This is a genomic window from Tunturibacter psychrotolerans, assembly GCF_040359615.1.
In the GTDB taxonomy this organism is placed as follows: Bacteria; Acidobacteriota; Terriglobia; order Terriglobales; family Acidobacteriaceae; genus Edaphobacter; species Edaphobacter psychrotolerans.
Genome location: NZ_CP132942.1, coordinates 633,275 through 863,960, shown reverse-complemented (window position 1 = coordinate 863,960; position 230,686 = coordinate 633,275). Strand labels below are relative to the sequence as shown.

The 230,686-nt window shown below is 56.9% G+C and carries 196 protein-coding genes and 3 pseudogenes (1 of these 199 only partly in view); 91 read left to right on the top strand and 108 right to left on the bottom strand.

Annotated elements, in window-relative coordinates; translation table 11 throughout:
* The 3 genes in view from RBB77_RS03470 to RBB77_RS03460 are tightly spaced (at most 46 nt apart) and all read left to right on the top strand, a layout consistent with a single transcriptional unit that may run on beyond the window.
* A protein-coding gene (locus RBB77_RS03470; RefSeq protein WP_353064788.1) for a hypothetical protein crosses the window boundary here: on the top strand, positions 1–440 show its 3' portion. Its footprint begins 376 nt before the window's first position; 440 of the gene's 816 nt are visible here — the last part of the coding sequence; its start codon lies beyond the left edge, outside the window; it ends in the stop codon at positions 438–440.
* A gap of 8 nt (positions 441–448) precedes the next feature.
* A complete protein-coding gene (gene prmC, locus RBB77_RS03465; protein WP_353064787.1) occupies positions 449–1,336 on the top strand; it encodes a peptide chain release factor N(5)-glutamine methyltransferase in 888 nt (295 codons plus the stop codon).
* Positions 1,337–1,382: 46 nt separating this feature from the next.
* The gene (locus RBB77_RS03460) at positions 1,383–1,733 is read left to right on the top strand and encodes a DUF4440 domain-containing protein (RefSeq protein WP_353064786.1); all 351 of its coding nucleotides are present in this window, start codon (positions 1,383–1,385) and stop codon (positions 1,731–1,733) included.
* Between the two features lie 8 nt (positions 1,734–1,741).
* On the opposite strand, the gene RBB77_RS03455 is transcribed toward RBB77_RS03460, so the two are convergent.
* The 4 genes from RBB77_RS03455 to RBB77_RS03440 all read right to left on the bottom strand — a co-directional run bounded on the left by RBB77_RS03455 (position 1,742) and on the right by RBB77_RS03440 (position 6,141).
* Positions 1,742–2,962 (bottom strand): molybdopterin-dependent oxidoreductase, encoded by a 1,221-nt coding sequence (locus tag RBB77_RS03455; RefSeq protein WP_353064785.1) that lies wholly within the window; start codon positions 2,960–2,962, stop codon positions 1,742–1,744.
* Positions 2,959–3,909, bottom strand: a complete 951-nt coding sequence (locus tag RBB77_RS03450) for a cytochrome b/b6 domain-containing protein (RefSeq protein WP_353064784.1) — start codon at positions 3,907–3,909, stop codon at positions 2,959–2,961. Before RBB77_RS03450 ends, RBB77_RS03455 begins: the two co-directional genes overlap by 4 nt.
* Positions 3,910–4,025: 116 nt before the next feature.
* The gene (locus tag RBB77_RS03445; RefSeq protein ID WP_353064783.1) at positions 4,026–4,415 is read right to left on the bottom strand and encodes a hypothetical protein; all 390 of its coding nucleotides are present in this window, start codon (positions 4,413–4,415) and stop codon (positions 4,026–4,028) included.
* Between the two features lies 1 nt (position 4,416).
* Complete coding sequence (locus RBB77_RS03440; protein ID WP_353064782.1) at positions 4,417–6,141, bottom strand: NAD(P)/FAD-dependent oxidoreductase; 1,725 nt, start codon at positions 6,139–6,141, stop codon at positions 4,417–4,419.
* 161 nt (positions 6,142–6,302) lie between these two features.
* Here RBB77_RS03440 and RBB77_RS03435 point away from each other — a divergent pair, with 161 nt between their 5' ends.
* Positions 6,303–7,352, top strand: a complete 1,050-nt coding sequence (locus RBB77_RS03435) for a UbiA prenyltransferase family protein (protein WP_353064781.1) — start codon at positions 6,303–6,305, stop codon at positions 7,350–7,352.
* On the top strand, positions 7,349–8,944 hold the full coding sequence (locus RBB77_RS03430) for a glycosyltransferase family 39 protein (RefSeq protein ID WP_353064780.1): 1,596 nt from the start codon (positions 7,349–7,351) through the stop codon (positions 8,942–8,944). The genes RBB77_RS03435 and RBB77_RS03430 overlap by 4 nt, the downstream gene beginning before the upstream one ends.
* A 27-nt stretch (positions 8,945–8,971) precedes the next feature.
* On the opposite strand, the gene RBB77_RS03425 is transcribed toward RBB77_RS03430, so the two are convergent.
* A complete protein-coding gene (locus tag RBB77_RS03425) occupies positions 8,972–10,273 on the bottom strand; it encodes a glycosyltransferase family 87 protein (RefSeq protein WP_353064779.1) in 1,302 nt (433 codons plus the stop codon).
* 115 nt (positions 10,274–10,388) lie between these two features.
* On the opposite strand from RBB77_RS03425, the gene RBB77_RS03420 reads away from it, so the two are divergent.
* Positions 10,389–11,543 carry an acyltransferase family protein gene (locus tag RBB77_RS03420; RefSeq protein WP_353064778.1) on the top strand — a complete coding sequence of 385 codons (1,155 nt, stop codon included), beginning with the start codon at positions 10,389–10,391 and terminating at the stop codon, positions 11,541–11,543.
* Positions 11,544–11,581: 38 nt separating this feature from the next.
* Here RBB77_RS03420 and clpB read toward each other — a convergent pair whose 3' ends face one another.
* Complete coding sequence (gene clpB, locus RBB77_RS03415) at positions 11,582–14,239, bottom strand: ATP-dependent chaperone ClpB (RefSeq protein WP_353064777.1); 2,658 nt, start codon at positions 14,237–14,239, stop codon at positions 11,582–11,584.
* 278 nt (positions 14,240–14,517) lie between these two features.
* Here clpB and RBB77_RS03410 point away from each other — a divergent pair, with 278 nt between their 5' ends.
* The gene (locus tag RBB77_RS03410) at positions 14,518–15,249 is read left to right on the top strand and encodes a YoaK family protein (RefSeq protein ID WP_353064776.1); all 732 of its coding nucleotides are present in this window, start codon (positions 14,518–14,520) and stop codon (positions 15,247–15,249) included.
* A 144-nt stretch (positions 15,250–15,393) separates the two neighbouring features.
* Here the strand turns inward: RBB77_RS03410 and RBB77_RS03405 are convergent, their stop codons facing one another.
* The 4 genes from RBB77_RS03405 to RBB77_RS03390 all read right to left on the bottom strand — a co-directional run bounded on the left by RBB77_RS03405 (position 15,394) and on the right by RBB77_RS03390 (position 20,983).
* Entirely contained in the window at positions 15,394–17,073 is a 1,680-nt protein-coding gene (locus tag RBB77_RS03405; RefSeq protein WP_353064775.1) for a S10 family peptidase, read from the bottom strand.
* Positions 17,074–17,352: 279 nt separating this feature from the next.
* A complete protein-coding gene (locus RBB77_RS03400; protein WP_353064774.1) occupies positions 17,353–20,010 on the bottom strand; it encodes an ABC transporter permease in 2,658 nt (885 codons plus the stop codon).
* A complete protein-coding gene (locus RBB77_RS03395) occupies positions 20,007–20,351 on the bottom strand; it encodes a PadR family transcriptional regulator (RefSeq protein ID WP_353064773.1) in 345 nt (114 codons plus the stop codon). The genes RBB77_RS03400 and RBB77_RS03395 overlap by 4 nt, the downstream gene beginning before the upstream one ends.
* 101 nt (positions 20,352–20,452) lie before the next feature.
* Positions 20,453–20,983, bottom strand: a complete 531-nt coding sequence (locus RBB77_RS03390; RefSeq protein WP_353064772.1) for a cupin domain-containing protein — start codon at positions 20,981–20,983, stop codon at positions 20,453–20,455.
* 398 nt (positions 20,984–21,381) lie between these two features.
* Here RBB77_RS03390 and RBB77_RS03385 point away from each other — a divergent pair, with 398 nt between their 5' ends.
* A complete protein-coding gene (locus tag RBB77_RS03385; RefSeq protein ID WP_353064771.1) occupies positions 21,382–23,013 on the top strand; it encodes a VWA domain-containing protein in 1,632 nt (543 codons plus the stop codon).
* Positions 23,014–23,079: 66 nt separating this feature from the next.
* On the opposite strand, the gene RBB77_RS03380 is transcribed toward RBB77_RS03385, so the two are convergent.
* A complete protein-coding gene (locus tag RBB77_RS03380) occupies positions 23,080–24,249 on the bottom strand; it encodes a hypothetical protein (RefSeq protein ID WP_353064770.1) in 1,170 nt (389 codons plus the stop codon).
* A gap of 65 nt (positions 24,250–24,314) precedes the next feature.
* On the opposite strand from RBB77_RS03380, the gene RBB77_RS03375 reads away from it, so the two are divergent.
* Entirely contained in the window at positions 24,315–25,613 is a 1,299-nt protein-coding gene (locus tag RBB77_RS03375; protein ID WP_353064769.1) for a winged helix-turn-helix domain-containing protein, read from the top strand.
* On the opposite strand, the gene RBB77_RS03370 is transcribed toward RBB77_RS03375, so the two are convergent.
* Both RBB77_RS03370 and RBB77_RS03365 read right to left on the bottom strand, forming a co-directional pair.
* Positions 25,587–25,814 carry a hypothetical protein gene (locus RBB77_RS03370; RefSeq protein WP_353064768.1) on the bottom strand — a complete coding sequence of 76 codons (228 nt, stop codon included), beginning with the start codon at positions 25,812–25,814 and terminating at the stop codon, positions 25,587–25,589. The genes RBB77_RS03375 and RBB77_RS03370 overlap by 27 nt on opposite strands.
* 120 nt (positions 25,815–25,934) lie before the next feature.
* Positions 25,935–26,264, bottom strand: coding sequence for a hypothetical protein (locus RBB77_RS03365; protein WP_353067722.1), 330 nt, complete (start codon positions 26,262–26,264; stop codon positions 25,935–25,937).
* Between RBB77_RS03365 and RBB77_RS03360 the strand changes: the two are divergent.
* The 4 genes and pseudogenes from RBB77_RS03360 to RBB77_RS03345 all read left to right on the top strand — a co-directional run.
* Positions 26,145–26,423: pseudogene (locus RBB77_RS03360) on the top strand (sulfatase-like hydrolase/transferase); the annotation flags it as partial. The gene RBB77_RS03365 and the pseudogene RBB77_RS03360 overlap by 120 nt on opposite strands.
* An 80-nt stretch (positions 26,424–26,503) precedes the next feature.
* Positions 26,504–27,703 carry a sulfatase-like hydrolase/transferase gene (locus RBB77_RS03355; RefSeq protein ID WP_353067570.1) on the top strand — a complete coding sequence of 400 codons (1,200 nt, stop codon included), beginning with the start codon at positions 26,504–26,506 and terminating at the stop codon, positions 27,701–27,703.
* A 994-nt stretch (positions 27,704–28,697) separates the two neighbouring features.
* Positions 28,698–29,987, top strand: coding sequence for a class I SAM-dependent rRNA methyltransferase (locus tag RBB77_RS03350; protein WP_353064767.1), 1,290 nt, complete (start codon positions 28,698–28,700; stop codon positions 29,985–29,987).
* A 116-nt stretch (positions 29,988–30,103) separates the two neighbouring features.
* A complete protein-coding gene (locus tag RBB77_RS03345) occupies positions 30,104–31,297 on the top strand; it encodes an NAD(P)/FAD-dependent oxidoreductase (protein ID WP_353064766.1) in 1,194 nt (397 codons plus the stop codon).
* A 28-nt stretch (positions 31,298–31,325) separates the two neighbouring features.
* On the opposite strand, the gene RBB77_RS03340 is transcribed toward RBB77_RS03345, so the two are convergent.
* The 14 genes from RBB77_RS03340 to RBB77_RS03275 all read right to left on the bottom strand — a co-directional run bounded on the left by RBB77_RS03340 (position 31,326) and on the right by RBB77_RS03275 (position 51,542).
* Positions 31,326–35,792 (bottom strand): beta strand repeat-containing protein, encoded by a 4,467-nt coding sequence (locus tag RBB77_RS03340; RefSeq protein WP_353064765.1) that lies wholly within the window; start codon positions 35,790–35,792, stop codon positions 31,326–31,328.
* A 528-nt stretch (positions 35,793–36,320) separates the two neighbouring features.
* Positions 36,321–37,757 (bottom strand): deoxyribodipyrimidine photo-lyase, encoded by a 1,437-nt coding sequence (locus RBB77_RS03335; protein WP_353064764.1) that lies wholly within the window; start codon positions 37,755–37,757, stop codon positions 36,321–36,323.
* A gap of 88 nt (positions 37,758–37,845) precedes the next feature.
* On the bottom strand, positions 37,846–38,181 hold the full coding sequence (locus tag RBB77_RS03330; protein ID WP_353064763.1) for a cytochrome C oxidase subunit IV family protein: 336 nt from the start codon (positions 38,179–38,181) through the stop codon (positions 37,846–37,848).
* Between the two features lie 39 nt (positions 38,182–38,220).
* Entirely contained in the window at positions 38,221–38,997 is a 777-nt protein-coding gene (locus RBB77_RS03325; protein WP_353064762.1) for a cytochrome c oxidase subunit 3 family protein, read from the bottom strand.
* Positions 38,990–40,663: a cytochrome c oxidase subunit I gene (locus RBB77_RS03320; protein ID WP_353064761.1), complete on the bottom strand. Its 1,674-nt coding sequence runs from the start codon at positions 40,661–40,663 to the stop codon at positions 38,990–38,992. Before RBB77_RS03320 ends, RBB77_RS03325 begins: the two co-directional genes overlap by 8 nt.
* Positions 40,660–41,703 (bottom strand): cytochrome c oxidase subunit II, encoded by a 1,044-nt coding sequence (gene coxB, locus RBB77_RS03315; RefSeq protein ID WP_353064760.1) that lies wholly within the window; start codon positions 41,701–41,703, stop codon positions 40,660–40,662. Before coxB ends, RBB77_RS03320 begins: the two co-directional genes overlap by 4 nt.
* A gap of 9 nt (positions 41,704–41,712) precedes the next feature.
* Positions 41,713–42,612, bottom strand: coding sequence for an SCO family protein (locus RBB77_RS03310; protein WP_353064759.1), 900 nt, complete (start codon positions 42,610–42,612; stop codon positions 41,713–41,715).
* A gap of 39 nt (positions 42,613–42,651) precedes the next feature.
* Entirely contained in the window at positions 42,652–43,347 is a 696-nt protein-coding gene (locus RBB77_RS03305) for a hypothetical protein (RefSeq protein WP_353064758.1), read from the bottom strand.
* On the bottom strand, positions 43,337–44,674 hold the full coding sequence (locus RBB77_RS03300; RefSeq protein ID WP_353064757.1) for a hypothetical protein: 1,338 nt from the start codon (positions 44,672–44,674) through the stop codon (positions 43,337–43,339). The genes RBB77_RS03305 and RBB77_RS03300 overlap by 11 nt, the downstream gene beginning before the upstream one ends.
* A gap of 33 nt (positions 44,675–44,707) precedes the next feature.
* Positions 44,708–45,487 (bottom strand): c-type cytochrome, encoded by a 780-nt coding sequence (locus RBB77_RS03295; RefSeq protein ID WP_353064756.1) that lies wholly within the window; start codon positions 45,485–45,487, stop codon positions 44,708–44,710.
* Between the two features lie 7 nt (positions 45,488–45,494).
* The gene (locus RBB77_RS03290; RefSeq protein ID WP_353064755.1) at positions 45,495–46,037 is read right to left on the bottom strand and encodes a DUF3341 domain-containing protein; all 543 of its coding nucleotides are present in this window, start codon (positions 46,035–46,037) and stop codon (positions 45,495–45,497) included.
* Positions 46,037–47,479, bottom strand: coding sequence for an NrfD/PsrC family molybdoenzyme membrane anchor subunit (gene nrfD, locus RBB77_RS03285; RefSeq protein ID WP_353064754.1), 1,443 nt, complete (start codon positions 47,477–47,479; stop codon positions 46,037–46,039). The genes RBB77_RS03290 and nrfD overlap by 1 nt, the downstream gene beginning before the upstream one ends.
* Positions 47,479–50,676 (bottom strand): TAT-variant-translocated molybdopterin oxidoreductase, encoded by a 3,198-nt coding sequence (locus tag RBB77_RS03280; protein WP_353064753.1) that lies wholly within the window; start codon positions 50,674–50,676, stop codon positions 47,479–47,481. The genes nrfD and RBB77_RS03280 overlap by 1 nt, the downstream gene beginning before the upstream one ends.
* On the bottom strand, positions 50,673–51,542 hold the full coding sequence (locus RBB77_RS03275) for a cytochrome c3 family protein (protein WP_353064752.1): 870 nt from the start codon (positions 51,540–51,542) through the stop codon (positions 50,673–50,675). The genes RBB77_RS03280 and RBB77_RS03275 overlap by 4 nt, the downstream gene beginning before the upstream one ends.
* A 419-nt stretch (positions 51,543–51,961) precedes the next feature.
* Here RBB77_RS03275 and RBB77_RS03270 point away from each other — a divergent pair, with 419 nt between their 5' ends.
* From RBB77_RS03270 to RBB77_RS03260, 3 genes are read left to right on the top strand one after another with little or no spacing between them, the layout of a single operon-like run.
* Positions 51,962–52,672, top strand: a complete 711-nt coding sequence (locus RBB77_RS03270; protein WP_353064751.1) for a DNA-3-methyladenine glycosylase family protein — start codon at positions 51,962–51,964, stop codon at positions 52,670–52,672.
* Positions 52,669–53,937, top strand: a complete 1,269-nt coding sequence (locus RBB77_RS03265) for a hypothetical protein (protein ID WP_353064750.1) — start codon at positions 52,669–52,671, stop codon at positions 53,935–53,937. Before RBB77_RS03270 ends, RBB77_RS03265 begins: the two co-directional genes overlap by 4 nt.
* Before the next feature lie 23 nt (positions 53,938–53,960).
* A complete protein-coding gene (locus RBB77_RS03260; RefSeq protein ID WP_353064749.1) occupies positions 53,961–56,579 on the top strand; it encodes a DUF3536 domain-containing protein in 2,619 nt (872 codons plus the stop codon).
* A 3-nt stretch (positions 56,580–56,582) separates the two neighbouring features.
* Here the strand turns inward: RBB77_RS03260 and RBB77_RS03255 are convergent, their stop codons facing one another.
* Positions 56,583–57,767, bottom strand: coding sequence for a M23 family metallopeptidase (locus RBB77_RS03255; RefSeq protein ID WP_353064748.1), 1,185 nt, complete (start codon positions 57,765–57,767; stop codon positions 56,583–56,585).
* Between the two features lie 265 nt (positions 57,768–58,032).
* On the opposite strand from RBB77_RS03255, the gene RBB77_RS03250 reads away from it, so the two are divergent.
* Positions 58,033–58,728 carry an MBL fold metallo-hydrolase gene (locus RBB77_RS03250; RefSeq protein WP_353064747.1) on the top strand — a complete coding sequence of 232 codons (696 nt, stop codon included), beginning with the start codon at positions 58,033–58,035 and terminating at the stop codon, positions 58,726–58,728.
* A gap of 117 nt (positions 58,729–58,845) precedes the next feature.
* Here the strand turns inward: RBB77_RS03250 and RBB77_RS03245 are convergent, their stop codons facing one another.
* Positions 58,846–59,949 carry a Rieske 2Fe-2S domain-containing protein gene (locus RBB77_RS03245; protein ID WP_353064746.1) on the bottom strand — a complete coding sequence of 368 codons (1,104 nt, stop codon included), beginning with the start codon at positions 59,947–59,949 and terminating at the stop codon, positions 58,846–58,848.
* Positions 59,950–60,055: 106 nt separating this feature from the next.
* Here RBB77_RS03245 and RBB77_RS03240 point away from each other — a divergent pair, with 106 nt between their 5' ends.
* Positions 60,056–60,460, top strand: a complete 405-nt coding sequence (locus RBB77_RS03240) for a hypothetical protein (RefSeq protein WP_353064745.1) — start codon at positions 60,056–60,058, stop codon at positions 60,458–60,460.
* A gap of 34 nt (positions 60,461–60,494) precedes the next feature.
* Positions 60,495–62,453, top strand: a complete 1,959-nt coding sequence (locus RBB77_RS03235) for an ArnT family glycosyltransferase (protein WP_353064744.1) — start codon at positions 60,495–60,497, stop codon at positions 62,451–62,453.
* A gap of 126 nt (positions 62,454–62,579) precedes the next feature.
* On the opposite strand, the gene RBB77_RS03230 is transcribed toward RBB77_RS03235, so the two are convergent.
* Positions 62,580–62,834, bottom strand: a complete 255-nt coding sequence (locus RBB77_RS03230; RefSeq protein WP_353064743.1) for a hypothetical protein — start codon at positions 62,832–62,834, stop codon at positions 62,580–62,582.
* Between the two features lie 215 nt (positions 62,835–63,049).
* On the opposite strand from RBB77_RS03230, the gene RBB77_RS03225 reads away from it, so the two are divergent.
* Positions 63,050–63,565, top strand: a complete 516-nt coding sequence (locus RBB77_RS03225) for a response regulator (RefSeq protein ID WP_353064742.1) — start codon at positions 63,050–63,052, stop codon at positions 63,563–63,565.
* On the opposite strand, the gene RBB77_RS03220 is transcribed toward RBB77_RS03225, so the two are convergent.
* From RBB77_RS03220 to RBB77_RS03210, 3 genes are all read right to left on the bottom strand, one after another.
* A complete protein-coding gene (locus RBB77_RS03220; protein WP_353064741.1) occupies positions 63,562–64,287 on the bottom strand; it encodes a helix-turn-helix transcriptional regulator in 726 nt (241 codons plus the stop codon). The two genes, RBB77_RS03225 and RBB77_RS03220, sit on opposite strands and share 4 nt — an antisense overlap.
* Positions 64,288–64,451: 164 nt before the next feature.
* Complete coding sequence (locus RBB77_RS03215; protein WP_353064740.1) at positions 64,452–64,835, bottom strand: VOC family protein; 384 nt, start codon at positions 64,833–64,835, stop codon at positions 64,452–64,454.
* Positions 64,836–64,954: 119 nt separating this feature from the next.
* A complete protein-coding gene (locus tag RBB77_RS03210; RefSeq protein ID WP_353064739.1) occupies positions 64,955–65,608 on the bottom strand; it encodes a TetR/AcrR family transcriptional regulator in 654 nt (217 codons plus the stop codon).
* Between the two features lie 88 nt (positions 65,609–65,696).
* Between RBB77_RS03210 and RBB77_RS03205 the strand changes: the two genes are divergently transcribed.
* Positions 65,697–66,593, top strand: a complete 897-nt coding sequence (locus RBB77_RS03205) for an aldo/keto reductase family oxidoreductase (RefSeq protein WP_353064738.1) — start codon at positions 65,697–65,699, stop codon at positions 66,591–66,593.
* A 45-nt stretch (positions 66,594–66,638) separates the two neighbouring features.
* Here the strand turns inward: RBB77_RS03205 and RBB77_RS03200 are convergent, their stop codons facing one another.
* The 3 genes from RBB77_RS03200 to dnaB form a co-directional block, all read right to left on the bottom strand.
* Positions 66,639–67,184, bottom strand: a complete 546-nt coding sequence (locus RBB77_RS03200; protein ID WP_353064737.1) for an SgcJ/EcaC family oxidoreductase — start codon at positions 67,182–67,184, stop codon at positions 66,639–66,641.
* 164 nt (positions 67,185–67,348) lie between these two features.
* Positions 67,349–68,638, bottom strand: a complete 1,290-nt coding sequence (locus RBB77_RS03195) for an MFS transporter (RefSeq protein ID WP_353064736.1) — start codon at positions 68,636–68,638, stop codon at positions 67,349–67,351.
* Positions 68,639–68,787: 149 nt separating this feature from the next.
* Positions 68,788–70,167: a replicative DNA helicase gene (gene dnaB / locus RBB77_RS03190; protein ID WP_353064735.1), complete on the bottom strand. Its 1,380-nt coding sequence runs from the start codon at positions 70,165–70,167 to the stop codon at positions 68,788–68,790.
* A gap of 220 nt (positions 70,168–70,387) precedes the next feature.
* Between dnaB and RBB77_RS03185 the strand changes: the two genes are divergently transcribed.
* Positions 70,388–70,687 carry a DUF5076 domain-containing protein gene (locus RBB77_RS03185; protein WP_353064734.1) on the top strand — a complete coding sequence of 100 codons (300 nt, stop codon included), beginning with the start codon at positions 70,388–70,390 and terminating at the stop codon, positions 70,685–70,687.
* A gap of 273 nt (positions 70,688–70,960) precedes the next feature.
* On the opposite strand, the gene msrA is transcribed toward RBB77_RS03185, so the two are convergent.
* Entirely contained in the window at positions 70,961–71,533 is a 573-nt protein-coding gene (gene msrA / locus RBB77_RS03180) for a peptide-methionine (S)-S-oxide reductase MsrA (RefSeq protein WP_353067569.1), read from the bottom strand.
* A gap of 351 nt (positions 71,534–71,884) precedes the next feature.
* Positions 71,885–73,879: a tRNA uridine-5-carboxymethylaminomethyl(34) synthesis enzyme MnmG gene (mnmG, locus tag RBB77_RS03175; RefSeq protein WP_353064733.1), complete on the bottom strand. Its 1,995-nt coding sequence runs from the start codon at positions 73,877–73,879 to the stop codon at positions 71,885–71,887.
* 142 nt (positions 73,880–74,021) lie between these two features.
* On the opposite strand from mnmG, the gene RBB77_RS03170 reads away from it, so the two are divergent.
* The 3 genes from RBB77_RS03170 (at position 74,022) to RBB77_RS03160 (ending at position 77,148) form a co-directional block, all read left to right on the top strand.
* Complete coding sequence (locus tag RBB77_RS03170) at positions 74,022–74,924, top strand: NAD-dependent epimerase/dehydratase family protein (protein ID WP_353064732.1); 903 nt, start codon at positions 74,022–74,024, stop codon at positions 74,922–74,924.
* A gap of 43 nt (positions 74,925–74,967) precedes the next feature.
* Positions 74,968–75,879, top strand: a complete 912-nt coding sequence (locus tag RBB77_RS03165) for an alpha/beta hydrolase family protein (RefSeq protein WP_353064731.1) — start codon at positions 74,968–74,970, stop codon at positions 75,877–75,879.
* 81 nt (positions 75,880–75,960) lie between these two features.
* Complete coding sequence (locus tag RBB77_RS03160) at positions 75,961–77,148, top strand: mechanosensitive ion channel family protein (RefSeq protein WP_353064730.1); 1,188 nt, start codon at positions 75,961–75,963, stop codon at positions 77,146–77,148.
* 117 nt (positions 77,149–77,265) lie between these two features.
* On the opposite strand, the gene RBB77_RS03155 is transcribed toward RBB77_RS03160, so the two are convergent.
* A complete protein-coding gene (locus tag RBB77_RS03155) occupies positions 77,266–80,685 on the bottom strand; it encodes a TonB-dependent receptor (RefSeq protein WP_353064729.1) in 3,420 nt (1,139 codons plus the stop codon).
* Positions 80,686–80,997: 312 nt separating this feature from the next.
* Between RBB77_RS03155 and obgE the strand changes: the two genes are divergently transcribed.
* From obgE to brxL, 14 genes are all read left to right on the top strand, one after another.
* The gene (gene obgE, locus RBB77_RS03150) at positions 80,998–82,110 is read left to right on the top strand and encodes a GTPase ObgE (RefSeq protein WP_353064728.1); all 1,113 of its coding nucleotides are present in this window, start codon (positions 80,998–81,000) and stop codon (positions 82,108–82,110) included.
* Between the two features lie 60 nt (positions 82,111–82,170).
* Positions 82,171–82,884 (top strand): GNAT family N-acetyltransferase, encoded by a 714-nt coding sequence (locus RBB77_RS03145; protein ID WP_353064727.1) that lies wholly within the window; start codon positions 82,171–82,173, stop codon positions 82,882–82,884.
* A gap of 509 nt (positions 82,885–83,393) precedes the next feature.
* Positions 83,394–84,308, top strand: coding sequence for a 3-methyl-2-oxobutanoate hydroxymethyltransferase (panB, locus tag RBB77_RS03140; RefSeq protein ID WP_353064726.1), 915 nt, complete (start codon positions 83,394–83,396; stop codon positions 84,306–84,308).
* A 124-nt stretch (positions 84,309–84,432) separates the two neighbouring features.
* Positions 84,433–85,275: a pantoate--beta-alanine ligase gene (gene panC, locus RBB77_RS03135; RefSeq protein WP_353064725.1), complete on the top strand. Its 843-nt coding sequence runs from the start codon at positions 84,433–84,435 to the stop codon at positions 85,273–85,275.
* Positions 85,276–85,484: 209 nt separating this feature from the next.
* A complete protein-coding gene (locus tag RBB77_RS03130; protein ID WP_353064724.1) occupies positions 85,485–86,789 on the top strand; it encodes a GGDEF domain-containing protein in 1,305 nt (434 codons plus the stop codon).
* Between the two features lie 832 nt (positions 86,790–87,621).
* Entirely contained in the window at positions 87,622–88,047 is a 426-nt protein-coding gene (locus RBB77_RS03125; protein ID WP_353064723.1) for a nucleotidyltransferase domain-containing protein, read from the top strand.
* 7 nt (positions 88,048–88,054) lie between these two features.
* Positions 88,055–88,468: a hypothetical protein gene (locus tag RBB77_RS03120; RefSeq protein ID WP_353064722.1), complete on the top strand. Its 414-nt coding sequence runs from the start codon at positions 88,055–88,057 to the stop codon at positions 88,466–88,468.
* 14 nt (positions 88,469–88,482) lie between these two features.
* Complete coding sequence (locus tag RBB77_RS03115) at positions 88,483–89,205, top strand: DUF1819 family protein (RefSeq protein WP_353067568.1); 723 nt, start codon at positions 88,483–88,485, stop codon at positions 89,203–89,205.
* A complete protein-coding gene (locus RBB77_RS03110; RefSeq protein WP_353064721.1) occupies positions 89,202–89,807 on the top strand; it encodes a BREX protein BrxB domain-containing protein in 606 nt (201 codons plus the stop codon). The genes RBB77_RS03115 and RBB77_RS03110 overlap by 4 nt, the downstream gene beginning before the upstream one ends.
* 5 nt (positions 89,808–89,812) lie before the next feature.
* A complete protein-coding gene (brxC, locus tag RBB77_RS03105) occupies positions 89,813–93,331 on the top strand; it encodes a BREX system P-loop protein BrxC (protein WP_353064720.1) in 3,519 nt (1,172 codons plus the stop codon).
* Positions 93,332–93,340: 9 nt separating this feature from the next.
* Complete coding sequence (locus RBB77_RS03100) at positions 93,341–94,621, top strand: hypothetical protein (RefSeq protein WP_353064719.1); 1,281 nt, start codon at positions 93,341–93,343, stop codon at positions 94,619–94,621.
* Entirely contained in the window at positions 94,618–98,070 is a 3,453-nt protein-coding gene (gene pglX, locus RBB77_RS03095; protein ID WP_353064718.1) for a BREX-1 system adenine-specific DNA-methyltransferase PglX, read from the top strand. The genes RBB77_RS03100 and pglX overlap by 4 nt, the downstream gene beginning before the upstream one ends.
* Positions 98,071–98,082: 12 nt before the next feature.
* Positions 98,083–100,584, top strand: coding sequence for a BREX-1 system phosphatase PglZ type A (gene pglZ / locus RBB77_RS03090; protein WP_353064717.1), 2,502 nt, complete (start codon positions 98,083–98,085; stop codon positions 100,582–100,584).
* A complete protein-coding gene (gene brxL, locus RBB77_RS03085; protein WP_434557096.1) occupies positions 100,574–102,715 on the top strand; it encodes a BREX system Lon protease-like protein BrxL in 2,142 nt (713 codons plus the stop codon). The genes pglZ and brxL overlap by 11 nt, the downstream gene beginning before the upstream one ends.
* Positions 102,716–102,728: 13 nt before the next feature.
* Here brxL and RBB77_RS03080 read toward each other — a convergent pair whose 3' ends face one another.
* Positions 102,729–103,001, bottom strand: coding sequence for a hypothetical protein (locus RBB77_RS03080; RefSeq protein WP_353064716.1), 273 nt, complete (start codon positions 102,999–103,001; stop codon positions 102,729–102,731).
* Entirely contained in the window at positions 102,998–103,330 is a 333-nt protein-coding gene (locus RBB77_RS03075) for a hypothetical protein (protein WP_353064715.1), read from the bottom strand. Before RBB77_RS03075 ends, RBB77_RS03080 begins: the two co-directional genes overlap by 4 nt.
* A 216-nt stretch (positions 103,331–103,546) precedes the next feature.
* Here RBB77_RS03075 and RBB77_RS03070 point away from each other — a divergent pair, with 216 nt between their 5' ends.
* The 4 genes from RBB77_RS03070 (at position 103,547) to RBB77_RS03055 (ending at position 108,433) form a co-directional block, all read left to right on the top strand.
* Positions 103,547–104,668 (top strand): AAA family ATPase, encoded by a 1,122-nt coding sequence (locus RBB77_RS03070; protein WP_353064714.1) that lies wholly within the window; start codon positions 103,547–103,549, stop codon positions 104,666–104,668.
* 15 nt (positions 104,669–104,683) lie between these two features.
* Entirely contained in the window at positions 104,684–106,924 is a 2,241-nt protein-coding gene (locus RBB77_RS03065; RefSeq protein ID WP_353064713.1) for a S8 family peptidase, read from the top strand.
* Between the two features lie 314 nt (positions 106,925–107,238).
* Positions 107,239–107,799, top strand: coding sequence for a hypothetical protein (locus tag RBB77_RS03060; protein WP_353064712.1), 561 nt, complete (start codon positions 107,239–107,241; stop codon positions 107,797–107,799).
* A 412-nt stretch (positions 107,800–108,211) separates the two neighbouring features.
* Positions 108,212–108,433 carry a hypothetical protein gene (locus RBB77_RS03055; RefSeq protein ID WP_353064711.1) on the top strand — a complete coding sequence of 74 codons (222 nt, stop codon included), beginning with the start codon at positions 108,212–108,214 and terminating at the stop codon, positions 108,431–108,433.
* 366 nt (positions 108,434–108,799) lie between these two features.
* Here the strand turns inward: RBB77_RS03055 and RBB77_RS03050 are convergent, their stop codons facing one another.
* The 8 genes from RBB77_RS03050 to mnmE form a co-directional block, all read right to left on the bottom strand.
* Complete coding sequence (locus tag RBB77_RS03050) at positions 108,800–110,389, bottom strand: relaxase/mobilization nuclease domain-containing protein (protein ID WP_353064710.1); 1,590 nt, start codon at positions 110,387–110,389, stop codon at positions 108,800–108,802.
* Entirely contained in the window at positions 110,370–110,792 is a 423-nt protein-coding gene (gene mobC / locus RBB77_RS03045) for a plasmid mobilization relaxosome protein MobC (RefSeq protein WP_353064709.1), read from the bottom strand. The genes RBB77_RS03050 and mobC overlap by 20 nt, the downstream gene beginning before the upstream one ends.
* Positions 110,793–111,813: 1,021 nt before the next feature.
* Positions 111,814–113,073 (bottom strand): hypothetical protein, encoded by a 1,260-nt coding sequence (locus RBB77_RS03040; RefSeq protein WP_353064708.1) that lies wholly within the window; start codon positions 113,071–113,073, stop codon positions 111,814–111,816.
* Entirely contained in the window at positions 113,057–113,854 is a 798-nt protein-coding gene (locus tag RBB77_RS03035; protein ID WP_353064707.1) for a ParA family protein, read from the bottom strand. The genes RBB77_RS03040 and RBB77_RS03035 overlap by 17 nt, the downstream gene beginning before the upstream one ends.
* Positions 113,851–114,057: a helix-turn-helix transcriptional regulator gene (locus tag RBB77_RS03030; RefSeq protein ID WP_353064706.1), complete on the bottom strand. Its 207-nt coding sequence runs from the start codon at positions 114,055–114,057 to the stop codon at positions 113,851–113,853. The genes RBB77_RS03035 and RBB77_RS03030 overlap by 4 nt, the downstream gene beginning before the upstream one ends.
* Before the next feature lie 112 nt (positions 114,058–114,169).
* Positions 114,170–115,060: a hypothetical protein gene (locus RBB77_RS03025; RefSeq protein WP_353064705.1), complete on the bottom strand. Its 891-nt coding sequence runs from the start codon at positions 115,058–115,060 to the stop codon at positions 114,170–114,172.
* A 13-nt stretch (positions 115,061–115,073) separates the two neighbouring features.
* A complete protein-coding gene (locus RBB77_RS03020) occupies positions 115,074–116,252 on the bottom strand; it encodes a tyrosine-type recombinase/integrase (RefSeq protein ID WP_353064704.1) in 1,179 nt (392 codons plus the stop codon).
* 184 nt (positions 116,253–116,436) lie between these two features.
* Positions 116,437–117,825 carry a tRNA uridine-5-carboxymethylaminomethyl(34) synthesis GTPase MnmE gene (mnmE, locus tag RBB77_RS03015; protein WP_353064703.1) on the bottom strand — a complete coding sequence of 463 codons (1,389 nt, stop codon included), beginning with the start codon at positions 117,823–117,825 and terminating at the stop codon, positions 116,437–116,439.
* A gap of 350 nt (positions 117,826–118,175) precedes the next feature.
* Here mnmE and RBB77_RS03010 point away from each other — a divergent pair, with 350 nt between their 5' ends.
* Complete coding sequence (locus RBB77_RS03010; RefSeq protein ID WP_353064702.1) at positions 118,176–118,868, top strand: DUF2461 domain-containing protein; 693 nt, start codon at positions 118,176–118,178, stop codon at positions 118,866–118,868.
* Between the two features lie 170 nt (positions 118,869–119,038).
* On the top strand, positions 119,039–119,482 hold the full coding sequence (locus RBB77_RS03005) for a rhodanese-like domain-containing protein (protein ID WP_353064701.1): 444 nt from the start codon (positions 119,039–119,041) through the stop codon (positions 119,480–119,482).
* Between the two features lie 5 nt (positions 119,483–119,487).
* Here the strand turns inward: RBB77_RS03005 and RBB77_RS03000 are convergent, their stop codons facing one another.
* From RBB77_RS03000 to RBB77_RS02985, 4 genes are all read right to left on the bottom strand, one after another.
* Positions 119,488–119,640 carry a hypothetical protein gene (locus RBB77_RS03000; protein ID WP_353064700.1) on the bottom strand — a complete coding sequence of 51 codons (153 nt, stop codon included), beginning with the start codon at positions 119,638–119,640 and terminating at the stop codon, positions 119,488–119,490.
* 179 nt (positions 119,641–119,819) lie between these two features.
* On the bottom strand, positions 119,820–120,728 hold the full coding sequence (locus tag RBB77_RS02995) for a sugar phosphate isomerase/epimerase family protein (protein WP_353064699.1): 909 nt from the start codon (positions 120,726–120,728) through the stop codon (positions 119,820–119,822).
* Between the two features lie 82 nt (positions 120,729–120,810).
* Positions 120,811–123,102 (bottom strand): patatin-like phospholipase family protein, encoded by a 2,292-nt coding sequence (locus RBB77_RS02990; RefSeq protein ID WP_353064698.1) that lies wholly within the window; start codon positions 123,100–123,102, stop codon positions 120,811–120,813.
* A gap of 434 nt (positions 123,103–123,536) precedes the next feature.
* On the bottom strand, positions 123,537–124,586 hold the full coding sequence (locus RBB77_RS02985) for an LLM class flavin-dependent oxidoreductase (RefSeq protein ID WP_353064697.1): 1,050 nt from the start codon (positions 124,584–124,586) through the stop codon (positions 123,537–123,539).
* A 146-nt stretch (positions 124,587–124,732) separates the two neighbouring features.
* On the opposite strand from RBB77_RS02985, the gene RBB77_RS02980 reads away from it, so the two are divergent.
* Together RBB77_RS02980 and RBB77_RS02975 are read left to right on the top strand one after the other, a co-directional pair.
* Complete coding sequence (locus tag RBB77_RS02980; protein ID WP_353064696.1) at positions 124,733–125,110, top strand: hypothetical protein; 378 nt, start codon at positions 124,733–124,735, stop codon at positions 125,108–125,110.
* Between the two features lie 32 nt (positions 125,111–125,142).
* Positions 125,143–125,439, top strand: a complete 297-nt coding sequence (locus RBB77_RS02975; RefSeq protein ID WP_158792936.1) for an HU family DNA-binding protein — start codon at positions 125,143–125,145, stop codon at positions 125,437–125,439.
* Positions 125,440–125,677: 238 nt separating this feature from the next.
* On the opposite strand, the gene RBB77_RS02970 is transcribed toward RBB77_RS02975, so the two are convergent.
* The 8 genes from RBB77_RS02970 to RBB77_RS02935 form a co-directional block, all read right to left on the bottom strand.
* Positions 125,678–126,394 carry a methyltransferase family protein gene (locus tag RBB77_RS02970; RefSeq protein WP_353064695.1) on the bottom strand — a complete coding sequence of 239 codons (717 nt, stop codon included), beginning with the start codon at positions 126,392–126,394 and terminating at the stop codon, positions 125,678–125,680.
* Positions 126,395–126,415: 21 nt separating this feature from the next.
* A complete protein-coding gene (locus tag RBB77_RS02965) occupies positions 126,416–127,720 on the bottom strand; it encodes a metal-dependent hydrolase family protein (protein ID WP_353064694.1) in 1,305 nt (434 codons plus the stop codon).
* 79 nt (positions 127,721–127,799) lie between these two features.
* Complete coding sequence (locus RBB77_RS02960; protein ID WP_353064693.1) at positions 127,800–128,717, bottom strand: ParB/RepB/Spo0J family partition protein; 918 nt, start codon at positions 128,715–128,717, stop codon at positions 127,800–127,802.
* 94 nt (positions 128,718–128,811) lie between these two features.
* Positions 128,812–129,774, bottom strand: a complete 963-nt coding sequence (locus tag RBB77_RS02955) for a ParA family protein (protein ID WP_353064692.1) — start codon at positions 129,772–129,774, stop codon at positions 128,812–128,814.
* A 161-nt stretch (positions 129,775–129,935) separates the two neighbouring features.
* Positions 129,936–130,538 carry a 16S rRNA (guanine(527)-N(7))-methyltransferase RsmG gene (gene rsmG, locus RBB77_RS02950; RefSeq protein ID WP_353064691.1) on the bottom strand — a complete coding sequence of 201 codons (603 nt, stop codon included), beginning with the start codon at positions 130,536–130,538 and terminating at the stop codon, positions 129,936–129,938.
* A gap of 76 nt (positions 130,539–130,614) precedes the next feature.
* Positions 130,615–131,394, bottom strand: coding sequence for a gamma-glutamyl-gamma-aminobutyrate hydrolase family protein (locus RBB77_RS02945; RefSeq protein WP_353064690.1), 780 nt, complete (start codon positions 131,392–131,394; stop codon positions 130,615–130,617).
* 59 nt (positions 131,395–131,453) lie between these two features.
* Positions 131,454–132,329, bottom strand: coding sequence for a lysophospholipid acyltransferase family protein (locus RBB77_RS02940; RefSeq protein ID WP_353064689.1), 876 nt, complete (start codon positions 132,327–132,329; stop codon positions 131,454–131,456).
* Entirely contained in the window at positions 132,326–133,789 is a 1,464-nt protein-coding gene (locus tag RBB77_RS02935; RefSeq protein ID WP_353064688.1) for a bifunctional folylpolyglutamate synthase/dihydrofolate synthase, read from the bottom strand. Before RBB77_RS02935 ends, RBB77_RS02940 begins: the two co-directional genes overlap by 4 nt.
* Before the next feature lie 229 nt (positions 133,790–134,018).
* On the opposite strand from RBB77_RS02935, the gene RBB77_RS02930 reads away from it, so the two are divergent.
* On the top strand, positions 134,019–134,153 hold the full coding sequence (locus RBB77_RS02930; protein ID WP_353064687.1) for a hypothetical protein: 135 nt from the start codon (positions 134,019–134,021) through the stop codon (positions 134,151–134,153).
* Between the two features lie 210 nt (positions 134,154–134,363).
* On the opposite strand, the gene RBB77_RS02925 is transcribed toward RBB77_RS02930, so the two are convergent.
* Positions 134,364–134,693 carry a hypothetical protein gene (locus RBB77_RS02925; RefSeq protein ID WP_353064686.1) on the bottom strand — a complete coding sequence of 110 codons (330 nt, stop codon included), beginning with the start codon at positions 134,691–134,693 and terminating at the stop codon, positions 134,364–134,366.
* A gap of 219 nt (positions 134,694–134,912) precedes the next feature.
* On the opposite strand from RBB77_RS02925, the gene thrS reads away from it, so the two are divergent.
* The 5 genes from thrS (at position 134,913) to RBB77_RS02900 (ending at position 139,540) form a co-directional block, all read left to right on the top strand.
* Positions 134,913–136,931 carry a threonine--tRNA ligase gene (gene thrS / locus RBB77_RS02920; protein WP_353067566.1) on the top strand — a complete coding sequence of 673 codons (2,019 nt, stop codon included), beginning with the start codon at positions 134,913–134,915 and terminating at the stop codon, positions 136,929–136,931.
* Positions 136,932–136,949: 18 nt separating this feature from the next.
* Positions 136,950–137,306: a hypothetical protein gene (locus tag RBB77_RS02915; protein WP_353064685.1), complete on the top strand. Its 357-nt coding sequence runs from the start codon at positions 136,950–136,952 to the stop codon at positions 137,304–137,306.
* 214 nt (positions 137,307–137,520) lie between these two features.
* Positions 137,521–137,949 carry an SRPBCC family protein gene (locus RBB77_RS02910; RefSeq protein WP_353064684.1) on the top strand — a complete coding sequence of 143 codons (429 nt, stop codon included), beginning with the start codon at positions 137,521–137,523 and terminating at the stop codon, positions 137,947–137,949.
* Positions 137,950–138,032: 83 nt separating this feature from the next.
* A complete protein-coding gene (locus tag RBB77_RS02905) occupies positions 138,033–138,941 on the top strand; it encodes an NADP-dependent oxidoreductase (RefSeq protein ID WP_353064683.1) in 909 nt (302 codons plus the stop codon).
* 47 nt (positions 138,942–138,988) lie between these two features.
* On the top strand, positions 138,989–139,540 hold the full coding sequence (locus tag RBB77_RS02900) for an SRPBCC family protein (RefSeq protein WP_353064682.1): 552 nt from the start codon (positions 138,989–138,991) through the stop codon (positions 139,538–139,540).
* A gap of 38 nt (positions 139,541–139,578) precedes the next feature.
* Here RBB77_RS02900 and RBB77_RS02895 read toward each other — a convergent pair whose 3' ends face one another.
* From RBB77_RS02895 to rpmH, 6 genes are all read right to left on the bottom strand, one after another.
* Positions 139,579–140,187 carry a protein jag gene (locus RBB77_RS02895; RefSeq protein ID WP_353064681.1) on the bottom strand — a complete coding sequence of 203 codons (609 nt, stop codon included), beginning with the start codon at positions 140,185–140,187 and terminating at the stop codon, positions 139,579–139,581.
* Positions 140,188–140,308: 121 nt separating this feature from the next.
* The gene (yidC, locus tag RBB77_RS02890; protein WP_353064680.1) at positions 140,309–142,126 is read right to left on the bottom strand and encodes a membrane protein insertase YidC; all 1,818 of its coding nucleotides are present in this window, start codon (positions 142,124–142,126) and stop codon (positions 140,309–140,311) included.
* A 63-nt stretch (positions 142,127–142,189) separates the two neighbouring features.
* Positions 142,190–142,477 (bottom strand): membrane protein insertion efficiency factor YidD, encoded by a 288-nt coding sequence (gene yidD, locus RBB77_RS02885; RefSeq protein WP_353064679.1) that lies wholly within the window; start codon positions 142,475–142,477, stop codon positions 142,190–142,192.
* A 4-nt stretch (positions 142,478–142,481) separates the two neighbouring features.
* Positions 142,482–142,934 (bottom strand): ribonuclease P protein component, encoded by a 453-nt coding sequence (gene rnpA, locus RBB77_RS02880; protein WP_353064678.1) that lies wholly within the window; start codon positions 142,932–142,934, stop codon positions 142,482–142,484.
* A 126-nt stretch (positions 142,935–143,060) separates the two neighbouring features.
* Complete coding sequence (locus RBB77_RS02875; RefSeq protein ID WP_353064677.1) at positions 143,061–143,210, bottom strand: hypothetical protein; 150 nt, start codon at positions 143,208–143,210, stop codon at positions 143,061–143,063.
* Positions 143,211–143,561: 351 nt separating this feature from the next.
* The gene (rpmH, locus tag RBB77_RS02870) at positions 143,562–143,717 is read right to left on the bottom strand and encodes a 50S ribosomal protein L34 (RefSeq protein ID WP_123490004.1); all 156 of its coding nucleotides are present in this window, start codon (positions 143,715–143,717) and stop codon (positions 143,562–143,564) included.
* A gap of 700 nt (positions 143,718–144,417) precedes the next feature.
* Between rpmH and dnaA the strand changes: the two genes are divergently transcribed.
* Positions 144,418–145,845 carry a chromosomal replication initiator protein DnaA gene (dnaA, locus tag RBB77_RS02865; protein ID WP_353064676.1) on the top strand — a complete coding sequence of 476 codons (1,428 nt, stop codon included), beginning with the start codon at positions 144,418–144,420 and terminating at the stop codon, positions 145,843–145,845.
* A gap of 215 nt (positions 145,846–146,060) precedes the next feature.
* Here the strand turns inward: dnaA and RBB77_RS02860 are convergent, their stop codons facing one another.
* Both RBB77_RS02860 and RBB77_RS02855 read right to left on the bottom strand, forming a co-directional pair.
* Complete coding sequence (locus RBB77_RS02860) at positions 146,061–146,651, bottom strand: nuclear transport factor 2 family protein (protein ID WP_353064675.1); 591 nt, start codon at positions 146,649–146,651, stop codon at positions 146,061–146,063.
* Between the two features lie 22 nt (positions 146,652–146,673).
* Positions 146,674–147,636, bottom strand: a complete 963-nt coding sequence (locus RBB77_RS02855) for a LysR family transcriptional regulator (protein ID WP_353064674.1) — start codon at positions 147,634–147,636, stop codon at positions 146,674–146,676.
* A 326-nt stretch (positions 147,637–147,962) separates the two neighbouring features.
* Between RBB77_RS02855 and RBB77_RS02850 the strand changes: the two genes are divergently transcribed.
* The gene (locus RBB77_RS02850) at positions 147,963–148,703 is read left to right on the top strand and encodes a 3-oxoacyl-ACP reductase family protein (RefSeq protein WP_353064673.1); all 741 of its coding nucleotides are present in this window, start codon (positions 147,963–147,965) and stop codon (positions 148,701–148,703) included.
* A 72-nt stretch (positions 148,704–148,775) separates the two neighbouring features.
* Positions 148,776–149,543: an SDR family NAD(P)-dependent oxidoreductase gene (locus RBB77_RS02845; RefSeq protein ID WP_353064672.1), complete on the top strand. Its 768-nt coding sequence runs from the start codon at positions 148,776–148,778 to the stop codon at positions 149,541–149,543.
* Positions 149,544–149,610: 67 nt separating this feature from the next.
* Here RBB77_RS02845 and RBB77_RS02840 read toward each other — a convergent pair whose 3' ends face one another.
* On the bottom strand, positions 149,611–150,183 hold the full coding sequence (locus RBB77_RS02840) for a YbhB/YbcL family Raf kinase inhibitor-like protein (protein ID WP_353064671.1): 573 nt from the start codon (positions 150,181–150,183) through the stop codon (positions 149,611–149,613).
* Positions 150,184–150,285: 102 nt separating this feature from the next.
* The gene (locus tag RBB77_RS02835; RefSeq protein WP_353064670.1) at positions 150,286–150,939 is read right to left on the bottom strand and encodes an NAD(P)-dependent oxidoreductase; all 654 of its coding nucleotides are present in this window, start codon (positions 150,937–150,939) and stop codon (positions 150,286–150,288) included.
* Positions 150,940–151,518: 579 nt separating this feature from the next.
* On the opposite strand from RBB77_RS02835, the gene dnaN reads away from it, so the two are divergent.
* From dnaN to RBB77_RS02815, 4 genes are all read left to right on the top strand, one after another.
* Entirely contained in the window at positions 151,519–152,700 is a 1,182-nt protein-coding gene (dnaN, locus tag RBB77_RS02830) for a DNA polymerase III subunit beta (RefSeq protein ID WP_353067565.1), read from the top strand.
* Positions 152,701–153,036: 336 nt separating this feature from the next.
* Entirely contained in the window at positions 153,037–154,614 is a 1,578-nt protein-coding gene (locus RBB77_RS02825; RefSeq protein ID WP_353064669.1) for a tannase/feruloyl esterase family alpha/beta hydrolase, read from the top strand.
* Positions 154,615–155,209: 595 nt separating this feature from the next.
* Positions 155,210–158,641 (top strand): TonB-dependent receptor, encoded by a 3,432-nt coding sequence (locus RBB77_RS02820; RefSeq protein WP_353064668.1) that lies wholly within the window; start codon positions 155,210–155,212, stop codon positions 158,639–158,641.
* Between the two features lie 230 nt (positions 158,642–158,871).
* A complete protein-coding gene (locus RBB77_RS02815; protein ID WP_353064667.1) occupies positions 158,872–159,843 on the top strand; it encodes an MBL fold metallo-hydrolase in 972 nt (323 codons plus the stop codon).
* Between the two features lie 107 nt (positions 159,844–159,950).
* Here the strand turns inward: RBB77_RS02815 and RBB77_RS02810 are convergent.
* Positions 159,951–160,109, bottom strand: a pseudogene (locus RBB77_RS02810) (SDR family oxidoreductase); the annotation flags it as partial.
* Between RBB77_RS02810 and RBB77_RS02805 the strand changes: the two are divergent.
* The 3 genes from RBB77_RS02805 to RBB77_RS02795 all read left to right on the top strand — a co-directional run bounded on the left by RBB77_RS02805 (position 160,102) and on the right by RBB77_RS02795 (position 161,383).
* The gene (locus tag RBB77_RS02805; protein WP_353064665.1) at positions 160,102–160,527 is read left to right on the top strand and encodes a hypothetical protein; all 426 of its coding nucleotides are present in this window, start codon (positions 160,102–160,104) and stop codon (positions 160,525–160,527) included. The pseudogene RBB77_RS02810 and the gene RBB77_RS02805 sit on opposite strands and share 8 nt — an antisense overlap.
* Positions 160,524–160,658, top strand: a complete 135-nt coding sequence (locus RBB77_RS02800) for an SBBP repeat-containing protein (protein WP_353067564.1) — start codon at positions 160,524–160,526, stop codon at positions 160,656–160,658. The genes RBB77_RS02805 and RBB77_RS02800 overlap by 4 nt, the downstream gene beginning before the upstream one ends.
* 458 nt (positions 160,659–161,116) lie before the next feature.
* The gene (locus tag RBB77_RS02795) at positions 161,117–161,383 is read left to right on the top strand and encodes an Ig-like domain repeat protein (RefSeq protein ID WP_353064664.1); all 267 of its coding nucleotides are present in this window, start codon (positions 161,117–161,119) and stop codon (positions 161,381–161,383) included.
* 94 nt (positions 161,384–161,477) lie between these two features.
* Here the strand turns inward: RBB77_RS02795 and RBB77_RS02790 are convergent, their stop codons facing one another.
* Positions 161,478–161,645 carry a hypothetical protein gene (locus RBB77_RS02790; protein ID WP_353064663.1) on the bottom strand — a complete coding sequence of 56 codons (168 nt, stop codon included), beginning with the start codon at positions 161,643–161,645 and terminating at the stop codon, positions 161,478–161,480.
* Between RBB77_RS02790 and RBB77_RS02785 the strand changes: the two are divergent.
* From RBB77_RS02785 to RBB77_RS02735, 11 genes and pseudogenes are all read left to right on the top strand, one after another.
* Positions 161,568–161,741, top strand: a pseudogene (locus RBB77_RS02785) (hypothetical protein); the annotation flags it as partial. The gene RBB77_RS02790 and the pseudogene RBB77_RS02785 sit on opposite strands and share 78 nt — an antisense overlap.
* Before the next feature lie 414 nt (positions 161,742–162,155).
* Positions 162,156–162,350: a hypothetical protein gene (locus RBB77_RS02780; RefSeq protein ID WP_353064662.1), complete on the top strand. Its 195-nt coding sequence runs from the start codon at positions 162,156–162,158 to the stop codon at positions 162,348–162,350.
* Between the two features lie 146 nt (positions 162,351–162,496).
* Entirely contained in the window at positions 162,497–163,987 is a 1,491-nt protein-coding gene (locus tag RBB77_RS02775) for an AlkA N-terminal domain-containing protein (protein ID WP_353064661.1), read from the top strand.
* Positions 163,988–164,280: 293 nt separating this feature from the next.
* A complete protein-coding gene (locus tag RBB77_RS02770; protein ID WP_353064660.1) occupies positions 164,281–165,642 on the top strand; it encodes an APC family permease in 1,362 nt (453 codons plus the stop codon).
* A complete protein-coding gene (locus RBB77_RS02765) occupies positions 165,639–166,571 on the top strand; it encodes a carbohydrate kinase family protein (RefSeq protein WP_353064659.1) in 933 nt (310 codons plus the stop codon). The genes RBB77_RS02770 and RBB77_RS02765 overlap by 4 nt, the downstream gene beginning before the upstream one ends.
* The gene (locus RBB77_RS02760; protein ID WP_353064658.1) at positions 166,469–167,536 is read left to right on the top strand and encodes an alpha/beta hydrolase; all 1,068 of its coding nucleotides are present in this window, start codon (positions 166,469–166,471) and stop codon (positions 167,534–167,536) included. The genes RBB77_RS02765 and RBB77_RS02760 overlap by 103 nt, the downstream gene beginning before the upstream one ends.
* A 243-nt stretch (positions 167,537–167,779) precedes the next feature.
* Positions 167,780–168,847: an ROK family protein gene (locus tag RBB77_RS02755; RefSeq protein ID WP_353064657.1), complete on the top strand. Its 1,068-nt coding sequence runs from the start codon at positions 167,780–167,782 to the stop codon at positions 168,845–168,847.
* Positions 168,848–169,348: 501 nt separating this feature from the next.
* Positions 169,349–171,868 (top strand): glycosyl hydrolase family 18 protein, encoded by a 2,520-nt coding sequence (locus tag RBB77_RS02750; RefSeq protein WP_353064656.1) that lies wholly within the window; start codon positions 169,349–169,351, stop codon positions 171,866–171,868.
* A 276-nt stretch (positions 171,869–172,144) separates the two neighbouring features.
* A complete protein-coding gene (locus RBB77_RS02745; RefSeq protein ID WP_353064655.1) occupies positions 172,145–175,567 on the top strand; it encodes a carboxypeptidase regulatory-like domain-containing protein in 3,423 nt (1,140 codons plus the stop codon).
* A 150-nt stretch (positions 175,568–175,717) separates the two neighbouring features.
* A complete protein-coding gene (locus tag RBB77_RS02740; RefSeq protein WP_353064654.1) occupies positions 175,718–176,455 on the top strand; it encodes a GntR family transcriptional regulator in 738 nt (245 codons plus the stop codon).
* Between the two features lie 277 nt (positions 176,456–176,732).
* Positions 176,733–177,737 carry a tetratricopeptide repeat protein gene (locus RBB77_RS02735; protein ID WP_353064653.1) on the top strand — a complete coding sequence of 335 codons (1,005 nt, stop codon included), beginning with the start codon at positions 176,733–176,735 and terminating at the stop codon, positions 177,735–177,737.
* A gap of 37 nt (positions 177,738–177,774) precedes the next feature.
* On the opposite strand, the gene RBB77_RS02730 is transcribed toward RBB77_RS02735, so the two are convergent.
* Together RBB77_RS02730 and RBB77_RS02725 are read right to left on the bottom strand one after the other, a co-directional pair.
* The gene (locus RBB77_RS02730) at positions 177,775–178,719 is read right to left on the bottom strand and encodes an L-lactate dehydrogenase (RefSeq protein WP_353064652.1); all 945 of its coding nucleotides are present in this window, start codon (positions 178,717–178,719) and stop codon (positions 177,775–177,777) included.
* 67 nt (positions 178,720–178,786) lie between these two features.
* Entirely contained in the window at positions 178,787–181,270 is a 2,484-nt protein-coding gene (locus RBB77_RS02725; protein ID WP_353064651.1) for an endonuclease MutS2, read from the bottom strand.
* A 94-nt stretch (positions 181,271–181,364) separates the two neighbouring features.
* Between RBB77_RS02725 and RBB77_RS02720 the strand changes: the two genes are divergently transcribed.
* The 5 genes from RBB77_RS02720 (at position 181,365) to RBB77_RS02700 (ending at position 187,041) form a co-directional block, all read left to right on the top strand.
* Positions 181,365–181,904 (top strand): zinc ribbon domain-containing protein, encoded by a 540-nt coding sequence (locus RBB77_RS02720; RefSeq protein ID WP_353064650.1) that lies wholly within the window; start codon positions 181,365–181,367, stop codon positions 181,902–181,904.
* A 22-nt stretch (positions 181,905–181,926) separates the two neighbouring features.
* Positions 181,927–182,916, top strand: a complete 990-nt coding sequence (gene hemB / locus RBB77_RS02715) for a porphobilinogen synthase (RefSeq protein WP_353064649.1) — start codon at positions 181,927–181,929, stop codon at positions 182,914–182,916.
* A 105-nt stretch (positions 182,917–183,021) separates the two neighbouring features.
* Positions 183,022–184,440 carry a dihydrolipoyl dehydrogenase gene (lpdA, locus tag RBB77_RS02710; RefSeq protein ID WP_353064648.1) on the top strand — a complete coding sequence of 473 codons (1,419 nt, stop codon included), beginning with the start codon at positions 183,022–183,024 and terminating at the stop codon, positions 184,438–184,440.
* Positions 184,441–184,501: 61 nt separating this feature from the next.
* Positions 184,502–185,242 (top strand): lipoyl(octanoyl) transferase LipB, encoded by a 741-nt coding sequence (lipB, locus tag RBB77_RS02705; protein WP_353067563.1) that lies wholly within the window; start codon positions 184,502–184,504, stop codon positions 185,240–185,242.
* Positions 185,243–185,418: 176 nt separating this feature from the next.
* Complete coding sequence (locus RBB77_RS02700) at positions 185,419–187,041, top strand: 2-oxo acid dehydrogenase subunit E2 (protein ID WP_353064647.1); 1,623 nt, start codon at positions 185,419–185,421, stop codon at positions 187,039–187,041.
* Positions 187,042–187,114: 73 nt separating this feature from the next.
* On the opposite strand, the gene RBB77_RS02695 is transcribed toward RBB77_RS02700, so the two are convergent.
* From RBB77_RS02695 to RBB77_RS02595, 21 genes are all read right to left on the bottom strand, one after another.
* On the bottom strand, positions 187,115–187,414 hold the full coding sequence (locus RBB77_RS02695; RefSeq protein WP_353064646.1) for a hypothetical protein: 300 nt from the start codon (positions 187,412–187,414) through the stop codon (positions 187,115–187,117).
* Positions 187,407–188,594 (bottom strand): 5-(carboxyamino)imidazole ribonucleotide synthase, encoded by a 1,188-nt coding sequence (gene purK, locus RBB77_RS02690; RefSeq protein WP_353064645.1) that lies wholly within the window; start codon positions 188,592–188,594, stop codon positions 187,407–187,409. Before purK ends, RBB77_RS02695 begins: the two co-directional genes overlap by 8 nt.
* Positions 188,591–189,067 carry a 5-(carboxyamino)imidazole ribonucleotide mutase gene (gene purE, locus RBB77_RS02685; protein WP_434557095.1) on the bottom strand — a complete coding sequence of 159 codons (477 nt, stop codon included), beginning with the start codon at positions 189,065–189,067 and terminating at the stop codon, positions 188,591–188,593. Before purE ends, purK begins: the two co-directional genes overlap by 4 nt.
* 87 nt (positions 189,068–189,154) lie before the next feature.
* Positions 189,155–189,415, bottom strand: coding sequence for a hypothetical protein (locus RBB77_RS02680; RefSeq protein WP_353064643.1), 261 nt, complete (start codon positions 189,413–189,415; stop codon positions 189,155–189,157).
* Positions 189,416–189,434: 19 nt separating this feature from the next.
* Positions 189,435–189,650 (bottom strand): hypothetical protein, encoded by a 216-nt coding sequence (locus RBB77_RS02675; RefSeq protein WP_353064642.1) that lies wholly within the window; start codon positions 189,648–189,650, stop codon positions 189,435–189,437.
* A gap of 20 nt (positions 189,651–189,670) precedes the next feature.
* On the bottom strand, positions 189,671–192,001 hold the full coding sequence (locus RBB77_RS02670) for a hypothetical protein (RefSeq protein ID WP_353064641.1): 2,331 nt from the start codon (positions 191,999–192,001) through the stop codon (positions 189,671–189,673).
* Positions 191,998–193,230, bottom strand: a complete 1,233-nt coding sequence (locus RBB77_RS02665; protein WP_353064640.1) for a phage portal protein — start codon at positions 193,228–193,230, stop codon at positions 191,998–192,000. Before RBB77_RS02665 ends, RBB77_RS02670 begins: the two co-directional genes overlap by 4 nt.
* Positions 193,231–193,344: 114 nt before the next feature.
* On the bottom strand, positions 193,345–194,181 hold the full coding sequence (locus RBB77_RS02660) for a DUF3037 domain-containing protein (protein WP_353064639.1): 837 nt from the start codon (positions 194,179–194,181) through the stop codon (positions 193,345–193,347).
* A 28-nt stretch (positions 194,182–194,209) separates the two neighbouring features.
* Complete coding sequence (locus RBB77_RS02655; protein ID WP_353067562.1) at positions 194,210–195,070, bottom strand: HipA family kinase; 861 nt, start codon at positions 195,068–195,070, stop codon at positions 194,210–194,212.
* Between the two features lie 183 nt (positions 195,071–195,253).
* Positions 195,254–196,816, bottom strand: a complete 1,563-nt coding sequence (locus RBB77_RS02650) for a terminase (protein WP_353064638.1) — start codon at positions 196,814–196,816, stop codon at positions 195,254–195,256.
* Positions 196,817–201,427: a GDSL-type esterase/lipase family protein gene (locus tag RBB77_RS02645; RefSeq protein ID WP_353064637.1), complete on the bottom strand. Its 4,611-nt coding sequence runs from the start codon at positions 201,425–201,427 to the stop codon at positions 196,817–196,819. It abuts the gene before it with no gap.
* A gap of 126 nt (positions 201,428–201,553) precedes the next feature.
* Positions 201,554–202,540, bottom strand: a complete 987-nt coding sequence (locus RBB77_RS02640) for a hypothetical protein (RefSeq protein ID WP_353064636.1) — start codon at positions 202,538–202,540, stop codon at positions 201,554–201,556.
* Positions 202,537–203,049: a hypothetical protein gene (locus RBB77_RS02635; protein WP_353064635.1), complete on the bottom strand. Its 513-nt coding sequence runs from the start codon at positions 203,047–203,049 to the stop codon at positions 202,537–202,539. The genes RBB77_RS02640 and RBB77_RS02635 overlap by 4 nt, the downstream gene beginning before the upstream one ends.
* Positions 203,050–203,085: 36 nt before the next feature.
* Positions 203,086–203,517, bottom strand: coding sequence for a hypothetical protein (locus RBB77_RS02630; protein WP_353064634.1), 432 nt, complete (start codon positions 203,515–203,517; stop codon positions 203,086–203,088).
* A 4-nt stretch (positions 203,518–203,521) separates the two neighbouring features.
* Positions 203,522–204,145: a hypothetical protein gene (locus tag RBB77_RS02625; protein ID WP_353064633.1), complete on the bottom strand. Its 624-nt coding sequence runs from the start codon at positions 204,143–204,145 to the stop codon at positions 203,522–203,524.
* A 97-nt stretch (positions 204,146–204,242) separates the two neighbouring features.
* Positions 204,243–205,214 (bottom strand): hypothetical protein, encoded by a 972-nt coding sequence (locus RBB77_RS02620; protein ID WP_353064632.1) that lies wholly within the window; start codon positions 205,212–205,214, stop codon positions 204,243–204,245.
* A 136-nt stretch (positions 205,215–205,350) separates the two neighbouring features.
* Positions 205,351–205,782 (bottom strand): hypothetical protein, encoded by a 432-nt coding sequence (locus tag RBB77_RS02615; RefSeq protein WP_353064631.1) that lies wholly within the window; start codon positions 205,780–205,782, stop codon positions 205,351–205,353.
* A gap of 49 nt (positions 205,783–205,831) precedes the next feature.
* Positions 205,832–206,233 carry a hypothetical protein gene (locus tag RBB77_RS02610; protein WP_353064630.1) on the bottom strand — a complete coding sequence of 134 codons (402 nt, stop codon included), beginning with the start codon at positions 206,231–206,233 and terminating at the stop codon, positions 205,832–205,834.
* 89 nt (positions 206,234–206,322) lie between these two features.
* Positions 206,323–206,961, bottom strand: coding sequence for a hypothetical protein (locus RBB77_RS02605; RefSeq protein ID WP_353064629.1), 639 nt, complete (start codon positions 206,959–206,961; stop codon positions 206,323–206,325).
* 257 nt (positions 206,962–207,218) lie between these two features.
* Positions 207,219–207,572: a hypothetical protein gene (locus RBB77_RS02600; protein ID WP_353064628.1), complete on the bottom strand. Its 354-nt coding sequence runs from the start codon at positions 207,570–207,572 to the stop codon at positions 207,219–207,221.
* A 361-nt stretch (positions 207,573–207,933) separates the two neighbouring features.
* A complete protein-coding gene (locus tag RBB77_RS02595; protein WP_353064627.1) occupies positions 207,934–208,428 on the bottom strand; it encodes a sigma factor-like helix-turn-helix DNA-binding protein in 495 nt (164 codons plus the stop codon).
* A gap of 693 nt (positions 208,429–209,121) precedes the next feature.
* Between RBB77_RS02595 and RBB77_RS02590 the strand changes: the two genes are divergently transcribed.
* A complete protein-coding gene (locus RBB77_RS02590) occupies positions 209,122–209,838 on the top strand; it encodes a hypothetical protein (protein WP_353064626.1) in 717 nt (238 codons plus the stop codon).
* 4 nt (positions 209,839–209,842) lie between these two features.
* On the opposite strand, the gene RBB77_RS02585 is transcribed toward RBB77_RS02590, so the two are convergent.
* Positions 209,843–210,289, bottom strand: coding sequence for a YidH family protein (locus RBB77_RS02585; protein WP_353064625.1), 447 nt, complete (start codon positions 210,287–210,289; stop codon positions 209,843–209,845).
* A 71-nt stretch (positions 210,290–210,360) separates the two neighbouring features.
* Here RBB77_RS02585 and RBB77_RS02580 point away from each other — a divergent pair, with 71 nt between their 5' ends.
* Positions 210,361–210,654 (top strand): hypothetical protein, encoded by a 294-nt coding sequence (locus RBB77_RS02580; protein ID WP_353064624.1) that lies wholly within the window; start codon positions 210,361–210,363, stop codon positions 210,652–210,654.
* Between the two features lie 43 nt (positions 210,655–210,697).
* Entirely contained in the window at positions 210,698–211,267 is a 570-nt protein-coding gene (locus tag RBB77_RS02575) for a methyltransferase family protein (RefSeq protein WP_353064623.1), read from the top strand.
* Between the two features lie 104 nt (positions 211,268–211,371).
* On the opposite strand, the gene RBB77_RS02570 is transcribed toward RBB77_RS02575, so the two are convergent.
* Complete coding sequence (locus RBB77_RS02570) at positions 211,372–211,647, bottom strand: hypothetical protein (RefSeq protein WP_353064622.1); 276 nt, start codon at positions 211,645–211,647, stop codon at positions 211,372–211,374.
* Positions 211,648–212,080: 433 nt separating this feature from the next.
* Complete coding sequence (locus RBB77_RS02565; protein ID WP_353064621.1) at positions 212,081–212,569, bottom strand: hypothetical protein; 489 nt, start codon at positions 212,567–212,569, stop codon at positions 212,081–212,083.
* 53 nt (positions 212,570–212,622) lie between these two features.
* On the opposite strand from RBB77_RS02565, the gene RBB77_RS02560 reads away from it, so the two are divergent.
* Positions 212,623–213,843, top strand: coding sequence for an alpha/beta hydrolase family protein (locus RBB77_RS02560; protein ID WP_353064620.1), 1,221 nt, complete (start codon positions 212,623–212,625; stop codon positions 213,841–213,843).
* Between the two features lie 274 nt (positions 213,844–214,117).
* Positions 214,118–215,467, top strand: coding sequence for a sugar MFS transporter (locus tag RBB77_RS02555; RefSeq protein ID WP_353064619.1), 1,350 nt, complete (start codon positions 214,118–214,120; stop codon positions 215,465–215,467).
* Positions 215,468–215,600: 133 nt separating this feature from the next.
* On the opposite strand, the gene RBB77_RS02550 is transcribed toward RBB77_RS02555, so the two are convergent.
* The 3 genes from RBB77_RS02550 to RBB77_RS02540 all read right to left on the bottom strand — a co-directional run bounded on the left by RBB77_RS02550 (position 215,601) and on the right by RBB77_RS02540 (position 219,573).
* Entirely contained in the window at positions 215,601–216,419 is an 819-nt protein-coding gene (locus tag RBB77_RS02550; RefSeq protein WP_353064618.1) for a hypothetical protein, read from the bottom strand.
* Between the two features lie 177 nt (positions 216,420–216,596).
* Positions 216,597–218,039, bottom strand: coding sequence for a DUF1254 domain-containing protein (locus tag RBB77_RS02545; protein ID WP_353064617.1), 1,443 nt, complete (start codon positions 218,037–218,039; stop codon positions 216,597–216,599).
* Between the two features lie 46 nt (positions 218,040–218,085).
* On the bottom strand, positions 218,086–219,573 hold the full coding sequence (locus RBB77_RS02540) for a DUF1254 domain-containing protein (protein ID WP_353064616.1): 1,488 nt from the start codon (positions 219,571–219,573) through the stop codon (positions 218,086–218,088).
* Positions 219,574–219,816: 243 nt separating this feature from the next.
* On the opposite strand from RBB77_RS02540, the gene RBB77_RS02535 reads away from it, so the two are divergent.
* From RBB77_RS02535 to RBB77_RS02520, 4 genes are all read left to right on the top strand, one after another.
* Complete coding sequence (locus RBB77_RS02535) at positions 219,817–220,050, top strand: hypothetical protein (protein ID WP_353064615.1); 234 nt, start codon at positions 219,817–219,819, stop codon at positions 220,048–220,050.
* Between the two features lie 618 nt (positions 220,051–220,668).
* The gene (gene glyA, locus RBB77_RS02530) at positions 220,669–221,934 is read left to right on the top strand and encodes a serine hydroxymethyltransferase (protein WP_353064614.1); all 1,266 of its coding nucleotides are present in this window, start codon (positions 220,669–220,671) and stop codon (positions 221,932–221,934) included.
* Positions 221,935–222,101: 167 nt separating this feature from the next.
* Entirely contained in the window at positions 222,102–222,590 is a 489-nt protein-coding gene (locus RBB77_RS02525; protein WP_353064613.1) for a DUF4126 family protein, read from the top strand.
* Between the two features lie 227 nt (positions 222,591–222,817).
* Entirely contained in the window at positions 222,818–223,027 is a 210-nt protein-coding gene (locus RBB77_RS02520; RefSeq protein WP_353064612.1) for a hypothetical protein, read from the top strand.
* Positions 223,028–223,135: 108 nt separating this feature from the next.
* Here the strand turns inward: RBB77_RS02520 and RBB77_RS02515 are convergent, their stop codons facing one another.
* The 4 genes from RBB77_RS02515 to RBB77_RS02500 all read right to left on the bottom strand — a co-directional run bounded on the left by RBB77_RS02515 (position 223,136) and on the right by RBB77_RS02500 (position 227,303).
* Positions 223,136–223,681, bottom strand: coding sequence for an AAA family ATPase (locus RBB77_RS02515; RefSeq protein ID WP_353064611.1), 546 nt, complete (start codon positions 223,679–223,681; stop codon positions 223,136–223,138).
* 52 nt (positions 223,682–223,733) lie between these two features.
* Positions 223,734–224,180 carry a thioredoxin family protein gene (locus tag RBB77_RS02510; protein WP_353064610.1) on the bottom strand — a complete coding sequence of 149 codons (447 nt, stop codon included), beginning with the start codon at positions 224,178–224,180 and terminating at the stop codon, positions 223,734–223,736.
* 57 nt (positions 224,181–224,237) lie between these two features.
* Positions 224,238–226,367 (bottom strand): hypothetical protein, encoded by a 2,130-nt coding sequence (locus RBB77_RS02505; RefSeq protein ID WP_353064609.1) that lies wholly within the window; start codon positions 226,365–226,367, stop codon positions 224,238–224,240.
* A gap of 165 nt (positions 226,368–226,532) precedes the next feature.
* A complete protein-coding gene (locus tag RBB77_RS02500) occupies positions 226,533–227,303 on the bottom strand; it encodes a hypothetical protein (protein WP_353064608.1) in 771 nt (256 codons plus the stop codon).
* A gap of 19 nt (positions 227,304–227,322) precedes the next feature.
* Between RBB77_RS02500 and RBB77_RS02495 the strand changes: the two genes are divergently transcribed.
* From RBB77_RS02495 to RBB77_RS02485, 3 genes are all read left to right on the top strand, one after another.
* A complete protein-coding gene (locus RBB77_RS02495) occupies positions 227,323–227,640 on the top strand; it encodes a hypothetical protein (protein WP_353064607.1) in 318 nt (105 codons plus the stop codon).
* Positions 227,641–227,727: 87 nt separating this feature from the next.
* Complete coding sequence (locus RBB77_RS02490; RefSeq protein ID WP_353064606.1) at positions 227,728–229,515, top strand: M20/M25/M40 family metallo-hydrolase; 1,788 nt, start codon at positions 227,728–227,730, stop codon at positions 229,513–229,515.
* A gap of 95 nt (positions 229,516–229,610) precedes the next feature.
* Positions 229,611–230,009 (top strand): DUF302 domain-containing protein, encoded by a 399-nt coding sequence (locus RBB77_RS02485; RefSeq protein ID WP_353064605.1) that lies wholly within the window; start codon positions 229,611–229,613, stop codon positions 230,007–230,009.
* A gap of 24 nt (positions 230,010–230,033) precedes the next feature.
* On the opposite strand, the gene RBB77_RS02480 is transcribed toward RBB77_RS02485, so the two are convergent.
* Positions 230,034–230,600: a DNA-3-methyladenine glycosylase I gene (locus RBB77_RS02480; protein ID WP_353064604.1), complete on the bottom strand. Its 567-nt coding sequence runs from the start codon at positions 230,598–230,600 to the stop codon at positions 230,034–230,036.
* Positions 230,601–230,686 lie beyond the last annotated feature (86 nt).

The window sequence follows — 230,686 nt, the reverse complement described above, 5'->3', positions numbered from 1 at the left end:
TCCTCTCCGCCGAACGCCGCCAGTGCTTCGACTATCAGCCTGATCAATCCGCCTCTGTGTCTCCCGGCACCGAAGCCTTCACCTTCACCGCTCGCGAAGACGCCGCAAAACAGCCCGCCTGCTCTACCATCCAGCCAGGCACTACAGGAAAGTTCGTCATCGATTCCGCCACAATACAGGTCACCCACATCGAGCGCACCGTCCCGAATCCCATCGGTCGAGATCAATCGGTCCTCGGCACAGCCACTGTCGACTTCACCCCCGTCAACCTCAACGGCAAATCCTTCTGGCTGCCCTCCACCGTCACCGCCTTCACCACAGAAACCCCAAAGACAAGCGCCTTCCGCTTCACCGCGAAGTACAGCAACTATCATCGCTTCTCCGCCAGCTCAACCATCCTCCCCACCACTTCCGACTCCAACCAGCCGCAGCCAAGGTAGCCGCCAGCATGACCCTCCGCCAGGCCATCACTAACGCCGCTGCAGAGCTGGCCGCCAACCCACATCTCAGCGAACACGCCCACCGCGACGCCGAACTCCTCCTGCTCCACACCCTCCAGATTCCCCGCGTCACGCTCATCGCCCATCCCGACCGCGACCTCTCTCCCGATCAACGCTCCCTTTATCAAGCCGCAATCAGCCGACGCCTCCAACTCGAGCCCATCCAATACATCGCCGGCGAGCAGGAGTTCTACGGCCTCCGCCTGCACGTCTCACCCGCCGTCCTCATCCCCCGCCCCGAAACCGAGCATCTGGTCGAAGCCGTCCTCGCTCTGCTCCCCGCCAACGAGCCTCTAAAGCTAGCCGACATCGGCACCGGCTCCGGCGCCATCGCCATCGCACTCGCCGTCCATCTTCCCTTCGCCCATATCACCGCTCTCGACATCTCTCCTAAGGCCCTCGCCATCGCCACAAGCAACGCCCGCGAACACAACGTAGGCGACCGCATCGACTTCCTCGAATCCGACCTGCTCGCCGCGGTCGACCACCCGACAGAGATCTTCGATGCGATCGTCAGTAACCCACCGTACATTCCCGAGTCCGATCGCCCCACCCTCCACCCGCAGGTTCGCGAACACGAGCCTTCCACCGCACTCTTCGCCGGTGAAACCGGCCTGGACATATACCGCCGCCTCATCCCACAGGCAAAGAGCGCACTCAAACCCAACGGCCTCCTGGCCCTCGAAATCGGCCACGGCCAACGCGACTCCCTAACCAACCTGCTCACCGGCTGGAACGACATCTCCTTCGTCAACGATCTCCAGCAGATCCCACGCGTCGCCTTGGCGCGCAAACCCAACTATTTCAACCCGGAACCCAAAAATCTGTCACAATGAAACACCTCTACTCTGCCGTCCGTCCAACAGTTGGAGCCTCAGTTCCATGAAAAAGACCGAACTTCAAGACCACCTCTACGCTCTCGAAGAGCGTCTTCTTCACCCGGACCGTGAAGCTGACCGTACCGCCCTTATCCCGCTCTTCGCCGACGAGTACAGAGAGTTCTGCACCTCCGGCCGCGTCTTCAACCGCCAGCAGACCATCGACGTCCTGCTCTCCAGCGGCCCGCGCCACGCCACCATCCACCACTTCTACATCGCGCAACCCGCAGAGACAGTCGTCCTCGCCACCTATCGCGCCACCACGTCCGTAGCCGTCTCCCACCGATCCTCCCTGTGGACCTTCCGCGACAACCGCTGGCAGCTCCTCTTTCACCAGGGCACCATCGCCAGCTAAGAGCCCAATCAAAGCCCCGCGTACCAGTCGTACCCCAGCTTCGTCCAGTAGTCATCAGGCAGCCTGTCCGTATACGCGATCAGCCCAATCCGCTTGATCTGTTTGTAACCGTACTTGATCGGCATATGGAGCCGCATCGGCGCGCCATGCCACTGCGCCAGCGCGCGTCCCCCCATCTCAGTCGCCAGTAAACTCTGCGGATGCATACAAGCCTGCAGGCTGAACCCGCAGTAGTAATCTCCATCCGGCGTCTCCATATAGACATACTTCGGCAACGACCCATCGGCCTTCCTCGCCGGTGGAAACTTCGCAATCAAATCCGCCAGCCGATACCCGCCCCAGTGCACCACCTGGCTCCACCCCTCAATGCACTTAAACTCCGTCACCAGTTCGTGATGCGGCAGACTCGTCACCTCGTCCATCTTCAGCAGCAGTCCCGGAGTGCCGGGCATGAGAGTACTGCGCGACATCCCCGCCTCCTCCTGCCCACGGGGACGCCTCTTCATCTTTTCCATCACAGCCACAAGCTCCGGCGAAACCTTCTGCGCCTCGCCGTTTGCGCTACTACCCACCATCGTGCTCGCCGGCCCTCCCTTCATCATCGGCCCCAGCCCCGCACCCGCATCCCCATTGGGATCAGCCTTACTATCCGTCTCGCTCTTCGGTCGAACCTTCGTATCGTGCTCCACCGGCCCAACCTCTTTCACCCGATACTGATACTCCCAGGCTGTCACGTCGTCGACATATTGAGGAAGCCGCCCAGCGTTCTCCACTCCCACCATCTGCAGCCGATAGCTCTCCGGCACCAGGTCCATCTTCAACCCATAGTTCCCATTCGCCCGCAGCTCCATCGACTTCGCCACCGGATACGTCGGCGCCAACCCGCGCTCATCAAAGATCGCTCGCGACACCTTCGCGTTGACTCGCAGCATGTGCCGCAACGGCTCCGGGAGCCGCATATTCATCGGACTACGATCAAGCCATCGATAAAACCCATACCCTCCAGCAGCCGCCGCAGCCGCAACCAGAAAACTCCGCCGCGTCCTCTGTCCCGACTGCGCTCGCACCGCAGCATTCATCGCCTCTACATCGACTGCGCGCGAATCTCTCCGCTCCCGTTCTCCATCGCGCTCCCAATCGCGATCAAGATCGTCGTCCCGATCTTTTTTCTCTTTCTCCCACTTCCGCCGCTGCTCCTGCTCCTCTCGTTCCTCTCGTCCATCGCTCATCCTGTCCTCCCTTCTTCTTCAAACGAAGCCTTCGCCGCCGGCACAATCTCATATCCACTCACCATCGAGCGAAAGTTATTCCACCCCGCAAGAATCACCTGCCCGACATGCACCACAAAGAACGCACAGAAGCCCATCGTCAACCAGAAGTGCTCCCACCGCGCCATCTCATAACCGCCCAGCAGCGACGTAATCCAGTGCACCTGCGTCGGCTTGTAGATCGAAAGTCCCGTCACCAGCGACCCCAGCCCCATCAAAATCACCGACGTATAAGCGATCTTCTGCGCCCCGTTGTACTTCTTCTGCGGAGGCAGTCCCTTGCGAAGATGCAAATCCACCAGCGTCACCTGAATCGCATCCCGAAACGATTTACGCTCCGGCACCAGCACCCGCCACTCCCCCGAGATCAGCAGATACGACACATACAAAATCCCGTTGATCGCAAAGATCCACATAAAGAAGAAGTGATACCCCAGCCCCTCGGTCACGCGATATGGCGCATTGATCAGCTTCCAGAACCACGGCTGAAACAGCCGCATCACCGTCAGCGACCCCACCCCCACCCGATACACCGCATGCGGATGCTGATACGCATTATCCGAGTCGTTCCAATAGATCAGCAGCCCACTCCAGATCATCGTGAACAGCACCGGAAAATTCACCCAGTGCATCCATCGAATCGCCAGCGGATGTTTCTTCTCCAACCGGATCGTCGCCACCACAGGCTCGATGAACTCAACATGAGCTGCGACAATCGGGCTCTCCGGAGCGGGCAAAGCTGCTGCTTCCGGAGCCGTTACAGACACAGCAGCCGTAACGGACGCATCCGCCATACTGCCAGCCACGGGGGTTGAAGCTGGAATCACTTCAACGATCTCTGGCTCGGGCTCAGCTGTCGGTCTGATAGCCTCGACAAAGTCTCCTTTGTCTACCGGTTTCTCAGGCATTTGAGCTCCCATCCCGCACCCACGCGCGCGACGATCTATAACGCAGATTCATCCGCATTGTTAGAGTCTCTTTGCTGGTGAAGGTTACGCTCTATTCCCCAGTCCCGTCGAAATACTTACCTCAACTTCACCCGCACATCCGCGCCCGTCTCATCCACAAACGTAACTTCCTTTGCGCTCATCACCGCCCGCGCCCCGGCCCCACGTCCATCCAACGGAAAGACCGCCGCATGATCAGCATCAGTCCAGCATGCCAACCCCTGCACGCAGCCAAGAATCTGCGGCACACCCGGCACCCCACTCCACCCCTGAACCAGGTATCGCCGCTCCGTCCCCGGCTCCTCCACCAGCACGTCGTTCGAGAAGTTAATAAACAGCCGCGCACCATCTACCGCGACACCGTTTCGCTCCATCTTCCCCAGCGGATCTCGCAGAAAGATCCTCTGCCGGAACACACCCACAAAGATCACCAGCAGCAGCGTTCCCACAACCAGAATCTTGCTCAATCTATTTCTCCTCGTGATACTCCTGCTCCGTGTTGATCCCCCACAGAGCAGCCTTATCTACATATCCGGCCACGATACCATCCACCGCCGTCATCGCAGTCAACATACTGTGATCCTGGTTGTTGTACTTATGCATTCCATTTCTCCCCACCAAAAACAGATTCTCAAATCCATCCGTAAACTCCCGCAACTCCTCGAATCGGTCATATGTGCCGAAGTAAGCCGGATAGGTCTTCGGCACTCGCACCACATGCCCATCCGAAACATCCTCCGCATTCAGAATCCCGATCTTCGCGACCTCCGCAATCGCGAACTTCTTCAGCTCTTCATCCGGCATCTTCCACAGCTCGTCCGTGTCATAACAGAAATACTCCAGCCCAATCCAAACCTTCGTCGGGTCAGCCACCAGGTACGGACTCCAGTTATTAAATATTTGTAACCGTCCCAGTACCACATCGGGTTCCTGCACATAGATCCAAGTATCTTTCAGCAGTCCGCCATCCGGTTCCTTCACCTTCAACCGATCCACCAGCAGCCCCACCGTAATAAAGTCCCGATACTGCAGCCCCGCGCTCACCTCCCGCACGTTCTCCGGCACCGGAGCGTCCAACGCCTCCACCAGCTCCCGCATCGGCATCGTCGAGAAGAAATAATCTCCCGCAAACGTCTGCCGCTCTCCGCTCGCATTCACCGCATCAAGCGACACCACCCGCCTCACGCCGCCTTCCATCGAGCAGTGAACCCGATCAACCTTCCACCCCATGTGAATCTCGCCGCTCCCCTCGCGAATAAGATCCGCCACATGCTCCCAAAGCTGCCCCGGCCCAAACTTCGGATACATAAAGCGTTCGATCAGGCTCGTATCGGTACCCTTCTGCGCCAGATCCCCACCCTTCGTCTTACTGCGGAACGTCTTCTTCAAAAAGTGTTTCACCGCGGTCGTAAGGCTCAATCCCTTGATCCGCTGCGCGCCCCACTCCGCCGAAATCTCGTCACAAGGCGTCCCCCAAACCTTCTCCGTGTAACTCTTGAAGAACGTCAGATAAAGCTGCCGCCCAAACCGGTTGATTAAGAAATCTTCCAGACTCTTCTCGGGCGCAATCTGGCTCGCCTGCGATTTCATGTAACTCATGCCAACGCGAAACGTCCTCACCAAACCAAGATTCTTCAACGTCGTCGCGGTCAGCGTAATCGGATAATCAAAAAACTTCCGCAGATAATAGATCCTGCTCTTGCGTGGACGAATCAGCATCACAAGATCACTATCCACCGGTTCGTGCGTCACCACCGCCGCAGCTACTGCCTCCTCCGCATCCGATGTCTCGTCTTCAGCATCCTGCTCATCAACGTGATGCAGAATCGGCCCTGCCCCGCGCAACACCGGCTCCTCCTTCAGATGTGCCGGCACCACCACCACCCTCTTCTTCCCCTGATAACTGATCTCCGGCGGCGCAGCAGTCGGCCCCCCGCTCCCAGTGCCCTCTCCCTCTACGCCCTCCGGCGGCATCAGGTCGACCCACCACTGCATCACACGATCGCTCTTGGAAAAAAACCGATGACCGCCGATATCCATCCGGTTGCCTTTGTATTTAATCGTGCGCGAGATCCCCCCGATCTCTTCGCTCGCCTCCAAAATAATGGGCTTCACATCCGACCGTCTCAACAGCTCCAGGCCCGCAGTCAGCCCAGCTGGTCCTGCACCGATAATCACTGCTCTCCGCGACATGCGTCTGCCTGCTCCAGACGCGCAAGCCGCGCCAAACTAAAGCTTATCGTAAACATTCTGCCTGCTGCCATAGCTCCTAAGTCGTCTTCTGCCTTCATCTCCATTTGCTACACTGTGCCCATAGCCAACAGGCAAGCTGCGAAGGAGCCCCTACCCTAAACATGACCGAGCCTCCCCTGCTCAACGTCTCCCTGTCCGAGCGCCTTCGAGCCCATCTCGCCATCGCCAGACTCGATCATTCCATCAAGAATCTCTTCGTTCTGCCCGGCGTCATCGTACCTCTCAGCGTCGCTCCAGCGCTCCTCACCCCGCACCTCTTCGTAACTCTGTTGCTGGCATTTCTCTCCGTCACGCTCATCGCCTGCAGCAACTACGTCATCAACGAAGTCCTCGACGCACCCTTCGATCGCCTCCACCCCACCAAGCGCAATCGCCCCGCCGCGCGCGGACTCGTCAACATCCCCGCAGCCTACGTGCAATGGCTCCTGATGATGGTCGCGGGAATCGCAATCGGCCTCACCATCTCTCGCATGTTCGCCCTCGTTGCGCTCGTTCTCTGGATCATGGGCTGCCTCTACAACTTCCCGCCCATCCGCACCAAAGACGTCCCCTACCTCGACGTCCTCACCGAGTCCATCAACAATCCTCTCCGCATGCTGCTCGGCTGGTACGCCGTCACCAGCGTCCTAGTCCCGCCCGTGTCGCTGCTCATTGCCTACTGGATGCTCGGTTGCTACTTCATGGGCCTCAAGCGCTTCAGCGAACTCTCCGAGATAGGCGACCGCGCCCTCGCTGGCGCCTATCGCGCCTCCTTCAAGCGCTACACGCCTGAGTCGCTGCTCGTCTCGGTCGTCTTCTACGCCTCCACCGCGATGCTCTTTCTCGGCGCCTTCATCATCCGCTATCGCATCGAGCTCATCCTCGGCTTTCCTCTCGTCGCTTTCACCATGGCCGTGTACCTCAAGCTCGCCTTCAAACACGACAGCGCCGTACAAAACCCCGAAAAACTCTACCGCGAGCCGCTGCTGATGGCCTCCTTCGCTTCAACTGCTCTCGTCATGGGTCTCCTTCTCTTCATCCGCGTGCCGCGCCTAGAGATCTTCTTCACGCCGACACTACCCTCCACCACCCCCGCAACAATTGAGCCAGCCCCGGTTAATTATCTACGGCATGATTCAGAGCGGCAGCTTCGCACTCTCTTTAAAATATGAACCCGTCCCGAGACTCCAATGTTGAGCGCAGCGTAGACAATTTCAGTCTCCCGTGGCAGGCCATCGCCTTTCTGATCCTCACTGCAGCCATCTCTCTCCTCTGGTCGCACCACAAACTCATGTCACAGGATGAGATCTTCGTCCTCCAAACTGACAGCGCCCCTACCTACGCTCAGCTCCTCAACATTCAGCGCCACTATCCCATCTCGCTAGATCCCCTCGTCTACCACACTCTAGTTTTCCTCTCTATCAAAGCCTTCGGCGCAGGCGCGTTCGCACTTAGACTAGCCTCGCTCCTTGGCTATCTCGTCATGCAGCTCTGCCTGTTCTTCTTCGTGCGCCGCATTGCCAACGAGCACGCCGCGCTCTTCGCGATGGCGTTTCCAGCCATAACCGCCACTTTTTTCTACTCCGCCGAAGGGCGCCCCTACGGTTTGCTCCTCGGCTTCTACGGCCTCGCCATGCTGAGCTGGCAGACCGCAACCCGCCGCCAATCGCAACGCACCGGCTCCCTCATCGTCCTCGCCATTACGGTCGCGCTCGCACTCAACACCCACTACTTCGGCGTCCTCTTGCTCCTTCCCCTCTGCGCGGCCGAACTCTTTCGTACCATCGAGCGCCGCCGGCTCGACCGTCCCGTCGCAGCCGCCATCCTCATCGGCATGGCCTGCATCGCCTTCGCACTCCCCTTTGAACGATCCGCCGCGGAGTTCCGCAAGAACTACTACAACGCCGGAAGAGTCAGCTACCACGCCATCACGGTTGGCTATCGCTCCCTCTTCATGAACTACACCCAAGCGAGTCTCAGCGTCCAGCACTACGCTGCCATCGGCCTCATCCTCTTCGCAGCTCTCCTTGTCATTGGCAGCGTTCGCCAACTGCGCGACAACGATTTCCAACTCCCAACCGCCGAGCTTGTGTTCCTCATCGTCCTCGCGGCGTTACCTTTCTTCGGTTTCATGCTGGCCTTTTTCGTAACCCACTCCATCGAAGTCCGCTACGTCCTCGGCGCCATTCTCGCTCTAAGCGTTCTCCTCGCGTTCGCCGCGCTGCCGCTGCTCCGCCACAAAAACATCGCAGCCATAACTCTCTCGGCACTCGCTATCGCCATCGTAATCACGGGCGCAATCCGCATTCACGCAGAGCAGGCAAAGACAAACTCCTTCATGACCTCGCTCATCCTAACCCCGCAGATCAAAGCGGCCATTCTCTCCAGCCCCAGCGGCCTGCTCTACCTTCAGGAGATGGGCACCTTCGAAGTAGCCAGCTACTATGAGCCCGACCCTGACATACGCTCCCGCATGGCCCTCGTATACTCCAGCAATCAGGAGCTGCTCTGGAGTCGACGCGACACCGAATCTCTCACCGCACTCCACATGCGCAACTTCACCGGCTTTCCAATCGTGCCCTACGAGCAACTCTCCACCGAACGCGGGGACCACGTCTTCGTCCTGCTGCACAGCGGCTGGGACTGGACCGATCAGGCTCTAGCGGCCGCGCACGCCAAGATCACTCCGCTAGGCCCGGCCATGGGAGGCGACGCAGCTGCCGTTCAATTCACTCCGGAATCCGAGGCTCAAGCTTCAAAATAGCTTCGCCTCTCATCGACGGCGCACCCGTCACACTGCAACAGTTTCATCAGATCCGACGCGACGAGCCAGCCGCATCAGCAGCGCAATCAAGAGAAGCGCCCCGAAGTACATATAGGACTGCAACACATTCCATCCGCGCTTATCCGCCAACAGATTCGTCGCCGCCAAAAAGTTACAGCAAAGAAAAAAAGACACTCCCCACAGCCAAGGCCTCTTGGTCTCCCAGCACCCATAAGCAAACCAGAACCAGGCGAAGATCCCCAGCACAATACCGTAGTGATGCTCCCACGCCATCGGCGAAGCCGCAACCGACGCCAGCCCCATCGCCGCGATATCCCCGGTCGATCCACGCAGTCGCCCCCATGGAAACAGCAGCACACCCCCAATCAGCACCAGCGATGTAACCACCGTCGTCCGATACACCCACGCAACATAGGGAGTATAGAGATGAGGTGTGTATTCCAGATTTTCGCCATTGAAGATCATTCGGTTTAACGTTCCGAACATCGACTGATTCGCATCGTGCGACTGCGCTTTGTGGCTGAGGCTCGCCAGCACCCCTACATAATCAAGATTGTTGTGCCAACCAAAGACCGCAATCGACATCGCGAGCAAAACAGCAGAGCAAATCAAAAACGCCCACATCGCCCCCCATCTGCGGCGAACCGCCATCCACACCAGCAGCAACACATACTGCGGCTTCACAAACGCCAGCAGCGCAGCCACCACCCCAGCCTCGCGTTCGCGCCCGGACGTCCACAAATAAAGCATCAGCGCAAAGCCAAAAGAAAGCATCGTCTGCGCATTCCCCAGCGAATACCCCTTCAGCAGCGGATAACACCCCAGACAAGCCAGTATCACCGCAACAACCATCGGCCATGTCAACTCCGCACCACGCATTCGCAACAGCCTGCGTCCCATCGCAAGCGACACCGCCGCAACACCCACAACAGACAACCATGAAAATAACGCCAGCAGGCGGAGCATCGCAGCGTCACCGACTCCAAGCCTGCGAAGCGCGACCAGAGGAAGCTCACTCGCCAACGAATAAATCAGCGTGTCGTACAGAGGAGCCCCATAGATTGGTTTCGTAGGATTCGCATCGAAGTAGTCCAGCGACTTCATCATCGGAAGCCACGAATCGGTCCACTGGCTCATATGCAGAAAGTCAGAGATTTCGGGCTTGAGAGTCCCCGGATTTCCCAGATGAAGGGCCCGGCACAGACCCCACTGAACAACATTGGCCAGCAGCAGACTACACACAACAAAGAGGAGAAGTCGCTTGCCGTGGGTAGAGGCGCTGAATTTATTAACTGTCGGGGACGTCACGCTCTCACTCTATCAAACGTCTCTGAGCCGCTACCGGGAGCAGACATGCCCATCGATCCGCCTTGCATACACCCACAGAACTCATTTGCTGCCCCATGTATCATGAAGGCTCAACGTGCCTATCCCCGCACCTAGTGTCCTCGAAGAAACTATCTCCTCGGCCCGAATAGCCGGGCGTGGCTTCCTGATAAAAAAGAATGACTCAATTCAGATTCTTCGCGCCATTGCCGCACTTCTCGTAGTGCACGTTCACGCTGTCTCCAATGTTTCATTTCATGCGATTCCCAAGGAAGCTCGCTTCTTCCACGTTGTCGACGTTGGATCGTGTGGCGTCGACATTTTCTTCGCAATCAGCGGCTTCATACTTTCCACCGTCGCTATGAACATTCGGCACAGCTCTTTCGGGTCTGCTCACAAGGCCCTCGATTTTCTCTTTAGAAGACTTATCCGGATCTTTCCGATCTACTGGATCCTTTCATCCTTCTTTGTTCTCATTGACTACAAACAGCATCATCTCGACCATTCATCTTTACTCAACTCGTATCTTCTGCTGCCCTCCATGCACTTCCCCATGCGGGGTCCAATCCTCGTGGTTGGTTGGACGCTTATCTTCGAGATGTTCTTCTATTACGTCATTACACTTAATCTCTTCTTCAGCACCCGCCACATTATTAAATCGACAATCCTCACCATCCTCGCGCTCGTCGCCCTCGGCCAAATCGTCGGCTTCCAGCGGCCAGTGCTTATCCTGATCGCAAATCCCATCAACCTCGAGTTTGTCTTAGGATGTGCGATCGGCATCCTCTTCGCTCGCCACGGCAAACGCCACGCGCTTGGCACAGCCCTGCTCCTTGCTGGTGTTATACCGTTGGTTTGTACCGCTTTCTTCAACAAATACAATATCGCTGATGCGAAAAATATCGCCAACGGCTCTTTAAGTTGGTTCCGTTTCCTCATGTGGGGTGTTCCCGCAGCTATGGTGACCGCGGGCCTGGTCTTTCGTTCTCCACAGATAAAATCAGGTTTGGGCCGCTTCGGCGTTCAACTCGGCGACGCATCTTATTCCATCTATCTCATCTCGCTGCCGGTCTTCTACGTCTATCACCGCATCTATCCATACCTCGCGCGACTCGGGCCGGGCGCAAACGTCTTTCTTATGGTCGTTTGCTCCGCCGTCGCTGGTTTGCTCTGTTATCGCTTCCTTGAGAAGCCAATACTGCGCTTTCTCACTGCGAAGTATCACCACCCAGCCGTTCAGTCCGCCCCATGAAAAATGGCCCACCGGTGAAGGTGGGCCCATACTCGTCGCTAGGAAACTAGAGCCTCGCGCCCCTGCACCACGAACTCGAGTCCGCTCTTCCCAGCCGTTACTAAAACGTGATCGCCATGCAGCACACTGCCATCGAGAATCTTCACCGCCAGTTTGTCCTGCACCAGCCGTTGGATCGCTCTCTTCAGAGGCCGCGCTCCATATGCCCGGTCGTATCCGGCCTTGAAGATCGCCTTCCTCGCGTCCTCAGTCAGCTCCAGCGTGATCTTTCGATCCGCCAGTAGCTTCTGCAGATCCTTCAACCGCAGATCAACAATGTGCGTCAGTTGCTCATCGCCCAGCGGATGGAAGATCACAATATCGTCCACACGATTCAGGAACTCCGGCTTGAACTGCTTACGCAACTCCTCCATCACGCGCCCCTTCGCCTCTTCAAACCCGTCTTCGCCCTGTGCCCACGCCGTCGACAACTGCGACGCACCAACGTTCGAAGTCATGATCAGAACAGTATTTTTGAAATCAACCGTCCTTCCCTTCGAGTCCGTCAGCCGCCCATCATCGAGCACCTGCAGCAGCACATTAAACACATCCGGATGCGCCTTCTCGATCTCGTCGAACAGAATCACCGCATACGGCCTGCGTCGCACCGCCTCCGTCAACTGCCCGCCTTCGTCATACCCAACATATCCCGGAGGCGCGCCAATCAACCGCGCCACCGCATGCTTCTCCATGTACTCGCTCATGTCGATCCGCACCATTGCAGCCTCGTCATCGAACAGAAATTCAGCCAGCGCCCTCGCCGTCTCCGTCTTCCCAACGCCTGTAGGTCCAAGAAAAATAAACGAGCCAATCGGCCGCTTCGGATCGCTCAAGCCCGCGCGCGAACGCCGAATCGCATTCGCCACAGCATTCAACGCCTCATCCTGTCCAACCACTCGCTCGCGCAGACGCTCCTCCATCTGCACCAGCTTCTGCATCTCGCCTTCGAGCATCTTCGAAACGGGAATCCCCGTCCACTTCGACACCACCGCGGCGATATCCTCCTCGTCGACCTCCTCTTTCAGCATCCGCGAAGGCCGCGTCGCCACTCCCGCCTTCGCCTCTGCCTCATCCTCGCGAACCGCGGCATCCTGCTCCGCCGTCAACTCACGCAGCTCCGCCTCGCGCTTCGGAATCTCGCCATACTGCAACTCCGCCGCCCTCTGCAGATTTCCCTTGCGCGTCTCTTCGCCCATCTGAAAGCGCAGCGAGTCCAACTCCTCCTTCAACTCCGCAATCTTCCCAATCGCACCGCGCTCCTTCTGCCATCTCGCGCGCAGAGCCGCAGCCTTCTCCTTCACCTCAGCCAGCTCTCGTTCCACAACCTCCAGCCGCTCCTGAGACGCCGCATCTTTCTCCCGCTTCAACGCCGCACGTTCAATCTCCAGCGACGTAGCCCTGCGCTCCAGGTCATCGATCTCCACCGGCACCGAGCCGATCTGAATCGCCAACGCTGCCGCAGCCTCATCGACAAGATCAATCGCCTTATCCGGCAGAAACCGATCCGAGATATACCGGTGCGACAGAGTCGCAGCAGCCACAATCGCCGAATCCTTAATGCGAACCTTATGGTGCGCTTCGTACTTCTCCTTCAACCCACGCAGAATCGCAACCGTATCCTCGACGTTTGGCTCGCCGACAAACACAATCTGAAACCGTCGTTCCAACGCAGCGTCCTTCTCGATGTACTTCCTGTACTCCACCAGCGTCGTCGCGCCAATCGCTCGCAGTGCTCCGCGAGCCAGTGCAGGCTTCAGCATATTGCTGGCATCGAGCGACCCTTCACTCGCGCCCGCCCCCACCAGAGTATGTAACTCATCGATGAACAAAATAACTTCACCGTTCGACTCTTCAATCTCTTTCAGCACCGCCTTCAAACGGTCCTCGAACTCACCGCGGAACTTCGCCCCGGCGATCATCGCGCCCAAATCGAGCGAGCACACGCGCTTATTCTTCAGAATCTCCGGCACATCACCCTGAATAATCCGCCGCGCCAGCCCTTCCACAATGGCAGTCTTACCCACACCGGGCTCGCCGATCAGCACCGGATTGTTCTTCGTCCGCCGGCTCAGCACCTGCACCACGCGGCGAATCTCTTCATCGCGCCCGATCACCGGATCGAGCTTCCCACGTCGCGCCAGATCCGTCAGATCCTTCGCATACTTCTCCAACGCCTGAAACTTCCCTTCAGGATTCTGGTCCGTCACTCGCTGACTCCCCCGCACCGCGCTCAGCGCCTTCAGGATCGCCTCATACGTCCCACCCAGCGCCGCCAGCGCAAGCTGCACAGGATCGTTCTTCGCCTTCGACAGCGCCAGCAGAAGATGCTCCGTCGACACATACTCGTCCTTGAAGTTTTCCGCCTCTTTGAACCCCTGCTCCAACACCTTCTGCAGCGCATTCGACAGCCCGGGCTGCCCTCCGCCCTGCACCTTCGGCAGCTTCTCAACCGCCGAGTTCACTCCCGACAACAACTGCTCAACCGGCACCCCAATCTTCTCCAGCACCGGGATCACCACTCCCTCCCGATCCTCCAGCAGAGCCGCCATCAGGTGCAGCGGCTGCACCTCCGGATTGCCGTTCTCGCCAGCATGCCCACCAGCCGCTTGAACCGCCTCCTGCGACTTCACCGTCAACCGATCCCATTTGATCGCCATAACCCTCTATCTCCTCAACAAGTTCCAAAAAAATTTAAGCTTTTCGCTTAAAGTTAGACGCCCGAAATGGCCGGAAGATGCGAAATCTGATAATAACTCACTCACATCTTGGCGGCAGGCTCCAGCCGCCCTTTCCGTGTCACCAATCGTATTGAAGGTGCGCACGGTACTCCCCAGAAACTTTCCATTTGTCGCGGCAAATAATCCAGAAAAAGACCCTCCGCAGATGCGAGACATGACGCCGAACCCAAACAGGGAAGATCAAAGACTCGTGCCCAATGGGCGGTAGACTGTCCTCGATCCTCATGACTCCCAACACCATCTCCGAGCCCAGCACCCTGTCCGACGCATTGATACTCGCCAGCACCGGCGGCCTCCTCGACTCTTTCGTCTATCTCAACCACGGCCACGTCTTCGCCAACTCCATGACAGGAAACGTCGCTCTCCTCGGCATCGCCCTCTTGGGCCATGGGTGGGGCGCAATCATTCCACATCTCGTACCCATCCTGGGCTTCTTCGTCGGCGTTATCTCCGCTCGGCATCTGCACTCGCGGAGCAACCGCGCCCCCATCGTCGCGCTCACCTTCGAAATCATCGCACTCTTCATCCTGGGCTGGATGCCGCCTGGCTTCCCCGACATCCCCTTCACCGCGATCGTCGCCTTCGTCGCCGCCTTCCAGGTCTCCAGCTTCCGCCACGTCAACCAGTTACCCTTCAACTCCACTTTTGTCACCGGCAACCTCCGACAGGCAACCGAGGGTCTCTACGACGCGCTCAACTCCTCTGGCACACCCGAAGCCCGCGAAAGCGGCCGCCTCCAGATCCTCAACCTCGGACTCATCTGCCTCTGCTTCCTCGCCGGAGCCGCTCTCGGAGCATGGGCCGCGCCCCATATCGCCAACCGCTCTCTATGGCTCACCGAACCGCTGCTTCTCTACGTAGCTCTCCGCTGCCTTCGCCGCTCCGCCAAAGCCGAATTGGCTCACACGATCTCCCAGACGAAGCCTTAAATCTCACCCAATCACTGACGCAGACATTCGGTCGACTTCATCCTGCCTTCGAGATCGTCACCAAATCGAAGTGGCGGACTAAGGGCAACACGAATCAAACCGTGTCGTCCCTCTAGCCCGCCACCTCTCGATCCGCAACCCCTGCTACTTCCCGTCCTCCGTGCCCCGGATAAACGCCGCCACATCCGCATGGAACTGCTTTAGCACGTCCTCATTCACATACACCATGTGTCCGCTCTGGTAGTAGTGATAGCTGATATTCGCCTGCAGCTTCTGCGGAATTTGCAGATGATGCATCTCGAACTTGCCCTCGAAGTAAGGCGTCGCCAGGTCGTAGTATCCACCTGCCAGCATCACCTTCATCTTCGGATTTGACTTCATCGTGTAGGCCAAATCCGGCATCACATTCGTCCCGCCCCACTGCTGATTCGCCGGCGGACCCCCCGGCGGCTGGTGCCGTAGATCCCACGTAAAGTCGGCATCCGCATAGGCTCCCGGTTTATACGTCTGATTCTCGCCATACTTCAGGTCCGTCCGCATGTACTGGTTCAACGCCGCCGTATATGCCGACGAGATCGCATTGCTCTGCGGGTCATACTCCGCATCCGCGCTCAGCGGATCGATATCTGGCCCTTTGTACCGCGTATCCAGCCGCCCTGTCGTCGTCTCGTCATCAAGCTGCAGTTGCTTGCTGAATGCAGCGCCTGTCACCCGCAGATTCGCCCTCATCAAATAAGCCACCGGCAGCCCGGTATATTGATGCAGCTTCTCCGCCACAGCCTGCTTCGTCGCCTCCGGCAGCTCCGACCCCTTCAGCAGAGCGCTCATGTAGTCGCCCATCGCATACTGCTCCACCTCGGCCAGGAACGGCTCCAGCGCCGCAGGTTGCGTTGGAACCTTGTGATGATAAAAGGCGCTCGCCGCAAACGTAGGCAGACCCAACGCATACGCCTGATCCACGCCAGGGTTCCACTTCGGCCCATCGATGCTGTTATCGAAGCTCAAAATCTGCGACAGCAAAATGATCCCGTTCAAGTCCACGTTCTGCAAATCAGCCGACAGCACCGCGCTCCGCGGCGTCCCATAGCTCTCACCCAGCAGATACTTCGGCGAGTTCCACCGGTTGAACTTCGTCAGGAACCTGCGAATGAACCGATCGAACGCATGCGCATCCTGGTCCACTCCCCAGAACTCCTTCTCCTTGTCCTTGCCCATGATCCGGCTGAACCCGGTCCCCGGAGCATCGATAAAAACCACATCGCTCACATCCAGCAGACTGAAGTCGTTATTCACGATCTTGTACGGCGCGCCTTCATCATGTTGCGCATCGGTAGTCACCACGCGCTTGGGCCCAAACGAGCCCATATGCAGCCACATCGTCGCCGACCCCGGCCCGCCGTTATACAAAAACGTCACAGGCCGCCCCACAGGCGCATCTTTCTTAAAGTAAGCCACATAAAACATCCGCGCCGTGGCAGGCGCCTCGTCCGGCTTCTCGGGATCTGGAGCCTTCTCCCCCGTATCCGGCAGCATCTTCCCATCCATCCCCAGCATCGCGTCCTGCGAATCGCTCGACCCCACCGTCAGCGTCCCTGCCACCGCACGATAGGCAATCTTCTCCCCGCCCACCGTCACCGAGCCCTCTGTCGTCGAGTCCGCTGGCGGCTCCGCAGCCTCCACCACCGGCGTCCCCGTCACCACCAGCTTCTGGTCCTTCTTCTTATCGCTGTCTTTCTTCTCCTGTGCTCCCGCTCCTATCGCAAAACCAGCAGATACCAGCAACACACCGCAAGATACAGTCTTCCAAACCAAATTCCTTGACATCCTCACACGCTCCAAAACGCAGATTTTCCCAGTGCAAGCAGTATATCCACGTATCACAGTTGCTTTTACAGAATCCTCGCCGCCACGAAAATCCATACTCATTCTCGCCGCCGCCGCTGCAGCGCAGTTGCTATGTTTTACAGTTGCTTTGATTTTGCAGTTGCAGTTCTAGTTGTCATCTCCGAAGGGGATCTGCTGTTGTTGTTGTTGTTGTTGTTGTTGCTGTTGCCGCTCCATCCGTCTTACCCACCAAAAAAACCAACCCCAGCCAGAAGGCCCTCACTCCGCCCGCAACGCCTCCACCGGATTGATCGACGCCGCTCTCCGCGCCGGAACATAACTAGCCAGCAGAGCCGCCGCAACCAGCAGAAGAGCCACCCCCGCCAACGTCCCCACATCCCACGACTGCACGCCAAACAGCACACTCCGCAGCGTCAGCGTCACACCCAGCGAGCACACCAGACCCACAACGATTCCCAATGCCGCCAGCCTCCCACCCTCCCTCATAATCATCCGCTGCACCATCTCCCTTTGCGCCCCCAAAGCCATCCGCACCCCAATCTCACGCGTTCTCTGGCCCACCGAATACGCAATCACGCCATACAACCCAATCATGCCCAGCAACAAAGCCAGCGCCGCAAACCCACCCACCAGCCACGCCGACGACCGATGCAGGTAAGCCGTCTGCGACTCATCGATATTCAGCATCATCGTCGACTCCTCCGACGTGCCGATGCCGCGATCGAACTGGTGAATCGTCGAGACAAGCGTAGGCAACAGCGCATTCTCGTCCTGACTCGTCCGAACTACCAGATTGAAGTACACGTCAGGGCTCTGATCCGCGGGATAGTACACAGCAGGCAAAGTCTTTTCATCGAGCGATGACTCGCGCAGATCGTCCACCACCCCAACAATCTCCTTGATCGACTTCGTCGACAGCGTCGTATCGCCCATCCTCGCACCCAGTGGATCCTGACCAGGAAAATACAGCTTCGCAAACGCCTCATTGATGATCACGACACGAGGCTTGGTAGCATCTTCGTCCGCGTTGAAGAACCGCCCACGAATCAGCCTCGTCTTCAGCGTCGTAAAGTAATTCGCAGTAATATCCCGCTCGTTCACTTCATTGTGCTCGCCGTTATACGGACGGCCAACAAATCGCACCCACTCCGTATTGCCATTCATCGTCACCGGCAGTTGGCTTGTCGCGGCTGCCGAGGTCACGCCCGGCAACGCCGCGATACGATCCATAAGTTGTCTCCGCGCTGCCACCACCTGTTCATCCTTCGCGTAGACCTTCTCCGGCAGCGCAACCGAAAGAGTCGCCAGATGATCAGGCTGAAAATTCAACTCAACATGCAGCAAATGATAGAAGCTCTTGCCCAGCAACCCCGCGCCCACCAGCAACACGGTAGCAATCGCAAGCTCCAGCACCGTAAGATTCGCGCCAACCTTCCTCCAAAGCACACCCGCCGAGCCCCGTGAGCCCTCCGTCAACCCCTCCCGCATCTCGCCGAACGACAGCTGCACAATCGGCGTCAGAGAAAAGATCACCGCGGCCATCACCGCAATCGCTGCCGCAAAACACACAACATGGAAGTTCATCCCGATCCCGCGCAGATAAGGCATATGCACCAGCATGTCCTTCGGGATAAGCCGGAGCAAAGCTTGCGAAGTAAACACCGCACAGACCAATCCCAGCAGCGAACTCCCAAGCACAAGCAGAACACCCTCAGTTACAAATTGCCGCGCAAGCCGCAGCGGCGAAGCTCCCAACGCACCTCGCACTGCGATCTCCCGCCTGCGACTCTCCGACCGCACCAGCAGAAGACTCGCCACATTCACACACGCGATCAGCAGAAGCAGACCCGCGCCCGCCAGTAGAAGAAGCAGAATCGGACGAATATCTCCGACGAACGCATCCGTCAATGACTCCACTGCCGCGGTCTGCCCACGATTTGAGTCAGGATACTGACGCTCCAGTTGCTGCGCGATTGCCTTCGTATCCGCAAGCGCTGCCGCAATCGAAACTCCATCTTTCAGCCGCGCAACCCCCACTAACCCATGGCAACTCCGCCTCAGGTCACACGTGTTCGCTCCCCCACCGGCATGCATCGTCGTCCAGAACTCAACAGTATTGCGCGGCGCAAACTCGAAGCTGTCAGGCAGCACTCCAACAATCGTGTACGGCATGCCGCTCAGCGAAATACTTTGCCCGACGACTTCTTTTCTGCCGCCAAACCGTTTCTGCCACGTCGAGTAACTCAGAATCACCGTTCGCGGAGCGCTAAGGAGATCCTCGCCCGAGTAAAAATCACGTCCAAGCAAAGGGAGAACGCCCAGCGTGTGGAAGAATCCATCCGTCACTCGCAGCCCCTGCGTCGGCTCAACGCCAGACGGCGTATCCAACAGATAACCCGTACCCGTGTAGACGTCCAGAGAACGAAAGCTGTGATTCATCTTCTTCCAGTCGAGATAATCCGGATAAGAGAGATTTGCATGAGGAAGCACCGCCACGCTCTCCGTTACATCCACCAAACTACGCGGATCCTCGTAAGGCAGCGGCTTCAGCAGCGCAGCATCCACAAACGCAAAGATCGCAACGCTCGCCGCAATCCCAAGCGAGAGCATCAACACCGCCGTAATCGTGAAACCAGGGTTCTTCAACAACTGCCGCAGGGCAAAACGCAGATCCTGCCATAGCGTCTCGAAGAAAGGAGCCGTACCCCGCTCCCGGTAAGCCTGCCGTGTCCGCTCCATCCCTCCCAGTTTCACCAGAGCATCGCGCCGCGCCTCCTCCGCCGTCATGCCCGCCCGCATGTTGTCCTCGATATGCATCTGCAGATGTCCCTCAAGCTCGCTAGCGAAATCCTCTTCCCGCCGCCCTCTAGAAAACATCCCGGCAAACCGCCTCAACGCTGCACGCAGCTTCTTCATGCCGGATCCTCCGTTCCCCGCAAAAACCGCGCCAGAATCGCCGTCGTCTGCTCCCAGTTGTCGGTCTCGCGTTCAATTTGCTTGCGGCCAACACGCGTCAGCTTATAAAACTTCGCCCTCCGATTGTTCTCAGACACACCCCACTCTGAAACAATCGCCCCCTCCTGCTCCAGCTTCAACAGCGCCGGATACAGCGTCCCATAGTTCAGCGAAAGCACGTCCCCGCTGGTCTGTTCAATCCGCCGCGCGATCCCATACCCATGCAGCTCGCCCATGCTCTCAAGCGTCTTCAACACCATCAACGCCAGCGTCCCCTGCCAAACATCTGCCTTCTCACCCATGCCTGCTCCTATTGTCTATAAATAGGAGTATGCACCCACCTCTATTGGAAGGCAATACAAGACCCACCTTCGGCCAACCCATGCCGGCTCCGCGCCCAGCTTTAGGCCTCTCGCAGAAACTCTGTGCGATACCGGGGAGCGAGCTCCAAGGCCTTCTTCATCAAGGCGGCCTGTTGCTCCTCACTAGGCCTCGGAGCAGCAGTCGTGCGAGTCGCGACCGGAACTCCAATCTCCATGAAGAACTTCTCCTGCCCGGCAGGCGAACAGATGCAGATCAGCCGCGCAGGCTGCGACGAAACGTTTTTGAATCGATGCGGAGCATTCGCTGGAATGGTCACCGTCTCGCCTGCCTTTATCGTTGACCTCTCCCCACGAAACGTCGCCTCCAGCTCACCTTCCAGCAAAATGAAGGTCTCTTCAAAATCGTGACGATGAGGCGGCGGTCCACCCCCAGGCGGGACATGCATATCGATAACGCAGAATCGCCCCGCAGTATCTTCTCCCGTCACCGTGATGGTATAGGTATCGCCCACCAGGCCGATGTGCCGCAGGCTCTCAACCTTACCGACCGCGAGCTTACGACTGGGATCATCGGGAGGAACCATTGGATGTTCTTGCGTGTCTACCGCCATATTTTTTCTCCTTTAACGTGCTGCTGTCGTGCTTCCTTCTACGTTAGATGTTCGTAGCCGACCAGACAGAAAACTCGCCTCGAGTGCGGACCTAATTGTAAGTTGTCTCAGGCAACACCTACCTTGGGGCACACTATGTCGACAGTCGCTCAGAGGAACTCATCGGATGGGTGCGCATGGATGCGTAAGACCAGCAGCCACTGATGGACTTCAATAGCTAAGAAAAAGTTGATCCGCCAACAAACTTCTTCAATGGGGCTATCGTGACCCTCGCTCATCTTGAGGGTCTTTCGCAGGACACTGACTTTGTGGGCACACCCTTCTCGGACCGTAAATTTTTTCCAAGGCCGTAACACTGCTTGATATACCGTGTTTGCACTACCAAACCCGAGGGCTCCATGAAAATTTCGCTCCTCCGCGCGCTGTTCCTCTTCGCTCTCGCCGCCGGCCTATCTCACTCCGTCACTGCGCAACAGCCCTCACCGGCCCCAGCCGCAACCCAAAATCCGCAGCCTCAAACCCAGCCTCAGTCGGCCGGATCGCAGCCCGTCAAAGACGCGAACGGCGTCTACACCATCCGCCGCAACGCCCGTCTTGTCATCCTCGACATGGTCGTCACCGACGCCAAAGGCAACATCGTCACCGACCTCAAACGCGACGAGTTCCACGTCACCGAGGCCAACGAACCCGAGAAGATCCTCAACTTCGACGCCCCCGCCGCCCACACCCTCGACCCCGAGATCACCATCAACTCCACCGAAGAGCTCGACCGCGTCGCCCCCAACGCCCCCGTCAACATCATCCTGCTCGACGAGTTCAACACCCGCTTCGAGGACATGGCCTTCGCCCGCTACTCCCTCAAAAAGTTCCTCAACCGTCAGCCCGGCAAGCTCGACACCCCAACCATGCTCCTCGCCGTCGACCTCCAGCACTTCACCGTCGTCCACGACTACACCCAGAACAAAGACGACATCATCTCCGCTCTCGATCATCACTTCGCCGCCTACCCCTGGCAGGCCCAGCAGGGCCAATGGCGCGCCGACCGCATCAATCTAGCCTTCCTCACCCTCCGCCGCGTCGCCGAAGCCGTCATCGGTCATCCCGGCCACAAAAATATGATCTGGATCGGTCGCGGCTTTCCCCCTATCCGTTGGGAAAACGTCCCCGTAGACACCGTAAACCTCGTCAACAACGCCGTGCAGGACTGCGTCAACATCCTCCGAGACGCGCGAGTCACCCTCTACACCATCGACCCCGCCGGCATCCTGATCGATCCTCAAGCCTACGGCGGTATCGCCGGCCGCGACGACCCCTTCGGCGGCGAATATCAATTCAATCGCCTCGCCAAAGCCACCGGCGGCCGCACCCTCTACGGGCGAAATGACGTCGACGCCGAGATCGGCACCTCCATCCGCGACGGCGCCAGCTTCTACACCCTCACCTACCGGCCCGAAAACACCTCGCTCGACCCATCAAAGTTCCGCAAGATCAAGATCACCCTCGATCGTCCCGGCCTAACCGTCTACACCCGCGAAGGTTACTACCTCCAGCGCGGTCCCGGCCGCGTCGACCCCGCGAACCCTTCACGCCGTCTCATGGCTGACATCATCTCTGCTGACACCAGCACCATGGTCTACGACGGCGTCCCCGTCACTCTTGAACCCTCACCTACCGACCCCAACCGCTTCATCGTCCACGTTGCCTCGAGCGGGCTCTACTGGTCGCCCGCCACCGACACCGAGCCGCGCCACTCCGACGTAGTCCTCGCCATTACCACCTTCGACCGCAAGGGAAAGGTGCTCAAGAGTGTCGCCAAAGTGATTCACGCCAGTGCTCCAACCACAGTAGCGCCGACCGGAAGAATCGAACGCGGCATGGATCTCGCCTACAACGTAGACCCCGATCCCAAAGCAACCCGCGTCCGCTTCGTCGTCCGAGTCACCTCTTCCGGCCGCATCGGAACCGTAGACGCCAATCTCGGCCAGCAACACGCCGGAAATCCCCCATCATCAGCACCCGCAAATCCATAACCCACACATGGCCATCTCACACTCGACGATTCAGTGAGATGGCTTCGAACAGCCCCACCACACTCCTCAGCGCGTGTATTTATTGATCCAGTTAACCTCCCACGTCTTTCCGCCATCCTCAGAAAACGCCTGTTCCGACTGGGCCGTATCCTGCGAGGTCTTCCAGATAGAAAATCGCACCAGCACCGACCGCCCATTGATCTCCTCATAGTCATAAAAATCGCCACGGCCATCTTTGAACCCGCCAACGCCCGGAACACCTAGCGTGCCCACATTCGGCGTCGCGAAGTCCAGATTCCACTCATGCGTCGTTGGATTGAACCATCGCAGCGACAACAGTTCCACATGCCCCGCAGGACCGTCTGCCTTGTACTCCGCCAGGTTAGCCTTGCCTCCCCAAACCTTCTTGACCACCGTCGCGCCGTCCATATCTACCCAGGTCGTAGAGCCCGTCAACGGATGCATCAACCGTGTCGAGTGCGTCTTCCACGTGCCTAAGTCGAAGTCAAAATCACGTTGTCCGCTGGACGCATCGACGCGCTCCAAGCTAACTGGTGCCAAAGTGGCGCCCGCCTCTCCCGACTGTTTCTCTCGCGTCAACTCCCCAATAAAAGCAGGAACCCACGTCTTTCCGCCATCATTCGAAAAATCCTCTTCAAAGTGGTGAGAGTCTTGCTTTATGTCGGACCACGTTCCCCGAATCAGAACCGATCGGTCACGAAAGGTCTCCTGCGAGAAGAGTTCGCCTCGGCCATTCTTGAACGACCCCACCAATGGAGTAGTCAGCACGCCCGCTTGGCTGTCGATAAACGACTGCGTCCACTGATGAGCCTGGGGGTTGTAAAGAAACATCGTCATCCCTTCCCAATGACCCTTCGGCCCGTCAGCTTCAATCTCCTCTAGTTGCCCGCGGCCATCCCAGACCTTTCGAACCGTCACCGTCCCATCGAGTTCCATCGATTTATCCGACCCCGAAAACGGATCGAGCACACGCCGGATATGGGTATGCCAGACACCCAGGTTGAAATCGAAGTCATTCTTCCCGTCACGCAAAGCGACAGCCTGTTGCGATCCATGATCAGACACAGCTGTCGCTGTCTGCGCAGCAGCCATGCCAGAGCCTCCAAACAAACCCGCAGCAAAAACTGCGGCGACGAACCATCCAAAACTCTTCCTGCTCTCGCCTGCAAACCATACGCCACGAGCACCAGCAACCTTAGTAAATAAACGCATCATCAATCTCCTCGCACTTTCTGACACGCGAGCAGTGTAGGCTGGTTTTCAAATAAAGCAGCCAACGTATGCCACAGGGATTTTCAAAGAAAAATCAAAGCTCGCCCAACGCCGCCTATCGCTTCGGCGACTTTGAACTTCACCCCAACGAACGTCTCCTCAAAAAAACCGCCGTCTCAATTCCGCTCCAACCCAAAGCCTTCGACGCGCTCCTCTGCCTCGTTCGCAAAGCCGAACACCTCGTCAGCAAACAAGAGTTGATCCAGACACTCTGGCCATCAGTCCATGTCAGCGAAGCAAACCTCACCAACACCATCGTCTGCCTAAGAAAAATCGTTGGCCGCGACGCCATCCGAACCGTCTCCAAACACGGATACCGCTTCGAACTCCCAGTCACCGGAGAGCCTGGCGTAGCACCCGCCGCCTATGAAAAATTTGCACGCGCAAAAGAACTGACCGCGCAACGCTCTCTCGACTCAATGACCCTCGCGCGCGATCTCTACTGGATCTGCCTCGCCGAAGATCCCACCTTCGCCCCCGCATGGGCCTGGCTAGGCAGATGCTGCTGGTTTCTACACAAGTTCAGCGACACCTCCTCAACAAATCTCGAGCTCGCTCAAGCGGCCTTCCAGCGAGCGTTCACGCTCGACCCAGACCTAGCCTCCGCGCACCAGTTCTACACCTTCGTCCAGGTAGACACAGGCCATGCAGCCGAAGCAATGACCCGGCTACTCGAACGTCTCACCAAAAATCCCACCGAGCCAGAGTCGTTCACCAGTCTCGTCCAGGTCTTACGATTCCGCGGAATGCTCTCACAGTCGATCGAAGCGCACCGCCGCGCCGTCCGCCTGGATCCCGCCGTCATCACCAGCGTGGCTCACACTCTCTTCCTCGCCGGGGACTACGCCTCCGCGATCGAAACCTACAGCGGCCGCGCCGCTTACTACCTGGACGCCGCAGCCTGGGCCGCCATAGGCAATCGAAAACGCGCAATCTCACTCTTGCGCGAACGCCTGGACAAGATGCCGCTGTCTACGCTCATGATCGCTCTCATGAGCTCCCTCTTAGCTCTTCTCGAAGGCAGAACAGACGAAGCAATCAATCTCATGAAAGCCGCAAACACAACACGCGAGCCTGAAATTCTCCTCTACTTCGCGCGGCACTACTCTCGGCTGAAGAAACCGGAGCTGGCAATAACAGCGCTAAGACAGGCGGCACAATCCGGCTTCGTCTGCGCACCCGACACCCTCACTTCCGATCCATGGTTCAGCACACTTCGAAGACACCCAGAGTTCAACGCCCTCCGCGACTCGATGCAAGCTCTCGTCAACGAATCCCAATCAAGCTTCGACCGATACACCCTCTAACAAATCGGTACGCGAAGCATCCACGGCATCGACCCCACCCTCCTCGTCGACGGCATGCGAACCATGGACGAGCAGGTAGACCGCATGAAGTCCTCCGCAGAAAGTCGTCTCATCATCAGGTCTGACCCAGCGGGGAGTAACTCCGCTAAGCGCGTTTATGACGATTAGTTCGCGGGACTTAATGAGTGATTGATCATCCATTCGCTAATTTTGGGCTTTTTCTGAAGCAAATAGCAGCCAGATATTCGCAGCCTGTTTCTAATATCAAGCTACAATCACGGCGAAGACTAAAGCCACTTCCACGGAGAATCCAAGATGAAGTCAGGCGTGGCTGTTTTCCTCGTTGTCTCGTCGCTCGCCTGCACCCTGGTTTCCTGCAAACAGGACTCCTAAACCAACAAAGCGCAGAGCGGAGATTACGTTCTCCCGCAGCCGCAGCCCGAATTCAAAGGCGTCATCGGCGATACGTATAAGACCTCCACGCCAGACAAGATCGCGCTTGTGAATCCGCCGAAGGGCGCGCCCAACGTGATTATCATCATTCTGATTGATGATGCGGGTTACGGCCAGTGGGGCACCTTCGGCGGACAGGTCCCGACGCCGAATCTCGACAGACTGGCGAAGTCGGGCCTCAGCTATCTTCGTTTTCACACCACCGCCCTCTGTTCTCCCACACGAGCTGCTTTACTGACCGGTCGCAATCATCATTCCGTAGGAATGGGCACGATTACCGAGTTGGCCGATGCCTACCCGGGCTACTCGGGCCAGATACCTAAGACTGCGGCTATGTTCGCTGAGGTACTGCGTCAAAACGGCTACAACACGGAATATATCGGCAAGAACCATCAGATCGCCGACTGGGAGACGAGCATCGCGGGTCCCGTTGATCGCTGGCAGCTCTACAAGGTTTCGAGCATTTCTACGGCTTCATCGGCGGCGAGACGAATCAGTGGCAGCCGCCACTCTTCCGCGATAGCACGCCTGTCGAGATGGAAATTCCCAAGGGACGTGAGGGCCATTACAATCTCAACGATTCGCTCGCGGACGAAGCCATCACCTACATGCACAACCAAAAACCGGTCACTCCTGATCGTCCGTTCTTCATCTACTACGCACCTGGGGCCACGCACGCCCCGCACCACGTCCCCAAAGAGTGGATCGATAAATTCAAAGGCCAGTTCGACCAAGGCTGGGATAAGTACCGCGAAGAGACCTATCAGCGCCAACTGGCGCTGGGCGTTATTCCCGCCAACACCAAGCTGACGCCGCGCCCCAACGAAATTCCAGCCTGGGATTCGCTGCCACCAGACCGTAAAAAAGTAGCCGAGCGCCTCATGGAGACCTTCGCCGCCTACACCGCACAGACCGACTACGAGGTTGGCCGCATTCTCGACGCTCTCGACGAGATGGGCATCACCAAGTACACCCTCGTTCTCTGGGAGATTGGCGACAACGGCTCCTCACTCGAGGGAACGCTTAATGGCGCGTACAACGAATTTACCGGGCTCGGAGGGGTGCAGGAAGATTCCGCATACATCATCAAGCACCTCGACGATTTAGGAGGACCCAACGCTTACAACCACATTCCTGTCGGCTGGGCATGGGCCATGAATACGCCCTTCCAGTGGGGAAAGCAGGTCGCCTCGCACTTCGGAGGAACACGCAATCCGCTGGTCGTCTCATGGCCAGGACATATCTCCGATCCCGGTGGCAAGCGTATGCAGTTCCATCACGTCATCGACATCGCACCGACCATCCTTGAAGCCGCAGGCATACCGCAGCCGACCGAAGTGAACGGCGTGAAGCAGAAACCCATCGAAGGCATCAGCATGGTGTACAGCTTCAAAGATCCAAATGCCGCAGAGCAGCGCCACGTTCAGTACTTTGAGATGTTCGGCAACCGCGCCCTCTATAAAGACGGCTGGATCGCCGTCTGCCGTCACGGACGACTCCCATGGAACAACGTCGGGTCCGTCGATTTCGACAAGGACACCTGGGAGTTATATGACCTGACCAGGATTACAGCGAGTCAAACAATATTGCCGCACAAAACCCGGACAAACTTAAAGAGCTGCAAGCCGACTTCATGACGGAGGCAAAGAAGTATCAGGTTCTGCCTTTGGACGATCCTTTCATTGAGCGTGGCGATCCACGCCTGCGGCCAAGTCTCATCGAAGGCCGAACACAATTCATTTATTAGAGCGGAACGGCTCACATCCCTGAAAGCTCCGCTGCCAACACAAAAAACACCTCGCATACCATCATCGCCACGATTGACGTGCCCAAAACCGGCTCGCCTGACGGAGTGCTGGCCGCTGAAGGTGGAACTGCAGGCGGATTCTCGCTGTACATCAAGCGCGCAAACCTACCTACGAGTACAACTGGTTTACTCAGGAGCGTTACAAGATCACTTCCTCTGCTTCGGTCACTCCAGGCAGAAACGTCATCAAGATGGATTTCAAGTACGACGGCGGAGGATTGGCCAAGGGCGGCACGGTCACCCTTTACCTAAATGACAAAAAGGTTGGCGAGGGCGTGTTGAAAAGACAGTCCCCGCAAGGTTTAGTGCCGATGAGACGTTTGATACCGGCCTCGACTCAGCCTCGCCCGTCAGCGCCGATTACCAGTCGTCATTCAAGTTTCCGGGAATGATCGATAAGGTGGAGATCGATATTGAACCAGCTAATCTTTCTGTCAGCGATCAGAAAAAACTTGAAGTTGCCATGCTGCACGCACTCTTGAATCGCGAATGATCAAAGGGGCTTCCGAAGGGTCGACCAAATTCTGTCAAGCCCCAAAACCGCGAATCCCCTCGTCAATCCAGCAGATTCGCGTGGCGTATCAGTTACCCTCCAACCGCTATACTGGAAGCCGAGAAATAAAAAGACCCTGATCGAGGGCCTTTCCTAACGATCCCGTAACTCGTTCATTCAAAGTATTTTGCACGTAACCCAATTAGAATCAACAGTCTACAGACACCACCCCACTCCAAACAATTGAAACAAAACAACTTCCGTACAAAATACCCACAAAGGGTAGGGGGGAGGGGTCCGCGGGCCTAAAACGCTATGCGACCATGGAGAGATGCCTAAAAAAGTAGAAGATCGGGCCCCGCGAGTCGTAGCGGCCCAGCCGCACGGACCAGCCGCAGCCATCACCCGCCGCGCCGCAGACCGCCTCCGAGCCGGACACCTGTGGGTCTACCGCTCGGACATAGAGTCTCTAATCCCCCCCATCGGAGCCACCGACCTCCAGCCCGGGGCCCTCATCACCGTAATGGACAGCCGAGGCATCCCCCTGGGCACCGGCCTCTACAGCGCCGCCTCTCAGATCGCCGTAAGAATCGTCTCAAACGAAGCCGCCCTCACCCGCACCGCCTACCTCGACCAGCTTCGCGAGCGAGTCCTCGCCGCCCTCGCCCTCCGAGACGAAGTAGCCCCCGAGTCCATGGAAGACGACGCCTGCCGCCTCATCTTCTCCGAAGCCGACGGACTCCCCGGCATCGTCGCCGACCGCTATAACGACCTAGTCATCCTCCAACTCCTCACCCAGGGCACCGCCCAGGACGACGTACGAAGTCTGATAACCGAAGTCCTCTCCGAACATCTCCGCCAAGACACCGGCGGCATCACCCTCTGGGAGCGCCCCGACCCAAAGATCCGCGAACTAGAGCAACTCGCCCCGCCAGCACCAGGCCCACTCCACCAAAACACCACCGAATCACCACAACTCACCACCATCTTCACCATCAACGGACTCCGTTTTCACTTCGACGCAGGCTCCGGACAGAAGACGGGAGCCTTCCTCGACCAGCGCCTCAACTACGCCGCAGCCGCCCGCTACGCCAACGGCAACGCGCTAGACATCTGCACCTATCAAGGCGGATTCGCCCTCCACATGGCCCAGAACTGCCGCCACGTAACCGGAGTAGACGCCAGCCGGAGCGCCCTGGAAGTAGCCGATCGCAACCGCGCGCTCAACCCGGAGCTTCCAGCCAAGGTCGAGTGGATCGAAGCCGACGCCTTCGAGCTCCTCCGCGAGTACGAATCCACCGGCCAGCAGTACGACACCATCGTGCTCGACCCACCCGCATTCGCCAAGTCCAAGCGCGCGGCCGAAGGCGCCATGCGCGGCTACAAGGAGCTCAACCTCCGCGCCATCAAGATGCTACGGCCCGGCGGAACTCTCATCACCTGCTCCTGCTCCCACCACGTCCCCCTGCAGGAGTTCACCGAGGTAGTCTCCGCCGCCGCATCCGACACCGGCCGCCGCGTCCAGCTCTTGGAGACCCGGGGCGCCGCCCCCGACCACCCCGCAGTCCTAAACCTCCCCGAGACCAGCTACCTCAAGTGCCTCATCACCCGGGTGGGGTAAGAAAAAAACCGCAACGAAACCCGATCCAAATTGCAGTTCGTAAAGCGAATCACAAACACAGATCAATCCAGGATCACGCGATCAAAGAAGCTCCGCGCAAAGAAGCGCCAAGAAGAATGACGAACAAATCGCACGTGCAGAAGGTTGATGTCGTGGTACTCGGGGCTGGTGCAGCCGGAATGATGTGCGCCATTGAAGCCGGAAAGCGCGGACGCCGGGTGGTCCTGGTCGATCACGCCGAGCGCGTCGGAAAAAAGATCCTGATTTCAGGCGGCGGCCGCTGCAACTTCACAAACATCAACTGCCGCGCAGAAAATTTTCTCTCAGAAAATCCCCACTTCGCAAAATCTGCGCTGGCCCGATTCACTCCTTCCGACATAATCGCACTGGTCGACAAACACGGCATCCGCTATCACGAGAAGACCCTCGGACAACTCTTCTGCGATCGTTCCGCCCACGACATAACCGCGATGTTGGAACGAGAGTGCGCAGAGGCCAATGTCCGCACAGTCGTTGGCGCCAATATCATCTCCGTCACCCGCAGCGAGCAGTTCCAGGTCCACACACCCGACACAGTATTCCAGTCCGAGTCCGTAGCCGTCGCCACCGGTGGCCTATCCATCCCAAAGATGGGCGCAACCGGGCTCGGCTATACTTTGGCCGAACAATTCGGCCTGCGCATCGTTGAATGTCGGCCAGGCCTGGTCTCCCTTGCCTTGAACGCAAAAGATCGCGAGCAATGGTGCGACCTTGCTGGCGTTTCGGCCGAGGTCGTAGCGGCAGCAGGAGCGCGGCGACAACGCGGGAGCTTTCGCGAGAAGATGTTGGTCACTCATCGCGGGCTGAGCGGTCCTGCGATCCTCCAGGCATCTTCCTACTGGCACCCCGGCGAAACGGTATCACTTGATCTCGCGCCAGATGCACAAGTGATGGCCCCCCTCCTCTTGCGAAACGCACGGAGAGACGCCGCAGCAGCGATTAACGCCATCCGCGCGGTATTGCCGGCGCGTATGGCTGAACGATGGATCTCTAACCATCCACCCGATGACTGGACGAATGCATCTCTGACCATGATGGAACAACAGCTCCATGCATGGCAGGTTACGCCAGCAGGAACCGAAGGCTACGCCAAAGCTGAGGTCACTGTGGGGGGCGTGGACACGGCAGAACTCGATGCAAAGACGATGCAAAGCCGTAAGGTTGCAGGTCTTTATTTTATTGGCGAGGTCGTCGACGTAACCGGATGGTTGGGTGGATACAATTTCCAATGGGCGTGGGCTTCCGGAGTAAGTGCGGGACTGTCAGCATGAAGGATTCGCCCTGTCGATGCCCTGGTATTTATTGAACGATCAACGTGAGATTGACGCTTCGCGTCAAGCCAGCACTCGTAGCCGCTGCGACCACTGTATAAGTCCCAGCCGTTGTCACGGGTCCTGACGGCGTGCCGGGATTCGATCCACTCGACAGAGGAATCTCGCGTCCCGCCCCACAACCGCTAGCTGCCAGCAGCAAACATAACAAAGCAAGACTCGCCACACCGGAGCGGCGTGCTCGACGCAGCACCAGCAAACCCAACGGAGACAGAGTCGCGAACCAAAAGACGCTGGTCTGCTTCGTCAAAGGGCGACTGGACGACGAGGTTGCCCCGACCCCCGTCAACACGGTCAGGGAGACAGTGGTGATATTTCCGAGTGGGATACTCGATGGCGTTATATTGCAGGTTGAGTTAACTGGCATTCCCGTGCAAGCGAACGTGACCGTACCGGAGACGTTCGAGTTCGAACTAAGCAGGAGTGGAAATACTGCGTTCTGACCACTTGAAATAGTAACGCTGGTAATTCCATTCGTAGCCAGTGTGAAGTCGACACCTGGGCCAGTAAGTGAAAGTGTTTGTGGCGAATTGCCGGCGCTATCTGTCACCGTCAGAGATCCCGAACGAGGCCCTCCAACACTGGGCGCAAACGCTACCTGCAATACGCACGCGGTGTAAGTCGCGACAGTTGCACCGCAGGTACTACTATTCGGAAGGATCACGAAGTCGCCCTTAATCGAGATGCCTTGTATTGAGAGCGGAACGCCGACGTTATTAGTCAGGGTAACGGTTCGCGATGCAGACTGAAGGCCAACGCCAGTTGGAGGAAATACGACCGTCGAGAACGGGGCAAGTGACACACCGGGCGGTGCAATACCGATACCGTTCAACGCGACGGTCTGAGTTCGATATTGGTCCGACACCGACAGCACGCCACTCAGCGGACCGACATCCTTAGGCGCAAACGCCACATTCATCGAACACGTAGAGTGCGGGTTCAGCGAATTTCCACAGGAATTGACCACAGTAAAATCTCCGCTTGTGATCTGCGCCGCGATCAGTGTCAGCGGCAGATCGCCGGTATTGGACAGAGTGATCTGCTGCGCTTGGCTTGCAGTATCAACCTGTTGCGTTCCAAACGTCAGCGTCAATGGAGAAAGCGCATCTGTTGCCGGAGATGTCCCCACGCCAGTCAGAGAGGCAGTTTGCGTGCCTGCGTCATCGGCCATGCTGAAGGTTCCGCTGCGGGTTCCAGAGGCGGTAGGCGTAAAAGCAATACCAACTGTGCATCCGACCCCAGGTCCGAGACTCGAGCCGCAGGTGTTGACCGTAATTCTGAAGTCTCCGCCGGATATGGTCGGCGACCGCAACCCCACAGCGCTATTGCTTATATTGGAGATTGTGATGTTTTGAACCGCGCTAGTCGCGTTGAGAGCTGTAGAAGGAAACGTCAGCACAACTGGATCAAGAACGATAGCCGCCGCAGCAGACCCGGTACCCGAAAGTGTCGCCGTCGCCTGTCCACCCGCAACGTTGCCATAGACAGTAAGGATACCGCTGCGACTACCGGTCGCAGCAGGCAGAGATCTCACCTGAACCGTGCAGGTCTGGTTGATTGCAATCGTTGCAGCCGCACAGTTATCAGTTTCATTGAAATCGCCTGTGACTGCCACCAGACTGATTACTAGCGGGGCAAGACCCGTATTTGTAACCGTAATAGTTTGTATAGGGCTCGCAGTGCCGATCGACTGCGCACTGTAAGTAAGCGCCGCAGGATTGAGGCTAATCGAAGGTTGTGCCGCAATAGCCGCCGTAATCAAGGGAATCTGCCATATTCCACGACCATAAGTTGCAGCGCGCAGTTCACCAGTGCGACCATCCCCGGTAGCCATGGCGGGCGCAGCCGCAAGTTCGACAACAGGAGCATTTGGCAAGTTGATGCCGTAGACGCTCCAGCAATTCGCAGTCGCACAGGTCGTGACCTCTGTCGTAACGTACACTCCCGTGTCCATCGCCACATAGAGCGTATTGGCATCGTTAGGATCAACGATGACGCTGTTGGCCGGCGCATCCGGCAGGTTGCTGCTGATGTTGCTCCAATGCGCTCCGCCGTCGGTAGAACGATACAGATGCGGCAGACTAATCCCATTTGCACCGAAACCCATTACTGTCGCGTAAACGGTCTCCCCGGTAGCATCGTGAGGATCTGCCGCAAGCGAGGAGAGATCAAAGCCCGCGGAGTTAAACCCAACCCCTTGACCATTTGTAACAGTAGAAGTGGCAAGATCCGTCCAGGTCGTTGTGTTATTCGCAGTCCCCCCGGTGGCGATGGAGTAAACGTGACCGCCGACGACTCCGCCGCCATCCATTATCCCTGCCATTCCTGCGTAAAGCACTGGCGAGCCCGCATCCTGCCCCCCCGAGACATTGGTGAGAACTCCCCCGGCAGCCAGGGATCTCAGCACCGGGTTAGTAGCGGCGCACGATGCCCCTTGCGGGCCCGACAGAAGATTGCTGATCGCATTCGACGAAGACCAGGTTGACCCATCACCCGCCGGGCCACGCCACACGCGGCAGGTTCCAACAAGGATGTTCGAAGGAAACACGGGGTCGAGCAACCAGGGAGCATCGATCACGGAGTCATCATTATTTACCTGCGCAGGGCCAATCGTCGGCGTCCCTGTGAAGTTCGCGGCAGTACAACCAGCACCACTGGAGCACTGTCGAATATTCACACCAGCGCCAATGGAGACATACCAGAGCGATGGACTTGTCTGGTCGATCCCGACTGTGCCGCCTTCACCGGTGGAAAGCTGCGGCCACGAGCTGGCGTTGACAGTTGCAGAAGACGTACCTGCAGTGCCATTCGCGCCCAGGCCGACAAGCACCGTACCCGCGTCGGTAGGATGCTGCGCAAAGCTGATGACCTCTGCCAGCGAGCCGAGCCCGCCGTTTAGGTTTTGAAAATGAGTTGCGTCATCGGTAGAGCACGGAGTTCCTTGTTCGTCAACGCCGTCAGTTGATCGCCAAACGCCACCATCGTTGCCTAGGTACACAAGCGGTTGCGACGCTGTCGCCAACGCGGCAATCGCATGCTGAGCTGGCGCGACCTGCGCAGGAGCCGCACATCCGTTGATCGCGTTGGTGGTGTTCCGCTGCACGCACCCCGCAGCAAGAGAACAGCGATAGAGATCCGTTATCCCGATATACAAAATCGTGTCTTGGGTCGAGCCGTTTGGTCCCGACGGCTCAGCGGCGAGCGCAAGGTTGTAGTCTGCCTGCGGTACGACCGTACTGCCATTGCCGATCTCCAGCGCGGACGATGGCAGCTTTTGGCCGAAGATGACCGTACTGCTGCTGCAGTTGGCGCCAGACAGGCCACATACATCCTGCCACAGTCCTTGATCGCGATTGTTTTGATCAACCGTTAGCGCAAACGTATCGCCTGTCTCTGGTTGCACCGCCAGTGCCCCCCTAAAAATGGGGCAGGTTGTGCTGCCGATTGAACCTGGATCCGGCGGGCATGCCGTCGTAGTGAGGCCCAGTCCCGGCTGATTTGTCAGGCGTGTCCAGGTCACACCATCCGCTGACTCGTAGTAGCCGTGACAACGGACCGCCGCGTAGAAGCGTTGACGAACAGGATTCCAAACTACGGCCGTTGCCGCTCTGCCCCCAAGATCTCCGCCAGTGGGCTTGGGGGTTTGCACCGTTTGGGTGCCGTCCATAAGGGTAGACATCTGCCAAGTCACACCCGCATCAGTGGAGTAGTAAAGCCCCATCACGCTATTCTCGGCGTCCGGCGCGTTGACCAGAACCCCTTCCGCCGCCTGCGACACGGCGGCGACGACAGTGCCCGGCGTCACCGTACTCCATGCAAATCCTGCAAAGCCAAGCCCATTGAAAAGGTGCTTTCCTGACAAACCATCCTGCGAATTCTGGATAAGCGTCCACGTCACCCCGTTGTCGGCAGATCGCAACAGACCGCTGCCGTAAAAAGAATCGGAAGCATCGTTAGGATCTCCCGTCCCGGCCAGGATCACCCCGGACCGAACGCTGATCGCACCTATGCTGAGCGATGGTATGGCCGCGGTTCCCGCATTCGCGCTGAAGACAGGCAGTGTGTCAGTCAGAGGGACGAAGGTGACACTGGCCGATGTACCTGCCGCATTGGTCGACTTCCAAACGCCCCCGCCCGTTGTTCCCAAATAGACTGTATTGCCGCTCGTATCCGCCGGATCGATCGCAATCGCCGTGACTCGACCGGTCACGTTGCCATAGGCGATGCTAGCAACCTGATTTGGCCCCACTGCTTGCCACGGCGCACTCAAGCTCGACAGTTGAGGCGAAGCTGCCTGCTGCACCAGCATCGCCGCGTGCTCCTGACGAGCGGTATCCATGGCGCGTGCAGCCGGTACTGCTCCCGCCAAAGTTCGCCCACTCAGGAAACGCCGGGAACGAATCGTGTGCGGCGAGACGGAATTGGCTGAAGGCACGGTGCCTTCTTGCTGTGAAGTTGCCGGAGCCGAGACCAATTGACCAGAGGAAAGAACGGGTGCCGCAAGCTCGAGGGAAAACAACAGAGCAAGAAACGCGCCCCGCACGCCGTGGCGGAGCATATCTGCGAGACGCTCGTGTTGTGAGAATACGACCAGGCCCATAGCTTGCGATCAGCAAAGGAAAGACAGCTAACACTGATGCTGCAAGCTGACGTTGGAGGAGTCAACGCTGGAGCGGGAGAAGATACGACAGACAGTGCCGGAACGGGATGAGAAATCTCTCATCATGTTGCCGTTCCAAATTGTACGAGGCTCTACGGCCACTCTTCAAAGCTTACCCCATCGACCGATGTCGGCAGCAATCAGCCGATCGTCGACTGTTTCTCGAATCTAACATCTCCTGCAACCGTGCCACAATCTCACCATGGTTGTAGGTTATTCAGTCGCCATAAAGAGAAGACCCTCGCGGAGCAGACGCAACTGAGTGTGCAGCTCCACTCCCATACGCAAGGCTTAGCGAAACACCTAAAGCGCCAGCGAACCTTGCTGGGGAAGAACTCCCATCTGCCGGATGTATTCTCTCGAATCGAACTTTTTACCAGTGGACGCTCCCGACATGTAGCGAATCTTGCCGAAGACGGGCCGTTCGCCCCAGGCACGATCGAACTTTCCTAGGATTGCCCATGCAATACCTGCATAACCATTTGGGTCGCGACCGTCCAAAAAATATTTATCGTTGAGATGGATTGAATACTTCATCGCCGTAGCGACGTCGGGGGTCCACTCCAGAATCTTCTTCGCCCAGTACATCCTTAAATAGTTGTGCATCCATCCGAATCGCACCATCTGAATCTGAGCGGCGTTCCATAGATCGTCATAGGTGTTCGCGCTTTCCAGCTGGCGTAACGTGTACAAATGTTCCCGCTCATCACGTGCGTGGTCGGCGATAGTCTTCTTCGCCCAGTCCTCCGCACAATCAGGCGAGTCATAGTTCGGCGTGTATCGGACGAAATTAACAGCGAGTTCTCTCCACGCAATCAGCTCGTTGAAGTAGCTGTCACGTGCGGACTTCAACGTGGGTTGCTTCTTCGTCGCCGCGTCAACAGCAAGCGCAATCGTGATCGGGCCGATATGTCCGTAATGGAGATAAGGCGACATACAGGAGGTTCCATCGATCTCGGGATGATTTCGTTGTGCATCGTAGTCCTCCAGAAGTTTCCCCGAAAAAAACTTTAGCCGTTGAAGCGCAGCACTGGTCCCTCCCTTCCAGGCCTCAACTGGCAGCACGCTGCGGTCGAGATCCTTCCAGTCGCGAGTTATGTCCTGATGAACAGAGTCGACATAGAATCCTTTCGGCTGCTCCCACGAGTGGTCAGCGTGCAGATTCTCGTAGGGAACAAGATATTCCGGCAGCAGGCGATACAGTCGAGGTCGAATCGTGTAAGCACCGTACTGGGCCTTTTCCATCAGCTTCGAAGGAACTACAACATCGGTATCTACGGTCCAGAACGGAATCCTTATCCGCGAAGCCAACCGCTTGCGCCATTGCTCTGGCACACGTGTAGGATTTTCATCACCAATCAAGAAGGCGGCGCAAACATCGGCCAGCAGTTGTTCATGCGATTCACGTGGCGCCCGTCGCATGATGAAAGTGATGTTCCGAGCTGCAAGGTCAGCCTCAATGTCCGGAAGACCCTCGTTTAGAAAAGCGTAGTGGCGCAGATTAGCATGGGGAAAATCGGAGATGCCTGCAAAATAGACCACAAGCGGGAGGGCAAGCAGGTTTGCGATCTTAACCGCAAGATCGACCGCATGATTATCAATACCGCGCTGAGCCCGCTGCATCCAGTACACAACGCACCTGCCAGCCGGATCCGGCGCTCCCTCCCGCCGGACTGTTACACGAGCATCTTTCGACCAGCCAATGAGCTCTTCCGGGGATGCAGATTGCGAGTTCGCCATGTGAAAAGTGTACGAGCCGCTCCAACGCAGGTTTGACAGCAACAAAAATGCGACCCGCAGGTCGCATCCCTGTGAAACTAGACTGGATCTACCAAAGACCCCATGCACGGCTAATATAGTCGCTCATGGTCATCGTGATCAAAACGATAAAAGTAAAAAATCCAGCCGCGACCGTCAACTTGATCAGATTGGACTGATACTTGACGTGCATGAAGAACAGGATAACGACGACTGCCTTGAAGCTTGCAATAGCCAGCGCGACGACTGGATTGAAAATCCCGAGGTCAACATAAGCTGCTCCCACCGTGATCCCGGTAAAGATCAGCAGGGTCAAAAAGACCATCCCATAGGTGGCCGGAGTGATGATCTGATGATCAGCGTGCTCCGGATTGAGGACATTCGACGGATCGTGAAACTCGGACATGGTCTTCTCCTTCCAGCCAGACTGCAACTGCAGTTGCGGCTAGTAGCCGGGGTGTCGGTTGATGAGGTAAAGCAAGGGGAACAGGAAGAGCCAGACGATATCCACGAAGTGCCAATACAATCCGAAGTTCTCAATCGGCGCAACATATCCCGCAGAGAACTCCCCTCGATTAGCCCGCCAGGTAAGCCAGAACAATAGTCCAATACCGAGAATCATGTGGAAGGCATGCATCCCGGTCATCGCAAAATAAAGGAAGAAAAACACCTGAGTCTTCTGAGCCATGTCAGGCGCCAGCGGCTTCTCTGTCAACTTGCCGGTCTTGGGATTTACGGGAGGGTTAATGAACTCCGAGACGTCGAAGTGATTACCAGGAATGTGGTGCTTCTCCCACTTCTCGTGATACTCAACGGCTTTTATTCCTAAAAAGGCCACTCCAAAAACGGTGGTGAGAACAAGAAAAATAACCAGAAGACTTTTCTTCTGAACCTCTGCCGCCCAAACCGCTAGCGCCATGAAGAAGCCAGAGCTAATCAGGATCGCCGTGTTAGCCGCACCCAAAGGGATACTCAGCTGATTGGAAGAGACGACGAACGCATCGTGGTACCAGTTGCGATACAACAGGTACGCAAAAAAGAGCCCGCCAAAGAACATAATTTCGGTGAGGAGGAACAACCACATACCAAATGTGGCGGCCTCGCGCTGCTGTTCTTTTGTCTCAAAATGATGACGGTGCTGCGGAAGAGCAACGTGTTCATGTTCTGCCGCAACTGCGGTCTCGTGCGTATGGGGACGCGTAGCTACGATCGCATTATCCAACGGTCGTCACCTCTTGTGCAGTCTTGTGTTCGAGCCACTCGTAATCATAAGCTTCATGATCAACGACCGGCGTCTCGATAAAGTTTTCGGTCAGTGGTGGCGATTGAATCTGCCACTCGAGACCGGTAGCCTGCCATGGATTGTTACCGGCGATCGCGCCGTACTTCAGCGACCAACCCAGATAAAGCAGCGGAAGCATATAACCAACACCAAGTACCGTCGCTCCCGCTGTTGAAAGAACATTCAACACCTGGAACTCAGGCGGGTAGGCGTGGTAGCGTCGCGGCATCCCCAGGTAGCCAAGGATGAACTGCGGAAGGAAGGTCAAGTTGAATCCGATAAAGGTCGTGACCGCCGCAAGCTTCGAAAGTGACTCGGGATACATGCGGCCCGTCATCTTCGGCCACCAGAAGTGAATACCCGCAAGGAATGCCATCAGCATTCCCCCCACCATCACAAAGTGAAAGTGAGCAACGATGAAGTATGTCTCCGTTAGGTGAATGTCCATGCCCAGCGCGCCCAGGAACACTCCCGTCATACCACCGATCGTGAACAGGCCCAGAAATCCAAACGCATAAAGCATCGGAGTTTCGAACGTGATCGAACCCTTCTGCAGCGTGAACGCCCAATTGAAGATCTTGATCGCGGAGGGCACCGCGACAAGCATCGTCAACAACGAGAACACCAGGGCCGAATAGTTGGACACGCCCATGATGAACATATGGTGAGCCCAGACGAAGAAACCAAACAACGCGATCGCCACGGACGAGAACGCGACCGCCGTATAACCGAAGACGCGCTTACGGCTAAACGTACTGATGACTTCAGAGATCACTCCCATACCAGGAAGAATCATGATGTACACAGCGGGGTGCGAGTAAAACCAGAAGAGATGCTGGAACAGCAGCGGATCGCCACCCTTAGTCGGATCGAAGACGCCAATTCCAACCAGCCTCTCGAGCGCTACCAGTACCAGCGTAATTGCGAGAACCGGCGTACCGAGCACCATCAGAATGGACGCAGCGTAGTTCGACCAGCAGAAGAGCGGCAGCCGGAACCACGTCATCCCTGGCGCCCGCATCCGGTGGAGCGTAACAATGAAATTCAATCCAGTGAAGATCGACGAGAACCCGATAATGAAAACTCCCGTCGCAGCAGTCACCACATGTGTGTTTAGGTAGTGGGTCGAAAGAGGAGTTGTAAATGTCCACCCGGTATCGACACCGCCGAGAACGAGCGCCGCCATCGTGAACAATCCACCGATCCAGTACAGGTACCAGCTCAGCAGATTCACCTTCGGGAACGCCAGGTCCTTCGCGCCGATCATGATCGGTATCAGAAAATTCCCCAGCGTTGCCGGCACCGAAGGCACCAGAAAGAGGAAGATCATCACAATGCCATGCATCGAGAAAAACTTGTTGTAGGTGTCCGAAGCCACTAGATCAGGCTGAGGCGTCAGAAGCTCGAGCCGTATCAGACCCGCAAATGCACCGCCGATGAAAAAGAAGAAGGTGATCGAGATAAGATACAGGATCGCAATGCGCTTGTGGTCGCCGGTGAACAGCCAGCTCAGCAGCCCGTCCTCATTGTTCAAATAATTGCGCTTCGGAATCGTTGCCGTTCTCTGATCAGGCAAATTGACAATTGTGTAACTTGTTGCACTCATGGCTTCACCACCCCTGGCGTTGTCGGCGCCGCTTGGTTCGACGTTGACGTGGTCAGCGTCTGCTGCACACGATAGTTGGTCTGCATAGCTTTGATGTACTCAACCAGGTCGATCAGGCCGTCTTCACTGATCTGTCCCTGATAGGTCGGCATGATCGGCGCATATCCAGCCGTAATATGCTGCGAGGGATTCAAAATTGCGTCACGCAGGTAAGCGTCGTTGACCAGTACTTGCGAACCATTCGTCAACTGCAGTTTCGATCCGTAAACCCCCGCAAGGTTCGGGCCACGGGCAGCCGCGCTTCCAGAGTGACAAGCGTTGCAGCCCATGCTGGCAAAGAGCCGCTCGCCGTTCTGCGCCAGGGACATGCCGCTGGTGGATTCCTGCGTCCACTTGGCGTAATCATCCGGGGTCAACACCGTGACTTCGCCAATCATCGCCGAGTGATTTGTCCCGCAGTATTGTGTGCAGAAGATATGGTAGGTCCCCGGAGTCGTCGCCTGAAACCAGACCGTCGAGTAGCGTCCGGGAATCACCTCGCGCTTCACACGGAAATCGGGAATAGAAAAACTGTGAAACACATCCTGGGAGATCATCGTCAACTGAACAGGAATGCCAGTCGGGACGTGTAACGCGTTGATCTCATGCTGCCCGCCCGCATGCTCCGCCTTCCACATCCACTGCTTGCCGACCACGTAGATATTCATCGCGTTCGTCGGAGGATTGTAGATCCGGAAGTACAGCAGTGCCCCCCATACGAACACAATCAGAAACAGAGCGAGTGGAATGATGGTCCAGGTCGCCTCAAGCAGAGTCGAGCCCTCCACCTGAACAGCCACCGGGTGCTTCTCCTTCCGGTAGCGGATCGAGAAACCGAAGATAAGGATGCCCACCAGCGTTAGGCCGACCACCGTGATCAACAGCAGGAAGAAATAGAGCGCGTCAGCGTAGGGCGCAATGGTCGAAGCCTCGCGCGGAAAGAGCGCCGAAGCGTTAAGCCACTTCACCAAAAATTGCCACAGGACTGGACTGATATGCATCGTTACCCTTTATCCATTATCTTTCTTCGTCAGGTCGTGTTTCCGCGCCGGGTTGACATCTCTACGGAACATCAAAAACATGAAGCCGCCTAAACCTGCTACCGTCACCATGCCGCCGAACTGCACAACGCGCACAACTCTCAGGGAGTGTTTGTTTGTCTGCGGATCGTAGTGATAGCAATAGGTCAAAATATTTGCGACCGGGGAACCAATCTTATTGCCCGAAGCGTCGATCAGCCCCAGCAGCATGTCCTTCGGTGAATACTCAACTCCTAGGTAGTACTGGGCCAACTTCCCGTCGGTCGTAACAATCTCGATTGAGCTCGCGTGGGCAAACTGTGTCAGCTTTCCATCGGGCCCCGGAACCTTGACATACCCAAAACCGACGGCATTTGTGACTGCATCGATGGCCGGTCTCTGTCCCGTAAGGAAATGCCAGCCGGCAGCGGTTTCCGGACGCCCGTAACGCTTCACATAGAAAGCTTTTTTCGCTGCTGCAGTCTCCGGAGTTTCGCTTGGATCGATGCTAATAATGACCACATCAAAATCTTTGCCCGGTGTCAGCTTCACCATTTCGAGCGCGCCCGTCAGGCCATCCAGCTCCTCGGAACACAGCATCGGACAGTTGTAGTAGACCAGCGAAAGAATCGCAGGGTGCTTCCCAAAATAATCCCCTAGCCTGACAGTCTTCCCCGTGTCGTCCACAAAAGACGCATCCAACGGAAGTTGCTGATTCAAATGCTGCGAAACCCCAACCTTTTGGAGCACCTGCGGCAACTGGTCGCCTGCATTTTCGCCGCTCTGCTTATCGCCATAGCTTGAGACCTGCGCGAACACAGGAGCACACAGCAGAGCGCCACAAAGAATCGCCGCCTGCCATCCACCCCGAATTGTTCGCCCTGCCCACATATCGTCTCTTCTCTATGCTAAATCGCTTCGGCAAATCTATTATTTCGCTGGGACAAGCTCCGCCTGCGTCGCAGCCTCAGCTTTGCCATACATCATTTTTTGCTCTCGTGCTTCGATGACCTCGAGTTCGTAGCCGGTTCGGGCAAATCCCGATGTCAAAGGCGCCTGGACGACCGGTTTTTCATCGCCTGCCATCTCGACAGTAGCTGCGGCAGCCTGGCTATTGACCGGCAACCCGCGCTGCGCGATCAACTCAATCGCACGTGAAATTGGAATCCGAATCGCCCCCCCGGTCTCCGCCGGAGTGACACTGTAGTAGTTCAACAGGAGATCTTCCCTCGCATGCATGTCCGCCGTCGCCTGATTACCATCATCAATATCAAGGCGAGGTTCCGGGAAGGTCGACGTCATCTGCTGGAACTCTTTCTGTTGCATCTCAGGGTTGCTGGCGAGATCTTGCCGCTTGCCATTGGTCGTCTCAGCCCCGGCAAACGCAGACAGCTTGTTCCACTTTGTTGTCGGCCCATCCGACTTCTCGATCGCGGAGTTGATGACCTTACCCATCACAAAGCAAAAGACAAAGAAAACCAGCACAAACCCGAAGAGGCCAGCCAAAAATACAGCCACACCGCCGGCGTTGACATCGGTCGTTTCGTAACCCGGCGACTGGTCGTCTCGTAAATGCGTGTCGTGTGGTCCCGGCGTTTGGTGCATCTCGTGATCATTAGTGGGCATGTTCTGGCTCCAACATCTCTTCAACGTGAGGATCATTCACGTTGATCAATGGACGTGCTTGCAGTTGCGTCATGTAGTAAGCAGCCCACAAAGAAATCACAGCTACGGGAACAGTGATGTAGGCAAGAATTCCGATGTTGCCGATGATATGCAGATTCCCTGCAGCGTCAGCGAAGTTCGGCTCGATCAGCCAGAACATATCCACGCAGCGCGCGAAGATCATGAAGCACGTCAGCCAGATCATCTTCTGTTTGTTCCGCTTCAAATCGCGGGACAGCAGCAGACAGAAGGGAATCAGCCAGTGGCAGATGAAATCCAAAGAGCAGATATACCACCATCCGCCATGAATTCGGTTCAGATACCACGGAATCTCATCCGGCACATTGCCCGACCAGATGATCAGAAACTCGGCGAAGCAAAGATAGATGTTGAGCATGGTAAAGGCAAAAGCCAGCTTGCCAAGATCATGTTGTTCGGTCACTCTCAACATCGTCTTCATAGGCTCAAACCGTGACAGCAGAATCACGGTAAGAATGCCGAGCGCGAGGACAGCGTAGCCTTGCCCAACAAGGAACTGCAGACCCCAGATCGACGAATACCACGTGATATCCAGCGACTTAATCCAGACGATCGCTCCATCGGTCAGGAGGATGACGTAGATCAGGATTCCAATGCCGCTCAGGTTTTCGAACTTGACCCGCCAGCGGTCGAAACTTGGCTCGGTACCGCGCTCCGGATCGGCATCGCGCTCCAGCGACCACTTGTTGAGGAGGAAAGTAAACAACAAGAGAATCGCGAAGATAAAGACCGTCTGAAAGATAGCAGCGCCGGGATTCAACATCGCGCGCTTGGCGTTCAGCGTCAGCGCCTGCTCAAGCGTTACAGCATGATTCGACAGCGCCTGGGCCACCGCGCCAGCAGTCGGAAACGCAGCCCACTGGTACAGATGCTTCCACAGGAAGATGATCGGCACAAACATCAGCCCCACCAGCCAGATCGTGCGTGTCATCGCCTCGAGCGGCCGCCGCAGCAACAGGCCCCATTTACCGCCGCTGACATACTGCAACATCAGCATTGCCAGTCCACCACCGGCAAAGCTGAAGCAGATCATGTAGCCCAACAGGTAGGCACGAAGGATGTGATTCTTTCCCTCATGGCTGAAGGCGAAGAAAACCGACAGGATCGTGGCGACCACAAAGACGATCAGCGCACGCATCCGCCATGCGGAAAGGATCTCCGGTGCAGCTAGCGATGCAGGCAACACGCGCGGCCCGTAGTGGCCATGGTGTCCGCCTGCTTCTCCGTTATGTTCGTGTCCAGATGACATGCGTTTCAAGCCTTCGTTCGGAAGCTTCCGAGGTTACTGCTTCGGTTCGGTTTGTCCGGCAGATCCAGCGGCCGGAGCAACTGCGTTGTTATGAGACGGTGCAACAGCGGTCGTTCCAGCAACTCCGGGAACCGGAAGCACATACAGTCCATTGTCAGGCGTGCCGGTCACAGCTGTCGGCGGCAGTACCCACTCGTTCGCAAAGGAGGCAGGTAAACCCTCTCGCTCTGCGATGCTTGCAAGCGGCTCAACATGTGCGCCCGACGCAACATCCGCCTGTGTCGCCTTCTGGCTCAACTGCAAAGCCTTGATGTACGCCACAATCGCCCAACGGTCCGCCGGCGCGATCTGCGAGGAATAGTCCGGCATTGAGCCATAGCCGTTCGAGATCACATGAAAGAAGTGCCCCAGCGGCGCGGTCTCAAGCCTGGCCGAATGGAAGCTACCGGCCTTCGAGTAGCCGCGCTGCACAATCATTCCGATTCCGTTGCCCACACGTGAGTGGCATGGCGTGCAGTAAACGTTGTAACGCTCCTGTCCACGCTCCAGCACCTGCATCGTCGCCGGGAAGGGCATACCATCACCCTCTTTTCCGTTGACCAGGCCCGTATAGAAGTAGGAGTCCTCACGCAGCTGGCTCCGCGCAACCGTGTTCTCAACCTGCGGGCGCACCGAACGGCCATCCGCATAAAAATCCGTGCCGCGCTGGGGGAAGAACTTTGGCTGGTCGTGCATATCCTGGCGACAGCCCACTACAACCAGCAACGACAACGCCGCCGTAGCGAATGCAAACCGCCGGGATGTCAATCTCACTTGCGTATTAATGATCCACCTCCACCACGGAAACCGCAGGGAACTGCTCGAGGAACGTCCGCGTCTCCGCGAGTGAGAACTTGGGATCGACCGCTTCGATGCACAGGAAAAACTTGTCCGTTGTCGCACCGTTTCTAAAGTTCGGCGCGTTGAAGACCGGATGATAGAGCTGTGGCAAACCGTTCAGGGCAATCATTCCGAGCGCCGCAGAGAAGCCCGCAAATAAAATCGTCCACTCATACGCCGGAATGATGAATGCTGGCCACGAGAAAAGTGGGCGGCCGGCAATATTCAATGGATAGGCCCAGACGTTGATCCAGGTCTCCATCAGAAACGCGGTCGTCACGCCCATCAAACCGCCAATCAGGCACACAAGCGGCACGCTCGTCTTGTGGAAGTGCAGCGCCTCGGCTGCCTCTTCCACCGGGTAAGGCGTATAGCACTCCATACGGCGATAGCCCGCATGGCGCGCCTCTTCCGTGGCATGCACTAGTTCACTGGGCGTATTGAACTCGGCGAGCAATCCGTAAGTTCCTTCGCGGGGCGGCATCAGACTGTCTCCTTACTGACTGTTTCAGCGTCGGGTCCGCCGCGCGTAACCTTCGTCTGCGGCAGCATCATCCGAATTTCGGACATTGGAATCATTGGCAGGAAGCGGACAAACAGGAAGAACAGGAATGTAAACAGACCCATCGTTCCCACGTAGATCATGTAGTCCCACTTGGTCGCACGATACGTTCCCCAGCTCGAAGGCAGGTACTCGCGATAGAGACTTGTTACAACGATCACGAAGCGCTCGAACCACATGCCCGTATTCACGATGAGCGAAAGGATAAACAGAAACGTCACATTCACCCGAAGCTTACGCGACCACAGCGTCGTCAGCGGAATCGCGATGTTGGTCAGGATCAGGATCCAGTACGCCCAGCCCATCGGCCCGAACATACGATTCCACATCATGAAAAACTCCCAATGGCTGGCCGAAAACCACGCCATGAAGACTTCCATGCCATACCCATAGGCCACGATCGAACCCGTCGCCAGCATGACCTTCGCCATGTTGTCCAGGTGGCGCAACGTCACCAGATCTTCCATGTGGTAGAACTTGCGGATCGGAATCGCCAGCGTCAGCACCATCGCAAAACCTGAATACACAGCGCCCGCAACGAAGTAAGGCGGGAAGATCGTCGTGTGCCAGCCCGCCAGCGCAGCCACGGCGAAGTCGAAGCTGATGACGGTGTGTACCGAGAGCACCAGAGGCGTTGAAAGACCCGCCAACAGCAGGGAAGCCGACTCATATCGGATCCAGTGCCGAGTCGAACCGCGCCAACCCAACGACAGCATCCCATAGAAGTACTTTGCCGCCGGCATCGTCGCGCGGTCACGCAGCGTCCCGAAGTCGGGAATCATCCCGATATACCAGAAGATGATCGAGATCGACGCATACGTCGAAACCGCAAACACGTCCCACGCCAAGGGGCTGCGGAACTGCGGCCAGACATTCATCGTGTTCGGGTAAGGGAAGAGCCAGTAAGCCAGCCACGGACGGCCAACGTGAATGAGCGGGAAGGTTCCCGCGCAGACCACCGCAAAGATCGTCATCGCTTCCGCGAACCGATTGATCGAATTTCGCCAGGTCTGTTTGAACAAGAGCAGAATCGCCGAGATCAGCGTACCCGCGTGGCCGATACCAATCCACCAGACGAAGTTGATGATGGCGAATCCCCAAGCGCCCGGAATCGTGACGCCCCAGATTCCGACGCCCTTCAGGAACAGCCAGGTGCAGCCAACCACCACTCCCATCGCCACGCCGCCGCCCACCATCAGGCCGAAGAACCAGCCCAGCGGAGTGTTCGATGTCAGCACGATTCCCGCGATTTTCTGCGTGATCGACCTGAAGTTATGGCCCGGCGCGATAACCGCATATTCGCCAGTACGCGGGTCGATCATAGGATCGACGATCGGGTCCTGCATGGGTCCTTTGGTCGCCATTATGCCAGCTCCGAATTTGGGTTGATGACTCCGGCCGTGTAAGTTGTGCGCGGACGGAAGTTGAGGTCAGCGAGTACCTGGTAATCGCGCTCCTCAGCCTTGAGCTTTGCCACCTTGCTCGCCTTATCGTTAATATTGCCGAACGTGATAGCACTGGTCGGGCAGGCCTGTTGGCATGCCGTCACGATCTCACCGTCACGAATATCGCGATTTTCCTTGTCGGCCGTGATCTTCGCCTGCTCAATGCGCTGCACGCAGTAACTGCACTTCTCCATCACGCCGCGCGAGCGAACCGAGACATCAGGATTGCGCATGAACTTCAGGCTCTCCGTGTCGTAGTCCGAGTACAGCAGGAAGTTGAACCGGCGGACTTTATACGGGCAGTTATTCGAGCAGTACCGGGTTCCCACGCAACGGTTGTAGACCATTGTGTTGAGACCCTCAGGCGTATGCACCGTTGCGCCCACCGGGCAAACCTGCTCGCAACCCGCGTTCTCGCAGTGCTGGCAAGCCATCGGCTGAAAGTGCGCTTTAGGAGCGTGCAGATCGCCTTCAAAGTACGTATCGATGCGCAACCACTGCATGTTACGCCCAACCTTCACCTGCTCACGGCCAACCACAGGGATGTTGTTCTCTGCGTAGCAGCTCACGATGCACGCGTTGCAACCGATGCAGCTGTTCAGGTCGATCGCCATTCCCCACGCGTTCTGAATCTTCAGTGTCGAGGGGTCCTGCTTCTCGTAGTTCCAGTTGTCCGGGAAGAACGAGTTATCGTGCGGCACCTTCTCACCCTGCGGCGAGTATCCAACCTTATCGATCAGTGTCCCGCTCGCACCACCCTCGTGGGCAAAGTTCGGATTCTTCTTGACCTCATCCAGAGTCGCATACCGGATGATCGACCGCTCCTCAGCCTCATGCCCAGCCAGTGAGTACACGCCCTCGGTGTCATACTGCGGCTTCTCTAGATCATGTTGTGCGAACTTGCCGCGATGCTCAATGTTATGGACCTTCGTAATGCAGAGATCGTACGTCCCCGGAACCTTCTTCGCTGTTGCACCTGAGGCAGATAGCAACGCATCCGCAATACGAATCTGATAAGCATCAAAGCCGACACCCTGGGCAATCCGGCCAGCCTCAACGCCGCGGCCAAAGCCAAGATGAACCGTAATCACGCCGTCCGGATGCCCCGGAATCATCATCGCCGGAGCAATCACCTCGCGGCCGTTCAGCGAGATCTTCACCGGGTCCGACTCGTCGAGCTTCAGATCGGCCAGCGTGTTGATGCTCATGATCGCCGCGTTATCCCAACTCAGGTTCGTCACCTGCTTGGGCAACTCCTGCAACCAGCCGACATTCGCAAACCGGCCGTCGTAGATCGAAGGATCGGGCCGGAACGAAATTTCGAGGCCGCTCGGAGCAGCAGACGGCGCGAAGGACGCTACAGCACTCTTACCCGCACCGCCAGCCTTTGCCGTGAAAGCGGTTCCTTCCACCCAGCCATCGTGCAACGCCTTACGCCAAGCGGTAGCAAAGTCACCCTTGATGTAAGTCTTTGCATTCGCCGCCACAACGTCGTAAGCAGACTGCTGCGGATCCGCCAGCAACGCCTGCAAAACGTCATGCGCCGACTTGCCGCCATACATCGGATCGATCATCGGCTGAATGATCGTGATCGTTCCGTCATACGCCCGCGCATCCGACCAGCTCTCGAGGTAGTGCGTTTTATTGATATGCCAGTTTGAGATCGCGCCCGTCTCGTCCACCTGCGATGCAAGCTGCACCGTCACCGGAACATTCTCAAACGCATCGCGGAAGCCCAGATCCCAGGGTGCCGAGTAGATCGGATTGACGCCGAGCATCACCAGCCACTGCACTTTGCCGGCCTTCATATCGGCAACCAGCGACTTCAACTCTGCCAGCTGCTCGGTTGGCATCGGATTCACAGTCTCGGTATAGATGACTGTCTTGCCGACCGCACCCAGCGAGGAGTTCAGCGCGTAAGCCGCCGCATGAACCGCGGCCGAAGCCTGCTCTCCCGGAATCACAACACATTTGCCGCCGCTGTTTTTCAGGTCAGCGCTCAACGCCGCAAAAAACTTCTGCTGTTCGGCGGTAGCCCCCTCTGGAGCCGCACCATTCGCCAGCGCAGTTGCAAACGTCGCAATCTCGCTCGGCTTCAACGCCAGCCGATGCTCTGCTTTAAACCCAGTCACCGTCGGCATCGTCTCGACGACATACAGCCGGTTCATCGGCTTGCCTTCTTCGTACCGATGCCGTTCGGCATATCCAGCCGCCAGCGGCAGGAACCCCGGATGGCCAATCCCACCCAGGAAATCCGCATCGAGCGAAAGAATAACATCCGCCTCTTCGAGCTTGTATTGCGCATCGGTGTAGCTGCCGAACGCCGCCTTCGAAGCCGCACGCGAGGAGTCCTGGTTCACCGGCTCCCACTGCGCCAGCTTTGCCTGCGGGTACGCCGCCTGCACCTGCTTCCACTGGGCCGCGAGCGTCGGCGAGGTAATCGTCTCGCTTAGGAAATAAATACCCTGTCCGCCTGAAGTCTTCTTCGCAGCGGTCGCAAACGCCTGCTGAAACTCGCCCCATGAAGACACCTGGCCACGATGCAGAACATGCTGCGACCGATCGGGATCATATAGATCAAGCAGCGTCGCCTGCGTAAACGCGTCCGACTTACCCTTCGACATCGGGTGTTCGGGATTGCCATCGACCTTGATCGGCCGGAACGAATCCGACTTAATCAGCACCGGAATTGCACCCGTCGGGAACGGGTAAGCCGTCGCAAAGTACATCGCCTTGCCGAGAATCAGATCCTCTGGCTGCTTGATGTAAGGAAAGATCGGCTCATCCGGCTGCTTCGTACAACCAGCCAGCCCTGCCAACGCCAGCGACGCGCCCATTACCTTCAGAAATCCACGCCGGCTCACCGCATCGACCCACTCGCCTGCGCCAGCCTGTCGTGGAAACTCTTCCTTCATCAACTCATGGAACGCCGGCGTCTCCGCCAGCTCATCCAGATTCTTCCAGAAGCGCCGCCCCGTCTTGCCGTCCAACTTGGCATGAACTTCAGCCAGCGTCATCTTCGCCGGAGCAATCTGCGTGACCACTACGGGTTGTCCTGCCGGTGCTTTCATCTCAGCCATCGTGTCTTCAGTTCCATTCCCAGTCGTCTTCATCATCGGTGGCACGTCTCGCAACTCGACAGCTGCTCCGGATTGCGGATGTGGTACTGAGTAGTCAGGTATCTGCCAAGGTCCATCTGGTTCGTAAACTTCTGATAGCTCGCCGGCATCGTGATCCCCATTGGCGGGACATCGCTCGACGTCGGCCCATTCAACTCGGTGTTCATCTGCAGCATCGCCACCTCAGGCCCCTTGCCGGAAGGATTGGTCGTCGTGCAGCTTACATTCTGCGCCGTCGGACCAGATCCAGCCGCTCCGACGCCCGTGCTTGTACACCACACCGGCTTGTCGTTCGAAGGTCCAGCCCACGCCATGTTGTAGATCTCGCTGGTTGGCCGCAGGTTCACCGCCGGATTGCGATGGCAGTTCAAGCACCACTCCATCTGCAGCGTGTTCTGCTGATACATCAACGGCATCTGGTCCACGCGTCCATGACAACTCGCGCAACCAATACCTTTATTCACGTGAATCTCATGGTTGAAGTAAACGTAGTCCGGCAGATCATGCACCCGGATCCACTGAATCGACGCGCCCGTCGCCCAGCTCTGTCGCACCGGCTCAAGCAGCTCGGCATTGGTCCAGATCTGCGCATGGCAATTAATACAAGTCTTCGTCGGAGGAATACCGGCATACGCGGCCTTCTCCACCTGCGTATGGCAGTACTGGCACTGCAGGCCAAGTCCCTCAACGTGGTGCTTGTGGCTGAACGGTATCGGCTGATCCGGCCGCTGGCCCTGCCGCGTCACCCACGGTGATCGCTGTAGCTGGTCCAGGGTTACGCCGAGCGCGATGACGATTACGCCCGTCAATACAAGGCTGAATCGAGCCAGCGCGTTCGAACTGCGGTCAAAAACTTGCGCCATGAGTGCGTTCCTGCTTCCTCTGCATTACCTGAGCTAAGGGTTGAGAAGTTGCTGTCAAGGGTTAGTACTGCTGCTATCAAATTTACCGGGCGATGCATACTCCGGCGGCTGGAGCGTCCGCAATCGGAGGTGCCCCGAAAAAATTTCTGTCTCGAAACTCAGAGTATAGCAGTGGAAAAGAATGTCTCAACTCATCTGCAATAACTCGCAACTGATTTTCTTCCTGCAACATCCGATTATCGAACCCGCCTCGCGACTGCCGATACAACATCTCGTGCATGCTTGTTCATCGGCTGAAAACGAATACAACATCTACCCTGCCCGAAACGTATCGAAGTTGTAAATGCAAACCAAGTTAGTCCGAATTCTGCTAATCGCGCACAAGACTTTATCGCCCCTCCTGCGATACCGTCAGTGTCATGCCGCGTCCGTTCCACACGCCACGTCCTCCGCGCTACGACACCGCACAAGCCCTGCTCGATCTCTCCACCTCTGATCCCAAATTGGGCAAGCTCATCGAGCGCGCCGGTCCTTTCAAGCTCAGCGTCTCCAGCACGCAATCCCCCTTCGAAGCCCTCGTCGAGAGCATCATCTATCAGCAACTACACGGTAAAGCCGCCGCCACCATCCACCGCCGCCTGCTCGAAAGCTTCTACCCAATCACCGGCAACCAGCACTTCGCCGCCCAGCATCTCCTCGACTGCCCCAACGAGCAGCTCCGCGCCGCCGGCCTCTCCCACAACAAATCCCTCGCCCTCCGCGACCTCGCCGCCAAAACCCTCGACGGCACCGTCCCCACCCTCGCCCGCATCCGCCGCATGTCCGACGAAGCCATCATCGAGCACCTCGTCCAAGTCCGCGGCATCGGTCGCTGGACCGTCGAAATGCTGTTGATCTTCCGCCTGGGCCGTCCCAACGTCCTCCCCGTCGACGACTACGGCGTCCGCAAAGGCTTCGCCCTCACCTTCGGCAAACTCAAACCCGCCGACAAAGTCACACCCATGGACCTCCCCAAACCCGACGTCATGCACCGCCGCGCAAAGAAATGGCAGCCCTGGTGTTCGGTAGCGAGTTGGTATCTCTGGCGAGCCTGCGATCTCGCCGTGAAAAAGCAGGGCACCCCACGGTGACCGCATCGAGCAAGATCGCATTAGATAACAGCAAGCCTCAGAATCAGTCGCTCCATCGAGCCCTTCTGATCGTGAGTCTCTGCGCGGCATGGACGCTCACTTCAGCCGCTCCGCTCTGGAAGTATCTCTCACACACCAAGGCAGCCGCTGCCATCGCACTTGGTTGTATCGGCATCGTTCTCGCGATGTTCTGGCTCGACCGCACCAACCGGAGGCATCTTCAGATCGGCCTCGGCTGGTTTCTCCTTCTCTTTCTCCTCCTTACAGCGGCCTTCGCGGTGCTCTACCCCATCTCACTCAAGCACACACTCAATCGCGGCGGCGACCGCGAAGACGCTCTCCGCATAGAACTAAACGCAGTCCATCACCACCAGTACCCCTACGCCACCCGAACCTTCCTCGGGAATCCACCCACCCCTCTACCCGGGGCTATGCTGTTTGCCGCCCCCTTCTTCGCAATCGGACACGTCGCCTGGCAGAACTTCCTCTGGCTCGCTCTGTTCTTCGCCTTCACCCTGCGCTTCTTCCGTTTCCGCGCAACCGCTCTCCTCTTCCTCACTCTCTTTCTACTCTTGGCACCAGCACATCTCAGCGACTTCACCTCAGGCGGCGACTACCTCACCAACTTCTTCTACGTCACAATCGCCGTCGCCCTCTTCTACAGCTCTCTTAAAACCTCTATCTACGCCTCTGTCCCAGCCGCACTCTTCCTCGGGATCACACTCTCCTCCCGCATCATCTACGCCCTTATCCTGATTCCCCTCCTGGCTCTCACCTCGCAACGGACCTCCCGAATCCGCACCGCTATGCTTTTCGCCCTGGTTCTTCTAGCGGCCTGCGCTGTCACTCTCCCCACCTTCGTCCCTCATCCACTTCCCAAGCTCCTCGAACAACTTCAGCAAAACGCACTCAAGCTGCGTTACATCCCCCACGCCGTCCATCCTCAAATCACCCTTCCTCTGCTGGCGATTCTCGTTAGTTGTCTCTCTTTTTTCATTCCCATGAATCTCCCCCGCCTCTTCCTCTTCTTCAGCGTGGCGACCTTCATCCTCCTTGCGCCGTTTGTTGCCACCTTCGCCCTCTACTCCTATATGTTGCGATACGCGTTCTTTTACCTCTCTGTCTCGACCCTGCCCTTTTCGCTCTGGGCGCTCTCACGTTACGAGAGTCTCGGCCCCCCTGTCACCCCTCACCTATCTGCTCTAGAATCTGAGAAACTTAGCGTCGGGCCCACAGATCAGAAAGCTCGCATCCTACAGGCATGACCGCCAGAAATCTTGAGCCACACATGACCAAGCAAAAGATTCAATCCAGGCAAGCGCCGAGAAAGAAATCTGCGATCGATGTTTCCGCCGCCGCCGAAGCGCCTCGCTTCGTCTGTATTCACGGCCACTTTTATCAGCCGCCCCGGGAGAACCCCTGGCTCGAAACCGTCGAAGTCCAGGACTCCGCCGCCCCCTACCACGACTGGAATGACCGCATCACCGCCGAGTGTTACGCCCCCAACGGCGCCTCCCGCATCACCAACAAGCAGGACGAGATCATCCGCATCATGAACAACTACGCGCGGATGAGCTTCAACTTCGGCCCCACCCTCCTCAGCTGGCTCGCAGACAAAGCCCCCCGCACCTACCGCATGATCGTCGATGCCGACAAAGTCAGCGCCCAGCATTACAGCGGCCACGGATCCGCAGTCGCCCAGGTCTACAACCACATCATCATGCCACTCGCCAGTCGCCGCGACGCCATCACGCAGATCCGCTGGGGCATCGCCGACTTCGAACACCGATTCGGCCATAAGCCCGAAGGCATGTGGCTCGCCGAGACCGCCGTCAATCGCAGCGTCCTCGATCTCATGGCACAGGAGGGCATCAAATTCACCATCCTCGCTCCCCTCCAGTGCGCCCGCATCCGCCGTCTCGAGCCCCCCGCCACCACCACCTCCAAGCCCGACCTCGACCCCGTCGCAGCAGCGAAATCCGCTCCCCTCGAAGACGCCTGGATCCAGACCCCCAACGCCAACGTAGACCCCACCCATCCCTATCTCGTTAAGCTCGACGAAGGCCGCACCATCGCCGTCTTCTTCTACGATGGACCCAGCTCCCGCGCCATCGCCTTCGAGGGCCTCCTCAACAGCGGCGAAAACTTCGGCAGCCGCCTCCTCGCAGGCTTTCACCCCGCCTCTCCCGGCGACCCCGAGATCGCCCAACTCTCCCACGTCGCCACCGACGGCGAGAGCTACGGTCACCATCACAAACACGGCGAGATGGCTCTCTCCTACGCCATGCATTGGATCGAAGAAGGCGGCAAGGCCAAGCTCACCAACTACGGCGAGTTCCTCGAGAAATTCCCGCCCAAGTGGGAGGCGGAAGTAGCCGAAGACACCTCCTGGTCCTGCGCCCATGGCATCGAACGCTGGCGCTCCAACTGCGGCTGCAACGGCGGCAAGGCCGGATGGAATCAGGAGTGGCGCGCCCCCCTGCGCGAGTCCCTCGACTACCTACGCGACGCCACCGCGCCTCTCGCCGAACAGCTCTCCAAGTCCTTCTTCAAGGATCTCTGGACCACCCGCGACGCTTACATCCAGGTCGTCCTCGATCGCTCACCCGCCACCATCATCAAATTCTTCGCCGATCACGCGATTCGTCCCCTCAGCGAAAACGAACGCGTCGCCGCCCTCGAACTCCTCGAGCTTGAACGCCACACGCAGCTTATGTACACCAGCTGCGGCTGGTTCTTCGACGAGATCTCCGGCATCGAAACCATCCAGATCGTCGCCTACGCAGGCCGCGTCCTCCAGCTCGCCGCCAAGCTCTTCGGCCCCGACGGTGCAGCTCTCGAAGCCGAGTTCCTCACCCGCCTCGCGCGAGCCAAAAGCAACGTCCCGGAGATGGGTGACGGCGCAGAAGTTTATCGCCGCTACGTCACCAACATGAAGATCGGCCTCGAGCAGGTCGGCGCCCACTACGCCATCAGCTCCATCTTCCGCTCTTATCCCGAACACGGCGAGCTCTTCTGCTTCGACGTCCACCGCGAAAGCCAGGAAGTCTTCAACTCCGGCCGCGGCCGCGTCGCCCTTGGCCGCGCGCTCATCTACTCCCGCATCACCGAAGAGAGCGAGGAGCTCTGCTTCGCCGTCCTCCATCTCGGCGATCAAAACCTCTCCGCCGCCGTCAAAGCCTATAACTCCACCGACCCCGCCGAAGTCGAAGCCTTCGCCACCTTCTCCACCCACATCAGCACCGCCATCCGCCGCGCAAACCTCCCCGAAGTCATCCGCCTCATCGATCGCTTCTTCGACGAGACCGCCTACTCCCTCACCTCGCTCTTCGCCGACGAGCAGCACCGCATCCTCAACAGCATCCTCAACCAGACCCTCTCCGAGATGGAGGATTCGCTCCGCAAGATCTACGAAGACCACGCCTCGCTCCTCCACTTCCTCACCGAATCCGGCATGACCGCCCCACCCGCACTCGCCACCGCCGCCCGCTTCGCTATCAACGCTAGCCTGCGCCGAGCCATCGAATCAGACGCCTTCGACACCGCAGTCATCGAAAGTCTTCTCACCCGAGCCGCAGCCGACCAGATCGAGCTCAACACCTCGCTCCTCAGCTACACCACCGGTCAACGCATGAAGCGCGCCATGATTAGCCTCGAAGCCGCCGCCGAAGGCGACCTCTCCGCCGCCGACGCCCTCACCACCGCCCTTGAAATCGCCGAGACCATCCACACGATGCCCTTCGAAGTAAACATCTGGCAGGCCCAGAACATCTGGAACGATCTCCTCCGCCGCAGCGACACAAACTACTGGACCGACGAGTGGAAAGACGGCTTCAAAAAACTAGGCGAGATCATGAACATCAAAGTCGACCAGCTCGTCATCGAAGAAGGCGTCAGCATCTTCTAGCCGTCACCGGGGCGTCAACGAAATAATCAACTGATCAAGCGGTAGCGAATCCTTCACCACACGCGGAGGCGAAACAGGGGTGACCGTAATTGGTTCCCCTTTCTCCTCTGCCTCATCGAAGGCCTTCGTACCCAACGTCGCGCCTGTGATCTTGAACTCATCGATCTGATAAGGCAATCCATTCGACGCCAGCGACAACTCCGAACTCATCACATGAAAGTGCAGATGCGGAGCGACCGAGTTGCCTGAATTTCCCACTAATCCAATCACCTGCCCAGCCGTCACTCTATCGCCCGGACGTACACGAATACTCTCCGACTGCATATGCGCATACAGCGCGAAATGATGTTGTCCAATATCGACAATCACCGAGTTCCCATCCGCCTGCTCAATCGAAATATTCGTCGGATATTTTCCCGGAACCTGTTCAGGCTGTCCTGTGACGACAACCGCCACCACGCCATTCGCCACTGAATACACCGGTTTGCCGAAGATCGTATAGCTCTCCAGCTTCTCGCGAGGCCCCGAATAGATGCGCCCCTTCTCATCCATCTGCTCCCAATCAACGGCGTACCGCTGGGCCACGTACACGCGTCCATTAATCGGCAGCGCCGCCCGTGTATGACGCGTCGCATCGCAACAAGAGTCAGCCGAGACGTAGCGATCCCCTCGCAGCGGAGCGCCGATCTGCGCCACAGGCTGACGATCCGGCACCGTCACGCCACCACTCTCAGCGAAATCCTGACTCCCCGGAGGCGCTGCGTCGAAATGCGCTTTAATCTTGTGCGAAAGCTGCTTTGGAATTGCAGTGCCCGCCGGCAAAACAACATTCAGAAAAAGTTCTGACACCGACCCCTTCGCAAGCACTCCCGAGGATTCGCGAAGCCCAGCCGGCTGCAGACGATGTGACACAGCACTCGAATCAAGCTTCTGCAACACCCCTCCATCACCGGAGACCTCAACCTCTTCCACCCGAGCCTCGCCGCTCGAAACGTTCGTCAGCCACAACTCATACACCAGATGCACAAGCCCATCCGAGCCTTTGAAAGGCACCGGCGCGTCTTGCACCGCGAGCAGCAGCGGCGTCATCTGCTGCGCTGTCTCGCACCGCCCAGCCGCATCGACTAGGAACAAGGAAGATAAAACAACAACCCACAAAGCAGAGCACGACCTGAAAATACACCGCATCAGTTCTCCTTAGATCACGGGACTTTCGTATTGAGACAACGGAACGACAAAGCACAAACAAGCCTGACAAAGTGCTGGAGACCTTCGCTGCGACAACGATCCCTTTGAAATCGGGGCCTTATTGGGGATGCGGGAACATACTATGTCAGAAAAGCCCATCAATCAAACATCCAAGTTACATGCTCAGCCGCTCGCTCCCACGTCTGAGCGGAATCAGCCATCCCGCCGTTCCTGCGTAAACTGTCATCGGAGCATCCAACCACGAATGAAGACTACCCCGGTCACCGCCAACGCTTATCAGCTCACCCGCTTCGGCCTCGTCAACTGCTATCTCGTCCGCGAGACCGACGGCTTCACCCTTATCGACGCCAACCTCTCCAACTCCGCCGACGACATCCTCGCAGCCGCTCGCACTCTCGGCGCTCCCATCCGCCGCATCCTCCTCACCCACGCCCACGTCGACCACGTCGGCTCCGTCGATGCCCTCCTCGCGAAACTAGGCACAACGCAAGTCGAGTTCACCTCCAACGCCCGCTCTCTCCCTCTGCTGCAAAAACCACCCGACAAATCTCTCCAACCGGGCGAGTCCACCGAAGAGATCCGCGGCGGCCTCCCCGGCATCGACGCGCGCCCCACACGCCTCCTCACCGAAGGCGAACTCTACGGCTCGCTCCTCGTCATCGAAACTCCCGGCCACATCCCCGGCCATCTAGCCTTCCTCGATCAGCGCGACGGCACCCTCTATGCCGGAGACGCCGTCGCAAGCCTCGGCCATGTCACCGTCAGCGGCTATCCCCCATGGTTCTTCCCGAACGTAGGCACCTGGAGCAAAACCACCGCAATAGCCTCCGCCAACAAGCTTCTAAGCTTCCCCATAGAGCGCTTCGCCTGCGGCCACGGGGCCGTCAATCACGGTGGTATCCCGGCCCTCCGAGCAGCCATAGCGCGAACCACGGACTAACCGCCGACCAACGGGAGGCCCAAGGCCGTTCAACAACCCAAAAAGGGTACACAAGTCACGAAGTGACCGCCTCCCGCGCAGGGAGCCCGTCCGGCAGGACACAATCCTAAAAAATAGTTAACTCCGCCAGTGCAGCGTAACCGGACCACTCAGCGGATGCTCCCCCGTCCCCTTCAGCCGCGCCTGCTTCAAAGCGAAGTACCACTTCGCCGGCTTATCCGCATCATCGATCAGCATCAGCCCCGGATGAAACCGCAACCCCTCCGCCTGCTCCACCATCGTCTGCTGATCCTGCCTTACAAACCGCGCCCCAAAAAACGTAGCAATCGAAGTTACAAATGGCACATGGTAAAAAACATTCCAAGCCGCCATCACATCAATCCTGCAAGTCGAAGGCGTAACCGGCGTCACCGTGGTCAGACTCGAAAACCACTTCTCCCCAGCCCGTATCGTCTCGTACCTCCGATTCGGCAGCACAAAATCAATCGTGGTCGTAATCGGCTCGCCATAAACTCCGAGCAACTTATAAGGCGCCGAGTTCGCACTAGGAGCATGCGACGACATCCGAAACCCAGCATTCCTCCCGCCATTTTCGTCATCGTTCAATGGCTCAAAGTGCTTCGTCTTCTCATGAATACTCGCCTTGCTCCGCCACCACCAAGCCTGATGCACAAACGGCCCATGCGCCGGATCCATCAACCCGATAATCCCATGATCGACATTGCAAGGCAGCTCCGCCACCAGGTGCGCACTGCGAAACTTCGCCGAAAACTTCGGCACCTCCGGCACCGCAGGTAGCGCCTCACCCACCCGCCCCGTCCCCGGCGCAGGCAGATACACCCACGCAAACCCATCGCGCTCCTCACAAGGAAACGCACTCGCATAAATCTTCGTCGGGTCCAGCGTCTCGTGACTCGTCAGCGAAGGAATCTCCCTGCACTGTCCGCTGCAAGGTTCAAACCGCCACCCGTGATACTTGCACGTCACCGTCTCCCCATCGAACCATCCAGCCGAAAGCGGAATCCCCCGATGCGGACAGAGATCCCGCATCGCAAACAGCCTGCCACCCGTCTTCCTCCCCAGCAGCAGCGGAACCCCGAGCAGCAGAGCCTTCGCCGTCTTGCCCTCTCGCAGCTCCCCCGCACGCAGCGCCGGATACCAATCCCCAAAGATCAGCTCCGTCGGCGGCCCCGCGATCTCCACAGGCTCGCTCGACCTCACCGCGTTACCTCCAAAAAATAAACCGGCACCTTCATCGACTGGTCACTATCCAGGTTCAACTATAGAGAGTCTCAAAGAGGAAAGCACACACTAAGCTCCTATGCCTATGACGAAGCCAAGTCGTCTTCTTCCAATCGCCTTCGCTGCTTGTCTGCCCATTGCCCACTCCCAGAACCAACCCACTCCCCCAAATCCACCCACACCACTCGCCACTCCAACTTCTCTCCTCGCAGAATATGATCGCTCCATCAGCACCCTCGAGACAGGTCTTCGCCAAAACTGGTCGCGCGAACGCTACCTCATCGCCTTCGGCACTCTCGCCCAACTTGATACACCCTCCGCACACCTCTCTGTCTGCACAGAACTAGCCTTTCGCCTCCAATCACCCCGCGCTCCCTGGGACGAGCGTCCCCCACTCAATCTCGAGGTCACTCAGGCTCTCGACCGATGCCGCGAACAGCGCAACCTCCTGCGCAACAGGCAGCTCACCGCCACTCAACAGAACAGGTGAGCCATCCCAAGCTCGCGTAGACTAACGCCAACCTATGTGCGCGGCCTCCTCCGATGAACCCTTCCTGGTCTCCATAAGAACCTCTGGCACGAATGCCCGAAAAAACCGCCTCATCCTCTTCATCCTCTGGCTCCTCTTCTACGCAACCCTCACCCTCTTCGTCCCCCCGCTCCTCGACGACGCCGACTCCGTCCACGCCGAGGTCGCCCGCGAGATGCTGCAACGCAACGACTGGGTCACCCTCTACGCCAACGGCATCCGCTACCTCGAAAAGGCCCCCATCCTCTACTGGAGCATGGCCCTCAGCTTCAAACTTTTCGGCGTCAACACCGCCGCCGCGCGCCTCCCCATCGCACTCACCGTTCTCTCCCTCGCCCTCATCCTCGAAGCCTTCGCTCGCCGCGCTTTCTCAACTCGAGCCGGCCTCTACGCCGGTCTCATCGCCCTCTCCAGCTTCGGCATCTTCATCTTCACCCGCATCCTCCTACCTGACGCAGACGTCTGCCTCTGGCTCACCCTCGCCCTCTTCTTCTACTGGATCACCGAAACAGACCCCGTCCAGCGCGCCCACCCCGGCCCAACCCTCTGCTGGCTCTTCGCCGCCTGCTGCGCCCTTAACGTCCTCACCAAGGGCCTCATCGGCATCGTCTTCCCAATCCTCATCGTCGTCGCCCACTTGATCCTCACCCGCCGCAATCTTAGCGGCGTCATAAAACGCATCCGCCAACTCCACCCCATCTCCAGCACCATCGTCTTCCTCCTCATCGCCGCCCCCTGGCACATCCTCATAGCCCAAGCCAACCCCACCCAGGGCCATCCAGGCGCTCTCACCTTCTCCCACGGCCACTGGTCCGTCCCCCTCCCCACCGACGGCAACGTCCACGGCTGGCTCTGGTTCTACTTCGTCAACGAGCAGCTCCTCCGCTACCTCAACCTCCGTGTCCCCCGCGACTACGACACCGTCCCCCTCCTCCTCTTCTGGGGACTCATCCTCATCTGGCTCATGCCCTGGAGCGCCTTCCTCTACCGCGCCCTCGCCACCGTCCCTTGGCGCAAAGCCTTCCGCCCCCTAGTCTCCATCCGCACCCTCACAACCGCAGAAGGCACCCGCCTCCTCCTCGGCCTCTGGGCCATCATCCCCGTCCTTTTCTTCTCCCTCTCCACCCGGCAGGAGTACTACGTCCTCCCCGCGCTCCCCGGCATGATCCTCCTCATCGCCGCATGGCTCAATGACGAAGCCACTGAAGCCGAGTCCTTCACCGTCCCCAACCTCCTCGTCCGCTCCGGCCAGCGCATCTCAACCGTCCTGCTAATCCTCGGTTCCCTAGCCGCCCTCACCGCAGGATTCTTTCTCCTCCACTCCCACACTCCCATCCCGGGCACCGACCTCGCCTCACTCCTCAAACAAAATCCCGGCGACTACGCCCTCTCCTTCGGCCACTTCCTCGATCTCAACGCCCAGGCCATGGGAGCCTTCCGCAATCCGCTAATCCTCACCGCCATCGCACTCTTCGCCGGCCCCCTCGCCAGCTGGCTTCTCCGCCGCAACTACCAACCCCACGCCGCAAACCTCTGCCTCGCCGCCGCCACCTTCGCCTTCCTGCTAGCCGCCCACATCGGCCTCCAAATCTTCTCGCCCGTCCTAAGCTCCCGCCAGCTAGCCGCCGCCATTGAACCCGAACTAAAACCCAACGACCTCATCGTCATCCACGGCGAGTACGAAGCCGCCAGCACCCTAGGCTTCTACCTCCACCGCAACGACCTTCACATCCTCGACGGCCGCAGCTCGAACCTCTGGTACGGATCTTTCTTTCCCGACGCCCCACCCATCTTCGAGGACGCGCTTTCGCTCAAACTCAAGTGGCTGGAACCCCGCCGCATCTTCCTTTGGCAGGATCTCTCCCAACCCGTCCCCACCTTACCGGGCAAAATCCATTTCATCGCGCAAAGCGGCGGCAAAGAGATCTTAAGCAACCAACCCAACCCCTACTAACCAGCTCGCGACCAACGGGAGCGCCACCCGAAGGGATATACCTGTCACGAAGTGACCGCCCCACGCGAAGTGGGCCCCGTCCGGCAGGACAAAGCATTCAAAAGTATCCGCGTTTACAGCAGAAATTTACTTATCCGTCTTCCAGACAAACAAAAACTCATCATTGCTCGAAGTAGCAAGGTCGATCTGGTGCTGCCGCGCCGCGCGGCTCAGTGCCGACCGAACATTCTCCTTCGAGTCCGGCAACTCCGCCAACGGAATCTTCAGCGCGCTTCCCGGAGCCAACTGAGCGATATCGCTCAACAACTGCGTGATGATCTCCTTGTGCTTCCCATCTCTGCCCTTGGGAACATTTGCCTGCAGCACCGACTCGAACTTCATTCCCCTCAAAGACACTTCGTCGCTAGTCAAGGTTCCCCCTGGGGGTGATCGTTCTCTAAACCTAACGTAAAAATAACGTAACACTAAATAGATGTACCCTTCAATTTATCGGTTGCTTTATTTAGCAGAGCCTAAGCTCCCGCATAACCTACACATTTAAAAGAGTTAACCCATATAAGAAAAAGAAGTCTAGGGTTTGTTCATGAGGTAAGACCGTGGCTAACAATCTGAAATTTGAAGTCGTTCCAGTAGCCGAAGTTCCCACCGAAGACGTCGTGGCCCTCCCCGATAAAAATAAGCCGCTCATACTGATCGTTGACGACGAACGCATCATCGCCGACACCCTCTCGATGATCCTCTCCCGCAGTGGCTTCTCCACCATGACCGCCTACGACGGCCTCGCAGCCCTCGAGATCGCACGAAGCACCCCACCCGATCTCGTCATCTCCGACGTCATGATGCCCGGAATGACCGGCGTCGAACTCGCCATCACCCTCGCACAGTCCGTTCCCACCTGCAGAATCCTCCTATTCTCCGGACAAGCCGCGACCGTCGATCTGCTCGAGAAGGCTCGCGAAGCCGGACACACCTTCACCACCCTGACAAAGCCCGTCCATCCCACCGACATGCTCAAGCGAGTCTCCGAGTGTCTCTCTCAAAAGAACGCGGCAAACTTGCAGTCCTATCCAGTAGACGACTCTTCCCGGCCGGCAACCTACGCCCTGAACTAACTCTGCACGGCGACTGCCTGGATCGCGGCGTCATACACCGCCGCCCCTTTCTTCGCCTCGCGCACGAAGTCCTCGAGTCGCTGCCCCTTCTTCTGCACAAACTCGCGCCGCAACACCTGGACCTCCTGCATCCGGTCAATTCGAAACACTCTGAAATCCTTCCGCAGCTCGCACCACGCCGCCAGCGTCCACGCACCACCCCAAAAATAGAGCGCAAGCGGTCTAACCTCACGCTCGCTGTTCTGCCCATCCTCTTTCGAATAGCCAAACCCCAGCACTCGCCGGCCAATACAAGCATCATGCAGCACATCCAGCCGCTCTTTCAAAGGCTGCACCATCCTGTGCCCCGGCGCATACATCAGAATCGCGTCCACCCGCTCGCGAAGATCCGCAGGCAGCACCGCCTCAATCCGCTGCAACGCCTGGTCAGCCGAGGCCACGCTCGACGCCCCGCCCCAGGCCTGTACCATCCGAGCACCCAGCACCAAAGCCGTCAACTCATCCCGAGTAAACATCAGCGGAGGCAGGTCCATATCACGCCGCAGCGTGTACCCCACTCCGGCCTCCCCCTCAATCGGCATCCCCGAAATCTGCAGATCACGCACATCCCGATAGATCGTCCGCTCCGACACCTCCAGCTTCTCCGCCAGCATCCGCGCCGTCTGCAATCTGCCACCGCGCAAGATCCGTACAATCCGGAAGAGTCTATCGGCCCGTCTCATGCACCCATCCTACCCACTTCGTGGGGTGTACACCGGCTTCGCCACGCGACCAACGGGAGCGCCACCCGAAGGGGTATACCCGTCACGAAGTGACCGCCCCGCGCGCAGCGGGCATTGAGCAGCGCGCGGCGGGCATTGGCCAGCGCGCGGCGGGCATTGAGCATTCAAATCGAAGTATGCAACCCAATATGATTCCCCTCCGAATCCTTCAAGCAGGCAAAGGCACCATGCCCAGGAATCAGCGTCCGTGGCATCAAAATCAAACCTCCCGCGTCACGAACCCTCCCAATCACAGCGTCGAGCTCCCCATCGCAGTTCAGGTAAACCATCGTCCCGCCGCCACCAGGCTTGCGAAACGGCCGTTTCACCAGCGCCCCGGTCACGCCACCCGGAGCCGCAGGAAACACTCTCATCAAATCCCTCGGCTCACCAAACTCTTCACGATGCATTCTGCGATCGAGAATCGTCTCGTAGAACCGCGCTGCCCGATCCAGATCGGCGCATGGAATCTCAAACCACACCGCGCCAGACTTCGGTTGTCCCTTCATACTGCCTCCTCTGTTAGTAGCGATCACAGAGTCAGCTTACTGACACCCTCCTGACACCGTGCTGTCAGTAGTCTTCAGCGATCTTCACCCTCAGAAGCAGCAAAGATTACTCAATTGGTTCAAATCTGAGCCGTAGCCAGCGACTCCACCGAGCAGGCGTCCAAATACGCACAAACAAAGAAGATCAGCTCCTGCCGCAAAGCTTCAAACTGCTTCTCAGGAGCAGCCGATTCCAGCAATCGCCGGCTAACTCCAGCCATTGCACTCTGCATCATCGAAGCCACCAATTGCGGATCTTTTGTCAACGGCTCGCACGACGTCGCCAGCATCCCAACCACCGCCTTGTTCGTGTGCAATCCCCTCTGCTGCGCAATCTTCACCCCATCCACATCCGAGCTCACCGAATAAAGCGCCACACTCGTCTTCGCATCCCGCATCTTCGCTTCAAGAAACGCATTGATCAAAGCCGTAGCCATCTCCTTCAGAGTCTTCCCCCTCTGCTCCCGGCACACGCGTTCCATCGCCGCCGTCACCTCGTCGAGATGACGCGTCAAAGCAGCCTGCAGCAACGCACTCTTATTCGGAAAGTATTGATACAACGTCCCAACCGACACACCCGCCCGCAACGCCACCTTCGTCGTGGTCAGCCGTTCCTTCCCGACACTCAGCAAAACCTGAGTGGTGGCCTCAAGAATCGCGTCCACGCTCGCCGCCGACCGTGCCTGAACCGGGTGTTTACGAGGCTCTAACAGTATTGGGGAACGTTGAGGCAAATGCGAACTCCTTACCTGAGGCTTTCTTCATCTAACCACAGGTAGCCACGACGACCGCAACTCACGAACAAATAAGAGGAGCAACAGAATGACGCAGCAAACCGAACTCAACGCCAAACTTGGCGGCCCTTTCACACTCCCCAACACCACCATGACCGTGAACCGCATGGGCTACGGCGCAATGCAACTCGCCGGCCCCCACGTCTTCGGCCCACCGCGCGACATGGACACCGCCCTCGACGTCCTTCGCGAAGCCATCGCCTCAGGCGTCAATCACATCGACACCAGCGACTTCTACGGCCCCCACGTCACCAACCAGATCATCAAAAAAGCGCTCCATCCCTACCCCGACGGCCTCGTCATCGTCACCAAAATCGGCGCCCGCCGCGGCGCAGACGCATCCTGGATCCCCGCGCTCTCCCGGCAGGAGATCATCGACGGCATTCACGACAACCTCCGCAACCTCGGCCTCGACAAGCTCGACGTAGTGAACCTCCGCGTAGGCGGAATCGAGCGTCCCACCGAAGGCTCCATCGCCGAACCCCTCACCGTACTAGCCGAACTCCAGCAGCAAGGCCTCATCCAGCACCTCGGCCTCAGCAACGTCTCGCCCACCCAGCTCGCCGAAGCACAGAAGATCGCCAAGATCGTCTGCATCCAGAACCTCTACAACATAGCCCACCGCCACGACGACGCCTTCATCGACGACCTCGCAAAACAAGGCATCGCCTATGTCCCGTTCTTCCCCCTCGGAGGCTTCACCCCACTCCAATCCGAGAAGCTCAACGACGTCGCAGAGTCCCTCAACTCATGCCCGATGCAGGTGGCCCAGGCCTGGCTCCTCCATCGCTCACCCAACATCCTTCTCATTCCCGGCACCTCGTCGCTAACCCATCTCCGCGAAAACCTGGGAGCCGCATCCCTCCAACTCCCCGCCGAAACCATCACCGACCTCAACTCAATCGGCGCAGCTCCCAAGCCATAACCGCAGCCGTCCGGACCCGACTGCGGTGCAGCGGGAATCAATGATTTACTGTTCCGTTGGGAAGAGGATGCCCAGTTTAATCCCTTCCATCTCCGGGTCCGGATTCGGAGGAGGAACGTGATTGGTATTCTGCGCCGCAGTAACCAACCACGTCCCATCCTTCTTCTCAACAATCATCGTGAACAGGCCAAAACGTGTTTTACGGGACGTCAGGTCGAGGTTTTTGTCGCCGTCGATTCTCCAACTCCAGTGAAGCACCGCCAGGTCTGGCCGCAGGAATCGCACCGAAGTCGTCAAAGGCGTGACTGTCGAATCCTTGAAGCGCCCAGACAGAAGCCGGCTATGAAACAGAGCGAAATCCGACCTCCCACGCAGCCACTCGCCAGAGACGTTTACGAAGTCAACATCTTCGGACATGATCTTTGAAAGCTGCGTCCCATCATGCTTGGCCCATGCCGCTGCAAATGCCCGCGGTACATTTCTCACAGAACTTTCGTCAGCCTTACTCTGGGCGTCAGCTTCGCATCGCACCATAAAAAGTGTCGAAAGAACAAGACCGATTGCGGCCGACCGGATCCACTTGAGATTCATTTGGAAACCTCCTGAGCGATACCGGATTCTAAGCCCAGGACACACCAACATTTAAATTCAGTCGAATACCCGTTCTGAATCAGATTTTAGAAACTGGTGAGATCCCATCCGAAACCATCGCCTAACTCAACACAATCGCAGCCGGCCATCGCCAACTGACGACATCACGATTCGACTTGTGTGGTCTCGATCACGGTAGGACGAAGTGGCCGCAGGCAGACGAAAATCAACATAGGAATACTCGCCGCCAGAGCTGCCACGCACTCGATGGCGGGCAACCCACGTGCTCCCCATCGAGCCGCACCCCATCCATCAACAGAGATCATCAGCAGCACCGGAACGTTGATGAGGCCGTTGATAACTGAGAAACGTCCACTGCCGCTCTTGCCCGATTCTCCGATGAACTCAAGTGCGATCGCAGTTGAGGTCGAGTAACAGCAGCCCGTCGTAAACAGATACAGGATCGTAGCGCTGAGATAGTTCCACGGCCGCATCGGCCCAAACGCCATTCCGGCAAGAATCAGTGCGTTCAAAATGTAGACAACGAGAGCAGGACGTGCGATTCCCCAACGAGTCGGAAACAGCGCTGTCACCATCGAGCCTGCGGCAATCGCGAAGGCTCCTATCAAGCCGTTCATCCACGCAATCTGGTCACTACTAATGCCGTAAGACTGCGCGATGCTCGGAAGTAGTCCAATCGCCGCGCCGGTGCCTGCCGGCAAAAGCACGTATATCAGATAGGGAACGGAGTCCCAGCGCAGAAAGGTGGCCTTGCACTCGCGACCCAGAATCCTGAGCGTCTGCAGAAGCCCGGAGCTACGCACCACGGGCTGATGCGGTGCGAAAAAAGCCAAGACGCTCGGAAGTCCGATCATGGCGGCTGCCATCCAGCCAAGCGATGCCGCAGGCATGCGCGTGCTTTCGCGAATCAATAACCACGTTGCAAGCGCGCCGAAAGCCAGAGAGCCAGCCTGAAAGAAACCACACGCGGTGTGCCGGGACTTGTCCGAGTGAAGCGTTCCCATCATGCCTCCACAACTCGCAAACACAAGCTGTGTAAGGCATCCGCTAAGCAGAATAAGCCGCAGTGGAGCAGGCGCCGCGATGCTTTGTTGGTGAAACGCGAGCAGCATCAGCACAGCAGCGCCGATCGAACCAAGCATCAGCCAAGTACGCCGCTTGAGCAGGAAGTCTGTCAGCGGACTGTAGAGAAAATAGAGCGAGGTAGGTAGCGCCAGGATGGAGAGCCAATGGGATGCGACGTCGATCCTCATGCCCTGCTGCGTCAGCAGATATCCCAGCACACCACCCTGTACGATCCCATTGGCAACCACAGCCGACGGCGCGACAAGCAGACCGAAGATCCACGGCCGGTCGCCCCTGACCTTGGCCTCACCGAGAACAGACGGCAGAGCATCCGGCAACAGCAGGTCCCGCTGGTTGGCAGCATCCATAAGATTCGCGCTAATCGCTAGCGCAGTTTATAGCACGTCAGCCAGCACGAAGATCCAAAATTCAAATCGACGATTCCACTCAAAGTCAGCAACAGGTTCCGCTAAGTCGCCTTACAGAAAGCGATACGACAACCCACCAACCCAAGGAATTAATATCCGCCCGAATCCCCGGAATGCGACAGATTCTCGAACCGCGTATAGTCCGCCAAATACGCCAACTGAATACTCCCAGTAGGCCCATTCCTCTGCTTCGCAATGATGATCTCAGCCTTACCCTTCAGGTCTTCATTCTCGCGATCGTAGTACTCCTCGCGATGAATGAAGCACACCACGTCCGCATCCTGTTCAATCGAACCCGACTCCCGCAGATCGCTCAGCAGCGGCTTCTTGTCGCCACCCCTCTGCTCACTCGCACGCGACAGCTGCGACAGCGCCACCACCGGCACCTTCATCTCCTTGGCCAGCGCCTTCAGCCCACGCGAGATCGCCGAGACCTCCTGCGTGCGATTCTCGAACCCCTTCTGTCCCCCCGCCGAGCCCGTCATTAGCTGCAGATAATCAATCACAATCAGGTCCAGCGACCCATGCTGCTGCTTCAGCCGTCTAGCCTTAGCCCGCATCTCCGCCAGCGTAATTCCCGGCGTATCGTCGATAAACATCTTCGACTCCATCAGCCGCTCCAGCGCGCTGACCAGCTTCGAACGGTCGTCGCGCATCAGCATCCCGGTCTGAATCGCCTTCGAGTTCACCAGCGCCTGCGAGGCCAGCATTCTGCGCAGCAGACTCGCCTTACTCATTTCAAGCGAGAACACCGCAACAACCTTCCCTCCGCGCACCGCCGCATTCTCCGCAATATTGATCGCCCAGGCCGTCTTGCCCATCGAAGGCCGAGCCGCAATAATCGTCAACTCCGACTCCTGCAACCCGCTCGTCATCCGGTCAAACTCGAGATAGTGCGTCGCCAGCCCCGTGACCTCGCGCCCCTGCTCATACAGCGCATCAATCGACCCAAACGACTCCTTCACAATGGCCGTGATATCCGAGAACCCACCGGTCACCGCATGTTCCGAAATCTCGGTCAACCGGCTCGACACCTGGTTCAGCACATCGATCGCCTCGCGACTCTGGTCCGAGGCCTCGATCATCCCCATATCGCAAACCGTCAACAACTGCCGCATCAGGCTCTTGTCGCGAACGATACGAACATAGCTCTCGATACTCAGCTTCCGCGGTAACCCCTCGCTCAGCGAAGCGAGATACGGCAGGCCGCCCACCGAATCGAGTTCCTTCTTCTTACTCAGGTAGTCGGCAACCGTGACAATATCGACCGCATGCCCGACCTCAACCAGATGCAGCATCGCATCGTAGATCTTCCGGTGTGAGTCCAGCGCAAAATCATCTGTCTTCAGCAGCATCGTCGCGTCGATGATCGCAACCGGCTCCACCAGCATTCCGCCGAGAATAGTCATCTCGGCATGCACCGACGTGGGTCGCTCCTGCTCTCCGACAATATGGGGGTATGTAGCCATGAATCTTTAACCTTACCTGCACCCGGGTCTCTCTACCCTAAGCTCCATGCCTGTGGAAGGCTGGTGGCGCTGTGCAAGCTGTGGATAAACCAACTCTGAGTCTTTAGTTTACGACTGCACGTAGATCATCGAAGGGTTCATAAGTACCGTCCTTGGTTCACTCAAACCCAATCGTTATACGCTGGTAAGAGGACCTAACCTAACCTGCGCAGGAGCAAAGATGGGCGTCGAAAAAGTTCTTACCATTCCCGAAGAAGCGCAACAAGACAAAGCCTCTTTCGAAGTCCTTCGCGTCTGGATCGCCAACCAGGCCCAACACGTCAGCATCCGCAGCGGAGCCTGGGAAGACCCCTTCGCATGGGGCATCGTCCTCGCCGACCTTGCCCGCCACATCGCCCTCGCCCACCAGCTCCAGAACGAAGGCACCGACCCCGAAGCCTTCCTCAACCGCCTCCTCGAAGGCTTCGAAGCCGAAATCGAAAACCCCACCGACGAACCCGAGGGCGAAGTCACCCAATAACAACCCGTCACGTTGGCGCAGGGCCAATTGCAGTTGCAGTTGCAGTTCTTGCTGTCATCCCCGAAGGGGATCTGCTTTTGTCTGAGCACCCGGGCCAAAATAAATCTCAAAAACCTGGCACATTTTTAGCCACCAAAACCCACGGTGCTAAAACACCACATCCACCACACATCCCACCACGTCCAGCCACGCAAAAAACCACGTCCAGACGACGTGGTTTTCTGAAATACCCTTGAAAACGGGCCCTTCACCATAAGCAGAGAGCCCCGAAAATTATTTGTGTTTGTAATCCTGAAACAGATCGGGAAACTGCACCTTCAGCGCCGCCATCTTCGGCACATCGCACACCTGGATATACGGATTATTCGGATTCTTCTCCGCGTAATCCTGGTGATAATCCTCCCCGTCGTAAAACCCCTTCAACGGCGTCACATCCGTCACAATCGGCTTCGGAAACACGTGCGCCGCATCCAGCTGCGAAATGTAGGCCTTAGCGATCTTCTCCTGCTCCGGGCTCGTATAAAAAATCACTGACCGGTACGAGGTCCCCACATCCGGCCCCTGCCGGTTCAACTGCGTAGGATCGTGCACTACCGAAAAGAAGATCCTCAGCAAAGTGCCATAGCTCACCTTCGCCGGATCGAACACCACCTTCACCGACTCCGCATGCCCCGTGCCTTCAGACGAAACCTGGTCATACGTCGCAGTCGACGCCGCTCCGCCCGAATAACCCGCAGTAGTATCCGTCACGCCCTTCACGCGCTGAAACACAGTCTGCACGCCCCAGAAGCAACCACCAGCAAACACTGCAGTCTCATGCTTTGCTCCCGTTTGCGGCTCATCCATCGCCGGAGCCGGGATCGGCTCTTTTCTCTCAGCCCCCATCACCATTCGCTTTCCCCTTCCCAACAGCATAAAAACCGCAACAACAACCACCAGCACAATCAACCCTGTCTTCACCGCAGACGTCATTGTTCTTCTCCCGACTTAAGGTTGGACGCCAAAACCCTCTCCGCGGTTACATTTCCACCCAGTACGCTCGCAACCCATTCGTTCTACTCATCAAAACGAGGCAGGAGATAAAAAGCTACTAACCCGACCAACGGGAGGACCGCTCCAAACCTGTCACAAAAGGTCCACAAGTCACGAAGTGACCGCCTCCCGCGCAGGGAGCCCGTCCGGCAGGACAAACCGCACCTAAGCCACCCGAGCCCGGCCCTGAATCTCGATATACACATGGATCAAGCTCACTGCCGCAGGTGTAACGCCGGCAATCCGGCTAGCCTGGCCCAGTGTGACCGGCCGCACCCTCGCAAGGATCTCCTTCATCTCACTCGAAAGCCCGCTCACCGACGAGTAATCAAACCACCCAGGAATGGCCCGCTTTTCCGCCCGACGCATCTTCTCCATCGAGCGCCGCTGCTGGTCGAGATACCCCGAGTACTTGATCTCAGTCTCCACCGTCTTCATCTCATTCCGAACCCAAGCAGGCAGCTTCGTCCCATTCGCAGCATCCATCGCCGCCACCCAGCCACCCAACACTTCATCGCCCCCGCGTAGCCGCTCGCGCAGCACCAGGGCAACCTCCTCAACCGGCACCTCTGGCCTCTTCAAAAGCTGCGCAAACGTCTGCCCACTCACTCCCGCTGCATCACCATCCAACTTCTCCAACAGCGAACCCGGTAACTCACCCGTCTTCACTCGCTCTGTGTTCAACAACTTCTCAAACGCAGCCGCACGAGCCTGCTTCGCTTCATACTCCGCCCACAACGCATCGTCGATCAGTCCCAGCCGCCGCCCATGCGGAGTCAGCCTGCTGTCGGCATTATCGATCCGCAGGTGCAGCCGAAACTCTGCCCGCGAAGTAAACATCCGGTACGGCTCATTCGTCCCTTTGCTGATCAAGTCATCAATCAAAATCCCCGTATAGGCCTCGGTCCGGTCGAGCGTAAATCCATCCTCACCCCGCACCGCCAGCGCCGCATTGATCCCCGCCATCAAACCCTGGCACGCCGCCTCTTCATACCCGCTCGTCCCGTTGATCTGTCCCGCAAGATAAAGCCCCGCAAACGACTTCACCCGCAGCGTACGATCCAGCTCCGTAGGATCGATCGCGTCATACTCAATCGCATACCCTGGCCGCAGCATCTCCGCATTCTCAAGCCCCGGAATCGACCGCACCATCGCCGCCTGAATCTCCATCGGCAGGCTCGTGCTCATGCCGTTGATGTACACCTCGTGCGTATTCAGCCCCTCCGGCTCCAGAAAAAACTGGTGCCGCGTCTTCTCCGGAAACCGCACGATCTTGTCTTCAATCGACGGACAATACCTCGGTCCAATCGCCTCTATCTGCCCTGTATACATCGGCGAGCGGTGCACATTCTCTCGAATCAGCCGCAACGTCTCCGGCGTCGTATGCGCAATATGGCACATGATCTGCCGCAGCGGAATCTCTTTCGTCCGAAAGCTGAAAGGCGTCGGATCTTCATCCCCCGGCTGTTCCTGAAACTGACTCCAATCAATCGTGCGCCCATCTAGCCTCGGCGGCGTCCCCGTCTTCAAACGGCACTCACGCAGCCCCAACCGCTTCAAACTCTCACCCAGCAACACACTCGCCGGCTCCCCACTCCTACCCGCCGTATATTGCTGCTCCCCGCAGTGAATCAGCCCATTCAAAAACGTTCCCGTCGTCACAATCGTAGCCGCCGCATGAATCACCCGCCCATCCCGCAGCTTCAACCCACGCGCCACTCGCTTTGGCGAAAACTCGGCGCCCTGCTGACTCGCCGACTCGCTGTCCTCCACAATCAGGTCCACCACCTCGGCCTGCTTGATAAACAGATTCTTCTGTCCCTCCAACACCTCGCGCATCTTCACGCGATACAGCGCTTTATCGCACTGCGCCCTCGGCGACCACACCGCCGGCCCGCGCGAAGTATTCAGCAGACGAAACTGAATCCCCGTAGCATCCGCAACCTCGCCCATCACCCCGCCCAGCGCATCCACTTCGCGCACTAGGTGCCCCTTCGCAATCCCGCCAATCGCAGGGTTACAACTCATCTGCGCAATCAAATCCAGATTCAGCGTAAAGATCGCCGTACGCAAACCCATCCGCGCAGACGCCATCGCCGCCTCGCAACCAGCGTGCCCCGCACCGACCACCACCACATCAAACTGTTCCGAAAAGCTCACCTCCCTATTCTAAAAGCCTTTGCACCCATTTCGAAGATTCTCGCTCCATTCCTAGGCCACAGCGCCTCTTTTCCTATCAAGAACAACCAGGCGACCTTTTCCTCCCACAAGAATCCAATTCGCTAAAACGGGAGACTTTCTTATGAGAATCTTCGTCGCAGGAGCAAGCGGAGCAATTGGACAACCCTTGATCGCCGAACTGATTCGCCTCGGCCACTCCGTCACCGGCATGACGCAATCCGACGCAGGCGCAAAAAAACTCGCCGCACAGGGTGCCTCCGCCACCATCGCCGACGCCTTCGATCGCGCCTCCATCGAAAAAGCTTTAAAACAATCGCAACCCGAGGTAGTAATCGACGAGCTGACCTCGCTCCCCAAAAATCCCGTCGACCTCCCCGCCTACTCCGCACGCGACCGCAAGCTCCGACTCGAAGGCGGCGGCAATCTCCACCAGGCCGCACTCGCATGCGGAGTCCGCCGCTACATCCAACAGGGGAGCGGCTTCTACCTCAAAGCCGGTCCCGGTCTCGCTGACGAATCCGTAGGTCTCGCCATCGACGCAAGCCCAGGCGTAGCCGCCAGCGCCCAGATGTACGCCGCAATCGAAGAGCGAACCCTCAAACCGCAGCCAATAGAGGGCATCGTCCTACGCTACGGCTTCTTCTACGGCCCCAACACCTGGTACAGCCCCGACGGAGGCGCCGCCGATCAGGCTCGCGCCCAACAGCTCCCCATCGTCGGGGAAGGCCTCGCCGTCTGGTCTTTCGTTCACATCGAAGACGCGGCCATCGCAACCGCAGCCGCACTCACCGCCGAACCAGGAATCTACAACATCGTCGACAACGACCCCACGCCCGTTCACCTTTGCGTACCAAAGTTCGCAGCCTGGGTAGGTGCTCCACAACCGCCGCACATCACAGAAGAAATGGCACGCGCCGTCGCAGGCGAAGACGCCGTTTACTACAACGCAAAACTCCGAGGCGCCACCAACGAAAAAGCACGCAACCTCCTTAACTTCAAACCCCGCCGTCTCCAATGGCTCTAACAAACAGCATAGATCTCACACAAACACCGCATACAATCACCGCATGACCCTGCGACTCGTCCTCTCAGCAGCCATCCTCGGCGCATCGTTCTCCGCAACTCTGCCCACCGCAGCCCAGGCTCCCGCAGCCATCACCACCGACCCCGCGCACGACACAACCAACCCCGCGGGCTTCGAAACCTTCCAGATCCCCAGCCACGGCGCCCTCCTCAACGCCCTCGCCTACATCGCACCCGGCCCCGGACCCCACCCCGTCGTTCTGCTCCTCCACGGCTTCCCTGGCAACGAGAAAAATCTCGACCTCGCCCAAGCCATTCGCCGCGCCGGCTGGACCGTCGTCTACTTCGACTATCGCGGTTCATGGGGCTCACCCGGCAACTTCTCCTTCACTCACTCCATCGAGGACACCCACTCCGCCATCGCCTATCTGCGTGACCCGGCCAACGCTAAGAAGCTGCGCGCCGACCCGTCCTACATCGTTCTCCTCGGCCACAGCATGGGCGGCTTCCTCGCCCGTTACGTCGCCGCGCAAGACCCGTCCATAAAAGCCGTGGGCCTCATCTCCGCAGCAGATATGGGCGTCGACAAAATGCAGTCAATCAAACCTGAACAGCAAAAAGCCGCCATCTCTGCCCTCGCAGCCGGACTCGCAGCCGAGGGCATGGCTCCCCTCGCCGGCTGCACTCCCGAAGGTCTCGCCAAAGAAGTAGCCGCCAACGCAGCCGCCTGGAACGTCCCTGCACTCGCCCCGAAGCTCGCCACCCGCCCCATCCTCGTCATCACCTCCGACGACGGCCTCGCCCCTTCCAACGACGCCTTCGTCGAAGCCCTCCACAAAGCAGGCAATCAAGAGGTTAAGACCATCCACCTGGCAACCGACCACTCCTACTCCGACCAGCGCATCGCCCTCGAAGAGGCAATCCTCGACGGTCTCGACCATCTCCAACAGAAATAGCCCTGTAACCTATTTCTGCCCGCAGCATTTAAACTGCTCTCAGCTTCGTTGTATCCAATTGACGAAGGAGACGGAGCAATCTTGAATCGCCTCATCCCCAGCCCCGCTTACGTTGCGGCACCGCACGCCCCCCTGCTGTGGCTCGCATTCCCTCACTTCCGCCACACATGGTTCCTGGCCATCTTCCTCTTCTGTTCGGCCATCGTGCTCGCAAACGTGGTGCACTACATCCTGTTCCGCATACTGCGCCGTAAAGAGCAAGAGAACAAAACCTTCGGCTGGGGCCTGCATCGTTATCTCGGCAAACCTGCCCGCGCCATCTTCTTCCTCACCTGTCTTCTCCTCATCCTCCCCATCATCTCCGGCCTGCCCGACAAGATGGAAGACACCATCCGCCAGTGCCTCGTCATGGCGATGGTCGCCTCTCTCGGCTGGTTCGCCGTCGGCTGCATCTACGTCCTTCAATCCATCATGCTGCGGCGCTACGACCTCAACGCCGAAAACAACATCCAGGCCCGCCGCGTTCATACCCAATTCCAGCTCTTCCGTCGCATGCTCATTAGCTTCGTCGTCATCATCGACATCGGAGCCCTCCTCTGGACCTTCAACGACCCCCGCATCTGGCACTACGGCTCCGGCCTCCTCGCCTCCGCCGGCATCGCCTCGCTCATCATCGCCACCGCAGCCAAATCCACCGCCGCAAACTTCTTCGCCGGCCTTCAGATCGCCCTCACCGAACCCATCCGCATCGACGACGTCGTCGTAGTCCAGGGCGAGTGGGGCCGAATCGAAGAGATCAACTCAGCCTACGTCGTCATCCGCATCTGGGACCTCCGCCGCCTCATCGTCCCTTTGAGCTACTTCATCGAAAACTCCTTCCAGAACTGGACCCGCGAGTCCTCCGACATCATGGGCACCGCCTTCCTCTACGTCGACTACTCCATTCCGGTCGAGGCCCTCCGCCAGCAACTCGAAGCCATCGTCCATCCCTCGCCGCTCTGGAACAACAAAACCTGCGGTCTTCAGGTCACCAACCTCACAGACCGCTCCATGGAAATTCGTTGCCTCATGAGCTCGCGCAACTCCAGCGAAAACTTCGACCTCCGCTGTCTCGTCCGCGAAAAGATGGCCGAGTGGATTCAGCAGAACTACCCCGACGCGTTCCCCACCACTCGCTTCGCCTCCCGCCCAGATAACTCGCCCGACCTCAATCCAGGGCAGTCAGACCATCAGAACTTCCTGCAGCCTATAGCGCCGGATCGTCATTAATTCGCTCGAGCAGAGATGCCAACCCCGACCAACGGAGGACCGGAGAAGGGTACACAAGTCACGAAGTGACTGCCCCACGCGCAGTGGGCCCGTCCGGCAGGACGATAACATCTTCCCTCAGAACTCCACCCTCAAACCCAACTGCACCTGCCGCTCCGGCGACTGTCCCGTCGCGGCCGCGGTGAACGTCCCAAAAGGCTGCACATTCAGACCCTCCGCAGCGACCGCCGCTGCATTTTGAAACACCAGAGGCGTCACACCATTCACCTCTGTTCCCACCAGGTAAGCACGCTGCATGATCGAAGAGTAGTTCACCCGATTCGTCAGATTGAACGCTTCGGCCACGCCGCGCACCTTCACACCCTCGCTCACCATCACCGCCTTGGTTAATCGCAGATCGACGCGCCCCGTATCCGGCAACCGAAGCGTGTTCCTCCCAACCGTCGGCAGATACACCGCACCACCCGCCCCATTGATACTCTCGTGTCCACCAGTCAGTCTCGTTCCACCAAAGATATCCAGGCTATAAGGCTTTCCGCTCGTCTCGGTAAAGATCGGTGCCACCGCCCAGCCATTCATCGTACTTCTCAACCAGTGCTGCTCAATCGAAAAGCGCGGCTCCCACACTATGCTCGCCGCAATCTTGTGCGGATAATTCAACGCCGACAGTCCCTTGTCATACCGCACATCGAACGGATCGAACTGCCCGTTCGTCCGCGGCGTCGCTCCTCCGCTCTGCCCATAGTCAATCGCCTTAGCCCACGTCCAGCTCCCGCGAAACTCCAACCCTCCGCGACTGCGCCGCCGCGCCTCCAGCACCAGCGCGTTATAACTCGCATCCGCATTCGAAACAAGATCGGTCACCGGCCCAAAGTTTGTATTCACCCTCTGCGAATAGAAGGGCACCAAAAAAGTCTCGCCATCCTGAACTCCAACGGCGCCCGTCCCACCTTGAAGCTGAAACTCTTTTGTAACCGTTGAAGGAGCAATATTAATATCCACCGAGTTCGGCAGTTGCCGATCGAGATTCAGCAGATACGTCGCACTTGCAACCGTCCCCGCACCCACCTCCCTCTCAAGCGAAAAACTGCCCTGCTGCACCATCGGCAGCCGAAATCTTCGATCGAACACCGTAGCCGACGTTGTCTTCGCCACCGCAGCCGGAGGCGTCGTCACATACGAGCAAGCATACCCAAACCCCTGATTCGCCACCTGCGGACAATCTGTAACCGTAGTAGGTAAGATCTGCACACTCGTCGTCGAAGACGGCAGTGCCGTATTCACCAACGCGCTCTTCACCGTAGCCCCCGGCAGCCTCCCATAAAACAGCCCATACCCCACCCGGACCGTCACCCGCCCCGACCCAAACGGCGCCCACGAAATCCCTGTTCGCGGCCCAAAATTATTTCGATCCTCCGGAAACACGCTCGTCGCGCCCGTCTGCCCAAACGCCGCATCCAACACCGCATTTGGCGTCTGCGGCAGCGGCGAAAGCTCATATTCGTAACGCAAACCGGCACTAATTGTCAGCCCCGGCCGCACCCGCCACTCATCCTGCAAAAATCCCGCCCACTCCTGCGTATCGAACGTCACCGCCTGTTGCCCAAAGCTCTGCGTAAACGACCGAAAGCAAAACTCATGCACCGCGGCAGTAATCGACGGACAACCACCGTTCGGATACGCATTCACATTGAACGTATAGTCCGTAATCCAATCCACCAACCCGCCCGCATGCCCAGACGTGATCCCGCTGTCGTAGTGAAACGCACCCTGCAGATTACTCAAACTCGAGATGTAGTCATGCACAAAGCTGACATCCACACCCATCTGCAGCTGATGCCGTCCACGCACGACCGTCATCAAATCCGCCAGCTGCAACTTATTCTCATCGGGATACGCAGTCCGCCCCAGCGAACTCGACGTCCCAAACGTAAATCCATCCGGCCCGATTGCAATCTCGGGAGCAAATCCATCCGGCCCCACCGCCGGCTCCTGCGGCAGCGGCTTCCCCGCCGTCTCATACTGAAAGTCCCGCCCATACTGCACCCGCAGCTCATGGCTCACCCGCGGCGACACCGTCCACGTCCATCGCCCCAGCAGCGAATCCACCTTCGCATAGCTGCTCCCCAGGCTCCCCGTCCCCAGATCCACCACGGGTGCCGTCCGCACCCCCGAAGGCGCACTCGACCGCGCCCGGTCATACTGCACACTCAGCCGATGCCGCTCCGCCGCCTGCCAATCCATCTTGCCGAAGTTAATCGTCTGGTCCTGCCGCCTCGCAACCGTTCCCGTCAGGCTGTCGAGATAAGTCAGCGCCGCATTCACCTTCGTCGCCGTCACCCCTCTGTTCCCCAACAACGCACTCTGCGTCGGCGTCAGCGAATAAAAGTTCGGATCCTCTGGAGTCGAAATCGCCGGAAACGACCGCCGCTGCTGGTCGTACGTATAAAAATAAAACAGCTTGTCCCGCACCACCGGCCCACCAACACTCCCCCCAAACTGCTGCCGCAGATCATACGGCTTCACCGCCACGCTCGAACTCACCCCATCCACATACGTCGTCTGAATCGAAAACGGATTCGTCGCTCCAAACGCACTCGACCGCACCAGATAAAATCCCGTCCCATGCACCGCATTCGTGCCGCTCTTCGACACCGTCGTAATAATCCCCCCCGCCGCATGCCCATACAGCGCCGAGTAGTTCTGCCCGCTCACCCGAAACTCGCGCACCGCCTCCTGCGAAAACGTATAAGCCGCCCCCGCATGCCGCCCATACCCGCCGCCTCCATCCACACTCCCCGCACTCACGCGCCGCGACGACCCCGTCTCCGCCGCATCTTCAATCTCTGCCGCACTCTCTCCACCTGTCCCTCGCGGCACCGCGCCAAAGCTCTGATCGTCATCCCCACCATCGATCCTGCTGCTATTCTGCGTCGAAGCCACCCCGCGAAAACTCAGCAGCCCATCTCCATCCGGATCGGCGTTCACCGTCGGCGTCAACAGCGCAAACGTCTGCCATCGCCGCCCATTCGCGGGCGTTCGTTCTATCTCCTCAGGCGTAATCACGCTTGTCGTGGCCACAGACGCCGCCTCATCCACAGTCACCGTAACCGGAGCCTCAGGCACCGCTGTCACATCCACCGAACTCACCACCCCACCAACCTTCAGCCGCGCTTCCACCGACGTCACGCCCCCAACGTCCACCACGACAGGCTCCAGTGTCAGCTTCGCGAACCGCTCATAGTCCACCACCACACGGTACTCGCCCGCTGGCAAATGTCCCACCACAAACTCGCCCTTCCCCACAGTCTTCGCAACGGCGACAAATCCATTCGAGACGTTCTGCACCTCCACCACCGCGCCCACCAGTGCAGCACCCGTCGCGTCCACCACAAAGCCGCTAACCGCCCCATCCACCGAGCTCTGGCCCCACGCGCACGCGCCCAGCACCGCAGCGGCACAACACCACAGCAACCAGGCCCGCACAACGTTCCTCACACGCGCGCATCTCTTCGCGCGTCCCACACCGAACAACATGCTCTCTCCGCGGATTCTGTACCGCTCTACGCCGCAACCACGGGAAGATGAAAAGTAAGCTCGCCGTGCCCTTTCGCTATCCGGGCCCAACATCGCAGCAACACCACGCCAAAAAACGGCGGAACACTAATGAGATTAGCCGCACAGGCAGCAATTATGAAAGACCACTTCCGTGTTAAACCGAAAGAGTTGCAGTCTCAGTTACACATCTCTGCCATTACGTCACGAAAAAAGATCAATCCTCTCCGCATCTCTCTTCTACGCTCAAAACCAGCGCCAAGGCGCACATCCTAGTACACTAGTGTTGGCGAAATGTTTATTGATGAAGCAAGAATTCGTATCAAGGCCGGCGACGGCGGCAATGGCTGTATGGCCTTCCGCCGCGAAAAGTTCGTCCCCAAGGGCGGTCCCTCGGGCGGCGACGGCGGCCACGGAGGCGACGTCCTCATGTCCTCCTCCCTCAGCCACAACACTCTGGTCCACTTCCGCTTCAACCCCGAGCACAAAGCCCAGCGCGGCGGCCACGGCCTCGGCTCCAACTGCTCCGGCTCCGCTGGCGACAGCACCACACTCAAAGTCCCCGTAGGCACGCTCCTCTACGACGACGCCACCGGCGAGCTCATCCACGATTTCGCCCGTCCCAACGAAACCATCGTCATCGCCAAAGGCGGACGCGGCGGTCGCGGCAACCAGCACTTCGCCACCAGCACCCACCAGGCCCCACGCGAGCACGAACTCGGCCGCGCCGGCGAAGAGCGTGCCTACCGCCTCGAACTTCGCCTCCTCGCCGACGCCGGCCTCGTTGGCTACCCCAACGTCGGCAAATCCACCCTCATCTCGCGCCTCTCCGCCGCCAAGCCCAAGATCGCCAACTACGCCTTCACCACGCTCGAACCCAACCTCGGCGTCGTCGAAGTAGGCGACTTTCCCCACACCGAATCCTTCACCATCGCCGACCTTCCCGGCCTCATCGAAGGCGCGCACCTCGGCCACGGACTCGGCATCCAGTTCCTCAAACACATCGAGCGCACCAGCGTCATCGTCCACCTCGTCGACGTCTCCGACTCCGGCGCCGCCGAAGGCACCGCCCGTCCCGACCCCGTCGCCGACTACAAAGTCATCACCGAAGAGCTGAAAAGCTTCGACCCTGCACTAGCCGCAAAACCCACCATCCTCGTCGCAGCCAAGATCGACGTGGCCAATCCCGACAAGCTCAAAAAACTCACCGCCATGGCCAAGCGGCGCAAGCTTCCCTTCTTCAAAATCTCCGCCGTCACCGGCGAAGGCATCGAGCCGCTCAAGTTCGCCATCGCCGAGATGGTCGCCGCCCATCGCCCGATCGCGCTCGAACCCGAAACCGTTGAACCAGTCAAGCTCAAATCCCACTACCCGCCACCACCAAGCTCCGCCCGCGGCCGCGCCTAAGCCCGATCCGAATCGCCGCCTGAATCCAGGCTCGTTCTCATTCTGTCCCTCGATCAAGCCATGAATCTCTCGAACAAACTCGACGAGCGGCAACTCGATGAGGTCGTGGGCGGGCCACCCGCGGAGTTACCTCAACCCACCGTCCTCACAGGACGATTCGTCTCTCTCACCCCCGTCGATCCGAACCTTCACGCGGCGTCCCTCTTCAAGGGATCACAAGGCGCAGAGTCCGAGCAACTTTGGCGCTACCTGCCGGACGCGCCTCCACCCGAGCTCGAATCGTTCAAATCCTATCTCGCCTCCAGGGCAGCGAAAGACCGGCTCGACTTCGCAATCGTCGACAACCACTCCAACGAAGCGATCGGTCTCGCATCCTACCTGGCCATCGAACCCACCAACCGGAGAATAGAGGTGGGCAACATCCTCTTCACTGCCCGTCTGCAGCGAACCCCGGGTGGCACAGAAGCCATGTACCTCATGGCAAAACACGCCTTCGAACTCCGATACCGGCGTTACGAGTGGAAGTGCAACGCGCTCAACGAACCATCGCGAAGAGCCGCACTACGCTACGGCTTCCAGTTCGAAGGCATCTTCCGGCAACACATGATCGTAAAAGGCAAAAATCGCGACACCGCATGGTTCTCGATACTCGACAGTGAGTGGCCCACCCGCAATGCAATCTTCGAGCGCTGGCTCGATCCCTCCAACTTCCTCCCCGACGGCACACAACGCAGCTCCCTCTCTGAATTGGCTGAGCAAAACCTAAAGCTGTAGAGGTGCTCGATGCGTTTTACGCGATATGCTCCATGTTGCAGCTGTCGGATGTCTTCGGCTTTCATCTTTTCAGTCAAAAATCAGTCAAAAAAAGGCTGTCAAGTCCCAACTAGGGGCAAACCACGTTGAATCATAGACTTACGCTGTGCGCATTAGTTCCACTTATATCGCTACAATTGAAAGCAGTGAGGTAAACAGCGACGAGATCGCCAGGAGAGCGTGTGTAAGTTCCTTAACTCGTTTATTTTGACGAATTTGGCCGTAACCCCCTTTGAATGACGAATTTGCGCGGGGAACCCTCTCGTAAGTGCAACATAAAAAGGAATTTACGCGAGTATACCCGGGGGGGTGGGTACCCCACCCGTTAGAGGGCACGGGGTATCCTCTTGCCACTGTTGCCAGAACACGAGTAGGCTTTACAGCGGACCCAGGTACTTACTGGGACAGGTGGTATCCAGCCAAAGTCGTCTCTCAAGGCGACACGCGGCGGAGCTGCACTGGAGATTGCAATGAGTTTGACCACGTTCTCACCCGAACGAGCTGGAGCCCATCCCGGGCGACCGGCCGATTCCCCCGCTAAAGTCACAGTCCCCTCCCTTCTTGAAAAGAAACTACTGCGACAGCCCATCGTCGCCGTCACCGCCTACGACTACGCCACCGCCCGGCTGGTCGACGAAGCTGGCCTCGACGTCCTCCTCGTAGGCGACTCGCTCGCTATGGTCATGCAGGGCCAGGAAAATACCCTCGCCATCACCATGGACGAGATGCTCCTATACACCCGCGGCGTACGCCGAGCGGTAAAACGCGCCCTCCTGGTAGCCGACATGCCCTTCGGCAGCTACCACACCGACGACCGCGAAGCACTCGCCAACGCCATCCGATTCGTCAAAGAATCCGGAGCCGAAGCAGTCAAGCTCGAAGGCGGACGCGAACGCAAAGACCTAATCCAGCGCATCGTCGCCGCCGAGATTCCGGTCATGGGACACATCGGACTCACACCCCAGAGCGTCCACCGCATGGGAGGCTACAAGGTCCAGGGCAAGACCATGGAAGCGATCGACGAACTCCGCACCGACGCCCTCGCCCTCGAACAGGCAGGCTGCTTCGTCATCGTCCTCGAAGGCGTTCCTCGCGAACTCGCCCGCATCATCACCGACGAACTCCACATCCCCACCATCGGAATCGGAGCCGGCCCCGACTGCGACGGACAGATCCTCGTTATGCACGACATGATGACCATGACCTTCTCGCCTCCTGCCAAGTTCGTCCGGCGATACGCCGACATAGCCGGAGTCATGCGCTCCGCCCTCGAAGAGTACCGCCGCGACGTCGATGCTCGCACCTTCCCCTCCGACGCCGAGAGCTACCACTTCTCCCGCGAGATCCGGGAGCTGATGACGGAACCAGTCGAAGTGGTGGATTAGCCCGGCAGCCCGAGTCAAACGCAAAGTCCAAGTGCCAGCGTCGTAAGCGCTGAGCACGCTTCGCGTCCGCAAAAACATGCAGTCAAAACTAGCGCCAAAGCAGCTAAAAGGAGTTGTCCCTCAAATGCAGATCGTAAAGAGTGTTGCGGAGATGCAAAGCATCTCCTGCAAGCTCCGGACGCAAGGTGTCGTGCTCGGCTTCGTCCCAACCATGGGAGCACTTCACAAAGGTCATCTCTCGCTCGTCCAACGCGCAACCGCTGAGTGCGAGACTGTAGTGGCATCGATCTTCGTCAATCCACTCCAGTTCGGTCCAACCGAAGACTTCGCCAAATACCCACGCACCTTCGAGGAAGACTCCCGACAACTCGAGCTCGAAGGGGTATCTGTTCTCTTCGCCCCTGAAGCAGGGGATATGTACCCCGAAGGTGCCGTAACAACCATCACCGTCCCCGGCGTAGGGGACCGGCTAGACGGAGCCTCCCGCCCCGGCCACTTCACAGGGGTCTCCACCGTCGTAGCGAAGCTATTTCACATCGTCGCGCCCCACCACGCCTACTTCGGTCAGAAGGACGCCGCCCAACTAGCCGTCCTACGACAAATGGTCCAGGACTTGAACTTCGACCTCGAGCTCGTGAGCTGCGCAATCGTGAGAGATGCCGATGGTCTCGCTCTGAGCAGCAGGAATCAATACCTTAGCTCGACAGAGCGTGAACAGGCATTAGTCCTGCATCAAGCGCTTGAACGGATCGAGCACAGCGTCGCCGATGGAGAACGCCTAAGCTCGACACTCCTGCAGATTGGAAAGAACACTCTGGACGCCGCCGAAGGCGTACAAGTGGATTACTTGGCTATAGTCGATCCAAGGTCCCTCCTCCCCGTGGCATATGCGGAGAAAGGCGCGCTGGTCGCGGTGGCAGCCTATGTTGGTCGCACTCGTCTGATCGACAACTTTCTCGTCAACTAGAAGCGGCACCCGTCCATGGCACGACAGAGGCCGCGTGCATGACACGGAAGTACCATGCAAACTCAAGAATAGAGCGTGTATTGCGGTCCTGCTTTAGTAACATCAGGCTGAGTCATTTTGGTGACGATCTGTACCTTTATCACTGATGGTGAGGAGATCCCGCGCCGACAGAAGATGCAGGGCAGACCGCAAGGAAGAGGCGACTTCAAATGCCGAGCACCTCCATTCATGAACTCGCGATTCAGCAGATCGAACGGCTTTCGAAAAGGGGATTTCAGCGACTGGCATTGCCGAAGCCCCTTGAGAACGCATTCGAACAATCCACGCTCGCTCGACGATCAGAACGTCTCTGGCTCGAAGGCCTGATAGCGATCGGTCTCTTCAACGTCTATGTCCTTGTCGACCACTATCTTCAAGGAGGTAACTCATGGCTTCCAATACAAATTCGCCTCTGCATCGTTACGCCTCTTGCGCTGCTGATCAACCTCAGCATGCGGTGGAGTCCCAACAAGGTTTATCGCGAAACCAGCATTGCCGGGGCAAGCTGCCTTATCGGAGTGACGCACCTCTATCTCGAGAGCAATAAAAATGCAGCCTCTTCCGCATACGCTCAGGTAGGCCTCATCGTTGCGGTCATCTTTGTCAATGTCGTGATGCGACTCCAGTTCGTTTACGCTCTCAGCGCATCGGTTATTTTGTTAGCGAGCGATCTTGTATTCATTCAACACGATCACCTTCTGAACCCATCCGAAAAGCTATTGGGAATTACTTTAGCTGTCTGTGCCATTTCGATGACCGTAATTGCGAACTACAGCATCGGGCGAGAAGAGCGGCTTGGTTTCCTGATGAGCCTGCGTAGCGAAATACAGAGTAAAGAGCTGTCTTTCCTGAATGTAGAACTCCAGAGAATATCCTGCATCGATAGCCTGACCGGTCTTGCCAATCGGCACGCATATGAGTTGCAGTTTGCCAAATTGTGGCGCGAGGCTGCGGATTCCGGATCATGTCTATCCGCAATCGTGATCGATATCGACCACTTCAAGCTGACAAACGATACTCGCGGACATTTGTATGGCGATCGTGTACTAGTTCGAGTCGCGTCTCTGCTCTTGCAGAGTTTGCGGTGCAAGGACGATTTCGCGGCCAGATTCGGCGGCGAAGAGTTCGTGGTCCTGCTTCCCGGTACAACTCAGGAAGGAGCAATGATAGTCGCGGAACGTATTCGCAAACTCGTCGAAGTAGCCGGCTCTCCGGCGCTTCCCGAGCCCGGCAGCCATCCACGCCTGTCGACAGTGAGCTGTGGCGGAGCATCCTGCTACCCGAACGACACCATATGCAAGGAAGATCTGTTGGATGCGGCGGATAAAGCGCTCTATCAAGCAAAAGAGCTGGGTCGCAATTTAGTATATTGGGGCGAATCGACAAGCAGACGGAAAGAATCGCCACCTTCGTATAAGAACCCTCTAAGGATCTCTGTGAATACTGATGCGATTCCTCTTACAAGAGTTGACTGACCAGCATTCGATCTGAACCGCTTACCTGAAGTGTAAAAGGAACATCCTTCGAGGCGATTCTTTTGAAGACATTGGCTTCGGCCCAGAGATTCAAAGACGGCTCGTTGAATCGTCTCCGGGTTCATCTCTTTTCGTCAGGCCGATTCCAGCGAATGGTTTTCACCGATATCCCTGCGTAAGCGCGACCTCGAGCTCCGACGCTGAAAATGACTTTCCAGCCTTCAATCCCAACCGACCACGGAAGTCTGCACTTCGACGGCTGAAGGACAGAGATTCACCAATCGTGGGCACGGCCTACTTGCCGATGCAGAACGTACGTAATCTCGAAAAACGCAATGAAATAAAGGATTTATCACTTAGTGTGGCTAGATGTGGACAACTTGGTGGTCAAAGTACGACAACGACATGGTGCTATTCCACATATCTTAGGAGCCAAGGCTCTTGGGATCAAGATGGGCGACCCCGAAGTTCGCGTCCTTCGCTGGGACGGGTATCCCGATCTACGTTGGGTATCGCTCCAACAAAGACTCTGGCGAAGGTTGGAAACTTCATCGCGAAGAAGCGCCCGCAGTTCCGTGGCAATGGTTGTAAATGACATCGTCCACCCTGGCTAGATCTTCTTGACTTACTACGCCGATTGCGTAATTATCTACGCAGGATGCGTAGTTCGCCCATTCTCGAAGCGCTGTTCCCGGATATACGGTCGAAGATTCTGGCCGTGCTCCTGCTCCAGCCAGAGAAGCGATGGTATCTCACAGAATTGGCATCGCGTCTCGAAACTCAGCCCTCAAGTTTGCAAAGGGAAGTCGAGGCCCTGAGCAAAGCAGGGCTTTTGGAACAGACGAAGGATGGCCGTCGCGTCTACTTCAAGGCGGACACGAATTCCCCTGTCTTCTCAGACCTCAGAGGTCTTCTCGAAAAGACCGTAGGCCTGATCCCCATCCTCAAGCAGGAAGTGGACGCCTTCGGGGAGCGTATCCAACTCGCCTTTATTTACGGCTCAACTGCACGATCGGAAGAGTCGTCGGAGAGCGATGTGGACCTTATGATTGTGGGGGATGTAGGCCTCGCTGACTTAGTGCCTTCGCTACGACGAGCGGAGCAGCGATTTGGAAGGCCAGTCAATCCCACCGTGTACTCCTCCAAGGAGTTCAAAGCGAAGACAAAGAACCACGATCATTTCCTAGCCACCGTGCTACGAGGTGCGAAAGAGTTTGTGAAAGGAAATGATGGCGAGTTGGCAGCAGTGGCTGGCTAAAGGCGATGTGAAAACACATCAAACCAGCAAACAGGAAGTGGATAATCTTCGCGCTCTGATCGCTCGCGATCTCGCAGATGCTGCGATGAGTGGCTTGTCTGCCGATCGGAGATTCGCGACAGCCTACAACGCAGCTCTCCAGACAGGCATCATTGCGATTGCCTGTTCCGGGTACAGGGTTAGCGCGCGGTCGGGCCATCATAAGGTCACCTTTGAAGCCGCGGCCGTTGCATTAGGGACAGAAGCGGTCGCCTTGTCAGACTACTTCGACACTTGTCGACGGAAACGCAACGTCATCGACTATATGACTTCGTCGGTTGCAACGGACACCGAATCGGATGAGATTGTCCAGAAGGCAAATGAGTTTCGCACCTTGGTAGAGAAATGGTTGCGAGCTAAGCACCCTGCGGTCGCCTCGTGAGATTGGCCGTGATCATGCACGAAATGAGCAGTAAGCAGTTTCAACGGCAAAGTGTCGCCAAGATTGCTCCCTTTGCCGTAGGGATACAAATCAGACCGGATCATACGATGCGAACGAACAATTCACCAATATATTCTCTTGCGTTTACGGCGGCATCTCTTCGCCCGGATCTTGCCCGCGTTATCGCAGGCAGCTATCTGAAGTTTGGGGATTGGAAAACAGTCAAAGAAGACGTTCTAAGCTCAAATGCGTTGCAATGTCGAAGTCAGAGGAGTGCAGTGCGCCTGGAGCGAGAGCTCCGTCAGCGCCTCATGTGCCTCACTGATCAAGAACTTACAGTACTCTCGACCGCGACCAGCGACGCCCGAACTGCAGTGGCTTGGTTAGCGGCAATCAAGCATATTAGATTTGTCTTCGATTTTGCATCGGAAGTGCTGCGCGCAAAGCTAGCTGCTCACGACCCCATTCTGCGCCGCTCCGATTACGACACATATTTTGATGCAAAGTCCCTTACATACCCTGAGCTCGCTCGGGTGACTGCATCCTCAGCGACGAAGCTCCGACAAGTATTGCTACGGATGCTTGTGGAAGCGAATCTGCTCTTGCCAGGTCCAGCTCTTGGAACAATTAGGCGAAGCTTGCTACCGAGAGCTGTTTCCGACGCGATCGTTGACGATGATCCTTGCTGGTTAGCAGGATTTCTGATTCCTGACAACGAGATTGGAGGGCTCAGATGATCTCCCAGATTGCGAACCTATCAGAACGGCTGTTTACGATTTTCAGCAGCCAAGCATTTCTTTCAATGAAGGGGCAGGCGAATGAGGTTCCACTTTTCATTCAGACTTATGACACAGCCCATGAGGACGATCTAAGAAACATGGTGGAAGGTCTAGCCGCCCGGCTGCGAAGCGACGGCAAAACAGTAAGCAGGACGGATTTCTTTGACCTCGTTTTGGATGATCTCGACGATTCTCAACTACTCTCCGGTCTGATCGAAGAGGAATCAACCTTTACGAAAGCAGAGGTGCTTGAAACGCTTCGCAATTGCTCCGATCCACGAACACATTTGGTGCCACGCCTTAAACAGGTGATCGATTTAGGAAGCGACCTAACGTTTCTGACGGGCTCCGGGCGGCTCTTTCCATTTTTGCGGACTCACACAATTCTTGAATCTGTCCAACCGGCGATGCTCCGTCACCCTATCATCATTTTCTTTCCTGGACGATATGACCAGGATGCCACTGGCGGTTCTCATCTTCAACTTTTTGGCTCGATTCCAAGCCCGTTGATCAACAATCCGTACTATCGAGCTTCCAACATGGACCATTACAGGATCTAGAATTCATGAAGATTTTCGAACTCTTTCTAAAGCCAGTAGATCGTCCGATCGAGGGCGTAATCAAGGCTGATGACATCCGCCATGAGGAGACCGAGCTTGACGAGTACGTCGTCACCCGGGACGTAAGCAAAGGTCTGGGCAATTTCACCGACCGTTACCTCAGGGAGACCACAGCGAACGGCGTTTGGATATCCGGTTTTTTCGGGTCCGGAAAGTCCCACCTTCTTAAGATGCTTTCGTTGGTTCTGGACGAACGGCCCTTACCGAGTGGCAGGCGGCCAGCAGACATCATTTTGCCCAAGATTAGCGATGAGATTGTGCAGGCAGCTCTTCGAACCTCGGCTTCGATACCTGCACGAAGCATCCTCTTCAACATTGATCAGAAGTTTGATGGCGTCGGCGGCGATCATACAGCTCCAATCTTGGAAGTATTCATGAAGGTGTTGAACGAGCTGCAAGGCTATTACGGCAAACAAGGCTACATCGCTAAATTTGAGCGCGATCTGGATTCAAGGGGCGACTTCGTCCCATTCAAGGCAACTTATGAAGCAGTAAACGGCACTCCGTGGGAAATAGACCGCGAGGCCCTGGCAACCATCAAGCGGGCAGCCTTCGGGAAGGCTTACGCAGCACACTTTCAGGTGCCGGAATCTGAAGCCTCCGATGTGATGAGACAAGTGAGGCAGGAATACAGGGTTTCGATTGAAAGCTTTGCTCACTCGGTAAAGGAGTACATTTCGAAGCAAGTGTCGAATTTTCGTCTCAACTTCTTTGTTGACGAAGTCGGACAATTCATTGGTCAAGATTCAAAGCTGATGCTGAATCTGCAGACTCTTGCAGAGACCCTGGCGACCATCTGTGATGGAAAGGCATGGGTATTCGTTACTTCGCAAGCAGATCTCGAAGGGGTACTCGGCACGTTTCGAGGCTCGGAAGCGCACGATCTCTCGAAAATTACGGCGCGGTTTAAGACTCAATTGACACTTGCGAGCGGAGACGTTCGCGAGGTGATTCAGGAAAGACTTCTCGCAAAGAAAGAGTCAGAGCCGGAAGTGCTGACGTCGATCTTCGATCAAGAGAAAGAAAACCTGAAGACTCTCTTTCGTTTTGGAGACAATTCACTGAGCTTCAACGGTTGGCGCGGCAGCGATGAGTTTTGCAAGTTTTATCCGTTCCATCCATATCAGTTCGACCTCTTTCAGCGGGCGATTCAGGAACTATCTAAGCACAACGCTTTCACAGGGAAATACCTTTCTGTGGGCGAACGCTCCATGTTAGCCGTATTTCAAGAGGTTGCGAAGGCTATTCGCAATGAAGATGTGGGGCGTCTTGCGACGTTTGACCTAATGTATGACGGCATCTCTGCCTCGATTCGAGGTGACATGCAGACGACTCTAAGTATGGCTGAGAATCAGCTAAGTGAAGGCTTAGAGATCCGAATTCTCAAATCACTTTTTCTCCTAAAATGGGTTCGGGATTTCAAAGCCACACCCAGGAACGTAGCGATCTTGCTGATCGAAGCGGCAGACGTCGACATTCGTGCTCATGAGATGAAAGTTAAGGAGGCCTTGGAGCATCTTGAATCCCAATCGTATCTGCAACGAAATGGGGATGCTTACGAATTTCTGACCGACACTGAGAAGGATATCGAAGTCGAGATTAAGAACACCGAGATCGATGATTCTCAGGTGATCGATACACTCGCTGACGTGATGTTTGGTGACGTCTTGCGCGACGCAAGAATCCGCTATCAGGGCAACGGGCAGGATTATTCCTTTGCAAGAAAGATCGACGACCAGCTGATTGGGAAACGCGATGCCGATGTGAAAGTGAACCTGATCACTATGGACCATGACCAGTATGCGCAGACCAGCATTTTGGCAATGCAGAACATGGGTAAGCCTGAGCTACTAGCGATTCTGCCGCCTGATAACAGGTTGGCTGAGCAAACCAGACTGTGGCTGCAGACGAAGAAATATGTTGATCAGAACAGCAGTGGTGTCGATGAAACCAGAAAGGCCATTGTTACGCAACGTGGACAGCAGAACAGCACGCGACGAACCAACATGGAATCCGTCGCGGAGGAGTTCCTCGCCAAAGCGCAGTTGTACATCAACGGAGCGAAGATCGAAGGCTTGGGCGACGGTGACGCCCGGAATCGGTTTGCCAAAGCCTTCCAACAGTTGATTTCGTTCTCCTATCCCAGCCTCCGGATTCTCAAGGGCACGTATGATGACGCCCTGCTTTCACAAGCCCTGCTGGGGCAAGATGACCTGCTTACCGGTGGTGTTCTTCCACCCTCGGAGCCTGAACAAGAAATCCTCTCTTACGTGACGATGAACCAGAACAACGGTGAGCGCACTTCGCTGGACGAGATCATCAAGAATTTTGAGCGCAGGCCCTATGGATGGGGTCAGCTCGCAGTCTTGTGTTTGCTCGCACGATTGTTTCGGATGGGGAAAGTCGAGCTTCGCGGACCTGACGTGCTGGACGCCCGTGGCGTTCTGGCGAGCATGCGCAGCAACCGTCAGTGGAGTCAGGTACGAGTGCGGCTGCAGGAGCAATTTGATGCCTCTATGGTCAATGCACTAAAAAGTTTTCACGCTGATTTCTTCGATCGTCAAAACCCTGGTGTTGACGCACGCTCCGTTGGGCAAGCCACTGTAGAAGGATTTGGCATTGAGTCGATTGAACTAACAGCGCTTCTGGATCAGGTCAGCCGTTACCCCTTCCTTGAAGCGTTGCGCCCTGTTGCCAATGAAGTAGGAAAGTTGGCGAAAAAGGATTACAGCTATTTGCTGAGCCGTCTGGCAGACTTCCAGAATGACCTGCTTGATTCCAAGCTGGTTACCGTGGCTCCCATCAAAGCGTTCATGCGCGGCCCGCAGCGCGCGATTTATGACGAAGCTATTGCGTTTCTGAGGGAAGAAGAAGCAAATTTCGTCGAATTACCACCCGATGAAGTCGCCCCGCTTCGCAGTCTGGCCGGTTCGAGCCGCCCGTACGTCGGCGGGCTCGTTCCAGCCGGAAAGTTAGCCGTCACCAAGCTCCGGGCGTTGCTTGCGGAACTCCTGAAAGCTGAACGCGAGAAAGCGACCGATACACTTTGCGCCCAGGAAGAACGCCTCGCAACGGTGCCGGACTTCTCCACACTGAGCAGTGGCGGTCGCGAACTGGTGATGATGGCCACTGTGGCAGCCCGCAAGGAGATTCTCTCCGCACGCTTTGCTTCGGGGATCAGGGATCGGGTCCAGCGCTACGTCAATCAAGAGTATCCAGCCCAGGTCGCGCTTGCTGCCCGCCTCGTTGCGCCAAAGCCTTCTCCTGCTCCGGCGCCGTCAGGGTCGCCAACGGTAATACCAGCTGCACCTGTGCACCAGGTGGAATATATCCCGTCAAAGAATCTTCAGCCCAAATGCGCCTTAGCGATCATTTCCTCAGTGCCGGAGTTGGATCAGTGGCTCGCAGCGCTGCGAGCCGTGGCTGAAGCAGAACTCAACAAGGGGAACATCATCACTCTGTAAGGATGGGCCATGGCACGACTGTTTACCGTAGCTTCCGACGAAGCTCTCATCAACCTCATTCAAAACTCGGCAGAACGCCTCGTGATCGTCGCTCCGGGTCTTTCCAAAGGGGTCGCAATTGCGCTGGTGGAGCGGCTGCAAGTCGGCAAACCACTGTCTGAGCTCTCCATCACCTTGGATACAGATCCTGAGGTTTGCCGGCTAGGATACGGCGAAATCCAAGCCGTCGACATGCTTCGGGATGCGCTGGCATCGCTTGAAAGGCCCCTTCACACTCAGGCCGGAGTGCGTATTGGCCTCATCGTTGCGGACGATGATGTCCTCGTGTATTCACCCACGCCACAGCTGATTGAAGCCGGCTCGACCTCCGAGGAGAAGCCGAATGCCATACGGATTACTGGAGCAGGCCCGCAGGAGCTTTCCTTCGCCTGCGGTGGAAAGGAAACGTCCGACCTGGGGTTCATTCAGGAAGTTGGATTGCGAGACGTAAGTGATCAGGCTGTCGCTGACGCGAAAGCCGATCTTGAGGCGAATCCTCCTCGACGATTCGATCTGGTGCGGTTGGAGAGGGTGTTCAACTACAAGTTGGAATTCGTAGAGTTCTCGATCGACGGTTGCCGCTTGAACTCGCGAGTTGTTTCGCTTCCTGCTGACATTCTCGGGCTTGCAGAGAAGGATCTGCAGGAGCGGCTGCGCAACACCTTCAAAGTGTTTGAAGCCGGCGTTCCTTTCAGCTTCGAGATTGAAGATCCTGACGACGCATCCCGCGAGATCAAGCTCACGGAGGAGTATTTCGCTAAGGAAGCCAAAGAGTTGCGGAAGAAGCTCAAGTCACTGGGAACGTACGGAAGCCTGATTCAAAAGCGGCACAAGCCTTCGTTTGAAGCCGGTGTAGAACGCTTGAGAAACCTCCTGACCATCTACGCTGACTTGGTCAAGGCAAACATAGCGGCCAAAATCAAGGAGACGAGGGATGGTCTCGTAGAGTCCCTCCATAAGCGAGTCAAAGTGGCACCCCCGAAGAAATGGCTCGATGACTCGTTGGATGGGACGCTAGACGACGCTGCTCTCCTGAGTCGTCTGGAGCACGCAGTTGACGAGGCCTTCCTCAGCGTGGAGGAGAGCTTCGATCCGAGCATTACCTGCATCTTCAAGGGCGTCCACTACGAAACGATCACACAAGATCCCAAGTTCCGCGAGCGAATCGAGCAGCACTTTAGTCAAGACGACGCAGCCAAGTTATTGTTTGAATACAACGCATCACGCGCAGAGGAACCCACGCACGCATGAACACTTCAGCCCTCAAGGCCTTCGCCCCCACCGTTCGCAAGCAGTTGATTGAAGCAGTCTCGCGCAAGTTGGACTTCGCTCTCACCGCCAGGACGCCTGATTATCTAGACACCTACGCCACCCAGGTCCGTTCACTGCGCGAGCTTGCGACGGAAGATCGCAAAGGGCTGATTGAGCGGGTCGCATACACCTGGTTCAACCGGCTCGCAGCGCTCCGATATCTGGATGCTCGAAACTGGCATCCCTTTCATGTCAAGGTGCTCATGGCAGCCACTGCGACGGATACGCTGCCCGAACTGTTTACTGTCGCGCGCCTTGGAGCGGCACCCGAGGAACTGCGGCGTTACATAGACAGTGGGCGAATGGAAGCGCTGCTCCAGGGGCGGATTCCTTCCGCCGACCCACAGGGCGAGGTCTACAGGCTGTTGGTGCTTGCGGCTTGCCGTTTCTACAACGAGATCTTGCCAGACGTTTTCGAAAGGCTGGACGACGAAACTGAACTCCTGCTTCCTGACGACCTGCTCACAGAGCAGTCTGTCGCTCAGGGCTTTCGTACGGAGATCACCGACGAGGATTGCGAACAGGTGGAAGTGCTGGGTTGGCTCTACCAGTTTTACATTTCTGAGAAGAAAGACCAGGTGATGGCTCGCAAGGCGGCCGTGCCCGCCGAAGACATCCCTGCCGTTTCCCAACTCTTCACGCCGCACTGGATCGTTCGATACCTGGTGGAGAACTCACTGGGGAGGCTATGGCTGCTCAACCGGCCGGAGTCGTTGCTCAAGGCGTGGATGCCTTACTACATCGAGTCTTCCGAACCGGACACGGCGTTTCTCCGCATCGAGCGCCCTCAGAATATCCGGCTATGCGATCCAGCCGTGGGCAGCGGACACATGCTCACGTACGCGTTCGATCTTCTGTACGTCATCTATGAGGAAGAGGGGTACACACCATCGGAGATCCCGGCGCTGATCTTGCGACACAACCTCACTGGGATCGAGATCGATTGTCGTGCCGCGCAACTGGCTGCCCTGGCGCTTACGCTGAAGGCCCGAGAGAAGTCGGGTCGCTTCTTTCAGAAGCAGCACTTCGTGCGTCCAAATATTATCGAGCTGCGCAACGTGCACTTCAGCGAAGGAGAGCTTCCGCGCTACAGCGAGGCACTTGGCCTGGGCGGATTGTTTACGCCATCCATCCTGCGGTTGATGCACCAGTTTGAGGAGACAAAGAACCTCGGGTCTCTGATCCAGCCTTGCGTAGGCGAATCTGATATCGCGTTCGCGCGAGGGGCCGTGGAGGCGCGGGATCTGGGGAGTAACTTATTTCTGAATGACACCCACAAGAAGGTGCTTCGGGTGTTGGAGCAGGCGGAGGCGTTGACTCAGCGGTATCAGGTTGTGGTCGCTAATCCCCCTTATATGACCGGAGGAATGAACGGCATCGTCGTCAATTTTATTGACAAACATTTCTCTAGCTCGCGCACCGATTTATCAGCGACGTTTATTTCTCGTTCGCAGCGACTGTGCTTAAGAATGGGCTATTGCTCTTTGGTCACTATGCAGAGCTGGATGTTTGTTAATACCCTGGCTGACTTCCGAACAGATCTTCTTTCTAGAGTTACTTTCATCAATTTAACGCAGCACGGGGTTGGCGCTTTCCCCAGTTTGAATAGCAAAGTAGTGCAAACTGTGGCATTTGTGCTGATCGTTAAAGAGCCGAGCGACCAAGAACATCCTGTTTGCTTTCGCTTACTCGACCACGATGCAGATGTTAAAGAGCAACAGCTGCTTAGCGGCGAGCATAGGTTCGACCATTTAAGACAAGTGGATTTCTCTAGAATCATAGGAAGTCCCTTTGCTTACTGGATCTCCTATCAGATGCTGGCTTCGTTTCAAGAAAGTCCGATCCGCGATCGATTCGTCCTTAAAGAAGGGCTCGGAACTCGAAACGACGAATATTTTTTGCGTTGTTTTTGGGAAGTCAGTGTGGGACGTATTCGAGCACCCGAAAGTCCAACCGCAAAGTGGGTTAAAACGGATAAGGCCGGAGTGGCGAGGAAATGGTATGGGAATCTCCTCTACCTAATGAACTGGGAGCATGACGGACATGAAATTAGGAATTATCGGAACCCAGACGGATCACTAAAGTCCCGCCCACAAAATACGCAGTACTTCTTCCGTGAGGCTGTGACCTGGGGCAAGGTTGGGACAATAGCCAAAACATTTCGCTATCGAGGAGATTCTCTCGCTTTCGTTGACGCTGCCCCATCGGCGTTCGGCACTGATCTTCTCTACCTTCTGGCATTGTTGAATTCCAAGGTCTTCGAAGCTTTGTTGGAAATTCAGGGCGATACCTTGCATGTACCACTAGGAGTCGTTGCGATGCTTCCATTCATGGAGATAGAGGGGAAATGCGAAGAACTACACGATGCGGCTCAGGCTTGCATAGAAAGAGCTCGAACCGACTGGGATAATTTTGAGACTTCCTGGGACTTCCAGGAACACCCATTAACTCGTTCGAATGTGAAGGCGCAGGACCTAGAATCGAGTTGGAGCAAGTGGCAGACGCTATGCAATATCGCTGTCGACCGGATGCAAGAGCGTGAGACTGAGAACAACCGACTATTCATCGACGCCTATGGTCTCCAGAATGAACTCATACCCGAAGTCCCCAAGGAGCAGATTACCCTCGCCCGCGCCGACCGCAGGCGCGACGTTGCCTCATTCCTCTCCTACGCCATCGGCTGCACAATGGGCCGCTACTCTGTCGATCGCCCCGGGCTGATCCTCGCTAACGTCGGGGACACGTTGTCAGAGTATCTCGCTAAGGTTGATCGGGCGCCAGAAAACCTTACGTTTACGCCGGACCGCGACGGCATCATTCCGGTTCTCGACGGCGAATGGTTCGCTGACGACATCGTAGCGCGGACGAGGGAGTTCCTTAAGGCGACATTCGGTGAGGGGACACTGCGGGAAAACGTCCGCTTTGTTGAGGAATCCCTCGGTCGCGATCTGCGCGCCTATTATCTGACCGACTTCTACAAAGACCACCTGCAAACCTACAAGAAGCGCCCGATCTACTGGATGGTGCAGAGCCCGCGCAAGGGCTTCAGCGTACTGATCTATTTGCACCGGTATACGCGCGATACGATGAACGTGATCCTGAACCGCCACCTGCGCGAGTTCCAGATGAAGCTGCGCAGCAAGATCGAACATCTGCAGCAGGTGTCGTCCGGCTCTTCTGCCAGCGTGCGGGAGAAGTCCGCCGCAGTGAAGGAGGCGGCGAAGCTAACTAAAACACTGCACGAGTGCGAGGAATGGGAGCGGCAGACGATTTTGCCATTGGCCCAAGCCCGTATTGAGCTCGACCTGGACGACGGCGTCAAGGTCAACTATCAAAAGCTGGGCGAGGCGCTCGTCAAGATTCCCGGATTTGAAGCTGCAGAAGAGTAGAGAGACCTGAGAATGAAGCAGATTCACGACAGCCTGGAACGCGTCTTCGACCGGCACCGCATCGTCTTCTGGTACGACCCCAACGGCGACTGGCCGGAGGTGTTCCAGACGTTTGCCGGTGATGCGGTGACGAAGTTAGAAGTTCGGAACAATGAGTTTGGCACCAAGGTTCGCATCGTGAAAGACCCAAATCCCGGTGCGAAGTTTCTTGTTTACGTTCCGTCGCCTCGCCCCGACGACGGCGACAATTGGCTGCTGGATCTTTTGCTGCAGGGATATGAGTACAAGGCAGATAAGGCATCGCTCGCCCTGCAGGAGGTCGGGCTTCCGCAGTCATTCCTGGAGCTTGCTCAGGAACACGCTCGGTTCTTTCTCAGCGAGAAGCGAATAGCAGCGCTCAAGGAACTGCTACATACAAACGACGAGGAGCGCGAAGTACGCCTGAAGATGATGGCTGTGCTTGCGGGCAGCAACGTCGCCGCCGATGTTGACGCGCTACTCATGCATTTCCTGACCTCTGGTGGAACTGCTGGGCTCTTTGACCCGGTTGGACAAACCTTGGGAGCGTCCAATCTAGTGGTTCCGTTCTGGCGAGAGGTGAGCCGCAGCTTCAGCTATGCCGGCGCTACGCCATCTTTACGGGACTTCGTGGTTACGCTGTTCCGCGGAGCAAATCCACTGGACCGTCAAGTCACACTGCACCCGCATTCGCGCGTCTTCCTGCAACACTGGAAGGATAGTCAGGCGCACGGCGGGTCTTACCGCGCGTGGTCAGGTCTGATGGAGAAAGACCTCCAAGTCGAAGAGACGCTCAATGGTCTGCAGGACACAGCTACCGTCGCCGATTCAGATACGTTTGAACTCTTCGAACGGTATACGTTGCACCGCCTGTGTAAGGCCTTCGAAGCGGGCAGACCAGGCATGGATCTGATCGAGGACATCAGGCGGCGCCGCAGCTCCTTCTGGTACGCCGAACACAAGCCAGGCTATCTTGCCCTTGAATATGCGGTTGAGTTGCGGGAACTGCTGGCCGGTGTCGAACTCATGGTCGATTCGATTGAGGCGGGTGTGAGCCGCTATACGACGAGTTGGTGGAAGTTGGACCGGGCCTACAGGCTCTGTGTGTTCAACCTGCGTCAGTATGGTCAGACGAATTTGATGGCCGGCATCAGCACTTGGGTCGAACGTTCGTACCTGAACAACTTCCTCTTGCCCTTGTCTGATCGCTGGAGCGATCAAGTGGGGAGGTTGAGTAAATGGGAATGCGGTGACCTGCCTGCTCAGCGGCAGTTCTTTGAGCAATACGTAAGGCCCTTCTTGATTCGCGGGCAGAAGGTATTCGTTATAGTCTCCGATGCACTTAGGTACGAGGCCGCGGCTGATTTCGCCGCTCGCCTCCAATTGGAGAACCGGTGGACTACCGAGGTGAGCGCCTTGTGGGGCTCGCTCCCCTCGTATACGCAGCTCGGCATGGCGTCACTGCTGCCGGGATCTCGTTGGGGAATCAGTCCGGAGACAGGAAATGCGACTGTAGATGAAAAGAGTGCAGCTGGCACGACCAATCGATCCGAAATTCTGAAGACCGCCTGCAGCGGGAAGGCAGTCGCTGTGCAGGCTGAAGCCTTTCTGGAGATGAATAGCAAGACTGATGGACGAGCGCTAATGCGCGACCATGAAGCTATCTACATCTTCCACAACGTGATCGACAACATAGGAGATGACCCTAGGACAGAAGCGAAAACCTTTGATTCGGTTGAGCAGGCGTTCAATGAACTCGAACAGATCATCAAGAAGGTGGCCAACATCAATGGCAGCAATATGATTCTGACCGCCGATCATGGCTTTCTTTTTCAGCAGGATGACTTGCACGAGGGCGATATGACCGCGCTTCCGCAGGCTGAAATCTGGACATACAAGAATCGACGATTTGCGATCGGAAGAGGAATACAGCCGGGACCAAGTGTGAAGATCCTCGAGGCCGCAGCCTTGGGGTTGGCTGGTGATTGGGCTGCTGCGTTTCCACTATCTCTCTGCAGAATGCCACTTCAGGGTTCAGGAAAGCGATATGTTCATGGAGGGATCAGCCTTCAGGAGGTCGTCGTTCCCGTCGTCAAGATCCATAAGGCGAGAAGCAACGACACGGTGAAGGTTGAAGTTGAGTTCACCCGTGTACCCGCGAAGATCACGACCGGCCAGGTTTCACTTGGTCTGTTTCAGGATCAGCCAGCCGTCGACAAGGTTCTGCCACGTACACTCAGGATCGGGCTGTACTCGAAGGACGATACGATCCTCTCGGAAATCAAGACCCATACGTTTGACTCACAAAGCGACGAAGCAAGAAACCGTGAATCGGCGTTCTTGCTGACCCTGTCTCGATCAGCTGACGCGTTCAATGGTCAAGATGTCTTCCTTCGCCTGGAGGAGACCGTTCTTGGAACAAATCAGGTAGTCCGTTACAGATCGCATAAACTGAAACTGCAAAAGCCGTTCGCGAGTGACTTCGATGAATTCTGACACCCAAGTTCGAGTTGAGGCAAAGCCCGCCGGTGCGGAGCCGCGAGTAGCAAGTGCGCTTGACAAGAAGATTCTGGCCCATTTCCCAGGGCTTGTTGTCCGCAAAGATCTGACACACGGGCTCAAGCAAAACGCCGTTGTGCCAACGTATGTTCTGGAGTATTTGCTAGGCCAGCATTGCGCCACAGACAACGAAGATGTAATACAGTCCGGTTTGGAATCTGTGCAGCGAATCCTCGCAAAGCACTACGTCCACCGCAATCAAGCCGAACTGGTCAAATCGACAATCAAGGAGCGAGGAAGTCACAAGGTCATCGATAAGTTGACCGTCGAGCTCAATGAGAAGGGCGGTTTTTATGAAGCGGCTTTCACAAATCTTGGCCTTAAGGCTGTTCCCGTCTCGGCTGACTTCGTCCGTAGATTCCCCAAACTGCTAGTCGGAGGCATCTGGTGCATCGCGGACGTCACCTACGAAATCGCGGATGATCAAAAGATCAGTCCGTGGCAGATCGACACACTGAAGCCAATTCAGGTTGCCAATGTTGACCAGGAGGCATTTCTCAAAGCGCGTGCTCAGTTCACAACTGAGGAGTGGATGGACGCATTGATGCAAAGCATCGGCTTCAATCCAGACATGTTTAGTCGGCGAGCAAAATTCCTTACGCTAATCCGCTTGGTCCCGTTCTGTGAGAGAAACTACAATCTCCTTGAGCTTGGACCAAAAGGAACAGGGAAGTCACATATCTATGCTGAGTTCTCCCCGCACGGCATGCTTATATCCGGTTCTGAGGTAACGGCGCCCAAGCTGTTCGTCAGCAATGCAAGCGGAAAGATAGGGCTGGTAGGCTTCTGGGATTGCGTGTGCTTCGATGAATTCGCTGGTAAAGACAAGAAGGTAGACAAAACGCTCGTAGATATCATGAAGAATTACATGGCGAATCGGACATTCTCTAGGGGGATCGAGCAACTGACCGCCGAGGCTTCAATGGTGTTCATGGGAAACACCCAGAAATCGGTGCCCTATATGCTTAAGCACTCGCACTTCTTCGATCCGTTGCCCGACAAGTACATCGATTCGGCCTTTCTTGATCGAATTCACTCGTTCAATCCTGGGTGGGAAGTTGCGCCGATACGACACGAACTCTTCACAGGTGGCTATGGATTTGTTGTTGACTACATCGCCGAAGTGCTAAAACATCTGCGAACCGAGGATTTCACGGGGGCTTACAAGAAGCACTTTGAACTGGCCTCCGAGGTCTCTACGCGGGACCAGACCGGCTTTGAAAAGACTTTCTCTGGACTAATGAAGATTCTGTATCCGGATGGACAGGTGACACCCGACGAGTGTGCTGAGCTCCTCTCGTTTGCAATGGAAGGACGGAGGCGAGTTCGGGAGCACATCCTACGTATCGACGATACTTTTACCCAACACGACTTTGCCTTTCGGTCTGTGTCGACGGGTTCGCAAGTTACCGTTCTCACTCCAGAGGAGCTTCAGTATCCCTCTTTCGCGAGAGTACCAAAGAAAGCGCCAGATGCTACGGTGAGAGGTGAGGACGGGATCGAATCTAGCTCGCTGTTCTCGTCGTCCCTAGCGGCACCGATTGCAATGGGGAACAGAGAGAAGCAGTTGCAGTCAGAGGAAGTTGAAACACCACATCACATCGTCGTGGCTGAGAATACTAAGGGATGGAGCTACAAACGCTTGTTCGGAGAACAGCTAAAAGGGGCGCGGAACATAACGATAAGTGATCCTTATATTCGAAATTTCTTCCAGATTCGGAATTTGATGGAGTTTCTTGAGATGGTACATCGTCTCGTTCCCGAGGGAGACGAGATTTCCGTGAGTCTTGTGACTCAGGCCGATCGAGAGAACAGCAGCAAACAAGAAGATCTGCTCAATCAGGTCAAGTTGGCTTTCGCGGGCTCTCCAGTGTCATTCTCTTGGAAAATGGACAGCAATCCTAGTTTTCACGCTCGCAGCATCACTACAGACACCGGCTGGAAGATCAGCATTGATCGTGGGTTGGATATCTTTCAGAAGTATGACAGTGGCACATTCTCTTTGGAACAGGCGCTTCAAGAAGCACGTTTGACCCGTGGTGCTGAGGTCACCTATATCAAGCTCTGAAGAGTGCCCGACATTAGTCGTCCACCATAGCCCTCGTTGGTCCATTCAATCTTTTCCCTTTACGGACAGTTTCGGTTCTGGTTTCCTCTTCCGCTTGGTATGCCATATCCAGCAGTTCCCGTTCGATCTGGTTTAGCCTCCGCTGCTGTTCTGGCGTCAGCGTCTCTGGGTAGATTGTCATATCCCGCCTGAGTTGCGGCGTCTTCCTTGTCCAAGAGATACGTTCCCCCTCCATGAGCAGCGTGAACTCCTTGATGCCTTCAGGTGTGGTCCATATGCGTTTCATTCTGTCGATTTGCCTTTCTCATTCTGGCCTTCGTTATCCGCTTGCCCGTATCGGAACGCGGCCTTCAAGGGCTTGCCTTGCCCCCACAGGCTGCGCCTTTTCGCCACGCCGGACAGGCTTATGTCCATCCTTAATGCAATCTCCGCACTCGAAACCCCTTCCTCGAAGAGCCTTTTGAGTTCCGCAACACCACGTTCGTTAAGTGGGCCTCCGGGGCTGATGCGGTAAATGTCGCCGGTGGTGGTGGGGGTGTCGACTTCGAGTTCCGCGACGAGGCTATCGAGAAGTGTTGTTATTTTTTTTACGATTATTTGAGCCTTGCTTGCCATTTGAGTTTCTCCTTGGATGTTATCGGGGTACTGCCTGTAATACATATACCACACGTTGATGTAGTACAGGTAGCATAATCGATTCTCTACGCAGTACCCACCTCAAGGCATCTCCGTAGTTCCACCTGACCCGCAGAGAAGTTCTTAGCCCTGGGAATAAATGGACGATATTTTGCACATTTGACTTAACTAGTCCATTCATGAGATATCTACCATATGAATCAGAGCAAAACGATGGACGACGTTTTTGATGTTGAAAAAGATTTCGTCCAGTTGGCACGTTTGGCGATGGATGAAAAAACGGCCGATGTTGCAGCCTTTTCCAAGCGAGTATTGCGAAGAGTGTTGAAACGCAGACCGGACCTTGCCGAGTTGGCAAAGCCGATTTTTGATGCTACTCCGGCCGGGGTGACTCGTTCTCTCACGTCACAGCCAATCCCAGTAGACACGGACAGCCGCCTTGAGCTCCTCCGGCGCGAAGTCAGTCCAGAGATTAAGACGAAGCCGATTTGGGCTTCAGTGGTCGCGAACGAGATCGAACCTATTTTCGAGGAACGGCGAAGATCAAGCGAGCTGCTAGCGAAAGGACTTGTTCCGACTCGTTCCATGCTTTTCGTTGGGCCCCCGGGTGTTGGAAAAACCCTGGCTGCGAAATGGATTGCACTCCAATTGGGACGGCCACTACTGACGTTGGATCTCTCCGCAGTGATGAGTAGCTATTTGGGAAGAACGGGCAGCAACATTCGTGTGGTGCTCGACTACGCACGCAGGGGTCCATCGGTTCTGCTTCTCGACGAGTTCGACGCAATCGCTAAGCGACGCGACGACTCAGGAGAGATAGGAGAGCTGAAGCGTTTGGTGACAGTGCTCTTGCAAGAGATAGATGACTGGCCGGCAGACGGTCTCCTGATAGCCGCGACAAATCATCCAGAACTCCTGGATTCGGCCGTTTGGCGAAGATTCGACCGAGTAGTTAGGTTCCCGCTTCCCACCCTGGAAGAGGTTTCAGAACTGCTAGCAGCTAATTTGGAATTGTCGGATGCGACGCCTGAAGTTCGCGAACTATTGCCAGTATTGGCTTCTATGCTGCAAGGAGAATCCTTTGCAGAGGTAATTCGCAGAGTCAACCTTGCAAGGAGAACTGCCGTTCTGGCGGATCAAAGCTTGCTCCAGACGCTGCAAGCGATGTCACAGGACACGATGTCTCTGGTTCCGAAAGCAAAAAAGCTGGAGTTAGCCAGAGCTTTTGCTGATCAGGGGTTTTCACAGAGAGCCATCTCAGCCGCAACGGGGTTGGCGAGGGACACACTTCGTAAGAGGGATATTGGAGCTAAATAGCACGGCGGAGACGATATGGCACGTGAAGAGAATTTTCTATTAGGTCAAGGCGAAAAGCTTACTACAGTCGTTGACGTACCCTCAGGTGGTGGTCCCAAAGAACCGCCGTATACGCTCGAAACCGCTCGCGCCCGCATCTCCACTCGCCTGAACACAGCCGCACGTTCATTCGCCGCGATCCCCGATGCCGCTACTCCTAACGGCAACGTCGTCGGGGTTGTAACGATGCATCCACGCTACACCTCAAAAAGTGATTTCCCAGAAGGCATCCTAAGAGCAGTCGGGCTGGAGTCACTCGGAAGCCGTTCACGACTCATCAGTCCAGAAAAATGGGGAATCAAAGATCCTCCACAGAAGGCTCTTACGGAGGAGATCTTCGTAGCTGGAACGCGACAGTCGTTTCAAAACTGGGAACGGCAGATTCTCTCGAAATCACCCGGGAGCTTTGCGGGACCAACTCTTGCACATATCGAGGACTTCGCGGCTTTGGACCCCGTGAGTAAGCTCAAGAGCATACCCGACGAGCAGAGGATGATCACTTTGGAGGTTGTCCTTCACAACGGCCATCGAAAGGGTGTTGTGGAGGCATTTCTGGCGTACGCGCTCTTGCAAGAGGCCGAGGTGTTGACTTCGCGTCGCCGAGATGTCGGGGGCCTAACGTTTCTCCCGGTCAGAATTCAAACTGGAAGCGTAAGAGAATTAGCAGAATTTACGTTTCTCAGAGTGGCGCGAGCAATGCCAACGATGAGGCCTATGAACCCCGGAAACGTGCTTCGAATGGCAAGCGGAGAAATCTTCCCACTCCCTAGTCAGGGGCCTTTGCATGACAGCTTTCGCGCTGCCATATTTGATGGTGGGTTACCTTTGGCGGCGCGAACGGCGTTGGCGCCATGGGTAAATTACATCGAACCGGCCGGCATTGGCCCCGCAGTCCCAAGCGCAGAAGAGCACGGCCTAGCGGTTACAGCAGCCCTCCTTTTCGGTCCATTGGAATCTCAGCAGCCACTTCCTGTCCCCATGTGTACCGTCGATCATGTTCGCGTGATCGATGTGCGTACAGGCGCTAACCAGGACCTTGACTACCTCGACGCGTTAGACCGCATTCTTAGCGTTCTCGATCAATCCGGCAGAACATATCCGTTCATAAACTTCAGCTTGGGGCCAAGTCTTGCAGTCGACGATTACGAGGTGACATCGTGGACTGCTGAACTCGACCAGCGGTTCGCGCATGGCAACGTCGTCGCTACTGTTGCGGCCGGCAATGACGGGAATCTACAGCAAGATCTTGGGCTTCATCGCATCCAGCCTCCCGCTGATGCCGTCAACGTGCTGTCCGTAGGAGCCGCGACATCGAGATCAACAAAATGGTCTCGTGCAGACTACAGTTCCATGGGGCCTGGGCGCTCGCCAGGACTTATTAAACCGGACGGCGTCGCCTTTGGCGGATCCGCGGAAGCTCCATTCCTCGCCTTGACAGCTGATCTCCAGGCAAAAAGGACGACAGGAACCAGCTTTGCTGCTCCTTTAGCCTTACGAGGAGCCGTTTCTGTGCGAGCACAATTGGCAGAGAGCCTCCTTCCTCTGTCGATACGTGCTTTGTTGATTCACCGCGCTCAACCAGCGGCACATGAACGCACCGAAGTCGGATGGGGGCGATTCGAGGAAAACCCAAACAGTTTGATCACCTGTGACGATGACGAGACACTAGTCGTTTATCAGGGCCTTCTGCCCGTCGGCTCACATTTACGTGCCCCTATTCCTCTCCCAAACGCCGTTCTTCCTGGAAAAGTTTGGATTACAGGAACTCTTGTCATCGCTCCTACAGTCGATCCGGAGCATCCGGGTGCGTACACAAGAAGCGGGTTAGAAGTTGCATACCGTCCTCACGTAGACAAGTACGGGAAGCCGATAAACGGAAAACGACCAGCTCATCCGAAAACACGAACCTTCTTCTCATCCGCGCATCTTTACAATGCCCCTGAGTACGTGTTCCGTGAAAACGGCCACAAGTGGGAGCCCTGCCTGCGGAATACCATACGTTGCTTGGGTTCGTCATTGAAAGAGCCTGGGTTCGATATCTACTATCACAATCGTGAATCCGGGCAGGCTGCGGAAAATGCGGAGCCAATTCCATACGCCTTCATCGTTAGCGTCAAGGCTCCGCAGGTCAAGAATCTGTATGACCGCGTAGTACGTGCGTACGCCAACATTCTTGTTCCTCTCCGCCCTCAGCTCCGACTGACAATCAAAGCTTAAGGATCTGAGCTCATATCAATCGAACGCTTTCTAACTCTACGGAGGAACACCACCATGAAAGAGCCAGGCCTTGACAATCGTCATAGGAACCAGGATGGTCGAATAGATCAAAAACGCAGTGATGCCGTAAACAAGAACCTGCCCATTCCTATACCAAATTTCTCGCCTCAAGCGACCGTCGGCACTATGCGCAAAGCCACTGGCGAGACCAGCATTCGTGGTATCAGGGAAGTCGCCAAGAAGCGGTAAGAAGATTTGAATAACGTTGAGGGTAGGTCACCCTTTCCCGGATGTTGCCCGCAGGAGGATCTAAGGTGAATAAGCGAGAACGATCACTGCAGGTGTACAACCTCCTCCGAACTTCGCGGCTCAATGTCCTTTATTACGAGGAATCGCTCAGGAACTGGACTTTCGCAATACGAGGCCATGACGTCATTGTTGCCCTCACGGGAGCAGCATCGCCGATCGCCTTTCTACGACACTCGAATGAGCCTTTTCAAGGCCAAGCATGGTTTTACTTGACCTTATGCGCAGGCCTGGCCGCATTACTGAAGCCAGTTCTTCGATTAGACAAGCAGATTGCCCTTTATACAGAGCTTACAACTCATTACCGGGAGCTGAACCATGATCTGAAGTGCATCGTAGACGACATGGCCTATGATCAGCAGTTTTCCACTCAGCTCGAAAAGAAGTACCTCGCATGTCGGATGGCCGAGAATTCTCTTCAGAAGAAGGAACCTCCGCCAAGGAAGAGGAAAGTACAACGCCTGCAAGCTTTGGTTGAGCAGGAATTTGATATGTCGTTAGTATGGTTACCGGAAGAAAACGAGGAGACAAATGACCGAGCACAAGAAGCCCCAGCCAACGCCCGCTAAGCCAACGAAAACCATTGATAGGGCTAACAAAGGCACTGACAGTGTCCCAGCTCGAGTCCAGCCGATCGGGCAGTGGTCATCTCCGCCTGAAAAGAAGAAGTGAGCTGCGAAACCAGGATGATCTTCGGCAAGACAAGAAGAGCACAGTCCTTGGGAGCCAGTATCGTTGAAAGGGTGTCGTTTTGGGGTATAGCCCAATCATACGTCCGAGAGCCAGCGAAATAGCGTCGCAATAGAGTCTCTTTGTGACTTGTAGTACAGGTAATAACAAAGGTCAAAGATCCTATTCGGACACCTCAGCCCGCCAGAACGCGCAAGCCATCCAAACTAAAACGGAACATTATCATGCGTAAGAAACCAAATTCCGACGGAGGGAAATCGCCAGCGCGGTGTTTGAGGAAGGAAGATTGTCATGAGCACAAAAACAAGTTTGAAGTACGAGCGGGACCAAGCCACGGGGCAGCAAGTGCATCTTTATCAGGACGTCTTTGATGAGGAGAACGTATATCTCGAGATCGAGGGCTTTTCCTTCGATGCGGCAAGCTCGGTTGAGCTGTCAGGGAATGGGCCGGCTCGTCTTACCATCCGGTTTCCCAACGCATGGGCCCGGAAACTTGGCCTACTGGAGTCATGACTGTGTTGATTTGGGGATAGAAATTGGTCCTCGCCGGGCCGCCGCCACTTCCCGCCCTCGATCTTCACCGTGCGGCCACGGGACAACCGAGCTCTACGATAGAAATCCAAAATCCCGACGTCGGGAACTCGAGACGCTGCCCACTATTTGAGAGTGTGAACCTCACACAGTCACGCTTTCATAAAAGTCGCGCATATAGAGTCAGGAGAGACTATGATCGGCCCAATCGCACAGAGTACACGCACCGGTCATATGAGCTTCCGAAGAGATCCGGCCAAGCTGCATAGCAATGAGACCCCTAGTGGGAGACATTCGAGATCGGGAAGGCATAGAAGGACTATAAGTGTGTCACAGTCCCCAACCGCTTCACCTGCCGCGATCCAGTCGCTTGCTAATAGTCACTTGAGCTTTTCGCTCAAAGCGTTCAACTGCCTCACGACTCGCTGCATGAGCGTCTGGGTGTCCTTGTAGTGCTGCGTCAGCTCGTCCAATCGCTTCGCGGTTGCTTCGTGCTGCTGCGTGAGCGCGTCCGACTGTTTGTTGAAGGAGTCGATGCAGCTCCTCTGCTGCTCTGTCAAACGCATCTCGCGCTGCTGAAAATCCTCGCTCAACTGCTGCAAGGATCCCATGAGTAAGGCGTCTAGCTCGTTCGTCGGTTTGCTCATTGTGCTCCTCTACTGGTTCGGATTGGTGGTCTCGATGGTCTTGCATGGCCGAACGATTGAGGCTTTCTTCGGAGCGTCCGCCAAATTGCAGTTGCTCCAGGTTGGATCGTCGATCACCAGATAGCTCTTGCCGTTCTGCATTGTCTGGTGTGAGGTGCGAACGTTCCAGAGCTCCCTTGGCATCCACAACCATGTCGCGATGACCATAAGGCTGCAAGCTGCCAGGGTCAAAACGATCGGCAAGAAGATTCCCAGCTTCACCGCTAGAGTGAGCTTTGGCGTCCACTTCGCTACGTCCTTTTTCAAGGATGCTAACTGGTCCGTCAGCTCTTTCGAGTCCGCCGAGATCGCGTACTTCAGGGAGGCCTTGTATGTCTCGATGTCGGTCACCAGCTCGATCCGGGACACGTTCAAAGCGCTTTTCAAGGTAGTCGCGGCGGAACTGCATTGCCGTTTCAAGTCGGATTCGAACCTGCTCAGTACGTCGCGCTCGATCCGCTTGATCTCCTCCGTTGTCTCGTTCGACTCCTGCTGTAACTGTGCGGTCAGGTCGGAAATCTTCATGGAACATGGCCCCTTTCAGGCGAAACCGGTCGTTCTTCTCTTCCCCACAAATGACGGTTATGTAGTCCTTGCCCTGTCGTCCAACCTTTAGGTTCTTCGACTCAATGAACTGCACGATGGCATTGCGGTCCTCCAGCTCCCCGCTCACGCACTTCTGCGCAATGAGTTTTTCCAAAACCTCTGCGAGCGCTGCTTTCTCCATCGGCAATTTGAGATCGCGGCTGACGGCCCTCTGGCGCTCCGGGGCGCGGGGGTCGTCCAGTCCGCGACTCAGGTTCTGGAAGTCCTGCCAAGTGGCGAGCCGAGTCCGGTCGGCCCGGTCGAAGTAGGCCGGAAACCGCTTCTGAGTCTCAAGGTCTACATTGGCGATGATGAAATGCAGCTCCGTTCGTCCGTGATCCCGATGTTGGACCCAAACCGTGGCGAGCCGGTCTGGGTCTATGCCGGGAACCAGAAAATCGCGCTCGAAACTGTCGATCAACTCACGGTGGGCATCCGGGCGAGCTTCGAGCCTAACCGCATCGTCCTTGGTGAAGCTCAAAACGCCTGACGTGTACCTCTGGGCAAATCCCAGCGAATCGATCAGCTCCGCCGCCGCCTCGGGATCGCCGCGCAACACCTCTGGCGGATTCTCCCGCAGAGCGCCCGTGTGATCCTTGTCCGACAGCAAGTAGGCAAGCGCCCCGTACCCGGAGCCCGCGCCGTGCTTAAATATCCTTGCCAGCACGATTGACCTCCCTCAGAAACTGGCTGCTCACAGTTTGCAGTTCGTCCCGCATCTCATGACGGAGATGAGCGAGCTGATTGGCGATTAGAACGGCGTCCAATGGCTTGCGCGACTTCAGGTCCCGGTTCACTGCGCGTGCAATCTGGTTTAGGTTGTTGCCGACGCGAGCCACGGCGACCGCCAACGGCTGGATGGCGCCCGCGAACTTTGGGGTACGCGTGGCGGTCTCTTGCCGCTGCAATCTGCGTGGCTTGGAGGGCTGGCCCAAGGCAAGATCGCGCAGCCAAGTAGCGACCGGCACGTCGCCGGCGGCGTCTCTGATCTGCTCGGCCTCAGCCGGGCTCAGCCAGATCTTCCGGCTGACATTCCGCGCATTTTTACCACGATTGCGGATCACCGCCATCGGTCTTTGCCTTTCGGGTTGGGGTTCTCAGGGGAGGGTGAAACCCTAGCCCCTGAGCCAGATCACGGAACCGCGCAAGCGGGGACGTGTGCTCTGGCTTACAGTGTTAATCGCCTCTCGATGGCGATGTTAGAGTGATCCGCTGCGCTCCAAAACTTACGTACCAGCCGTGAGTTGGCGGACCGTAAACTGTGAAGTATGCAGAAATCCGCATGCCGCTTTCAGCGGAGAAAAAGGAAGAAATTTCATGGCGAAGCATGACGACTCTGCGTTGGCTCTTTCCGACTTGCGGTCGTATTCAGAAGAACAGCGAGCGCGTATCGAACTTCTGACTCAACTCCATCTCGCGATACGTGATCGTCTGGATCCACCTCCATTTGAGGAGGCTCATTTATGGCACGAAGGTATCTGTGTGACCGACCATTCCGATGGAACCTCGACCTCAGTTCCTTGCTGGACTTCCAAGATCGAATACCAGGCATGGCATCGGGTCCGGTTTCCTGGAACTTTCCCCGTCTCATAGGTATCGCTTCACGCTCCCACTTCGTGCGTGGTTGATCGGTGGCGGATTGGTGACCTAGCTTGGCGGTCATTCCGCTGACTCAAGTTCTCTCGGATTGTTTGTGAAGTGGGAGAGTTGTTCGGACAGCCGCTTAATCCCATCTGCGTCGAGCTTCGCGTCTAGGGTGACTGTTAACTTGAGGATGGGATTTTCCGAGCTCGGGAGACAAACTGGGCCGACGAGACGCAAGGTAATGTCATCGGTCTTGGGATCGCGAAAAATCCGTATATCTGTTTCTTTTTTACTTTGAAATGGCCACCGCACAGTAGATCTCCTTTTTTGATTTCTGTTTTGGCGGGGCCGAACTACCGAACCCGACTGGAAAAATGTAAGTCATTGAAAACACTAGAGTGCGCAAAAAGTGAATTGGACTATCATGCTGAATCTAAACGTGTTATATGTGACGGTGCCCATTTCCAGCCGGGTTCGGTAGTTACCATTTAGTAATGAGTAAAGGTTTCAAGCTTCATCTTCGGCATAGGAACTCAATGCCGACTGCACCTCTGCTAATCCTCGTCGTGCGTCATCATGTCGCTTCGGCAACGTGTCGGGATTCTGGATCAACAATGTCAGCCGATCCCGTTCAGATAAAAGCCACTCGTACATCTCCCTCTGTTTGCGGCTTTCTTCTTGGTTGCGCTGTTCTACGCGAGCGGCAGCCGAAGCCTGACGTCGACGGAAACTCTTGATACCCTCCCCATCGAAAACCGAAAGAACGCTGGTCAGAAGGAAACCGGTCGGATTCCGAACGTTACGTCGCGATTGCATGACTGCACCCTTCTCGCGAATGATGCTGACAATTTCGTTGGCAGTCGCATCAGGACAGACGTTCCGGCAGGAGTAAAGAATTTGGAGCGCTGCCTGTTCGTCGACCACATAGGATTCTTCCCCCAGCGCGTCGAGTATCAAGACAAGGTCACTCGTCGACGACGACGATTCATTCTTCTTTTCTCTTCCTAAAGTACTTCCTAATACTGGGGTCGTTTTGACCACAGTCCCTGGGGTTATTTTGACCACAGTCCCTGGGGTCGATATGTCCACAGTGGCCGTCTCAACTGGGATTGGAGCGACCACTGTGGTCGTTTTGTCACCGGCGTAAAAGTTAAGCTCCAGTGGTGACCCATCACTTTGGACGAAGCGCCGGCCTTTGTCCCAAACGGCCCACTCCATACCCGCTGCCTTACGCCTCTCTAGCGTTTTAGTGAAGGAGTAAACGCGATAGGTGCGTCCGGTCCTAAAATGGACGTTCTCTTTCCCAATCTCTTCGATGGCGAGCTTCGCGATGAGGGAAGCCGTATTGCGTTTACAGTTCTTGTCCGTCATTCCGCAAAGCCTTTTCATAGTTCTCCATCCAGTTGTGATGGCTCTGGTCTCGGCTGTCTCCACTTTTCCATGCGTCCAAAGAGCTTGGTAGAGCGTTGTTTCACCGAGTGACTGTCCATGCTGCACGAGAGTGCAGCGATGTACTTTGTAAGGCCTACTTCTCGTCACCTTTAGAGGTTGAGCAGCCACAGGGGTTGCTGGGACCACTGTGGTCGTTTTGTCGTTGGATGAAGCGTTGATTTGCCTATCAGCGATTTCGGGGAGAACATCATTCTTGCGAATACTTACAATCTCGGCCGCAGATTTGAGAAATGAAAAAGCTCCATGTGTATTTGGGGCTTTTTCCAACTCCTCCCAATCCAATATCTTTTTGACTCGTTCACGCTGTTTTGACATTGATCGGAACTGCCTCCGTTTTTCCAAAGCGACAAATGAGTTCGCTCGCCAACTGCTCGTAGTCTTCCAGTGCTTTGGATTTTGGGTCGTAGTCAGCGATGAACTGGCGATCGGCAGCCGCCTTTACGACAGACTGATCAGTACGGATAGGTCCATAGATCGGGATGTCGCGCCGCTCCGAAATAGATGCCAGAGTAGTAAGCACCATCTCAGTCACTGCCAGCCTACGATTCAATTTCACGGGCAGCATCCCAAGCGGTCGAATGTTAAGGCCACGTTCCAGCATGCGGTTCAAGGTCTCGCAGGCGTGAATGGTGGATGTTGCGCCTTGAACGCTCAGAATGTCCATATCGACCGGAACCAAAACGTTCTGTGTGTAGACCATCGCACACGTTTGGAAGAGGCTGATCGAGGGCGCTACGTCGATAAGGACGGCATCGTAACCGCGTTCGTAGTCGGCAAGGAGATGCCGGAACAGAAACTCACTTCCCGGTAGTCCCATCGTCTTGGTCTCTGCGTCCGTGGTGAAACGGTTGCCGCAGATGATGTCGAGTCCGGGCCTGGCGCTAACGACGCACTCGCGGATCGCGAGCTTCTCTATCAGGAGATCATTAAGAAAAGCTGGAGGATTTAGCCCGAGGATCACGGCAAGGGACCCTTGTGGATCGGCATCGATCACTAGAACTCGCAACCCTCGGTCGGCAAAGCAGCGGGCCAGCGTCGCGGTCGTCGTAGATTTGGCTGAACCGCCACGCTGATTGGCAACAACGATTCGGATCATGCTACCCGCCCTTGCAAACGGCGGGTAGCCGCTATCTGTTTCTCGATCCAAGCTTCAACATCTGCCTCAAGCCAGCCGACGGTGTTGGGACCAAGAATTAGCGCTGCCGGAAATGTGCCTTGTGCAACGCGCGCATAAATGGTGCTACGGGAAAGGCCAGTCTTGGCCTTTACCGCTGGAAGTCTAAGAATTTTGTTGGACATGTGTGAACCTCGATGGATGTGTTAATTCCACATTGCATCAGATCAGTTCAAACATCTCTCAATTGACATAGGCAACATGTCAATTGACGTAGGTGAGACTAAGATTGCGGGATCAACTTGATTTCTTGATGAGTTCAATAGCTTTTCCAAGCATCGTGCGGACAGTGTTTACAGTCACCGTCTCGTGCAGTCCCTCGGCCTTCTTCGCAACTTTGGAAACTAGCCCATTGTTCCAATCCTCATAACCCCTCTCTTCAAGTAGTGCGGCGAGAACGACTAAAATCGATGCCTCCTCCTTTGCATGCAGGCGCTTCTGTCGTAGCGACTGGGCTTCCGCGATGCGCCGCTTGAGATCACGGTTTTCAGAGACTATAGGGAGTAGGACCCTTTCCAAATCGGGCCCTTCGTCGTCGTAGAAACACAAAGGATATTCCTGCCTCTTTAGCGGTCTCAACTCGCTGTCTGAGTATCCTTCGAGTTCACGTCTCTCTAAAATGAGACGCTCGATCTGTTTCGCGAGAGCGATCTCTAAATCCTCATAGTCATCGAAAACCTTGCTCTCAAACAGTAGTCGTTTGTCGAATCCAATGAGGGCAAGCCATTTCATCAGATCTCCATAAAAGATATAGATATTTGCGGCCGGCGTCTGTTCATCTCTTTGGGCGGTGACGTTGCCGGCATCTGCGATCGTCGTGACGGATGTCAAGCGACCACTGGTGACTTCTTGCAACATACGAGCCTGCACTTGAGCCGTTAGCTCTGATCGGAGTTCGGCCTTATCTTCACGTTCGGAGTTTGGATGTGTCGTGGCCAAATAGTTAGCAATAAGTGCGGCTGCACGGGGCACACTCAGATATAAAACTCCAAAATTCGGCAGGATCGGATACGGATCAGGCAGATAGCTATATCGGTGAATACGATCGTAAATTCCGTGGTGTTCAAACGGCGAAAACGATTCTCCGCTGTCTTCCGCTTCGCTCGCTTCTGTAACAATATTGCTCATAAGCTGAGACCTTTCATATGTAAAGTTGGCCATGGAGGCTCGATATGTAATCGGCCCAGGATTGGAGCATCATCTTGCGCTGATCGGCATACTCGGCCCTGTTGTACACGCCGCGCACCCCGCCAATCGTGTGATTTAGCGCTTTCTCGACCACGTCAGAAGAGAATCCCTGTTCGTGCAGAATTGTCGATCCGGTGCGCCTCAAATCGTGAATTGTAAAAGGAGCAATTGGAAAGCTCATCGCTCCCATCGCTTGATTCAAGGCATTTGCAGCGAACGGTCTGGTTAGGCTTCCTCGCCCAGGGAGGACCAGCTCGGAGTCGCCAGCGAGTTGCTGCAACTCCTTGAACATCTCGCTGACTTGAGTTGAGAGATATACAGTGTGCGGTTTGCCTGTCTTCGACTGTGCCTCAGGTATCAACCATTCTCCAGCTTCAAGATTTACGTTGATCCACCTCGCCTGTAGTAGCTCAGATTTACGAACCAACGTTAGGAGAATGATGTGGAGCGTCAGTTTGAACTGCCGACGGATGTTGCTGCGATAGAGAACTTGAAGATAGATCTTCAGTTCATCCGGAGACAACGAGCGCGTCCTGGGGCGAGCTCGTGTTATGAAGCGCATGGGGGTAGCATGTGTGGGGTTGGCGGTGACGATCCCACAGACAATTGCGTAATCGAAGATGCGCTTGAGTAGGTTGCGAAGCTGGGCGGCGGCTGACTCGAATCCGTTATCGCGTTTCTTGAATACGAGTCGCTGCACGTCTTGAGCTGTGACGTCCCTCAATGCCCAAGTGCCGAACGCGGGGTAAATCTCTTTTTCGAGATAGCGCCGAAGCTGCTTAGTGTCCTTTCGATCTCTCTCGATCACCTCTCTGAAATAACGCTCACTGAAGTCGAAGACGGAGGTCGAGTTAGCTAATGCGAACTTCTCCAGCTGCTTTTGCTTTGCCGGGGACACGCCTTCATGAACTGCTTTCGCAAGCTCGTCGCGTTTCGATCGCGCAGCCTTCAGACTCACAAGGGGGTATTGGCCCAACGAAACCTTCTCAGTCTTCCCCTTGAACTGATATCTGTATCGCCAGGAAGCTGCGCCCGTCGGCATCACCTCAAGAGCGAGGCCCCTACCATCGCTTACGGCATAGCGAATTGCTTGGGGCTTGAGGGCCTTAATTTGGAGTTCGGTTAGAGGCATCCGTGCCTCAGATTGTCCACGGAACCCGATTTTGATAGCAACATGAGCTCAGTGTACAGCGTCGTGGACAAGTTAGAGAACGGCTCACTGAGGATTCCCCTGGACGCGTTTGGTCACTAAAGTACTGTATACATTACAGTAATTCGGATGTTACGGATTTGCTCGGAGCGCCTAAGAACCACTTTTATTTGCCGATGCAGAACTTGCTGAAGATGAGGTGGAGAATGTCATCGCTCGTTGTGGAGCCGCTGAAAGCGTCGAGAGCGCGCAGCCCTTCGTAGAGATCAAGAAGAATCATTTCGTGGGGGATGTTCGCGGATGCAGCCTGATGCGCCCGATGGAGAGCTGTTGTCGCGTCCGATACTGAGCGCTGTTGCCGTTGGTTCGTCAAGACTGCGGATTCCATATCTGGAACCTCCCTGGCGATATATGACAGAATTGCGCGGCGCAACTCGAGAATGCCCGATCCAGTGAGAGCGGACGTTTTGACAGTTTGAGGAGACTGCTCCCAACTTCGCGACTCCGGATGGGCGAGGTCTTGCTTGTTGATAACAATGAGGAAGGGGCGGCCGGAAAGAGCGGCTACCGTGGCATTGTCGTCTTGGTGTGGCGCAGTGGCGTCCAAAACGAGCAGCACGACATCGGCTTCTGACATGGCTTCACGGGTCTTCGCGATGCCGATTGATTCGGCCTCGTCGGTCGCTTGGCGAAGACCGGCGGTGTCGATCAGTTCAAAGGGGATGCCTTCGAGCGACAGCCGTTCGGTGACCAAGTCGCGGGTTGTGCCGGGTGTCGCAGTGACGATAGCGCGGTCGCGTTGGATGAGACGATTGAAAAGAGAGGATTTACCAACGTTGGGGCGGCCTACTATGGCCATTGTGAAGCCGTCGCGGACGATGTGGCCGTAGGAAAAAGACTTCTCGAGTGCTATGAGGGGAGCTTGGATCGCTGCGATTTGAGTGCTGATTTGGGAGTTCGGGAGGAAGTCGATGTCGTCCTCGGCGAAGTCGATTCCGGCTTCTAGCGCTGCAATAAGGCTTATAAGTTGTTGTTTTATTGGGGTTATGTGGCGGGAGAGAGAGCCCCCGAGTTGCTGAGCGGCGATGCGGGCCTGATGGAGCGTGGTGGATTCGATGAGGTCTCGGACTGCTTCGGCCTGGGTGAGGTCAAGGCGGCCGGAGAGGAAGGCTCGTTGGGTGAATTCGCCGGGTTCTGCGAGGCGGGCCCCGTTGGCGACGCATTGGCGGAGGAGGTGATCAAGGAGGACGGGGGAGCCGTGAGCGGCGATCTCCACGATGTCTTCGGAGGTGTAGGAGTGGGGGAATTGGAAGTAGGTGACTACAGCTTCGTCGAGGGTTTGGGTGGGATTTTCGCCTGTGGAATCAAGGATTTCGGCGAAGCGGGCCTGGGCCGGGGCCAGGGGATGGCGGAGTTTGAGGAGGGGTTCGGCGATGGCGCGGGACGCGGGTCCGGAGAGACGGACGATGCCGATTCCGCCGCGGCCGGGGGGCGTGGAGATGGCTACGATGGTGTCTTCGAAGATGGGGGCGGATTTGGAGTCGGAGTCGTTCACCTGGATTTTTCCATGTTAGCGGGAGAAAAAAGTTGACGTGGTGAGTTGTGGTGTTTTTCGGGGGTTTTTGCGAAAAACAGTGCGCAGAACGTGGTGTTTTGCTGGTGGGATCGTGGTGAATTGCGTGGTAACCGTGGTGTTTAAACAGCGTGGTTTGGATGTGAGAAAAATACGCCAACTTTCCTGACTTTATTTTTGTGTTTTTGGGTCGTTGGGTTCGGGGAGAGGTGAGTGTCTCGGCTTCCCCTTCGACTCCGGTCGGGGTTCGGTCGAAATGGCCGCAAGGGACTAGAAGAGCGGAGGAGTTGGGCGGCTTTGGGAGGAGCGGATTGCGAAGGTACGATTGAAGGATGGCGACACAGTTTTCGAATGAGGCTTTGAAGTTTTTGCGGGGGCTGAAGAAGAACAACGACCGTGAGTGGTTTGGAGAGCGGAAGGACGTTTACGAGAAGCAGTTGAAGGAGCCGATGCTGGCGCTGATCGGTGAGGTGAATGAGGCGATGGCAGAGTTTTCGCCGGAGCATCTGCGGCCTGCGAACAAGATTCTGATGCGGATCTATCGGGACATTCGCTTCAGCAAGGACAAGCGGCCTTACAAGCACCATGTCTCGGCTTGGTGGGCGAGGGATGGGCTGCAGAAGACCTCGGGTGGTGGGTTTTATCTGCAGGTGAGTTCGACGGATGTGCTGATTGCGGCCGGGGTTTATATGCCGGAGAGGGAGCAGCTGCTGGCGATTCGACGATACCTGGTGGATCATCATCTGGAGTTTCGCAAGATCATGGCGGGGAAGAAGCTGCGGTCGCTGATGCAGGAGACTGATACGCTGTCGCTGACGCGGCCGCCGAAGGGGTTTGCTGCGGATGATCCGGCGATCGATCTGGTGATGTGTAAGCAGTGGGGGTTGTCGGCTACGTTGTCTGTTGAGCGCGCCACTTCGCCGGGGTTGCTGAAGGATGTGGTGGAGCGGTTCAAGGTTGCGGCTCCTTTGATCAGGCTTTTGAATACGCCTTTGATTGCGAAGCCTAGACGACCTCTTTTCTGAAAGACTTTTCTAAAAGACGTTGTCCTGCCGGACGGGCCCACTGCGCGTGGGGCGGTCACTTCGTGACGCGTGTACCTTTTCTCGGTTGGTGATCGGCTTTGGTCCTCCCGTTGGTCGGATGGAGATAGCCGCGTGACAACTGGCTGTTGATGGCGTACATCTAATTTGAGATGAGCGCGATTGTGATCGTTGGCACGGTAGTTTTGGTTTTGGTGATGGGTTGGATTGTGCGGCGGTTGCTCGCAAAGCGCGAGGTGAGGGCAAAGAGTATTGAGCCTGAAGCGCTGTATATGCTGGTGAACTCGAAGCAGGTTCTGCTGTACGACGTGCGCCAGCCGCTGGATTTTCTGGCGCATCCGGAGATAATCCCGGGAGCGACGAGGATCGCGCCGAAGGATATCGCGGATCAGACGGCGAATTTTTCGCGTGATCAGAACTCAGTGATCTATTGCACCGGCGGCGACGATGAGACGTGCCAGATGGTGCTGGGGAAGGCGCGGGCGCTGAACTTCACGCGCGTGAGCCTGTTGAAGGGTGGACTGCCGGCGTGGAAGGCAAAGGGATATCCGGTGGAGGCGTACACGGAAGCCTTTCATCTGGATACGGCAACGTAGAACACTCACACCTTGTTTTTTACTTCGGTCACCAAGGAACCGATAGGGTTGGTGATGGCGTTCTTCGCGATGGTTCCTATGGGTTCGCCACGTTTGTACATGAGATAGGCGGCTACGATTCCAGATGCGATCGTTGCGAACAAGATCAACCTGTTCATGGATGAGCCGCGAGTTTCTGCCAGTTCCTCGGTTGCCATATATACCCCTTTACTGCTGCCTTCCTACGTTGCCTTCTACTTTGTAGGATGCAAAGTTTGGCTGCGGGATGAGGGAAGGACACTGATCTTTTCTCTCTCATCCCGCTTGGTCGTGCGTTGTCGTTAGTCTTTGCCGTTGGCTAAACGAGAGGGCGGAGGGTCTGGTAGCTGATGCGAACGGCTTCGAGAGAGGTCATGCCGACAATGGGCGGATCCTGCTCGACGAAGATGTGCTGGAGGCCAGACTTCTCCGCTGCCGCGATGATGGGCTTGAAGTCGATGTGGCCGCGTCCGACTTCTGTGGGCGCATGTTTGGGATCGACGCCGAGGTTGGTGGTGACTGGAGTATCGGCGGGGAAGTCCTTCGCGTGCATGAGGGGATAGCGGCCCGGATACTTCGAGAAGTACTCGATGGGGTTGTGGCCGGCGGTGGTGATCCAGCCGCAGTCGAGCTCGAACTTTACGAGTGCGGGATCGGTCTCGCTGAGGAGAATCTCGTAACCGGTGTGGCCACCGTAGTCGCGGAACTCGAAGTTGTGATTGTGGTAGGCGTACTGAAGTCCGGCCTTTTTAGCTTGCGCGCCGATCTCGTTGGCTTTCGCGGCGACCTTTTTGAAGTCGTCGAGTGTGAATGCCTTGATGGTCTCTCGCATCTTGTCGGCGTTGAAGCCTGGAAGCGTGGTGTGGAGAAGGACCGAGCTGACGACGTAGTGTGCGCCGAGCGTGTTGGCCTGCTCGAGGAGCTCACCTGTATCGGCCACGCCGAAGAAGAGATGGGCGCTGGGGCATTTGAGGCCGGCGTCGTCGAGCATCTTGCGAAGCTGTGCGGGAGGCACTTCCTGGATGGGGAAGGATTCGACTTCGCGATAGCCGATTTTAGCGAGTGCTGCGAAGGTCGCGGGGGCGTCTTTTTTTATTTCGTCCTGCACGGTGTAGAGTTGCAGGCCGATGGGACGATTGGTTTCTGCGAATGCTGACCGGAAGGGAAATGCAGCGGCGAGGCCGACGGTGGCGGACTGCTGCAGAAACAGACGACGTGACGAATTCATAGTTCTCCTGATCTGGTTTGTGACCGATTGAGATTGCAGCCAGTCTACGTGGCGTCTGCGAAGCGGTGTCAAGGGAATAGCGTCAGAAGACCTTGCCGAGGCCGAACCACCATTTGCGATGGTCGTTGTTGCCTGCGGCACCGCCGATGTAGATGGGGCCGATTGCGGTGCGCGCGACGACGGCGAAGCTGCCATCCCAGGCTTCGGAGATGAGAGTGTCGGCGGCGTTGAGGTTGTTGTAGACTTTGCCGCCTTCCATGAAGCCCATGACGTAGAGGCCTTCGCCGATGAGTGGGTTGAACTTGAGGAGCCTGCGCTCGTAGCCACCCTGGAAGAGCCAGAACTGGTTGCCGAGGAGCTCGTTTTTGCCGTAGGAGCCAAGATTGAATGGGCCGCCGAGGGGGAAGCCTTGCAGGTCAGTGACCTCGGGCGGTGCGCCGAAGCTGGTGCCGCCGGCGGCGGTGATGAAGATGGCGTTCTTGACGCCGAGTGGGAAGAAAGCTGCGACTGAACCCTGGGCGAGGGTGAAGGGGTCGTTGCCTTTGGAGCGCTCGTGGCGTTCGACGCTGAAGGTGGAGTTGAGGCCGCGGAAGGGAAGGACGGCGTTGTCGGCACCGAGATAGTTGTAGCGGAGGGAGGTGACGCTTTGTTGCTGCGGGGGGATGGAGAGGTTGTCGAAGTCGATGCGCTTGACGACGGAGTACCAGTATTCGTCCTGACCGAGTCGCACTTCGGCGCCGCGAGGCCATGTGTAACCAGCATCGAAGCCGAAGCCGCGCTGATTGATTTGATACTGGGAGGTGCGGCTGCCCTCGTTATAGAAGTCGAAACGAGTGCTGGTGGCGTAGGCGCGAGGAGCGTAGAAGAATCGGCTCTGCGCGGAGAAGGGCTTGTAGTACTCGCTTTTGAGGCCGTAGCTGTAGCCGAAGAAGGCGTCGTTGCGCCACTCGGCACGGTAGCCGCCGAGATTGGTGAAGGTGACACGGGCGGACATGCCGAAGAGTACGTCGCGAGTGTCGGAGCCGTCGATGTTGATGCCGAGGTCGAGGAAGGGTGGTCCGTAGGATTTGGGATAGGCAGTGATGGCGAGGCCGGGGACTCCGTCACGCTGGACGATGGAGTAGCCGGCGGCGTTGAGGGTGCCGTTGCCGACGAAGCGGGTCATTTGGAGGTCGAGGAATTTGGGGTCGATGGGTTTGTCGACGACCTCGGGTTTGAGACGGCGTTGGATCTCGGCGTTGGTGTTGGGGTCGGCGCCGGTGACAGCGAGGAACTGCGGGGTGGGGACGGTGGTTTTGCGGCGGGAGTCTCGCTGCTTGATGTAGTCGGCCCACTCGGCGTCGGAGACTCTGAATCGCTCGAGGATTGTGGCTTTTTGGCCGGCTCCTTCGAAGCCTTTGGGAGCGATGACGGCGGAGTCGGAGAACATGGCGCTGGTGAAGCCCTTGAGGTTGGAGCGGATGAGGACGTCTGCGTCTTCGATGCTGTGGAGTTCGTTCGCGGCGATCATGATGCTGATGGTGTTGCCGGTGATGGAGAGGAAGGAGCCGGGGCGCTGAGTGGTGGTCTGGCCGGTGTCGAGATAGCTGGCGATGACGATGTCGGCGCCGTTGGCACGGGCGACGTCGACGGGAAGGTTGTCGACTGAGCCGCCGTCGGTGAATGTCTGGCCGTCGATGACGACGGGGACGAAGACGCCGGGGATCGACATGGTGGCGCGCATGGACTGACCGAGGGAGCCGTGATCGAAGACGAAGGCGCGGCCGGTGTTCATGTTGGTGGCGACGCAGCGGAAGGGAATGGGGAGGTCGTTGAAGCTGGTGAGCGCGTAGTCGGGGAGGGTGGCGCGGTCGAGGATGAGGCCGACCTCCTGGCCGGAGTTGAGACCTTCGGGAAAGGAGAGGCCGTGCTTGAGGCCGAAGTCGAGGCGGTTAGGGAAGTCTTCGCGGTCCTGCTTGCGACGGTAGCTTAGATCGCGGTATGGGGTGCGGCCTCCGATGGCGACGTCCCAGTCAATGTTCTGGACCAGGGTGCGGATCTCGTCGGGGGAACGGCCTGAGGCGTAGAGGCCTCCGACGAGGCCGCCCATGCTGGTGCCGACGACGAGGTCTACTGGGATGTGGTGTTGCTCGAGATAGTCGATGACGCCGATGTGGGCGAAGCCAAGGGCTCCGCCGCCTTCGAGGACGAGAGCTATGCGGGGGCGTTTGGTTGAGGAGGCGTCGCGATTCTGGAGGGCGGGCGGAACGTTTGCCGGGATTGCGGTGTTGGGCGTTGAGGCGGAGGGCGGCGTGGTTTGGCTCCGGGCGATGCCTGTGATGAGGAATGCGAGACAGAGGAGCAGAGCGTGATTGGTTCTTCGCTGCAGCGACATACTAAATTCCTCCAACATCGACAGCACCTGGCGGTTCCGGACGGGAAAGAGTTTTGCTGTGGCCCTTTGGACGATCTTGTTACAGCTACTGCCGCGGCATTGAGGCGCCGTGGCGTGCGATCAGCATCTCATCTTTTCACTTATTGAGGTGTGTGTCTGCCTTTTCGGGCGCGGGACTATTCGGCGGTGGGTTTGATGAGGAAATGATCGCGACGAAGTGATTTCAGATGCGGTCTTCGCTTTGCTCAGACTGGGGGCAACGCGACTGCAAGTGCAACAGCAGATCCCCTGCGGGGATGACAACAAGAAAGGCAACAGCCACTGCAACGACAACTGCAAGGGTAACCGAAGATCCCTACGGGATGACAAACAGAAGAACAAGCAACGACATGACGATAATGACTCGTGTAAGGGCAGAAGCGAGTGAGTTCGAGTTATTTTGCCGCGACGATTCTGAGAGATTGGCGAATGATCGGAGCTACTTTGGTGCCGAGGAGTTCGATGGCGTGGAGGAGTTTGTCGTGGTGCAGGGCGGCTACGCTCATCTGGAAGCTGATGCGGGAGATGCCGCCAAGGGCCTCGTTCATCTTCAGAAGTTTTGAGGCTACGGTTTCGGGGTCGCTGACCATGAGCGCGCCAGTGGGACGGCGTAGGGCTTCGAACTGATTGCGAGTGACCGGGGGCCAACCGCGTTCCTTGCCGATTTTCGTGAAGGCTTCGGCGTAGCCGGGGAAGAAGTCGTCTGAGGCCTGCTGGTCGGTGTCTGCGACGTAGCCGAGAGCGTGAATGCCGACTTTGAGCGACTCCGGCGCGTGGCCGGAGCGTTTGCCTGCTTCGCGATAGAGGTCGATGAGAGGACGGAAGCGATGGGGTTCGCCACCGATGATGGCGACCATGAGGGGAAGTCCGAGGACTCCGGCGCGGACGAATGACTCCGGCGTGCCACCTACGCCAAGCCAGACAGGGAGGGGGTTTTGCAGCGGGCGGGGGAAGACTCCCTGGCCTGTGAGTGCTGCGCGATGTTTGCCCGACCAGTGAACATTGTTTTTCTCGCGAAGGGTCAGGAGGAGGTCGAGTTTTTCTGCGAAGAGGTCGTCATAGTCCTCGAGCTTGAGGCCGAAGAGAGGGAAGGATTCGATGAAGGAGCCGCGGCCTGCAACGATTTCAGCGCGGCCGCCGGAGATGAGATCGAGCGTTGCGAACTCCTGGAAGACACGGACGGGGTCGGCTGCGCTGAGAACAGTGACGGCACTCGTGAGGCGGATTTTTTTTGTAAGAGATGCTGCAGCCGCGAGGATGACGGCGGGAGCGGAGTCCAGATATTCGCTGCGGTGATGTTCTCCGAGACCGAACTGATCGAGGCCTACTTCGTCGGCGAGCTTGATCTCTTCGAGGAGATGGGCGATGCGCTGCTGCGCGGTGACGATGTGGCCGGTGATGGGGTCTGGAACCAACGCGGCGAAGCTGTCTATCCCGATCTGCATCTTTTATTCCTCTTTGATTGATTGTCTCTTAGAGGTTGATGCGAAGGGAGGAGATTTGATTCGGACGGCGGATCGCTTCAGGAAGACGAGCGGCAAGGCAACGAAGTAATGCAGGGTCTCTCCACTGCGCTGTTCACGATGAAACTGTGAACAGCTTCGGTCGAGATGACGACGCTCTTTTACCGAGATGGAAAGCCCATCCATTTGCCAGGAATGCTGGCGAAAAACACTTTTCTGGCTGTTCAGATCGATTGTGTTTGAGTGATTGCTCAGGGAGATTTTTGCGCCTAAAGCCTGATGTTTTCTTCGAATTTATGAGAAAAATGTACCTGTTTTCGAACAAAACCGAGAAAAACCGGAAAAAACCTGTGGAAACCGAAGAAAGGGAGTTGACAAAGCGCGCGGAAAGGCTGAAGGTGAATTGCGGTACAGTTCTCCGCACCCGCATGAATACTGGTGATTTCGCATTGCCAAACTGGATGCTCATTACTAATTTTTTATGCGGTCAAGGGGAACAGGCCTGAGATTCTATTTCGAAAGCAAGAAGGAGCAATACATGGCAAAGGGAATGACAAAGACAGCGCTGGTTCGCCACCTGGCGGAGAAGCTCGAACTCACCAACAAGCAGACCGCTGGTTTTCTGGAACTGCTGGCAGAGACCGCAGTAAAAGAGACCAAGAAGAATGGCGAGTTCACCATTCCTGGTATCGGCAAGCTGGTAAAGGCAGAGCGTAAGGCGCGTCTTGGCCGCAACCCGCAGACGGGTGAGACCATCAAGATCAAGGCCAAGACCGTGGTTAAGTTCCGCGTGGCCAAGGTTGCAAAGGACACGATCGCACCGGTGAAGAAGTAGTTCGACTGCGACGCTGATGGCGCCGATCGGCGCGAACCTGTCGCATGCGAAAGGCCCTCCCCGATTGTCGCGCCTCAGAGTCTGGTTGCTGATGCGTGTAACGAAACACCAACCCGCTGTGTCCACGAGTTGCATCGTGTGGCGCGGCGGGTTCTTTTAATTTTAACAAAGACAACTGCGTGCTGCGCGCACGGCGCGATCTGCCATCGAGGCTGACGCGCCTTCGGCGCATTTTCTTTTAACGTTTCGGGAGGAAGGCGCGGATGATGAGCGAGATGCCCAGTGAGATGAGGACGCCTTTGATGATGAGGACTGAGTTGTAACGCCAGCCTAGTGCCGCGAAGGACACGAAGACACCCCACATGTAGATCTCGGATAGGAAAGCTTTGAACCACGTGGGTTTTGTCGCGGAGGCGGGGACTCGCGCGCTGAGTGAGGGCAAGAGGCGAGGGACTCTGGCGCAGTAGGCGAGGTAGGGTTCGCCGAGTTTTACGGCGAGAAAGGACTCTTCTGCATGGATGAGACGCAACTGGATAAAGGCGATTGCGAGGATGCAGAAGATGGCTCCGCTGGGTGGCATGAGGAGCGCGAGCGCAAAAGTGTGGAAGAAGGTGCCGAGGTAAAGTGGGTTGCGGAGATGACGATAAGGGCCGTCCGCCATCACGTTGTCGCCATGCATGGTGCCGGCCTTAACGATGGATGGGTCGAGGTAGGCTGAGGCCCAGGTGCGCAGGAATGCTCCTGTGAGGGCGCAGAGAATGCCGAGGATGAGAACCGCGATGGTTGCCGTGCTGAAGCCAAGCCAGCCCGTGCGTGCAGGCCAAGCTGCGAGGTACTGCCATGTGCGGATGGAATCCAGGTGCAGGAAGATGTTCCACGGGGCAATGAAGCCGAGCACGTAGATGATGACGCCCAGAAGGAAGCGGAGACGAAACTCGAGCGCTGTTGCTTTCATGTTGGTTCGTGGAACTCTTTCTTACTGCTTGTGAGTTTCATCTTTGTAGACGACGCCTGACTTCATAACGAAGTTGACGTGCTGGAGGATCTTGACGTCTTTGAGTGGATCGCCATCGATGGCGATGATGTCAGCCCATTTGCCGGGTTCCAGCGTGCCGACGCGGTCGGTCCATCCCATGAGATCTGCCGCGTTAATGGTGCCGGTTTGGATGCCTTGCAGGGGTGACATACCAAACTGATTGACATAGACATCCACCTCATGTGCGTTGAGTCCGTGCGGATAAACGGCGGCGTCGGTACCGAGTGCGATCTTTACGCCAGATTCGATAGCGTGACGAATGTTCGCTTTCTCGACCACGCTGACGTCTTTCATTTTTTGCGCGTACAAGGGTGGAAGGTTGGCATACTGCCGGGCCCAGTCGATGAGATAGGCCGTGGGAACGAGGTAGGTTCCTTTCTTCTTCATGAGGGCGATGTCTTCGTCGTTGATGTAGCTGCCGTGTTCGATGGAGTCGACACCGGCTTCGGTGGCGAAGAGGATGCCCTGGGCGCCATGGGCATGAGCTGCCACTTTGCGGCCGAGACGATGCGCGTCAGCTACGATGGCCTGCATCTCTTCGAGGGTGTATTGCGAGGCTTGCGGGTCGTCGCCCTTTGAGAGGACGCCGCCTGTGGCTCCGATCTTGATGAGGTCGGCTCCGTACTTGATGTTTTCGCGGACCTGGTGCTGAACGGCGGGGATGCCGTCGGCTACGCCTTCAGCGTGGTAGTGAAATTCGTACGGGAGAAGGTTCTCGTCCATGTGTCCGCCGGTGATGCCGAGTGGGGGACCAGAGACCTGCATGTGCGGGCCGGGGATGTGACCTGCGTTGATCTCGTCGCGGAGAGCTACATCCGTGTAGTCGTTCGCGCCTACGTTGCGGACAGTGGTGAAACCGGCTTCGAGTGTGACCTTTGCGTTTTCGACGCCAATGATCGCCTCTTTCGCTGGCGTCATCGAGAGTTCGAAGTAGGGATCGAAGTTTGCGGAGGCGCCGGTGAGGTGGGTGTGGACGTCGATGAGGCCAGGCATTACGGTGTAATGCGTGAGGTCGATCTCGGTGTCGCCTTGCTGCTTTGGCGTGGATGCCGTTGGTGCGACGGCAGTGATGCGATCGCCGGTCACGATGATGGTCTGGCCGGCGGGTTCAGCACCGGTCTTCACGTCGAGCAGATGGCCGGTGCGGACGAGAGTTCGAGTTGCTGTTTGAGCAGAGGCGGAGAAGACTGCAATTTGTAACAGAACGGCGAACAAATAAAGTTTCATGTGGTTCGCTTTACGCATGCGCAGTCTCCTGGACTTGTCTTTGAGAATTGTCGGCCGTTTCTAATTTGTGAAATTTATGAGTGCGGGTGATCGTAACCTAGTCGCCGCCTAGCGCGGTGAGGATAGAGTCGAAGTCTTCGAGGCCGGAGTATTCGATAATGACGCGGCCCTTTCCGTTCTTGTCCTCGATGCGGACCTTGAGGCCGAGGGTGCGGCGAAGACGGTCCTGGGCCTCGCGGACGTTGGGATCTTCCGGTTGGGCATCGGCCTTGGACTCCTTCTTCTCTTTCGCCTCGGGGTTGATGAGGCCCTGCACGTAGGTTTCTGTTTGGCGGACGGACATCGACAGTGCCATGACTTTTTGCGCGGCTGCGGTGATTGCTTCGGGTGAGTCGAGCGCGAGCAGGGTGCGGGCGTGGCCGAAGGTGAGGTCGCCAGATTCCACTTTTTGCTGAATGGACTCTGGTAAACGTAACAAACGAAGGAAGTTAGCTACGCTGGCGCGCTCTTTTCCGGTGCGAATCGCCATCTGCTCTTGCGTCATTTTGAAGTCGTTGCTGAGGCGTTGATAGGCGCGGGCCTGTTCGATCGGGTTGAGATCGGCGCGCTGGAGGTTCTCGACAATAGTCATCTCGAGCGTTTGCTCGTCGGAGACCTGGCGGACTATCGCCGGGATGGTGGCTTTATTTGCCTTCTTGCTGGCCAGCCAGCGGCGCTCGCCGGTTATCAACTGGTAACGACCTCCGCTAAGCGGTCGCACGACAATAGGCTGCACCACGCCTGATGCAGCGATGGACTGAGCCAGCTCGGATAGTTTGGCCTCGTCGAAGTGGCTGCGGGTCTGATAGGGGTTGCGGTCGATCTGGTCGAGGGGAATCTCGAGGGGTTTGCCAGTTGGCTCGGCGACGGCTGGTGTCGGCGGTGGTGGGGGCGCGGCGGCGGGACGCTGGGGAAGGAGGGATTCAAGGCCTTTACCCAAGGCTCGACGTTTGGGATCTGCTGTGGCGGTTGGCATGGTTTACGACTTTCCTGGTGATTTATTTCGGTCTATCTGACCTGTGTCCTGCCGGACGGGCCCACTGCGCGTGGAGCGGCCACTCCGTGGCTTTTTAACTTTGCTTGGATTGCCAGAAGCGGGTCTTCTTTTCTGGCTTGTTGAAGGACTTGAGAGCGCTGGCGGCAGCAGCGGCGGCTGCTTTGCGTCGCTTTTCTTCGGGACTGGCCATGTTGTTGCGAGATAGTAGCTCGAGCGCCAACTCGCGGTAGGCCTCAGAGCCGCGTGACTTGGGATCGTAGAGTGAAACGGGTTTGCCGTGGCTGGGGGCTTCGGCGAGGCGGATATTGCGGGGGATCGTCGTCTTAAGGAGCTTGTCGTCGAAGAAGGCTTGAAGATTCTCGGAGACCTGCTGGGAGAGGTTGGTGCGGTCGTCGTACATGGTGAGGAGAACGCCCTCCAGAACAAGGCCGGGATTGAAGCTCTGCCCGACACGGTCGAGGGTGCTCATCAGCTCGGAGATGCCCTCAAGGGCGAAGTACTCGGCTTGCATGGGGACGAGCAGGCTGTCGGCGGCGACTAGCGAGTTGAGGGTCAGGAGGTCGAGGGCTGGGGGGCAATCGAGAAGGATAAAGGGGTAATCGGCGCGGATAGGCTCGATGGCGTCGCGGAGCTTGAACTCGCGGCGGTCGAGGGCGATGAGTTCGATCGTGGCGCCGATGAGGTTTTTGCTGCTGGGAATGAGCTTGAGAGAGTCGATGTCGGTGGAGAGAAGGGCTTCGGCGATGGTGGTCTGGCCGACCAGGATGTCGTAGATGCTGAGGCGAGCGTCTTCGCCGTCCTTTGCTCGGGCGAAGCCGAGGCCGCCGGTGGAGTTGGCCTGGGGGTCGCAGTCGATGAGGAGCGTGTTGAGGCCTTCGAGGGCGAGCGCTGCCGCTAGATTGATCGCGGTCGTGGTCTTGCCGACTCCGCCCTTTTGATTGACGACGGCGATGACCTTGGAGGCCTTCGGGGGAGATTTCGGGTCAGCGGAGCCGGATGCTGCGTCAGACTTGGGTATGAGTTGTTCAGTCGTCATTGCGGTAGTTGAAGGGTATCGGGCTGAGGCCGAGGTGGCAATGGGAGTGGTCTGTGCAGAACGAGCGGCGGCTGTGGAGAACTTGTGGGATACGGGATTTAGGGCCTAGATTGAAGGGTTTCGGAAGGGCTGGTGTGGAAATCTTTGTTCCACGTGGACGGTTAATTGCGGGTTCCACGGAGGAGCATGCTGGACTCGGTAGTAGGGATTGGGATGGATTTTTGGAAGGTGAAGCCTGGAGGTGGGGTTGGTGGGATTCCTGCAAGGAGAAGGAGATCGCTGCTGGCGCGGGGGGCGGCGGCGGCGAGGGCGGCAGCCATATTATCTACTGCGCGAAGGGTAACGGTATGAAAATGAAGGCCTTGTGGCATGGACTCGGCGCGCGCTGCCCATATTTCGACCTTGAGATCAAGGGTTCTGACTGCTTCTCGAAGGAAGGTTGATTTCTTGTTTTGGGATTCTGCAAGGGTTACGGCGATCTCGGGGCGCAGGATGGCGATGGGGAGGCCCGGGAAACCAGCTCCAGAGCCGAAGTCGAGTAATGTGGTGGCTTCGGAGGAAAGATGGAGCCCGGCGAAAAGGCTCTCCCCGAAGTGGCGGCGGACGATCTCTTCGGGATCCCGGATGGCGGTTAGATTGGTGCGGGCGTTCCACTTGAGGAGGAGTTCGAGGTATGTAGAGAGCTTTGGGAGGATGCCGGGAGGTGGGGATGGAAGAAATGGGGTCAGGATGTTGGCGATCTGAGCCTCTGAGAGCGTTGGCATGGGAATACCAGTATCTCAGAGAGGCTCAAGTGGCCAGATGTTCCACGTGGAACGTTTGTAAGCGCAACGTGAGAGCTCAGGCTACGGAGGTGTGGATGGGGCGTGGGGTCCATGCGGCTGCTTGCGCAACGAAGCGGTCGAAAAGAGTCCGGGAACTTTGGCTAATGTCGTAGCTGCGCTCGGGATGCCACTGAACGCCGAGGACGAAGTGCGACGTGGCTCCTTCGCTTGCCTGGCCCCCCTCTACCGCTTCGATGACACCGTCCTGTGGGCATCGCGCGGCGACGCGAAAGCCGTCCCCGGGGATGCCGATGGCCTGGTGGTGGCTGGAGTTGATGGGGAGGCGAAGAAAGTCGTCTTGTTCGGGGGCTTCACTGGGGTCCAGGAGGGAGCCAAGGAGGGAGTCGGGGGCTATTGCGGCGGAGTGGGCTATCGCGACGCTTTTGCCGGCGGCGTGGTTGACCGGGAGGATCGACAGATCCTGTACAAGGGTGCCGCCGCGCCAGACGTTGAGGAACTGCAGGCCGAAGCAGATCGCGAAGATGGGTTTATAGAGGTTGTGGGCGTCCTGAATGAGGAGTTCATCCACATTCTCCCGAGGGTTGTCGGCTGGAGAGCACTCCGGGATCGGTTCCTGGCCGTATTTCTGTGGGTTGACGTCGGCGGGACTTCCCGGGAGGAGGACGGCCTGGCAGGTGTTAATGAGATTGGCGATGGCGGTGGGGGTCGCGTCGATGGGAATTTCTACCGGGAGGCCGCCGCTACGCTCAACGGCTGCGGCGTATTGGGGCCAGGAGCGTTGGTTGTAGGCGACGTCGGTGCTCGTAGGGATAGGAATGGCGATGCGGGGCTTCATGGCAGGTTAATCATACGACCTGCCGCCGTGTTCCACGTGGAACATCTTTGGCGTAAGCGTTAGTCGTTTTTGGAGTACTGGGAGTAGGTGGCCGAGATCGATTCGTAAAGGCGTTGCGTGAGGGTATCGGCGTCTCGGGTACTGAGGCCGACGGTGGGAATGGGGTCGCCAACTACGATAAAGATGGGTCGAGGGTGAAGCGCGTAGACGTGGATCGGAAGGAGCTCGTAAGTGCCGATGAGAGTCAGGGGGATCAATGGGACCTGGGCTTTGATCGCCATGTAGGCGCAGCCGGACATCATCGTCTGGAGCTGGCCGGTGGCTGCGCGGCCACCTTCAGGAAAGAGGACCAACGGAAGGCCTTGTTTGAGAGTGGCAACGCCGCGATTCAGGCTGGCGACGAGCGATCGAGGGCTTTGGGTATCAACGGGGACCTGGCCGGAGCGGTTGAGATACCAGCCGATGAAGGGGATCTTCCAGAGGGACTGCTTGGCGAGGATGCGGAATTGAAAGGGGAGTTTGGCGAAGAGGACCGGGGTGTCCATGTAGCTGAGGTGGTTGGAGGCGTAGACAGCGGTTTCTTGTTCGTGGAGTTTTTCACGACCAACGATTTTCACCGGCGAAAGGCTGATCAGGAGCAGAGTGCGGGCCCATAGGTGAGCGATGGCGTGCTGCTGGCGGCCGGACTTGTCCCACAGACCTGCCAGCAGGGATATGCAACCAAAACCTGCAGTGGCGAGACCTATAAGCGGGATGGCAACGAGGTAAGACAGCCAGCGTAGGGCGAAGGGTGGCTGGTTTGGAGTGAAGGGCGACGGAGCAGTCGGCTCCTCGACGGCCAGGGTGGGCGACGGCTTCGGTTCGGCTGATACTGAAACAACACTGTCGTTTTTCGTGTTTGCTGTTGCGTCGTCCGCCAAGGGGGAGTCGTTCATAGTTCTCCGGCGAGGCGGCGGATCTCGCCTACTAAATATACGGAGCCGGTGGCGATGATCAGGCCATTGGCAGGGGTTACGGCGCGGGCCTGATCAAGTGCGGCGGCGAGGTGAGGGGCGGCGAGGGCCGGGATGTCGAGGGCATGTGCGACGGCTAGGAGATCCTCGATCCGGGCAGCGCGGGGATTGTCGATGGGGGCGAAGACGATGTGGTCTTTGCGGCGCTCGGGGTCACCTGAGGACGGGTCGAAGAGGGTAAAGAGGATCTGGGCCATCTCGTTGAGATCCTTATCGCGGAGACAGCTAAAAAGGAGGGTACGGGGCTGGGCTTCGGGAAGCTGGGCGATGGCGGCACGGAGGGTCCAGGCACCGGCTGGATTGTGCGCTACATCGAGCAACAGGCTCGGACCGCTGGGGAAGGTAAGGAGCTCGAGCCGCCCGGGCCACTGCGTGTTTCGAATTCCCGCTTCGATATGAGCGTTGGAGATATTGTAACCAGATTGGTTGCTTTCCAAGTGTAATTTGTAACCGTTTAGGTTACGTATCTCGACGGCAGCAGCAATTGCCAGGGCAATATTGCGTTGTTGATGGTGTCCGGAGAGCGGCGAGTTGACCTCGAGGGGTTCTCCGTCGATCGTGACCCGGTAATGATTGGCCGGGAGGGGTGTTGCTGTTTCGTGGCTGCGCGCTTCCAGGTCGTGCCGTGAAACGCCGGGAGTCTGCCGGGGGATGTAGTTGGCGGCATTAATGGCGCGGAGATTGAGGGTGGCAGCGGCCTCGCCAATGGCCTGGTTGGCCTCGGGATGCTGGGGGAGCGTGATGAGAGTGCCGCCTGGGCGCAGGATGCCGGCTTTTTCGCGGGTTATCTCGGTGATGGTGTTGCCGAGGTAGTCCTGGTGGTCAAGGGCGATGTCGGTGATCACGGAGAGGATGGGGTCGACTATGTTGGTGGCATCAAGACGGCCGCCAAGGCCTACCTCGAGGATGGCAATGTCTACCGGAGTCTTCTCTGCCTGTATGACTCTCTCGCCCGCAAAGTATAGAAAACCAACGGCGGTGAGGACCTCGAAGAAGCTGGGCGGGTAGGGTAGGTCACCGGAATCAACTAGGAGGCGGGCGGACTCGTCGACATGGAAGTAGAGGCGGGCGAAATCTTCGTCGGAGATCTCGCGACCGTCGATCTGGATGCGCTCGTTGACGCGTACCAGGTGGGGCGACGTGTAGAGGCCGGTTCGGTAGCCGGCGGCGGTGAGGATGCTGCTCAGAGTAGCGGCCGTGGAGCCCTTGCCATTGGTTCCGGCGATCAGAACGGCGGGAAACGTAATTTGGGGGTTGCCGAGGGCCCCGGCCAGGACTCGCATGTGGACGAGATCAAACTTTCGGCGGGGAGTGTCGGGCGTTGCAGGGGCGAGCTCGTGGCCCAGAGCGTAGAGATGGTCGACCGCTGCGGCGTAAGACATGGGGTTATTTTAGGCGATTGATTGGATTTGAGTAGTTTGGCGGGGTGGGATAGGGAGGGTTCTGTTCTTACACGGTCGTGCTGCCGATAACACCAAGGTGGGATATCGAGGGAGGTTCGACGGGCGGATAGTGGGGTATCAACAGTTGCAACATGCAATGTTTTGCACTTTAGACTGCCGGTTCAAAACCTCGAAGGGCTCTGAAAGCCCAGAGGAAAAAGGAGATGTTATGCGCGTAGCACTCGGTATCGCATTTGCAATGGTCGCCGTCGCCCCGTTTTTTGGTCGTTGGAGGGCGAATGTCTGGCTGAAGAAGCATATCCCTGTGGAACCTACCATGAAGAGCCTTCCGGAGATCGCGTAACGAAAATTTATAGTAGTTACCGATAAACAAAACAGGACCGTTGCCCAAAGGGGTGCGGTCCTTCTGTTTTGGGCGATGGGCTTGTTTCAAGTGATTGGTTTTCTTGTTCGATAGTTTGGAGACTGCCCTCATTTAAAAGGCAAAAAAATGCGGACAGCTATCGCTGCCCGCCAAAAAGTCTTGGGTTGGTTGTGGCAATAGGGTGAAGAGCTATCTCTCTTGCCTCTGCCGGGAGATCATTACGACTTTGGAGATCTCGCTGGGAATTCTTCTAGAGGGACCTGCCAACATAGCGGTCCTGGTGAATTTGGGAGAGCCTGTCCATCCGGGAAGCCGAAAGAGATCGAAGGGATGGGCTTCGGCCGTAGTTTCGCCGCCCTGCTCGGGAGAGTGATGGTCGCCAAGCTCTCCGAGGACGATGGAGCGCATGGTGGCGCGTTCGGGGGAAGAAGCAAGCTCCCAGTAGAGGCGGAAGCCCTGACCGCAGACGGGGCAGTGGATGTCCTGTCGGAATTCGGATCTTCGGAGTAAAACCTGCATGTTGCCGTCCTGTACGCTACTAGCGGATCTCTGGACACCAAACATTATTACCGTAGCCGGACTTGTTCGAAGGGGCCATAGCACCGTTGTCCGAGGGTATGGTTCGGTAGTAACTCTCTCGACATGACCCGCCAAAGGTCCGTTCGGTCTTCGCCGACGAGGAACCCGTCTCGACGCGATTTATGACAACCATCTATTCTTGAAGATGTGAGCGAGCAGATGATCAAGATTCAGCTTCCGGATGGTTCAGTGCGTGAGGTTTCACGCGGTACGACAGCGTATGACGTGGCGACGAGCATTTCGCCGCGGCTGGCTGCAGCAGTCGTGGTGGCGCGGATTCGTCCACTGACGTCGGTGGCAACGGGAGCGACCGAGACTGAAGAGACCTCGGAAGCCGCAATGTATGGCGGCGCGGAAGGCGGCGAGCGGCTGGTGGATCTGGCCGCGCCTCTGACGGAAGATGTCGCGCTCGAGTTGCTGAAGGAGAGCGATGAGGCTGCACTGAAGGTGGTGCGGCACTCCGCAGCGCACGTAATGGCGACAGCGATTCTCGAACTGTTTCCCGAAACCAAGCTTGGACATGGACCGGCGACGGATTCTGGCTTCTTCTATGACGTGTACCGCGAGACGCCGTTCAGTGACGAGGATCTCGCTGCGATTGAGACGCGCATGGCCGAAGTTGTTGGGCGCGATGAGAAGTTTATGCGGGAGGAGGAGTCGCGTGAGATGGGGCTGAAGGACTACGCCGAACAAGGCGAGTTCATGAAGGTTCACTTCATTGAAAAGTTTACGAAGGCGGGCGATGAGATTTCGCTCTATCGCAATGGAAAGTTTGTGGACTTCTGCCGTGGGCCGCATGTGCCTTCGACGGGTCGCGTGAAGGCGTTCAAGGTGACTTCGGTCGCGGGCGCTTATTGGCTGGGTGATGAGAAGAATCAGCAGCTGCAACGCATCTATGGCACTGCATTCTTTAATGCGAAGGACCTCGACGCGCACTTCAAACGGTTGGAGGAGATCAAGGCTCGCGACCACCGCGTGCTGGGCAAGCAGCTCGATCTTTTTTCCATTCAAGAGGTCGCGGGTTCAGGGCTGATCTTCTGGCATGCGAAGGGCGGCCTGATCCGCAAGACGATGGAAGACTGGATGCGCGAAGAATGTATCCGTCGCGGTTACGATATGGTCTACACCCCGCACATCATGCGGCGTGAGCTCTGGAAGATCTCCGGGCATGAGGGCTTCTATTCGCAGAATATGTATCCGCCGATGGAGCTAGACGATGCGGAGTATCGGCTGAAGCCGATGAACTGTCCGGGGCACATTCTGATTTATAAGAATTCGCCACGCAGCTATCGCGACCTGCCGATTCGTTATGCGGAGCTTGGCAATGTGTATCGCTATGAGCGCAGTGGAACCATGCACGGTCTGTTGCGAGTGCGTGGATTTACGCAAGATGATGCGCACATCTTCTGCACCCCGGAGCAGGTCGTCAGCGAGGTTGAAGGATGCCTCGACTTCGCCGAGGCTGTGCTGAAGACTTTTGGGTTCGACGAATACCGCGTCGAGCTTTCGCTGCGCGACCCGAATAAAGCAGGTGAGTTTGTAGGTAATGCCGCCGACTGGGAGAAAGCAGAGTCGGCGCTGAAGGCCGTCCTGACAAATCGAGGCGTGGCGTTCAAAGCCATTCCCGGCGAAGGCGCGTTCTACGGACCGAAGATCGATATCAAACTCGTAGACGTTCTGGGACGGTTGTGGCAGCTGTCTACTGTTCAGTTCGACTTCAACCTACCCGCCCGCTTCGAGCTTGAGTACAAAGGCGAAGATGGGGAGTTGCATCAGCCGGTGATGGTGCATCGTGCGCTCTTCGGTTCAGTCGAGCGTTTCTTCGGTGTGTTGATTGAGCACTACGCCGGTGCGTTTCCGCTGTGGCTGGCTCCGGTGCAGATCGGCATCGTGCCTATCTCAGAGAAGCATGTGGAGTATGCCCGGTCAGTGAAGGCGAAGCTCGAAGCCTCGGGACTGCGTGTCGAAGTCGACGAGCGGAACGAAAAGATGAATGCGAAGATCCGCGAGTTCACGCTGCAGAAGGTGCCGTTTGTGCTGGTGATGGGCGATAAGGAAGCGGCTGCGGAGGCAGTCAGCGTGCGGACTCGCGGTAAGGGCGATGAAGGAAGTGTTGCGCTTGCCGACTTTATTGAAAGAGCTAAAGGGCTGGTCGCCTCAAAGACGGTTGCACTCTGAGTCTTAGCCGGGGAGTTGATGATGGCTTCGCTTTCTGACGAGGATCGCACAGCAGCGATTGCAATTCTCGAGCAGCTGCGCGAGAAGATTGCTGCTGTCGCTGGCGAGGATCGCGAACGGCTGTTTCAACTGCGACGATACATTCTGAAGCGCCTGGAGTTCGATGAGCGTGGAACACCGACACAGCGTCGCAGACTGAAAGAGGCGAAGCGCAAGAGTCAGTTTGGACTATGCGCTTTGTGTCAAACGGCGCTGCCGGAACGCGGCGCGGAGCTTGATCGGTTTCGAGCGATCGAAGGGTATACTGCAAGGAATACCCAGTTGGTTTGCCATAACTGTCATCAGAAAGCTGAAGCGGAACGCGGCTTCACATGATGTCGAGAGATATGATTCTCGAGAATCCATAATTGTAGACCTGGCTATCAGGGTGCCGACCGTCCGGAGATTATTCGCCGCCGAGATCGCGCATCTGTTGGCCGACAAAGGTTTAGATTGAGTCGGCAGGCTGACCGACGGTACAATCTACAGGGGACCGATGTTTACGATTAGCGATAGTGTTCATATCAATGCTCCGATCGAGAGATGTTTCATGCTTTCGACCAACATTGAGTTGGTAGGAAAAACGCTGGGGATGAAACCGATCGAAGGGAAGACCCAGGGAACGATAGTGCAAGGGGACAAGCTCCTTTGGGCAGGATGGAAGTTCGGTTTTCCCCAGATGCACGAGAGCCTCATTACCCGATATGAACGGCCTGTGTTTTTTCAGGACACAATGGGACGTGGACGCTTCAAGAGATTTCAGCACGACCACCACCTCTTCTATATGGATGGTCGTACGGTGTTGAACGACAAGATTCGGTTCACACTGCCGCTTTCCTGGGCAGGAAGGATCGTTGCGCGTGCGATCCTTGTGCCGTACATCTCCCGCGTGCTACGGCGCAGGATGAAGCTCCTGAAAAAGATTGCTGAGAGCCAGGAGTGGCGAAAATATCTGCCGGAAGAGACGCGAGCGGACTAGGACTGCGCCGCGACTTTAATTCGTCTTTTTTAATGATCACTTCGAGAACAGGTGCGCATCTCACTTGTCTGGGGGATGTCTCGATGAAAGCTATTGTCCTGCATGAGTATGGTGGACCGGGGAATTTGAAGTATGAATCGGTGCCCGACCCCGTAGCTGGCATGGGTGAGGTGTTGATCAGGGTCGCAGCGACCAGCGTAAATCCTATCGACTACAAGCTTCGGAGCGGAGATGCAAGATCGTATTATCCATTGGAGCTGCCAGCGATCATCGGGGTAGACTTTTCCGGAATCGTGCGGGAAGTCGGCGAAAAGGTCAGCGGTTTTAAAGTCGGCGACAAAGTGATGGGTTTTGGCTCAAAAGCCTACGCTGAGCTGGTAACGGCGAAGGCGACGGATCTGGCACTGGTTCCGGAAAAACTGGACCTGATCCATGCGGCGGCACTGCCTCTTGTGACCGCGACCGGAGAGCAGCTGATTACGCGGGGCACCAAGATTCAGTCGGGCCAGACGGTGCTTGTGTCCGGCGCTCTGGGTGGTGTTGGACGATCAGCGGTATGGACCGCGAAGAAGGCGGGCGCCATTGTGATCGCCGGGGTGAGGAAGTCGCAACTAAAACAGGCTGAGACTCTTGGAGCAAACCAGGTGCTCGCTCTGGATGACTCTGCGGCAATGGGGAAGCTCGGGTTCATCGATGCGGTAGCCGACACGGTGGCTGGGAAGACTGCGGAGGCCTTGCTGGCTAAGGTAAAGCAAGGAGGAGTCTTCGCCTCGGTGTTGGGAACGCCTGCAAATGCGAAGATGCATCCGACCGTCAAGGTCGAGGAGGTTTACGCTGTGCCGGATGCTAAGACGTTGCGAACTCTGGCAGAAGATCAGGTCGCTGGACGGTTTGTGATTCCAGTCGACAGGATGGTTCCGCTTGCCGATGCAGGGGAAGCTCAGGCGGCGGCGGCCAAAGGTGGGATTGGAAAGATATTGTTACTGGCGTAGTCTACTTCTGTTATGCCGAACACCGAAGAGCAAATGGTGACGGACCCATGGAGACGATTCGTTCAGAGACCTGGATCAATGCACCCGTAGAACGCTGCTTCCTGCTTTCCCTGAGTATTGATCTTCATGTTGCGTCGGCGCGTTCGTCCCGAGAGCAAGCGATAGAAGGGGTGACCACCGGCCTGATCAGCGAAGGCGAGACGGTGACCTTCCGTGGCCGGCACTTTTGCTTGAGCCTGCGACACAAGAGCCGCATCGAGGTAATGCGACCCTATTCGTACTTTCGCGATGTCATGGTTGCGGGTGTGTTTTCGCACTTCGAGCATGACCATCACTTCGCGACCATGGATGAGGGCACTCGCATGAGGGATGAGATTCGATTCATTCCTCCGTTGGGGGCGCTGGGCCGGGTGGCGACGAAGACCCTGGTGAGGCGTCACGTTGCCGCCTTCCTGATGGAGCGGAATAGAGGGATGAAACAGGTGGCAGAGTCTGAGGACTGGCACCGCTACCTGGATGGACAATCTGTAACCGTTGCCTTAGCTCCTGCGAAAGAAGGATGGGAGCCAAGCAGTCTGATGCCGCGCTCGCAGAGCTGACCATTTCGACGCGTGAGGACTGAACTTTCCGGCGTTTGCTAACGACGACGGAAGCTATTGCGAATGGCGCGGGTACGATCCTCCGTCGCAATCGGCTGCGTGGGCGCCGGACCTTCCGGATAAAGAACCACAAAACGTCTGGGCCCTTCGCCCGAGGAAGCTGTCGGCAGGCCGGACTTCGCCAGGGCGAGATGCAGCATCCGGCGTTCACGCGATGTCATGGGCGGAAACGAATAGGGTCGGCCATTGGCGCGAACCTGTTCGATGGCCGTCTGCGCAGCAAGCTGGAGTTCACCGTCGCGTTTTGCTTTGAAGCCTTCGGCATCGAAGAAGATGAGGTCGTGCTCTTCGGGTTCGAGTCCAAGGATCTTCGCGGCGATGTGCTCGATAGCGTGAAGAAGTTCGCCGTTGCGGGCAAGAAGGAGGGGAGTATCTGTGCCACTAAACTCGACGCAGATCAAGGGCGATGGTTCGGAGGAGGGGACAGCGGGAATAGCGCCGATCGGAACATCAGCGTTGGGTTGCACTTGGCCGTTGCAGGCAAGGATGTGAGATTGGAGGTCGAGATTTCCTGTATCCGTCAAAACTTTCAGGAAGTCTGCGATCTTTTTCACCGCACGGCCCTGATCCGTCAGGGGGTTCGTCATTTTTCTTAAGACCGATTTCGAGGTAATGAAGTTTCAGCTATTTGTAATTTGACTCTCACAAAGTAGTACCACTTTGAAGTGGTACTACCTATTGAAGTTCGTCAGTGTGTGTGATAGGGCGCTACCGTTTTCCCGAAATGGTAGTCGGAGTTCCTGACTTACGGCGGGCGCGTTTCGCGGCTATCTCGCGCATCTCGCGGCCAAGGCTGGTGCGATTCATCACCGACTGCTGCGCGATACTGATGAGATTTCCGATCGTCCAGTAGAGAGCAAGGCCCGAGGCGTAGTTCCAGGTCATGTATCCGGTCACAGCCGGCATCATGAACGCCATCATCTTCTGTTGCTGCGGATCAACTCCAGGCGAAGGCGTATAAAACTGCACCAGGAACTGGCTGATCACCATGACGATGGGAAGGATGTGGTAAGGATCCGCCGCTGCGAGGTCGGGCAGCCAGAACCAATGCGCCTGACGAAGCTCCACGACGGACCGCAGCATCGTGTAGAAAGCGAACAGAAGAGGCAGCGTGATTAAGGTGGGAATACAGCCGCCAAACATGTTGACGCCGTTATCCTTCTGCAGCTTCATGATCTCGACGTTCATCTCGCTACGCTTTGGGTCGGTCGCCTTGTATTTCTTGTAGCGCTCCTTGATCGCGTCCATCTGCGGCTGAATGCGCTGCATCTTGAGCCCACTTTGCATCGTCTTGATGCGGAATGGGAGGATGAGGCAGTTGATGAGCACCGTAAGTATGATGATCGCCCAACCCCATGAGCCAGGCCAGCTTGCAACAAGGTGGCTGTGAATGAACTGAAGCGCGAGGAAGAGATACTTGCCGATGATGCCGAAGAAGCCGAAGTCCAGCAGCGGTTCGAGCGACATGGTATTGCCCGTGGCGTGGATGCCGCGTAGTACGGTCACAGCCTTAGGGCCGACATAGACGCGAGTCTGCGTGCGGCCGCTCGTGTCACCGAGTGCAGCGCCGAGGATTGGCACTTCAATGGCGCCCTTGGACGGTGCACCCGAGCCAAGTCCGGTGCGCCGAATCGTCTTCGCCACGTCGAGCTGGTTGTGCAGCATCACCAGAGATGCAGTGTCGGGCGAATCAGGTAAAAAGATCGCAGCAAAATAAGTGTCGCTGGTTCCAGCCCAATCGAACGGCCCGTTGAGTGTATCGCCGCCGGCCACTTTCTTCGGAGCAAGGTGTTCTTCCTTGCCGTTGCGCGCAACATCGAGCTGCGCCCCGGCATACGCAGACGCGTTGTCCTGATCCCCAAAACCGCCGGGCCAGTTAATCAGCGCGCGAACCGGTGCGCCGTTCTTTGTCACCTCAACGTCAGCATGCACCACATAGGTCTCGTCGAACGAGAAGGTCTTGCGAACCGTCGTCGCGCCATCGGAGTAGTTAAAGGTAAGGCTTGCAGGAGCCGCAAGCGACCCCGAAGCCGACGGCACATACAGCGCACTACTAAGAGCCGAAGTTAGCGCCGAATCGTAGGTATACAGCGACAGCGGAAATCCAAACTGCTGCGCGGCCTCGGTGTGAACAAGGTTGAGCGGCTTGCCGTCCGAGTCCTTATACTTCTTCAAAACCCAGCTCGAAACCTGACCACCGCGATTTGTAAACGTGATGCGGTAGAGCTCATTCTCGACCGTAGTGGTCGCTTCAGCCGGAGCATGCACCGTCGGAATCGCAGACGTCAAAGCATTGGGCGCCGCCGTGTTAGTACCTGGAACGGCAGGGGCCTCGGGTTGCGTCGGAGTCTGCGCCCCGCCAGCGACCGGAGCGCTATGGCCAGCGTTAGGCGAAACCGTCTGCGGATTATTCTTAGCGCGGAAGTACTGCAGGCCAAAGAAGACGCTAACGAGGACGAACATCATGACGAGGAGCGATTTGTTGTCGCCGCCGCCCTGTTGATTGGGGTTTTTGAACTCTGCCAAAAGAGACTTCCTATTCTTTGCTAAACGTGAGGCCGCCTCCGCAGACTTCGGAGACGCTATCTCCTATGATAAATGGTCTGTAGAAATAGGTGCGGCAACGCTATCCGAGGCCCCAAGGGGGACAGGATCCACGCCGCCCTTCGCAAAGGGATGGCATCTGCCGATCCGTCGAAGCGCCAGCCACGACCCCTTCACCACGCCAAACCGCACCAGCGCAACATAGGCATATTCTGAGCACGTCGGGAGATACACGCATTGGCTGGGACTGAAGGCGTGCAGCACCGGCGACAAAATCCCCTTATAAAAGCCATAGACCAGGCGGACGGCGAGATTCGGTTGAGGGTCGTTCATCGGTTTAATGCAACGCAGCTGACTTGGGGCGAGCCGCACGATCTCCGGGCTGCTTTTCGGCCGTCTTCTGAATAGCGCGGAAGACTGCTCCAACCTCGCGCTCCAGAACCGTGAAATCCAGATCGATCACGCTGCGGCGCGGGTGCAGAATCACATCGACCGGCAAACTGAGCACATCAAGATTCTTGCGCACGGCCTCTCTCATTCGTCGCTTGATGCGATTGCGATCGACAGCCTTTCCCATCACCTTTCCCACCGTGAGGCCTACGCGAGGGTTTGAAGCGTCTACATGGCGCAACGGGCTTCCATCAGCACCAAGCTCTGGCCGCAAGCTAAAGAAATAACTCATCTGTTTCGCAAACTGTTTGCGGCTGGCTTTGTATACACGCTGATAGTCGGCATGTTTGCGCAGGCGAAAGATAGGTTTTGCAGTCGCAGTCATCGGGTCGCGGAGCAATGCTCACTTCTTCAATGATACAAGCTGGTCTATACCAACTTTCGGGTCAACGCAGAGAAGCCCGCCTGGCCCGGCGGGCTTCTCGCAAATCATCTCGACGAATCGTGGTTCGTTCAGATTGCTAAATTATTTCTTGTTGCTGGAGGAAGAGGTGTCTCCGCTCTTCACATTCGTCTCTTGTCCGGGCTTCTTGGTCGTCGTAGTGCCCTGGTTGCTTCCTTGAGAAGGATTGTTGCCCTGATTGCCCTGGTTTGGCTGATTCATATTCTGCGCCATAAAGATTGTCTCCTTTGTCGGCCGTCGACAAACATCACACCAGCCGACAGGAAATAGGAAGCCTGTTGGAGATGGATGGTTGCCCAGACGAGAAGGTCTTATGTGCGGATAGACGCGGCTTTAGCCGGTAATGATCGCAGCGAGACGCGAACCCGTCTCGATTGTGAGAGATGATAGTCGCGGACTGTTGTCGAAAAGACACAGACCACCGAAGGCGAGCGATAGCTCTCCTCGATGGTCCGTCTGAACCACTGAAAATCTTTTGAAATTGTCTCTCGCTGAGAGTTCTAAGAAGCCATGATGTGCGATGGCAGAAGAAGATAAAGAACTTCGAAGGCCTCTTCGAAAGAACTAGTCGCGGAAACCAGCGCTGACGGCGATCTTGTGCCGGCCCTTGGCGCGACGGCGGCTGAGAACGGCAGCGCCTGCCTTGGTCTTCATGCGAGAAAGAAAGCCGTGGGTCTTGGCGCGATGGCGGCGATTGGGTTGAAAGGTACGCTTCGGCATGACAAAAAACTCCTGCGCAGGGTAGAACACCTGCTCAAACATTTAGGCTGTTGCAACAATCTCTGAGTATACCCGATTGGACGCGATTTTCACAGCCCATCTTGATGCGTCGTTTGTGTCACGGAAGACTCAAAATTTCTCCCCCCGGACAGTGCAAGACGAAATAAGATTGGAACCTCGAACGCAAGTGAACGATCGATGGGAGCAACGCGACCGCATGAGGCTTACAGTAGAACCATACAAACATCCCGGCTAAAAGTGATGTTGAAACAGGGTCGCGCAAGCGCATCGATCCACAATTCTTCTATTATAGAAAGCTGCACTGGCCCCGAAAAGAACCGCCAGTTGCGCCGCATTTTTTCGTTTATTCAGTTCTTCACCTCTTATGGTGCAACCTTTATTTTTTGATTCGGAGCACCGAAAAACGGCATCTTTTCCGTGCTACTATCGAACCCGATTCGCAAGACGTTTTTCTGCACGCCCAGCCGTTCCGCACTCTGATTCATGTTGAACTACTCCTCTCCGCAACCAGTCGCCACGGGTTACTCGGCGGAGAGAATTCTGGCAACACTAGGCCGACTTCACCTGTCCATACGGGGCAGGAATGGACTTCTGTTTGCTGCTTATCGTGTCAAACTGCACGACTGAACGAAGTGCCACGTCTGGTTTGGAACAGGAAACAAGACAAGGAAACTAAAGAATGTCATTCGTTCCGACGGCTACCGCCGTACTGAATTATTGGGTTCGTATTCTGGCTGCTCTTGAAAAGAAGATCAACCGCCAGTCTTATGAGACATGGCTCAAGCCGACTCGGTTTTCACATCTTGAGGGCAAGAAGCTCTTCGTGCGCATTCCCTCCACGGACTTTCAGCACATCGGCGACCGCTACGCCGACCTCATTCAGGAAGCCATCGACAACCTTGGACTCGACGTCGAGACGGTTGCCTTCACCACGCCAGAGCAGGACCCCCGCGCACCGAAAGTCCGCGAAGACGGCGGCTTTGCTCCTGTGCCAAGCCACAGCCAGAACGCACCCAAGCAGCGCCTGGGCGCATCGACAAGTTCAGTCTCAGCGCCAACGCCCGAGCAGGCTCGATTCGACTGGAGCGCAGCCTCGCAGCTCAACCCGCGTTATCAATTCGACGCCTTCGTCATCGGCAGCGGCAACCAATTTGCAACCGCAGCGGCCCAGGCCGTAGCAGAACGGCCTTCGAAGGCCTACAACCCGTTGTTCCTTTATGGCGGCGTGGGTATGGGTAAGACTCATCTGATGCATGCCATTGGGCACGACGTGAAGCGTCGGCAGCCGCACGCGTCCATCAGCTATGTGAGTGGCGAAAAGTTCACCAACGAGATGATCAACTCCGTCCGGTACGACAAGATGACCGGGTTTCGCGACAAGTTCCGCAACGTCGATGTGTTGCTGATCGATGATATTCAGTTTCTCGCTGGCAAGGAGCGGACGCAGGAGGAGTTCTTCCATACGTTCAACACGCTGCACGAGAGCATGAAGCAGATCGTGATCGCGAGTGACCGTCCGCCGAAAGAGCTTGCCGATTTTGAGGATCGTCTGCGGTCGCGTTTTGAGTGGGGTTTGATTGCGGACATTCAGCCACCGGATCTTGAGACCAAAGTTGCGATTCTGCAGAAGAAAGCCGAGAGCGAACAGACGCAGTTGCCCACGGATGTTGCGATGTTTATTGCTTCAAACGTGCGGACGAACGTGCGTGAGCTTGAAGGCGCGTTGGTGCGGCTGATCGCGTGGTGCAGCATGCATGGCGTGGAGATTACGCTTGCTGTCACGCAGCAGTGCCTGAAGCAGTTCATCGATACGCAAGTGCGCAAGATCACGATTGAGACGATTCAGCGTACTGTGGCTGAACAGTTTGGTATGCGTGTGGCGGAGTTGAAGCAGAAGAATAATTCGCGTCAGATTGTGGTGCCACGGCAGATTGCGATGTACCTGGCCAAGCAGTTGACTGAGGCTTCCCTGCCTGAGATTGGGCGGCAGTTTGGAGGCAAGCATCACACGACCGTGATGCATTCGATTGCGAAGATCGACGAGCAACGACGGGCCGACAAGGATCTGAACCGCACCATCAACAAGCTGATGGAGACACTCAGCTAACGCTGATGTCCTGCCGGACGGGCCTCCTGCGCGGAGCGCGGCCACTTCGTGGCGTGTATACCGGTCTTGGCAAAACCAGCTGCATCTAGCCTCCCGTTGGTCGGCAACTATCTTCCTCCGACCAACGGGAGGACCAAGCGAAGCAATCACAAGTCACGAAGTGACCGCTTCCCGCGCAGGGAGCCCGTCCGGCAGGACAGTCCCTAAGAAAAAATCTACTTCGGAAGATACTTAGCAGGGATGGGGTTGGTGGGGGATTCGGTGTCCCAGAAGATGTTGACGATCCAGTAGCGGTCGCCGTCCTTGAGAAGCTGGAAGCTGTTGATGCCGCGCGCAAAGGGCGTGGGGTCGGCCGGGTTGTGACGGGACTCGTAGGTGCTCCAGATTTGGACGATATCGCCGAACTGCTCGATCTCGTTGTGGATTGAGCGCTCGAAGAAGCCGTTTGCAGCCATGCGAGCCTGGCTGCGGGCGATATAGCCATCAATGGTGAGAACGACCACGTCAGCGTGACCTGTAGTTGGAGAGCTGGTTACCGGGATGAGCCGCGCGTCGGGAACAAAGAGGGAGCGCATGCGGTCCCAGTCTCGCTGCTGTTCCTTGGGGCCGGAGATGACGGTGTAGACGGCGTTGAGGATTGCCTCGGGGGATTTGACGTCGTCTGGTTTGGCCTGGGGCCAGTCGCTTTTCGTTGCGATTGAGCCGATCAGGGGAGGAGGCGCCTGGGCTGGGGTCTGCGCCGACGCGGCGAGGGTGGTGAGTGTGACGAGCAGGAAGGTGGAGGCGATTCGATTCGCTGGCTTCACAAAGACTCCTTGAGAGATAGAGCTACTTTACTGCGATGCGAGAGGTTCTGCTCGGTGAAGGAGCAGATGTTGTGGATTCGCTGGATCGCGGGTTGAACTGGGAACAAAGAGCGAACGTCTTCTCAAGATGCTCGATGAAGACGCGTACTTTGGTCGAGATACGGCGGCTAGCCGGCCTGACGGCCAGGATTGGGACCGTTCGCTCAAAGGGCGTGAGAAGTCGGATGACAGTACCTTCTCTGAGCTCTGCAGCGAAGAGCCACGCGGGTGCCTGGGCGATCCCAAGGTGCTCAAGGACACCCATCCTCATCTGTTCGATATCGCTGGTTCGAAAGACGCCGTTCGGGATAACGCGCTTCGCGTTTTGTCCAGAGCCAAAGCTCCAAGGCTTCACCGTGCCGCGTTCGGTGAAGACGATCCCTCGATGGTTGCCGAGATCTTCTGGCGACTCCGGGGCGCCGTAGCGTGTGAGGTATTGAGGAGTGGCAACGAGAATGATGATCGTCTGAGCAAATCTTCGTGCGACCAGAGTAGAGTCTGGCAGATCGCCTGAGTGGATAGCGAGATCGAACCCGTCTTCGACGATGGTTGTGGGACTCTCGGACGCGGCCATCTCGACTGCCATGTCGGGGTAGGCGGCGAAAAACGCTGGGAGTTTCGACACCATGTGGAGACGGGCAAAGGTGGGAGGGACGGTAATTCGGATAAGACCCTTCGGCGCGGTCTGGCCTCGACCGATTCGTGAGGTTGCGCTTTCAAAGTCGTCGAGAATGCGCAAAGAAGACTCGAAGAAGTCACGACCGGCCTCAGTTAATGAGATGGAACGAGAGGTGCGGTGAATCAGCTCGGTGCCGAGCTCGTCTTCGAGGGCGGAGATCTGTTTGCTAACGGCAGGCTGACCGATGCCACGTTCTTTCGCGACAGCAGAGAAGCTCCCTTTTTCAATCACCCGGACGAACACCTGCATTGCGTCAAATTTGTCCACACGAACCTCCCTATTCCGTTATGGAATGGATTGTATTTTTCCGGAATAGGATTCACGAGGCTTTTATCAGATGATCCGTCTGTCTATTGGTGGTGAAGAGGAAAGGAAATTTATCTTCGGTCAGAGCCGATCGTTGACCTTCGCGACGATCTTAGAGCTACCTTCTCGTTTCAAACCGATTCATTCCTATGTGGAATGGCTCATATTCCCCGAATTATCACATCGACTTGCCGCGATCACACATCAGATAGCTGCTTTGAAAACAGAGAGCAGGTCGCTGAATCAGCAGACCGGTGATGCGTTTATAGAAATACAAAGGAGATTTCATGTCGAAGTTAAACAACAAAGTAGCACTGGTCACGGGCGGCTCACGCGGTATTGGGGCTGGAATCGCTAAGCGTCTGGCGGCCGATGGAGCGAATATAGCTATCACCTACACGAAAGGTGCGGAAGCGGCTCAGGCAGTCGTCAAAGAGATTGAAAGCACCGGCCGAAAGGCGATCGCGATACAGGCGGACGCAGCCGATGCCGCCGCCGTGAAGGCTGCGGTTGAAAAGACTGTCGCAACCCTGGGCCGACTTGATGTGCTTGTGAACAACGCCGGAACGGCCATTCCGAAGACATTCGAGGAGACCACGCTTGAGGAGATGGACCGCGTGATCGCTATCAATGTTCGCGGAGTGTTCGTTGCAACGCAGGCGGCGCTGAAGCACATGAAGGAGGGGGGCCGCATTATTACGATTGGCTCTTGCGTGGGCGAGCGAATGATGACACCTGGACTTGTTTCTTATTCTGCGACAAAAGGCGCTGTGAAGATGTTCACCCAGGGGCTGTCCAGAGAGGTTGGGGGTCGGGGCATCACGGTCAACAACGTTCAGCCGGGCCCGATCGACACCGATCTGAACCCCGCGGCGGGCGATTGGGCTGAGCCACAGGTGGCTGCTACAGCGCTGAAGCGCTACGGACATGTGGACGAGGTATCCGCGCTGGTTTCGTTTGTCGCCAGTCCTGAAGCGTCTTATATCACCGGAGCGAATCTGACCGTTGATGGCGGTACAAATGCCTAATTGGCAGGGCGGCGCGTCGATTACGGACGGCGCCGCCCTCAAATTTTTAACCACACCGATTAAAGGGAAGTCATGACAACACTGAAAGGTAAGACTGCGCTCGTCACGGGTGCATCAAGAGGAATCGGTCGTGCGACGGCTATTGCGCTTGCGAGGGCCGGAGCACATATCCTGGTTCACTACGGCCGATCCGTTCAGGAAGCAGAGTCACTCGTTACTGAGATCCGCGCAAACGGTGGACGTGCAGATGCACTCTCCGCGGATCTGGCAACACCGCAAGGGGCTGCAATGCTGGCTGAGCAGGTACGCTCAATCGTCGGCGATCGTTTGGATGTGGCAGTGCTGAATGCCGGAATCAGCAAGGCGGTACGTATCGCTGATTACACGATCGAGGATTTTGATAATCTCTTCGCCACCAACGTTCGTGGTCCGTTCTTTCTGGTGCAGCAGCTCCTCCCAATGCTTGGTGAGGGCTCGAACATCACGGTGATCTCTTCCGCTGTGGCCCGTACCGTTGTGGGCAAACCCGGCGTAGATAACCCCTCCGTTCTTGCTTACGCTTCTACGAAAGGAGCGATCGAGACTTTGGTAAAGAACTGGGCCGCCATTCTGGGACCGCGGGGCATACGTGTGAACGCAGTTGCACCGGGCGTGATCGACACGGATATGTCGAATTTTACGAAGACTGAGGCTGGTCGCGAGGTCACGCTAGGGATGCAAGCGCTGAAACGAATCGGCAAGCCCGAGGACGTTGCCGACGTGGTTGCTTTTATGGCGTCCGATGGCGCACGTTGGATCACGGGAGCCAGTATTCCGGTAGACGGCGGTTCGAAGCTCTAGCGTGGGCTGCGGATCAGGCCAGTCCGGTCTCCCGGCGTAGGCAACGTTTCGCTGGGAAGAATCTCGGTCAGCGGTGGTAGCTGGCGACCAGTTCGGACCTCGCGAGAAGGTGCCCAATCATAGCCTGCAACGCTTGTTTCGCCGTTGCATCGGGTGGCAGACTGAGTTTCGAGTCCAGTGCGTAGAGCACGAAAGCGTAATGATGGATAGCTTTCATGGGAGGGCAGGGTCCGCCGTAGCCGAAGTTGTCGAAGTTATTTTTTCCCTGGTCAGTTCCGTCCGGCAGTCGCTCCTGCTTTGGAGTTCCCTCTGGCAGTTCACGTTTGTCTGAAGGAATGTTGTAGACGACCCAGTGGACAAAATGCACCAAGGAGTCACGGTCGGTCGCGATCAGGGCGAAGCTTTGAGTGCCTTCAGGAGGTGAGGTCCAGGACAGTGCAGGGGAGATCTCCGCACCGTCGCAGGTGAAATTGCTTGGGATCGTATCGCCGTCGAGACTCGAGCTAGCGAGATGCAGGGACGCGTTGGCTATTCGGGGTTGAGGCTCCTTAGGGGAACGCGTCATCGCTAGAAAAACGCCTGTCGCCAAGGCTACGACCACGAGAGCTCCGGTTAGAAAAAATGCTCGTGATCGTCTCACAGATCATTCCTCCTCGTTGCGCCCTTGCTCTGGCGCAGTGTGTTCCGAACCTCTGGGCCAGTCGACTTGCTGCAAGGAATGGATAGACTACCGCATTCTGGGCTACCAGGTGATGTACACGCCTTTGCGGATCCACTGGGGACTGTCTATCTGCTGCATCATGAAGTCGGCTACGTCTTCGCGTGAGATACGGCTGCCGTTGGGCGGGAGGGCGTCGCCGTCGATGCGGTAGTGGCCGTGAGCGGGCGTGTTGGTGAGCATGGGAGGCATCACCATGGTCCAGTCGAGGCCACTGCGGGAGAGATTGTTCCACTGCGAGATCTGCGAGGCTACGGGCCACTTGAGGAAGGTGTTGTAGACGATGTTCTGAACGATCCAGCGGCGCCAGGCGGGCTGCTTGTCGAGCGAGGTGGGGAGAGCACCGGCAGAGCCAAGGACGATGATGCGGCGAACGGGTTTGGGGTGGGTGCTCGTCTGTTGCATCGCTGCGATGATCTGGGGCACGGCGCGCTCAAGCACGTCTTCCTTTTTGAGGGAGTTTGCACCGAGAGCAGAGAGAACCACGTCGGCTCCTTCGATGGTTTGGCGGACCGCTGCGGGATCGAAAGCGCTGCCCCGGATAGAGTGGATGTGATCGCGTTGGGGAAAGGTTTCTGGCGCGCGAAGGAGGGCTGTGACATCGAACCCAGCGGCGACACAGCGCTGGGTGAGGAGTTTTCCTGTGGCACCACTGGCTCCGAAGAGGGCGACTTTCATTGCTGGCTCCTTTCGGTTCGGGACTGATTATCCTCTGCTGTGAGACGCAGATGTGAAAAAAGTGGTTGGGATAACCTCCTCGTTTTGTTTTATTTGGTGAATATTCCCACGCTGGGTGCCAAGTCTTCTCACAAGCCGAAATGGGGTGCTGTGAAGAAGTGGAATAAGAAGGCGGTTGGGGCGATGATTGGGGCCGGTCTTCCTGATTGTGCGGTTCGGCGCGACCAGTTTTCTAAAACGGGGATGCAGCTTAAGTATCTATTTATGAGATCGATGGGAAGGATATCCACTTTTCAAGCGAGAACGGCTACTGCTACTAGTATTTTTCTCTTTTTCTCTTCTTTTCTTAGAAGCAGTCGCGTCGTCAGTAGGGAGATTTCAGCCAGCGCGAGCATCGCACACAACGACCTTGGTTTCCACAAAGAAATCTGTCGCGTTAAGGGAGGGTTCGCCCCTAGAATCAAGCAGAACGCTGAAGGCCGAGATGCATCCTGTGTTCGATTCAGTGTAAAGTTTTGCCAGCACTAACCTACCGAGATGGAGAGACCGACCGTGACCAGTGCGACCCAGGAGCCCGAGATGACTTTGCCGACCGAGACGAGCGCAACGCCAGCCCCAACCGGCAACCTCGAGATCACGGTCTCCCGCGCCGAGCTGCTGCGCGAGCTGACTGCTGCCCAGAGTGTGGTCGAACGGAAGACGACGATTCCGATTTTGTCGAACTTTCTGTTTGAGGCGACACAGGGCGCGGGCGGCGACCGGTTGACGATTACTGCGACGGACCTTGATCAAAGCCTGCGGACCAGCTGCGCGGCCAAAGTGAAGAAGGCCGGTGCGTGCACGATTCCCGCACGCAAGTTGTATGACTACATCAAGCTTCTGCCCGAGGGCGAGATCTCGATCAAGCTGATGGATAACCACTGGGTGCAGATTCGCGCGGGGCGGTCGAACACGAAGATGGTGGGGATGGCGCGGGCGAACTTTCCCCAAGTGCCGGAGTTTCCGGCCAGTGGCGCGGTGAAGATTTCGGTACCTTCTCTGAAGAACATGGTTTCGAAGACGATCTTTGCGATTTCAAATGAGGAGTCACGCTATACGCTGAATGGCGCCTTACTGGTACTGAAGGCAGAGAGCATGGCGATGGTTGCGACTGATGGACACCGACTGGCGCATATCGAAAAGCTTGGAGAGACGCTGGAGGGTGTGTCGGGGGAGAAAAAGACGCTGATTCCGCGTAAGGCGCTGAGTGAGCTTTCTTCGCTGCTGGGTGCGACGGAGGCCGAGACACTCGAGTTTGGCGATGACGAACAGACGCTGTTCTTCAGGGTCGGCGGACGGGTGCTGACCAGCCGCAAGCTGACCGGGCAGTTCCCCAACTATGAAGCAGTGCTGCCGCGGGATAACAACAAATTCGTCATTGTCCGTTGCGAAGATTTGATGGGATCCATTCAGCGTGTGGCGCAGTTTGCCGACGAGCGGAGCGGCGCTATCAAGATTCGGCTGGAGCAGAATGAATTGAAGCTTTCGTCTTCAAGTACGGATGCGGGAGAGTCGGAAGATACGATCGAGACGCCTTACAACTACGATCCGCTGGTTGTTGGATTCAACAGCCAGTATCTTATCGATTTTCTGAAGGCGATCGGCAACACGGGCGAGGTGCGGCTGGAGTTTAAGGATGCTCAGAGCGCTGGGCAGATGCGACCCGAAGATGCGAATGAGGATGTGAAGTATCGGTACATCCTGATGCCGATGAGGATCTGAACGTAAAGGTCGATCTCCTCGGAAAAATAAAGCATAAAGTGGCCATTTGGCCACTTTGTGCTTTATTTTGACAATCCTTACGGGATGCCCTGAGAGCACAAGAACCTTTACGTTCTTCGCGACCGTCGCGCGAAGGCTCCATTCTTCTGGTCTGACGAAAAGCACTATGACTAGCGGCTAACGACTGCGAGGCAGGGATTGGTCCTCACAAATCGGCTTATCGGAAGTGACCGATGATGACCGCCTGCAGGTTCAGAATCGGGCCTCAGGCAGACGAAATGGTTCCTCTCATCTCCATCCGACATCAGGATTCTGCTCGGTGTAAAGTGATCACTTATGTCACGCACTGTCCTGCTCATCACTTCTGCCGCAGTACTTCTAGCGCTCGGCTCCCCTGCGGCCTTCGCGGCGTCCGATTGCACATCGCTTAAGAGCATGACGTTCCCAGATGCCACAATAACGGCTGCTGAAGGGGTGACTGCAGGCTCGATGGAATTACAAGGCTTGGAACCACTGACCAATCTGCCGGCGTTCTGCCGGGTCCGCGTCACACTGCATCCCACTGCGGACTCAACGATTCGATTCGAAGCGTGGCTACCACAGAAGTCGTGGAATGGACGTCTGCTAGATGTTGGCAACGGTGGCTTCGCTGGCTCAATCGGCTATGGGCAGATGGCAAGCAATCTGCGGCGGGGTTACGCAACAGCGGGGTCGGACGCTGGACACCAGGCCGACGCGGAAGATGCAAGCTGGGCGTACCAGCATCCTGAAAAGATTGCCGACTTTGGTTATCGAGCCGTGCACCTTACCGCGCTGCTGTCGAAGGCGGTGGTAAAGGCGTATTACGCCAAGGCACAGGAGAAGTCGTACTTCGATGCGTGCTCCGATGGGGGCCGCGAGGCGTTGATGGAGGCGCAGCGCTTCCCAGACGACTTCGACGGGATTTTGGCGGGCGCTCCGGCGAACAACTGGGCGCACATGCTGGTAAACGGACTGGCGGTGACTCAGGCCACCTCGCGAGATCCTAGCGCTTACATATCGGCGCTAAAGCTGCCTGCGATCACTCAGGCGGTGCTGAACGCCTGTGATGGATTGGACGGCTTGAAGGATGGGGTCATCAGCGACCCGGAGCGCTGCCGATTCGATCCTGCCGTTCTGCAATGCAGAAGAACGGAAGATAGCAGTTGTCTGACGACACCCCAAATACACGCGCTGCGCATGATCTACAGTGGCGCAAAGGACAGTAAGGGTGTGACAATCTTTCCCGGCTTGATGCCGGGAGACGAAAACCCGTCGTGGCATAACTGGGTTCTCGGCAATGCGCCTGCCGGTGCGAGTGGCACGAACTATCTGTCCGGATATTTTCGGTACATGGTTCTCAATGATCCAACCTGGAACCCCCTCACAGCCGACGTCGACACTTCCCTCCAGGCCGCCATCGATCGTAGCGGAAAAGATGTGGATGCGATCGATCCTGATCTATCGCGATTTGCGGCGCATGGCGGAAAGCTGATCATGTACCACGGCTGGAATGATCCGGCCATCTCACCCTTGAACTCCATCCAATACTTGGCTGACTTAAAGAGGGCTATGGGTTCCGCAAAGGCCGATGATGTCGTTCGCCTATACATGGTGCCAGGAATGGAGCACTGCGTCGGTGGCCCCGGCCCTAATATCTTTGGGCAGCTCGGATTGGCTGGTGCAGAGGGTAAAGGCACCGGCGCGATGGATCTGTTGCAGATATGGGTCGAGCGAGGCAAAGCTCCCGGACCGATCTTGGCGGTAAAAGCAACCGGCACACATGAAGCGCCGGTGCGCATCGTTCGTCCGGTATGCCCATACCCCCAGGAGACCAAGTATGACGGGAAAGGCGACCCTAAAATACCTGAGAGCTTTGCCTGCAAGACTCCCTGACCGAGCGGACAAAATAATGCAATGACGAGCTAAGCGAGTTCTCAAAAGAGCCGGCTCTTCGAGGATAAGGTGTTCCTGACGAGAAGCGCGTTTCTCGGTACTTATCTAGTTAGAGATGCTTACACCGAGATCGATGAGTGCATTGGCCTGATAGCAATAGTTGGGGAGCTCCTCCGCTGACTCTGGCGTGCGTCCGCTCAGGCGTACCTTAAAACATCTGGCTGGCCTCCCGTCGGATCACTACATGAATAACAAATCCCTGGTATCGCCTCACTGCGAACGGCCGCAAGGAACTAAACGCGGCCACTGGACGCTGGCGCAGGATGACGCGCGCCATCGGCCTCATTTTGGGCGAATCGCAGCGATCGTTTTTTTAGGTTTCGTGATACTTCCAAAATAATGTTGCAATGTTTGCAGAGGACGATTAGGTTTATCGCCTTATCTTTCTTTAGGTGCGCCACACTTCTATTAGCCGTTCGGTTTTTTGGAACATTGAAGCACCGCAGCCTACCGCCACGAAGCTGGCTTCTTTTTCGTTCAATATAAAAACCCTTCAAGATGACCAGCGAATCCTTTGCTTTCCTTTGGAGGTCATATGAAACGACTAGGAACGCGTCTCCTGCAGGCTGTTCTCTACAGCCTCGCCGTCATCTTCCTCACTATCACATCCCTGCCTTCGCTCAATGCCCAGATCTACCGCGGTGGCATTGGAGGCACCGTCGCTGACTCCACCGGCGCGGCTGTCGTCGGTGCAGCTGTGTCTGCAGTAGACACAGCTACGAGTCTTACCTACAACACCGTGTCCTCAAGCTCAGGCGAATTCAACTTTTCGAATCTGCCGTTGGGCAGCTACACCGTTACCATCAGTTCTTCCGGTTTCGCGACCGCGAAGTACGACAAGGTGCAGGTCGTTGCCGGCCCAAGTTACACGCTCTCAGCGAAGCTGACTCTCTCTTCAACTGGCCAGACGGTGGAGGTGACAGCTGCCGCGTTGGCGCTCGATACTGAGACGGATATTCAGGCTACAGTTCTTCCGGAAACGGTCGTGCAGAATCTGCCCAATAGCGGGCGCGACTTTACGCAAATGCTCGCTCAAACCACAGGATTTGCTGGATTGTCCACTGGCGGCGGTGCACTCTATGCCAGTGTGAACGGAACCCGGTCCAACGCGGTAAATTGGCAGATCGAAGGCACGGACAACAACGATCTTTGGTGGAACATCCCCGCAGTCAACCAGGGCGGAGTCTCTGCGATAGCGGGCGTGATCTTCCCCATCGATGCTATTGAAAACTTCTCCTTTGTCACCACGGGCGCGACCGAGCTTGGGCGTAATCCGGGCGGAACAGCAAACCTTACCATCAAATCCGGCACCAACCAGCTTCATGGCACGGCCTACTACTTCAACCATAACGAGTTCTTTGAGCGGCAGAATCCCTTCTTAACCAGCAAGGCTGCATCGCGGAATCAAAACTACGGCTTCTCAGTTGGCGGCCCGATTCTCAAGGACCGGTTCTTCTTCTTCCTGTCCGGTGAACATCAGAACTTTTTGATCGGCGCTGAAAATCACGCCACCGAACCATCGGCTGCATATCAGAGCGCTGCATATGCGCTCCTCGATTATTACGGCGTACCCCACAACAGCGTGTCGGTGAATTTGCTGAATGGAAACGGCACTCTTCGGGGCCTCTGGCCAGCCGCTGCACTCACCGGACCTGCCAATCCGGAGAACTACCAATCCTCAGGCAATCTCACCGGGCATAGTTTCAACGGAGTTATCAAGTTGGATTACAAGCTCTCCGAGAAAGACCATCTCTCCGCTAGGTGGTACGTGGGTCAAGGCACTCAGACCGCGCCAACCTCGTCCGACCTGACACCGTACTTCGAGAACGCACCCATCCATGTACAAAACTACTCTTTGATCTACAACCGCATTATTACCTCTTCGATGGCCAATCAGGTCGCTGTGGGAGTCAGCTATTTCAATCAGGTGTTTGGCGATGCCGATACAGGGTTCGATCCCATCGGCCTCGGCTTCAACACAGGCGTCACCGATCCGGCTCTGCCGGGCTCCCCTCACTTGGTCATCGGTCCCACCAGCAGCAGTAATGGCCTCTCCGCTGGGAACACCGGATTCGATCCGACCGGTGTCACTGCGCCTTCGGGAAGGAATGACATCACCGGTCACCTTGACGACGATTTAACCTGGACCAAAGGGGCGCATCAGCTCCATTTCGGCGGTGAGATCCGCCAAGCTCAGGTTGACGACTTCTATCAGACCGGACAGCGCGGAACGATCTATTTCGACGGCTCTCAGGGCCCCTGGAACTATGCGACAAATTTTATCGGTGTAGCGGCGCAAACACCGTGCTCTGCTTTAGCGACCAAGAATATGGGAGTAGCTCCTGGAGCTGATCTGAACACGACATCCAATGTCCTTTTCCTTGCAGACTTCCTGGCGGGATGCTTGAATCCAACGTCTTCGAGCATCGTTCAGGGCAATCCGAAGCGACAGGTTTTCGTGAACACGTTTGCCCTCTACGCTCAGGATGCCTGGCAAATCACAAAACGCTTCAACTTCAACTACGGCTTGCGCTACGACTATGAAGGTCCTGTGCACTCTGACTACCCCAACCTCTCGATCTTCGACCCATCGAGCGCAACCGGCCTTTCAGTCGCAGGGCAGGGAGTGGCAAACGTCTATCCCAAATTCTGGAGCGGTGTAAGCCCGCGATTTGGTTTTGCCTATCAACTGGATAACACCGGCAGTACGGTCCTTCACGGTGGCTACGGCTTTTACTACGACTCCGTCTATATGAAATCGATCTTGCAGAATAACGGCGCGCAGAACATCGCCGTCTTCGGGCCAGGCCAGAATCCAGCCGGCAGTGATCAGGTCGTGAACGCACAGGGTCTCAATCAGGTGATTCAGCCAGGAGTTGATATCTATCCTGCCTTCAATCCCTCAAGCATCGTTGCCGATGCTGGCCCGGGTAGCATCAGCATCTCCACCTTTGACAAGAACTTCAAGCCCGCCAATGTGCAGATATTTGACCTGAATATTCAGCACAGCCTCACAAACTCAGTCATTGCTCAGATAGGGTACGTTGGCTCAAAGGGAACTCATCTAATGGGCTTGTTCGACATCAACGCGGCCGCTCTGGGAAGTGCCTACAACCCTTGCCCACCGCCAGATGTCCTTCCCGGAGGTTCTTGCAGCGTCAATCCCCAGCAACTCACCCGCCCCTACAATGTTCAGTTTCCAGCATTCGGCGTGATCGACTCAGCCCGAAGCAACCTCGGCTCCATATATCACTCACTTCAATCAAGCCTGCGCCTCCAGGGATGGCACGGTCTAACCGCGCAGTTGGCCTACACCTGGTCGCATTCGCTCGACTATGAGACCGGCGCCCTGCCTTATGTCCCGCAAGACCCGACCAATGAAAAAGGAGAGTACGGAAACTCCGACTTCGACGTTCGCAACACCTTCACTGGGTACTTCAACTACGCAATTCCAACCTTCCGTGGGCCAGAGCGGCTCACTCATGGCTGGGAGCTGAACTCCGGATTCTCCTTCCACGGCGGCACACCTTACACCGTCACTGCTAGTTCGAATGTCAGCGGAAACGGGGAGTTTGCGGACCGGGCGGTGCAGGTGGTTGCTAATCCCACAGCCGGAGTCTCACACGCCATCGTCGACGGCTCGGTTCAATGGTTCAATCCCAATGCCTTTGTTGACCCCGCGCCCGGAACCTACTCCCCTACACGCCGCGGACAGAATTACAATCCCGGCTATAAGGCATTCGACCTCTCTGTCATCAAGACGACAGCGATCACCGAAAGAGTAAGAGCTCAGTTCAAGGCAAATATCTACAATCTGTTCAACACCACGAATCTGGCTCCGGTAGGTTTCCCATCGACTGGTGAGGTCGGTGCAATCGGCTCCACGCTTGGACCCTATCTCGGCAACCCCACCATCGGGCCGGGCGAGCCTCTCAATGTTGAATTCGCCTTGAAGATCCTCTTCTAGCTCGAACGACAGAAAAGTCCCATCCCCCATCGCTGGGGCGGGCCTTTCGTCGTTCCAGTCTCAAGTTACCGGGCACTTCCCCTCGCGAATCTCTTTGCTGTCGATTACATTCCCAGGCCATAGTCATGCTCTCGATAATCTTGCCCCCCAACCGCTCCTAGTTTGCGGAGCCGCCACCTACATGCCATGTTAGTTTCTGGAGTACGCGAACTCAGGAGGAAACTAGAGCGATGTCGGGGTTTCGGGGTGTGGGAATTCACGTTCTGGCGATCGCCGCCATCGGCTCCGGCATGCTGCAGCAGGCCGTGCTTGCCGGAGCGCAGGGAACTGCGGAGAAGCCGGCGTGGTGCAAGCAGTTGCCGCGCCCGGAGAACGCGAAGCTGAAACGCGTGCCTATCGCGGACACTTGGTTCGAGGTCTACAAGGTTGCGCCGAATGTGTTTGCCATCTACGAGCCACACCAGTCCGAAGAGACGATCGGATACTTGATCGCGGGGAATACGCGGGCGCTGCTCTTCGATACAGGTATGGGTATTGGCGACCTGAAGGCTCTGACGTTGAAGCTAAATAAGCTTCCGATCGTCGTCTTGAACAGCCACACACATGATGATCACGTGGGGAACAACTGGCAGTTCGATACCGTCTACGGTATGGACACTGAGTTCACGCGGCGTAACGCGAAGGGTTCGAAGGAAGATGCGGAGGCGGAGATCGCGCCCGGCGAGATCTGCGGTTCGTTGCCCGCCGGGTTCGATCGCGCGGCGTACCGGACGCGGCCGTGGAGGGTTTCGAAATGGATGCATGACGGTAACCGCATCGACCTGGGCGGCAGAACCATCGAGGTGATAGCCACGCCGGGTCACACGCCGGATTCCATCTCCCTGTTCGATCGCGCTAACGGGCTACTGTTCACGGGTGACACGTACTATCCCGGAACGGTATGGCTATACCGTCCGGAGACGGATCTCGCGGCCTATGGCAACTCGGCGCGTAGGCTCGCTGCATTGCAGCCGGAGGTAAAGCTGGTTCTCGGAGCACACAACGTGCCTATTGCCCCGCCGAGCGTACTGGAGGATCTTGCGGACGCGTTCGAGAAAGTGCAAGCCGGACAGGTGCAACCAAAACCAGCGGGTGTGGGCAAGGTGATCTATCAGGTGGGTAACATTTCGTTTCTGATGCGGCCGCCTGCCGGTGTTCGATAGCGGAATGCGTGTGTCGACCTGAGGCTATAGACGGAGCGTCGCTGAACAAAGAACAAATCATTGATGCCAGTGACCTGCCCGTGAACGCAGGAGGCCTTCACCTGTTCTTACGACGACCAATTGTTTTTGAAATCAGTGTGGAGAGTTAGTCCTCCATCAACATATAGCGTCTGCCCTGTGATGTAGGCTGCGTCATCGCTGGCCAAAAAAGCGAATACGCCGGCGATCTCCTCTGCCGACGCGGAACGGCCCAGAGGGATGTGGCTCTCCACTCTCTTCCGAATCACCGGATCATCCATTCGGGAAGTAAACATCGCTGGTATCGCAATAACTGTGGCGGGTACAGGAGAGCAAGGTTTTTCAGGAGATGACGGACCAGCCACTGGCGCCTTGCTCGACTCACCTGCGGGTGTGGCTGTTGATGGCGCCGGAAACTTCTATATTGCCGACACACGCAATCATCGCATCCGCAAGGTGAGTGGCGGCACAATCACGACCATCGCGGGAACTGGTGTTGCCGGTTTTTCTGGTGATAACGGACCGGCCGTTTCAGCTGCACTCGATAGTCCCACAGCACTGGCACTAGACTCGAACGGCAATCTCTACATAGCAGATACCGACAACCATCGGATTCGTAAAATCACCGGCTCCACCACCTCTACCGTTGCAAGGAGCGGCGAATAATTTTTTCCGGTGACGGTGCAGCAGCTACCGCCGCAGGACTCGATTCTCCGAACGGTGTAGCCGTCGATGCCGCAGGCAACATCTACATCGGCGACACGCGCAATCAACGCATACGCGTTGTTAGTTCGTGAGGGAGTATCTCGACGTTAGCCGGTAATGGTGCCAAAGCTTACGCAGGAGATGGAGGAGTTGCCGCTAGCGCGTCACTCGCTCGCCCACGAGGCTTGAGCGTCGACGCATAAGGGAACATCTACTTCGCGGACAGTGATAACAACACCATCCGCTTGATCGCAAACACCGGCACCACAACAACCGTCGCCGGAGACGGCTCGCAAGGGTTTGCAGGCGATGGAGGCGCGGCCACAAGCGCGACACTCGAAACGCCGCGTGCCCCTATGGCCCAGGCCACAGGAGTCTTTGCGTTGTCGGATAGGACAACAACCTGATTCGTGAAGTAGGCTCAAACGGAGTCATCAACACAATCACCGGGACAGGATCAGGGGCCGGCAGCGGCCAGGGAGTTGTCGGAGAAACCCTTACCCTCAGGGGCTCGACCTCCACTGCTTATGGCAGCAGCATCACGTTCACCGTGATCTTCAGCAATGCGGGCAAAATCGCGACGGGCCAGGTCAGTTTGGTAGATACCGCGAACAATTCAACGACCGTTGCATCCGCAGTCCTTTCCAATAACGTCGCTTCAATCAGCGTCTCAACGTTGTCTGCCGGAACCCACAATCTGGTGGTGTCCGTCGGTGGAGATAGCCAGAATGCGGCAATCACAAGCCTTCCCGATGCGCTTACAATCCCGACCATTACCGGAACGCTGAGTGGCATCCCTCCCTCAAGACGCAAATAACGTAACGGCTGTCTTCGCCACAACCGCGACTGCGACCCTCTCCAGTCAACCGATACCCAATTTTGGTAACGCTCGTCGGTTCGGCGGCAACTGACTACACCGTTGCGCTGGCCGACGGTTCAGGCGACGTCACAATCGGAAAAGCTCCCACCACTGTCGTGCTTACCTCACCGAACCTATCGCCATTCTCTGGTGTACCCTTCACGCTTACGGACCTGGCGGCTTCATCCACCGGCACGCCGACCGGAACCGTCAGCTTCATGACGGCACAACTCTGCTTAACAGGGCTCCGATCACAAATGGTTCGGCCACATATATACCCTCTGGCTTGACAGGAGGCGCTCACAGTATCGTCGCCGTCTATAGTGGCGATGCCAATTTCACAGCCAGTACCTCCAGCGCGGTTGTCGAGACAGTTGGCTCGTCGCCGGACTTCACTCTGACATCAACCGGAGCGGTGACGCAGTCCGTAATACGCGGAAAAGCCGCAACTTATATTTTCGCTTTGCAACCACAAAGGGGAATCTTCGCTTCTCCCGTCACGCTGACGGCTTCTGGTCTGCCTGCCGGCGCGACGGCTCTCTTTACGCCAGCCAAAATCGCTTCTGGAGGCAGCTCGGCGACTGTAAGCTTGGCAATTCAAACTGCTGCGCTGAATTCCACAAGCACGTCGATGTCTCCCCCTGTACGAGCGCCATTCCTCCCAATCGGTGCGGCTCTGTTCTTGTTGCCAGTCCTACGAAACAGGCGTGTCCGGGCGACGTTTGGCAGGATGCCACGTACGCTGTTCAGCATTCTCTTTCCGCTGATCGCAGGCGCAGCTACACTAGGTCTGACGGGCTGCGGAAGTGGCGACCATGATCCGAACTCATCGCAGACTTACACGATCACGGTGACGGCATCCGTCTCGGCCGCTGGCAGTTCAAGCTTGCAACACACGGCCACTGTCACTCTAGTCTTTCAATAGCATCGCAAAGAACGACTCGCAGCATTACCTTTTACGAAGTCTTTGAAGTCCATAATCCTCATAGGGTGAGGGCGTCTGCGGATCGTAATATTGACCATGTCCGAAAATCGCGAGTTTCAGGCTGAATAAAGTGGGAAACTCTTTCTATGGAGTTACCAGACAAAGCCACATGCCATCGTGCGCTACAAAGCCGTGACCCTCGTTTCGACGGTTTGATATATGTCGGAGTGAAGACGACGGGCATTTACTGTCGTCCTATTTGTCCGGCCAGGACCGCAAAATATGAGAACTGTACCTTCTATTCCTCCGCCGCCGCTGCGCAGGAAGCTGGTTACCGACCATGTCTGCGTTGCCGTCCCGAGACCGCACCTGAGTTCGCCTCCTGGCGTGGAACCTCCAACACGGTTTCGCGGGCTCTCGCGCTGATTGGCGAAGGCGCCCTGGATGGTGAGGGCAAGAGCGTTGATGCTCTCGCCGCACGGCTGGGACTTGGAGAACGTCAGCTGCGGAGGCTATTCCTTCAGCACCTCGGAGCTTCGCCGATTGCCGTGGCCCAGACCAGACGTGTCCTATTTGCGAAACACCTCATCCACGAAACAAAAATGCCCATGACCGAAATTGCACTGGCGGCGGGATTTAGCAGCCTGCGCCGGTTCAATGAAGTGTTTCACGCGCTCTTCCGTCGGCCACCGAGCGCGTTGCGGCGCAAGTCGTCCGTAAGTCGCCCAAATGTCGAAGCGGGTATTACGCTCACAGTACGATATCGGCCGCCATATGATTGGGAGTCCATGCTCGCCTTCCTGAGGGCACGCGCTATCTCAGGCGTGGAGGTCGTAGAGAGCGACTGTTATCGCAGAACTGCTGAGATAGATGGTTCAATCGGAACCGTCCGTGTCTCCCATCTATCAAAGAAGAATAGTCTCTGTGTCACGATCCATTTTCCAAATGTTCAGGCGCTCCCCGCAATTCTGACGCGTGTGCGTCGCGTGTTCGACACGGGCGCCGACATAGAAACAATCGATGCACACCTTTCGAACGACTCTCATCTCGCTCCCTTTGTTGCACGGCGGCCAGGCTTGCGAGCGCCTGGAGGATGGGATGGTTTTGAACTTGCAATTCGCGCAATTCTTGGGCAGCAGGTCACCGTCGGTGCAGCAAAACGGCTCGCGGGACAACTGGTAGCTCTTCATGGCAAACCTGTGCCAAGATCGCTTGAAAATCACCCCGGGTTAACCCGTGCGTTTCCGACGGCGAAACGTCTCGCTTCGGTGGAATCGATGGGGCTTGGAATGCCCGCAGCCCGGATAAAAGCGTTGAGGGCGATGGCTGAGGCGGCCGTGCGCGACCCCAATCTTTTTAGTCCGCTTGGGACGATCGAAGAAGCGATTGCTCGTCTGCGCGATATTCCCGGCATTGGCGAATGGACGGCCCAGTATATTGCTTTGCGTGCGATTCGCGAGACAGACGCTTTCCCCGCTTCAGACGTCGGCTTACTTCGCGGCATCGCAAAAGTCGATGGCGTACCGGCGACGCCGGCCAGACTCCTCGGACGAGCGGAGACATGGCGACCCTGGCGAGCCTATGCGGCGCAACATCTGTGGTCTGCCGATTCGGTCGATCCTCTGAATGTTGCGTGAGCAACCGGCGGAAATTCAAGATCGATGAAAGGCCTTTCACGAAAAGACTATCAAGCAGGTTCAGCCTAAACTGCGCTGCTTAAAGAGAAGTTCGGCGTCATCTAGGTGGGTGCATTTAAATATCAAAATGGGAGAGAGGACCTCGTTGGAAGGGCAAGTTCGTAGTCTGAGTTAAGTTTGAAACAAAACCCCTATCGCAATCTGCCGACTAGGCCACCTTCTTAACGATTATTGACAAAGAATCGGGACCGACCCTATACTCGCTTCATCGTCATGGACATCCGGAGCCTCTCATGCAGGCAAATCTAGCAGGTGCAGAGGAAGACTCGAGTCGCCGGATGGGGATCGTTGGAGCTTGCACCTCTAACATGCTCAACATGATAGGTGTGGGGCCTTTTCTAAGCATCCCTCTAGTTCTGATTGCAATGCATGGCTCTCATATTTTGCTCGCATGGCTTCTGGGCGCGGTGATTTCTCTATGCGACGGGCTTGTGTGGGCGGAGTTAGGGTCAGCCATGCCCTACTCCGGCGGGCCTTACTTCTATTTGCGTGAAGCATTCGGCGCCCAGTCCTATGGAAAGGTCGCAAGCTTTCTTGTTCTTTGGTCGTCAGTACTTACTGCTCCGTTCCTTATCGCCTCAGGCGCAGTGGGTTTCTCGCAGTATCTTCATTATCTTTGGCCAGCCGTTAACGCAGCGGGGCTGACCGCGTTGGCAATGGCGGTGTGTCTCATCAACGTCGTGTTGCTCTACCGCAGAATCACAACAATCGGTGCAATATCCATCGGCCTTTGGATACTCGTCGCCGGAACGATTGTGTGGATCATCGTGGGCGGAGCGGAGCACATACCGTCCGCTCTAAGGGGACAGATCGACGGTGGCTTCCCATTGACAGACACCGTTTTCTGGAAGGGTGTTGGCGCCGCCACGTTGATAGCTGTCTACGACTATGTTGGTTACAACAACGTCTGCCTCATCGGCGGCGAGTTGAAGCGTCCCGAACGAACGATTCCGTACTCGATTATCCTCTCCATCTTGCTGATCGCTGTTCTCTACATTGCGATGAACCTTGCCATTCTGGGTGTACTGCCGGTTCAGCAGAGCATGCACTCGACCGCAATCGTAGCCGATTATATGCAAGCGGTTTACAGCGTCCAAAGTGCAAGAGTAGCCGATCTTCTCATTCTGGTCGCTTCGTTCGCTTCCGTATTCGCGATTCTGCTTGGCTATTCGCGTATTCCGTTCGCTGCTGCAAGTCAGGGTGAGTTCTTTAGCGTCTTTGCACGCGTGCATCCGACGAAAGGCATTCCTCACATTTCGCTGATGATCCTTGGCTTTCTCTCCGCTTGCGCATGCATGCTTAGTCTCGACACGCTTATTAGTTTGGTAATTGTTATCCAGACGATGATCCAGTTCCTTGCTCAGTGTGTTGCCGTGATTTTGCTGCGTAGGCGTCACACGGAAAAGAACTCTGTCAGATTTCTAATGCCTCTCTACCCGCTACCGGCGGTCATTGCTTTCATGGGATGGCTTCTGATTCTTATCTCCAGCGGTGCACGAAATATACTCTTCGCTTTTGCCGCCACTCTCGTAGGTGTGGCGGCCTTTTTTTATAAGTCACGCCAAGAGCAACGATGGCCTTTTGAGACGATATGACTAAACGCTGGGATATTGCCATAGCCGGCGAAGTATACGTAGACCATATTTTTACGGACTTCGATCATGTCCCGTTGCCGGGGGAAGAGGTCTTCGCCGACCAGTATCGTCGCGAGGCCGGAGGCGGTACTGTCAACACCGCTTGCGCCCTAGCACGCCTTGGCCACCGCACCTCTCTTTTTGGGGTGTTCGGGAGAGACGAAGAGGCATGGCTTCGGTCGAGACTCAACTCCTTCGGAGTTCATGCAGATGATGCACACTCGTCCGAGTTGCCGAATGCACTCACTGTTAGTATGTCGACGAGATCGGATCGGAGCTTTCTAAGCTACGCCGGAGCAAATAGGGTTCTCGAAAAGTACGTGGCCTCACCGGAGACAATTGCGGCTTTGTCTAAGTCGCAGCACATTCATTTCGCAATGCCGCTTGAATTTGAGCTTGCGAAACTGTTACTGCCCGCCCTCAGGTCCGCTGGTTGCACTCTTTCCATTGACCCTGGCTGGCGTAAAGACTGGTTCTTGAATCCTGACAGCCTTAATGTATTACGCATGGTCGACCTCTTCTTCCCAAACGAAGGCGAAGCGCAGCTGCTCACGGGTCGTAAGGATCCAGACGATGTGTTACGGGAATTTGCCACGATGGGATTGGAACACACGGTGGTCAAACTTGGTCCACGCGGAGCAATCACCTGGCGACACAATCGCTCTTACAAAATGACTCCTCCAGATGTTCATGTGGTAGATACTACCGGCGCAGGCGATGCGTTCGACGCGGGATTTATTGATGCGTGGCTATCTGGGGCCGATATCGAAGAACAGTTGCGAAGAGCATGTATTTGCGGCTCTCTTTCGACGCGCGCCCGAGGCGCTCTTACTGCATTGCCTTCCCGACAAGAGATGCTGGACGTAGTGCAAGAAAACTCTATAGTTTGATTTCGGAGCCTGAAGTGTCGAATCTATGGATGGACCCCGCGTTCGCATCGCTTGTTAAACAACCGAGAGAAGGGTTTAACGACGTAGGGGTTCTGCGTGAAGCCACCGTTGCTGCACGGCAGGAAACTTCGTCACGGCTTTTAGATTTTGACCTTGAGATTGAAGATCGTGATATCCCCCCACACGGCGAAGAGAAGACAGTTGTACCGGTGAGAATCTATCGCAGAAGGAACGTGGAGAGTCCATCCCCGGTACTGCTCTACCTTCATGGCGGTGGTTTCTTTTGCGGGGATCTCTTTTCTGAACAACTGCAATGTGCCCAGTATGCTCTGAATGCGCAGTGTGCTGTCATATGTGTTGCCTACAGACTCGCTCCCGAGAATCCTTTCCCAGCTGCGCTTAGTGACTGTTACCGAGCGCTTCAGTTTGTCTGGGATCATAGCCAAGCGCTAAAGCTTGATCGGGATCTCATAGCGGTAGGAGGCTCGAGCGCGGGCGCGAACCTCGCCGCTGCGGTCGCGCTTCTTGCACGCGATCGTGGCGGGCCGAAGATATGCTTTCAACTGCTCCTGATACCTGCCTTGGATGACCGCCTGGAGACAGACTCTGCAGTTCAACTCACCGATACGCCGGGCTTTGCCAGGTCCGAGGCCGAGGTTATGTGGCGTTGGTATCTGGGCGAAACCCGTCAGGATGTCTCCCCCTATGCGGCACCGGCACGAGCGAAAGACCTGTCTGGCCTCCCTGCGTCGTACATTCTTTGTGCAGGCCTCGATCCACTGCGAGATGAGGGTCTTAGCTACGCAAATCGTCTGACTGAATCAGGGGTGGCTGTGGAGCTCCACTTAGTGCCATCTATCCCCCATGGGTTTGCCAGTATTCCCTCTGCAGTAGTCTCGGAACGTCTCTTGAGCGAACAAGTTGCCGTGTTGCGAAGCGCATTCGCTCGAGAGAGCACCTTGTGATTTGGTCAGCGAATCGTAATATGGCTCTTGACGCATTTTCTCTGAGACGGCGCCAGCCTAACAATGCACGAGTCAAAGCAGAAAATGAGAATGGCATAATACCCATCGAGGCGCAGGATGAGCAAAAATGGCGTACTAATCGGAAGTCCAGCGCTCATGCGCCGGACAAATGCGCGCACGATTCTGAGGTCTTTGAAAAAGCTCGGTACCTGCTCCCGTGCAGATCTCGTCCGCGAGACGGGAATGAGCGCTCCTACGGTTGCAAATGTCATATCCGACCTCGATGATCTAGGTCTCATTCAGTGGATCGGAGAGGGCGTATCAGGTGGGGGGCGCCCGCCAGAAAACCTACGTTTTAACGCTGACTACGGTTGTGTCGCTGGGGTCGATGTCACTGCAGACGCCCTTCGAATCCTGCTTACTGATCTCAACGGAACTCTTCTCGATGAGCAAAGCGAGGCTTTACCGAAGGAGGCACGTAGCCCTGATGATGTCATCGGAGTGCTGCGCAGTTCGCTGAAGGCGATGATGCAGAGACGCAATCTGTCGTCAAAGAAGTTAGTTGCGATGACCGTCGGCGTTGCCGGAATTACGAATGCAAAAGATGGCATAGTTATCTCTGTCAGCGATTCAGGCTCTTGGAGAAACGTTGCGCTGCGGGATCTGCTGAGAGAGCATTTTGCATGCGCCCTCTTCGTCGAAAACGATACTAACCTTGCTGCACTTGGTGAACACTTTCGCGGTGTAGCTCAAGCGGAAGAGAGCTTCGTCTTTATCGGGGTCGGATCGGGTGTCGGCGCCGGTATATTTCTCAACGGACAGATAGTACACGGGGCAAGTTGGTCGGCTGGAGAAATCGGCTATCTTCGAGTCCCAAACGTCTCAAGCATGCAGCCATCGCTATACGATTTCGGCGCGCTTGAGCAGGTGTTAGGGGGCCCTGGCATTCTGAAGAGCTGGAATGCAGTCAGTAGCAAGTCCAGCCAAAAAACCAAGCTGCGAAAAGCGAGCAAAGTCTTTGACCTTGCGCTCGAAGGCGACCCGCTCGCGCAAAAAATTGCGCTGCAACGCGCTCGCTTGCTCAAGGATGTAATCCTCAATCTCTCCCTCATCCTGAATCCAAATCTTTTTGTAGTTGGAGGGGATCTAGGCGCTCATGCGGCCCTGTTGCAGCCAACTGTGGAGATGCTGCAAAAGAGCGAAGTAGCTGTGGCCAGCGTGCTTCCAAGTAGTCTTGGAAATTCGGCGGTTGCGTGGGGTGGCATAGCGGTGTCAATGCAAAATTCGGAACAAACGCTCCTAGGCAATTAGCTCCGGCACAGAAATCAAGCCGCTTTGTCCTCTTGGAGCTTTTGGTGGGTTGAATTGTCGCGGACGCAATCACCGACATGCGGCACATAGCGGTTCGAGCTTATTCCTGGCTTGCAGGGTATTGAGGTGAGATGGTTTGCCGGTAAAGCCGGTCCGTGCGAAGGGCCAAACCATTTAAAGCAAGCAAATAAAATGTTTTTTGTTGACGACCTTAGATATTAACGATAGGTTCCTAAGTATCTTTTTAGGACTGAAAGTTGTGTTTCTGACAAACGTCGCACCTACGGCTTTGTAGCTACCCGTTCTCATGCGGCAATGAAGGATTTGACCGTCGGGAAGATCGAATCGCTGCTGATAGCGATCGCCGAATCTGGTCATTGAAACAATTTCCCGGTTCACTCATAGCTCTTGCCTCAATCCGCTCTTGCGTAAGGAACCGAGCTGCTCAACTTCTCAACCGCTGATGGACGTAAACATAGCCGTCAAGCCTAAGGAGACAAAATGAAACGTGCAGTATTCCCGCTATTTCTGATCTTAAGCATGATCGCATGTTGGCAGCCCACGAGGGCATCAGCGCAGACGATTCCCAATTGGGCAGTCGGCGTGTCTTACTCCGTCGGATCGCTGGTGATGTATCAAGGCGTCGAATACAAAGCTCTCCAAGCCAATGTCTCCGAAGTCGGTTGGGATCCCATCGACGCGCCAGCCCTTTGGCAGCAGGTCAGCGGTGGTAGCTCCTGCACAACCATACCCAGCACTCCAACTGGCCTAACGGCTTCCGGCACGACCAGTTCCGGCACAAACCTCAGTTGGTCTGCAGTGACAACTCCCACCGGGTGCAGCGTTAGCTACAAAGTATTGCAGGGTGCAACTGCAATCGGCACACCCACCACAACATCCGATGCAGTAACTGGACTTTCTGCTTCCACCGCTTACAGCTTCACGGTGGAAGCCACCGACGCAGCCGGTACATCAGCAGCTAGTTCCCCCGTTAGCGTAACGACCACAACAAGCTCAGGCGGCACTGGAGGCTCGTGCAGCACGCCATGGAGCGCCACCACCGTGTATACGGGGGGAATGACAGCCAGCCTTGGAGGCCAGAACTACGTCGCGAATTTCTGGACGCAGAATCAGAGTCCGGCATCCAACAGCGGGCCCGCGGGCAGTGGCCTACCCTGGACTGCGACGGGCGCCTGTTCGAGCTGCACAACTGTGCCAAGTGTTCCCACTGGATTGGCGGCTTCGGGTACGACGAGCACCGGCACAAACCTGGCTTGGACTGCAGTCTCCGCTCCGGCTGGCTGTAGTGTCAGCTACAAAGTATTGCAGGGCGGAACCTCCATTGCCACGCCAACGGCGGCCTCCGATGTTGTGACGGGCCTCACTCCTTCAACGACCTACGGCTTTACCGTCGAGGCGACAGATGCTGCCGGTACATCGGCGGCGAGCACCGCTCTCAGTGTAAAAACCTCTCCAAGCTCCTGCACGACCGTGCCCAGCGCCCCAACGGGATTGACGGCATCGGGCGCGACCAGCTCAACCGCAAACCTCAGCTGGACAGCAGTCTCTGCTCCTTCTGGTTGCACGATCAGCTATTCGATCTCGGGAGGGACATCTACTCTAACATCTTCCGTTCCGTCTGATACTGAAAGCGGGCTGGCTCCATCCACTAGCTACACCTTTACAGTCGTTGCTACAGACTTTGCAGGCACCTCCCCTGGAACGTCGGTAAGCGTCACGACAACCGCACCAACTACCTTGGTCGTTGGCGGATGGTTTGAAGAATGGAGCATTTATTACGCCGGCTACAACATTGCGAACATGCAAACCAATGGGGTTGCGAATAAGCTCACGCACCTCTTCTACGCTTTCAGCGGTATGACTGCGCCGACTTCTGCGACCGCAGCATGCGTCATCGCCGATTCGTATGCTGACTACCAGAAACTAGGCGTGCCTCAGGTAACTGGGCCCTACAGTGGAGCTGGAGGTGTTTATGGAAACTTCGGCGCAATCCAACAACTCAAGGCGGCTAATCCTAATCTGAAAGCGATCATCTCTATAGGCGGCGCATCCGCTGCAGCAGTGTCGGCCTTCACAACCGCCGCCAGTACCGCCGCCGGACGCACAGCACTTGCCAGCTCTTGCATCAATATCTTTATCCAAGGCAATATAGCTTCGGGCGTCACTGCTCCCGGCCTATTCGATGGGATTAACATCGACTGGGAGTTTCCGACACCGACGGACACGACTAACTTCACCGCATTGTTGACAGAGTTTCGCAGGCAACTTACCGCCTTGTCGACAACCACTGGCAAAACGTATCTTTTGACCTACGACGCACCCGCGGGTCCGTCGGACGCCAATAACCCAGGGGGGTTCGATACGATCGATATCCCAGGCACCTTCGCTCAATCGGATTTCGTAACCATCGATGGCTACAACTATGCCGGAGACTGGGAATTAGCAACTAATGACGCATCCCCTATCTACGATGATGCTGCCGATCCTCTAAATGGAACCGGCAACACGATCGATGCAACGGTGAACTACTACCTCGCAAAGGGCGTACCAGCCTACAAATACACCATGGGCTTCCCGGCTTATGGTGCTGGGTGGACTGGCGGACTTAACAGTACAAACTGTGGGGAATATCAGAACGCGACACAGGTTTCCCCTGTTCCCAACGCGAATGGGGTTGGTCTTTGCTCGACGGGAAACAATCAAAGTTCACCGGCAGCAGGATGCGACCCGATACTAACGAATGGTCTTGCAACCTATGCAACAATCAAGAACCTTTTGAGCAACGGTTACACCGCTTGCTATGACTCCACTAGGATCGCTACTTCAGCGTTCAATCTATCCACACAGACAGTCTTCAGCTATGATGACGCTACTTCAATAGCCGCGAAGGCGACTTACATCAAGGCGCATGGACTTGGTGGCGGGTATGTGTGGGCAGTAAAAGACGACGATGCGAACGGCACAATTGTAAAAGCACTTGCTGCAGGTCTGAATCCATAGAGACTTTGCTGATGGCTTGGGGCGTCTTTACCAAACTATAGGGTGAGGACGCCTCGTAACCTAATTTCAGCCTTGATAGAGCACCGGCACCAGTCATAAAAACGGTGGCAATGAGATCGAAAAGCGCAACACTTATGGGAGAGGCTTATGAGAGAGACAAGTTGTTTGGATCGCAAAACAAATATAGGGGCTTCAACGGATGGATTCTCATTTGCGTCTGTTCCGTCTGTCCCTAAAAAGGCGAAGGGCTTTGTCAGGGGCCAGTCATGTCTTCTTATGATGCTAATTTTGCTTGCGCTTCCGCTTCTGGCGCGCGGGCAAGAACTGGCGGGAACCTTTACCGGCACAGTTACAGACGCGAGCGGTGCAGTAATTCCCCACGCTACTATTACGATCACGCTCAACGGAGTAAGCGGGGCCTCCCGTGTCGTGCAGACCAACGAGTCGGGCAATTACACCGCGACCAACCTCTCGGCCGGCACCTACACAATCACCGTTTCAGATCCTAGCTTTGAAAACTTCACCGATCGTAATGTGATTTTGAACGTTGCACAAAAGCGTACGGTCAACGCGCAACTAAAGGTCGGAGGCCAAAGCCAGACTGTGACCGTGGAGGATAATCCGGTCGCCCTCGATACTGAAAGCAGTTCGCAGGCTGGGACCATCTCTGGAACACAGTTGCGCGAGCTAGAGCTCGTCAACCGCAACTTTCAACAGTTAGTGACACTCCAGCCCGGCGTTGTGAATCTGCTCGGGGACCAGCCGGGATTCGGTGGGATCAATAGTGTGTCCGCTGTCTCTGTAAACGGGGCGCGCACCACGGCGAACAACTGGACGGTCGACGGCGCGGATATCAACGATAGCGGATCAAACGCCACTCTGCTTAACATCCCAAGCGTCGATGCTATTCAGGAGTTCACCCTGGAACGAAGCTCCTACGACGCCAGTTTTGGTCGTAGCGGCGGCGGTCAGGTTCTGGTTGCCACCAGATCGGGTACGAGTGCCTTTCATGGTTCTGCCTATGAGTTTGTGCGCACAGCCAACACCAACGCAAACAACTACTTCAACAACCAGCAAGGTGTTCCGCGCGCGGCGGATCACTACAACAACTACGGATTTACCGTAGGTGGACCCATTTTTATCCCACATGTTTACAACACTAATAAAACGAAGACCTTCTTCTTCTGGTCCGAGGAATGGCGCAAGATTACAGAACCCTCGACAAACAACGTCGCTGCACCTACTGCGGCAGAGTTGGGTGGAACCTTCTACGAGACTCCTAGTCAGTACGCAGGAACGGTAGCCGCCGTGGGAGCCGGTTGCGTCAGCTCGTATGACCCTGCCACTGGTGTCGCTGTGGCTAATCCCGCGTGCTATAGCGCTAATTCCAAGGTGTACCTGTCTCAGATTTTCAGTAAGTTTCAAGCGAATGCTACGGCCGTTAATCCTACCACCGGCTTTACCAATGGCACTGTGTTCAGTTCCTACTCTTCGTTGAATAATTTCCGCCAGGATCTGGTTCGCGTCGACCACTACTTCAATGACAAGCTACATTTCTTCGCACGCGGCATGCAGGATGACGCTCCGAGCAATCTGCCTACAGGTCTTTGGGGCGGAGCCAACTACCCAGGGGTTGTAAATGTGGGCATCAACGCTCCCGGAAAGAATGTGGTTGCCAATCTAACCTGGACTATCTCTCCGAAGATGGTGAATGAGGTAGAGTTTGCCTATTCGCAGGGAACTATTAACGGCACACTCTCCGGCGCGGCGAACTCTCCTTCTGTTCTTGCTTCGCTGACTAACAATCTTGCTAACCCAGACCCCTACGGCCGCATTCCGAGCGTAAGTATCCTGGACGGGTCTGTCACTGGCGTTGCACAAGGTAGCGCGCCCTACTTTGAGCGCGACCTTGATCGCAATATTTTCGACAACTTCTCGGTGACTCTGGGAAATCACACCATACGTGCGGGTTTCACGGCTCAGCAGATGTTGAAGACAGAAGACGCCTCAGAGGGTAATCCAAACTTCAGCTTCAATACCTGGGGAGATTTCCTGTTGGGGAATGTTAACCAATACTCGCAGGCCAGCCGGGATATCGTTCCCGACCTGCGGTTCTGGAACACAGAAGCGTATGTCCAGGATGACTGGAAACTCAATCACAGACTGACATTGAACCTCGGGCTCCGCTGGACAAGATTCCCATCGCCCTCCGACGCAAAAGATACGTTGGTCAACTTTGATCCGCTTTTATATAAGCCGACTCAAGCTCCGGCACTCGACAGCGACGGAAACTTCGCTGCCGGGCAACTCTACACGCCGGCGACCTACGCCAACGGCTTGATCTTTCCTCAGGGGAGTGCCTGCACGGCCGCTCAGGCGATCTCTGCGCAAGTCGCGTGTTCCCCTTATGGCAGCACCGTTAATCCGAACTATAGCTGGAACTTCGGACCTCGAGTCGGCTTTGCCTATAGCCCCTTCGGAGACGGCAAGACCGTTCTGCGCGGTGGTTTTGGACTGTTCTTTGACCGCACACTCAACGGCATCTGGGAGCAAAACGCATTTGGGGACCCGCCTCTGGTGCAGACCACGACAATCGTAAACGCATCGTTTGATAACCCGGTGGGTGCCGGTTCTGCTGCTCCACCTGCTCTGGGACCGAACGCGCTGACGACTACCGGGAACCCAGATTTCAAGGTTCCTTCGTATGCTTCCTACAATCTCTCGGTGCAGCAGCAATTGGCTCCAACGATGATGTTTGAAATAGCCTATGTCGGGTCAGTATCACGGCACCTGTTGGGTGAGTTGGATCTCAATCAGCCGACACTCTCCACCAGGGAAGATAATCCAGACTCTCCTCTCAACAACATTCGCCCCTATTTGGGCTACTCGGACTTCCATACCAGGCTGCCCATCTTCACTTCAAACTACAACTCGCTGCAGGCATCGCTCAATATTCGGACGACGCGCGACCTGACCCTTGGCCTCGCGTACACCTGGTCGAAGAACCTCTCAGATCAGGCCAACGATCGTGGTACTGCCAACACCTATGCCTATAACCCGAAGTTGGACTACGGGCCTTCTACGTTGAATGAGCCGCAAATATTCGTCGCCAATTTCGTCTACAAAGCGCCCTTCTTCCGCGAGCAGCATGGACTGACTGGCCAAGTACTCGGCGGTTGGGAGCTCTCGGGAATCACGACCTTTAACTCTGGGCTTTCTTTGACCACTTCTCAGACTACCGATCCGTTTGGCTGTGTCGCGGATGCTACAACTGCGAATGGGTGCGCTGCCGGAACGTATCCCGGTGGTTTGGGGATGATCAGTCCGAATGCGGATGTTGTGCCGCGGCCTGATCAGGTCTCTCTCGTTCACCTTACTAAGAGTCAGACCCAATGGTTCACTACCAGCTCGTTCTCCAGTGCTCAGGGTCACTTCGGCAGTAGCGGAGTTGGAAGTTTCCTCAGCCCAGGAACCGAAAGAATTGACCTGGGCCTGTTAAAGAACTTCAGGTTCAGCGAGAGAGCCCACCTTCAACTCCGTGCAGAGGCCTTCAATCTCTTCAATCACACTAACTTCGTCGGGCCAGGTGGATCTGCAGTCGGCGGAATCGATACTACTCTGGGAAGCGGCACCTTTGGACAAGCCCTAAGCGCTCATATACCGCGCACCATGCAGTTCAGCGGGAAGATGTACTTCTGACGCGGCGGTCTCACGAATGGAACGAAACCCGTGTCTTGATGGGTAACGATGATGCCACTTGCCGGAGCAGAAACTAGTGAGCGAGTGTCGAGAAGGCCGTCTCAGATCGCAACAACTGAGCGGCCTCTCGACAGAAAAGGATTCGTTCCGTTGTACTTTCAGATTCAGCGTGCGCTGGTCGAAAAAATTCATTCGGGAGAATTGAGGGAAGGAGATCTTTTAACTTCGGAGTGGCAGTTGGCGCGCGCCTATCACGTCAGCCGAGTGACGGCGCGCGAGGCTTTGCATGGGCTAAAAACTAGCGGCTATGCCTCAAGTCTAAGAGGGCGCGGGACCTTCGTCACGAAACCAAAACGCGAAAAACCTCTGACACAGCTGCGCGGCTTTACAGAGGAGATCGCGGAACGCGGCATGGTCCCAGCTTCGCGCTTGCTGGAGCAGAAAGTTATCGATGCGACCGCCGAACTTGCCGAAAGCCTCGAAGTTCGAGTGGGATCACCAGTGATGAGACTTCGCCGCCTCCGACTGGCGGACGGCATTCCCATGGCAATTGAGAAAACTTACATCTCACTCAGCCACTTTCCGGGCATTCAACAGATCAACTTCGGGGAACAGTCGCTTTATCAAACACTCCGTGACCAGTTTAGCGTGCACGTAGCTTGGGCGGCCGAGACAATCGAAATCCTGCCGGCGACACGCGAAGAGTCCAGACTGCTAAAAATCCCTGAAAAAACAAGTGTCTTGTCAATCTCGCGAAACACAATAACAGAGGATCGTGTGCCCATAGAGGTTACCGTGTCCCGATACCGTGCGGACCGCTATCGGGCCCTGATTTATATTCCCGCGACGGCGATTCGCATAGGCGCGACCATCTATAAAGAGGATTAGCCCGCTCTTTGCTTACGGGTCGGCCCGGACACTCACACCCTAGCTGCTAACGTTGCGTGCGTTGCCTCAGCAGGAGAAAATGATGTGAAGGGGAGGTGTCTTGAGCTACAGATTGGCCAGCTGTCTGGCAGCCGCGATCACCGTCTCGAGCCTCGCCCTGCACTCGCAGCAGACTCCAACGCAGACGACAACCCAGTCGCAGCTTGATCAACACGAAAATGGGCCCGAATCTGAAAACGCCCTAATCGCCGCATCCGAAGCTCACCCGACAGATCCAGTGCCTCTCGCCCGGTTGGGTCTTCTTGAAGCTCGCCAGGGACATCTTCCCCAGGCAATTGTCTTCTATCGCAAGGCCATGGCGCTCAAGCCGAACATGCCCGGCCTGCGTTTGAACCTGGGCTTGGCGCTCTTCAAGGATGGTCAATATAAAGAAGCTATTCAGATCTTCACTTCCTTGCTCAAGTCGCAGGCGCCCTCCTCGCCCGAGAAGCAGCGTTTAAATGTTCTCGTCGGAATGTCGCATTACGGTCTCGCAGAATACGCGGCTGCAGTCCCCTACCTGAAGCAGGCAGCGGATCACGACACACAGAATCTTCCGTTGCTTCTGGCTCTTGCGCATAGCTGTTTATTGTCGAAGCAATACCCTTGCGTTCTCGATGTCTATCACCGCATGATCGCGCAAAACGCCGAGTCGGCTGAGGCCGACATGCTCGTCGGCGAAGCATTAGACGAGATGAAAGACACCAACGGAGCAACGAGGGAATTTCGCGCCGCAGTTCAGGCGAATCCAAAGGAGCCGAACGCGCATTTCGGCTTGGGCTACTTGTTATGGACGCAACTCCAGTTTCAGGAAGCTTCCCGGGAGTTTCAAGCCGAGTTAGAGAATACCCCCGACTACTCCAAAGCAATGCTCTACCTCGCTGATTCAGATATCAAATTAAACAGGAATGAAGATGCGAGGCCGTTATTGGAAAGGGTGGTGGCGATGGAGCCCACGAACTCCATGGGCCTTCTCGATCTAGGAATTGTCTATGCCGAGGCTAATCGTAAAGAGGATGCGTTGCGCGAATTCAAAGCGGTCGCCGCGCTCACTCCTGATGATGTGAACGTTCACATGTGGCTTGGTCGTCTCTACCGATCCACGGGGAATGCTAGTGAAGCGAAAATAGAATTCGACAAAGCCAAGAGTCTTAACAGGTCCACTCACGACGCGCTCATCACGGTGATGTCCAAGGCTAGCGAAAAAGATAAAATGTCTTCGTCAGAGACACCTGCCAATTAGCCGGTCCTGACACGTCAAGCGGCTGTTGTAGGAGCACTTAAGCGGCGCCCTTGGTGAGTTGTGCGTAGGCATGCTTCAGCACCGCTGCAGAGGCTTCGAGCGATCTCTGCTCGTCTTCGTTGAGGCGCAGTTCAAGAACCGTCTCGACACCGCAGCTACCCACGATGCAGGGCGTGCTGAGCGATACATCTCTGAGGCCATACTGACCGGTCAGCATAGTTGAGACGATGAGAACAGAACGTTCGTCGCGCAGAATTGCTTCGCAGATGCGCGTCACGCATGCCGCAATGGCAAAGCAAGTGTTGCCTTTGAGCATGGCAACGTCGGGACCGGCGCGATGGACACTGGTTAGGATCTCCTCCTGAGACGGAAGCGACTCAGCTCCAGGATAGAGAGCAAGTGGGATGCCTGCGACCTGCGCTGCGCTCCACACCGCGACCGAGGAGTCACCATGTTCGCCGATGATGGCAGCGTGAACGGAGCGCGCGTCGACATTTAATTTTTCCCCGAGGATGTGACGGAGTCGTTCGCTGTCGAGGAGCGTGCCCGTGCCGATGATCTGGCTCGCGGGTAGTCCCGACTCTGTTTGAGCAATGTAAGTAAGAACATCCAAGGGGTTGGTGGCGATGATGAGCACGCCGTCAAAACCTTCCGCCATAAGCTTGCCGAGGCAACTGCGGACGATGACAGCGTTGCCTGCCAACATGTCGAGACGCGAGCCGCTGAATTTGCCCGGCGTGCCGACAGTCATGATCACAATCGAGCTTGTAGCTGCATCCTTATACGTTCCGGCGAAGATCTTTACCGGGGTGCCAAGCGGTACAGCCTGCTGTAGATCGAGCGCTTCGCCATGAACGTGATTTTCGGAGTCGCCGATGAGGACGATCTCTCGTGCCAGGTGATTTTGGAGTATGGCATAGGCGCAGCTTGTTCCGACGTGACCACAACCAATGACGGTGATGCGGGTGCGATGGGACGGCATGTTGGTGTCCTTTCGTTTCAGGAAGCAAGCGATCGGTTCATTGTTGGGCCGAATTATCGCACGATTGTCACTGACGAAGTTCGACCTCTGTGGCTCCTTGCCCGCCTTGATTTTGGGGCGGCTCGGTGACCGTGGTGACATGGGGGTGATTGCGCAGGTATTCGCGCAGGGTTCGGCGGAGTACGCCCATACCGGTGCCGTGAACGATGCGGATTCGGGGCAGGCCGGCGAGAAAAGCGCGGTCAATGAAGCGTTCAACTTCTGTTTGAGCTTCGTCGGCGGTGCGGCCAATGACGTTGATCTCGGACGTCATATAGTCGGTGTCGTCGTTGACCGTGGCCACGGTGACGCCTCCCCGTTTACGTGCGGCTTCGAGCGGGGTGACTACCTTAACGGACTCGACTTCCGCGATGTCGTCTATGGCGGCGCGCATCTTCATGGGGCCCATCGATACTTCAAAGTTTTTTGCGTCGATGACGCGGTCGACTCTTGCCTGACGGCCAAGCGACTTTAGCTTTACGATATCCCCTACCTTGATGCCTTTGGGGATGTGGGGCTGAGCAGCGGGATCGTTTTTATCGGCGCGAGTAGTGTGGGCGACGACGGTGGAGTTGAACTGTTCGGAGAACTCGCGACGGAGGGTCGCCATGCGCCGATCGGAGTCGCGTGCGATCTTTTGCGCCAGTGCCTTGTCATCGATTGCTTTGACGGTCTCGCGTAGTTGGTAGGCGAAGTTTTCGATAAGGGAGTTGAGTTTGGTTTCTAGCTCTTTGGTGCGAGCCTTTTGCTCGACACGGCCTTCGACTTCGACTCGGGCTCTCTCGCGGGATAGTTCGCGTTCACGCTGTTGCATGGTCTCGCGCTCAGCTGCCGCTGCTGTGAGCTGGTCGTGGAGCTGATCAAGAAAGGCACCGATGTCTGCGGTCTGCGTGGTCATCTGCGCGCGAGCGGCCGCGATGATGTCGGCGCCCAGACCGAGGCGGGCCGCGATGTTGAGACCAGCAGAGGCCCCTGGCACGCCGAGGCGTAATTCGTAGGTGGGGGTAAGGGTCTGTTGGTCAAAACCCACGGCTGCGTTGAGGACTCCGGGGTGGTTGGCCGCGTAGACCTTGAGCGAGGTGAGGTGAGTGGTGATGCAGCACCAGGCATTGAGCTTGAGGAAGTGAGTTGCGATGGCTACGGCCAGAGCTGCGCCTTCTTCGGGGTCGGTGGCGGAGCCTAGCTCGTCTAGCAGCACTAGCGAATCCGATGTCGCTTCACGGGAGATGCGATCGAGATTGACGACGTGAGCGGAGAAGCTGGAAAGATTGCGCTCGATGGATTGGGCGTCGCCGATGTCGGCGTAGATGTTTTCAAAGAGAGGGAGCTTAGCCTCTTCGGCAGGGACAGGGACGCCAGCCTGAGCCATCAGCGAGAGCAAGCCTAACGTTTTAAGAGAGACAGTTTTGCCGCCGGTATTGGGGCCGCTGATGATGAGTTGCTTGGCTTCGGGTGGCAGAATGATGGTGAGGGGGACTGGTCTGATTGGTTCGGTCCCATCGGCTAGCGCTGCTGCGCGCATACGCAGTTCCAGCAGAGGATGGCGAGCTGCCGTGAGGGAGAGTTCCTGCGCAAAGATAGGGCGGGAGCAATTGAGAGTTTCGGCAAAACGTGCACGGGCGCTGTGAGATTCGACTTCGGCAAGAATGCGGGCGCCGAGATGGATCGAGGCGGAGTTCTGACCGAGGGCGTGGGTCATGGCGACGAGGATGCGGTGTATCTCTGATTGCTCTTCGTCGAGAAGGCGAACGAGTTCGTTATTCTGCTCGATGGTCTCGAGGGGCTCGACGAATACGGTCTGCCCGGAAGACGACGAGCCGTGAATGACGCCCGGGACCTTGCGTTTGAATTCTGACTTCACTGGGATGACGAAACGGTCGCCGCGAATGGTGATGAGATCTTCCTGAGTGCTACCACCTTCGCTAAGGCTTTGCAGGGATCGGCGGAGGCTTGCCTCGATGGCTCGATGCTGGCGCTCCATGGCGCGGCGGATGCGGTTCAGTTCCGGCGAGGCATCGTCGTTGAGGCTGCCGTCCGGCTCGATCTTTCCGCGCAGAAGGCGGAGTAGCGGGGCGAGATCGTAGTCGAGCAGGGGCGCGGAGAGTGCGGCGATACCTGGCCATTCGTACCGCGTGCCGTTAGGCGGAGGGTCGATGAGATTGCGCCACGCAGCGACGCGTTCTACCACCGCGAGAAGGTCGCGGATCTCGGTTGATTCGAGGGCAGCGCCTTCGATGCGGGCCTTCTCGAGCAAGGTAGTTGGATCGAAAAGTCCTTGGAACTCGAAACTCCCGCCGCGGGCGAGCATAGTGCGCATCTCGGCTGTGCGCTGTTGTTGCAGGTCGATCCAGGCAAGGTCGGCGCAGGGTTCGAGGGCGAGAACCCAGGCGCGGCCCAGAGCGGAGAACGTGCGGTTCGCGATGTACTCGCGAAGACGCGGCCACTCCAAGGCTGCGGCGCTCGCTTCGCGGAGCGGGGACGGGATGATCGGTAATAGTTCTGCAGAGGTCACTCCTTTTATCGTACCCTTGCGGGGAACCGCCAGCAGAACGCCTGCGTAGCAACAAGAGAGCAGGGCCGGCGCCTTGCGATGTTGGAGGTGTGAGATGGTATGTCAGGCTTGTGGAGCCTCAGTAGTAGATGGCGTTTATTTTTGTTCGAAGTGCGGGGCGCAGGTTATTGCTGCTCAACCGACTTATGCCGCATATCCGCAGCCGCCGGTACCCGTTCTTGTGCCGCGAGTCCAGCGGCATCTGCAGACGCTCGGGGTGCTGTGGTGTGCTTTTGGGGCGTACAGGTTTATAAGTGGCCTGATGGGCATGTTTTTCCTGCATGCCTTCGCTGGGCGCGGATTTGGAGGCTACGACTGGCCGTTCAACCACTCCCATGGTATTTTTGGACAGCCGTGGATGGCCTCGTTGCTGCCCGTCATTGCTGTTTACACGGTGGTGATGGCAGGCCTCGCGCTGTTGGTTGGCTATAGCCTTTTGACGCGTCGACCATGGGGCCGGACGCTCGCGATAGTAGTCGGAATCCTCAGTCTGCTGAAGCCGTTCTTTGGCACTGCGTTGGGAATCTATACGCTTTGGGTGCTGGCTCCGGGAGCTTCGGGCTTGGAGTACGACGCGATCGCAGACCGAACCTGAGGGCTGGACGTAAACTGGAAGCATGAACTTTCCTGCAACGCGTCTGCGCCGTCTGCGCCGAACCGAGGCGATGCGATCTCTGGTTCGCGAGACCCACCTCCACCCCGGTGCGCTGATTTACCCGCTATTTATCTGTCCCGGCGAAGGGATACGCAAAGAGATCGGCTCGATGCCCGGTGTCTTCAATCTATCGATTGACGAAGCGATTAAAGAGGCAGAGGCCTGTGCGGCGCTCGGGTTGGGAGGGTTGCTACTGTTTGGCTTGCCAGCGCAGAAAGACGATAACGCGACCGGGGCGTGGGCCGAAGACGGGATCGTGCAGCAGGCGCTGCGAACAATCAAGCAAAATAAAACGCTCGATTCTCTAGTGGCAATCGCTGACGTTTGTTTGTGCGAGTACACCTCGCATGGACACTGCGGCGTCGTTGCGCGGGATGGCGATCACTATGAGATTCAGAATGATTCGAGCGTCGTGCTGATTGCGAAGACAGCTGCATCGTTAGCTCAAGCGGGTGCGGACATTGTGGCGCCTTCGGACATGATGGACGGGCGCGTGGAAGCGATTCGAGGTGCTCTCGACGCAGGCGGCCACGAACAGATTCCGGTGATGAGCTACGCATCAAAGTTTGCATCGGCATTCTACGGACCATTCCGCGAGGCGGCAGACTCGGCCCCGCAGTTCGGAGATCGTCGCAGCTACCAGATGGACGGTGCGAACCTGCGTGAGGCAATGCGGGAGATCGATCAGGACATGGCAGAGGGCGCGGATATGTTGTTGATGAAGCCCGCGATGCCATATCTTGATGTGATTCGGGCGGCGCGCGAGCGATACGACCTCCCGATGGGGGCGTACCAGGTGTCAGGAGAGTACTCGATGCTGCACGCCGCTTTTCAACGTGGATGGCTGGAGCCTGAGCGGACGATGATGGAATCGCTCTTGTCGATCCGGCGAGCGGGAGCCGATTTCATCGTGACGTACTTCGCGAAGGAAGCAGCGAAGGTGCTAAGTTAGCTGATTGTTTGACGAGTTTCCCGATGCTCGCCACGCGGAATCCAAAAAGCTCTGGGCGAATCGAATAAGATGGTGTGTGTTGGTTCCATACTACGGAGTGTTCCCTTGGCAGATACGATTTATGACTTAGTGGTGCTCGGCGGCGGACCCGCCGGATATACCTGCGCAATCCGCGCCTCACAATATGGCCTCAAGGCGGCGCTGATCGATGCGAACGACCGTTTAGGCGGAACCTGCCTGCTCTGGGGCTGCATTCCCACCAAATCGATGCTGTTTTCTGCCGAACTGTGGGATCACCTGAAGCACGCCGACCGCTACGGCATCGATGTAACACCGCCGAAGCTGAACTGGAAGGGCGTCTTGGCGCGCAAGGACGACGTGATCACGCGGCACACCAAGGGTCTCGACTTTCTGATGAAGAAGAATAAGATCAACGCCATCAAGGGTTACGGTCGCCTGACCGGTCCAGCGAAGGACGGCGTCCACACCATCGAAGTGAAGACCGCCGACGGCAAGGCCGAGACCATCAAAGCCAAAAAAGTTGTTCTGGCAACGGGCTCCGATGCCCGTATGTTGCCTGGATACAAGGCAGACACTACGATTTTGACGAACTACGAAATTCTCAAGATCGACGAAGCGCCGAAATCGCTGGTTGTCGTGGGATCCGGCGCAGTCGGAGTTGAGTTCGCGTCGATCTTCAAGAGCTTCGGAGCGGAAGTAACGATCCTTGAAGCTCTGCCGCGCATGGTTCCCGCTGAGGACGAGGACATCAGTAAGGAGCTGCTGCGCCTTTTCAAGAAACGTGAAATTGACGTGCACCTATCAGCAAAGGTCGACAAGTTTGAAAAGAATAAGGACGGTGTGTTGGTTCACTTTACGAAGGCTGACGGAACGAGTGAGACCAAACAAGCTGAGAAAGTACTCGTAGCCGTCGGGCGCGCGCCGCGAACCTACGATGTCGGCCTCGACAAGGTGAAGATCACTCCGGATCGCGGTTTTATCGTTACCAATGAATGGATGGAGACGACCGAGCCAGGCATCTACGCGATCGGCGATATCGTTGCGGGCCTTCCTCAGTTAGCGCACGTCGGCAGCATGGCAGGTCTTGTGGTTGCGGCGCGAATCGCCGGTAAGTACGCCAAGGCCGTGAATCGCGCTCATATTCCTGGTTGCACCTATTGCGACCCTCAAATTGCCAGCGTTGGCCTCACCGAGGCGCAGGCGAAAGAGAAGGGTTACCAAGTGAAAATCGGAAAGTTCCCGTTCGTCGGCAACTCGAAGGCGACGATCCTCGATGCTCACGATGGCTTCGTCAAAGTCGTCTCCGACGCAAAGCATGGGGAGATTCTCGGCGTTCACATCATTGGCACTACCGCAACCGAGATCATCGCCGAAGCCGTTACTGCAATTCAGCTCGAGGCGACCATCGAAGAGATGATGTTCACTATCCACGCACATCCGACGGTCGCCGAGGCCCTCCTTGACGGCTTCTCGAGCGTCGAAGGGATGGCGGTCAACGTTTAGCCTTTGAATTCTCGGGGATTGCAGCCGGGCCTCTGGCTCGGCTGTTTTCTTAGACTTGGCAATACGGCGAAGCAGCATGCATATCAATCTTCTTAATCTCGGCCGCACGCCCTACCGCGAAGCAATGGTCATCCAGCAACACGTCATCGACGCGCGAAAGCAGAATCTGATCGGTGACACGCTTTTGATGGTGGAGCATCCACCCGTCCTGACCCTGGGTCGCAACGCACACCGCTCCAACGTCCTTGCTAGCGACGAAATCCTCACGATGCGCGGAGTCGATCTCCACGAGGTTAATCGTGGCGGCGATGTCACGTATCACGGCCCTGGGCAACTGGTCGGATATCCGATCATAGACCTCCGTGGCGACTTGCCTAGCAAAAAGGGGCCCCATCTTGGCCCGGTTGACTACGTTCGTCTGCTCGAAGAGGCCTTAATCCGCACGTGCGGCGACTTCGGAGTAATGACTCAGCGAATCTGCAAGCTTACAGGCGTCTGGACAATGGCCGGTGGCAGCATCCCCGAGAAAAAGATCGCAGCGATAGGTGTCCACGTGTCTCAGGGCGTGACCTCTCACGGCTTCGCGCTCAACGTAACTACAGACCTGAGAGATTTCGACTGGATTATCCCCTGCGGTATCGCCGATCGACCAGTAACGAGCCTTGAACTTGAAGCCGATTCAGACCGCGAACCAACTATGGAGTCTGCTTCTAATTCCACCGCTCGTAACTTTGGCCGAGTCTTCGAGCGGCAGATGCTATGGTGCGAATCAGTCGACCAGCTACTCACCACCCATGTGTGAAATGACAAAAATGGCGCTGCTATCGTTGTTCGCTAACCGCACCAAGCGGCCAGCCATCGCTCTGCCGCCGTATAATCCCACTTGCGTATGCCCGATCGCGGACCGGGCCGATGTAATACGGTTCGAACCGTACGCACCTCTACACCGCACCTGAAAACAGGGGAGAAGAGAAATTCATGCCGACTGACGTAGTTATGCCCCAGATGGGCGAATCCATCACCGAAGGCACCATCACAAAATGGCTCAAGAAGCCGGGCGACGCCATTCAGCGCGATGAGCCCCTTTTCGAAATCTCGACCGACAAGGTCGACGCGGAGATTCCTTCACCCGCCGCCGGTACTCTCAAGGAGATCAAAATCTCCGAAGGCACCACGGTCCAGATCAACACAGTCGTCTGCAGCATCGACGAAGCAGGCTCGTCGTCGGCATCTGCGGCTTCGCCTGCAAAAGCTGAGACCGCCGCCGCCCCAGCAGCCAACACTGTCACCACCGCCGATGCCGCGCCCGCAGTCCAGGGAAATGCGCCCCCGGCGGCAGGTCCGGGCACCGAAGTCCTGATGCCCCAAATGGGCGAGTCCATCACCGAAGGCACAATTACGAAGTGGCTCAAGAAGGTTGGCGACACCGTCCAGCGCGATGAGCCCATCTTCGAAATCTCAACCGACAAAGTCGACGCGGAGATCCCCTCCCCAGTCGCCGGTACCCTCTCGGAGATTAAAGTTCCGGAAGGTGCCACCGTTACGATCAATACGGTCGTCGCGGTTATCGGCGGCGCGGCCGGAAAGACAGCCGCTCCAGCTTCATCGACCCCTGCACCGACCGCAACAGCGCCTGCTCCTGTCACCGCCGCATCTTCCGCTTCGACTGCAGCTGGCGAACGCGTCCGCTCGTCTCCGCTTGTTCGTAAGATCGCAAAAGACAACAACGTCGATCTCTCTCAGGTCCCTGGTACCGGAGCATCTGGCCGCATCACCAAGACCGACATCGTGAGCCATCTCGAACAGGGTCCAAAGCCTGTCGCCGCGGCATCTGTAGCTGCGCCGGCCTCCGCACCTGCCCCAGCTGCTGCAAAGCCCGCCGCCCCTCAGCCCCAACCAGGCGAGCTCGTTCCGATGACCAAGATGCGCTCCATCATCGCGCAGCGTATGGTCGAATCCAAGCGCACCAGCCCCCATGTCCATACCGTCTTTAAGGTCGACATGACTCGCATCGTGAAACTCCGCGAGAAGGAGAAGTCAAAGTACGAGCAGCGCAACGGCGTCAAGCTCACGTACATGCCCTTCATCACTCGCGCAGCGATCGTTGCATTGCGCAAGCATCCCGTCGTCAATGGTTCAATCGAAGGCGAAGCGATCCGCTACAACAAGAACATCAACATCGGAATCGCCGTAGCGCTCGATTGGGGCCTCATTGTTCCTGTCCTCAAGCAGACCGAAGAGAAAAACTTCCTGGGCATCGCGCGTGGCATCGTCGACGTCGCAGACCGAGCCCGCAACAAGAAGCTGGCACCAGATGAAATCTCCGGTGGAACCTTCACATTGACCAACTCCGGCATCTTCGGCGAGCAGTTCGGAACCCCCATTATCAATCAGCCACAGAGTGCGATCCTTGGCATCGGCGGCCTCAACAAGGAAGCCGAAGTCATCACCGATAAGGACGGCAACGACTCGATTGCGATTCGTTCCATCCAGCGCTTCACTCTCGGCTTCGACCACCGCATCGTCGACGGAGCAGACGCCGGCAAGTTCATGTCCGACTTCAAGGCCTACCTCGAGAACTGGTCCGAAGACATCGGCTAGGCATTTGAAAGGTCTCAGAAAAGGCAGACTCTAGGGAGTCTGCCTTTGTATTTTGTGGAACATCGACCAATGATTAGGACAATGTGAATTCAAAAAGCTTGTCTTTTTTGGAGAGGATGTGGTCACGAACAAGACTGCATAGCTCCACAACGCTGTAGTCCCAATACTCTTTGGTTGATACGTCGAGGCCATCGTCAAAACGTGACCGAATCGTGTCTCCCACGGGCATATCGAAAACGTCGCATCCTAGAATGCGTATATCTTTCTGTTCACAGTCCTTCAAAAATTCCAACGCAACGTCCGTCGGGAAGAGAAACATCTCTCTCCATACAACGGCTCTCGATCGATAAGGCTCGATGATTTCTTTAGCCATCTTGGAGAGCCGCCAGCGCCCGCTGCACTAATGCGACAGCCTCATCCGCAGTCGCACCCACAGCCGACAGATGTCCCATCTTCCGTCCTTTGCGCGGCTTATGCTTCTCATACAAATGCAGTCTCACACCGGGCACAGCAAGCGCCGCGTCAAACCTGGGCTCGACAGCCTGTCCATCCTTCAACCACAAATCGCCCAAGAGATTCGCAATCGCCGCTGGCTGCACCACATCCACATCCCCTAAGGGCAGATCACAAACGGCTCGCACCAGTTGCTCGAACTGACCCGTCACGCAGGCCCGCACGCTCGCATGGTAGCTGTTGTGAGGCCGCGGTGCGAGCTCATTGACCAGCAGTCTCCCGTCGATCGTACAAAACATCTCGACTGCCAACACTCCCTCCAACTGAAATGTGTCAGCAATCGCCTCAGCAATCTCCCGCGCCTGCACTTCCATCTCCGAAGACAGCGGAGCCGGAATCACGCTCCATGCGAGAATCTGTTCTTCGTGATGGTTCAGCGCTGCAGGATAAACCTTCACTTCTCCATTTGGAGCACGAGCGACCAATACGGAGATCTCTTTCTCCAGGTCGACGGCCTTCTCTGCCACGCCGGCCCGCTCGCCCAGCGCCTCCCAGGCCATCCTAATTTCATCCTCAAGAGAAGCTCCAGCATTGAAACCTACCTTACCCTGACCGCGTCCGTCGTATCCGCCAGTCGCGCTCTTGCAAAAACACCTGCCCCCAAGCGCTGCCACAGCATCCCGCAACTCATCGAGCGACCGCACCGCCCGATACTCCCCCACCGGAAATCCATTTCGTCGCAGCCAGTCTTTTTGCTCGATCCGATCCTGAATCACCGCCAGCATGGCACCGCCCGGCCGCACCGGCGCATAGCTCGCAGCCGCCTCCATACTCGCAGGAGAGATCTGTTCGATCTCTAGTGTCACCACATCACAACCACGAGCAAGATTCGCCGCTTCCCGCGAATCATCCCACCCAGCCTCAATGCATCCGTCCACCACAAACCGAGCCGGGCAAGCCGGATCCGGATCGAGCACCAGAATCCGATACCCCATGCCGCGGGCGGCCATCGCCGTCATCCGGCCCAGCTGTCCTCCACCAAAGATCCCAATCGTCGCACCCGGCAAAATCGGCTTCGCACTCGAAGAATCAGAGCTCACTCGCCAACTCCTTCTTCCCCAACCACCTGCGCAAGAACTTCATCCCGTCGCGCAGCGCGCCAAGCCACCAATCTCTTCTGCAACCCAGCATCCGTAGTAGCCAGCATCGCGATAGCCAACAGTCCTGCGTTCGCAGCGCCAGAAGCCCCAATCGCAAGCGTTCCCACAGGAATTCCCTTTGGCATCTGCACAATGCTCAACAGCGAATCCATCCCCTGCAACGCTGTCGCCGGTATCGGAACACCCAACACAGGCACCACGGTCTTCGCTGCGATCATCCCCGGCAGATGTGCCGCACCCCCAGCCCCCGCGATGATCACCCTGAGCCCGCGTTCCACCGCAGAGTCCGCATACTCAAAAAGAAGATCCGGCGTCCGATGAGCCGACACCACCCGCACCTCGTGCGCGATGCCAAACTCCTTCAGCACCTCCACGGCACCTCGCATCACCGCATAGTCATTGCGGCTTCCCATCACAACTCCAACTAAAACACTGCTCTGCGACTCGGCGTCCATGGCCCGATTATACGGTTTCCCATGCACGCCGCGCCCGCAGCAACACTACGAACGGTTCGCCCACAGACTCGCGTTCAGGCACATCACCACACCGTCAATCGTCATACCCAGCCCCTGAGTGAACTTGTCCGAATCGGCGATATGCTTCATCGTCACAGCATCGGTGATATTGATCGCCGCCCCGACGATCTCCACCGCCGCCTTCTTCTTTTGCTCACCCGTCTCCGCTCCGAACAAAGCCTCCGTTCCTTGAATGACGCCCGGAAGCAACGCAATCGATCGTAAAAACAGCTTCAAAAAGTTCATGCTTTCTCCGTAATCCCACCTATCGCCGAAAATAATCAATCGCCAGATGGAACACGGCCAACACCGCGCCACCAGCACCCAGAAGTCCCTTCATCCGTTGCACACTTCGCTCATGCTGCTCCACGCGATCCTCCAGTTGAGTTAATCGCCCCGGCTGCCCGATCCCTAGCACCTGCTTCATTTGGCTCTTCAGCACACTCAAATCCGCTAATACCTGCCCTTCGAACTCTGTCATCTCTTTCCTCCTTTCTTCTGTTACTCGCTTACCGGCAAATCCGTAAACACTGCACTCGAAAACCGCGAATACAGCGGTGGTTTCGATCCATCAAACATCCGCACGTAGTAGTGCTCGATCTGTCCTTCTCGAGGAATGGAGAAGCTCCGCACCGGACTCCTCAACACCAGATCCTGATCTACTCCCGGACCAAAATCCCCGTCTCTTCGTCTCACTTCAAACCCACCGCCAGCAGGCGGAGCCGTCCCGGAATCCACCTGTAGCGCAGTCCCGGTGGCGCTCACCACCTGCAACTGCTGCAGGTTCGAAAGCACACCGCTGCCAACCGGCAGCGTCGAGTTCAACGCAGTCGATGGAAGCAGCGCGTCAACAGCGATCGCCTCAGACAGCGTCAAGCCCAATCCCTCGGCCCAGTCGTTGGCAAACGACATGCGATACGTCAGCATCTCCGGGCATCCCATGCCATCGGCGATCTCCACCCGCCGCACCACCACGCTCATCGTCTGTCCTGCGCTCGTGACGGCCAGTACATCTCCCGGCCAAACATCCTGCGGATTCACCGCGACATAAGTTCCTGCAACTGCGGCCGCTCGACTGGCAGAAAAACTGAGCACCGCCATCGCAGCGCTCTCGCAATCCATCGAGCTCCGCGCAGCAGGCTTCAACACTTTTCCCAGCCACTGCGCAGTCCCAGGCACACCGCCCGCAGCTTCCTCGGCAACGCTCGCTGCATCTTCCATCCGCGCCACCGCCCTTTGCTGTACGCGATACGTCACAGTTACAAGTTCTCCCGCCACAGGCACCCTTCCGGCAAAGAATGTAACCTTTCCTGCTGCAGATACCTTGCAATCAACGCCTTCTCCCGCAACTCCGATCAGCCGTGTCATCTTCACACCACTCGGCAGCGTACTCACCACCCAGCCAGACCCCGTCTGCGTGATCCTGCAGTAACCCATAGACCCAAACAGCTGCACGCTGTTCACCGCAACAAAGCTGCAGCTAACCGGCGAGGTCACCACGGGCCCGTCATAGAGCACCGTAGCCGGGGTATTTGAGGCCACTCCCAGATCCTGCAGTTCAAACACAAGAGACATCGGCGCTGCCACCAGTCCGCCGCCAAACGAATTCACTACGCCATCCACCATTGCGTAGTAGGTCTGCGACACCCGTTGCACTTCAACGCAATGCAACCGAATACGCAAGGTATAAATGTGTCCCTGCAGCATCGGAAACACGGTCCCAACCTCGGCACCATTCACAAACGGCACCACCACGGTGTTCCCGCCACTCTGGCGCACGTTGTAGCCGACAAAGCAGTTCGCGCTCTGTGTAGCTCCCTCGTACAGCCCGCAAACCACTCCAGCGCTCGCACCACCTAGTTGCAGACTCCCCGCTTCAACCACCAACGTGCCGCCCATCTCCACCGGGTCGATCGCTGTCAGCGTCGTCTGCCCATCAAAGCCATTCCCTCCCGTCATCGTCAGTCCCGCGGCACTCAGGCCAAGATGCGAACCCGAATCATTCAACTGCCAGATCTGCGTATCCAGCACCTCCTCGTTGAAGCTGTCGAGAAGAAACTGCGCGGAGTTCGCTGTCTTCTTCGGACGAAACGGATCTTCCGACAGTTGAAACACAGTAGTCGTTCCATCACCAGCGAAGGTCTCAGTGACATATGCCGTCGGCTCCATATCTCCGCTCACCGTGACATCATTCGCAAGCTCCTTCACCGACGTTGTCTTCAACGCCGCCACCTGGAGCGAACCGTCTCCATCGCTCAACGTATGGGTCACAGTTCCTGCCGGCTGCATTCCAATCGCACCATCCAACACGCGATACGCCGCATACGTCGCGCTGGCGACACCACCCGCATTCACCGACCAGTTCTCTGTTTGCGAAGGCTCGAAGACGCCGACCGCGAGCCCATTCAGCACGCCAGTCGTCGTAAACAAGCCAGCATCCACGCGGTTGGTCAGAGTCGTCAGCAACTGTCCACCGCTCTGCCCCAGTCCTGCTCCACTCAGAGGCACAGTCTGCTTATCCAGCAGCCACTCATCACTTACAGCGCTCACGGCATACCGATAGACCGGCCCTTTCAAGCCAGTCCCCGCATACACCGCTTCGGGATCAGTAGCAATATAGCCGGTGAAAAGAATCGTCCCGTTTGCTGCCGTGACTACGACGCGTCCCCGCCTCACCGGTACCGGCAAAGCAGCATCCGTCACATCCAGCATGCCGCTACATATCGACGGAGCATTCAACGTGCGTGAAATCTTCAACGGTCCATCACCGCAAAGCGCAGACGAGTAGTCCACAGCCCCCGCGCCATCCAGATTGTCGATCGTCACCTTCACTGTGTCACCGCCTCGATCGGGCCTAACCCCCGCATCGCACGCACTTCATTCACGGTCAACACCCCGGCCTGCAGCAGCGTCGTCTGCATCTGCAGCTCCTCCATCTCGTCCCTGCTCTCCAGGTCGTTGAAGCAGAACTCGAACTCGCGCCAGCCCAGCTTCTTTGCGAACAGGTCCCGCGTTATGTGCTCTGCTACCAGCTTCGCCACCGGCACAATCGCGCCCTGGAAGGCCTCGTCCGCCATCTCGCCCGCAGTCGACTGATTCACGTCACTCTCCAGACCAAGCATCATCGGGGGAAGATCGAACGCATTCGCAATCATGCGAATCAAAGCCTCCTGCCACTGCAGCCGCAGATCGGAATCGGTTCCACCGGCAAACTGAATTACCTCCGGCTTCTGTTCGGAGCTCAAAAACGGAACTCGCCCCGTACCTTCAATCTCATCCTGCCACCACCGAATCAGCCGGTCGTGCTCCTCGGGAGTAGCGTCGTTCAACCAGATCGCATACTGCGCCACCGAATTACTGGCAAGCTTCCCCGCATACCGGCTCGCGCTCAGAAACTGATTCACTGTTTCGAACGCAACCTCCAACCTGCCCAAACCAAACGGCGTATAGCTGCGAGGGTTCAGCCTCAGATACATCAGCTCGTCGTCGAGAAGAGGAACCAAAGCCTCCTGCCCCATCCGTCCCGTGGCCTGGGCATAGCGAGGCTTGTTCGGATCCCCATCCCACTTCGTATCGATCTGGATCGTCGCGCCATCCACCGCCCAAAGATGAAACGGTCTCGCAGGATCGTCGGTCGCTTCCATCTCCACTGCACCAAATCCACCGACCAGCAGATCCTCCAGCACCTGCTCCCACAACACTCGAAAGCTGTCCGAAGCATTCGGCTCCTCGAGGCACTCCCGCAACACCTTCATCCGAGCCTCCGCATCCTCGACAGCCACGTTGGTGTAGCCGCGCCGCACCTTCACCTGCCAGTCCATGCTCGCGATCTTGTCCTTCACCACATTGATTGCCCGCCGCACCACAGGCGTCTCAGCAAACTTCCGCAGATTCGCGGCCGTCGGCTTCGGCAGAGCGTTCTGACCCGGCCGTCCCGCTGGTCTGTAGGGGCTCAAAATCGAGGGCAACATCGCCGTCTTCCGCTCGCCCAGCCCTGCATCACCAGCTTCAACCCCTGCCAACCGCTGCCAAACATCCTTCACCATCGTCCGAACGCCCATCGCTACCCCTCTCTCTTTCCGTCTCTGCTGCAAAAAGAAAAAGGCACAGCCCCTGGGCCATGCCTACCGTTGAAAATCAAGAAACTTTGTTACCGACTAGCCAAACCTAATGTCTCAAACCCTCAACTCCACTCGAGCCGTCTCTGCCACTCTCGCCAGATCACTCAAAGTCACCACCCGAATCTCCTGCCGCTCCATCGCCTCTACGCCGAATCGATACCGCTCCATCGCCTCGTCTTCCGTATCCGACACAGCGCGTAGCGGCTCCACAATCGCAGTCAGCTCCAACCGCGCTCCCTCCACCCTCTGCACGCCCTCCACCAACTGCGGAGCCGAATAAGCCAACCCCTTCGCGGCCTCCACATCCCCCTCCAGCGACACCGCCTGAAACATCCGAATCACCCCATTCGGCCTATACCCACAATCAATCTTCATCGGATCGCCCGCCCGCGTATAAAGCGAAGCCGCGATCCTCTTCCGCATCAGCCCCCACACACCAGCCCGCTCAAACTCCGTCCGCATCGCCCCCGCGATCGCGGCGCGTCCGGTCCGCTTCCGCTCCATCTTCACCTTCAAAGGCTCAACATACATCTTCATCAACTGCTCAATCTCCGCCGGCAGACTCTCCGCCAGGCAAGCCCGTACCTCGGTCATCTGTACCGAGTTCGCCAGCGTATCCTCAAGAATCTCCATCACCGGCTTGATCCCCGGAGCATCCCGACCCACAGTCTTCAGCCGAGCTCCAATCTCTCCCTCCAACGCCTCCAGCAACCCGATGTCCGCATCCGCATCCATGCACTTCACCCGAGCCCAATCCCGCGTAAAGCGCACGACCGCGCTATCGTCGCGCCCTGCCTCCCGCAGCAGCACGCCGATATTCGCAAACTCGCCCTTCACCACATCCGGCACATACCGGATCAGGAAGAACTCGCATTGGACCCGCTCAGCCATCAACCTCCAAACTCATTACACCCCACACCTACATTACGAATTTTCCCACTCCACTAACCTCAGCGAACTGCCTCGGCACCACAATTTTCCTCCCCGACGCCCACATCGGGAATGGCTCCCTGTTCGAATCCCGAAACTCCCCGATCAACTCTCTCACCCGCGACCGTCGCCTAAGCATCTGCTCCATGAGCTGCTCGATCACCACCGTATCCCCGCCATACCACTCCGGCGGCACCGCCTCCGCGATCGTCCACAGCGTCTCCCCCTCCATCGCCTCCACCCGGCTCAGCCAGGGCTCAAAGCTCTCCCATCCCGTTACCCGTGCATACACTTGGTTCCTCTGGTACACCCCGCGCAACGGCGAATCCGGAAACGTCCACTCTCCCGCATTGAAGCAGAACCCCTGGTCAATAAACGTTGCCCGATACTTTTTCTCTCTCGGCTTTCTCTCAAACACCGCCTGCCGTCCATTACAGTTGCCTGCCCACTTATCGATACACAACATTCCTGCAAACTCCGCGAGATTCCTCACCTCATCCAACTGCTGCTCCGGCAAGTAGTCCACCACCTGTCCCGGCATCAATCCACCTACAAACTGCGATCCAAACTGCAACCCTGCGGTATACCTCTGCCTCAGCCCTCGCGGCATGTCGACGAACATATCCAGCGTATTCGACACCAGCCACTCGGTGACTTCCACCACGTCGCTCACCGGCACGGTCAGACCCACTGCCGCCGCCAGCCTGGTTGCGATCAACTCGTTCGCCAGCACCCGCACATCCTGCGGATTATTCTGAAACTTCACCACCCAAAGCTTGCCATCGGCCCCTAGCATCAACTGGCTCTGCGCCCCGCCGCGCATCCTTCGAATTGCCTGTACTGCCAACACCGCCAAGCCGAAATACCTCAGCAACAGAATAACCCGTGGGCGTTCGCACGCCCTTTTAGAGCTTCGCGTGGTCCTTCCGTTGGTCGGAATCATCTTCCTCGCGACCAACGGGAGCGCCATGCAAAGCGGTACACACGCCACGAAGTGGCCGCTCCACGCGCAGTGGGCCCGTCCGGCAGGACACTATCTTCGAGACCCCACCAACTCAGCCCGAACCGCCTGCCCAATCGCCATGGCCATCAGGCAATCATCATGCGCCCCATTCACCGCCCCTGTCCTGCCTCCAGCCATCGAAACAAACGTCCGACACTCCAAAAGCAGTCTCTTACTAAAAAACATTCCAGGCGACTCCACCAGCAAAGCCCCCATCCGGCTCACCATCCCCGGCTTCGACCCGGCCGTAGTCAACCAGCCCGCGACTCCATCCTGCTCATACACTCGCGCATACCGTTCCACGCTATCCAGATAAGCAAGCACACCAGCTCCATGGTTATTCCTCTCCACCGCAATCACCGACCCGCCATACTCCCTAGCCAACTCCGCCGAAACCCTGGCCAACTCCAGAGTCCCAAGCCTCTGCTGCAGCTCCGCGCACTGCATCCCGGACTCCTTCTCGATCACCTGCACCGCCGCAAAGTCTCCATCGGCCCCACCCCCAGCCGTGTCCACGGCGACGACATACTCCTTCCCCGCAATCGGCGGCAGCCAAATTTGCAACGCCCCACCCCGCCGCATCTCTAAAGGCTCCCCCAGAGAAGCCAGCCGTTCTTCCACAACCTCAACCTCAAAGCAGCATTCCCCAGTAGCCTTAAAGCAGCTCTCCGCATCCTCCGCAAACTCCTGCGACCGCAACCCCCGATAACTAGCCTCCAGCCCTCGACGAAAACCAATCTGCCGCGCAGTCAACCCATGTGCCGACACCAGCCGCTGCTCATCCTCACGCAACTCATCAGCAGCAGCGCCAATATAGGCCTCCTCCATCCACCACGGAAAAAAGTGTCGCACAACATCACTTGCCCTGCCCGCATTCGAAACCGCCCGTCCCCACTCCTCATAAAAACATCCATAAGCCCCATTCGGAGTGGACTCCATCACCATCTCGCCTGCAGGCGCCAACGCCGCCCGCAGCCCTGCCAGCGTAGCCCCCGCATCTCCCGGCCAGCGACTCACCTCGCTGCAGTGCAGATACTGCACCGTCAAACCACGCCCGGCGTTCTCATCCCCCGCGCTCACCACACGAAACTCACTATCCAGCGCCGGAAAACACATCTGCCCGGCATTCGCCTTACTCCGCCGCAGCGCACCCTCGCGCAACCCCTCCGGCAGACACTCCCAGAATCGCTGCACCATCCGAAAGATTCCCTCTGCTGCCTCTCTCGTCTGCGCCACCTGCACCGTCATCACACCGCGAGCAGTAATCGTCTTCAAAAAAAACCGCCCCGCAACCCAGGTCGTAATCCCTATCTGCCTGGCCTTCAAAACGATGTTCTGCCTGCCGCGCTCCCGTTCAAACGCCCTCTGCACAGCATTGGCTCTCAGCGGCCTCTCCAAACCCGCACGATCCCGAACCCTCAACCAACCCTCAGCCACCTTCACCAAAGCGGATGGCCTTGCCTCCATCCACCTGCCCAGCGCCAACAACTCCTCTACATCCCACTGAGCCTCACTCATTCCACCAACCTCACCCTGAAAACGGCACAGCGCAGCCTCGCCTTCACAAACGAGGCCGCGCCATGCGGCAACCACCTACATCTCCCAATGGCATCCCGAAACCGTTTTAGGATTCGGAACATCCCGCAGCGTCAACGATCCATGCGCCGGCACCGGCACCACAGTGCTCGCCGCAAGCCCATTGATCAGCTCTGACGAGCTACCCGCAATCACACCCACCGTAAACGCGGATTGCAGGTTCGTCACCGTGTACACCGCGCCGCTCTGCCCAATGCAATCCGGCAGCGTCAACGTCTGGTTCGCTGTCGGAGCCGCCGTGACGTAACCATCCCCAGCCTGCATCGCATAGCTTGTTGCCGAGACCACATGCGGGTTCAGCCGGTTATATCCGAAGTGATAGTTCAGCGTGTTGCTCACCGCATTCGCAAGTAACTGCTGCCCCGCCGCCGTCGGATGAATCTGATCCGCCTGGAAGTAAGTCGTATTCGAGGAAGCATTATCTGCGCCGAGCAATGGGTTCGCCGCAAAGTCGACTACCCCATCCACCCCCAGAGCCTCCGCACTCGAGAGCAGCAGCGCATCGAAAGCATCCTTCTGTAAATCGATTGGACCCCGCGACAGCATCGTCCCGACAAACACCAGGCAGCCTGCCTTCTTCATCTTCGAACTAAAATTCGCGATGCTCGATACCGCAAGCGTGGGTGACATGTTGTAAGCACCCACATCGTTCGTCCCTGCAAACAGAATCGCGATCGAGGGCCCTTGCGTCGCTGTGCACATCGGCGCAATACGGTTCGGTTCAGCAGCCGCCAACGCCCTTGCACTGATGCCGGGAATACCCGCATCCACTATGTTGTAAGCAGGCTGATTCGTCAGACTCAAAAGCTCCGGCCAAGCCTGCGACGAAACCAGTCCCAACCCCGCAGTGATGGAGTCACCCACAGCAAACAGTTGTGGAATTCCCTGAGGAATCTGCTGAGGCGTCGTGATCACAGGCCTGCTATTCATATCCGCCATAATCTGCAGATACGTCGCCTGCACCTGTGCAGGCGTGTCCTCACCAGCCTTGAACACCGCCCGGTAAAACGTCCCAACGAACCCGCTCCCATTCAGGAAATCGGTGTTCGAAGCTCCCAGCAGAAGATTGCCCGACGTCTGGAAGCCTGCCGAAGACTGTTGACCGCCATAAGGCAACTCTGTGCCATTCAGATAAATATGGTCTACATCGCCGTTGCCCGCTCCAAGCGTATACGTCAGCACGTTGAAGCCAGAAATCGCCACCGTCGACTGCGTTCTCACGCTGCCCCCAGCCTCTGAAGAGGGCAGCATTGTCCCATTGACCCCTTCGAAGTCCGTCAGAAACAGGTTCAACCCATTTCCTCCCAGCGAACTTGTAACCAGCTGCGGAATCGTATTCCCGACATTATTCGCATTCAACACAGCTGGTCCGGACGCGTAGAACGCAAGGTAGAAGGTACGTGTGGAGTTCAGCGCAGCGGGCAGGGTCACATTCTGAGGGACTGTAAACCCTAGACCGTTTGCCAGCCACGTAGGAGCGTTAGTTCCAGTACCTAGCGTGCCGTTATTTCCATTGCCACTGTTGTCCGTCAAAACCGTCCCCGAGCCCTGAAGAAAGTTATAGTCAGCCGTCGCGCCTGCAATCGGAGCAGCCCCACCGGACAAGCCCGTTCCAATCGACTGTCCGCCCGAGCCGCTCGTTCCTGCCGGCACTGACCACGTTCCATCCTCACGCAAATACCGCGTCGTTCCCGCCGTCGTTCCTGGATCCGGAACCGCACCACGAGCATGAGCCGTTCCAGACGCTCCGAACAACGGAAGCTGAGCCGCACCAACGGTGCCATTGAGCGTCGTCGCATTCACCGTTCCCGCATTGATCGTCCCCGCCGTAAATCCCTGCGGGCTGAACTGATAGCTCGTTCCTCGCAGGTTCATCTGCAGCGTACTCGTCGTCGGCTGGAAAGAAATCGTGTCCACGCTACTGCTGCTATCCAGCTCAAACAAGTCGTAGCCGGAGTTCCACCGTCCACACCCATGCGAGTTGCAGTGAACCGAGAACACACTCTGTTCTCCCGCCTGCACATCCATCGTTCGCTGCCAGATGCCTTGCGCCACGTACGCAAACCCCGGCGCCGTATGGGTTCCGCCATTGCCCAGGTAGCTCGAAGCAGGCACAGCATTGATAACGGTCCACCCGCTTAGTCCAGGTCCTGCGTTTCCCTCAAATTCGACCCCCGCGGTCTGCGCCACTGTAGGACGAGGCGTTGTCTGTCCAACGAAGGACAAATCTGCCCCCACCCGCTGCTGATAATAATGTGGCTCCTCAATCGGATCGTTCACAGCCCACTGCACGGTATTCGGTGCCAGTGTAAGTTGCCCATCGACACTCTTCGTCGCCGTATCGAAGACTCCTAGCACCTCTGCCATGGGATACAAAACATATCCCCCCGTTAGCTTGGACACCGTCCCACCCGTGCTCGTGCTGTTCGCGCCGGCCTGGGCAAACGTCAGTGTGTTCGATCCAGTCGTGGTCACCGTGAAGCTGCCGTTATAGCTCTGGTCCGCCACGCCTGAGATGTTCATGCTCAATCCATTCACATCCACCGGCAATGAGCCCGCCGTCGTTACCGTCACAACCCCGCTGTTCCGGGCAATCGCCGCAATCTGCATCGTCACGTTCAGAAAGGCGCTGTTGTTCTGCTGCACCCCCGCAAGCGACGCCAATCCGCCCGCATAGTAGAGACCCGTCGTCGAGAAAGATCCGACCACAGGAAACAGCTGCCGGATAACGCCTACGGTATCTACCGTCTGTTCCAACCCGTAGCCGCACAATCCACCGAAAGCAATCGTCGCTCCCGCCTCGTGAGGCTTGTTCAACGTCAACCGCAGATGCGTTCCATCTACCACGGAGTAGTTCGCCATCTCGTAGTTGGTAGGCCCAGGAGAGGAGGGCGAGTCTGTAATGCAGGCCACTCCATTCGGACTCGAAACCGCGGCAGTATTCGTCGCGAATCCCACAGTCACCCCCGTCGTCGCAATCGCGATCGTCACGGGTCCCGGAGCCGCATTGTTGGCCTGAGAGGGAATTATTGCCGCCGTCGCCAGAAAAACGCTGACCGGAAAGTTGGTCCCGCTGAAGGTCGCGCCCTCCCCAGGTCCGCTGTTTACCTGGCCCGTTCCGCCCGTTATCGCTCCGTTCGTAATCGTCTTCGCAGGGTTCTTGTCGATCAGAAACCGCCCCTCACCCTGGGTTCCACTCGCCAGCTGCGAACCAGCCATTACCACCGTCGAACCGGGAGAACAACCGGCGCTGCATACTCCTTGGAATACGTTGAAATCCTCCTGGACCTGAATATCGAAGGGGTGAGCGCCCTCATCTGCCTCATCGCGAAAACCTCCCGACGAGTTAATAAATTGCGATCCGATAAGGCAATCACCAACTCCGTAGCAGTCGATTTCGCCCGCATTTAGTATGTGCTGACCCATGGTGTTGTAGGTGCCCGTAATACTCACTGCGTTGTAGTTGGTCTTGAAGTAAGGAACACTGCCAATCGTCTCCGGAAACAGGTTCGACCCGCCCGTCAGGCCCTGGTGTCGAATCTGTAGACCAAACGAAGTCGGATCACTGGACCCTCCCGCCGCAACTTCAGCCTGCGAGCTCCGAGTCGAAGTCACATCGATCACCTGGCCGGCATCTGCCCCGCCTGCCTCGGAAGTGGTCGGATTCATATACGTATCGCGACGTTGCCCGTTCCTCTCGTCCTCGATATGAGTCCCCCCCGCGCCGCTGTTCAACGTGGTCGCGACGTAGCTCTCTCCCACCGGGTAGCTGTGTTCCACCTTCACATCGCAGCCGCTCGCGCAATCCGGGCTTGTCACCGCATTCGCGATTCCGTTGCCTCCCAGGCCGCTTACATACTGGCTGGCATACTCGTCGCCGTTCAGGTTGTTCACTTGCAACTGCGTCCCAACCGGCTGCACCACAACCTGTGTCGCCGCAGGCAGTGTCGAAACCTTCTGCCCCAATCCAGCCGCAGCACCCGCTATATTCACATCGACATAGTGCTTGTCCGCCGCCTGGTTCGGAGTCGTCGGGTCCGCCGGAAGAACCAGCGGTCCCGTCATCGTATCTCCCGCCTTCTCGACAAAAGGATTGGAGCTATCGAGCGGATGCCCTGTCACGGCAGCGGCAATCGCGGTATCCACGTAGTTCTTGCTCACCGTCTGCATCGCCACCGAAGTCGGAAGCACCGTGCTCTTGATCGTGCTTACCTGCACCGGAGCAAGGCTCACCGGAACCACCCAGAACTCCCGGCTCACACTTCCATCGTCCAGGTGATACACCGCCGTATAGTAGGTCCCAATCGGTGTCGAGCCCGCATTGGGAACCAGCGCCAGGCTCAAAGCACCATTGGTGATCGTGGCGGAAGTGCTACCACTTGGCACGGATTGCCCACTCGCGGCGGTAAAAGCCTGCCAGCTCACAATCACGCTGCCGTTAGCCAGCGTCCCATCCCCACGATAAACCGTATCTGTAACCTGAGTAGTATCAATTGTGCTTGGTGTAGTCGCCTGCGCCGCCGCCGCCACCTTCATCACCGTCATCGCCCCCGGAATTGCCAGCAGCAGCATCCCGATCAGCGTCCATCCTTTAGGCTTCCAATGCATCGTCGTTCTCCTCGTTCCTGTTCACTCTCGTTCGCCGCGGCCCATCCGTCCGGGCACAAGTCATCTGCGCGAGTCGTCGTCGCGTCAAATTCGCTTCCACTTGTCAATGCGTAAAGGTTGTCTTTGCTAAACGGCCCGCATCGCTCCCGGCAGATAGCTGCGGAAGCACAAAACCGTCTCGCCGTCGTTAGCATCCTTCACTGGCAGAGCGCGAAACGCCCCCGCCAGCTTCACCTTCTCGAGCGGCCCGGCCAGCGTCTCCACCATCTCCGCCGCACCCTGCATCGCCTGCAATCGTGGATAGTGGTAGATCACCCTGTCTCCCTGTTCCCCATCCATCACAAACAGCCCCGACCACTCCTGAAAGAATCCGCCGCCCTCACGATCGACGAATCCCATCAGCGGACTCACCTGCATCCCCGAAGGCGGTGCCCCAGCCAGCAGCGCCGACCCCAACTGCAGCGCTCCATTCGCAATCCCCACAACCCGACCCACATTCAGCGTGACCCGCCGAATATAGTTGATGTCATTTGCCACAGACGCAGGCGAACTCACGTAAGCCGCACTGACCCCGCTCCCCACAAAACCCGTCTGTGCCACGTAATCTTCATCGACGGCGACCAACTCCCCAACCTGGAACTGTGCCACCGCCGTCGCCCCCACACTCAACGAGCTGGCCGTCGATCCAGGCACCAGCGGAACAGCCTTTGCCGCCACACCGCCACTCCCATTCGCCGCCGCGCCAGTCGCCGTCCGCAACAGATTCATCTGTTGCGACCCCGCAGCCAGCGCCAGTTGCAACTTCCCCCAGCTCTCAAACTCAAGCTCAACCGTAGCCTCCACCTGGGTCACAACCTGGCTCTGCACCACTGCTGGCGCGCCAGTCGTCAGCGCTCCAATCTTCGACGCGCTCTTCCTCGCAAACTTGGAGCACCATCCCAAATCCATCCACGGCGACGGCGGCGAACTCAACGCAAACGTCCCCATCTGCGACGCATCGAACAACGTCGGCGCTCCCGCCTCACGGTTTACCGGAGCAAAATAAGCCCTCACTCTCCGCGTCACCGGGGCCACCGCGCCCACCAGACTAACTGCAGTTACAGTCGCACTCACAGCTCACCCGCTTCCTGGTAGCAAAACACCACAACCGTAGCCACCCGCTCCAGCCGCTCACCGTTCACCACAGCAGCCCCAAACGCAGCATCTCCCCAGAACACATTCGTCCCCATCGCCACAGGAGCCAGTCCCGATCCACCCGCGGCCCCAACATAGTTCATCTTCGTCACATTCTGTGGAGCCGCACTCACCGCCGATACCAACTCCGCATCCATCCCCGACAGCAACCGCCCCCGATCCATCCCCCCGTTGCCGGAGTCGCCATCGGTCGCATAGCTGATCTCGCACGTCATCGTCGCGAGCGGTAGCGCCGCCAGCGCGTCCACGCTAAGCCCCGTCCAGCGCAGGCAAAACGCATTCACCGGCACAGTCGCAGAAGCCAGCTCGTTCTCCTCCACCAGCACGCCAGGCCGTGTCACCCCGCGCAGCACTATCGTCCGTGCCGGATTCACCGCCGCCAGCCTGTCTCGCAGCGTGACATAAAACGTATCTCTAGCATTCTGCATTTATCTGTAACCTTTCCAGTGACATTTACGTCGCAACTAAACCATCAACGCCAACGGAGCCCGCAACACCAGTCGATAAACGTAAGTAGCGCCCCCAAGCTCCGACTCCGATGCCGACTCAATCTCCATCAGCACATCGTCGATCAACACCCCGAACGCCGTGGCAAACAGAACATTCGCAGCCGAAATCCCCATCGAACCGACCAGGGCATTCACGGATGTCGCGGAAACCAGCAGCTCACTCGTAGCCGCCTTACCATCAGCCAACGTAGCCCGAGCCTTCCGAAAGACCACCGGCTCCAGCGCCACATCCTGAAACGTAGGCACCGCCAGCCCAAGTTGCTCCGTCGTATCACCGGAGCTAGCCGGAGCCGGCATCCGCAAAAACACACTTCGCCCCCCGCCACAGCGCAACAAAACATCCGCCGCTCGCAGTGCCCTTATTGATGCATCTCGCAACTGTCCCATCGCATCACCCAAGCCTCTCTGCGACATAGGGCTTCAGCAGCAGCTGTACCTGCGGATCGATCAGAGACCCGCTGAAGTACTGCATCTGCATCGTGTCCATCTTGCTCGACTTCACATTCATCGCAGGCGTCGCCTGGGCATTCTTCACAATCTGCACGCACGCGACCTTCACCGCATCAGGCACAGTCACCAATCCCGATGTGTAAGTCACCGCAACCTCGTTGTAATCAATCCCCAGAAAATTTCTGGGAAACGTCAGCTCAGCTGTTGTCTGATTCACATCGACAGTCGTTACATCCAATACACTCCAGCTCCCCGGCACGCTGAACGCCCGCGCGATCTCTTCATGAAACAGATCAGGCAGCTCTCCCCTCCGCGGCCTCGCAAACCGAACCCTCACGCCCACCAACGCAGAAGCAGCTCCCACCGCCGCAGCGAGCGGACGATAGCTCAGCCGCACTGTCTGCGCGCCATCCGTCAGCCGCATCCGCTCCACATACTGCGTCACCAAAAGACTCGGCCGCCGGCAATAAGACTCCATCAGCGCAGAAGCCATCGTCACCCAGTCATCCGTAGTCTCTGCCGTCAGTCCATACTGCACATACTCCGTCGGCAACAAATAGCCCATCGCATCCCTCTCTCAAAAAGCAACAGGGACCGGCACAAATAGCACCGGCCCCCATAGTTATCCAACAAACCAACCGAAACCGACCAAGCTCCAGGCTCTAGCGGTCGACCAGAACCTGGTAGTGGGCATAGTTTGCGCCCTTCACAACGACGCCGCCAAACTTCACGACCACATACTGCGAAGCCAGCGAGCCGGGAACGCCGAGTTGGAAGATGCGAGGATTCGGATCGCTCAACCAGTGGTACTCAATCAAGTCCTCGGTCACGATGTAGGCGGGCAGAACAGCCGAACCCGAACCAGGGGTACCGGTATAGCTCAGCGTCCATTCAGGAATCAGCGGAATATCGCCAGCCTGCGTCGACAGCGTCTTCACCGTAAAGCCCGCTTCAATCTCGCGTGTGTTCAACACAACGTTGAACTCGGTCTTCATCTCACGATCGATCAGATCGAGCAGAACCGGGTTTGCATAAATCGCAGTCGGACGAACACCAAACGAGCTGTTCGAAACCATCTGAGCAATCGTCGACTTGAAACCATCGACGATGCTCTGGTTGGTACCGATCGAAACGGTGTTACCACCACCAGCGATCTGCGCACCCGCACCAAAATACTGCGCAGTCGTAGGTGAGCTCAGGCTGGTGTCGGTGCCGTTCCAAAGTGCAACGTCATGCGTACGAAGAACGCCATCAACGGTATCGGCAAGGTCCTTCGCCTGGAGATAGGCAAACTGGCTCTGCTGACGACCGAGCTCCATATCGAACAGGTTGTAGTTGATTTGTGCTACCAGAGCCTTCAACGGAACACTGTTCTCGATGCGAGTCGGGTTGACCAGCGGAGCGACGATGTTACGCGGATCCACAAAACCTGTGCCAGCCGCAGGAGCCGGAATCGCAGTCTCCTCGAAATAGCGTGAAGGATGGCCAGTAGCAGGAACCTGCTTGATGCGCTGACCAAAGATCCCGCGGCGACGCACGAGGTCCAGGATCTCTGTCTGATACAACGGAACTTCAATCGCGCCAGGTCCAATAAAGTCTGCTGCGCCATGAATATCGGTAAACTTCGCGTTCATCTTTCTCCCTTTCAAAACAAAAAAGGCGCAGCCGCAGCCACGCCATTTAAAAACTCCATTACCGGCGCCGAAGGCGCGTTAGCCTCGATGGCAGATCGCGCCGTGCGCGCAGCACGCACTTGCTGTTGCCGTCAAATCAACCGAGCAAGCCAGACCGCATCAACTGAGCCTTCACAGCAATCCTCTGCTCAATGCTCAAGTTTGTAAGAGCAGCATCCACGCTACCGGCTTCCATCGTCTCCGCAGCGACGCCCTGCTTCGCCAGCAGATTCACCATCGCCAAAGGAAGAGTCTTCCGTCCATGTGAAACTTCAGAAGGCTCAGATGCAGCCGCTGCCTTCAACTGCGCAATCTCGGCCTCAGCCGCAGCCAACTTCTCCTCCAGCTCGGCCTCGCGCCGTCCTTCAACAGTCGCAACAATCCGGCCGATCGAAGCCTCGGCATCCAGGGCAAAATCATTCTGCCGCTGCGCCAGTCTTTCAACCGCCTGTTCCAGCAAACCCGCGGCTGCAGCCAGACGTTCAACGGTGACTCCCAGCTCGTCTTTCATATCGAGTTCCATCTCCATGCTCTCTCGCCTTTCTCTTCAGTTAATCAGTCCACCCACTGAATCTCGTTTAGGCCGCAGCTGTCGTAGTAGTAACCGCAGGGCTCAGCCCACTCTGCACATTCAAAATCGCCACCACAGCAGAGACCACATTCGCGATATAGGTGCTATCAGCCGTAATGCCAGCCTTCGCCAGCAGCGCAGTCACGGACTGCTCCGTCAGCAGCAACACCTCCGAAAGCTTCTGTGCACCAGTGCCACTCTGTGCGCCGGAAGCCGCATACTTTTGCTCCACCAGCAGCACCGCCGTCTGAATCAGTGAAGTAGCATCGGCCACTTCATTCGCAATTGGAGCCGCAACCGGAAACAGAAGTCCAACCAGCCTCTCCACCGGGACGGCATACTCGACCGCCCACTTCAGGCCCTTGGCAAATCCCTTTCCAATCGTCTCCATTACACTCACAAAACTCATGGTCCCCTCATTTCATTTATGGCGCCGAAGGCGCGTCAGCCTCGATGGCAGATCGCGCCGTGCGCGCAGCACGTACTTTTCTTTGTGAACTACCGAGCCACCGCCGCGCGCCGTCCAGCCGCAGCCGGCCGCTTCACACGAAAGCTCGTACTCCGGTAAGCCGCCTTCTCCCGCAGCAGAATCGCAGCCCCGGTAAAGGTCGCACGAGTCAGCGTCCAAACCTGCGCTCGCATATCCGCCACATGCGCATCCGCCAGTTCATAACTCATCCCCATCAAATTCGACGCGCCTCCGCTCCCCTGAATCTTCGCCTCCATCTCCGGAAAATCCCGTGCAAACAAGTAACCCGCCACCGTCAGCTTCTGTCCATCCAACTCAGCGGCTGTAATGATGCCGCACTTCTGCCGCGCATCATGTCCATCCCATCCCGCCTTGTAGTCGACAGCCATCCCCAGCAAACTCGGCAGCGCAGCCTCTGCAGCCGCACGCGTCAGCACCACCCGATGCCCCTTCGCACCACTGGGAGCCTTATCGCTTGCCACATCGACCAGCGTCAACACTCCTTCAAACGGCAACCGGTTCGGATGTCCATGCACTACCGGAAACTCCACCGCCATCGCCCGCATCTCGAGACCCGCAGCGCCTCGCAAACCATCCCGCCTGCCTGCAAGCTCCGACCATCCAGCAAGCCCAGCACTTCGCCGATGAAGCCCTTCCGAGTGTCCCATTGCACCTCCTGTATTTTGTAAAAACCGCCCAAACGACCACACCCCTGCCATCGCCCCGCGGACATGCACGGTTGCCTTTTTTCTCAACCGGCACATCCAACAGGGCAACCCCACCACGCCATTCCGCGATCGATCCGGTATCGATCAAAATAAGTTACAAATTGAAATTACGCGAACCGTATTAGTTACAAATTAGACCGGACCGCAGAACAACCCCCGACCACCCAGGAAAGCCCCCACAAAACCCGACTGCCTACTTACTCTTCCGGCTCGCGAGCCATCTTCTCCAGCAGCTGCCCCACAACGCTCTTCCCTCGCCGCTTGGACTCCGCCGGCATCTCGCCCTTGTCCAGCCCTCCCAGATTCGCCAGCATCTTTGCATGAGCAATGCTGCCCTTCTTGGCTTCCTCCACAAACCGTTCCACAATCTCAGGCAGCGCCTCCGCCACCCGAGCCCGTGTAAAGGTTCTGCAGAACTTCGGCCGCGGGCCCTTCGAACCACCTCCACCCGCACCGCCTTCCCCGGCATCCTTCTTTGCAGTCCCCTGAACGCCGCTATCCCCGTCCAGCCCTTGTCGCACAAACCTGCCCGCCACCCGCTTCCGTTCCACCTGGTCTCCTCCCAAAAGCAAACGGGAGAGCAGCCATCAGGCGCTCTCCCGTTTCAATTCTTTACTACCTTTCCAGAATAGCAGTTGGACCATAACTAATACGCCAACTTTTGGAGAGAAATAATCGTCATCGAAACAACGACTTAGCACCCTCAAGCCACTTTCTACCCCTTGACAACTTTTTCCCCACATCCCAAATCGGCACCAACGCTCCAAGCTTGTCCCAGAAAAGCAAACGGGAGAGCAGCCATCAGGCGCTCTCCCGTATCAATTTGTTACCTTTCCAGAGTAACAGCTGGCTCATAACTCATGCGCCAACTTCAAGACAGAAATAACTACAAGTAAAACAATGACTTACGCTTTACAGGGCACTTCCAGCCTCTTGACAAGCCTTCGCAGGCTCCAGAAGTTTTCGTTCCAGGAAGATCTCCGTCAGCTCATCCAGCGCATCCGCATACTGCCGGTGCACCGACCTCAGGCTCAACCCCAGCAGACCAGCCGTCTCCTGCTGCGTAAACTCCTGCAGCGCAATCCGTCGGATCAAGTGTTGTTGTCCCTCGTCAAGCTTCTTGAGACACGTCTCCACGTCATGCACGAAGATCACCACATCTTCAAAGCTGTGCACTCGGTAGCTCGTCACCTTCCCGCGAAACATCTCGCGACCCAGCAACGACGGCGCTCTTCCCGCCTCCATCGACAGCCTCACATACCGTCGCAGCATTCCCTCCGTATACTTCCGGTAGAACGCCAGCTCCGGAGCCGTCTTCTTCTGTTGCACCAACTCTGGCAGCGTCTTCACACGAGAAGGCGCAGCCGTAGCCCACACCGCCGGCAGAATCACCAAAGCTGCACTCATCGTGCACCTCCGACAACCACCACCGCCGCCGTGCATCCCACGCTGCGCAAACTCCCGCTACGCATCTGCCGTCGCTTTCTTCCTCCAGCATGCTTGCCTCGCGGTGCCGGAAATTCAGCCAGTCGCCCGGCACATCCCCGGCAGTACACACCGTCAGAGCCCGCACGGAGCCAAAGCGCCCCGCACCCTTCACATACCTTCAAATCCATGCGCAAGTAGTTCACTTCGTTCCCTTTCAAAGCGTACTTCTCCCCCGGCGAGCCTCGATTTTTTCAATGGCCGAGTGGGCTCGCCTAAGTTGCTATGGAACGCCGTTCGCTTGCCGCTTTACTCTGCTGGTCCAGTCGGTCAAGACGACAGCCTTCATCTGTCGTTGCTTCAGTGCGGTGTCGTACCTTGGGAAAAATCGATCACCCTGTCGCCTCACCCACACGTCTCCAAACACAGTCCAGCTCTCGCGCCCCATGCTGAGAGGTCTCCGGTCGCTCTACCGCTTCGGTTCCGTATTGGGAAAGTCTCAAGGTTATAGCTTTTGACAAAACTACTGTCAATCGCAATTTTTCCTCAGACATTCCACTTCCGTATATCCCTCGTTAGCAGTAGTTTGAACACAAAACTTATTGCGTCAAGCGAATATTTCGCTATATGTTCGCCTTGCCGAATGATATGGTTCGCCGAGGGATACCCTCCATTATGAACTTCCAAGACCTCCACGAGCTCCTCCGTCTCGAACTCCTCCGACGCATCGATCGGGGCGTCCTAACCGGAAGCCGCCTCGCCCATCAAGCTGGATTTCGGCAAGCGCATATCTCAAACTTCCTCAACAAAAAACGCGCCCTCTCCCTCGATGGTCTCGACCGCGTCCTCGCCTCCCAAAAACTTTCCGTCGAGCACATCCTCCCGCTCGATCTCAACGCCACCGCAACTCACACCTCACCCGAAACCAGCGATCCCATCGAAATCGTCCCCGTTGTCTCCCCATCCGCCGCCATGGACGACTCCCGCATCCCACCCGCCTCCATCATCGAAACCATTCAGGTCTCCGCCTCCCGCCTTCACGACAACCGCGCCCGCCCCTCCACCAAGCACGCCCACTGGCAGCGCTTCCTCGCCATCCGCGCCGACACCCAGCAATCCGCCGCCATGGACCCGCTCCTGTCTCCCGGCGCCATCGCCGTTCTCGATCGCCACTACAACTCCCTCGCCCCTTACCGCGCCCATCAGCCCACTCTCTACGCCGTCCGTTGCGGAGCCGCGCTCCTCCTGCGCTTCGTCGACTACGACGAAGGCCGTCTCATTCTCCGTCCCTACTCCCGCGACTTCCCCGTCCAGCTCCTGCCTCTCGCCGCGCACGAAACCCCAGCCGACTACATCGTGGGTCGCGTCTGCCTCATCTTCTCCGAGCTCTAGGCCTCTACCCATGAAACGCATTCCACAGCCCCCACAGCGCCAGCAAAGCCAGCAGCAGCGCAAGCGCAATGCTCAACGGCCACTTCGCAGCCATCGGCACCTCTCCCGCTCGCAACTTCCGTAGCGAAGAGACATGCGCCACCGCCACCAGCCCCGTCGCCACCACACCAATCACCACCAGCGCCACGCCAAAGCGAATCGCCGCCTCATGCAGCCGCACGCTCTCCGGCGTATTCGCCTGCATGCGAATCGTCCGAAAGAACGCAATCATCCCCAGCCCGAAGCTACTCATTGTCAGCGTCGTCCGAACCCAAGCCAGCGTAGTCCTATCCAGGGCCAGGCTGGTGCGAAAGATCGCCATCTCCGTTCGTTCTCCCGCGAGCGTCACCCGCGGATCTTTCTCCCCCTCACCCATCGCCCCGGCCTCTCCCCGTCCGAGAAGCCTACTCAAGTTCCCGCCGACCGTCCAATCTCGACGCACAATCCCAACCCACAAACCCCAGTGCTACCCTGTCCCCAGCGATGAATCTACGCATAGCAGCCATCCGTTCCGGCACCGACCCCGTCCGCAAACTCACCACCGGCTCCTTCCAGCGTTGGCTCGAAACCCCAGTCCTCTGTCCCAAATGCGACGTCACCTACAACCTCGCCGTCGACTGGGATCAATCCTCCGACCGTTGGTTCCCCGAAAGCTCCCGCCCGCTCATCACCCTCCTCAAAAAAGCGGTTCACATGGGCCACAGCACGGATCACCGCGTCACACACTTCGAAACCGAAGGCGTCATCGTAGAAAGCATCACCCCACCGCAACCATAAAATCTCTCGCACCTACACTCAGACCAACGCACGAGGTTCCAGCATGAACGTATTGGCTTTCTACCGAATCCTTTACCTCGCGTGGGTCTTCTCTGAAGTCGCCATTCTCGTCGTCACCCGCACCCGCCAGGGCGGTGGCGACATCCAGGACCGCGGCTCTCTCCGCATCCTCTGGCTCGCCATCCTTATCTCCATCACCCTCGGCAGCTACTACGGCGACACCCACCCCCACACCATTGACCCCATCACCCCCTGGGCTCAAGCCGCCGCACTCATCCCCCTCATCCTCGGCCTCGCCATTCGTTGGACAGCCATCGTAACCCTCGGCCGATCCTTCAGCGCCAACGTCGCCATCCGTGCCACCCAAACCGTCCACAAAACAGGTCTCTTCCGGTTCGTCCGCCACCCGTCCTACTCAGGACTCATCCTCATCTTCGCCGCAATCGCCCTTCACACCCGAAACTGGATCGGCTTCGCGATTGTCCTCATCCCCACCGTCGCCGCTCTCTTCTATCGAATCCGCGTAGAAGAATCAGCCCTCCGCCGCGCCTTCGGCCACGAATACGACGACTACAGCAAAACCACCAAATGCCTCATCCCAGGAATCTTCTAACCCACCAACCCCACCCGCGTTCAGCAGTCTCCCGTCCTCTGGGACACATACCGACCCGCAAATCCCCGCAGAGCGCCCCTTTCGGCTCTCCGGGGAAAGTCAGCCTAAGCTACTGCCAACTCATACTCCGCACTGATATCGGTGATTGAACCAACGCTGGTCACGCCAACCGCCGGCTTCTTCCAGTCGCCCAGCGAACGGCTCAGCATCGACGCCGCGCAACCCTCGCCGCACAGTACAACGATATCTCCGCGCCTCGCCAGTTCAGCATCCCACGGCATAAAAGTAATACCGTTATCGCTGACCTTCGCCAGCACCCAATGATTGCTCGTCTTCTTCTGAACTCCACAAAGGCATGTATAAAGTGTGATCGCTGCCATAATTTGCCTCCTCTCTCTACGTTGATGATCTTTTCTGTCTCTGTGCTACGTTTTGCATACTTGCAAGCGCAATGCCAGTCTCGTCGGGTTCAAAAGGCCCTTTATTGTCAACAAACAGGGCCAAATTTATCGACCATTCATCCACAGGACCTGAGGGCAAACCCGTAATCGGAAGGAAAACATTTTCCACTTTCGCCTAAATCCGGAGACCAGTGGAAAAAATCTCCGACTACAACCTTTTCGCCATAGTCAAAATTGCCTGATTCCTGTAAATGCTTCCATCTATCTGATGCAGGCCGCGACATTTCGACAATCAAAACGCCAATAATTTCCGGCAACACGAAACTGGAAGGTAAAAATCGCCTGCAAGCAGGAAGAAATATCGCGGTGTCTCCACCGATCCGGAGGTTCTGCTGAAAGAGTCGCCAACCTGCTAGGGCGTGACAAACGAGCCGCTTTGGCTATCGTAGAGCCGCCGCACCGGCACAAGCCCATTCCAAACTTGCTGGTCACGCACGTCCGATAGTTTCTCAATCACGAAGAATATCTTCGATTCCGTCCATCGACCCACGAGGAGGTTCGACCGGCTCACCGCGGTATCCACGACCACCCTGCCGATGAAGGTCCCAGACGCGCTGTTCGCCGCAAGATCGGTCGGCCCCTGAAGCTTCGCTGACAAGGAGCGGCAGGCTTTGCCGAACGAGGGCTGGTTCACCCGAAACTCATCCCGCTGTTGCAGATCAGTCGAGATCTGACCACGCACCACCACCAGCCTGCCTTTGAACTGCAGCGGATTGTTGACGATATCGCAGACCGACACGACCGGGATCGAATCCACCGCGCCTCTGGGCGAGCTCTGCGCGAAAGCGCAAGGCATCGCCATCCCCAGAGCCACAACGATAACGAAGCCGCGGCATCCCATCGCCGCATTCTAGTCCCAACAAACTCCACTCAAACCCTTGGTAAACTAGATAAATGCTCTCAAGGCTTTACGCAAAGTGGATGTACTCCTGGGAGACAGCCCTCACCACCCGCGACACCAACCGCATCGTCCGCCCCCTCGAGTGGGGCTTCGACTGGCTCCAGGACTTCAGCCCCCTCGCCCTCGCCGCCAACCCGCACCTCAGCGACTACGACCGCATGACCGCCGTCAACCGCGACATCGTCGTCCGCGCCGAAGAGTTCTACAGCTACGAAACCCCCACCGACTTCCGCCTCGAGCGTCGCCACCCCCAGCTCTACCCCACCAACGTCCGCCCCGAAACCCTCCAGGAAGACGCCGAGCTCCGTCGCCAGGCCGAAACCGGCGAGATCGAAGCCGCCGACTTCCTCCGCTTCACCTCACCCATCCGCACCCTCTACCCCGAGAACGATCAGGTCAACGCCCGCTGGTACCCGGCGCACCCCGACACGCAAAAAGGCAAACCCAAACAGGCCATCATCGTCATGCCCCAGTGGAACGCCGATGCCTTCTCCCACAACGCCCTCTGCACTCTCTTCAACAGCTTCGGCATCTCCTGCCTCCGCCTCTCCAAGCCCTACCACGACGTCCGCCGCCCAGCCGAGCTTGAGCGCTCCGACTACGCCGTCAGTGCCAACGTAGGCCGCACCACCGAAGCCTGCCGTCAGGCCGTAGTCGATATCCGAAGCTGCATCGACTGGCTCGAAACCCAAGGCTACGAACAGTTCGGCGTCTTAGGCACCAGCCTCGGCAGTTGCTACGCCTTCATCGCCGCCGCCTTCGACCAGCGCCTCCAGGTCTGCGCCTTCAACCACGCCTCCACCTGGTTTGGAGACGTCGTATGGGCCGGCCAGAGCACCCGCCACATCCGCGCAGCCTTCGAGCAAGCCGGCCTCACGCAGGATCAGGTCCGCGAGATCTTCTCCATCGTCAGCCCCATGTCCTACATGGACCGCTTCGCCACCAAACCCAAGCGAGTCCTCGTAGTCCACGCGACCTACGACCTAACCTTCCCGCTGAAATATTCGTTAGACGTGCTAACCAACTTCGACGCCCTCAAGATCGACTACGTCTCGAAGGTGCTCCCCTGCGGCCACTACACCACGGGCGAAACCCCTTACAAGTATCTCGACGGCTGGTATCTAGGCTCCTTCATCTACCAATCCTTCAAGCGCCTCGCGCAAACAAAAACGGCCCCATCCCTCCAGTCTCACGCGCCGGTCAACGCGCGCTAGCGCCGATGAGACTTCGGTATCAGTTTTTGCTACCTAAGGGCAACTAAACATCTGTCGGATTCACTATCGTTCCTTCTGTGTCCACGAACACTCAGGAGGCGGTGATGAATGATGTGGCAGTGTCGAACGAGAGGTCAGTCGTCACGCCGAGCATCAACGAACTTACTCCGCCAGTAGTGTTTGAGATACTTCGTCCGTGCCAGATCGCTTCTAAGAAAAATCAATCGGTATCATCTCGTTCAACAGGCTGCTCAGGGGAATGTTTGGGAGAGAAATGGGACTGCAAGCAAAGACAGCTTCAGCAGTAAATCGTTCGGAGACGGTTGTAGCGAAAACCGATGTACGTGCGATGTCTGTCGCGACCGCCCTTTTCTTCATGGTCGGTTTCCTCACCTGCCTCAACGACGTCATCATCCCCCACCTGAAGAGCATCTTCGACCTCTCCTACGGCCAGGCGATGCTGGTCCAATTCGCCTTTTTCTCTTCCTACTTCATCTTCAGCTATCCAGGCGGCAAGCTCGTCGATCTATTCGGGTACAAGCGGGCCATGGTCAGTGGCCTCCTCATCATGGCCGTCGGAGCACTCGGTTTTCTTCCAGCCGCAAACTATGCCATCTTCGGCGTATTCCTGGCTGCGCTCGTAATCCTTGCTGCCGGCATGACAACCGTCCAGGTCGCCGCAAATCCTTACGTCACCATCGTCGGGCCTCCGGCGACCGCATCCAGCCGCCTGAATCTCGCTCAGGCATTCAACTCTGTCGGAACCTTCATCGCCCCATTCCTCGGAGCCAGATTCATTCTCCGCAACGCAAACCCGGTCACCCCCGAGCGGCTTCACCAGATGTCCGAGGCAGCACGACGGCTCTACCGCGCCACCGAAGCGTCCACCGTTCGGCTGCCTTACATCGGCATGGCGATAGTATTGTTCCTTTTGGCAGTCGGATTAGCCTCGATCTCGCTCAAGCCGCAGCAAGCCGCCGCAGAAGCGACTCGTGACTTTCGTCCCAGTGAGTACGCAGCCGCCAGTAACGACAGTATCTGGAGACACAAATGGCTCTGGGCAGGAGCTTTAGGAATCTTCACCTACGTCGGAGCGGAAGTTTCCATCGGAAGTCTCCTCGTCAACTTCATGGGCCTTCCCACTATCGCCAACCTGCACGCCGCAGACGCCGCAAACTACCTCATGGTCTATTGGGGCGGAGCAATGGTCGGACGATTCATCGGCTCCGCTGCGCTGACACGTCTCTCCACAGGCCGTCTCCTTGGGTTTTCAGCCTTTGCAGCTCTCGTTCTCGTGATCACGGCAGTCGCTACCCACGGTCACCTCGCCATGTTCGCTCTTCTTGCCGTCGGCTTCTGCAACTCCACCATGTTTCCTTCGATCTTCACCCTTGGAATACAAGGCTTAGGCCACCTGACAAGCAAGGGGTCAAGCGTCATGATCGCCGCCATCGTAGGCGGTGCTCTAATCCCCTTGGCTACCGGAAGACTCGCAGACCAAGTCGGATTACAGCTATCGTTCCTGATCCCTGCGGTCTGCTATGTCTACATCGCCGCACTCGGATTCGCGGCATGGTCCCGACCCGCCGGTGCCGCTTCCAAAGCGATCGGCAGCTCACGCTAACGCTGACATCGAATTCGTCCAACTACAGGGAGGAGCAACAGGATTTCCAACACCTGTCACTCTGATCAGGGCGCGAAGTGGAGTGGAGGAACCTGCTTCTCATCCTGTCATCTCCAACATGCGCCCACCAAAGCTAACGGGCAGACTTCGCCGCATCCGGCCAAGTCGGACTGGCCAGCTGGATCGTCATCAAGGGTCCCTCTGCGTAGAGAGGCCCTACTTCTCGCGCAAACGTTGTGGCCTCGCCGCCGATAGTCCATATCTGAATATTAGGAGGCGCCTTACCGATGATCGGCGCCACCACGCCCGCGACTCCACCAAGGTCGATCTTGATGTCATAGTGGATCGCCTTCCGCGAAGCGCCGGCAACAAAGCATTTATCGTCCCCCACGTTGGAGATCAAGAGTTTCACCAGCCTCGGCTTCGGTGTGGCAACCACCATAGTGAGGGTCGTCACAGGAGAGGTCGATGTCAGATTTTGGAGCACTACCGGAACCAATCCATTCGACAGATCCGCTGGCACATCGAGATGATCGGTCTTCACCTCTTCCTTCCCATCCTTCCCCGTGGTACGCACCGTGACCTGCCCCGTTTGGACGTCAACCATCATATCCATCGGATGAGGAAAAGAAGGCCCTTTCTGGATGTGGTGGTCGCTGATCAGTTGGATCGTATGGCGTTGCGTGGAGACCGTCGTCTCGTCGTCAGTCGAGCCATCCTTGAAACGGAAGATCGTTCGCGACGTAACGCGGTTGCCCCGCACAGTCTGAACGCTGTCCCCTGAAGCGACCACTTGTCCATCCTCGGAGCGCAGTTCAAGGAAGCCGTGAATCGTGCCTGCCACCGTGCGCGCAGGAACTGGGTCAGCTTGTGCGGCCGTTTGCAACATCCAGGCCAGCAGAAGGAAAAAAACAAATTGAATGCGAAGCTGCTTCAGGAAGAGAGTGTTCATGGGCCGGATACCACCAGGGGTAGGAAGATCGGGGATTCGAATCAGGGTCCACCCCACGTGCTATCTCTGGTGTAGATGGGAACCACGGTCAATGAGTTGTGTCACAACCATGCGCTGTCAGCCCCGATAAGTTCGGCTTATCGGAAGTGATAAGGCTCTTCTGCGCCTCTCGACGCGTCACTGCTTTTCAACATCGGGCAATGCCCAGGTCTTCTGGAAGAAGGCGTCGGTGGGACCATAGGCGCGGAACAGAAGCTCGAATCCACGGTTCGGGTCAGTGGGAACCCAGTTGCTCTCTTTGCCGGCCGGAGCCTTTGGCCCAAAGTAAACATCCACAGAGCCATCGGGATTCTTTTGTAGTCCGGGATTCTGCGAGGAAGCGCTTTGTCGCGGAACGTTGTGGAAGAAGGCGTGGGTTTCGCCGTCGTAGACAGTGACCGACCAGTACTGCTTGACCGGAGGATTGGGTGGAAGGGTGAGCTTGTAGGTCGAGGCTCCGTTGAAGCGCTGGTCGTTCTTGTCTTTGATGGCCAAAAGGTAGAACTGTCCGGCGCCGAGATGCTTGGCGCTGAAGAAGACAAAGCTGTACGTGGTGCCGCGAGCGTCGACGGGATAGATGTTGGGGATACTGTAGTTCGCCTGAACCGACTTCGCCATGTCCGGCGAGACGGGAAAAGCCCAATGTGTGCCGGGATAAAAGGGCGTTGTGTAGGCCTTCTCGTACTCGGAGGCGAGCCACACGTGGGCATCAGCCGCAGCGGATTTGAAGGTCTGGGTTGTGGCTGCGTCGGGGTTGAAAGGCTTGCCCTTCTCGATCCCGATGGTCTTGAGCTGATCGATCATGCCACGGTCGCGCTCGATCCAGGGTTCGATCTGGACGACGCGATTGAGCGATTGAAAGAAGCGGTCGTCATAGGGGATGGTGGAGTCGAAGACGACGTCTATGGCGTCGTTCCACTTGGTTTCGGGTGGATGCGCGGCCTGCGAAAGCGGGTAGATCTTGATGCGTTTGGCGTAGTCGACGGCACTGGCAATATCAGCCTCGCTGCCGCTCTTGGGGTTGGAGCGAAGAAGAGCGTAGCTCTTATAGGTGGAAGCGGGCATGGGGAAGTATCCGGCTGGCGGCTTGCCTTTGTAGTCTGGCGGCAGGATCAGGTATTTGCCGCCCTTGCCCTTGTCGACACCGGCGGGGCCGACGTCTTCGATTGCGGTCTGCCAGCAGTCGTCGATGGAACCGACGATGGTGCCGTTGTCGGCGGGAGGAATCTCGAGCACCATGGGACCGACCTCCTTCGTGTTGAAGAACGGCATGATGTAGATGGCGTCGGGATTGGGAGTCAGGGTCTGGTTCTTCCACGTCGAGAGCTTCGACCAGTAGACGATCTGGTTGAAGCCGCCGTGGGCCTGATTGACCATAGCCTGATACATCAGATCGTAGTTGACGGCGGGCATTCCCCAGATCACGGCCTCGACGGCGCGGGAGTGGAGGAGGTCAGTGGCGGGTGTGTTGCTTTGAGTGGAGGTGTTCACGGGAGCTCCTACGTTCTTCTGTTCGCATGCGGTAAGTGACGAGGCGAGAACGCTGGCTGCAAGAACGAGTGGCACGCGATGGGAATTCATGATGTCCTTTCTCCAATGAGTGTGGATGACATCGAGAGTTACAGAATCAGTGAGCCGTTTTCACGAGCGGCGGAATCCACTTCCCGCTCGTGATCTCTTCTTTAGGCCAATAAGCACGGATGTAAAGAGAGAAGTTATCCTTCGGCGCGGGAATCCAGTTGTCCTGCTTATCAGCACCGGGTGACGCGTTCTGGACGTAGATGGTAAGCGAACCGTCAGGGTTCTGCTTCATCGACTTGCTCTTCGTTCCAAGCGAGAAGCGGCCGAGCGAGTTCGGCGAGAAGAGATGTTCCTTGTTATAGAGCGTGAGCGACCAGAAGCCGTCAACAGGCGGTGTTTGTCCCGCTGGGAAGGTGACGGTGTAACCATGAGCACCGTTGAGCCGCTGGCCGCTGGAGTCGAAGTCCGTGTAGATATAGCGGGTCTCCTGCGGCGCGTTGTCGTACATGTTCGATCTTGCGGTCGCCGTGCGCGAGAGATAGTCATAACCCCAGTTGGCTCCGTTGGAAGGTGAGTTCCAGCCATTGCCGATTGGGCGTCCGTTCATGTGGAAGTCGAACAGCGGACTAACGAGATCTTTCTCCGCGGCAACCGCAGTCTGCGTCAGAGTCTGCTTCAGCTTCGGATCTTTTGCTGCCGCGTCCAGGACAGACTGGAAGTTGGCGTAGAGAGATTCTTCGCCGGGCATCGGTGGAACCTGTTTGAGGATGACAGCAAGCTCATCGAAGAATTTTTCCGGGACCACCCACTTCGTCTCGCCGCCGGTCGATGGAGGAGCAGGAAAGGAAGGTGTGCTCTTCCAGTCCATCGTCTTCATCTTTCCATCGAACTCGGAGAGCGGGTAGACGACGATCTGGTTAAGAAGCGGCTGGATCGCAGCTTTGTCCTCGGGGGTGTCGTCCTGAAAGACACGGGGGAAGATAGCGACGAGATCAGTTGGCGACTGCAGAACTCCGGTTATGCCGTGCGGGACGCTGCCCCTCCAGTTGGGACCGACCACGAGATAGAAGCCGGATTTGGTTCCGTACTGCTTTCCAATATTGCCGAAGGAGTTCGTACGGGCGTCTGCAATCTGATAGGTGAAGAATCGACCGCCGAAGTCGGGCACCTGAACAACGACTGGAATGGTATCGACGTGTTGGAAACCGGCGCCGTAGACGGTGTCCTGGTTGGGACAGGTGACGAAGCGTTCCTCGGCGCTGATGTAGTCGGTAAGCATGGAGATGCGGCCGGGAGGGGCCGCGGGAACGACTCCGCCGACGCGGCCCGGGCCGGGAAGATCTTTGACGCCAAGAGCTCGGTTGAGATTGTTCACCAGCGGCCAGCCCCAGATGTAGGCAAATCGTCCCACAGCAGCGACATACTCCGGCGTCATCACTGTACCGGAGGGGGTACCTGCGATCTGGGCAGCCGCTGGACGGGCTGGTGGCGGTGCACGAGCCTCTTCAGGGGCTTTTTGCGGCTGGCAGCCGGTTAGAAACCCGGCGAGGAGGATTGCGGCTGGGGCTGTGAGACAAATGCTGGAACGCTCCATGACTTCTCCTTACAGGAAAATCCTATGGCGTTGCACTGTGTACAGAAGCACTTAGGGGACGCGTGGCACGTCTACCGGTTGCGCCCGCGATTCTACATGACTTCTTCGTGTTTCATCGAAACTCACGGCAACAGCACGATTTTCCTCTTCCAAACGAACCGACATTGCTCCTCATCAGATTCTCAAAATATTATGGAACCCCAACCACCCAACCTTCGTATACTCCTCTCAGAGGGTCATCCCATGACACAGCCTCCGTATCGTCCGTCCGACGATCACGCCACCCGGCGTCTCGCCATCTTCATAGCCGTCTTTCTAGTCGTAGTAGCCATCGGTGCCCAAACCCCGCCCCGGCACAGCGACTCAAGCGAATCCGTGTGCCACTGCCTCCCGTCCAAGGCGGCGCTGATGATGAAGTCAGCTTTTGCAAAGGCACAGGCCCACTCCACTGCGCTGGCGACCTTAACCCAGAACTAGGTCCGGCGCTTCACGAGCGCACAGAAAAGCCCCGAATGAGAGAACCACCTCGTCTCTCATTCGGGGCTTCCTGAACATCAGTTTTTCACTGCACGAAACCAGCTACTCTACTCTGCGCATAAAGGCGCGGAAGTCTTCGTTGCGGGTCCCGTTCCACTTGGCGACAAGAAGCGGAAGAATCACCATCGTCGAAAACGCGATTCCAATATATAAGGTCTGCATACTGATCCTTTCCTCTTCTGTCTATTTAAACCCTTGCTGAATATAAGAACGCCAACGACAGACGAATGGATGCCCGCCCAAAAACCTTATTTGTTCAGAATCGAAATCAAATCCAAAACCCGCAAAAATTATAGAGTTTTCCAGGGCAACCAACCACTCGAGACATAACACCGGCTGAAAATAAAGTTCAAAATCATGGCGCATTTTTTGACGCCAAAAAGTTCATTGCTTCGCCACCACATCAACCACGCATTCCACCACAAACTCACCATCAAAACACCACACCCAAACGCCCTCTTTTTCCAAAACGCCCCTCAAAACACCGTAAAACCACGAAACCAGCCACCCAACACCACCCACAAAAAAAATCCAAAAACAGTGACATAAAATAACCCCATGCCCATCGACCTGAATGCCCCGCTGGCCACCGCCGACCCCGAGATTGCCGCACAGATTCAAAACGAGATAAAGCGCCAGCACGAAGGCCTCGAGATGATTGCCTCTGAAAACTTCGTAAGCCGCGCGGTTTTAGAGGCCGCAGGCACCGTTTTCACCAACAAATACGCAGAGGGATACCCCGGAAAGCGCTACTACGGCGGCTGCGAGTACGCCGACATCGTCGAAGACATCGCCCGCGCCCGCGCAAAGCAGCTCTTCAACGCCGACCACGCCAACGTCCAGCCCCACTCCGGCTCCCAGGCCAACGCCGCCGCCTACATGACCCTCCTCAACCCAGGCGACTGCATTCTAGGTCTCGATCTGGCCCACGGCGGCCACCTCACCCACGGCCACAAACTCAATTTCTCAGGCAAACTCTACAGAATCGTCGGCTACCAGGTCCGCAAAGACACCGAAACCGTCGACTACGACGAATTAGAAGCCACGGCGATCCGCGAAAAACCCAAGGTAATCGTAAGTGGTGGCAGCGCCTACCCGCGCCAGTTCGACTTTCCCCGCATGCGAGCCATCGCCGACAAAGTAGGAGCCTACCTCATGGTCGATATGGCCCACTTCGCCGGCCTCGTTGCAGGCGGCGCTCACCCATCCCCCGTCCCCCACGCCCACGTAGTCACCACCACCACCCACAAAACCCTACGCGGACCGCGCTCCGGCATGATTCTATGCAATCAGGATCTTGCCGCAGGCATTGACCGAAGCGTCTTCCCAGGCCAGCAGGGCGGCCCCCTCATCCACATCGTCGCCGCAAAAGCCGTAGCCTTCAAAGAGGCGCTCGCACCGGAGTTTGCGACCTACGCCAAACAGGTCGTAATCAATGCCAAAGTCCTCGCAGAAGCAATCGCTGTGGAAGGATATCGCATCATCTCCGGCGGCACCGACACACATGTCCTGCTGATCGATGTCTTCCAGAAGGGGATGCTGGGCTCTGAAGCGGAACACGCGCTGGGAGAGGCCGGAATCACCGTCAACAAGAACGCAATCCCCTACGACACCAACCCGCCCATGAAACCCAGCGGTATCAGGATCGGAACACCAGCGTTGACCACCAGAGGCATGAAAGAGCCGGAGATGCGCATCATCGCAGGCTGGATTGCTCAAGCTCTCGAACATCGGACCGACGTCACGAAGCTTCGACAAATCCGCGGTCAAGTATTGGAAATGGCGGAGAATTTCCCCCTGTACGGTTGGCTGCGAGACAAATAGGGCGATATACAGCATTGCAAATAATGATTCATAAGCCCTCGTCAAAAAGCGATCTGCGAGTATAGTTTTCGATTGAAAGGCTAACACTGAGTCGATGAGTAGAGGGCGTGCCTGAAACATCCTGGCCATTCCGCTAACTTTCGAGCATTCGAATGAAGGGGGATTTTATGGCGATGCAAATGATGACCTGGTTGTTCGCCATCCCCCTCTTGGGCCTCGTGACAGGGATGCGGACGATGACCGCGATGGCGGTGCTTTGCTGGTTCGCTTATGCAGGCCATCTTTCGGTAGACGACAATTGGGCAGCCTGGAGCGGAAAACTCATAACAGCGATCATCTTTTCGATGCTTGCGATAGGGGAATACATCGCTGACAAGCTTCCGAAAACACCCAATAGGACAGCCCCGTTTCCGTTAGTTGCAAGGCTGGTAGTTGCCGGCTTGATCGGCGCGATCACTGCTGCGGGACTGAACGGATCTGGAATGGAAGGGGTCATCTTGTGTGTGGCTGGCGCTCTAGTCGGCACCTTTGCTAGCTTTCTGATTCGGCGAGAGATCGTGGCCAGACGCGGCGGCAAAGATTGGCCCGTGGCACTTATCGAGGATGTGAGTGCAGTCTTTTGCGCAGTTCTAGCGATGGGAATTGTGACTGGCTAAACACTCGTGGCGCGAATACCCCTCCTAAATCAACGACATTAGTTGCAGTACGGTGCTTCCAACGCTAAAAACTCTGGCAAAGGTCGATTTCGTCGAGTAGGATGTGCAATACCGCTGGTGCGGACCCGCTCAAAAGCGGATTCGCGTCTGAGTCGGAGACGAACAGTAAGACGGGCATGATGGTTCTGCCAAAGAGTTCGGCTGCCGGATAAGTAGGGGGTAAAGAAATGACGAAGCGCATGACGAGAACCGTATTAACGATTCTGATGTATGCGGGAGTTATTGTGTTCCTCTTTCCTTATTTCACGGGAAGAATTACGACAGGCGTTCTATTCATGATTATCGGTGCCGGAGCTACTGTGGTTTTTGGAATCCTTCGCTGCTACCTCACCGAAGGGGACTGCGGCCGAATCCCTCATCATAGCCGTGACTGGTGAACCGGCGACCTGAAGTTTCACATCAGTTACAAGCTAACCTCCGTTTCCACCACACACTAAAAGATAAGAGCCTCTCCCTTCATGGGGGTTTCTGTCCCGTCGACGGAGTCAGGTCAGTGAAAGATCGAGTTCGAGGACCTCGGCTATCTTTGCGGCTGCATGTGCGGCAGTACAAAGACTCGTGTCAATCGAGAGCCTGGGCCTAGGTAACGAATATCCATCAAATTCTCGAGTCGAATAAATTTGATCGAAAATCGTAACCGAAGTCAGCTTGCTATGCTCAAGCCGTGATGAGTTACTGAGACGTCGTCTGAGTTCGCTACGTGGGCAGACAAGTTCAACAAAATCCACCTCCCCACCTCTCTTTTCGACTGTAGCGGCCACGTTTTTTAGGAAGCCGGGTTGCACCGTCGGTTCGGGTGCAAAGGTGAAAACGAGTCCAGGCACCTGACTCGAACCCGCCTGATCGAAGACGGACAGCCAGATCTCTTCTCGTAGTGCGACGAAGGCTGGTGAGCCGAACTCGAAGACCGACAGAAGCAGATCGACTGTGAGATGGTTGTGGAAGAGTTTGTAGCCGGTCATCGCGGCCAGCTCGCGTGCTACTGTAAGTTTTCCCGTTGCGGGCAAACCGTATAGAAAGATCAGCTTCATCGAGTCGTACCTTCGCGCGATTACGCAGCGCCAAGTATACGAGTCCGGCCCCTCAAGTGGTCGGAGCCGGTGCAGCAGATCGCAGCCATCCCTCCATCACGTCGTGCCCGACCACGCCGGCCTGTTGTTTCACAAGTTTTCCGGCAGAGAAGATAGCGAAGTTTGGGATACCACGCACGTTGAACCTCGCGGCTAGTTGCTGATGTTTGTCAGTATCAACTTTCAACACAAGGGCTTGTCCAGCCATGTCCTTTGCCGTGCGCGCCACCTCTGGAGCAGCGGCGTGACACGGCCCACACCACTCCGCCCAAAAGTCTACGAGAATCGGCACGCGAGATGTACTAACGATTTCGTCGAAAAGAGTTGCATCTACCTGCAGAGGTTCATCGACCGGTGGCAGAGGCGTCTTACACGCACCGCAACGGCCCGTGTCAGAGAGGTGATTTGCAGCAACACGATTTTTTTGGCCACACTGTTTGCAGGTTCGGATTGCAGGCATTTCTGTGACTCCTCAAATACCGATTAGATGTTTTTCACCTGATTCGGTCTCATGACCTCAATTCGTCGCTTTACGCGCCCCTTCCGCGTCTGTTTCATGATTGGAAACCGGCTGTTGAATAGAAATTGAGCGAGACTCTTTCAGCTCTTTGCGAATTCCCGGACCTCGCGTGACGACATCCAGTGTGTACTGGCCTGGATCCATACCCGGCGTATCCAGTGACATCTCAATGTACGCAAGATACCCCGACCCCGAATCGACTCGGAAAGGAGTCTCTTTCTCCGTTGCAACAGGATTCGTCCTGGACCGAAGAGTAAATTTCGCAGTCCAGCTTTCGGGTTTGTGTTTGTCGATCTTTTCGGAAGGATAAATCCTCACAAATGCATGAAGCCGGTCCGTGGATGCGAACCTATCCGAAGCCTCAGGTTTAATTCGGCAATCCACCGCACGCATCGGATCAATCTGCGAAACCGGAGGAACATCATCGTGATTGTCGGTCGTTCGCCGTCTCAACCCATCCACCGATCCGACCTGTTCGCGGCAGGATTTCCCGATGACCAGGCTGCTCACCTCGACACTAGTCTCTCGAGGCAGGCTGACATTAATCTTCTGTTCCGCCGAGGCAAACACGGTTCCATTCCCGTCGTGAACCGCTATGCGCCAAAGATATTGACCAGGATGCAAATTTCCATCTCTCTCCCAGCTGACATGGTGACCATCCCACCTCACCTGGGCTGCTCGCTCCATCAAAGGAGTCGAGAGGTTGACGTCGTCCACCGATTCGACGACGGAGAGCCGTGCTGGACCCCGTCCAACTCCCGTCCACTCGACGAGCGCGCTCATAGGAAGTAACGGCTCAAGCCCCGAGCGCAGAGGAAAGTAATCGACGTGTTGCGTAATTCGAAAATCCGTCGAACTCACAGGCTTTATAGTCGCCTTTCTGACCTTATCCACCAACACCTTGGAAACCGCCTCGCGGTTTGCCTCCGAGGTAGTCCCAACAGGTGAAACCTCCATAATTGACGCACGTAGATTGTGATCCGCAAACTTCACCTCCACGGTGGGAACTCCATGGTCGCGATCCGCGGCAGTCATATCAAAGTTAAGCGAATAGGTCTCATCAAGATCCCGATGAAGCTGCGCAGCAAGCGCGTCGAGCGAGTTGGCAAAGCCGCCCAGCGTTGAATCTGCTGTCTGCATCATCAGCGAGGTGCGGGCCGCAGAATTAGCCAACGCGTTGTTGAGCCGCGGATCGAATTTCATATGCATAGAAGGTGCAGTACCTAGTTGAGGGCCGCCATTCGATGATGGAACATTCATCTGAGCCGGACGGTCCTCCGCGGCGCCCCCGGCCGGCACGAACGCCTCCGGCCCACCCACATTCGCAACATAGATATGAGCTCCCACATGTTTCGCCACATCGACCAGAGCTTCAGGTCCATCATGCGCGAACATCTGATCGTTGAGGCCATACATCGACTCCGCCAAAGGATTCATTGCCAGAACAACCTTTGGCCCATCAAACCGCTGCATCAGGCTGACCGCATCTTCCGCCTTCACCAACCAGCTTCCACCCGCCGGTTGACTACCAACCATCGACCGATCCCCGGTGTACTGAAAGGGCTCGACCGCGTGGCTCACGAATCCCAGATTCACCAACAGTTGCGATCTCCCATTGGTAAAGGGAGTCAACTTTCCATTCGAATCAAAGATTCCAACTCGCCACGGCAGCACCTCAGTCGGTTGTGACGCAAAGTATTTTGTCGCTTCACGCACTCCGATCGCATGCACCACCGGCTGATTTGGCGGAAAGACAAGCAATACAAGGGGAGAAACCGCATCAGTCGATTTTTTTGGAGCCTGCAGCCGCCCGATCCGTGGCGTGCCGTTCACAATCAGAGCGTATTCCGTCGTTTCGATACGACTCGGCGGTACACCGTCTTTGCCGACGATCTTTAGCGAAACTCGCGCCTCGGGCGCCTCGAAGAATCCGCCCCGGCGAAGTAAGTCCAGCTCACGATAGAGAGGTGTATTCGAGGAAGAGCCCGCTGTAGGTGGAGCGGCAAGTTGCCGGTTCTCCAGCGACGGCGAATCGGGAGTTGGCAGCTGTGCATTCGGCGACTGTGGGGCGCATACATCAGCCGCCAGCAACGCCATCGCCGCAATCGAAATCCGCATCGAACGCATAAAGCGTCTCCATCCAGCTACCGATTCCGTTCGGGCGAAATTATAAGCTTCGCTCCCGTAATCTCGACTGGCTAGTCGGCAGGCGTTCGCGTCACCCTTCTCTGCGAGATAGGCAGCGTTCAAAGTTATAGAGAAGCCGTCGATAGGTCGCCTGAGACAGGGAATTCAGGCGCGCCGTCGGTATCGAATCGAAAATTCGTAAGTCGGATTGGGCGGAAAAAGCTGAGCCACGAGGCGAAGGCGCTCCGCAAGAGCCAGCGGTGCAAGCAACGGATACTCACGTTCACGAAGTTCGGAGTAGTCGAAGTCCACGGAGAGCGACAGCTGATAAATGGCGATGGCGTCTGAGAAGGAAGATTCGAGGAAGGCAGTTTTTGCCTTCTCGTCGATTACCGGCTTCACCTCAGTCTGTTCCGTCTTCCCGCCAAGCGCCAGACCGCGGTTCTCCCAGGCATCCTGACTGGTTTCGCCCCGAACATCCGCCAATGCCTGCCCCCAGACCAACTGCTCAAAGGTTTGGGGAACTCCGATCGCATCGACGAAGGCATGACCAACGTTGATAAAAAATTCAAAAGCAAGCGCGAAGCGATCTCCAAGCAGGCGGGTAGAGATGAAGATGCCCTCTGTGCCATCGTGCGTTACGTTTCGATGGCAAATCGCTTGGTCCCCCAACTCCGGGGTATAGGCAGGTGCAACCATGGTGGATTCACTCCCCCTGGCCTCACTTAGAGCCAGTGGAACAAAATAGTAGGTCTTGCGCGAGATCGCACCGGAGACAGCGGTTGGCACCGCCTGAACCATGCGCGCGAGGTCCTTCTCCTCCAGATTGTTATCGCCGAATGCCGCGTAACGTATGCCGTTCGGCGCATGTCGCACCTCCGCATCGCGGATCACCTGTGTCGCCTGTAGCAACTCGTTCTGAACACCTTCTGCCATAAAGCAGTATTCTACTGGTATGGCGCAAGCATCGCAGAACGGAAGCTCGGCCTCGCCTCGAACCTTCGGCGCGGGCTACTTATTTGGTGTTCCCTTGGGAGACCTCGGCTGGTTTACCAGCCTCTTGATGAGCTTCGCGTTGGGATTTGCGGCTTTCTTCGCGGCAACCTTCTGCGCGATCGTCGGCATTCTCCTTTACAACACGGCAACGCACCACGCAGTCGATTTTTCGCTGACTTACAGCCGGGTCGGACTCCCTGTAGGTGTACTAGTGTTACTGGTGACGTTGCTGTATCTCGGTACCCTGTGGGTGCGTCGGCAGCTCCGCAAGAGCTAAGGCTAAGGCCCCCGAGAAGAATCTCATCCGCGCGGCCGATCGGTGATATCTGCTATTCTTCCTCCACTTCCTGGAGGACCACCAAGTATGTCATTTGCTCGTGCTTTTGTGCGTTGGGGCTGTTGTACGGCCGCAATTGCAAGTCTCGCCGTCCCCTCAATCGCCGCTGATAAAAAAACTAAAGATACCGCGATTGAAACCCCTTCCTACTATGGACCGCAGCCTGCAACCGAGAACATCGATCTGACGATGTACGCGCGCATCCGCGAAGAGGGCTTCAAGCACTCGCACGTCATGGAATTTGGTGGAGCATTGGCTGACGGTATCGGGCCGCGTCTCACCGGCTCGCCGAACATGGCAAAGGCCAACGCGTGGACACGCGACACCCTGACAAAGATTGGCCTCGAAAACGCACACCTCGAAGACTGGGGAGAATTTGGCATGGGCTGGCAGCAGATCAACACATGGGTGCGAATGGTCTCGCCTGATCCTGAACCTCTCTGGGCACAGGCTGCCCCGTGGTCCCCGGCGACCAATGGTCCGGTCACAGGAGAAGTCGTCTACATGAACGTGCAGGAGATGGGGGACCTAGAAAAGTACAAGGGCACGCTCAAAGGCAAGATCGTTCTGCTCGGTGCAATGCGTCCCACCCCCGACATTACAGAGCCGCTCTTTCACCGCTACACCGACGCAGAGTTGAAGGAGATGGAAACCTACGAATCGGGTGGCGGACGCTACACTCCGGGCTCGCCCGAGTTTGCAAAGTACGTCGCCGAGCGTTTAAAGATGGCCGATCTCCGTAAAGCCGCCCTCAAGATGATGGCAGATGAAGGTTCCGTGGCCGTTATTACCCCAAGCCGCGATAGCACCGACGGCGGTGGAACCGGCATCATCTTCGACGACAACGGAGCGAACCTCGCTCGCGATGCCCAGAAGAAGGAAAACGCAGTCACCATTCCCAACGCGGTCATGATGATCGAGCACTACAACCGCCTCGGGCGCTTGATCGAAAATCACGTCCCAGTCACCCTCGAACTCAACATCGAGACAAAATTCACCGGCGATCACGAGCATGGCTTCGACACCGTAGCTGAAATTCCCGGCACCGATCCAAAGTTGAAGGATCAGATCGTCATGGTTGGCGGCCATCTGGACAGCTGGATCTCCGGCACTGGCGCGACCGACAACGGCGCGGGCTCGATCGTTGCATTGGAAGCCGTCCGCATCCTGAAGTCTCTTGGCATCAAACCAAAGCGCACCATCCGCATTGCCTTGTGGTCGGGCGAAGAGCAGGGCCTCTTCGGTTCGCTGGGATACGTCAAGCAACACTTCGGCACCTTCGCTGAACCGAAGGTTCCCGAACCCGCGTACATGCCTGCCTTCTTGCGTCAGCGCGGCCCACTTTCCACGACCAAGGAGTGGGAGACGCTCGATGCCTACTACAACCTCGACAACGGAACCGGCAAGGTACGCGGTGTCTACACGCAGGAGAACTGGGCAATCGCTCCGATCTTCAAACAGTGGATCGCACCCCTCGCCGATCTTGGCGTAACCACCATCTCCTACCGCAACACCGGCGGTACCGATCACCTGTCCTTCGATGCAGTCGGTCTACCTGGCTTCCAATACATTCAGGATCCGATGGACTACGAGACGCGAACCCACCACTCCGACATGGACACCTACGACCGCCTGCACGCTCTCGACCTCGAGCAGGCAGCAGTGGTCGAAGCGATCTTTCTCTACAACACCAGCGAGCGCGAAGCCATGATGCCGCGCAAGCCCTTCCCTCATCCCGAACTACAAAAGCAGATGTCCGCACCAATTCCCGGCATCTACCCCAACGCAGTCCCCGCAGCAGACGCACCGAAATAAAAACACAAAGAACGATCGATGCGAACCTAAGATGCCCCCTTCCAAGGGGGTATCTTGGTTTAACGCCAACGATCGCAATTGGGGAGGGTTGACCCGTGACTGACCAGGAGACCAATGAAGGCATCAAAACCTGTACCAGCCGTTACTCTGTCGACGAAACTGTCTCCCGAATCGAAGCGCTACTCAAAGAAAAGGGCGTCAAGCTGTTTGCCGTAGTGGATCACTCCGGCGAGGCTGCCGCAGCAGGCATCGAGATGCACCCAACGAAGCTGTTGATCTTCGGAAGCCCGAAAGCGGGAACTCCGGTTATGCTCGCGGCGCCCAGCGCGGCGCTCGATCTTCCTCTCAAGATCCTCGTCGCTGAAGAAGCCGATGGCAAAGTGCTGCTCTCTTGGAATGATCCGGAATGGCTACAGCGGCGGCACGGCTTTTCGCAGGAGCTGACCGCAAATCTGGCCGCCGCGGGAATGCTCGCGGCCAAAGCCGCGCAATAGTCCGATCCGCGAAGTCCATACCGCTCAGCGCGCTTTACGGCGGAAACAATCTGCGCTGTGGTCATTGACGACACCGACAGCCTGCAGCCACGCGTACACGATCACAGGGCCGACAAACTTGAAGCCACGCTTCTTCAGTGCCGCAGAGATCTCCTCAGACAGCGGAGTCTTCGCCGGCACTGGCCCGCTGTTTTGAATCGGCTTATTGCCGGCAAACTTCCAGACGTAGGTCGAGAAGTCCTCCCCCGCATCAGCCATCGCTACATAGATCTTTGCTCCGTTGATGGTCGCTTCAATCTTGGCGCGTGACCGAATGATGCCCTCATTCTGTAGCAGACGCTCAATGTCCGCCTCTCCCATTCGCGCCACCTTTTTAGGATCGAAGTTATAGAAGGCCTTGCGAAAGGCCTCGCGCTTACGCAGGATAGTGATCCAGGAGAGTCCCGCCTGAAATCCCTCGAGCATCAGCGTCTCCCACAGCACGCGGCTGTCGCGCTCCGGCACGCCCCACTCTTCATCGTGGTATGCCTGCATCAGCGGATCGTTCTCAGCCCATTTGCAGCGATGGGTCGCGGTGCTCTCTTTCGTCATACCATCCTCGAAAAAGGAATCAGCTGGTCGGTTGTCTTCATAAGACATAATCGCCGACGCAGACTACTTCTATCAATGTGGCGCGA

Bases quoted from the DNA above. Each gene is read 5' to 3' on its own strand.
- prmC (WP_353064787.1), top strand. From the start codon at position 449: ATGACCCTCCGCCAGGCCATCACTAACGCCGCTGCAGAGCTGGCCGCC.
- RBB77_RS03460 (WP_353064786.1), top strand. From the start codon at position 1,383: ATGAAAAAGACCGAACTTCAAGACCACCTCTACGCTCTCGAAGAGCGT.
- RBB77_RS03455 (WP_353064785.1), bottom strand. From the start codon at position 2,962: ATGAGCGATGGACGAGAGGAACGAGAGGAGCAGGAGCAGCGGCGGAAG.
- RBB77_RS03450 (WP_353064784.1), bottom strand. From the start codon at position 3,909: ATGCCTGAGAAACCGGTAGACAAAGGAGACTTTGTCGAGGCTATCAGA.
- RBB77_RS03440 (WP_353064782.1), bottom strand. From the start codon at position 6,141: ATGTCGCGGAGAGCAGTGATTATCGGTGCAGGACCAGCTGGGCTGACT.
- RBB77_RS03435 (WP_353064781.1), top strand. From the start codon at position 6,303: ATGACCGAGCCTCCCCTGCTCAACGTCTCCCTGTCCGAGCGCCTTCGA.
- RBB77_RS03430 (WP_353064780.1), top strand. From the start codon at position 7,349: ATGAACCCGTCCCGAGACTCCAATGTTGAGCGCAGCGTAGACAATTTC.
- clpB (WP_353064777.1), bottom strand. From the start codon at position 14,239: ATGGCGATCAAATGGGATCGGTTGACGGTGAAGTCGCAGGAGGCGGTT.
- RBB77_RS03410 (WP_353064776.1), top strand. From the start codon at position 14,518: ATGGGCGGTAGACTGTCCTCGATCCTCATGACTCCCAACACCATCTCC.
- RBB77_RS03405 (WP_353064775.1), bottom strand. From the start codon at position 17,073: ATGTCAAGGAATTTGGTTTGGAAGACTGTATCTTGCGGTGTGTTGCTG.
- RBB77_RS03400 (WP_353064774.1), bottom strand. From the start codon at position 20,010: ATGAAGAAGCTGCGTGCAGCGTTGAGGCGGTTTGCCGGGATGTTTTCT.
- RBB77_RS03395 (WP_353064773.1), bottom strand. From the start codon at position 20,351: ATGGGTGAGAAGGCAGATGTTTGGCAGGGGACGCTGGCGTTGATGGTG.
- RBB77_RS03390 (WP_353064772.1), bottom strand. From the start codon at position 20,983: ATGGCGGTAGACACGCAAGAACATCCAATGGTTCCTCCCGATGATCCC.
- RBB77_RS03385 (WP_353064771.1), top strand. From the start codon at position 21,382: ATGAAAATTTCGCTCCTCCGCGCGCTGTTCCTCTTCGCTCTCGCCGCC.
- RBB77_RS03380 (WP_353064770.1), bottom strand. From the start codon at position 24,249: ATGATGCGTTTATTTACTAAGGTTGCTGGTGCTCGTGGCGTATGGTTT.
- RBB77_RS03375 (WP_353064769.1), top strand. From the start codon at position 24,315: ATGCCACAGGGATTTTCAAAGAAAAATCAAAGCTCGCCCAACGCCGCC.
- RBB77_RS03370 (WP_353064768.1), bottom strand. From the start codon at position 25,814: ATGGATGATCAATCACTCATTAAGTCCCGCGAACTAATCGTCATAAAC.
- RBB77_RS03350 (WP_353064767.1), top strand. From the start codon at position 28,698: ATGCCTAAAAAAGTAGAAGATCGGGCCCCGCGAGTCGTAGCGGCCCAG.
- RBB77_RS03345 (WP_353064766.1), top strand. From the start codon at position 30,104: ATGACGAACAAATCGCACGTGCAGAAGGTTGATGTCGTGGTACTCGGG.
- RBB77_RS03335 (WP_353064764.1), bottom strand. From the start codon at position 37,757: ATGGCGAACTCGCAATCTGCATCCCCGGAAGAGCTCATTGGCTGGTCG.
- RBB77_RS03330 (WP_353064763.1), bottom strand. From the start codon at position 38,181: ATGTCCGAGTTTCACGATCCGTCGAATGTCCTCAATCCGGAGCACGCT.
- RBB77_RS03320 (WP_353064761.1), bottom strand. From the start codon at position 40,663: ATGAGTGCAACAAGTTACACAATTGTCAATTTGCCTGATCAGAGAACG.
- coxB (WP_353064760.1), bottom strand. From the start codon at position 41,703: ATGCATATCAGTCCAGTCCTGTGGCAATTTTTGGTGAAGTGGCTTAAC.
- RBB77_RS03310 (WP_353064759.1), bottom strand. From the start codon at position 42,612: ATGTGGGCAGGGCGAACAATTCGGGGTGGATGGCAGGCGGCGATTCTT.
- RBB77_RS03305 (WP_353064758.1), bottom strand. From the start codon at position 43,347: ATGCCCACTAATGATCACGAGATGCACCAAACGCCGGGACCACACGAC.
- RBB77_RS03300 (WP_353064757.1), bottom strand. From the start codon at position 44,674: ATGTCATCTGGACACGAACATAACGGAGAAGCAGGCGGACACCATGGC.
- RBB77_RS03290 (WP_353064755.1), bottom strand. From the start codon at position 46,037: ATGCCGCCCCGCGAAGGAACTTACGGATTGCTCGCCGAGTTCAATACG.
- nrfD (WP_353064754.1), bottom strand. From the start codon at position 47,479: ATGGCGACCAAAGGACCCATGCAGGACCCGATCGTCGATCCTATGATC.
- RBB77_RS03280 (WP_353064753.1), bottom strand. From the start codon at position 50,676: ATGATGAAGACGACTGGGAATGGAACTGAAGACACGATGGCTGAGATG.
- RBB77_RS03275 (WP_353064752.1), bottom strand. From the start codon at position 51,542: ATGGCGCAAGTTTTTGACCGCAGTTCGAACGCGCTGGCTCGATTCAGC.
- RBB77_RS03270 (WP_353064751.1), top strand. From the start codon at position 51,962: ATGCCGCGTCCGTTCCACACGCCACGTCCTCCGCGCTACGACACCGCA.
- RBB77_RS03260 (WP_353064749.1), top strand. From the start codon at position 53,961: ATGACCAAGCAAAAGATTCAATCCAGGCAAGCGCCGAGAAAGAAATCT.
- RBB77_RS03255 (WP_353064748.1), bottom strand. From the start codon at position 57,767: ATGCGGTGTATTTTCAGGTCGTGCTCTGCTTTGTGGGTTGTTGTTTTA.
- RBB77_RS03250 (WP_353064747.1), top strand. From the start codon at position 58,033: ATGAAGACTACCCCGGTCACCGCCAACGCTTATCAGCTCACCCGCTTC.
- RBB77_RS03240 (WP_353064745.1), top strand. From the start codon at position 60,056: ATGACGAAGCCAAGTCGTCTTCTTCCAATCGCCTTCGCTGCTTGTCTG.
- RBB77_RS03235 (WP_353064744.1), top strand. From the start codon at position 60,495: ATGTGCGCGGCCTCCTCCGATGAACCCTTCCTGGTCTCCATAAGAACC.
- RBB77_RS03230 (WP_353064743.1), bottom strand. From the start codon at position 62,834: ATGAAGTTCGAGTCGGTGCTGCAGGCAAATGTTCCCAAGGGCAGAGAT.
- RBB77_RS03220 (WP_353064741.1), bottom strand. From the start codon at position 64,287: ATGAGACGGGCCGATAGACTCTTCCGGATTGTACGGATCTTGCGCGGT.
- RBB77_RS03215 (WP_353064740.1), bottom strand. From the start codon at position 64,835: ATGAAGGGACAACCGAAGTCTGGCGCGGTGTGGTTTGAGATTCCATGC.
- RBB77_RS03205 (WP_353064738.1), top strand. From the start codon at position 65,697: ATGACGCAGCAAACCGAACTCAACGCCAAACTTGGCGGCCCTTTCACA.
- RBB77_RS03200 (WP_353064737.1), bottom strand. From the start codon at position 67,184: ATGAATCTCAAGTGGATCCGGTCGGCCGCAATCGGTCTTGTTCTTTCG.
- RBB77_RS03195 (WP_353064736.1), bottom strand. From the start codon at position 68,638: ATGGATGCTGCCAACCAGCGGGACCTGCTGTTGCCGGATGCTCTGCCG.
- dnaB (WP_353064735.1), bottom strand. From the start codon at position 70,167: ATGGCTACATACCCCCATATTGTCGGAGAGCAGGAGCGACCCACGTCG.
- RBB77_RS03185 (WP_353064734.1), top strand. From the start codon at position 70,388: ATGGGCGTCGAAAAAGTTCTTACCATTCCCGAAGAAGCGCAACAAGAC.
- msrA (WP_353067569.1), bottom strand. From the start codon at position 71,533: ATGGATGAGCCGCAAACGGGAGCAAAGCATGAGACTGCAGTGTTTGCT.
- RBB77_RS03170 (WP_353064732.1), top strand. From the start codon at position 74,022: ATGAGAATCTTCGTCGCAGGAGCAAGCGGAGCAATTGGACAACCCTTG.
- RBB77_RS03165 (WP_353064731.1), top strand. From the start codon at position 74,968: ATGACCCTGCGACTCGTCCTCTCAGCAGCCATCCTCGGCGCATCGTTC.
- RBB77_RS03155 (WP_353064729.1), bottom strand. From the start codon at position 80,685: ATGTTGTTCGGTGTGGGACGCGCGAAGAGATGCGCGCGTGTGAGGAAC.
- obgE (WP_353064728.1), top strand. From the start codon at position 80,998: ATGTTTATTGATGAAGCAAGAATTCGTATCAAGGCCGGCGACGGCGGC.
- RBB77_RS03145 (WP_353064727.1), top strand. From the start codon at position 82,171: ATGAATCTCTCGAACAAACTCGACGAGCGGCAACTCGATGAGGTCGTG.
- panB (WP_353064726.1), top strand. From the start codon at position 83,394: ATGAGTTTGACCACGTTCTCACCCGAACGAGCTGGAGCCCATCCCGGG.
- panC (WP_353064725.1), top strand. From the start codon at position 84,433: ATGCAGATCGTAAAGAGTGTTGCGGAGATGCAAAGCATCTCCTGCAAG.
- RBB77_RS03130 (WP_353064724.1), top strand. From the start codon at position 85,485: ATGCCGAGCACCTCCATTCATGAACTCGCGATTCAGCAGATCGAACGG.
- RBB77_RS03115 (WP_353067568.1), top strand. From the start codon at position 88,483: ATGCACGAAATGAGCAGTAAGCAGTTTCAACGGCAAAGTGTCGCCAAG.
- RBB77_RS03110 (WP_353064721.1), top strand. From the start codon at position 89,202: ATGATCTCCCAGATTGCGAACCTATCAGAACGGCTGTTTACGATTTTC.
- brxC (WP_353064720.1), top strand. From the start codon at position 89,813: ATGAAGATTTTCGAACTCTTTCTAAAGCCAGTAGATCGTCCGATCGAG.
- RBB77_RS03100 (WP_353064719.1), top strand. From the start codon at position 93,341: ATGGCACGACTGTTTACCGTAGCTTCCGACGAAGCTCTCATCAACCTC.
- pglX (WP_353064718.1), top strand. From the start codon at position 94,618: ATGAACACTTCAGCCCTCAAGGCCTTCGCCCCCACCGTTCGCAAGCAG.
- pglZ (WP_353064717.1), top strand. From the start codon at position 98,083: ATGAAGCAGATTCACGACAGCCTGGAACGCGTCTTCGACCGGCACCGC.
- brxL (WP_434557096.1), top strand. From the start codon at position 100,574: ATGAATTCTGACACCCAAGTTCGAGTTGAGGCAAAGCCCGCCGGTGCG.
- RBB77_RS03080 (WP_353064716.1), bottom strand. From the start codon at position 103,001: ATGAAACGCATATGGACCACACCTGAAGGCATCAAGGAGTTCACGCTG.
- RBB77_RS03075 (WP_353064715.1), bottom strand. From the start codon at position 103,330: ATGGCAAGCAAGGCTCAAATAATCGTAAAAAAAATAACAACACTTCTC.
- RBB77_RS03070 (WP_353064714.1), top strand. From the start codon at position 103,547: ATGAATCAGAGCAAAACGATGGACGACGTTTTTGATGTTGAAAAAGAT.
- RBB77_RS03065 (WP_353064713.1), top strand. From the start codon at position 104,684: ATGGCACGTGAAGAGAATTTTCTATTAGGTCAAGGCGAAAAGCTTACT.
- RBB77_RS03055 (WP_353064711.1), top strand. From the start codon at position 108,212: ATGAGCACAAAAACAAGTTTGAAGTACGAGCGGGACCAAGCCACGGGG.
- mobC (WP_353064709.1), bottom strand. From the start codon at position 110,792: ATGGCGGTGATCCGCAATCGTGGTAAAAATGCGCGGAATGTCAGCCGG.
- RBB77_RS03040 (WP_353064708.1), bottom strand. From the start codon at position 113,073: ATGTCAAAACAGCGTGAACGAGTCAAAAAGATATTGGATTGGGAGGAG.
- RBB77_RS03035 (WP_353064707.1), bottom strand. From the start codon at position 113,854: ATGATCCGAATCGTTGTTGCCAATCAGCGTGGCGGTTCAGCCAAATCT.
- RBB77_RS03030 (WP_353064706.1), bottom strand. From the start codon at position 114,057: ATGTCCAACAAAATTCTTAGACTTCCAGCGGTAAAGGCCAAGACTGGC.
- RBB77_RS03025 (WP_353064705.1), bottom strand. From the start codon at position 115,060: ATGAGCAATATTGTTACAGAAGCGAGCGAAGCGGAAGACAGCGGAGAA.
- RBB77_RS03020 (WP_353064704.1), bottom strand. From the start codon at position 116,252: ATGCCTCTAACCGAACTCCAAATTAAGGCCCTCAAGCCCCAAGCAATT.
- RBB77_RS03010 (WP_353064702.1), top strand. From the start codon at position 118,176: ATGGCGACACAGTTTTCGAATGAGGCTTTGAAGTTTTTGCGGGGGCTG.
- RBB77_RS03005 (WP_353064701.1), top strand. From the start codon at position 119,039: ATGAGCGCGATTGTGATCGTTGGCACGGTAGTTTTGGTTTTGGTGATG.
- RBB77_RS03000 (WP_353064700.1), bottom strand. From the start codon at position 119,640: ATGAACAGGTTGATCTTGTTCGCAACGATCGCATCTGGAATCGTAGCC.
- RBB77_RS02995 (WP_353064699.1), bottom strand. From the start codon at position 120,728: ATGAATTCGTCACGTCGTCTGTTTCTGCAGCAGTCCGCCACCGTCGGC.
- RBB77_RS02990 (WP_353064698.1), bottom strand. From the start codon at position 123,102: ATGTCGCTGCAGCGAAGAACCAATCACGCTCTGCTCCTCTGTCTCGCA.
- RBB77_RS02985 (WP_353064697.1), bottom strand. From the start codon at position 124,586: ATGCAGATCGGGATAGACAGCTTCGCCGCGTTGGTTCCAGACCCCATC.
- RBB77_RS02975 (WP_158792936.1), top strand. From the start codon at position 125,143: ATGGCAAAGGGAATGACAAAGACAGCGCTGGTTCGCCACCTGGCGGAG.
- RBB77_RS02970 (WP_353064695.1), bottom strand. From the start codon at position 126,394: ATGAAAGCAACAGCGCTCGAGTTTCGTCTCCGCTTCCTTCTGGGCGTC.
- RBB77_RS02965 (WP_353064694.1), bottom strand. From the start codon at position 127,720: ATGCGTAAAGCGAACCACATGAAACTTTATTTGTTCGCCGTTCTGTTA.
- RBB77_RS02960 (WP_353064693.1), bottom strand. From the start codon at position 128,717: ATGCCAACCGCCACAGCAGATCCCAAACGTCGAGCCTTGGGTAAAGGC.
- RBB77_RS02955 (WP_353064692.1), bottom strand. From the start codon at position 129,774: ATGACGACTGAACAACTCATACCCAAGTCTGACGCAGCATCCGGCTCC.
- rsmG (WP_353064691.1), bottom strand. From the start codon at position 130,538: ATGCCAACGCTCTCAGAGGCTCAGATCGCCAACATCCTGACCCCATTT.
- RBB77_RS02945 (WP_353064690.1), bottom strand. From the start codon at position 131,394: ATGAAGCCCCGCATCGCCATTCCTATCCCTACGAGCACCGACGTCGCC.
- RBB77_RS02940 (WP_353064689.1), bottom strand. From the start codon at position 132,329: ATGAACGACTCCCCCTTGGCGGACGACGCAACAGCAAACACGAAAAAC.
- RBB77_RS02935 (WP_353064688.1), bottom strand. From the start codon at position 133,789: ATGTCTTACGCCGCAGCGGTCGACCATCTCTACGCTCTGGGCCACGAG.
- RBB77_RS02930 (WP_353064687.1), top strand. From the start codon at position 134,019: ATGCGCGTAGCACTCGGTATCGCATTTGCAATGGTCGCCGTCGCCCCG.
- RBB77_RS02925 (WP_353064686.1), bottom strand. From the start codon at position 134,693: ATGCAGGTTTTACTCCGAAGATCCGAATTCCGACAGGACATCCACTGC.
- thrS (WP_353067566.1), top strand. From the start codon at position 134,913: ATGATCAAGATTCAGCTTCCGGATGGTTCAGTGCGTGAGGTTTCACGC.
- RBB77_RS02915 (WP_353064685.1), top strand. From the start codon at position 136,950: ATGATGGCTTCGCTTTCTGACGAGGATCGCACAGCAGCGATTGCAATT.
- RBB77_RS02910 (WP_353064684.1), top strand. From the start codon at position 137,521: ATGCTTTCGACCAACATTGAGTTGGTAGGAAAAACGCTGGGGATGAAA.
- RBB77_RS02905 (WP_353064683.1), top strand. From the start codon at position 138,033: ATGAAAGCTATTGTCCTGCATGAGTATGGTGGACCGGGGAATTTGAAG.
- RBB77_RS02900 (WP_353064682.1), top strand. From the start codon at position 138,989: ATGGAGACGATTCGTTCAGAGACCTGGATCAATGCACCCGTAGAACGC.
- RBB77_RS02895 (WP_353064681.1), bottom strand. From the start codon at position 140,187: ATGACGAACCCCCTGACGGATCAGGGCCGTGCGGTGAAAAAGATCGCA.
- yidD (WP_353064679.1), bottom strand. From the start codon at position 142,477: ATGAACGACCCTCAACCGAATCTCGCCGTCCGCCTGGTCTATGGCTTT.
- RBB77_RS02875 (WP_353064677.1), bottom strand. From the start codon at position 143,210: ATGGCGCAGAATATGAATCAGCCAAACCAGGGCAATCAGGGCAACAAT.
- rpmH (WP_123490004.1), bottom strand. From the start codon at position 143,717: ATGCCGAAGCGTACCTTTCAACCCAATCGCCGCCATCGCGCCAAGACC.
- dnaA (WP_353064676.1), top strand. From the start codon at position 144,418: ATGTCATTCGTTCCGACGGCTACCGCCGTACTGAATTATTGGGTTCGT.
- RBB77_RS02850 (WP_353064673.1), top strand. From the start codon at position 147,963: ATGTCGAAGTTAAACAACAAAGTAGCACTGGTCACGGGCGGCTCACGC.
- RBB77_RS02845 (WP_353064672.1), top strand. From the start codon at position 148,776: ATGACAACACTGAAAGGTAAGACTGCGCTCGTCACGGGTGCATCAAGA.
- RBB77_RS02835 (WP_353064670.1), bottom strand. From the start codon at position 150,939: ATGAAAGTCGCCCTCTTCGGAGCCAGTGGTGCCACAGGAAAACTCCTC.
- dnaN (WP_353067565.1), top strand. From the start codon at position 151,519: ATGACTTTGCCGACCGAGACGAGCGCAACGCCAGCCCCAACCGGCAAC.
- RBB77_RS02825 (WP_353064669.1), top strand. From the start codon at position 153,037: ATGTCACGCACTGTCCTGCTCATCACTTCTGCCGCAGTACTTCTAGCG.
- RBB77_RS02820 (WP_353064668.1), top strand. From the start codon at position 155,210: ATGAAACGACTAGGAACGCGTCTCCTGCAGGCTGTTCTCTACAGCCTC.
- RBB77_RS02815 (WP_353064667.1), top strand. From the start codon at position 158,872: ATGTCGGGGTTTCGGGGTGTGGGAATTCACGTTCTGGCGATCGCCGCC.
- RBB77_RS02805 (WP_353064665.1), top strand. From the start codon at position 160,102: ATGTGGCTCTCCACTCTCTTCCGAATCACCGGATCATCCATTCGGGAA.
- RBB77_RS02790 (WP_353064663.1), bottom strand. From the start codon at position 161,645: ATGAAGCTGACGGTTCCGGTCGGCGTGCCGGTGGATGAAGCCGCCAGG.
- RBB77_RS02780 (WP_353064662.1), top strand. From the start codon at position 162,156: ATGCCACGTACGCTGTTCAGCATTCTCTTTCCGCTGATCGCAGGCGCA.
- RBB77_RS02775 (WP_353064661.1), top strand. From the start codon at position 162,497: ATGGAGTTACCAGACAAAGCCACATGCCATCGTGCGCTACAAAGCCGT.
- RBB77_RS02770 (WP_353064660.1), top strand. From the start codon at position 164,281: ATGCAGGCAAATCTAGCAGGTGCAGAGGAAGACTCGAGTCGCCGGATG.
- RBB77_RS02765 (WP_353064659.1), top strand. From the start codon at position 165,639: ATGACTAAACGCTGGGATATTGCCATAGCCGGCGAAGTATACGTAGAC.
- RBB77_RS02760 (WP_353064658.1), top strand. From the start codon at position 166,469: ATGTATTTGCGGCTCTCTTTCGACGCGCGCCCGAGGCGCTCTTACTGC.
- RBB77_RS02755 (WP_353064657.1), top strand. From the start codon at position 167,780: ATGAGCGCTCCTACGGTTGCAAATGTCATATCCGACCTCGATGATCTA.
- RBB77_RS02750 (WP_353064656.1), top strand. From the start codon at position 169,349: ATGAAACGTGCAGTATTCCCGCTATTTCTGATCTTAAGCATGATCGCA.
- RBB77_RS02745 (WP_353064655.1), top strand. From the start codon at position 172,145: ATGATGCTAATTTTGCTTGCGCTTCCGCTTCTGGCGCGCGGGCAAGAA.
- RBB77_RS02730 (WP_353064652.1), bottom strand. From the start codon at position 178,719: ATGCCGTCCCATCGCACCCGCATCACCGTCATTGGTTGTGGTCACGTC.
- RBB77_RS02720 (WP_353064650.1), top strand. From the start codon at position 181,365: ATGGTATGTCAGGCTTGTGGAGCCTCAGTAGTAGATGGCGTTTATTTT.
- hemB (WP_353064649.1), top strand. From the start codon at position 181,927: ATGAACTTTCCTGCAACGCGTCTGCGCCGTCTGCGCCGAACCGAGGCG.
- RBB77_RS02700 (WP_353064647.1), top strand. From the start codon at position 185,419: ATGCCGACTGACGTAGTTATGCCCCAGATGGGCGAATCCATCACCGAA.
- RBB77_RS02695 (WP_353064646.1), bottom strand. From the start codon at position 187,414: ATGGCTAAAGAAATCATCGAGCCTTATCGATCGAGAGCCGTTGTATGG.
- purE (WP_434557095.1), bottom strand. From the start codon at position 189,067: ATGGGAAGCCGCAATGACTATGCGGTGATGCGAGGTGCCGTGGAGGTG.
- RBB77_RS02680 (WP_353064643.1), bottom strand. From the start codon at position 189,415: ATGAACTTTTTGAAGCTGTTTTTACGATCGATTGCGTTGCTTCCGGGC.
- RBB77_RS02675 (WP_353064642.1), bottom strand. From the start codon at position 189,650: ATGACAGAGTTCGAAGGGCAGGTATTAGCGGATTTGAGTGTGCTGAAG.
- RBB77_RS02665 (WP_353064640.1), bottom strand. From the start codon at position 193,230: ATGGGCGTTCGGACGATGGTGAAGGATGTTTGGCAGCGGTTGGCAGGG.
- RBB77_RS02660 (WP_353064639.1), bottom strand. From the start codon at position 194,181: ATGGCTGAGCGGGTCCAATGCGAGTTCTTCCTGATCCGGTATGTGCCG.
- RBB77_RS02645 (WP_353064637.1), bottom strand. From the start codon at position 201,427: ATGCATTGGAAGCCTAAAGGATGGACGCTGATCGGGATGCTGCTGCTG.
- RBB77_RS02635 (WP_353064635.1), bottom strand. From the start codon at position 203,049: ATGCAGAATGCTAGAGATACGTTTTATGTCACGCTGCGAGACAGGCTG.
- RBB77_RS02630 (WP_353064634.1), bottom strand. From the start codon at position 203,517: ATGGGACAGTTGCGAGATGCATCAATAAGGGCACTGCGAGCGGCGGAT.
- RBB77_RS02625 (WP_353064633.1), bottom strand. From the start codon at position 204,145: ATGGGCTATTTGTTGCCGACGGAGTATGTGCAGTATGGACTGACGGCA.
- RBB77_RS02620 (WP_353064632.1), bottom strand. From the start codon at position 205,214: ATGAACGCGAAGTTTACCGATATTCATGGCGCAGCAGACTTTATTGGA.
- RBB77_RS02615 (WP_353064631.1), bottom strand. From the start codon at position 205,782: ATGGAGATGGAACTCGATATGAAAGACGAGCTGGGAGTCACCGTTGAA.
- RBB77_RS02610 (WP_353064630.1), bottom strand. From the start codon at position 206,233: ATGAGTTTTGTGAGTGTAATGGAGACGATTGGAAAGGGATTTGCCAAG.
- RBB77_RS02605 (WP_353064629.1), bottom strand. From the start codon at position 206,961: ATGGGACACTCGGAAGGGCTTCATCGGCGAAGTGCTGGGCTTGCTGGA.
- RBB77_RS02595 (WP_353064627.1), bottom strand. From the start codon at position 208,428: ATGAGTGCAGCTTTGGTGATTCTGCCGGCGGTGTGGGCTACGGCTGCG.
- RBB77_RS02590 (WP_353064626.1), top strand. From the start codon at position 209,122: ATGAACTTCCAAGACCTCCACGAGCTCCTCCGTCTCGAACTCCTCCGA.
- RBB77_RS02580 (WP_353064624.1), top strand. From the start codon at position 210,361: ATGAATCTACGCATAGCAGCCATCCGTTCCGGCACCGACCCCGTCCGC.
- RBB77_RS02575 (WP_353064623.1), top strand. From the start codon at position 210,698: ATGAACGTATTGGCTTTCTACCGAATCCTTTACCTCGCGTGGGTCTTC.
- RBB77_RS02570 (WP_353064622.1), bottom strand. From the start codon at position 211,647: ATGGCAGCGATCACACTTTATACATGCCTTTGTGGAGTTCAGAAGAAG.
- RBB77_RS02565 (WP_353064621.1), bottom strand. From the start codon at position 212,569: ATGGGATGCCGCGGCTTCGTTATCGTTGTGGCTCTGGGGATGGCGATG.
- RBB77_RS02560 (WP_353064620.1), top strand. From the start codon at position 212,623: ATGCTCTCAAGGCTTTACGCAAAGTGGATGTACTCCTGGGAGACAGCC.
- RBB77_RS02555 (WP_353064619.1), top strand. From the start codon at position 214,118: ATGGGACTGCAAGCAAAGACAGCTTCAGCAGTAAATCGTTCGGAGACG.
- RBB77_RS02550 (WP_353064618.1), bottom strand. From the start codon at position 216,419: ATGAACACTCTCTTCCTGAAGCAGCTTCGCATTCAATTTGTTTTTTTC.
- RBB77_RS02545 (WP_353064617.1), bottom strand. From the start codon at position 218,039: ATGAATTCCCATCGCGTGCCACTCGTTCTTGCAGCCAGCGTTCTCGCC.
- RBB77_RS02540 (WP_353064616.1), bottom strand. From the start codon at position 219,573: ATGGAGCGTTCCAGCATTTGTCTCACAGCCCCAGCCGCAATCCTCCTC.
- RBB77_RS02535 (WP_353064615.1), top strand. From the start codon at position 219,817: ATGACACAGCCTCCGTATCGTCCGTCCGACGATCACGCCACCCGGCGT.
- glyA (WP_353064614.1), top strand. From the start codon at position 220,669: ATGCCCATCGACCTGAATGCCCCGCTGGCCACCGCCGACCCCGAGATT.
- RBB77_RS02525 (WP_353064613.1), top strand. From the start codon at position 222,102: ATGGCGATGCAAATGATGACCTGGTTGTTCGCCATCCCCCTCTTGGGC.
- RBB77_RS02520 (WP_353064612.1), top strand. From the start codon at position 222,818: ATGACGAAGCGCATGACGAGAACCGTATTAACGATTCTGATGTATGCG.
- RBB77_RS02515 (WP_353064611.1), bottom strand. From the start codon at position 223,681: ATGAAGCTGATCTTTCTATACGGTTTGCCCGCAACGGGAAAACTTACA.
- RBB77_RS02510 (WP_353064610.1), bottom strand. From the start codon at position 224,180: ATGCCTGCAATCCGAACCTGCAAACAGTGTGGCCAAAAAAATCGTGTT.
- RBB77_RS02505 (WP_353064609.1), bottom strand. From the start codon at position 226,367: ATGCGTTCGATGCGGATTTCGATTGCGGCGATGGCGTTGCTGGCGGCT.
- RBB77_RS02500 (WP_353064608.1), bottom strand. From the start codon at position 227,303: ATGGCAGAAGGTGTTCAGAACGAGTTGCTACAGGCGACACAGGTGATC.
- RBB77_RS02495 (WP_353064607.1), top strand. From the start codon at position 227,323: ATGGCGCAAGCATCGCAGAACGGAAGCTCGGCCTCGCCTCGAACCTTC.
- RBB77_RS02490 (WP_353064606.1), top strand. From the start codon at position 227,728: ATGTCATTTGCTCGTGCTTTTGTGCGTTGGGGCTGTTGTACGGCCGCA.
- RBB77_RS02480 (WP_353064604.1), bottom strand. From the start codon at position 230,600: ATGACGAAAGAGAGCACCGCGACCCATCGCTGCAAATGGGCTGAGAAC.